This is a genomic window from Methylobacillus draconifructus, assembly GCF_045984385.1.
Lineage (GTDB): Bacteria > Pseudomonadota > Gammaproteobacteria > Burkholderiales > Methylophilaceae > Methylobacillus > Methylobacillus flagellatus_A.
The window spans coordinates 170,815-401,500 of sequence record NZ_JBJQIJ010000002.1; the positions used below are offsets into that span (position 1 = coordinate 170,815).

Consider the following 230,686-nt stretch of genomic DNA (forward strand, 5'->3'; position numbering starts at 1 on the left):
TCCAGCATTTCCTCATGCGTGAAATCGGCATGGTCGATCAGCCTTTGCAAGGCAATCTTGGGGGTAATGCTCATCAATACGCTTTCAGGAAATTGTTCAGCAGCTCGTGTCCGTACTGGGTGAGGATGGATTCGGGGTGGAATTGCACGCCCTCGATCGGCAAGGTCTTGTGACGCACGCCCATGATCTCGCCGTCTTCGGTCCAGGCGGTAATTTCCAGGCAATCCGGCATCGACTCGCGCTCGATCACCAGCGAGTGATAGCGCGTTGCCGTGTAGGGATTGGGCAAGCCCTTGAACACGCCAAGGTCGGCATGGTGGATTTCAGAAGTCTTGCCGTGCATGAGCTGCTTGGCGTGAACGATCTTGCCGCCGAATGCCTGGCCTATGCTCTGGTGGCCGAGGCAAACGCCCAGTATGGGAATCTTGCCCGCGAACTCGTGGATCAGCGGCACGGAAATGCCGGCCTCGTTAGGCGTGCAGGGGCCTGGCGAAATGACGATATGCCTGGGGTTGAGCGCAGCCACGCCAGCCAAGTCAATCTCATCGTTGCGGTACACCTGCACATCCTGTCCAAGCTCGCCAAGATACTGTACGAGGTTGTAGGTAAACGAGTCATAATTATCGAGCATCAACAGCATAATGTGCATCCTTCATCTTGCACCCGGGCGAACCTGTTATTGTGGGCGTAATTCATCATAAAAAAAAGTCCCTCTCCTGCGCCAGTTGCTCAAAATCCTGGATCAGCATGGGCCTGGCAAACAGATATCCCTGGAAGAACTGGCAACCATAGCTTTGCAGCAATTCAAACTGCACCTCGGTCTCTACGCCTTCTGCAATCACCTTCAGTCCAAGCGAATTGCTCATCGCAAGTATCGCCTGCACAATCGCCGCATCGCTGGCATCCTCGGCAATGTCACGCACGAATGACCGGTCAATCTTGACTTGGCTAAGCGGCAAGCGCTTTAAGTAGGCCAAAGAAGAATATCCCGTGCCAAAATCATCCATGGAGAAACGCACCCCGAGCTCCCGCAAGGCGTTCATTTTGGCAACCGCATCCGCTATATTGTCCAGCACCACGCTCTCTGTCAGCTCCAGCTTGAGCAGGCTTGGGTCAGCCCCTGTGCTTTGCAGGATTTTCCTGACTTCATCGACGAAATCAACCTGGCGGAACTGACGCGCGCTCACATTCACCGCCAGCTGCAAGCCATCGACCCCCGGACGGCCCTCCCAGGCCTTGAGCTGCAGGCAAGCGTTGTATAGCACCCAATGGCCTATCGACACGATCAGCCCGCTATCCTCGGCAATGCCGACGAACTCCTTGGGCGAAAGCAGCCCATGCTCCGGATGTTGCCATCGCAACAAGATTTCTGCACTAAAGACCTTGCGCTCGGTATCCACCTGCACCTGGCAAAACAGCCTAAGCTGCTTCTGTACGATCGCCAGGCGCAGCTGCAACTCCATATCTACCCGTCTCTCCAGGGCCGCCTGCATGGCAGGATCGAAGAAACGCAGGGTATTGCGCCCGGCCGCCTTGGCTTCGTACATGGCGGTATCGGACCGTTTGAGCAGTTCTTCTATAGTAACGAAATTGCCATTGAACAGGACAATGCCGATGCTGGATGAATTGTGGTGCTCGATCTCTCCCAACTCGTACCGATGATTGATGATTTCCAAGACCTTTTGCGCGACCTGCCTGGTTTGCGCGATAGCCTGCTCCAGGTTGAGGCTCAGGTCCTCCAGCACGATCACGAATTCGTCGCCGCCGAGACGAGCTACCGTATCCTCATTGCGGACGCACTGACGCAGGCGGCGCGCCACTTCCACCAGCAGCAAGTCGCCGACATCATGTCCGCGCGAATCATTGAGCGCCTTGAAATTGTCCAGGTCGATAAACAACACCGCGCCATGCTTGCCATGCCTGACGCTTGTCGCAATCGCCTGTTGCAACCTGTCCAGCAGCAGGCGGCGGTTCGGCAAAGTGGTCAGCGCGTCGTAGAAAGCCAGGTTGCGGATCTCGGACTCGACCTTGCGGCGCTCAGTCAGGTCGCGGAAGAACCCCGTCAAGAGCGGCACGCCCTGCTCCTTGAGCGAGGTGATGGTCAGCTCGACCGGGAACTCGGTGCCGTCAGCACGCAAGGCGCTCAACTCCAGCCTGCGGTCAAGCATCTTGCTGACGCCAGAAGTCAGGTAGCGCTGGTGGCCCTGCCTGTGCGCCTCGCGCATCGCGGGCGGAATCAAGGTATCCGCCAGCATCTTGCCCAGCACGTCTTCACGGCGGTAGCCGAACATGACCTCTGCCGCATGATTGAATTCCACCAGCCTGCCTTGTTCGTCAATGCTGACAATCCCGTCCTGGGCATTCTCGATCACCGCCCTGAACTTGGTCTCGCTGTTGCGCAATGCCTTTTCGGTCACTTCACGCGAGGATTGCAGGGCGGCAATCAGCATGCCGACGATGGAAAGCGTACTCATCAACACCCATAGCGCCCATACCGGCTGGTATCCAGGATGCTCCAGTCCTACCTGGTAATCAACCCGAGCCGATGCCATCGCCACTATGGACAAAGCCAGCACAACGACGGAAGCGCCGGTGATGCCCATGCGCATAGAGACCAGTACCACCAGCGGCAAGACCAGGAAAGCAAACCACATGTATTGATCTGCATAATCCGGTGCCAACTGGAAGATCGCCCACTCCACCGCCACCGCGACCACAGCCAGCAAGCTGAAACGCGCGCGCCGCTGCCAGAAACTCTGTATCTCCGTCCAGGTGACGTTCAACAACAAAGGCAGCAGCAGCAACACACCAAGCACGTTGACGATCCAGCCAAACAGCAAGGCCGGCAGCACGCTTTCCAGACTTACCAATTGTGCCTGGCGCAGGATGGCCACGTTAACCACGGTACATACCAGCATCCCCACGGCAACGCCCAGGATCATGATGGGAATGTCGCGAATCCGGTCCAGTGCGTGATGGAACCCGCTGAGCCGCAATATCCATGCGGCGAAGGCATAGGTCATGGTGCTGGCTATTGACAGCGCGGCAATCAGGAGCGCATTGGCGGAAACAGGGTCGTAAGTCGTGAGAGCCAGTGCCAGTTGCGCCCCCAGAATGGCAGGCCAATACGCCATTCCCCAGCGGAGCAAGGCAGCTACCGCCACACCTCCGGACAACCAGACAAGGTTGGCTTGCAAGACGGAGAACGGCAGCACTTTGCCCAGCATGCCAACAGCAAAACACCCGAGTGCCAGAATGATAAGCCGGAGCAAAATCCGGCTGTTTGCTGCCGCCATGCCTACTCCTTGTTATCGAGCCCTGCCTGTACGATCTCCGCTGCGCGCAATACCGCACGCGCCTTGTTCTGGGTTTCCACCCACTCGTTTTCCGGTACGGAATCGGCGACGATGCCGGCGCCGGCCTGGGAATACAACATGCCATCCTTGATCACGCCGGTGCGGATGGCAATGGCGAGGTCCATGTCGCCATTGAAGCCGAGGTAGCCGACGGCGCCGCCATAAATGCCTCGCTTGCTCGGCTCCAGTTCGTCGATGATTTCCATGGCGCGCACCTTGGGCGCGCCGCTCAGAGTGCCGGCAGGGAAGGTCGCCTTGAGCACATCGATGGCATGCAAACTGGGCTTGAGCTTGCCCTCGACATTCGAGACGATATGCATGACGTGCGAATAACGCTCGATCACCATCTTGTCCGTCACCGCGACGCTACCGACTTGCGCAACACGGCCAACGTCGTTGCGCCCCAGGTCCATCAGCTGTACGTGCTCGGCAATTTCCTTGGGATCAGCCAGCAACTCTTCCGCCAGCGCGACATCTTCCTCGCGGGTCTTGCCGCGGGGGCGAGTTCCGGCAATCGGCCGCGAGGTCACCGTGTCTTCCTCCAGGCGCACCAGGATTTCCGGGGAAGCGCCGACGACATGGTGGTCTCCCATGTCGTAATAGAACATGTAGGGCGAGGGATTGAGACTGCGCAAGGCACGGTAGAGCGACAAGGGCGGTGCCGTGAAAGGCTTGGCCATGCGCTGAGACAGCACCACCTGCATGATGTCGCCATCAAAAATGTACTGCTTGGACTTGGCCACCGCCTCCTTGAAGCTCGCCTCGCCGAACTCCGAATGCGCCTCGGTGACCGGCATGGCGGCGGCATAGGGAATAGCCACCGGCTGGCGCAAGCGCTGCACCAATGCATTGAGGCGCTGTATGCCCTTGGAGTAGGCTTCTGCAATTGCCGGGTCGGCATACACGATGAAATACAGCTTGCCGGAAAGGTTGTCCACCACCGCAATCTCTTCCGATACCATGAGCAGAATATCCGGCACGCCGAGCGCATCCTGTTTGGCGGTGCCCGCCAGGCGGCGCTCGATATAGCGGATGGTGTCGTAGCCGAAGTATCCCGCCAGGCCGCCGGTAAAGCGCGGCAGTCCCTGATAGGGAGGGATGCGGAACCTGGCCTGGTAGGCCTGGATGAAATCCAGCGGATTCACATCCTGCGCCTCTTCGATCACCGTGTCGCGGTCCAGCACCTTGACCTCCTGGCCGCGCGCCTCTATGCGCACATGGGCAGGCAGGCCGATGATGGAGTAGCGGCCGAAGCGTTCTCCGCCCTGCACCGACTCAAGCAGGTAGGAATAGGGCTGGTTAGCGAGTTTCAGGTAAAGTGAAAGCGGAGTATCGAGATCGGCGAATGTCTCGATGACCAGGGAAATACGGTTATAACCCTGGCTCGCCAGGGCATCAAACTCCTGTTGACTGATGGTTTGCAGCATAAAAACTCCCGAATCCTGATGATTTTCTAATTGAGTGGCACCCATGCATCTTCATGGGTAGCGGTAGCTTACTTCAGCGCCACCATCGCCAGCTGCTGCGATAGCTCAGGATTCGGGTGTTCATCTGCATGCCGCCTATACTTTGGCCAGCTCGGCGCGCAATGCGCTGATGACAGTGTCGTAACGGTTGGGATCGGTGTCCTTGCCTGCGCCGAACACGGCAGAGCCTGCCACGAACGTATCGGCACCAGCGCGGGCGATATCGGCAATATTGGCAGGGTTCACGCCGCCGTCGATTTCCAGCCAGATTTCACGGCCGGTCTTCTCAGTGTAGGCGTCGATACGCGCACGCGCTTCGCGCAGCTTGTCCAGGGTGCCGGGAATGAACTTCTGACCGCCAAAGCCGGGGTTCACGGACATCAGCAACACCATATCGACCTTGTCCATGACGTAGTCCAGGTAGGACAGCGGGGTTGCCGGATTGAATACCAGGCCGGACTTACAGCCCTGGTCGCGGATCAGGGACAGGCTGCGGTCGATATGGTCGGAAGCTTCCGGGTGGAAGGTGATGATGTTGGCGCCCGCCTTGGCGAAATCGGGGATGATGCGGTCAACCGGCTTCACCATCAGGTGCACGTCGATGATGGCGTCGGTCACCGGGCGAATCGCCTCGCAGACCAATGGGCCGATGGTCAGGTTGGGAACATAATGGTTGTCCATCACGTCAAAGTGGACAATATCCGCGCCGGAAGTGATCACGTCGGTGATTTCCTGGCCCAGCTTGGCGAAGTTGGCGGAAAGGATACTAGGGGCAATTCTGAATGGTTTGGCCATGATATTGAGGTTGTATAGCGTAAAAAATGCTTATTTTAACTGAAAATGTGTCAACGCACCCGGCCTCAGCAACGCTTATTGCAAAATCCATACTGGAATCAGGTTTATACTTAGGATACGAGGCGCTTCAGCACCATGGCGACAGGAAAATTCGGGCACCAATATTTCGCCCGCTAATGAACAGCTTCATTCAATGCCGTCAAATGAGAGTATGATAGCGGCCTGCCGGGCATGCAATGCATCAGCTTAATTGCTTGAAATTGTTGCTCGAGTTGCCGCGATACAGGAAAATTGCAGGATGCATTTATTTACAGTCGGCGTTAATCACACGACCGCACCAGTTTCCATACGTGAGAACGTCGCTTTCCAGAACGAGCATCTCGGAGGCGCGTTGCGCGACCTGAACTCTTACGGCATCCGCGAAGCGGCCATCCTGTCTACCTGCAACCGCACCGAACTCTATTGCAACACCGACAACCCGCAAAAAGCCCTGGAATGGCTGGCGGGTTACCATCAGCTGCAACCGCAGGCCATTGCTCCCTACATGTATACCCTGCCCCAGGAAGACGCCGTCAAGCACGCCTTCCGCGTGGCCTCCGGACTCGACTCCATGGTACTGGGCGAAGCCCAGATCCTGGGCCAGATGAAGCAGGCGGTCCGCATTGCGGAAAACGCCGGCACGCTGGGCACCCTGCTGCACAAGCTGTTCCAGCGCACCTTCTCGGTTGCCAAGGAAGTGCGTACTAACACCAATATCGGCGCCAATTCGGTTTCGCTGGCCGCCGCCAGCACCCGTCTTGCGCAGCGCATTTTCGGCGCGCTCAACAACCAGCACGTGCTGTTCATTGGCGCAGGCGAGATGATAGAGCTCTGCGCCGAGCACTTTGCCGCCCATAGGCCTTTATCGCTGACAGTAGCCAACCGCACGCTGGAGCGCGGCCAGGAGCTCGCTGCCAGCATCGGCGGCAACAGCATGCTGCTGGCCGACCTGCCCGACCGCCTGGCGGAATTCGACATCGTCATCACTTCCACCGCCAGCCAATTGCCCATCGTTGGCCTGGGCATGGTGGAACGCGCCATCCGCAACCGCAAGCACAAACCCATGTTCATGGTGGACCTGGCGGTCCCGCGCGACATAGAACCGGAAGCGGGCGAACTCGACGACGTGTTCCTCTACACCGTGGACGACCTCGCGCAAGTGGTGCAGGAAGGCATGGAGAACCGCCAGGAAGCCGCAGCGGAAGCCGAGGCCATCATCGACATGCGCGTGGACAATTTCATGCAATGGCTGAAAACCCGCAGCGCAGTGCCAACCATCCGCGCATTGCGCGAGCAGGCAGAGCGCCACCGCCTCAGCGAACTGGAAAAAGCGCGCAAACTGCTGGCCCGCGGGGACGACCCGGCGCAGGTACTGGACGCATTGAGCAACGCGCTCACCAACAAACTGCTGCACGGGCCCAGCCACGCGCTCAACAATGTCAGCGGCGAAGACCGCGACCAACTTGAAGCCATGCTGCGCCAGCTGTACCAGATTCACCATTAATCCAACCCTGACATTCAACCTTTAGTGTTCCAATTTTCCCAGCAATGAAACCTTCAATGATTAAAAAGCTCGCCACCTTGAGCGAGCGCCTGGACGAACTGAACCGCCTGCTGTCGAGCGAGGATGCGACCAACGACATCGACAACTACCGCAAGATCACGCGCGAGCATGCCGAGATCACGCCTATCGTCGAACAGTTCCGCGCCTACGAGCAAGCCGGCAACGACATCAAGGAAGCCCAGGCCATGCTCTCCGACCCGGAGATGAAGGAGTTCGCCCAGGAAGAGCTCGAAGCCGGCAAGCAGAGGCTCGAGGATATTGCCGAGGAGCTGCAAAAACTCCTGCTGCCCAAGGACCCCAACGACGAACGCAACATTTTCCTGGAAATCCGCGCCGGCACCGGCGGCGATGAATCCGCCCTGTTCGCGGGCGACCTGTTCCGCATGTATTCACGCTACGCGGAACGCCAGCGCTGGAAAGTCGAGATCGTATCCGCCAGCGAGTCCGAAGTGGGCGGCTACAAGGAAATCATCGCCAAGATCGAGGGGCTCGGCGCATACTCCAGGCTCAAGTTCGAGTCGGGCGGCCACCGCGTGCAACGCGTGCCGGAAACCGAGACCCAGGGCCGCATCCACACCTCAGCCTGTACCGTGGCGGTATTGCCGGAAGTGGACGAGGTCAGCGACGTCACCATCAACCCGGCGGACATCCGTATCGACACTTTCCGCGCCTCGGGCGCGGGCGGACAGCACATCAACAAGACCGATTCCGCAGTCCGCATCACCCACTTCCCCACCGGCATCGTAGTGGAATGCCAGGACGGCCGCAGCCAGCACTCCAACAAGGCCCAGGCGATGCAAGTGCTTGCCGCCCGCATCAAGGCCAAGCAAGTGGACGAACAGCAAAGCAAGATCGCGAGCGAGCGCCGCAGCCTGATCGGTTCCGGCGACCGCAGTGAGCGCATACGTACCTACAACTATCCGCAAGGCCGCATCACCGACCACCGCATCAACCTGACGCTGTACAAGATCGACGCCATCACCGAAGGCGACATGGACGAACTGATCAATGCCCTGGCGGCAGAACACCAGGCCGACCTGCTCGCCACCCTGGGCGAGGACGCCTGATTTCATGGCCGCCAGTCTGCGTACTATTGCCCTGTTTGAGGCCAGCAAGGGGGTATTGGTATTGGGTGCATCGCTCGCCTTGTTCCGCTTCATCAACACGGACTGGCAGGCGTATGCGGAAACCCTGGTTCGCCACTTGCACCTCAACCCTGCCAACCATTACCCGCGCATCCTGTTGCACTGGGCCGGCAATATCACCGAGCCCAGGCTGATGGCCTTGGCATTCGGCGCCATATTCTATGCCGCCGTCCGCCTGCTGGAAGCCTACGGCTTATGGCTGGGCCGGCACTGGGCCGTTATCCTCGGCATAGCCAGCGCGGGCCTTTACCTGCCCTTCGAGATACTGGAACTGCTCGCGCATTTCAGCTGGCTTGGGTTCGGAGTGTTTGCCGCCAATATAGTGATCGTGGCCATTCTCTGGCGCCATCATCGCTAGCCAGCCCAGCCATGGCCAAGCTCAAGAGCCTCATCTCCTGCGCCGCCAACCGCCTGCAGCAAGCCAGCGGCCTAGGCCAGACTGAGGCGCGCATTGAAATCCGCGCCCTCATGCAGCACAGCCTGGGCGGTGTAAACCATGCCTGGCTGATTGCGCATGGCGACGACACGGTGACAGACGCGCTTCGCGTCCGGTTTGAATCCCTGCTTGCCCGGCGCATCCAGGGCGAGCCCGTTGCCCACATCCTGGGCAGGCGCGAATTCTACGGCCGCGATTTCGCGGTAACGCCAGATACCCTGATCCCGCGGCCCGATACCGAAATCTTGGTGGAAACCGCCCTTGACCGCATCCCGCCTGACCAGGCATGCGAGATTCTCGACATGGGCACCGGCACGGGGGCGATCGGCATTACGCTGGCGCTCGAACGGCCGCACGCCAAGGTCACAATACTAGATTATTCGGAAGCCGCCCTCGCCATTGCCAGGGAGAATGCCCGACAATTATCCGCGCACAATGTCGCAGCGCTACATAGCGACTGGTTCAGCGCCGTGCAAGGCCAGCGCTTCAACCTCATCGTCAGCAATCCGCCCTATATCGAAACCGCTGACCCACATTTACAACAAGGCGACCTGCGCTTTGAACCCATCACAGCACTGGCATCGGGCATGGATGGCCTGGACGACATCCGCAGGATTGTTGCCCATGCGCCTATGCACTTGAAACCTTCAGGCTGGCTCATCATCGAGCACGGTTACAACCAAGGCGAAGCCGTACGATCGATTTTCAGCGGGCACTATTTTGCCAATGTACACACTGTGCAGGACCTTGCCGGGCATGACCGCGTGACGCTTGGCCAACTAACCTGACAACTTTTTTTCAAGCCTTGCGCTTGCGCAGGCTGATCATCATCACCCCGACCAGCACCAGCGCCGACCCCAGCAACTGGATCAGCGACAATTGCTCGCCGAGGAAGACATATGCCAGGTAAATCGTCGCCACCGGCCCAAGCGCGCCTATCATCGATGTCTGCATCGAGCCTATCCGCTTCATGGCGGCCGCCAAGGCAAATGCCGGCAACACGGTGGAAAAAATCGCCATATTCGCCGTCAAGACGTAAACCCGGCCTGATTGCCGCAACGCATCTAATGGATGCGTCAGCAGGAACTGGACTATGCAGGCCAGGCAAGCCACCGTCATTGCATAGGCCGTGAAACGCATGGCCCCGATGCGGGCAATGGTATGCCCAGCTCCGACCAGGTAGACCGCATAGGCGAACGCGCTGGCAAACACCAAGCTGCCGCCCAGGAACAGGCCATCGCCATTCAGGCTGAAATCATGCACGAACACCAGCACAATGCCGGCATAGCTCAGCAAGAGCGCAACCATCACCGTCCTGCCGATACGCTCGCGAAACACGAGCGCGCTGATGAGCACCACCATGGTCGGATAGAGGAACAGGATCAGGCGCTCCAGACCGGCGCCGATGTATTGCAGGCCGAGAAAGTCCAGGAAGCTCGCGAGATAATAGCCGACGAAGCCCAATACCAGCACCGCAAGCCAATCGCGCCCCTGCATCGCTGCTGCTTTTTCCTGCCCGTAGAACATGGCAACGATGAAGAACGGCACGGAGAATGCCATGCGCAAGGCCAGCAGCGTCACCGCATCGACAGGCTCGACATAGGCCAGCTTGACGAAAATCGCCTTGGCAGAAAAACCGATCGCCGACACCAACGCAAACAACACGCCCAATGCCTGCTGACGCGAGGAAAAGAATTTTGCAAGAAACGGATGCATAAGGAAAACCAGAAGAACCTGTACCAATCATCTAAAAACACAGGCCTTGTCACGGGAAGACGGCAACAACGGGACAAGGCCCGCATCGCAATCTGAAGATCAACAACTCAATGTAATGATCCGACGCGCCGGGCAATGGCAGGCAGCCGCCACAGTCGCAGAATCAGCAGAAGATTGAAGGCATTCATGATGCTTGCTACTTTAGGCGATGGCAGAGCTGCTGTCTACAGCGCATTGCCGGCAGCCATCAGGTAATGCTGCTTCAGGCGCATGTAATGCTGGGCCGAATACATGAAATGGGCGATTTCCTTTTCCGTCAGCGGCCTGATCTTTTTCGCCGGGCTGCCCAGGTAGAGGAATCCGCTTTCCAGCACCTTGCCTTCCGGCACCAGGCTGCCTGCGCCGAGCAATACGTGCTTTTGTACGACAACCTTGTCCATGACGACGCTGCCCATGCCGATCAGGCATTCGTCCTCCAGCGTGCAACCATGCAGGATCACCTTGTGCCCCACCGTCACATTGGCCCCCACGACCAAGGGGCAGCCCTCCGGCTCCCAGCTGGATTTATGGCTGACATGGAGGATGGAGCCGTCCTGGATATTGCTGCCCTCGCCGATGCGGATATGGTTGACGTCGCCGCGAACCACGGTGCCCGGCCATACCGAGGCATGGTCGCCCAACGCCACATCCCCAATGATCACGGCAGAAGGATGGATGTAAACCTCCCTCCCGATTTGCGGCGAGATGCCCTGATAAGCGGCAAGCACAGAACCCGCTTGCGGGGTATGATAGGCTGACATAAGCCATAGTATAATCCCATCCATGCAAGATTCTTCATCCGTCGGCATCGTCGCCCCGCAAACCGCCCATTTCCAGCAACCGCTCACCCTGAAAAGCGGCGAAGCGCTACCCGCATTCGACATCGTCTACGAAACCTACGGCACACTGAACAGCAGCAAATCCAATGCCGTGCTGATCTGCCACGCGCTGTCAGGCAACCATCATGCGGCAGGCAAGCACAAGGAAGACGACAAGCACCCCGGGTGGTGGGATAACCTCATCGGCCCCGGCCGGCCGCTGGATACCAACAAGTTCTTCGTCATTGCGCTCAACAACCTGGGCGGATGCCACGGCAGCACCGGCCCGGCTAGCATCAACCCGGCCACCGGCAAGCCATGGGGCTCGAAATTTCCCATGCTGACGGTAGAGGACTGGGTCAAGTCGCAAGCCCTGCTGCTCGACCAGCTCGGCATTACGCAGCTGGCCGCCGTCGTCGGCGGCAGCCTGGGCGGGATGCAGGCCATGCAATGGACGCTGGATTTCCCCGAGCGCGTACGCCATGCGCTGGTAATCGCCTCCGCCCCCAACCTCACGGCGCAGAACGTGGCTTTCAACGAGGTCGCGCGCCAGGCCATCATGACCGACCCAGAATTCCATAACGGCGATTATTACGAACACAACGTGGTGCCCAATCGCGGCCTGCGTATTGCACGCATGCTCGGCCACATCACCTATCTTTCCGATGATGCCATGGGCGCAAAATTCGGCCGCAAGCTACGCAATGGCAGCCTGAAGTACAACTTCGAGGTAGAGTTCGAGATGGAATCCTACCTGCGCTACCAGGGCGACAAGTTTGCCACCGCGTTCGACGCCAACAGCTACCTGCGCATGACCAAGGCGCTCGATTACTTCGACCCGGCCTTTGCGCATGGCGGCGACCTCAGTCTGGCGCTCGCCAAGGCCAAGGCGGACTTCCTGGTCGTGTCGTTCACCAGTGACTGGCGCTTCTCGCCTGCCCGTTCGCGCGAGATCGTCAAGGCCCTGCTGGACAACGAATTGAGCGTCAGCTATGCGGAAGTCACCGCCGCGCATGGGCATGACGCATTCCTGATGCCCGACCCGCACTACCACCAGATTCTGCGCGCCTATCTCGCCAAAATCGATACAGGAGCCAGCTCATGAGTACAACGGAAATTGTGAGAGAAGCAGAAAATCGTCATGACTTTGCGTTAATCGCAAAATGGATACAGCCCCAGTCCAAGGTACTAGACCTGGGTTGCGGCAACGGTTCCCTATTGTCCTTCCTGCGCGAGAAGCTTGAAGTCAAGGGCTACGGCGTGGACAAGGACGACAATAACGTGCTCGCCTGCATCGGGCATGGCGTGAATGTGATCCAGATGGACCTTGAAGCCGGACTGGCGGGCTTTGACTCCCTGTCGTTCGACTACGTCATCCTATCCCAGACCCTGCAGGCCATGGTCAACACCGAGGGCGTGCTGCGCGAAATGCTGCGCGTGGGCAAGCAGGGCATCATCACCTTCCCCAATTTCGGCTACTGGCGCCACCGCATCCAGCTCATGGCGGGACATATGCCGGTATCGGACAATATCCCGCACCAGTGGTACAACACACCCAACCTCCACCTGTGCACCATCGACGACTTCGAGGCGCTGTGCGCGAAGATGAATATCCGCATCACCGACCGTATTGTCATCAACGAAGGCGATACCGTCAGCTTCATGCCCAACCTGCTGGGCAGCCTGGCCATCTACCGTTTTGAACAGGCTGGCTGGCCGATTAGTTATTGAATCCCAATCCTGAGTTACAGATTCAAAACCAGAGACGCACCAAGCCAAGCACGCCAAACAACAACACGGTCAGCCCACTGATACGCCGGATCCATAGCTGCTGCAACCACGCCTTTAGGCGCACTGCAGCCATGCCCATCGCCAGCAGGGTGGGCAATGTTCCCATCCCAAAAGCCAGCATCAGCAATCCGCCTTGCACCGGACTGCCTGTCGCCAGAGCGGCAATCAGCACGCTATAGACGAGTCCGCAAGGCAGCCAGCCCCAGATCGCGCCCAGCATGCCCGCCTGGGCAATATTGCGTACCGGCAGCCAACGCTTGCTGAACGGCTGCAGCCGCTTCCACAACACCGCGCCAATACGCTCCAAGGCAATCACGCCATGCCAGAGATTGGCAAGGTACAGGCCCAGCAAAATCAATATGATATTCGCCAGTGCATACAGCACCTTGCCGACCGGCAGGAGGTGTTGCAGAAAGAAACTGCTGGCCCCTACGGCCCCGGCAATCGCCCCGGCGACGCCGTAGCTGCCGATGCGCCCGAGGTTATAGGCCAGCAGCAAGCGCCATTGCGGGCGGCTGCCCGGCATGCTCATACTTACCGCACCCACGATGCCGCCGCACATGCCCGCGCAATGCCCGCCGCCCAACAGGCCGACCAGCAGGGCAGCGAAGAGGCTGAGTTCAGGCATGCGGCTCCCAGCCCCTGAAGCGCCGGATCATGAGCAAACCGGGTATGGCAAGCACGGTGCACAAGAGGAAGAACATGGTCCAGCCCATTTCCCCCGCCATCCATCCCGTCGGCGTGGAGAGAATCACGCGCGGCACGCCCATGAGGCTGGACAGCAAGGCATACTGGGTTGCCGTGAATCGCCTGTCGGTCATGGCGCCCATGAAGCCAACGAAAGCAGCGGTGCCCAGGCCGCCGGTAAAGTTTTCCACCGCGATGACGCCGGTCAGCATGGGCAGGTTGTATCCCACCTGCGCCAGCAGCACAAAGCCGAAAGTCGATGCCATTTGCAGGAAGCCGAACAGCCAGAGGGAACGATACAGGCCGATGCGCAATATCCAGATGCCGCCCAGGGTGCCGCCTATCAGCGTAGCCCAGAAGCCGAACAGTTTGGCGATAGCGCCGATCTCGCTCTTGCTGAAACCCAGGTCGAGATAGAACGGCACATTGATGGCAGAAGCCAGGGTATCGCCCAGCTTGTAGAGCAGGATGAAGGCCAGGATGGTGATGGCCTCTGGCCGCTTGAAGAATTCCAGGAACGGCTCCACCACGGCTTCGCGCAAGGTGCGTGGGCTGCCTGCCGCCTCTCTGGGCTCGGGCGAGAACAGCGTCACCAGGATGCACAAGCCCATGAACAGGGCCATCAGCTGGTACATCTTGGGGAACGTCAGCAGGTCGGCGAGGATCAGGCCGCCGCCGCCCGCGAGCAGCATGCCGACGCGGTAGCCGTTGACGAACATGGCGGAACCCAGGCCCAGCTCCTGGTCCGACAGGCTTTCACGGCGATAGGCATCAATGACGATATCCTGCGACGCCGAGAAAAAGGTCACCAGCAATGCAGCGAGCGCCACGCCCCACAAGCTGCTGGCCGGGTCGCTCATACTCAAGGCCAGCAAGGCGAACACCAACGCCAATTGACTCAGAGCCAGCCAGCCGCGCCGCCGCCCGAACAGCGGGATGGTGTAACGGTCGAACAGCGGCGCCCATAGGAACTTGAGCGTATACGGCAGGCCTATCATCGCCGCTGCGCCTATCATGGCGAGATCGACGCCTGACTCCTTGAGCCAGGCCTGCATGGTGGAACCGGTCAGGAGCAGGGGCAATCCCGACGCGAACCCCATCATCAGCGCCACCAGCATGCGCCCGCTTACCACGGCCTTGAGGGTAGCCCCCCAGCCTTGCTTGATCATTTTGTATCCTGACTTGTCGTGACTACCGGTAATCAACAGTAAGCGGCGCATGGTCGCTGAAGCGCGCATCCTTGTATATCGAGGCGCTTACCGCCCGGGCCGCCAATGCCGGCGTCGCTACTTGGTAATCGATACGCCACCCGACATTCTTCGCCCATGCCTGCCCGCGGTTGCTCCACCAGGTGTAGCAGGCATCGGTGGTATCCGGATGCAGCAAGCGGTAAACATCCACCCAGCCGATGCGGCCGAACAAATCCGTGAGCCAGGCGCGCTCTTCCGGCAGGAAGCCAGAGTTCTTGCGGTTGCCGCGCCAATTCTTGAGATCGGCCTCCTGGTGGGCGATATTCCAATCGCCGCAGATGACGACGTCGCGGCCATCGCGGATCAATGACTCGAGGTGCGGCATGAATCGCTCCATGACGCTGAACTTGAATGCCTGCCGCTCTTCCCCGCTGGAACCGGAAGGCAGGTAAAGCGACACTACGCTCAGGTTGCCGTAGCGCGCCTCCAGGTAGCGGCCTTCGCTATCGATATCGGCAATGCCCAGGCCCACGATCACCGCATCGGCCTTCTGCCGCGAGTAAATGCCCACACCGCTGTATCCTTTCTTGTCGGCGTAATGGAAATAGCCGTAATAACCTTCGGGTTGCAGCATTTCCGCCGTCATGTCGGCTTCCTGCGCCTTCAGCTCCTGCAAGCAGACGATATCGGCCTGCTGTTGCTGCATCCACGGATAAAAGCCTTTGCTGGCAGCGGAACGGATGCCATTGAGATTCAGGGATATAATACGCAACACTACAACCTTTCTTCACTCATCATGTCAGATTCAACGCAAGATTTTATCCAATTCGCCATCCAAAAGCAGGTATTACGTTTCGGCGAGTTCACCACCAAGGCCGGACGTCTCAGCCCCTACTTCTTCAATGCGGGCCTGTTCAACGACGGCGAAAGCCTGATGCGCCTGGGCGAATTCTACGCCGCCGCCATCGTGCGCTCCGGCGTGCAGTTCGACATGCTGTTCGGGCCGGCCTACAAGGGCATCACCCTGGCTGCCAGCATCGTGATCGCTCTGGCAAGGCAAGGCCGCAACGTGCCTTATGCCTTCAACCGCAAGGAAGCCAAGGACCATGGCGAAGGCGGCACCATTGTAGGCGCTTCCCTGCAAGGCAGGGTGCTGATTGTGGACGATGTGATCTCGGCCGGCACCTCGGTGCGCGAATCGGTCAATATCATCACCGCCAGTGGCGCCACGCCGTGCGGCGTCGCGATTGCGCTCGACCGCCAGGAGCGCGGCCTGGGCGCGCTATCAGCCGTGCAGGAAGTCGAGCAGCAGCACCAATTGCCCGTGATCAGCATCGCCAACCTGCGTGACCTGATCGAGTACCTGGACCAAAGCAGCGAGTTGGCAGCATACCGCCCTGCCATTGCCGCATACCGCAGCGCATATGGTGTTGAATAGCGCAGCTAACAAAACTCTCCTGGCGTTGTTACGCTGCCTTGCCGTACGACTTGTACTGCCTGCGGCAGCGCGCCTAGCCAGGACCGCTGCGCTGGGTTTGTTAACCACTCTAAGTAAAGCCTCGGCGGCACATGCTGGTTCATAGCTTCCCTCCAGCCGTCACCCCACCTTGCCGGGTATTGATACTGGGCTCCATGCCCGGCAAGCGGTCACTGGAAATGCAGGCTTACTACGCCCATCCGCAGAACCTGTTCTGGCCGTTCATCAACCACATTTTCAACATTCCAGCCGAGACCGCATACCAGGAAAGGCTGCGGCTGCTGAACCAGCAGCATATCGGCATATGGGATGTGCTCAAGGAATGCATACGCGTCAGCAGCCTGGACGGCGACATCGAGGAAGCCTCCATCGTCGCCAATGATTTCAGCGCCCTGTTCGCGCAATTTCCGCATATCCGCCATATTTTCTTCAACGGCAGCAAGGCCGAGCAGGCGTTTCGCCGCCATGTGCTCAAGCGGCAAATAATTCCGGCCCACCTGCATTACCACAGGCTGCCTTCCACCAGCCCTGCCAATGCCTCGATCAAGAAGGAACACAAGCTTGCGCAGTGGCAGCAGATCACTGCCGTGATCGCCGACTGAAGAATTCCCATGTTTTGGCAAAGGGTATAATCCGGCGCAAAATCATGCGATAGTTAGCAAAAAATAATCACGATCATTCCACAAAGGAGGAAAGGCATGATACGCAGATTGCATCTGCCTGCGAATGTCATGGCATACCTGCTATTGACGCTGAACGCCAGCACAGTATGGGCAGCTACGGAATCCAAGCAGCCTAGCGGCAAGATCATGAAGTGGGTGGACGAGCAAGGCACTACCCATTATGGAGATACCCTGCCACCGCAATATTCAGGCAAGGAAAGCAATATCAGCCCGCGCGGCATGCCGCAAACCGACACGGCAAACAGCGCAGCATCAGACACCCCCGGTAAAGATAGCGAACAAGCCAGGCGGGACAGGACCTTGCAGGCAGTCTACAGCTCGGAACACGAGATCGACCTCGCCCGCGACCGCAACCTGCAAATGGACCAGGCCATGCTGGAAGGACTGGAACAGCGCAAGCTCAGCGTCACGGCGCGCCTGCAGGAACTCAAGAATCTAGAAGCTGGCTACATCAAGCGCGGCCAGCCGGTGCCGAAGGACTTCAAGAAGGATTTCAAGGGCGCCTTGCTCGACATCGGCAAGATAGATGAGCAAATCGCAGAGCGCAAACACCATATGGAGACCATGCGCTTGCGCTTCGAAAACGACAAGAAGCGTTTTATTGAATTGAAGACAGGCGTGCCGGCTGGCGAGGGCGCCAGCACGGCACACTAAACCTAGATTGCGTTAGCCTGCGAGCTTGCGCTTGAGGATTTCATTGACCTGGGCAGGGTTCGCCTTGCCCTTGGAAGCCTTCATGGTTTGGCCCACCAAGGCGTTGAACGCCTTTTCCTTGCCGGCGCGGAATTCTTCCACCATGGCGGCATTGGCGGCCAGCACCTCGTCCACGATGACCTCGATCGCGCCGCTATCGGTCACCTGCTTCAGGCCCTTGCGCTCGATGATGGTGTCCGCGTCGCCTTCGCCTGCCCACATCGCCTCGAATACATCCTTGGCGATCTTGCTGGAGATGGTGTTATCGGCAATCCGCTTCAGCAAGCCTGCAAGCAGGACCGGCGATACGGGCGCATCGGCAATCTCGCGGCCTTCTTCGTTCAGCTTGGCGCTCACGCCGCCCATCACCCAGTTGGCTACCAGCTTGGCTTCGCCGCCGAACTCGGTCAATGCCGCAGTGAAGTAATCCGCCACGCCGCGCGAAGCGGTCAGTGCAGAGGCATCGTAGGCCGACAAGCCGTGGTCGCGCTCGAAGCGCGCCTTCATTGCCGATGGCAATTCAGGCAAGGTACCGCGGATGGCGTCGATGTCTTCAGCCGAGATCGCCAACGGCAACAGGTCGGGATCGGGGAAATATCGGTAGTCGTTGGCTTCTTCCTTGCTGCGCATGGCGCGGGTCTCGCCGGTATCGGGGTTGAACAGCACCGTCGCCTGCTCGATCTTGCCGCCGTCTTCCAGCGTTTCGATCTGCCAGCGGGTTTCGTATTCGATCGCCTGCTGCATGAAGCGGAAGGAGTTGAGGTTCTTGATCTCGCGGCGCGTGCCTAACTTTCCCTCTCCCTTGCGGCGCACGGAAACGTTGACATCGCAGCGGAAACTGCCTTCCTGCATATTGCCGTCGCAGATATTGATCCACTGCACCAGTTCATGCAGCTTGCGCGCGTAGGCCACGGCCTCGGCGGCGGAGCGCATGTCCGGCTCGGTGACGATTTCCAGCAAGGGCGTCCCCGCACGGTTGAGGTCAATGCCGGATTGACCCGGGCTCGCGCCATGCACGGACTTGCCTGCGTCTTCCTCAAGATGGGCACGCGTGATGTTGACGGTTTTCTCGCTATCGCCGATCTGGATCGTCAGCGAACCCTTGCCGACCACCGGCAGTTCATACTGGCTGATCTGGTAGCCCTTGGGCAGGTCGGGGTAGAAGTAATTCTTGCGCGCAAACACCGAACGCGGCGCAATCTCGGCATTCACCGCCAGGCCGAAGCGGATGGCGCATTGCACGGCCTCCCTGTTGAGCACGGGCAATACGCCGGGCAAGGCGATGTCGACCACGTTGGCCTGGGTATTGGGCTCCGCGCCGAACGCAGTGCTGCTGCCGGAGAAAATCTTGGATTTGGTATTGAGCTGGACGTGCGTCTCCAGCCCGATGACGACTTCCCAACTACTCATTATGCAATTCCTTCCGGCATGCGGATGTGCCAGTCTGTGACTTGTTGATAGGCATGCCCGACATTGAGCATGCGCGCTTCGTCGAAATAGTTGCCGATGATCTGCAGGCCCACGGGCAGCTCCGTGCCGTCTGCAGCAGGCGCAAAACCGGCAGGGATGCTCATGCCCGGCAACCCGGCGAGGTTGACGGCGATGGTGTAGATATCCTGCAGGTACATCGCGACCGGGTCATCCGCCTTCTCGCCGGACTTGAACGCGGTGGAAGGCGCCGTCGGGCCCAGGATCAGGTCGCATTGCTCGAAGGCGCGCGCAAAATCCTCGGCGATCAGCCGGCGGATCTGCTGCGCCTTGAGGTAGTAGGCATCGTAGTAGCCCGCGCTCAGCACATAAGTGCCGATCAGGATGCGGCGCTTCACCTCCGCGCCAAAGCCTTCCGCGCGGCTCTTGCAGTACATGTCCATGAGGTCGTCGTACTCGGCGGCACGGTGGCCGAAACGCACGCCGTCATAGCGCGACAGGTTGCTGGAGGCCTCGGCCGGTGCGAGCACGTAATAGACAGGGATGGACAGCATGGTATTGGGTAGGCTGACCTCGACGATCTCCGCGCCCAGCTTGCGGTATTCGTCCACCGCCGCCTCGATCACCTTCGCCACGCCGGCGTCCAGGCCTTCCGCGAAATATTCCTTGGGCAAGCCTATCCTGAGGCCTGCCAGCGACTTGCCCAGCTCGCGGGTATAGTCTTCCTTCTCGCGCTGCAGGCTGGTGGAATCCCGCTCGTCGAAACCGGTCATCACATTCATCATCAGCGCCATGTCCTCGGACGAATGCGCCATGGGGCCGGCCTGGTCCAGGCTGGAGGCAAACGCGATCATGCCGTAGCGGGAAGCCAGGCCGTAGGTAGGCTTGAGGCCGGAAAGGCCGCACAATGACGCGGGCTGGCGAATCGAGCCGCCGGTATCCGTACCTGTCGCCGCAGCGCAGAGGCGCGCCGCCACCGCAGCCGCGCTGCCGCCAGAACTGCCGCCCGGGACCCGCGTCCTGTCCCACGGGTTCTGCACCTTGCCGAAATAGGAAGTCTCGTTGGAAGAACCCATCGCGAACTCGTCCATATTGGTCTTGCCCAGGTTGACGGCGCCGGCGGCATTGAAGCGCTCGACGACGCCTGCGTCGTAAGGGGCAATAAAGGTTTCCAGCATCTTGGAGCCACAGGTGGTCTTCCAGCCCTTGGCACAGAAAATGTCTTTCTGCGCGACCGGGATGCCGGTCAACGGACCTGCGTCGCCATGGGCGATACGCTGGTCGGCCGCCTTGGCCTGGGCCAGGCTCAACTCGGGATTGACTGTGATATAGGCATTGATCTCGGGGTTGAGACGCGCGATGCGGTTGAGGTATTCCTGCGTCAGCTCGACGCTGGAAATCTCCCTGCTGGCCAGCATGCCGGCCAGGTGCTTCAAACTATGATTGATCATGACAGGACTTATTCGATGACTTTGGGAACGAGGTAAAGGCCGTGCTCGACGGCAGGTGCGATGGATTGCAGCAATTCTCGCTGGTCGCTTTCGGTGACCATGTCCTCGCGCAGGCGCTGGGTCACGTCCTGGGAATGCGACATGGGGGCGATGCCGCTGGTATCCACCGCCTGCATTTCCTCGATCAGGCCAAGAATTCCGGAAAGCTTGACCAGGGTCGCTTCGGCCTCTTCCTCGCTGACGGCGATCCGCGCCAGGTGCGCGATCCTTTTGACGTCATGTGTGTTGAGTGACATTTATCCAATCCAAATCTTAAATTTCTAGGAGATATCAGGTATTATACCTTGATTTTACGCACATCTTCAGCCGCAACATAAGGCCCACACAGCCTGCGGCAGCTCGTCAGGATACAAATAATGTTCGGTCTTTTAAACAGTTACTTTTCCAACGATCTCGCCATTGACCTTGGCACAGCAAACACCCTGATTTACGTACGTGGCAAGGGTATCGTCCTCGACGAGCCATCCGTGGTGGCGATTCGCCAGGAAGGCGGCCCCACCGGCAAGAAAACCCTGCTGGCGGTCGGCCTGGAAGCCAAGCGCATGCTGGGCCGCGCGCCGGCCAACATCACGGCGATCCGCCCAATGAAGGATGGCGTGATTGCCGATTTCACCATTACCGAGCAGATGCTCAAGTACTTTATCCGCAAGATTCACGAATCCCGCCTGTTCAGCCCCAATCCCCGCATCATTATCTGTGTTCCCGTTGGCTCCACCCAAGTGGAGCGCCGCGCGATCAAGGAATCTGCCGAGATGGCCGGCGCGCGCCAGGTTTACCTGATCGAGGAACCGATGGCCGCGGCGATCGGCGCCAACATGCCAGTCGCGGAAGCGACAGGCTCCATGGTGGTGGACATCGGCGGCGGCACCACCGAGGTCGGCGTGATCTCGCTGGGCGGCATTGTCTATGCGAAATCCGAGCGCGTCGGCGGCGACAAGTTCGACCAGGCCATCATCGACTACATCCGCCGCAATTACGGCATGCAGATTTCCGAACCTACTGCGGAATTGATCAAGAAGCAGATCGGCTCCGCATTCCCAGGCTCCGAGGTGCTTGAGCTGGAAGTGACCGGCCGCAACCTGGCTGAAGGTCTGCCGCGCAAATTCACCATCTCCAGCAATGAAATCCTCGAGGCATTGACCGAACCGCTCAACGCGATTGTCGGCGCAGTGAAGTCGGCATTGGAGCAAACGCCGCCTGAGCTCGGCGCCGACATCGCCGAAAAGGGCATGGTGCTGACCGGCGGCGGCGCATTGCTGCGCGACCTCGACCGCCTGCTGCTGGAAGAAACCGGCCTTCCGGTGATCGTGGCGGAAGACCCATTGAGCTGTGTCGCCCGCGGCTGTGGCCGTGCGCTGGAAGAAATGGACAAGCTGGGCAATGTGTTTGCCTACGAGTAAATTGCGTTATCATGAGAACAGAATCAGGCCATGTCACGATGGCCTGTTTTTTATCATCAGGAGCTTCGCAGGTTCCGGAACACCACTAGCACACTAGACCAGACAACCATCACACACTCCTCATGCCACGCGCCTTAGAACACCAACACCACACTGGCTTCTTTGTTCGCGGCCCGAGCCCTACGGCGCGCTTATTCTTCTTCTCCGTGCTTTCCCTGGTATTGATTGCCACGGACGCACGACTGAACTACCTTGTCGAAGTCCGCCAGGGATTCATCGCGCTGCTGCATCCCTTGCAGATCATTGCCAACGCACCGCTCAATCTCGCCCAGGATGTGAGCGCATACCTGCATACGCAGACCACGCTCACCGAAGAGAACACCCGCTTGCGCCACCAGGCGCTGGAACATGCAGCGGAACTGCAGCGATTCAAGGCACTGGCGTCTGAAAACGAGCGCCTGCGCAGCTTGCTGGGAGCCGCCCAGCTTTCCAGCCAGCCAGCCCGCCTCGCTGAGATATTACATATGGGGCGCGATCCATTCAGCCACAAGATCGTCGTCAACCTGGGATCGCGCCAGAGCATCGTGGCAGGCCAAGCGGCAATTGATGAGAATGGCGTGATCGGGCAAGTCACGCGCGTTTATCCCTTCAGCAGCGAGGTAACGCTCATTACCGACAAGGAGCTTTCCATCCCAGTGCAGGTCGAGCGCAACGGCCTGCGTGCAATCGCATTCGGACAAGGCCGCAATGCCACGGTGGAATTGCCTTCGCTGCCAGCCAATGTCGATATCCGGGCAGGCGACAAGTTGGTCACCTCCGGCATTGACGGCATCTACCCTCCAGGACTCGCCGTCGCGGAAGTCGTCCAGGTGGATACCAATGCCGACTCGCCATTTGCCCATATTATCGGCAAGCCTCTTGCAGGCATCGAACACCACAGGCAGCTCCTGTTGGTCAGCATACCCCAGGCCGAGCGCCCGGCGGACAGCAATACAGTGAAGGCCAAGCCTGCCCCCAAAAAAACAACGCCGCCAAAACGCCATGTCAACAACTAGCTTCAAACCTGTATACCTGTCGTTGCTGCTGGCATTGATACTGCAAATCCTGCCATGGTCCGGCAGCCTGCTGACGGTACGTCCCGAGTTCCTCCTGGTGACCGTACTGTACTGGACCCTGAGGGCGCCGCACCTGTGCAACATCGGCACCGCCTGGTTTGCAGGATTGCTCATGGACCTGATCTCGGGCGGACTGTTTGGTCAGTTTGCACTCGCCTACTCCATCACGTCGTATTTCGCAGTGGCTTATCAGCGACGCCTGGCATTGTTCAATATCTGGCAGCAAGCCGGTTATGTATTCCTATTATTGCTATTTACCCAAGTCATTACGCTCGTGCTCAAGCTGTTCGCAGGCGGCGAACTGCCAGGCTGGCAATATTTCCTGCCCAGCGTCAGCGGCATCCTGCTTTGGCAGTTCGTCATCTTCTCGCGCCTTCGTATCGACAGCCGCTCCAACCAGGCCTGATCCCTGCCCATGAGATCCCGCCGTTCAGAACTCAAGAACTACCAGAAGGAGCAGCACGATTTCCGTGCGCGGCTGGCGGCCGGCGCATTGCTGGTCATCACGTGCTTCGGCATCCTCATCGGCCGCTTCGTCTACCTGCAATACGCGAAGTACGACCATTACCAGACCATGGCCGAGAACAACCGCATTTCGCTGGTTCCCATCGTGCCCAACCGCGGGCTGATCCTGGACCGGAACGGGGTGGTGCTGGCGCAGAACTCCTTTGTGTACACATTGGAAATCACGCCGGCCAAGGTCGCCAACACCGTGGAAGAAACCATCGATGAACTGGCGAAACTGATCGAAGTCAGCACCAATGACCGCAAGCGCTTCAAGAAGCTGCGCGCCCAGACCCATAGTTTCGAGAGCGTGCCCATCCGTACGCACCTCAATGAGGATGAGGCAGCCAAGATCGCCGTCCATCGCTTCCGCCTCCCGGGAGTGGAGATCCGCTCCCGCCTGTTCCGCCAATATCCGCAAGGTAAGTCAGGCTCCCACATCATCGGCTACATAGGCCGCATCAACGACCGCGACCTGGAGAACCTCAAGGAGTCCGGCGACCTCTCGAACTACAAGGGCTCGGACCATATCGGCAAGAGCGGCCTGGAGCAGTATTACGAGTCGCAGCTGCACGGCATCACCGGCTTCCAGCAAGTGGAAATCGACGCGGGCGGCCATGCCGTGCGCGTGCTATCCAGCACCCCGCCCATCCCGGGCAATAACCTGATCCTCTCCGTGGACAGCAAATTGCAGCGCATCGCCGAAGAAGCGTTCGGCGACTACCGCGGCGCCCTGGTGGCGATCGAGCCCAGCACGGGGGAAGTGCTCGCATACGTCAGCCAGCCCGGTTACGACCCCAATCTTTTCGTCGACGGCATCGATAGCGAAAGCTGGAAAGAACTCAACGAATCGCTGGACAAGCCATTGATCAACCGTCCATTGCGCGGCGTCTACCCTCCGGGTTCCACCTTCAAGCCGTTCGTCGCCATGGCCGGGCTCGAAGCGGGAAAACGCGCGCCCCCGTTCAGCATCAGCGACCCGGGCTTTTTCACATTGCCGGGCAATACGCACCGTTACCGCGACTGGAAGCCCAGCGGCCATGGCACCGTGGATATGCGCAAGGCCATTGCGGTCTCCTGCGACACGTTCTTTTACGGGCTGGCCATGGAGCTGGGCATCGAAAGGCTCGCTTCGTTCGTCAGCCACTTCGGCTTCGGCAAGCCGTCCGGCATCGACATCAAGGGTGAGATGAGCGGCCTGCTGCCGACCCCGGAATGGAAAGGCCGGCGCTTCAAGCAGAAATGGTTCCCGGGCGAAACCGTGATTGTCGGCATCGGCCAGGGTTATATGCTCGCGACCCCCATGCAACTGGCGCAGGCGACTGCCATTCTCGCCAACAACGGCAAGGCCATGAAGCCGCACCTGGTTGCTGCGATCCAGGAGAGCAAGGGAGGGCATGTCCATTCCCTGCCGCCTGAAGTCGTCGACCAGGTCACGCTCAACCCCAAAAATATCGAGATCGTGAAACAAGGCATGATGGACGTCACCCTGCCGGGCGGCACCGCGGCACGGCTGGGAGCCGACAGCCAGTACCTCATGGCATCCAAGACCGGCACTGCCCAGGTAGTCGGGATCAAGCAGAATGAGAAATACAATGAAAGCAGGATGCACGAGCGGCACCTGGACCACGCGTTGTTCATCACCTACGCACCGGCGGAAGACCCCAAGATCGCGATTGCCGTGATCGTGGAAAACGGCCGCCATGGCGGCTCCACCGCCGGGCCGATCGCGCGGCGCGTGATGGATTACTACTTGCTGGGCAAGGAGCCCCCATCGGAAAAACCAGCCGTGGAAGATGCCAGCGTGGGCGCGCCCGTCACTCCGGAGGCCCAAAGCCATGATGAGTAAATTGATGAAACGCCTGGTGAAGCATATCGACGGCTTCCTGATGAGCTGCCTGATCGTCACCATCGTGCTTGCCCTGTGCGTCCTCTATAGCGCTTCCGGGCAGAGCATGGGCAAGATCAGCAACCAATTGGTCAACATCACGGTAGCGCTCAGCCTGATGTGGATCGCCGCCAATATCTCCCCCCAGATACTGGAACGCATCGCTTTGCCCGCCTATGTGCTGGGCGTGCTGCTGCTGATCAGCGTTGCGCTGTTCGGCGAGATCAGCCACGGCGCCAGGCGCTGGCTGCATATCGGCGTCGCCAAAATACAGCCTTCGGAACTGATGAAAATCGCCGTGCCCATGCTGCTGGCCTGGTATTTTTCCCGCCGCGAATCCGCCGCGACGTTCAAGGACCATGTCATTGGCGCCGTGTTGCTTGCCATCCCGGTCGGCCTGATCATGAAGCAGCCCGACCTCGGCACCTCGCTGATGATCGCCGCCTCCGGCTTCTATGTCCTGTTCCTGGCCGGCTTGAGCTGGCGCATCCTGATCGGCGCGGCGGTCAGCGTGGCCGTCATGGCCCCCATTCTCTGGTCCATGCTGCATGATTACCAGCGGCGGCGCATTGAAATCCTTTTCGATCCGTACCAGGACCCATTAGGCGCCGGCTACCATACCATCCAGGCCAGCATTGCGCTCGGCTCCGGCGGCCTCGCCGGCAAGGGCTGGCTCAACGGCACCCAGTCGCAGCTCGATTTCCTGCCGGAACGCACCACCGACTTCATTTTCGCGGTGTTCGGCGAAGAGTTCGGCCTGCTGGGCAACGTCTTGCTGATCCTGCTGTTCACCGTCATCATCGGCCGCGGCCTCGTGATCGCGGCACAGGCGCAAGGCACGTTCAGCCGCTTGCTGGCAGGCAGCATTACATTGACCTTCTTCACTTATGTGTTTGTTAACATCGGCATGGTCAGCGGCATCCTGCCGGTAGTGGGCGTGCCCTTGCCGCTCATCAGCTATGGCGGCACTTCGCTGGTCACCTTGCTGGTCGGTTTTGGCATACTCATGAGTATCCATACGCATAAGAAGCTTGTTACCTCATAGGAAAGAAAGGAGCGAGTCGGGCCGTCGAAAGCCTGCAGACCTCATGAAACTGATACGCAACCTGATTCCTGGCATGATTGCCCTCACCCTGGTGGCCTGTGGTGGCGGCACCAGCGTCAAACCGGAAGCGGGCAAGCCTGCCCCGACGACACAGCCCGCGCCCAAGAAAGGCGGCTACTACCTGGATGACGGCCCTGGCGACAACCCGCCCGCCGACATCGACAGCATTCCGGATGCCAAGCCACGCGCCGAAACGCCGCTGCCGCGCGCCATGCGCCCGTACAGCGCGCTGGGACGCCGCTATACCCCGCTGACGGAGCACACCCCTTACAAGCAACGCGGCATCGCTTCCTGGTATGGCAAGCGCTACCACGGGCAAAAGACCTCGAGCGGCGAAGTCTACGATATGTACGCCATGACCGGCGCGCATACCATTCTGCCGCTGCCGAGCTACGTACGCGTCACCAACCCGGAGAACGGCCGCTCCGTCATCGTGCGCATCAATGACCGCGGCCCGTTCCATGACAACCGGCTGATAGACCTTTCCTACGCTGCAGCCTACAAGCTGCGCCTGGTCGAAAAAGGCAGCGGCATTGTCGATGTGGAGGCGCTGGACGAAAATGGCAGGCCGATCTCAAACCCAGCCGGGGCCACTGTCGAGCAACAGGCCAAGCCCGCTGCTGCGGAGGCAGGCAACGGCAGCCTCACCAACGCCATGAATGAAACCGTCACCAACCAGCCGATCACCGGCGCCTATGTGCAGGTTGGCGCCTTCTCGGTCAAGGCCAACGGCGACCGGCTGGTCGAGACCTTGCAGCAAAACCAGCTCGCGGACAATGTCCAGGTAGAGAATTGGTATAATGCCGGAACTTATCGCGTGCGCCTCGGGCCATATAGCAGCCGCCAGCAGGCCGAGGCAGCGGCGGCAAAAATCAAGCAAACACTCAATACCAACGCGATCGTGGTATACCAGTGAGTTTGTTGGCTACCGGCTTGAACCCTAAATCATTGAGTTAAAGAGATTCTATGTCCTATCTTTCCACCCGCAAGCCAGCGATCCTCATCGCTGCAGTGACCGCATTTGTGACCAGCGCCCTGACGGCGCAAGCGGCAGACATCCCCCAACCCCCGGCGCTGGCCGTCAAGTCCTACCAGCTCTATGACTTCAACAGCGAGCGCGTGATTGCGGAACAGGATGGCAGCTCCCGTGTCGAGCCGGCTTCGCTCACCAAGATCATGACGGCCTACCTGGCATTCAAGGCCATCAAGAACGGCCACCTGACCCTGACGCAGACCCTGCCGGTCAGCGTCAAGGCCTGGAAGGTCGAGGGTTCCAAGATGTTCATCGAGCCCAACAAGCCCGTAACTGTCGATGAACTGCTGCACGGCATGATCATCCAGTCCGGCAACGATGCCTCCATCACGCTGGCCGAAGGCATTGCCGGCTCCGAGGAGGGCTTTGCCGAACTCATGAACAAGGAAGCCGCGCGCCTGGGCATGCGCGAGACCCATTACGTCAACGCCACCGGCCTGCCCGACCCGCAGCATTACACCACCGCGCATGACCTGGCCCTGCTCGCGGCCGCGTTGATCCGCGACTTCCCCGACCAGTACAAGCGCCTGTATTCCATGAAGGAATACACCTATAACAAGATCAGCCAGCCTAATCGCAACCGCCTGCTGTGGCTGGACCCTTACGTTGACGGCATGAAGACCGGCCATACCAAGAGCGCGGGCTACTGCCTGGTCACCTCGGCCAAGCGCGGCGACACCCGCATGATCTCGGTCGTGCTTGGCGCCCCGTCCGATTCCGCGCGTGCGACCGAGAGCCAGAAGCTGCTCAACTACGGCTTCCAGTTCTACGAATCCAAGCTGGTGTACAAGCGCGGCGCGGAAGTCAGCAGCCTCAAGGTATGGAAGGGCGCGGAGAACAACGTCGTGGCGACCGTGGCCAGGAACGTCTCCATCACCTTGCCCAAGGGCGAATATGCCCGCGTCAAGGCCAAGGTGGTCAGCCAGCAGCCTTTGGTGGCCCCGGTAAGCGCCGGGCAGCAGGTGGGCACCATCCAGTTCATCCTGGATGACAAGGTCATCGCCGAACACAAACTGGTCGCCGCCAAGGGCGTGGAAGTGGCCGGCATCTTCGGCCGCCTGCTGGACACGATCAAGCTCTGGTTCGAGTAATCCCGCACCGCATGGATGAAACCGTCTACCTCAACGGCTCATTCCTGCCATTGGCTCAGGCCACGGTCCCGGTGCTGGACCGTGGCTTTATCTTTGGCGATGGCGTGTATGAAGTCGTCCCGGTGTATTTGGGACAACCGTTCCGCCTTGACGAACACCTCGCCCGGCTGGCCCAGAGCCTGGAAGCGGTCCGCATCCGCAACCCGCTCGATATGGCCGGATGGCATGACGTCTGCACGCGCCTGGTCGCCGCAAATGCCGGGCTGACCGACCAATCGCTCTATATCCAGGTCACGCGCGGCGTCGCACCTCGCGACCAGGCATTTCCCCAGCCGGAAGTCAGCCCGACCGTGTTGGCGATGAGCATGCCCCTGGTGACGCCATCGCCCGAGCTGGTGGAATCCGGCGTGAGCGCGATCACGGCACTTGATATTCGCTGGCAGCGCTGCAATATAAAAGCCATCTCCCTGCTTGCCAACGTATTGTTGCGGCAGGAAGCCGTGGATCACGGCGTGGCGGAAACCCTGATGCTGCGAGACGGCTATCTCACCGAAGGCAGCAGCAGCAATATCTTTATCGTGAAAGAAGGCGTATTGCTGGCCCCGCCCAAGAACCAGTTCATGCTCCCCGGCATCACCTATGACGTGGTGCTGGAGCTCGCGCAGGCAAACAGCATGCCGCTCAAGGTCGGCCCGGTAAGCGAGGCGCAATTGCGCGCGGCGGATGAAATCTGGCTCACCTCGTCCACGAAGGAAGTGCTTGCCGTGGTCGCGCTGGACGGCGTGACGGTCAATGACGGCAAGCCCGGCCCGGTATTCAAGCGCATGCATGCGCTGTACCAGGCATTCAAGAACCAAGTAATGAGGCCTGCGAGGTAAGCAATATGGCAAATGAGCGCAATGACAACAAGCCTGATGACAACAAACTCGATGATCAGGAAACGCTGATCGAATTTCCCTGCGACTTCCCCATCAAGGTGATGGGCGAGGCGCACGAGGAATTCGCCAACCTGATCCTGGCCGTGATCCAGCAGCACCTGCCGGATTTCGACGCCACGCGCATCGAGATGCGGGCCAGCACCGGCGGCAAATACGTCAGCCTGACCTGCACCGTGCTCGTGCACTCCAAGCCGCAGCTGGACGACATCTACCGCTCGCTCACATCGCACCCCAAGGTGAAATACGTACTTTGATGACGGCGGCAGCGATACCCCATGCAGCATGAGCGCATGAACCGGCCTTTGGTCATCCGTACACTGGGCCGCACCGATTACCTCGCCACCTGGCAGGCCATGCAGGCCTACACACAGTCCAGGACCGAATACAGCAATGATGAATTCTGGCTCACCGAGCACGCCCCCGTCTACACCCTGGGCTTGAACCGCAAGGCCGTGCGTCCGCCGAGCCGGGACGACATTCCATTGATCGAGGTGGATAGGGGCGGCAAGATCACCTACCATGGCCCGGGCCAGGTCGTCATCTATGTCTTGCTCGACCTCAAGCGCCGCGGTCTCACTGTCCGCTCGCTGGTCAGCGCGATGGAAGACAGTATCATCGCCCTGCTCGCAGAGCACGGCGTCACGGCAGTGGCGCAGGCTGATGCACCCGGCGTATACGTCAACGGCGCCAAGATTGCCTCTCTCGGCCTGCGCCTGAAGAACCAGCGCAGCTATCACGGCCTGGCGCTGAATATCGACATGGACCTGGCCCCGTTCCTCGCCATCGACCCTTGCGGCTACCAGGGCCTGCAGGTCACCCAGGCCCGCGACCTGGGAATATGCCTGGCACCCGAGGCGGCGGCACAAAAGCTGCTTGATAAATTGACATCACAGTTAGGCTATACTGAAGGCCCGGGGTCTGTTCCCGTTTTATTCGAGTCCGCGCCGACACCGGTTTTTGTGCGGAGCAAGGCATGAGGAGAGAAGTTTGGTCATTCCAAATGAACGACGAATAACGCAGTACCGTGCAAAAACCGGTGCCGGCCCTTTAGGGTTGTTGTGGCAAATGGCGCCATGCTGTGTTGCGGGACTTGGCAAGGGAGTAACCATTGCCTGCGTCCCGCGTCTTGCCTGACGCCATTTGCCACAGCAACGCAGACACGAATAAAACGGGAACAGACCCCACCGAGAACACCTTATGACAGAAACGACAGAACGCATCGTCCCGCCGCCGCGCAAGGTCGCGGGCGTGAAGGAAACCAGCGCCGAGAAGATGGCGCGCATCCCGATCAAGATCATTCCCATGCCGGCCATGCGCAAGCCGGAATGGATACGCATGAAAGTGCCGGATAGCGCTCGTTTCCGCGAAATCAAGCAGGTGCTGCGCGAGAACAACCTGCATACTGTCTGCGAAGAAGCATCGTGCCCCAATATCGGCGAATGCTTCAGCGGCGGCACCGCCACCTTCATGATCCTCGGCGACATCTGCACGCGCCGCTGCCCGTTCTGCGACGTATCGCACGGCAAACCGCTGCCGCCCGATGCCAACGAACCCGAGAACCTGGGCCGCACCATCGCCCAGATGCGTCTCAAGTATGTGGTGATCACCAGCGTGGATCGCGACGACTTGCGCGACGGCGGCGCCCAGCATTTTGTCGACTGCATCGCATCAGTGCGCACCCACTCACCCAATATCAAGGTGGAAATCCTGGTGCCCGACTTCCGCGGTCGCCTCGACCGCGCCATCAATATCCTCAAGGCCGCGCCGCCAGACGTCATGAACCACAACCTGGAAACCGTGCCGCGACTCTACAAGGAAGCCCGTCCAGGTTCCGACTACCAGAACTCGCTGGATTTGCTCAAGGAATTCGGCGAACTGCACCCGGAAGTGCCGACCAAGTCCGGCCTGATGCTCGGGCTGGGCGAAACCGACGAGGAAATCCTGGAAGTGATGCGCGACCTGCGCGCGCACAACGTCACCATGCTCACCCTGGGCCAGTATCTGCAGCCTAGCCCGCACCACCTGCCGGTCAAGCGCTTCGTCACGCCGCAGCGTTTTGTCGAATTCGAGCAGCAGGCGCTCGCCATGGGCTTCACCCATGCCGCCTGCGGCCCCATGGTGCGTTCCTCCTACCATGCCGACAACCAGGCGCAACAAGCAGGAGTCAGTTTCTAACGTTCCGCCATCATGGAAAGCAACCTTCTACTCATCTTGCTCGCATTCTTCCTGGTTCTGCTCAACGGCTTCTTCGTGGCGGCCGAGTTCGGGCTGGTCAAACTCCGGCAAACCCGTGTCAAGGCGATTGCCAAGACCCACGGCTGGCGCGGCCGCATCCTCGCCAAGGTTCATGGCCAGCTCGACGCCTACCTGTCCGCCTGCCAGTTGGGCATTACGCTGGCCTCGCTAGGCCTGGGCTGGGTAGGCGAACCGGCGTTCGCCCAATTGCTGGAGCCCTTGCTGTTCAGCGTTGGCGTCACCGCCCCCGAACTCGTGCACGGCATTTCATTCGTGGTCGCCTTCTTCACCATCTCCTACCTGCATATCGTACTGGGAGAGCTCGCCCCCAAATCCATGGCGATACGCCAGTCGGAAACGGTCGGCCTATGGACGGCCGCGCCCCTGTATGTTTTCTACTGGGTCATGTATCCCGCCATCTGGCTGCTCAATGCCAGCTCCAACTGGATATTGCGCAAATTCGGCCTCAGCACCGGCCATGCCAGCGACGCCCATTATTCGGCTGACGAGCTGAAGCTGATCCTGCGCAGCAGCCGTGCCTCGGAAGAGCTCACCAAGGATGAATGGAACATCCTCGCCCATACGCTGGATTTCAGCGACCTGGAAGTCGCCGACCTCATGCGGCCCTTCAACGAGGCCATTTCCCTATCGGCAAAAAACAGCTTCGAGGAAAACCTGGAAATCATCTCCCAGCACCGCTACAGCCGTTATCCTTTCGTGGAGCAGGACGGCAAGGTCAAGGGCGTCATCCACCTCAAGAGCCTGTTCCTCGCCAAGTTCGAAGAGGACGAACTGCAGGACCTGAGCCGCTTTGTGCACCCTGCCCCGTTTGTCGCTCCCGACCTGCCTGCGATAGAACTGTTCCGCCGCTTCCGCGAGGGCAAGGCCAGCCACTTCGCCATCGTCGGCCGCAAGGGACAGGAACCCCAGGGCTTCATCACCCTGGACAATATGCTGGGGGCATTGGTCGGCGAGATCCGCGACGAGTTCCGCCAGAGCCAGAACGACTGGACCAAACTCGACGACGGCACGCTGATCGGCAAGGGCAGCCTGCCTATCTTCACGCTGGAACGCGCCCTGGGCATCGAGATCGAGAACGACGACGAAGTCGATTCCGTCGGCGGACTGGTGCTGTCCAAGCTAGGCTACATCCCCAAGGAGGGCGAGAGCATCGCCTTCGAGCAATTCGATATCGTCGTCAAGAAAATGAACGGCCCGCGCATCATCCTGGTCCGCATCCACCCGAAGCAGAAGCATGATGAGTGATACAGTGGCAAAAGTAGACTACCCGCAAAAAGTCGACCTGTTCATCGTCGGCGGCGGCATGATAGGCAGCGCGCTGGCTGCCAGGCTCGCGCCTAGCGGCATGCGGATCGCCCTGCTGGAGAACCATCCGCCCGCCGCTTTTGACGCGTCAAGCACGCCCGATTTGCGCGTATCGGCCCTGAGCCCCGCCTCTATCGGCTTTCTTGAGCAAGCCCAGGCATGGCCGGCGATACAAGCCATGCGCACTGCGCCGTTCAAGTGCATGCAGGTCTGGGAAAACCGCCAAGACCAAGGCACCTTGTTCGATGCCGCGGAAGTCGATGCGCCCTGGCTCGGCCATATCGTCGAGAACAGGCTGGTGCAGCTGGCCTGCCTGGAGGCGCTTCAAGGTTACGACAACGTCACCTTACTGTGCCCGGACGAAATCGATCAGATCGCCTATCGGCCCGAAGGCAGCCACATCCGCCTGAAAAGCGGCCAGGCCTTCGAGGCAAGACTCCTCATCGGTGCCGACGGCGCCAACTCGCAAGTGCGCAAGGCCGCCGGTATTGCATTGGACAGCCGGCAATACCCCATGCATGCGCTGGTCGCCACCGTCCGCATCCAAGGCGGCGAACGCGACATCACTTGGCAGCGCTTCACCCCTGACGGGCCGCAATCGCTGCTGCCCCTGCCCGGTGACTATGCCTCGCTGGTCTGGTACCACCGCCCGAGCGAAGTGCGCAGGCTGTTGACGCTGGACGACGATGCGCTGCTGGACGCGTTCCGCCAGCACTTCCCCGCCGCATTGCCCGAGATCACGGGACTGGTGCAACGCGGCAGCTTCCCGCTCGCGCGCAGCCATGCGCAGGTCTACGCGCGCCAGGGCGTCGCGCTGATCGGCGACGCCGCCCACACCATCCATCCACTGGCAGGCCAGGGCGTGAACCTCGGATTCCAGGATGCCGCCGTGCTCAGCGAGATTCTGCAGCAAGCCTGGCAGGAAGACGGCGACCTTGCTTCATTGCCACGCCTGCAAGGCTACGAACGCCAGCGCAAGCTCGCCAACCTCGTCATGCAGCGCGCCATGGACGCTTTCAGCTACGGGTTCAGCAACGACATCGCTCCATTACGCGCACTGCGCAACCTTGGACTCAGGCTTGCCGATCACGACGGCCCGCTCAAGCGGGAAGTCATCCGCTATGCATTGGGATTGAATCCGCAACCTGCTTCCCGCTTGTTTTCCCCTTTGCAGAAACTCATCCAGCGGCATACATAGCATTATGAAATAGCAAGGTTAAAGATGACATGATGCACTCCCGCTGATAATATGACCTTATAGTCATAATTAACCAGTCAAATTGGAGGCCTCATGAAAAACATCTCGGTAGTGGAAGCCAAGAGCCGCTTTTCCTCACTGCTCGCAGAAGTCGAAGCCGGTGAGGAAATCGCAGTGACACGACACGGAAAGGTGGTCGCCCGCCTGGTGCCGGATCGGCCGCGCATGGCCGCAGAAGCCTTCCGCGACCTCTGGGCCGACAAGGAAAACGACCTGCAAGCCCCCAGTGACAATCCTGCCGAAGATGTCGCCTCGCTGGATGATTAATGCATGGCTGTCATTTACCTGCTCGATACCAACATCCTGATTGCAGCGCTAAAAGCCCATCCCACGGTCCAGCGGCATCTGGAAAACACGCCGCTTAGCAGCCTGCGGCTTTCCAGCATCGTACTGGGAGAGCTGGAGTTCGGTGCGGAAAAAAGTGTTTTCGCCGAACGCAACCACACCAGGCTGGCCGAACTCACCCAACGCCTGCAACCACTCGGCGTCGATCACGACACCGCACAACACTATGGCCGTATTCGCGCTCTGCTCGAACGGCAAGGCACACCCATAGGAGCCAACGACCTCTGGATCGCCGCCCAGGCCCTTGCAATTGACGCTACATTGGTCACCGACAACCAGCGCGAATTTCAGCGAGTGCCCGGCCTGTTTCTGGAAAACTGGTTAGCGGAATAACTTACGCAAAAAAGCCCGAAGGCTTGCCAGACTTCGGACTTTTGTGACAAAGATCAAGACAATATCTTGTTGAAGTTGATGTCGTCAGAAGTTATAGCGCAAGTTCAGCCAGGCATTACACGTCGGTGCATAAATAGCAGTGTGGAAGGTATTGTCTAACCCTTGCAGGTATTCCTTATCAAACACGTTGTTGACATTCAATGTGGCGGAGAGCGGCTCATTGATGTCGTAACGGGCCATCAGGTTGACTACAGTATAAGATGCCTGTTCTCCTTTCAGTGCCAGCCCTGAGGAAGTAGCAGTGTAATAAATGCTATCCTGCCAATTCACGCCACCGCCGAATGTGAGCTTGTTCCAAATTCCGGACATGCGATAACTAGTCCAAACCTTGGCCATTTGACGCGGAAAGGTGGTATTGATACGGTCTCCATGGGAATCCTCGGTAGTACTGTAGTTATAGCTCGCACTTATTTGCCAACCAGGATCAATCTCGCCATTGATCTCGACATCTATCCCTCGGGTCTTGGCGCCGCTGACCGCACGATAGGCTGGCTGTGCCGGCGATGTCCCCGGTACTGTCTGCCCAGCATCGACTTCGGCGAGATTGTCCTGACGAATTTCATAGAGTGCGATAGCACTGTTCAGGCGGCCGCCGAAGAATTCGCTCTTGAGGCCGATTTCATAATTGTCGCCATCACGCGGGTCAAGCACTACTCCATTGCGGTTACGCAGACTTTGCGGCTTGAAGATGCTGGTGTAGCTTGCATAGACCGAGTGCGTGCCGTTTAGGTCATATACAATGCCAGTGTAAGGGGTGAGCACTCCGGTTTCCTGCATGTTGGTGATACGATTGTTTCCCGCCAATGCAGCACTGGTGTATATCTGTGACAACTGGTACTGGTAGTTACTGATCCTCGCGCCGAGGATAACGGACAAGTCGTCACGCGGCTTCAGGCGTAGCGCGCCATAAGTGCCATACTGCTTCTGCCATCCATCGTAGTCCATCAGTTTTTGACCCGTGATGGTCGGGCCGGTCGTCTCGTTGCCCCATTCGTAGATATTGACATAACGGCCTTCGATTCCCGCCCCTCTCATCGGCTCGTGAAAGTTCTCGAATTCGGACCAGTTGAACCCCAACACCGCTTCATGCCTACGCCCAAGCCACTCGAACGGACCCCCAACCTGTGCATCAAACCCAGTCTGACGCTGCGTGGCACTGCCGACTCCTCCATAGAGGCGGGTGCCACTCCCTGTGGCCTGATCGGGGAAACCCCAGCCGGCATACGCCAAGGAGTAATTACGTTCACCATGTAAATGATTGGCTGAGAACTTTAATGTCCAATCATTAGTGAATGTATGTTCCAGCTTGAGGAATGCGTTGTAGACCTCAACCTCGTTTTTGCTCCAACGAGAAGCAGCATTCGCCTCAGGGCTAAAGTCAGTCTGTTGGCCGTTGCTGTAAAACAACGGCAATCCAGTTGCCGCAATACCACGCGGATCGCTCTTTTGATAATCCAAGCCCGCTGTCAGCACTGTCCGCTCGCTTAGGTCGGCCTCCAGGATTCCATAAAGCACACTCTTTTCTGTGTCATAGTAATCAATATGGGTGCCGCCTTTTTCATACGCACCAACGAACCGGCCACGCAAACTTCCGCTTTCGTTCAGCGGGCCAGCAACATCCAGTTCGACACGATGACGGTCCCAGCTGCCGATGCCTACACTGGCGTATCCCTGGAACTCATAGGTAGGTTTTTTGCGTACAAGATTGATTGTGCCGGAAGGATCTCCCGCGCCAGTCAACAATCCGGCAGCACCGCGCAGCACCTCCACTCGGTCATAGATGACAAGGTCGGCTTGAGCCTGTGGAATATTCTGCGATACAAGATCCATAGCGGTGAGGATACCGTCGAGCTGGAGATTATCTATGCCATAGCCGCGTGAAGAGATGCCGTAGCGGCTAGATCCGATGTTCTGCACAGAAATGCCGGGCATTCTGTCCAGCACGCTCTCTATGCTGCGCAAATTCTCGTCTTCAATCCGCTGGCGTGTCATGACGCTCACGCTCTGCGGCGTCTCGCGCAATGTCAGCGGCAGACGGGTAGCCGTAGAAACAGGCCCGTTAATGGCATAGCTGCGACTTCCTTCAGTTATCGTAACCTTTTCCCGTCTCGCATTGACGCTTACTTCAGGCAGAGTATTTTCGGCGCCTACCTTGAGCTCCTGCGCTTTGGTCAAGGAATAACTGCCATCAATCTCCTGCCTCACGGACAGCCCGCTGCCTTGTAACAAAAGCTCGAAGCCTTCCCTCACGGAATAACTACCGTTCAACCCTGCAGTAGTTTTGCCTTTCGTCATGACAGGATCGAACGAAAGCAGTACGCCAGCCTGGGTGGCGAACCTGGAAAGCGCAGCGCCCAGAGGGCCTGCTGCGATAGCGTAGGTTTTTGCTTCCGCCGCAGCTGGTTCGGCGGCATGTGTCATATGCATCGGCATCAATGCGCCTGTTGCAAGGCTGGCCTGCAACAGCAAGGCAATGGCGCTGCGCTTGAATGGATGGGTTTTGTTTTCTTTTGGCATGATGCTCCCTGGATAGTGATTAAACGTCTCTATCTGCTTTGCCAAACGAAAATCGAAAAGTGACAATCGAAAATGAAAATTATTTTGGCGGGTTTGCCCGAACCGGAGGTCAGGCTTTATGTTGCGCGAGGTTCCAGCAATACGATGTAGCGGGTGAACATGGTGATATTGACCGGCAGGGTCCTGGCAATGCTGTGCAATACGGCATCGGTATACTTGACCGGGAAAGAGCCGGAAATCTTCAACTCATGCAATTCAGGGGCCAAGCGCAGCCAGCCTTTGCGGTAGCGTTGTAGTTCTGCGATGAATTGCGGCAAGGGCAGGTTGTCGGCATAGATAAACCCATCGGCCCAGCTCGACGCTTGTGGCGACAACGGGCCCAGGGTGATTTGCCCATGGGCAGAAAACAGGCTGGCCATGCCTTCGCTGACGGTATAAGCCTGCCCAGGCGCGGACTGCGGCTCGACCTTGACGGCATGCGCCAGCACACTGAGCAAGGTACCGCCATCGGTCTGGCGCACGCTGAATTTCGTGCCCAACGCAGTCAGCAGCCCTTCGCTGGTCTGCACGACAAAAGGCCGGTATGGCCCGGCTTCCTGGCCGGTATCGACCATGATTTCGCCGCTGCGCAGGCGAATAAGGCGCTGCCGGGCATCGAACGCCACGTCCAGTGCGGAATCGGTATTGACGACCAATAGGCTGCCGTCGGCCAACGCCAACGTGCGCTGCTCGCCAACCGCGGTACGGATATCGGCATTCCAGCTTTGCCAAGGCAGTTCCCGATAGGCCTGCCAGCCTGCGCCGCCCACGGCAAGCAGTATGGCAAGCTGCTTGAGCGCCTTGCGGCGCTCCAGGCGCTTTTGCGGGGTCAGGGTCGCCATGCCGAGCTTGCCCGGCACATGCTCGAACTTGCCGGTGATAGCCTCCACGCGTTGCCAGGCGGCCTGGTGTGCAGCGCTTTGCTCGCGCCAGGCTTGCCATGCGGCATGGTCGGCTTCGCTGGCCTCGCCTGAACTCAACTGGGCATACCAGGCAATGGCAGCCTGCAAGGCGGCCTGTTCGGTTGAAGGCGGGATAATGGACATGCAGGGACCTAAACTGCGGGCATTTCAACGGAAAGGCAGTGGGCCAGGGCACGCATGATGTATTTGCGCACCGAGCTCACCGAGACGTCAAGACGGCGGGCAATGTCGGCATGCGAGGCGCCTTCCAGCTGCACCATGAGGAAAGCGATGCGCATCTTGGCAGGCAGGCCGTCCAGCATGGCGTCGATTTCCAAAAGGGTTTCCAGCAGCATGGCCTGCATTTCCGGCGAGGGCGCTTCACTGGCGGGCGCCTGCGCCAAGGCTTCGAGGTAGCTCTGCTCCAGCTTGCGCCTGCGCAACTGATTGACCATGAGCCCATGCGCAACGGTAGTGAGAAAAGCGCGCGGCTCACGCAGATTTTCCAGCTCGCGCTGCAAAGCGATCCGCACGAAGGTGTCCTGCGCCAGGTCTGCCGCCTCGAATACGCAGCCCAGCTTCTTGCGCAGCCAACCTTGCAACCAGCCGTGATGCTCGCTATAAAGCGTGCCAAGGATTTGCTGCCTGGAATCGGGGCTGGAGGACATGTGCTGCGCCAATAATTGAGAATATTTCTCATTTTAGATGAGCAGCAATTGCATCAGCAAGTAGCGTTGATGCGAAAACCGCTGTCAGCAAGGAGCGAAACAGCGGCTAACACTAGGGTCTGTTGACGTTTTGTTCGCGGCCGCGTTGCTGTGGCAACTGGTGCCAGGCAAGACGTGGGGCTTGGCAATGGTCACTCCCTTGCCAAGTCCCGCAACGCAGCATGGTGCCAGTTGCCACTGCAACCCGAAGGGCCGGGCCGGTTTTTGCACGGCGCTGCGTTATTCGTCGTTCATTTGGAATGACCAAACTTCTCTCCTCATGCCTTGCTCCGCACAAAAACCGGCTCCGGCGCGGTCGCGAACAAAACGTCAACAGACCCTAGGAATCGACAGCATTGCTAGAATAATTTCAGCAAGCGCAGGGTAGTGCGGAAATCCTCCTTGAAGCCTCCTTGCATATCGATATCTTTTTGCACCAGCCCCTGAACCTGGAAACTGGGCGTCAGAAACTTCGACACTTCCAGCCGCACCTGGTCAGCCTTTGTCGCCTGCCCATTCTCGATGCCGTCTATGCGTTGCCTGCCGCCCCAATATTTCGAGTAGCCGACGGCAAAGTTCCATGTCTTGTCGCTTGGAGGCGCATAGGAAAGCCAGCTCTGGAATTGATAGGTATTGTCTTGCTTGAGCGTGCCGACCCCGGTACCCATCGCATCGTCATTCTTGCCGTACCACATCACATCTCCCGATACGTGCAGGGTGAAATCATGGGCGATCACCTGGGTGCCGCCAAACTGAAAGTCGAATTTCCAGCGGTTTTCCCCGACATTCAAGGTGCGGCCTGCATCATACGACCCGACAGGCACATACAGGTAAGGCACGACGACCAAATTGGTGCTGGGATTGGTCACCAGCCAGACCGGCGCGGCGAAAATAGGGTCCGCCGACCCGCTGGCCGAATCAAGCGACACCCCGCCTAGCGAGCCGTTTGACAGCCTGCCGTACGGCAACAGCACCTGGGGGCCTACCCTGAAGCCACCCACATCCATATACCGGGCATAACGGAAGATACCGACGAATGAATCCAGGCTGGTGTCATGTCGGATGGTGCTGCCCCGGGTAGGTACAAAACTGTCGCGTGTTGTGTAGGTGAAATACCCCAACATCGCATTTGTACCCGCCGGCGCGGGTATAAAGTCCTGTGAATTGACATCTACGGCATAAGCAGGCCCGGCCAGAAGCAAGGCCATACAGGCCGAAAGATAGTCATGACGTAATTTTTGGGTAGGCATGGTTTTCCTTTCAACCTTTTTCGACTGGTTCCAATATGTCCTTGAAAACGGCGAAACTGCTTGGAGTGGCGGGCATGACGGGGAAATTGAACTGGCATTGCGGGCAAGGCTCGGCCAATGTCTTCTGCTCCTGCTGCAGTTCGTATGGCTTGTCCTCGACCAGGCCGCAACAAGGGCATACGCGCAGCAGTCGCGTATTCGTGAGCTGAAAGTTGGTGATGATGTCTTCCATGATCGCGCCGCGGGCTGCCCACTCTTTTGCATATTTGTGATAGGTGTTCATATGCCAGTCCTTCAGCGACTCGCGGCTGATCCAGAAGCTGACTTCGTTGAACCAGGTCGGGTCCTCGGGATGCACCCACCATGTGAGGTGCAGGAAACCCGGCATTTTCATGAGGTGATTGCGGGTATCGGCAAAAATAACCTTGAATTTCTCGTATCCGTCCGGACTGGAGAATCGCACGCGCTGCATGCTGAGATAAATGGACATTGCTGGCTCCTTCATTGGTTGCTTGGCTACAGCCCGACTGGCTGCAACGGCATTATCAGAAAGAGCTTGGCCCGTCCGTAGAGCCACAATCACAAAAGTTGATGAGGCCAGATAATTCGCTTGACATCCTTGGTAACAAAATACCAATGTAGAAAAAAGGGGTAACCTGCCAGAGGGCATTGCAATGGAATTACTGATCAATATCGACCGGCACGACAGCCAGCCGCTCCAGGTGCAGATTTATGAAGCTGTCCGGCGCATGATCCTGACCGGCACGCTGAAGGCCGGACAACGGCTGCCTTCGACAAGAAGCGTTGCCGCCCAGCTGGAAATCTCCCGCAATACGGTGGTCATTGCCTATGAGAGGCTCATGGCGGAGGACTACATCGCCTCACGCATCAAGGCGGGCATCTTCGTCAATGAAAAACTGCCCGAAGCCAGCGTGCTCGCGCGTAACAGCCGACCGGCAGTGGCTTCGCAGGGCAGCCGCATCCGGGTGGGGAAAATTCCGGGCTTTTCCGGGCGTGCCCCGGAATTATGGAAAGAAAAAAAGCTGCGGCCCCAATTCGATTTTTTTGTCGGGCGCCCGCACCCCAAGAGCTTCCCGACCAGCTTCTGGCAACGCGCCGTTTCAAGGCACTTGCCCTATGCCAACGGCATGCAGACAGACTATGGCGACCCGAGAGGGCTGGCCGCTTTGCGCCATGCCATTGCCGAGCATTTGCGCGCGACCCGCGGCATTGATGCGGAGGCGGACCAGATTATGATCACGGCGGGCATCCAGGGGGCATTGAACATGCTCGCGCGCATTTTCACCAGCGGCCGCTCCCAATTGAACGTCGCCGTCGAGAATCCCGGCTACCAGGGCGCGGCATTCCTGTTCAGCAGCTATGGCGCCCGGGTGTCTCCCGTGGAAGTGGACGAACAAGGGCTGCTCGTATCCCAGCTTGAAGGCTTTCCCGGCAGCCTGGTGTATGTAACGCCCTCCCACCAGTTTCCCACCGGCTGCACGCTCAGCCTGGACCGCAGGCTGCACCTGCTGGACTGGGCCTACCGTACAGGCAGCTATATCATCGAGGACGACTACGACAGCGACTTCCGCTACGACGGGCCGCCCTTGACCGCTCTTGCCGGCCTCGACCGCAAGGGACGGGTGATCTACCTGGGCACGTTTTCCAAGTCAATCGGCGCCGGCATCAGGCTTGGCTATGCCGTCCTGCCGAGCCATCTGCTCGACCAGGCGCGCATCGTCAAGGCGTTGCTTGATCACGGCGCGCCATGGCTGGAACAGGCCGTCATCGCGGACTTTTTGCAAGAAGGCGCTTTCCTGCGCCACCTGAAGCGTATCCGCAGGTCGTACATGGCGGCGCGCGACACGCTGATTGAAACGATTGAACACCACTTTCCCGGCGGCGCATTGCTGGGCAGGGAATGTGGCATGCATATGATGTGGACTTTGCCACCCGACCTGCCTGCCGCAGAAGAATTGCAACGGGTGGCGCGGCAGCATGATATCGGCCTGTATCCCCTGCAAGCCGCTGCCGCATACGAGCAGGGTACGCGCGGACGGTTCCGCGACCGTGCCATCGTGCTTGGCTACACCGGCCTGTCCACGGACGAAATCAGGCAGGCAATCCCACTCCTGGCCTCTGCCATTTGAAGATCATCCAATTCCACACCTGAAACCTGCCCACGAAGCCGGTTCTTAATGCACCGCGCAAGGTGCCATGTGCAACTGCGGCGCGCAAATGCGCGCGCCATATCCACCCTGATGCCGCTCTCAAGCCATTTCGCTGGCTCCAAATGAAATATGGCAACTGGCTCTATGGGATGGCCAGCCCGCTGCCCTATGCTCCGCCTGACATCGTCTTGAATGCCTGTGCCGGTTTTCAAGGCCATGCTCTTAAATTCACCCGTTTAACTTGACATAAAAGGCCGAGAACCATGACTAGTACAAGCGCTGTTAAAACTGCCCAAGAGAGTTTGAAATTAGAGACTGGCAGCAGAAATTTTAATCCTGAAACCTGGACGCCGTTCGAATGGGACGATCCCATTTATGGCAAACAGGTCAAAGGCGAAGTTGCCGTCATCCGCACCCAAGGCACCTCCGGCACCCTGATGGCCGGGCTCTGGCGCACGGGTCCGAACATTGCCGGCTGCAATCCGGACGGCACCTGCCATGTCGATTATTCCGCCCCACTGGGCGATGAAACAATGGTGATTCTCGAAGGGTCGGCGACCGTCACCATCAAGGCGACAGGCAAGCAATATCGCCTTGAGGCAGGCACCATCATCAGCCACCCCAAAGACGTGGAGCTTTGCTGGGATATCGATTCACCATTCCTGAAAAAATTCTGGGTCATTTGGGACAGCCCGAAACAAGCGACCAAAAGCGACGATGTCTTCGTCGGCAATATCAACGACAACCCTGATGTCTGGAACGCCTATGAATGGGTCGAACCTCACCATGGCCCGCAAGTCTGCGGCGAATTGTTCATGCTCCGCTCCACAGGCAGCACCGGTACCTTGATGTGCGGCCTCTGGCGCACAGGCGTCGGTATCGCCGGTTGCGAAGCGGATGGCTCATCCACTATTCCCTATACCGCGCCGCTCGGCGACGAAACCATGTTGCTGCTGGAAGGGCAGGCCCATGTCGTCAACGAGGAAACCGGGGAAGAATACGACTTCAAGGCAGGCGACGTGATCGCCCTGCCGTCGGGTCTGAATATCACCTGGACATCGAAGGGGCCGTTCGTGAAGAAGTTCTGGATCATTACCAATGAGAACCTTCCTGGATAAAGGCTTGTGACAACCGGCAGCCAGGATATCTGGCTGCCGGTTGGTCAGCATCGCCAAGGCAGGGCCACCATCCCTTCCCAAGCACTATTCCAGACATTGATAAAACAAGATCATGAATTCCCTAGACCATGCCCAGGAGCCTGCCATGTTCTCAACCCCATCGTCGCCCGAACTTCACCATTCCACTGCCCCGGTGGCAGCAAGCCGGTTAAAGCGCTTCTTGTTTCATGCCCTTGCATTAGTGAGCCTGGCCGTTGCCATGCTGGGACTGGTCGTGCCTGGACTGCCAAGTACCGAATTCATCCTCCTGGCCGCCTGGGCAGCCGCGCGCAGCTCTCCCCGGCTGCATGCCTGGATTATGCGCCATCGCCTGTTCGGGCCGCTGCTCGCCGACTGGCAGAAAGGCCGGTTGCCACGCCGCGCGAAATGGGCCGCCACCATTGCCATGACAGCGACCGCAACCATCATGGTTGCATTCGTCACACACCTTCCCAGCATTGTCATCTCCATCAGCTGCATGGCAATCGTGCTCATCTGGCTATGGCGCCGCCCGGAACAATAACCCATTACACAAGACAAGCCATACTCCGATCATTTATCCCCTGTTTCCAATCAAGAGTTTAGTTGACGCCAATTGCTGCTTATCCATACCATACGACTATACCGGTCAGTAAACACAATTATTCAATGGAGAAGACAACATGGGCGAATTTTATGGAGAACAGCACCGTACATGGCAGGAGCAGTTCGACGGGGTAGCGATGGCGGATCGGGTGCGCGACCTGATCGTGCTGCCCAGCATCCCGGAAGAGCATGCTGCCTTTATCGGCAGCCGCGATTTCTTTTTCCTCTCCACCATAGATCACCGTGGCTTCCCTACCTGCTCCCACAAGGGAGGCCAGCCCGGATTCGTGAAAATCCTGGACGACACGACATTGGCGTTCCCCAGCCTGGACGGCAACAGCATGTATCTCTCCATGGGCAATCTCTCGCTCAATCCCAGGATAGGCATGCTGTTCATCGACTTTGAAACCCCGCACCGCATCCGCGTTCATGGCACTGCCAGCATTACGCCGGACGACCCCTTGCTTGCGGAATACCAGGAAGCCGAACTAGTCGTGAGAGTCAAGATCGAGGAAATCTTCATCAATTGCCCGCGCTATATCCACAAGCACCAGCGCGTGCAGACCTCCCCTTACGTTCCGCAGCCGGGCTGCGTCACGCCGACGCCTCAATGGAAGCGCCTTGACGTCGTGCAGGATGTCCTGCAGCCGAAGGATCTCGCCAAGGTGGCCTCCATGGGCGGCACGATTTCACCCGAGCAATATGGGGAACTCGTGATGAAAGGCAATGCCTGACAGAGAAGCACAACCTCATAGGGAGACTGGTATGGCAAAGCTACTCGGGATTTCCGGCAGTTTACGCAAACAATCATTCAACACGGCGTTGTTGAACGCCGCCAAAACACTGGCGCCAGAAGGTGTGGAGCTTGAAATTGCCACCCTGCACGGCATACCGCTTTACGACGGCGACCTGGAAGGACGATCCGGCACCCCTGAAGCCGTGACGGCATTAAAGCAAAAGATCATCGCCAGCGACGGCGTCATTATTGCCACGCCTGAATACAACGGCAGCATTCCCGGCGTGTTGAAGAACGCGGTCGACTGGCTGTCGCGCCCGCCCGCGGACATTCCCAAGGTATTTCAGGGGCGCGCTTTTGCCGTGGTTGGCGCCACGCCCTCGGGCTTCGGCACCATGTTGGCGCAAAATGCCTGGCTGACTGTGCTACGCCAGCTCGGCGTCCAACACTGGAACGGTCGGAAATTGCTTCTTTCCCGCGCCCATGAGGCGTTTGACGATCAAGGCAGCCTGACTGACCAGCGCCACAAGGATGAGCTGGGGAAATTCCTCCAGGGCTTTGCGCAATTCGCGGCCCGGGCTAAATCCTCAAGCTAAATCGTAGACTTTCTGCCGGCGGAGCCCGGCTTGAAAACATAAAACAGGTTGGGCTCGCTAATCACGTAAATGCGCTTGTCCGGCCCGATGGCCAAGCCTTCAGCCTGCGACACGCTGCGGGAAAGGCCCTGGAAACCGCGCCACAACGCGAGCGTATCCAGCATTTTGCCCTCGGCGTCGTATTCCGCCACCATGCGCGAGTCGTCGCTTAATAATAGGACATGACCTGTGCTGGCGTCGTAAGTCACGGCGGACAAGTCCCTCAAGCCGCAGGAAGCGGTTTCCTGCAGTTTCTCGATATGGATATTCACAGGCTGGCCAGGCAATGCGTCGACGAAGCCATGAATGGCAATCACGCGCTTGGGGGAACGTTCCTTTGCCACCAGCAAGCGCTGGCGCTCCTTGTCCCAGACGATGCCCTCGAATCCCTTGTTGTCGTGGGCATACATCGCAAGCGTGAGGGAAGGCGACCCGCTGACATCCAGTTCGTCCACGCCGGCGTGAATGTCGGCAATCACCAGGCTATGCTTGGCCTCGTTGAGCAGGGCGAAGCGGTTGCCGCCGATATGGGCGATACCCTCCATGTCCTTGATGCCCTTGACATGGATTGTACGCAGCACTTCGCCCGTGAGGGATAATTCGACAATTAAGGGCTGCTGGTTGGAAACGGTGAACAGGGTATGGGTTTCGTGGTTATAGCTCAAATCAGAAAGGTCCGACCCGACTCCCGGTATTTCGATCGCCTCATGTTCGACGGTGTAATTCTTAAGGCCCAATGTATCGTGCTTGACCTGCTGCGTGCCCCACAAGTGCCATGCGATGGCTTCCAGCCTGAAAGCGTAAGCGACGGTCAGCAATGCAGCCATGATGATCAACAGCAAGCCCAAGCGCTTGCCCGGCAGAAATCTGGACATCCTGATTTATAATCCCTGAAAATACCTGCAGCCGCCGACTTGCGGCCAAAACGAATCCAATGCATGACTGTGCACGCGGGCACAAAGTTTCACATTGAATATCATATCCATACAAACACTCAGCATTAAACGTGCCAATATTTTAAGTCTCACAACCCCTCATGACCAGAACAATGCCCTTCCACAAGAATTGTGAACTCTGTACCACCGCCGGAGGCGAAATCCTCTGGCAGGACGAGCTCTGCAGGGTCGTGCGCGTGGAAGACCAGGATTACCCTGGGTTCTGCCGCGTCATCCTCAACCGCCACGTCAAGGAAATGAGCGACCTCAGGCCTGCGGAACGCGACCATCTCATGCTGGTCGTGTTTGCGGTGGAAGAAGCCGTGCGTGAAGTCATGCGCCCGGACAAGATCAACCTCGCCAGCCTCGGCAACATGACGCCGCACGTGCATTGGCATGTAATTCCCCGTTTCAAGCGCGACCGCCACTTTCCCAACCCGATATGGGGGGAAGCCAAGCGCGAGAGCTTGCCGCAGACACTGGACCACGGCAGTAGCGCCGCATTGAAGAAAGCGATTTCCGTCCGGCTGGACCAGGGCGAGCACGTTTTCATGGGCATTTAGAGCGGCTAGTCAGGATCGCTTTCCTGGGTGTTGTGAGCCGCTCTTAGTAGAAAGATAGCTATGCCGGATTTGTTTATTCGCTCTTAGAGCCTGTTCACGATCTTTATCATGAGGCATGCATGGCACCGCAACATACCAGCCCCCTCATCATACCGGCCCCTTGTCATACCGGGCTTGACCCGGTATCTCGCCCCATGCCCTGCCGCCTGGCCCATTCCTCAGCGCCACGGGATCCCGGCTCTGGGGCCGGGATGACGGTTTGCCATTGCCATGACAGGACAAGGTCTCCGGTAACAGAGATCGCTAAGCGCTCACTGGGTCGCCAGGCTGTCTTCCTTGGTGAAGGTCCAGGTGCGGGTGATGCCGATGATGTCGTACTCCTTGCGGATATCCTCGGGGAACGCCGCATAAGGCGCCGCCAGCTCCACGATCCGTTTGGCCGCGTCATCGAGTATCTTGTGGCCTGAGCTGCGCGTAACCTGGATCTTGTCTATGGAGCCGTCCGCACGGATATCGACCGACAGCTGCAACTTGCCGTAAAGCTTTTGTTCCTTGGCCGCCTCGGGATAATTGAGGTTGCCGATTTTCTCCACCTTCTGCCGCCACGCCTCGACATAAGTGGCAAAGCGGTATTCCTGCGTACGCCCGCCCAGTTCCTTGCGCTTGGGCCGCTTCTGGTATTCATCCTGCTGCTTGGCGATCTGCGCTTCCAGCCGAGCAATATCCATGCTGCTGGCAATCAGGTCGCGTGCATTGAGGTTTTTGGGCGCATCCTGCTGCTGTCCGTGGTCGGGCGTCGAAGTCGCAGCGCTTTGCGCAGGCGCGGACTCCAGCTTTTTCTGCTCCTTGAGCTGTGTCATGAGCTCCTGCGCCTGGCGCTCCAGTTCCGCCACCTTGTCCTGCTGGGTCTGTTCCTGCTTTTCCTCGCCCGGCCGCGAGGCGGCCGAGGCTTCTACCGCCTGCTTGGGAGCCACCTCGGTCTTCTTTTTCCTCGGCGGCGGCAGGGCAGTCTTCATCTGCCTGTCCTGGTCGGTATTTCCGCCCTTATCGAGGTTGGCCTGCGCCAGGGCATCGGCCTTCTTCGGCTTGGACTCGGTCTTGGCATTGACCAGGACCACCTCCAGCGGCGGGATTTTGTCCTTGAGGAACTTGAGGTCGGGCGCCTCGAAATTGACTGAAAGAATCAGGATGACGTGGAATACGGCCGAAAGCAGCAAGGCCCAGCCGAGGACGCCCATCTCTTTCAGGCCTTGCAGCTTCACTAGGCCAGCCTCTCCAGCAAGCGTTCATGAATGCCGCCAAAGCCGCCGTTGCTCATGACCAGGATATGGTCGCCCGGCTGCGCCTCGGCGGCGATCGCCTCGATCAGCACCGGCATGCTGTCGAACGCCGCCGCCTTGTGCTGGATCGGCTGCAGGGCCGCTGCCGCATCCCAGCCCAAATGCTCGCCATAGCAAAACACCAGGTCCGCGTCGGCCAGGCTGCCGGGCAATGCATCCTTCATCACGCCCAGCTTCATGGTGTTCGAACGCGGCTCCAGCACGGCAAGAATGCGCGCCTTGCCGACCTTGTCGCGCAAGCCGGCCACCGTGGTGGCGATCGCCGTGGGATGGTGGGCAAAATCGTCGTAAACCGTGATGCCGTTCGCCACGCCCCGCACCTCCATGCGGCGCTTGACGTTCCTGAACTGGGACAAGGCTTCTATCCCGGCATCGATGGCGACCCCGGCATGCCGGGCCGCGGCCAGCGCAGCCAGGGCGTTCATGCGGTTATGCTCGCCCAATAATTGCCATTGCACGCGGCCTTGCGCCTTGTCCTTGAAGCGCACCGTGAAGCTGCCTTCCGCATCGACATCCGCCGCCTGCCAATCGGTACCGAAATATTCCGCCGGCGTCCAGCATCCGCGCTTGATCACGCGCTTGAGGCTGTCTTCCTTGCCGTTCGCCACCACCAGGCCATTGCTGGGAACGGTGCGCACCAGGTGATGGAACTGGGTTTCTATCGCATGCAGGTCGGCAAAAATGTCGGCATGGTCGAACTCGAGGTTGTTGAGGATGACCGTGCGCGGACGGTAGTGCACGAACTTGGAACGCTTGTCGAAAAACGCCGTGTCGTATTCATCCGCCTCGATCACGAAAAACGGCGAGATGCTCTTGTCGTCCTGGCGCGGCACGCCGGGCAGCCGCGCGGATACGCCGAAATTCTCCGGCACCCCGCCAATCAGGAAGCCAGGCGCAAGCCCGGCATATTCCAGTATCCATGCCAGCATGGAAGTGGTCGTGGTCTTGCCGTGCGTACCCGCAACAGCAAGCACCCACTTTGCCTGCTCGCCTTGCCTGGCGTAGAGGATGTTTTCCGCCAGCCATTGCGGGCCGGAGATGTAGGGCAGGCCGCGGTTGAGAATTTCCTCCATCAACGGGTTGCCGCGCGCCACCACATTGCCCACGACGTAGATGTCGGGGTTGAGGGAAACCTGTTCCGGGCCGAAGCCTTCGATCAGTTCTATGCCCTGTGCCTCGAGCTGCGTGCTCATGGGCGGGTAGACATTGGCGTCGCAGCCGGTCACGCGATGCCCGGCCGCCTTCGCCAGCACCGCGATGCCGCCCATGAAGGTGCCACAAATACCGAGAATATGGATATGCATAACGCTAAATAAACTTTCGAATCAGGGTTGATTGTAGCAAGGCGGCAGCATCGTAAGCTTACGACAAATTCGGCGCCAGCCAGCGTTCCAGGTATTCGCGCGGCAATCCGCGCCGCTTGGCCATGTCCAGCAGTTGGTCCTCGCCGATTTTGTCGACGCTGAAATACTTCGATTCCGGGTGAGCGAAATAGAAACCGGAAACCGCGGCGCCCGGCATCATGGCAAACGAATCGGTGAGTTGTATGCCCACTTCCTCGCATTTCATCAGGTTGAACATGTCAGGCTTCACGGTGTGGTCCGGACAGGCGGGATACCCGGGCGCCGGACGGATGCCGCGGTACTGCTCCTTGATCAGCGCCTCGTTGCCCAAGGCTTCCTCAGGCGCATACCCCCACAAGTCCTTGCGCACGCGCTCATGCAGGTATTCGGCAAACGCTTCCGCCAGGCGGTCGGCGAGCGATTTCAGCATGATGCTGCTGTAATCGTCATGCGCAGCCTCGAAACGCTGCTCGTATTTCTCGATGTCCAGCCCGCCCGTCACGGCGAACATGCCGATATAGTCGGCAATGCCGCTGTCCTTGGGCGCGATGAAGTCGGCCAGGCACTGGTTGGGCCGTTGCTCGCCGTTTACCACCGGCTTCTGGGTCTGCTGGCGCATGCCGTAGTAAGTGAACGCTACCTGGCTACGGGTGTCGTCCGTGTAAATCTCGATATCGTCGTCATTGACGGTATTGGCCGGCAACAGGGCGATCACGCCGCTGGCCGTGAGCCAGCGACCGTCGATGATCTTTTTGAGCATGGCCTGGCCTTCGGCGAATAATTTGGTCGCCGCTTCTCCCACCACCTCGTCCTTGAGGATGGCGGGATAAGGTCCCGCCAGGTCCCAAGTCTGGAAGAACGGGCCCCAATCGATATATTGGGCGATGGTGGCCAGGTCGATATTCTTGAATACGCGGCGCCCGATGAACTTGGGTTTGACCGGGGCATATTCGCCGGTGAAATCGAGCCTGGCCTTGTTGGCCCTGGCCTCGGCCAGGCTGAGCATCGGCGTGCCCTTCTTGTTGGCATGCTGGGTACGCACCCGCTCGTAATCCTGCTCCAGCTCCGCGATATAGCTGTCGCGCTGCTCCGGCGTCAGCAAGGATTGCATCACGGAGACCGAACGCGAGGCGTCCGGCACGTAAATCACCGGGCCGTCGTAGTGCGGCGCGATCTTGACCGCTGTATGCGCGCGCGAAGTGGTCGCCCCGCCGATCAGCAACGGCATCTTGAGTCCGTGGAAATACGGGTCGCGCTGCATTTCCCGCGCCACGTAGGCCATTTCTTCTAGCGAAGGCGTAATCAGGCCGGAAAGCCCGATGATGTCGGCCCCGCTGGCCTTGGCCTGCTCCAATATTTCCGCGCAGGGCACCATCACGCCCATGTTGACCACCTCGAAGTTGTTGCACTGCAACACCACCGAGACGATATTCTTGCCGATGTCGTGCACGTCGCCCTTGACGGTGGCGATCACCATCTTGCCCTTGGGCTTGGACACGATGCCCGTGCGCGCTTCCTCGGCGCGCTTTTCTTCTTCGATGAACGGCACCAGGTGGGCCACCGCCTGCTTCATGACGCGGGCCGACTTCACCACCTGCGGCAGGAACATCTTGCCCTGGCCGAACAAGTCGCCGACCACGTTCATGCCGTCCATCAACGGGCCTTCGATTACGTGGATCGGGCGTCCGCCGCCATCCATGACCTTCTGCCGCGCTTCCTCGGTATCCGCGACGATGAATTCGGTAATGCCGTGCACCATGGCATATTCAAGGCGCTTTTCCACCGTCACCGGGCTATCCGGCGTGCCGCGCCAATCCAGCGTGGCTTCCTGCTTCTTGCCGCCCGCCGCCAGCGTGGCGGCAAACTCGATCATGCGCTCGGTGGCATCCTCGCGGCGGTTGAGCACCACGTCTTCCACGCGCTCGCGCAGCTCGGGGTCGAGGTCGTCGTACACGCCTATCATGCCGGCGTTGACGATGCCCATGGTCATGCCGGCCTGGATGGCGTGATAGAGGAACACGGTGTGTATCGCTTCCCGCGCGGCCTCGTTGCCGCGGAAACTGAAGCTCACGTTCGATACGCCGCCGGAAATGCGCGCATAAGGCAGGTTTTCCTTGATCCAGCGCGTGGCGTTGATGAAGTCCACGGCATAGTTGTTGTGCTCTTCGATGCCGGTCGCCACGGCAAAGATGTTGGGGTCGAAAATGATATCCTCGGGCGGGAAATCCAGCTTTTCCACCAGCAGGTCATAGGCGCGTTTGCAAATCTCGACCTTGCGCTCGAAAGTATCGGCCTGCCCGACTTCGTCGAACGCCATGACGATCACCGCGGCGCCGTAGCGGCGGCACAACGCGGCCTGGCGCAGGAACTCGGCCTCGCCCTCCTTCATGGAGATGGAGTTGACGATGGACTTGCCCTGCACGCACTTGAGCCCGGCCTCGATCACCGCCCACTTGGACGAGTCGATCATGATGGGCACGCGGGCGATGTCTGGCTCGGAAGCCACCAGATTAAGGAAGTGCGTCATGGCATGGATGGCGTCCAGCATGCCTTCGTCCATGTTGATGTCGATTACCTGCGCGCCGTTCTCCACCTGCTGGCGCGCCACGACCAGCGCTTCCTCGTATTGCTCGTTGAGGATCATGCGCGCAAAGGCCTTGGAGCCGGTGACGTTGGTCCGCTCGCCGACATTCACATACAAGGAGTTTTCATCGATCGTGAACGGCTCCAGCCCGGCCAGCCTGGTCGCCACAGGGATTTCCGGGATGCGGCGCGGCGGGATATCCCTGACCGTCTCGGCAATCGCGGCAATATGCGGCGGCGTGGTGCCGCAGCAGCCGCCGGCAATATTGACGAAGCCGCTCTCGGCGAACTCCTTGAGCAAGGCGGAAGTATCCGCGGGCTTCTCGTCAAAGCCGGTGTCCGACATCGGGTTGGGCAGGCCCGCGTTCGGGTAGATGCAGACGAAGGTATCCGCGATCTTGCTCAGCTCTTCGGCATACGGCCGCATCAGGGCAGCGCCCAGGGCGCAGTTGAGGCCTATCGTCAGCGGACGCGCATGGCGCACGGAGTTCCAAAACGCGGGCACGGTCTGGCCGGAAAGAATGCGCCCGGAGGCATCCGTCACGGTGCCGGAAATCATGATCGGCAGGCGCTTGCCGGCTTCCTCGAAATATTGGTCGATCGCGAACAAGGCCGCCTTGCAGTTGAGCGTATCAAAGATGGTCTCGACCATCAGGATGTCCGCGCCGCCCTCGACCAGGCCGCGGGTCTGCTCATGGTAAGCCGCCACCAGCTGGTCGAAGGTGACGTTGCGCGCTGCCGGGTCGTTCACGTCAGGGGAGATGGAGGCGGTCTTGGGCGTGGGGCCCAGCGCGCCCGCCACGAAGCGCGGCTTGTCCGGCGTGGAGTACTTGTCGCACGCCGCACGCGCCAGCTTGGCGGCCTCGACGTTCATTTCATAGGCCAGGTGGGCCATGAAATAGTCTTCCTGCGCCACACTGGTCGCGCCGAACGTATTGGTCTCGATAATGTCCGCCCCGGCTGCCAGGTATTGCTCGTGTATCTCCTGGATGATTCGCGGCTGGGTGAAAGTCAGTAACTCGTTGTTGCCCTTGACGAACAGCTCCCGCTCGCCCTCTGGCGCGGCAAAATCGGCAAAACGCCCTTGCGGGCCGCCGCGGTAATCCTCCTCGGTCAGCTTGTATTGCTGGATCATGGTCCCCATCGCGCCATCCAGAATCATGATGCGCTTGGCGAGAATCTCTCGCAGCAAGACCTCGGTGGGGGACATTTCGTAACGTTTCATGCGGAACCTTAATGCCGGCGAATCGGATAATTGCCAGGTGATTGAATATTCAGGGCGTGATTATAAAACAGGAGCGGCATGGCGCATAACATGCCCAGAATTCTGGCATGCCAAGTAAGACTCTCCTGACGCTGTTGCCTTGCCATACCTCTGCAGTGCCTGACCGGGATCGCTCTTGATTGCCGTTAAACAGGTATGCCCGAGCCCAGCAGGCTGCCGACCCAGTAAGTCATGCCGCCTGCCGCAGCGCCGATCAGCAGCATGCGCGCGCCGCCGTAGATCATGTTGCGCCCGCTGAACAGTGCAAGCAAGGCCCCCACCAGGAACAGGGCACCGCCGGTCAGGCCAAACGCCAGCGTCAACGCATGGGATGAAACATTCAGCAACCACGGCAGCAACGGGATCGTGCCCCCGACCAGAAACGATGCGAATGAGGATATGGCCGCCATCCACGGCGAACCCAATTCGTCGGGGTTGAGGCCCAGCTCTTCCCTGGTCAGGATATCCAGCCCCAGCTCCTTGTCAGCCACCAGCCGGCCGGCGAGTTGCCGCGCCTCGTCCTGCGTCAATCCTCGCGCTTCGTAGATCAGCGCCAACTCTGCTGCTTCCTGCTCCGGGTACAGGTCCAGCTCTTCGCGCTCCAACGCAATTTGGTACTCGAACAAGTCGCGCTGGGAACGCATGGAAATATATTCGCCCGCCGCCATGGAAAAGGCCCCGGCCAACAACCCAGCGACGCCTGACAACAGGATGACCGAGGCATTGCTTGCCGCCCCCGCCACCCCCAGCACCAGGCAGGCAATCGATACCAGGCCGTCATTGACGCCGAACACGGCAGCCCTCAATCCGCCGTTGCTGCCAGCCAGCTTGTGCCGGCCGCCCACTTCATTGGCCTGCATCGGCATGGCATGCGAGGACAATGCAATATTCTTGGCGCCATATGCCGAAAGGCCCCGCACCTTGCTTGCCGCCAACACCGGGCGGATACGCTTGGGCCCCAGGCTGCGCAGCAGCAACACGACCACTTTGGTTCGCAAATCCGGCCGGTAGGTTTCCACCACATGTCCTGCCGCAACTAGCTTTGCCTCCCAGATTCCAGCCTGCTCAGCGGCGGCTGCAGCCAAGCCCTGAAACATGTCGGCAAGCGCCTTGTCCGGCTCGCGCCGGGACAACTCCCTGTATAAATACGCGGAGCGCTGCTCTTCGCGCCAACCTTGCAATAAATCCACCGCAGCTACAGCCCCAGCCTGCGGTATTGCACCGCTTCGGCGATATGCGTGCTTTGCACGGCTTCGCTGGCAGCCAGGTCGGCAATCGTGCGGGCCACCTTGAGGATGCGGTGAAAAGCGCGCGCGGAAAGGTCAAGGCGGGTGATCGCCTGCTTCAGCAGCGCGCCGCCTGCTTCGTCCGGCTGGCAATGCTCGTCCACCTGCGGGCTTGTGAGCAAATAGTTGCAGACCCCCTGCCGATCCAGCTGGCGCTGCCTTGCCGCCTCGGCCCTAGACCTGATCGCGGCGCTCGCCTCTCCTGCCGGCGCGTGCATTAATTCATCCTCGCTCAACGCCGGTACTTGGATATGAATATCGATCCGGTCCAGCAACGGCCCGGACAGACGATGACGATACCGGGCTATCTGGTCCGGCGTGCATCGGCACTTGCCATTGGGGTGCCCGAAGTAGCCGCATGGGCACGGATTCATGGCGGCAATCAATTGAAAACGTGCGGGAAACTCCGCCTGGCGCGCAGCGCGCGAGACCGTGATATGCCCGGATTCCAGGGGTTCGCGCAAGACCTCCAGCACTTTGCGGTCGAACTCCGCAAGCTCGTCCAGGAACAAGACTCCGTGATGCGCCAAAGATATCTCGCCGGGCTTGGGAATCGCGCCGCCACCCACCAGCGCCACGCCCGAAGCCGTGTGGTGAGGCGCACGATAAGGCCGCTTGCCCCAATCGCCGGCACGGAAACCCTTGCTCAACGACTGGATGGCGGCAGATTCCAACGCCTCGGCCTCCGTCATGGCGGGCAACAAGCCGACAAAACGCGAGGCCAACATGGATTTCCCCGTGCCGGGCGGCCCGGACATCAGCACACTGTGCCCGCCTGCGGCTGCAATCTCCAATGCTCGCTTGGCCTGCAGTTGCCCCTTGACCTCTGCAAAATCGGCATCGACTGAAAAGCTTTGCGGGATATTGACCGGTTGCGGCACCAACAACTCACGGCCTGCCAGATGGGCGCATACTTGCAGCAGGCTAGCGGCAGGCAGGACTGTAGCGCCTTGCACCAATGCCGCCTCGGCGGCGCTCTCCTGGGGCAGGATGAAGGTACGGCCGCTTTCCCTGGCCTTGTACGCCATGGCCAATGCACCGCGTATCGGGCGCAGTTCGCCGGTCAACGCAAGCTCGCCCGCCACCTCATATTGATCCAGCCCTTTTGCGGGTATTTGCCCGGAGGCAGCCAAAATCCCCAGCGCGATCGGTAAATCGTAACGGCCGCTTTCCTTGGGAAGGTCTGCAGGCGCCAGGTTGACGGTGATCCGGCGGGCCGGGAATTCAAACTGTGCCGTTTGCAGGGCGGCACGCACCCTGTCCTTGCTCTCCTTGACCTCGGCTTCGGGCAAGCCGACGATGGTGAAGCTCGGCAAGCCGTTGGCAAGGTGAACTTCCACCGCGACCTCCGGCGCCTCCATACCGGCCAGGGCACGGCTATGCAAAACCGCCAGCGCCATGCTCAGGAAGACTGCCCCAGCTTCGTTTCAATCTCGGCTAATTGCTTTTCCAGATCAGCCAGTTGAGCCCGGGTCTTGCGTAGCACTTCCGCCTGGATATCAAACTCCTCACGCGTTACAAGCTCCAGTTTAGTGAATGCGCCCTGTAATAGTGCATGCAAATTGCGCTCTGCGCCATCGGCTGGCAAGGAAGAATATATTTCTTTGATTTTATTGGATAATTCATCAATAAACGGAGTAATCATTACGTAAAAACCTCCCAAAACATCCGCAGTTTAGCAGTTTTTCACCTGCAAAAATCCAAATTAAACATAACAAACTCAATCACTTACAAATAAAAAACAAGAAATGCACCATTCCAGACCGGGAAAATTCCCAAAAAATACCACTTAACCTGTTGTTTTATATGGATGTTGTTTTTATGGCACAGGTGTTGCTTATTACCCAACGCAGAGTTTTCGTTGCTGTTTTATTTTTAACCTTGAAAGGGTAAATCATGCGTAATTCGCTTCTAGTTGCCGCCATCGTTGGCACTTTTGCAGCACCTGCCGCCGTTATGGCCGAAGAAGCTGCTGAGGCTACATCCCCTCACACCATTACATACAACATCGGCCTCACAAGCAACTACATCTTCCGTGGTACCAGCCAATCTGGTGATCGTCCAGCTATTCAAGGTGGTATCGATTACTCACATTCCAGTGGCTTCTATGTAGGCTCATGGGCTTCCAGCATCAGCTGGCTAGCAGACACCGGTGCAGATGGTGCAGGTGGTGATCGTGCATACAATAGCTCAAGCATGGAATGGGACATCTACGGTGGTTACACTGCTGAAATCGGTGAAACTGGCATTACTTATGATGTTGGCGTGAATCAATACATCTACCCAGGTCGTAGAAATAGTGCCCCTAACACATACAACGCCGACACTACTGAAATCTACGGTGGTCTTGCATACAAGTGGGTTGCTTTGCGTTATAACTGGTCTCCAAGCAAGTCTGCATTTGGTTTCCAAGGTCGTGGCGCTAGCTATGTCGATTTGACTCTGGATATCCCATTTGGTGACAGTGGCTATAGCGCCATCGCTCACGTTGGTCGCCAAGAGTTCGGCAATGGCCCTAACGAATACGACTATACAGACTGGAAACTTGGCCTGAGCAAGGCTTGGGATAACGGTATCGTAGTGGGTGGTTACTACACCGACACCGATGCTGACCGTAGTGCATTCACTTACGGCCCTGTGTTTTCCGGTAAGGAAAACTGGACATTGTTCGTACAAAAGACTTTCTAAGAAGACAGACATGATAGAAGGCAAGGCAGATCGCCTTGCCTTTCTGCTTTTTATTAGAGGAGATAACCATGAAACTCGTATCCGCCATCATCAAGCCCTTCAAGCTTGACGAAGTGCGTGAAGCCCTGTCTTCCATTGGCGTGCAGGGGATCACCGTCACTGAAGTCAAAGGCTTTGGCCGCCAAAAAGGCCACACTGAGCTTTACCGTGGTGCAGAATACGTTGTCGACTTTTTGCCCAAGGTCAAGCTGGAAGTTGCGATTGCCGACGAATTACTTGACCAGGTAGTGGAAGTTATCGAAAAATCTGCCACAACCGGCAAAATCGGTGATGGCAAGATATTTGTCTTCGACTTGGAACAAGTCTATCGCATCCGTACTGGCGAAACCGGCACAGATGCGCTTTAAGGGGTTTGATATGAAAAAAATTCTTTCCATGATTGCACTGGTTGGCGCGCTGGGTTTTTCCGGCTTTGCGCTGGCTGAAGAAGAAGCTGTCATCGTCGATGAAGCCGTCGCCACTGAAATTGCACCCGCTGCCGCAGAAGCGGTAGAAACGACGGCTGAAGCAGTACTGTCGCTCAGCGCCGGCGATACGGCCTGGACCATCGTCGCTACTGTGCTGGTATTAGCGATGATCATTCCCGGTGTCGCCCTGTTCTACGGCGGCCTAGTTCGCACCAAGAACATGGTATCCGTCCTGACCCAAGTGTTCGTGACGACGGCGCTGATGTCCGTGATCTGGGTCGTCTACGGCTATAGCCTGGCCTTTACCGACGGCGGTAGCCTGAATGCCTATATCGGCGGATTCAGCAAAACCCTGTTGTCCGGCATCACGCCAGATACCTTGCTCGACGGCGGCACCATTCCTGAATACGTGTTCGTCACTTTTCAATTGACCTTTGCGGCGATTACCCCGGCGCTGATTGTCGGCGGTTTTGCCGAGCGCATGAAATTCTCCGCGGTGCTGGCGTTCCTCGCCTTGTGGGTGACGTTCATCTACATCCCGATCGCCCACATGGTATGGGGCGGCGGCTTCCTGGGCGACCTCGGTGCTGCTGACTTCGCAGGCGGCACCGTCGTTCACATGAATGCCGGTATTGCAGCGCTGGTAGGCGCCATCGTCGTCGGCAAACGCCTTGGATACGGCAAGGAAGCCATGCCTCCGCACAGCATCACGCTGACCATGGTAGGCGCTTCCATGCTGTGGGTAGGCTGGTTCGGCTTCAACGTCGGTAGCGAATTGGCTGCCGATGGCACTGCCGGCCTCGCGCTGATCAATACCCAAGCGGCCACTGGCGCCGCAGTGTTGGGCTGGGTATTTGCCGAATGGCTGTTCAAGGGCAAGCCTTCGCTGCTGGGTGCCGTTTCCGGCGCGGTTGCAGGCCTGGTTGCCATCACGCCTGCTTGCGGCTTCCTAGGCCCTGTCGGCTCCATCGTGTTGGGCTTCATTGCCAGCGTCATCGCTTTCTGGGCGGTCACCAGCCTCAAGGTCAAGCTTGGCTATGACGATTCCCTGGATGTCTTCGGTATCCACGGCGTAGCCGGCCTGATCGGCGCCATCGGCACCGGCATCCTCATGAGCGCTGATTTCGGCGGCATAGGCTACGAAGAGGGCGTGACCATGGGCAGCCAGCTTTATGCACAAGCGGTAGCCATTGGCGTAACCATTGTATGGGGCGGCATCGGCAGTTACATCCTGTTCAAGATCGTGGACTTGGTCATCGGCCTGCGTGCCAGCGAAGAGGCTGAACGCGAGGGCCTGGACACTTCCGAGCACGGTGAACGTGCCTATCACTACTAAGACCTTCTAGGTTCGATACAAACGGGCGCATAAGCGCCCGTTTGTATTTTTACATTCCCCTGCCAGCATCGCGCATAAAAAAATATCCAATTGCACCCAATCGGGGCAATCCTGCACCACTTCATCACAATGCCGGCGTTAAACCAGCCTAAACCGGGCTGATTCTAGCCTATAAAACTGGCACGGTGATTGCTTATGTATTAGCAAGCGTAATTTGATCTTTACGTCGCAAGACCAGGAACATCTTACTGCCTAGTTTTATGCATTATCTCCTCCTCCTCAGGGCGCTTTTAGCGCCCTTTTTTTTCGCCTCCACCCTGCTTTAGGCTAAAATCTCCGCCTACTCTTGGCTTATCAGGTGCCCCTTACAACATGATGGTTCCCCACCTTACGACTGCCCTCACCGGCCCATTGCTCACCCTGGAAAAGCGCCTGCTGGAAAACATGCCCCGCATCGAACACTGGTTCCGCAGCCAATGGCAGGAATACGGCGCGCCGTTCTATGCCTCGGTGGATCTACGCAACGCGGGCTTCAAGCTCGCCCCGGTGGACACCAACCTGTTCCCGGGCGGCTTCAACAACCTGAACCCGGACTTCCTGCCATTGTGCATCCAGGCCGCCATGGTGGCGGTGGAAAAGATCTGCCCTGATGCGCGCCGCCTGCTGCTGATCCCGGAGAACCACACGCGCAATACCTTCTACCTGCGCAATGTCCATGCCCTCACCCATATCCTGCGCCAGGCCGGCCTGGAAGTCCGCATCGGCAGCATTGCGCCCGAGATTACCGCACCCACCTTCCTGGAAACGCACGATGGCCACAGCATCCTGCTGGAACCCGTACAACGCAAAGGCAATCGCCTGTTACTGGATAACTTCGACAGCTGCGCCGTCCTGCTCAACAACGACCTTTCCGGCGGCGTTCCCGATATCCTGCAGGGCCTTGAACAATCGCTGATCCCGCCCTTGCATGCAGGCTGGGCCACGCGCCGCAAGTCCAAGCATTTCGCCGCGTATAACCGCGTGGTGGAGGAATTCGCCCCGTTGATCGGCACAGACCCGTGGCTGCTCAATCCCTATTTCGACACCTGTGGCGGGCTGGATTTCCACGCCCGCACCGGCGAAGAGCAACTCGCCGAAAAAGTGGAAGCCTTATTGGCTAGAATCCGCGAAAAATATGCGGAATATGGCGTCAACCAGGAGCCCTTCGTCATCGTCAAGGCCGACGCCGGCACCTATGGCATGGGCATCATGACCGTCAAAAGCGCTGACGACGTCCGAGACCTCAACCGCAAGCAGCGCAACAAAATGTCCGTGGTGAAGGAGGGCCTCAAAGTGAGCGAGGTCATCCTGCAGGAGGGGGTGTATACCTTCGAGCACCTCAATGACGCCGTGGCCGAGCCTGTCGTCTACATGATGGACCACTTCGTGGTGGGCGGCTTCTACCGCGTCCATACCTCACGCGGCGCCGACGAAAACCTCAATGCGCCAGGCATGCATTTCGAACCCCTGGCATTTGAGACGCCATGCTCCACGCCGGACTGTGCCGGCGCGCCGGATGCGGCGCCCAACCGCTTCTATGCCTACGGCGTGGTGGCGCGCCTGGCCTTGCTTGCCGCCACCATCGAGCTGCAGGAAACCGACCCGGACTTGCTGGACTGACTAGGGGCTAATTATGCGCATTGCCTTCATCCTCGACCCGCTCGACAGCCTCAAGCCGTACAAGGACACCAGCCTCGCCATCATGCGCGAAGCCGCGTCGCGCGGGCACTCCTTATTCGTGGCGTTGCAACACGGTCTTTTGCTGCGCCACCATGAAGCCAGGCTGCGTAGCCGGCCTTTCAGATTCATTGACGGCACCCCTTGGTATTCGCTAGGCAACATCCATGAAGAAGCTCCCGAAGCGTTCGATGCCATCCTCATGCGCAAGGATCCGCCGTTCGACAACGAATACCTATACAGCACCTACCTGCTGGAGCAGGCGGCCAGGCAAGGCGCACGCGTTTATAACAACCCAAGCTCCATTCGAGACTGGAACGAAAAGCTCGCGGTGCTCAACTTCCCGCAGTTCGCACCTGCGTTCCTGGTCTCCAGCGAGCAGGCACTGATCCGCGAGTTCCTGGCGGAACACCAGGATATTGTCGTGAAACCGCTGGACGGCATGGGCGGCAGCAGCGTGTTCCGCCTCCAACAAGGCGACCCCAACCTCGGCGTCATCCTTGAAACCATCACGCGCCACGGCAGCCAGACCATCATGGCCCAGCGCTACCTGCCCGACATCACGCAAGGCGACAAGCGCATCATCGTCATTGACGGCGAACCGCTGCCCTACGCCCTGGCCCGCATCCCGCAAAACGGCGAGACGCGCGGCAACCTGGCCGCAGGCGGCAAAGGCGTGGCCCAGCCGCTGACAGGGCGCGACTACGAAATCGCCAATGCCGTCGGCAAGGTACTTAAGGAAAAGGGATTGTTCCTGGTCGGCCTGGACGTGATCGGCGAGCACCTGACCGAAATCAACGTCACCAGCCCGACCGGCATGGTGGAAATTGCCGCACAAACAGAATGCAACCCGGCCGGCATCCTGCTAGACAGGCTGGAAAAATTGGCTCAGGAATAAATAAAAAAGCCAGGAAACAATCCTGGCTTTAAGAGGTTATTTCCCTCACTCGCTATCTGGTCAGCTCACGCCAGCCTGTACGTCTTGACACGCTATCAGATGCAGCCGTATCAATGCCTATAGTGGTTTTCCGGCCTTGCGCGTCGGTAATGATTGCCTTGAGCTGCCCGTTCGGCAAGCGGACAATCACCATCCCCACGGACAGCCCCGTTGCAAGCTTCTGACCGAAATGCGTCGCGCCGGGCACCATCAAGCCCGTCCTGTAATCAAACTGGTAAACCCGGGTTGTCCCGCCCAGTGAGCAACCATCTGAATTCACGTTGTCGATCTGCGGCGTATTGCTGTTGACCGTCAGCGTGCCTAACGCCAGCTGGGGATCAAGATTCACCCGTTCGCGCGATTCGGGCAAATCGACATACCAGCCTCCGCCTGCCCAATCCAGATCGCTGCCTGCAATCGAAGAGGTCGTATCGCCATGGGTAATCGTCCTTGGCGTCAAAGCACGCCCGTTATAACTTACGCCATTGTCACGGATTGCATAGACAGATTGCACCTGGGTATTCGTCACATCGCTTAACCCCAAATAACGGCCTGTTGCCACAAAAATCACTGGCTCCGCCACTTTGGGCAGTTTACCGATTTCCGGCCTTGTAGTAATGGGCTGTCCCAAGCCATTGGGATCAGTCAGCTTGGCCATCCGGACAGCTTGTAAAGAAGTTGCCTCAAGATTCACCTTCCATAAATTCCCTTCCAGATCGCCTCCATATACCGCTACGGAGGTTGCATTGATATCGGCATTGCCGTTGATGCCCGAACTGCTGGCCAGTTTGGCGAAACCGCTCGGGCTTTCCGCCGTCCCTACACCTGTGCCGACTTTATCAAGCAATTCGCCTGTAATGGCATCGACGATATACAAATACCCTTGGCCGTTGCCTGGCGAGACATTGTTGTAGCCCGACGTGAAAATCACCACCCAGCGGCCGGGACGAGCATTCCCCTCGGGCAGCTTGGTAATGATGGGATTGCCGTATGTCAGGCCCAGGTCCTCATCCCAACGGTTGCAATAGCTGTTGGTATGGCAGAATTCCCACAACGCCTTCGGATTGTCTTCATCGGTCACATCCAGAGCATAATATCCGCGCCCGCCAGCATTCAGCCCGCCGACAAGAATCGTGCGCCAGGCCGAAGTAGCGGCATCGTAAACATCCATGACCTGGGGCGACCCATCCACCAGGAACTGGTGATTGGCGCCATAGTTCTTGTCCGCCAGCTTGTACAAGTTCGGCATGACGGACTGCGGCACATAGGCCCAGCTCTCATTGCCGTTGGTGGTGTTGAACGCGTGCAGCATGCCGTCATTGCCGCCGACATACAGCATGCCATGGCGATCGGCATGATCATTCTTGAAGGTCTGATAATTAGGCGCCACGTTGTCAATGAAGTTGAATCGCGGCTGCTTCACGTATGCGGGCGCCGAATTCACGATATCGCCCAGCAAATGCGTGCGCAAACGGTATGCCTTGTCCGTCTGGCTCACTTCGCCGCTATTGACAGACTGCCCGCGCAGGTAATTCAGCAGGTTCTCGCCCGAATTTGCAATCTCTTTGAGATCTGCATTGAAACCATTGCATTGCGAGAGCAGTTCGCACTTGTTATTGAAATAGGCTTTTTCCTCAGTGCTCAGGTTGTCCCAGGCAAACGGCTCGATTGCTTTGGTATCACGGTTAAACTTGAAAATGCTCCGTCCGCCACTCAACTGAGCCTGCGCGCTCCATACATGCGCTTCGCTTACGGTGCCATCGGCCGGGTTGATCGTCTGCGCCTGCACATCGCCGTCCCAGTGCACGCTACGGTAAGTGGAGCTGAAGATATAGTTATCGGTTTGGGTAATATTGGGGCTACTGGTTGCAGATGCGGCCGCTGCACCCGTTCTATCTGATACGCCAGCCAATGCACTACGCAATCCAGATATCAGTTCTTTTGGCTGTTTGGCGCTGAAATACAAGCCACGGCCATTGACTGCGGCGTGCCAGAGATCGTCTAGGGCACTGGGAGCGTCAGCAGCAGGGATAGGCCAGTTGCACACTTCCCCCGGCGCCCAATGGCAATCCACGGCACCTTGCTTGATCATGGCAAAATCACCGTCATTGGCGATTTCATAATCAGAACGATAATTCATCTCGCCGTCCAGCCCCAAACCCAGCGTAAAAGTGTTCATGTGCTGTGCCGAAATCCTATCTTTACTCGTCGTCGGCACCTTGTTTTCCATGTCCTCTCGCAAATCAGTCTGGTAGTAATACATGGCGACATCAGCAAGTGTTTCAGCGGCCAATGAAACTGTTTTTTTATTTACAACCGTCGTTGGGTTTCCGTCATATGCTCCATCGGCTCGCCTAGAGTAGCCTCCATCTGTACTATCCTGTGTCCCGATTTCACCACCATCTTTCGTCATTCCCTTATTGCCATTCCAGTAACCATCCGTGGTCAAGATAGTGAAGTTCTGTTGGCAAGCAAATTGCACAGGATCATCTTTCATTCCCGCATTGATTCCAGTAGTTACTCCTGCAAAATGGCGACCTACACGGGATAGTGCTTCTCTGAGAGGCGTTCCTCCTGAAGCTTCTGAAGAATAAAACTTCTTATACCAGTTTGCTTTATGAGCAGACTCGAATGTATCAATCTTTAAATATTTATTAGCGCTCACTGGCGACCCAGGATTAATTGTGATGAACCCTACGCGATAATTATTATCAATTGTTGCAAATGCCTGCCCTGCTGCGCTTTTCATTGCGAAAGATCGGGTACGGTAATAGGCATACCAGTTGGCGAAATTGGTCATTTCTTCTGCATAACTGCACGAAGTGCCAGCGCAATCTATACGATCTGCATATTTCGTAAATGTTTTATCTGATGTGATATCAGTACGTACAAAATCGCCATAACGTGCATAACGATGATCACTATCATGTTTAGCTTGGCACGCATCTGTTCCACTCACTACAGATGTACTGCCAGCATCAGCAGCAGTTTTACAATACCTAACATATGCAGGCCTTGCATATGTTAGAGATGACGTCGATTGACAATCGGTAAGATTAACGTCCTGACAATACTCTTTAGGCGTTATCAGGAAATAATGAGGATTACTATTTCGAGTGCGCCCTGTCGAAAATGTACTATCGGGCCAATCATAACCACGAGTAGTGCCGGTTGTAGGCCCATCTATTCCATTTCGTTTGCATACCGTTTCATTTCTTCTAGTGCTAGAGTTGTAAACCGAACCGCAATATTCTCTCTCTGGATATTGAGTCAAAATATTCGCGGACGCAGAATTCTGTGTGCACGAGTTAGTATCAATAGCATGACCAACCACCCTCACTGCTTGCCAGCCATTGGTATTAGTACCATTCATGGTTGGCAATGTTTGTGATATATCACAAGGATTTATTGGCGGCGTGTAACTGATAGCAGGGTTGTAATAAATCGCATTAACCAAAGGACTGTAGACTGGAGGATCACCACCTGCAGTTGGTTTACTTTGACCACTTTGTGAAGTACCTGCACATGACGCACTCATGTTGCCATTACTTGCCTTGCATTTACCTGCTCGATAATTGCCGTATCCAAGGAAATCCGGCATAAAATTGAAGTTCATGCTCCCCGAATCATCCAATACAAACATCACGTTAGGACGCACTACCGTCCCTGAAGCTGTAGATAGAGGATTGCTGGAAATATCTGTAACTGCAGCCTGGGCAAACCAGGTATTCGTCATTAGCACCGCCGCAATTAGCAGAGCCTGCCACCATAATCCTTTTTGATTTTTTTGTTGCTGCATTGTCTTGCTCCCTGGAAATGCTGGGGTTCTATCTATACCGGCACCATGACCGTGGCCTGCACGATGCTGACGGTGTTCCTTGGCCCGAGCACGCGGACCGTGATGCGGTAGTACACGGACGGATTGGACTGGTAAACGGCCGCGCCGATCTGCAGGCTGCTGCCCAGCGAAGCATTGGTGACTGGCGCCTTGGATAACGAGGTGGAGCAGGAATTGGCCTGGCCTGTGCCGTCCTCGCCGTTATAGGCCCCTGTGGTACGGCAGAGCCGGTGGATCAGGTACTGCACGCGGTTGCCTGCCGCATCGGTGCCCAGGTCCACGGCATTGCTCCAGACCGCATTGCCATACCAGTCCGGCTCTGTGGTGAGGGTATTGGCAATATAGCCGTGGGAGGTGTTGTTGTCATTCAGCGCATTGCGGTTGTTGTCCAGCCAAACCAATGCCGCCTGCAAACCGCGGTCGGCGGACATGGTGGCTGATTGCTTGAAGGCAAGATTGCCGGCAATGACATTGCCGGAATCCACGGCGCGCCATAAGGCCAGGCCTGCCAGCGTCATGGCGATCAGCACGATCAGCGCCACCATGAGTACGACGCCGCGCTGGCGCATGACGCTCGAACTTGTTAGCAAGGACGTCTTCATGAAGGGGGCTTCCATAAGATGTTGCGGATCACCACGGTGGTTTCAAACACCCGGTAGCGATACTGCTGCCAATCCGCCAGGTTGGAGACGTTGCTGAAAGTGCCGCCTGCCCAGCTCGGCACTTCCGTCGTGACTGCGCTTGTTTCCTTTTTGCTGCTGCGGCTCACCAGCCCGACACGGATGGCGATGACTTTCTCCCATTCATCCCAGCTGACCACGCCACTGCTATCCAAATCCGGTGATGCGCGATACTCGTCCACGGTGTTTTCCGTATCGCCATCCAGGTTGAGGCCGTAATCGGCCTGCAGATCGACGATACCATCCGCCACCAGCTCCGCCTCGCCAGTGAGCTCGGAAAATACCTGCAATCCGCCATCCACGATGGAATACCGGTTGCTGACCGGGCTCCTGCCCATGTTGTATACCTGCGCACCGGAACTGAACACCTGGCTACCGCGATAACGCGCCGTGGTAGCGACCTGGATGTCGTTCTGGTAAGGGTTCGCTGGCGTAGCCGTAATCTGGGCCAAATCGCAATCCAGGCCAGGTGCTGCCACGACGACCACATCGCCGACGGTGAAGCCGAAACGATTGGTGACCGTGTATACCGTATTGGTGCCGGTAGCCGCTGAGTCTTTCATGAGCGCAGACGGACTGGTCACCATGCTGGCATTGCTATAGGTCAACTGGATCTCATCCGGAGCCGTGTCCAGACCCTGGGTAATCACCGTCGGGGTAAACAGGAAACGTACATCCCGCCCGGTGGTGCTATCGACGCCTGCCACTTGGCAGCCCAGGTTCTGCGATACGTTCATGCCGTAGCCGGATTGGCGGATATCGCGCTCTATCGCCAACAGGGCCAGCGCACCATTCTGCTGGGCTGTGCCGCCGCTGTTGGTCGTGCGGTTGCTGTCCTGCGATACGGACAACACCTGCGCGATCACCAGCAGGCCCAGCAGGCCGATGGTCATGCCGACCATGATTTCCACCAGGCTGTACCCGGCATGATGCTTCAAGATTGCGCTCGTCTTCATGGCGTTGGGTTGTTATTGATATAGGCCACGGTGGTATGGCTATGCGGCTCGGTTTCTGAAGGCGGCTGCCAGAATACGGTCACCGTCGCGGTATAGCCTGCGGTCGCGTCTCCCGCGATCACGACCGTGGGCGCTTTGGTCTCGGCACCGGGCAGACGCTTTTTCACGTCGGCCAGCCACTCCGCCAGCGTTTCTGAGCTGCCTCCCGGCAGGCCGTAGTTCGCGATCTGGGATGGCCCGGCGGTCCAGATGCTGGCAACCAGGCGATTGGCGAGATAGCTTGCCTCCAAGCGGTATTGCGCGTCGGATACGGTCCTCATGGAAGCAGCCTGCAAGCCGATGATCGCCAATATGCCCATGGAAAACACCAGGATCGCGATCAGCCCCTCCAGCAGGATGGAGCCGCCCTGGGCAGCGCGTAGCTTTTGATGTACAGGCCTTAGGCGCATACGCGTGGGTCTCCAACTGTCGAAATGCCAGGGTCGCAGAAATGTACGCTGCCGCCCCGGATCAGGATGCGCAGGTTCCGGCCGTTGCCTTCGTTCGCGGCAATATCCACCTGGCGCATGACGTTGCTGCCATCATTGTTGAACGTGACCCGGCCCAGCCCGTTGAAGGTCACGCTGGTGGCGCCTGCCGGCACCACTTCGACATTGACGTTGACCGCGCCTTCAGTGCTTTCCTTGCTCTGGATGACTTCGGGGCAATCCTCCACGCCATCGTTGTCGGCATCGGCCACCACCACCTGGCAGCCGATCGTCCAGGTGGCATTGCCGCTCAAGGTGAACACGACATTGACGTTGCGGCGGATAGCCTCGGCCCGCGCGAGTTGCAAGCCTGTATTCAAGCCTTCCGCGGCGGAGCGTATCTGGAAGTTCAGCAACATTTCCCGGAAGCTGGGGACGGCCACCGCCAATAGAATCGTCAATACCGTCAAGGTCACGATCAACTCCACCAATGTAAAGCCGCGTTGCTTCATGCCTCAGCAGCTCCCGCCGTGCTTGGTGATCCAGCAATTCGCCGGCACCGTGGCATCGGGAAACGCCGTCGTCCGGCGTGCATTATCCTGGTTGATGGTGAATTCGTAACCGGTCATGCCTTGCGCCGCCACACCAGTAGCCGTGATGAGGAAGGTCTGGTCTCCGTTGGGCGTGCCGCATGCGTAAGTAAAATACTGCACCGCAGGGGCGGCTGGCATGACGACATCCTCGCAGCTGTAACGGCGCTTATCCTGGTAGTTGCGCTCCATGCGGTTGCGGATATCGGACAATTGCGAGATGGCCTCGGCCACCTTGGCACGCGCCACGTAGCGCGAATAGGAAGGCACGGCGATGGATGCCAGAATGGCGATAATGGCCACCACAATCATCAGTTCGATCAAGGTAAAGCCCTTTTGCCCAGGTTTCATCAGAACTCCTTTTTTGCCCAGAATGCATCATGCAGTGCAAGCCCGCTCGTTTGCCAATTCTTCCGACAAACGGAAGCGCTGCACCGATAAACGGTATAACGATCGCAGCTCAGCTGAATTTAGCCATTTAGAGCGGCTGCCAAAAACTTTCCTGGCGTCCTTGTCCCGACACTTTTAGTGTGCCGGCACAGCCGCCCAGTCAGATGGCTTCACTGAGTTTTGTCAGACGTCTTTAGCAAACTTTAACAAGGGACTGAACATGCCGGAAGTTTGCCCCGCCCCTGCCGCTTGGGTAAAATACAGCGTTTCGTTCATTATCTCTCCCTTAAGGATACCCAGATGTCAAAAATCGTTTTCAAGGCTGGTGAAGCCACTATTTTCAGCGAAGGCAAGGACGTCACCGCGGCTATGCCAGAAATCGTGATCGGCGCTGTTGACGGCCCAGTCGGCCAGGCGTTTGCCAACCTGATGGCGCAGACCAAGGGCCATTCCGCCATGTTCGCCGTACGCGACATCAACCAGCTGGTACGTCCCGCCACCATGATGGTGCCTAAGGTGACGTTGAAGGATTCCATCAACATCGAACTGTTCGGCGGCGTAGTGCAGGCCGCTACCGCCGATGCGATCCTCGACTGTGTGATCGAAGGCATCATCCCCAAGGACCAGGTCAACGACTTGGCCATCATCAGCCTGGTCTGGATCGATCCAGGCTGCGGCCCGCTGGCGAAGGAAGGCAAGCTGGACAAGGCCGACATGTACAAGAACAACTACGAAGCCACCAAGCTCGCGATCAAGCGCGCCCTGAACGATGAGCCGACCATCGACGAACTGATCGCCAACCGCCACAAGATCAAGCACTGCATGTGGGAGGAAAGCTGGGGCGATATCTAAGCCTGGCTTCATTCTAAAAAGCCCGCTGAGCGGGCTTTTTTATTGCCTCATCATCGAAAGTAAGCGCTTACCAATAATAGGTGGCGCTGGCAATCACTTGCCTGCGCGGCCCCAGCCAGCAATCGCCCCGCGAGATGCAAGTGGATACATACTCCTTATCGAACAGGTTGCTGGCATTGAGCGCATAGCGCCACGACCCGTAATCCAGCCCGAGCATGGCATCGACCAGGGTGACGTCGGGCGCCTTGACCTGCTCGTTGGCATCCTGGCTGCTGCCGATGTAGCGCACGCCGAGCCCGGCGCGGAACCCGTGCAGGTCGCCCAGCGCAAAACGCTGCACCGCCCATGCAGAAGCCAGGTGCTTGGGAATGGTCTCGACCTGGTTGTCTCGCTCGGCCGGGTTGTTGGTCTTGTTGTAGCGCGCATCCAGGTAGCTATAGCTTGCAATCAGGCTCAGGTGGTTGGTCAAAGAGCTGGTCGCTTCCAATTCGAGGCCTCTTGTATGAATTTCGCCTCTCTGGACTGAATAGTTGGGGTTGACGGGATCGGGCGTCTGGCGGTTCTGGTCGCGCATATCGAACACTGCCGCAGTCAGGCGCGTGCGGGACCCTGGCGGCTCGTACTTCACCCCCAGCTCCCATTGTTTGCCGCGCTGTGGTTCGAACAGGCCGCCCAAGCGGTCTGTTCCGGCAACAGGCAAGAAGGATTCGGCATAGCTGACATAAGGCGCCCAGCCGTTCTCGGCCAAATAGGTCAGGCCGTAGCGTTCCGTGGTTGCGTAATCCCGCTTGGTCTCCGCTCCCTGGACTTCATTCTTGGCCTCGTCGCGGCGTATGCCGGCCGTCAGCACCCATTGCTTGTAGCGCACTTGGTCCTGCACGTAGACGCCGACCTGGGTCAGGCGCGAGAACGATGGTGTCAATACAAGACCGGACGTATCTACAGGGGTGTAAATTGGGTCGTAGACATTAATCGAGTTATTGGGATTGAGGGAAAAACCGGCGTTCTTGGCTTGGCGAAAACGTCCGTAATCCAAGCCCAGCAGCAAAGTATGTGAAAAATCGCCGGTATTGAAGCTGGCTTCCAGGTGATTGTCGAGATTGACGGTCTTGGAATTCGTCTCGGAAACATCCACGTACCGGTTCAGCACGCGCTGGTTGGCATCAATATAAGGGTTGGCGCTGAAACTGTCGGGGTAGAGGCTGCGGTAATCGTTCGTGCTGCTGGTGTAGCGGGCGTTTTGCCTGAACTTCAGGTGGTCGCTGAACGCATGCTCGAGTGCCCAGCCCAGATGGGTGGATTCGGAGACGTAGCGGTCGAAGCCGGGATCGCCGAGATAGGTGTCGAACGGAATATTGCCGTTCGGGTTGGGACGCAGCACGCCGGACCAAGGCAGGAATTGCGGCGTAGGCCGCCCGTTATTGCGCTGGTACTGGGCCAGCAAGGTAACGCTGGTGCGATCGTTCGGCTTCCAGGTCAGCGAAGGCGCAATCAGGGTGCGCTCGTCCCCTGCATGCTTGACCTGGCTCTCGCTATCGCGTCCCAACAATACCAAGCGGTAGAACAAACTGTCGCTGTCCGCGACCGGCCCCGTGAAATCGGCCTGCAATTGCTTGCGCTGGTAATTGCCGAGCAGGACGCTCATTTCGCGCTTGGTTTCCGTCTGCGGGCGCTTGGACACCAGGTTGACCACGCCGCCGACGCCGCCCGCCCCGTACAGCATGGAAGAAGGCCCCCGCAACACCTCGACGCGCTCCATGGCATAAGGGTCGGGACGTACGGTCTCGGAGTAGAAGGTGTTGATCTGGCGCAGGCCATTCAGGTACTGCGTGGCATCCATGCCGCGGATGGCATAGGAATCCGACCTTGAATCCAACCCGTACTGGTCGGACACGACCCCGGCAGTGTAGCGCAGGACTTCCTGTATCGATTGCGCGCGCTGGTCTTCAATCTGATCTGCCGTGATCACGGAGACGGATTGCGGCGTCTCTAGGATGCCGGTGTCCGTCTTAGTCGCCGTCGCGCTTCGCTTGGCGGTATAGCCGCGTACGGCGCTTGTGGGGGTTTCCTTTTCCAAGTGGCTGCTCACCTGCACTTCCGGCAATTTCTCCTCGGCAGCTTGTGCCTGCATGATGGCAAGGCTGACCAGCCACCCGCACATACGGTAATGTGTAGATTTGGGTTTCATGATGCTCCCGCATTGAATTCAGCAATGCCGGGCAAGCCTGCGAACGCAAGGCGTGGGACAGGGAATTGCCCAGCGGTGCAAATTCCCCGATCAGATATGGTGATACTGATGCAGCCAGTCGAAATTCCGGCCTACAAGATGCACAAAATTACTGTTGTGCTTGATTATTTTTAATAAAACTCATTATCTATTATATAAAATATCGACTTTTACCTCCACCCATTATTGCTTTTCAATGCGTAAATACCTGGTTGTCATCCATCGCTGGTTCGGCCTCGCCATGGCCGTGTTCCTCTTCATCGCCGGGCTGACCGGCGCCGTGATCTCGTGGGACCACGAGCTGGACGAGTGGCTGAATCCCGCATTGTTCCACGCGTCCGGCGAAGGAACCGCGCGATCCCCGCTGGCGCTTGCCAACCAGTTGGAACAGGAGCGCCCGCAATTGATGGTAACGTATCTGCCGCTTGCCATAGAACCTGGCCATACGCTGGGCATGAGCGTCAGCGCCACACCGGATGCGGCGACTGGAAAAGCCAAACCGCTGGGTTACAACCAGGTGGCCCTCAACCCGGCCAATGGCGAAATCCAGGGCCAGCGCGAATGGGGCGCCGTGTCGCTGACGCGCGAGAACCTGCTGCCGTTTCTCTACAAGCTGCATTACAGCATGCATATCCCCGACGCCTGGGGCTTGGAACTCGGGGTGCTGTTCATGGGCATCATCGCCATCATCTGGGTGTTCGACAACCTGATCGCGCTGTGGATATCGTTTCCCAACTTCAAGTCCTGGCGCAAATCGTTCGCCTTTCGCTGGAAGCAGGGCGGCTACAAGCTCAATTTCGACCTGCACCGCTCCGGCGGCGTCTGGGTATGGCTGCTGTTGCTCATGCTAGCCGTTACCTCCGTCTCCATGAACCTGAATTTCCAGGTCATGCGGCCGCTGGTGGAAACCTTCTCCAGCCTCAGCCCCAGCCCGTTCGCATCCCGCATGCCGCAGCCCGAGGACGAACCGTTGCTGCCGGGCATCCGGCGCGAGCAAGTCCTGGAGATTGCGCGTGCAGAGGCCCGCAAACGCGGTTGGACGGCACCGGCTGGCGCCGTGTTCTACTCGCCCGCGTTCGGGCTCTATGGCGTGGGATTCTTCGAGACCGGCAACGACCATGGCGACGGCGGCCTGGGCAATCCCTGGCTCTATTTCGACGGCAAGGACGGCAGCATGGCCGGAGAAAGCATTCCCGGCACAGGCAGCGCAGGAGACATCTTCATGCAAGTCCAGTTTCCGCTGCACTCCGGACGTATCCTGGGATTGCCGGGGCGCATCCTGATTTCGGTCATGGGCGCGGTTGTCGCCATGCTGAGCGTGACAGGCATCATCATCTGGCTGCGCAAGCGGCAATCGCGACGACTGGACCAGAGGACCAGAAGAGCCGCCTAGACACCGCATTAAGCACAGCGACTCTGGCCAGGCTTCCGTAGACAATACAAACAACACGGTAAGGCAGGGCAACAACGACAGAAGGATAGCGGCTCTACATCAAACTAACGCCAGTTGCCGCTGGCCCGGGCTTGCAACCTGTTGCTGTGCAGCCAAGGCCTGCAGTATCTTGCGCACCGGCACCGGCAGCGCGGCGTCGATCGCCTCATCCAGCGCAATCCATTGCAGGCCCGGCTCCCGCGCCTGCAAAGGCAAGGCATCCACGGGCATATGGTTGGCGGTGATGTGCAACTTGAAATGCGTGAATACATGGGTCAGCTGCACAAGCGAAACCGGCGCAGCTCCCTCCACTCCGAATGCCTGCCTCCCCCATGCCCGTCCGTCCTGGCCGATCTCCAGTTCAGGCAGGCTCCATAGCCCGCCCCAGATACCGCTATCCGGGCGCTTCTGCAGCAAGACGCGGCCTTCATGCGTCATCACCAGCATCTGCACGGCTTTCTCCGGGATGGTCTTGCGCGGCTTGGAAGCAGGCAGTTCGCCAACGCGCTCCGCCAGCAGCGCGCCGCAATCCTCCTGCAATGGGCAATTGGCGCAACGCGGACGGCTGCGGACGCAAACCGTGGCTCCCAGGTCCATCAAGGCCTGCGCATAAGTGCCCATTTCCGCCTGGGGCTGCATTGCTTCGGCGATCTGCCACAGCTTTTTCTCGACGCTGGGCAGGCCCGGCCAGCCCTCGACCAGGAAATAACGCGCAAACACGCGTTTTACGTTGCCGTCCATGATCGGCTGCGGCAGCCCGAATGCGAACGAGGAGATGGCGGCCGCCGTGGAGCGGCCGATCCCCGGCAAGGCCTGGATGACATCGAAATCGCGCGGAAATTCGCCCGCATGCAGGCTCACCACCTGCTGCGCCGCCTTGTGCAGGTTGCGCGCGCGCGAATAATAGCCCAAGCCGCTCCAGTGCTGCATGACGTCATCCTGGCTAGCCGCCGCAAGGCTGGCAATGCTCGGGAAACGCCGCATGAACTTCTGGTAGTAGCCGATCACCGCCGCCACTTGCGTCTGTTGCAGCATGATCTCCGACACCCAGATGGCATACGGGTCGTACGTATTCTGCCAAGGCAGGTCGTGGCGGCCGTGCTGTTTCTGCCAGGCTACCAGCCTGTCGGCGATGGGAGGGTATTGCGTCAGGGTCATCTCAGCGAGATTCATTTCAACGGCCAAACAGGTTCTGGAGTTTCTGCTTCACCTTGTCTTCAGAGGAGGCAGGCGGTGCCTCGCTGCCGGCTTCGTCCTTGCTCTTGTCGCTTTTCTTGTTGAGCAGGGATTTCACCGCCTCCTCACGGTTGCCTTCCAGCAGGTTCTTGACCGCCTCGCCCTTGGCGCCGCCGGCGCCTTCCAACAACTTGTTCTTGGCCACGGCAGCAGCCAGCCCGGCAAAGTCGATGGCGTAGGCTGGCTTAGTGAAGGTCCCGGTGAGTTTGACCGGCACGGTGAGGCCGTTGAGCTCCTGCAGGCCCGCCCCGCCCTGGCCCTTGAGGGAGGCGACCACGGTAGGCTTGGCAAGGTAATCCAGGGTTTCGTTGGCAATGTCGACGCTGCCGTTGCCCGCAATGCGGAACAACGGCGCCTTCATGTCGAGGTCGTCGTTGTGCGCCACGCCATTCTTGATATTGAAGCTGGCGGACATTTCGCTGAAATCCGTCTGCTTGCTCTTGTCGCCCGCGACGCTGGTGCTGCCCTTGAGCGCATTGAGCTTGTCCTTGGCGCCGCGCAGCGTCCCGGCGATATCGATGCCCTTGACCGCGCCGTCCTTGAGGTTGAGCACAGCCTTGCCGTTCAGCCCTTTCTTGAGGGAATTCACGGTATCGCCGCTGGTGGTGATGTCCAGGTTCAGGCTGCCTTTGCCGTTGAGCATGTCGTTGTTGATGGCGTCTGTCAGCAAGGGGCCGATCGCGATGCTCTTCATGTCCTGCTTGATGGCGATATTCGGCGTGCTGCGGGCGTCGACCGTCAGGGCGCCGTTCATGGAGCCCTCGTAGAGGTTAGCGGAAAAAGGGGCGAGTTCGGCCACCCCCGAGTCCGCCTTTAGCTTGATGCGCACATTCGTGCTTTTGACGTTGGCCACCTTGAGCGAGCCGATGCGCAGCTCGCCGTCCGCATTCAATTGCCGCAATGCGCTCAGGTCTATGGGGGCGTCTTCCTGCGGCTTGCTCGCCGTGGCTGGCGCCGGTTTCGCAGGCTTCGCTTCGGAATCGGTGATATAGCGGTCCGCATCCAGCTTGTCGATATCGACGTCGAAATGGTAGATCGGCTGCTCGAACCGACTGATACCGAACTTGCCGTTGATCGTGGTTTCGTCGAGTCTCACGTTGAACGGGCTGACATTGAGCGCCTTGCCGTCGGCCTTGATGCCGAGCTTGAGCCCGGCCAGGCGGAATTTCTCGTAGACGATGCTGCCGATGTTCACATTGCCCTGCAACAGCAGGTCTTTCAATGCGGAAAGATCTGGCGCGGACGGCTCGACTGCCGGCTTGCTTGCGGTTTTCTGCGCCGGCTTTGTACTGGCCGCGTTATTGCCCAGCAGTTTGTTCAAGTCCAGTTTGTCGCCGCTGAGGTTGAAGCGGACATCGGGCCTGGCAAAGCCGGCCACGACCACGTCGCCCTTAAGTTTGGTGTCCTCGATATCCAGGCTGAAATCGCTGTCTACCTTTTCCTGCTTGACGTCAGCCAGCAGCTTGAAGGCGAACTCGCCCTGGGCAACGCCTTTCGGCAAGGCCTTGTCCTTGATGTCTATCTTGCCTGCCAGCTTGGGCAGCTCGAACACCAAATCTTCCAGGTTGCCCTTGAATGGCGATGAGAACTTGCTTTCCACGCTGCGGTCGGTTTGCTTGAGGCTGAACTCGCCATTGACGCCGCTGCTTTGCAGCTCCCTTGGCGAACCCTTGATGTCCGCCAACACCAGTTGGGCCTTGATGCTGTCGCCTGCTTTTTCCTGGCTGAAGGCCAGTTCGGCCTTGTCGCCAGACACTTCATCCTTACGCACTACCAGCTTGGGCGCAGCGAAATCCGCCACCAGCTTGGCATCGGCAAGCTGGCCGGAAAACGCGAGTTTGAGGCCGTTCACGAGGAATTCCATGTTTTCAGGGCGCGCATCCACATCGCCTGTCAGGCGGATGTCCGCATCCTGCACATCCGCGATATTGCCCTTGATCACGGCATCCAGCTTTTGCGCGGCAAAATGCTGGTTCTCGACATCGGCCATGAAGTTGCCTTGCAGTTTGACCTTGGCCTCCACCTTGGGCGCGCTGGCGCTCACTTCGAAATCGCTGGCAAGGTCGAATGGCGTGGCAAGCGCAACGCGCCCGGTCTTGAGGTTGAACTGCTTGACGGCATAGGTGCTGTCCGCGGCCTCGTCATGGAAGCTCACGGCGGAATTGCTGACGTTGATGCTGGAAATATCAAAATTGATTTCCTGCGAAGGCTCGTCCTTGTCCTCGCTCAGCAAATCGTCGAAATTGGTGCTGCCGTCCTGGTGGCGCACGATATTGGCACGCGCGCCGTCCACATAGACCGCATCGACCACCAGCTCTTTCCTCAATAACGGGATCAACGCCACGGAGACCTTGAGCCCCTCCACGGCGGCAAATTCCTTGTCGCTGTTGTGCTCTGACAGGGAAATCCTGCCCAGGTCCGCACCCAGCTTGGGCCAGAACGCCAACTTGATGTCGCCCTCGATATTGAGGATGCGCTGCTTCTTGTCCTGCACCAGTTTCACGATCATGGGTTTGTAATCGTTCGGGTTGAAGGTAGCGGCGAACACCGCCACGATGATGACCAGCACCAGAACGATTCCGCCGAGGCCAAACAAGGAATACTTAAGGATTTTATTCATTAACCTATCCTGTTTTGATTGCGCGCGAAGAGGATGAGTGTATCACTGCCGGCGCCTGACCGGCAGCGATACGGATGCGGGCGATTACCAGTAATAAGCCAGCACGATGATGCCGAGCACGATGCGGTAATAGGCAAACCCCTTGAAATCGTGGTTGGCCACGTAGCGGATCAGGGTCTTGATCGCCACCAGCGCTGCGAGGAAAGCTGTGATGAAACCGACGCCGAACATCGCCAGGTCTTCTGCGACAAACAGCTCGCGATTCTTGTAGACATCATAGACCGTCGCCGCCAGCATCACCGGGATTGCCAGGAAGAAGGAGAACTCGGTTGCCGTCTTGCGGTTGAGGCCGAAGATCATGCCGCCAAGGATGGTGGCGCCGGAACGCGACACGCCGGGCATGATCGCCAGCGATTGCGCGCAACCGACCTTGAGCGCCTGCCATGGCGTAATCTCGTTGAGGTTCGATGCCTTGGCGGCAGGGGCCTTGTCGTGCGAATAGAGATTTTCCACCAGCAGGATGACGAAGCCGCCGATGATCAGGGCGCACGCCACGGTAATCGAGGAGAACAGGTGCTCCTTGATGAAGCCGTGCAGCAGCAGGCCTAGGATGGCCGCAGGCAGGAATGCGACGAACAGATTGAGAATAAAACGCTGCGACGTATTGGTATGCAAGGTGGTCGCCACCGAGGTCAGGCGGCTGCGGTATTCCCAGCATACGGCGAGGATGGCGCCCAACTGGATGACGATCTCGAACACCTTGCCCTTGTCGTCGTTGAAATCGAGCAAATCGCCGATGATGATGAGATGGCCCGTGCTGCTGATGGGGAGAAATTCGGTGGCCCCCTCGATAACGCCGAGGATAAATGCCTTGAATAGTAATAAGATATCCATGTCCTGCTGTCTTTGTTGTTGATATTGGCGGCATTATCATGCCTCATGCTTGTGACCCTGCGATGAACCGCCCCCCCGACGCTTCCGCAGGAACCGCTATTCCTTAAGCAAGGAAAATGCCCGCGCCATCAGTTCCGCCTGGCTGCTCGGCAGCTTGCCGTCCGGACTGAGCTTATCGATCGCCTGCGGCAGGTATTCCGCCAGCTTGCGGCCGAAATCGTCGACAGGCAGGGAAAACTGCGCCGCCATCGACTGGATCAACTCTTGTCCGAAAACCTGCAATACCTGTTGCAGGTTCAATGGCAGGTTGCCGCCGGAGCCCAGCCATGACTCGACCTCGGCACCCAGGCCATTGGCACGCAGCTTGTCGAGCACGCCTTGCGGCCCGCCGGACTTGTTCATGAGCTCCAGCCCGGCCTGCACCATCGGGTTGCCGCTGCCGCCAGCGAGCTTGCCCATCACCGAACCTGCAATACTGTCAAACAATCCCATTTATGTTCCTCAATAAGGCAAGCTGCCTAGAAGCGCTCGCCAGGCCGCAAATAGCGCCAGGTTCCCACCGGCAGCTTGCCCAGGGCCACGCTGCCGATACGCACGCGCTTGAGTCCGACCACGGTGAGCCCGACCAGTTCGCACATGCGGCGGATCTGGCGCTTGCGCCCCTCGCGCAGCACGAAGCGCAGCTGATCCTCATTTTGCCAGGAAACCTTGGCGGGCTTGAGCTTGACCCCATCCAGGCTTAGGCCGTGATTGAGCTTTTTCAGCCCTTCCTCGCTGAGCGTCCCAGTGACGCGCACCAGGTATTCCTTCTCGATCGTCGAATCCTCGCCAATCAATTGGCGCGCCACGCGGCCATCCTGGGTCAGCACCAGCAAGCCGGTGGAATCGATGTCCAGGCGCCCTGCAGGCGCCAAGCCGCGTAAATGACCGCGCTTGAATATCGTCTGGGTCGGGTCTTCCTCCCACTGGTTGTCCGGGTGCACCAATACCACGGCCGGCTCATAGCCGTCCTCCGCCTGCCCGGAGACGTAGCCCACGGGCTTGTGCAGCAGGATGGTGACGATCTCCGACTGGTGCTTGTGCGCCTCCTTGCTGACCTTGATCTCGGCATCGGGCGATACGCGCGTACCCAGCACGTCCACCACCTCGCCATTCACCGTCACCCAACCGTTGGCGATGAACTCATCCGCCTCGCGGCGCGAGCACAGGCCTAGCTCGGCCATACGCTTTGAAAGCCTGGGCAATTCAGGCTGACTGGGAACCGGCTTGGGCGAAAACTTGGGATTGGTCTTCCTGTCCTGGTTGAACTCGCCAGGCTCGAAACCGTCACGTTGCTTGCCGCCGCGGCGCGGTGTGTCTCGGTCAGAAAACTGGCGAGGATTATCGTCTTTTTTGCCGTAAGGCTTCCTGGCGGATGCTGGCCGCTGCGCTGCTGTCTTTGCCGCGGATGTGGATTTACCAGCGGCATTACTCCTGCCAGTACGACCAGGCCCTGCTGCTCTTCGTCCAGTCGCGGGAACAGGTTTTGCTGGCTCTTTTTTTACCGGTTCTTTCGCTTCTGCAACGGCTGCCGGCGAAGCCTTCGCCACATATTCCGGCGCCGACGTACGCGAACGCTTGGCGGGGTCGGCCCTGCGTACCGGCGGCTTGCCAGGATTCTTCGGCGAAGTTGCTGCACCGGGTTTCAATTTAAGCGTGGTCATGGCGTGATTTTAGCATAGCAGGCTATCGCAATCAGGACTGACGCGCCAATGCATTGGAATGCCTGGGAAACTTGTGTATTATAACCAAAGTTATAACATTCATGAGGCAATCGCCATGTCCACACTCAAACTGACGCAAATCGGCAATTCGCTGGGCGTGATCCTGCCAAAGGAACTGCTTGGCAAGTTTAAGCTGGAAAAAGGCGATGAGTTATTCGTCACTGAAACGCCCGATGGCTTCAGCATTACCCCACACAATGAAGAGTTCGAGCAGCAAATGGAACTTGCACGCAAGATCATGAAGGAAAACCGCGCCGTCCTGCGTGAACTGGCAAAATGAACCAGCATGACTGGGTATGGATCCCCTTGCCTATCATCCTTGCCGTGCATGACGAGCAATTGGCTGAACATGGCGGATTAAGGGGTATCCGCGATCAGGGCCTGCTGGAATCTGCCTTGGCTCGTCCCGAACACCTTGCTGCCTATGACAACCCGGATTTCGCCGATCTTGCAGCGGCCTACGGTTATGGCATTGCACGTAATCATCCTTTTGCTGATGGCAATGAGCGTATGGCCTTTGTAGCAACATTATTATTCTTGCGTTTGAACGGTTTTGATCTCACGGCAACCGATGCAGACAAGGTATTCGTCATGCTGGATGTCGCTGCTGGCAACCTCAGTGAAAATGCATTTGCAGACTGGATACGTCTTCACAGCACTTCGCTGACATAAAAGCGGCCAGTTAAACTGGCCGTTGTCTCATGCATGGCAATTTAAGCCTGCCTGTGCCATCAAATCTTCTGGTAAACCTCGCTACCGCGCTTGACGAACTCAATCGCCTTTTCCTGCATGCCCTTGCTCAGCGCCGCCTGTTCGTCCATGCCCAGCTTGTCGGCGTATTCGCGCACGTCCTGTGTGATCTTCATTGAACAGAAGTGGGGGCCGCACATGGAGCAGAAATGCGCCTGCTTCGCGCCTTCCTGCGGCAGGGTCTCGTCGTGGAATTCCTTGGCTTTCTCGGGATCGAGGCCGAGGTTGAACTGGTCCTCCCAACGGAACTCGAAACGCGCCTTGGACAGGGCGTTGTCGCGAATCTGCGCGCCGGGGTGGCCTTTGGCCAGGTCGGCGGCGTGCGCGGCAATCTTGTAGGTGACGATGCCGACGCGCACGTCTTCCTTATCCGGCAGGCCCAGGTGCTCCTTCGGCGTGACGTAGCACAGCATCGCGCAACCGTACCAGCCGATCATCGCGGCGCCGATGCCGGAAGTGATGTGGTCGTAGCCGGGTGCGATATCGGTGGTCAAAGGTCCCAGAGTATAGAACGGGGCCTCGCCGCAATGCTCCAGCTGTAAGTCCATGTTTTCCTTGATCATGTGCATGGGTACGTGGCCAGGGCCTTCGATCATGGTCTGCACGTCATGCTTCCAGGCGATCCGGGTCAATTCACCCAAGGTTCTCAGCTCAGCAAACTGGGCTTCATCATTGGCATCGTAGATCGAGCCGGGACGCAGGCCGTCGCCGAGCGAGAAGCTGACATCGTAGGCCTTCATGATGTCGCAAATTTCCTCGAAATGCTCGTAGAGGAAAGACTCCTTATGGTGCGCCAGGCACCACTTCGCCATGATGGAGCCGCCGCGCGAGACGATGCCGGTCATGCGCCTGGCGGTCATCGGAATGTACTGCAAACGCACGCCGGCATGGATGGTGAAATAATCCACGCCCTGCTCCGCCTGCTCGATCAAGGTATCGCGAAAGATTTCCCAAGTCAGGTCTTCGGCCTTGCCGTTGACCTTTTCCAGCGCCTGGTAGATAGGCACGGTGCCGATCGGCACGGGTGAATTGCGGATGATCCACTCGCGCGTTTCGTGGATGTTCTTGCCGGTGGACAGGTCCATCACGGTATCGCCGCCCCAGCGGGTGCCCCAGACCATCTTCTCGACTTCTTCGCCTATGCTTGAGCTGACGGCGGAATTGCCGATATTGGCATTGATCTTCACGAGGAAATTGCGGCCGATGATCATCGGCTCGATTTCGGGGTGGTTGATATTGGCAGGAATGATTGCCCGGCCGCGCGCCACTTCGTCCCGGACGAACTCAGGCGTGATGATTTCAGGAATGGAAGCGCCGAAATGCTGCCCGGCATGCTGGGTCTGCAACAGTTCGCTCATGCCTTCGCGGCGCTGGTTCTCGCGGATGGCGATGAACTCCATCTCCGGAGTAATGATGCCTTGGCGCGCATAGTGCATCTGCGTCACGTTCCTGCCTGCCTTGGCACGCAACGGTTTGCGATGCAGGTTGAAGCGCATGTCGGCCAGCTTGGGATCGTGCAGCCGTTCCAGGCCATAGCTGGAAGTCGGCCCGTCCAGTTGCTCGGTATCGCCGCGCTCGGCAATCCAGCCAGCGCGCAGGGCCGGCAAACCGTTGCGGATGTCGATCTGCACATCCGGGTCAGTGTAAGGACCGGAAGTGTCGTAGACAATCACCGGCGGGTTCTTCTCGGCGCCGAATGCCGATGGCGTATCGGACAGGCTGATCTCGCGGAAAGGAACGCGGATGTCGGGGCGCGAGCCTTCGATATAGATCTTGCGGGAATTGGTAAAAGGCTGCGTTGCGCCCGGATCGACCTGGGCGGTGGCATTGAGGAAATTCTGCTGCAGGTTTTTGTCGGTGGCGTTCATTCAAGTCTCCAAAATGCGGGAAGCGTTTTTGGAGTACCGACAGGGGAATAAAAAAATAGAAACCACCCCATCAAACCAAACTGCGCTTCCCTACGGTGGGATAATCCACATCAGGTTCAAAGGGTAATTCTCACTGCCATTGCATGCCTCAGCGTGCAACAGCAGACCCCTAGCGATGGAAGGAATGTACGTTAAAACCCTGATTCGATCAAGATTATTGTGGACGATGCACAGTTGATGCAGAGCATCATGTGCCTAAAGCTGGCAGGTCACGCGATCCAGCTTGAAACTCTGCCGTCTGGCGCTATAATCGGCAAACCGATAGCCATGCGATGGATAAGGACAATTGCGATGCACCATGATGTAGAACAAGCCCGCTTCAACATGATAGAGCAGCAGATCCGCCCCTGGGAGGTGCTTGACGGCACCGTACTCGACCTTTTGGGCCGCGTGCCGCGCGAAGCGTTTGTCCCCGAGCAATATCGCGGCCTGGCGTTTGCCGATATCGAAATCCCCATCGGCTTCGGCCAGACCATGCTTTCCCCCAAGATGGAAGGCCGCATCCTGCAATCGCTGGAAATCAAGCCAACCGATAAAGTCCTGGAAATCGGCACCGGCAGCGGCTACTTCACCGCCCTGCTTGCCTCACTTGCGCAAGAGGTGCACAGCGTCGAGATCAACGCCGAGCTTAGCCACCAGGCAAATGCGAGGCTGCTCCAGCAGCAAATCAGCAATGTGACGCTGCATGTAGGCGACGGCGCGCGCGGGTGGCCGGACAACGGCCCTTATGACGTGATCGTTTTCACTGGCTCACTGGCGCTACCGCCGCTGGCAACAAAGCAGCTGCATATCGGCGGCAGGCTGTTTGCCGTCATCGGCGAACCTCCGGTGATGGAGGCCACCATCGTGCGGCGCATCAGCGAAGACGGATTACGGCAGGACGTGATTTTCGAGACCACGCTCCCGCAGCTCGAAAACGCCCCCCAGCCGGAAAAATTCAGTTTCTAGCCATGTTCTAAACGGGAGCTAGGCTCCCGTTTTTCGTTGTACTGCCAGGAATTATCCTTCCGCCTGCGTCGGCATCAATCCAAGCAAAACCAGCTTTTTCTATTTCTGATTTCCTTTCACTCAAACTATAAATTGACACCGTTAAGTTAACATCGTTTAATAATCATCCTCGATGATGTCAATGTTCCAGCGCATGCCTCCCAGAGTCAAAACCATAGAAGAACGCCGGCAACTGCAGAAGCTGATTCTCGACGCCGCCCGCGACCTGTTTGTACAGCATGGCGTGGAAGCCGTCTCCATGCGCGAGATCGCCAAACGGGTCGGCTATTCGCCCACCACGATATACTTGTATTTCAAGGACAAGAACGACCTGCTGCAAACTTTGTGCGACCACGACTCCCTGATATTGGCGAACGACCTGCGCAATATCAACGCAGACGCCGTGCCCGACGCAGTAGAGCAATTGAAGGTACTCTGCAGCGCCTATTCCCGTTTCGCCTTGGCCTATCCCAATCATTACCGCTTCATGTTCATGACGCCCAAGCCAAGCAACAGCAAGGACAAATCTAAGCTGCGCCAAGGCAATATCGAGCAGGACGCTTATGCCTACCTGCGCTCCATGGTGCAGCAGGCGTTTGAACAGCAGGCATTCCGTGCCGACCTGGTCAACATGGACTTGATCGCCCAGACATTATGGGCCGGCATCCATGGAGTATGCGCCCTGGAAATCGGCATGGCGGGAGACGACTGGGTTGACTGGCAACCAATAGACCAGCGCGTTTCCCTCATGCAACACGCCATGATCCAAGGCCTCACCAGGCCCCATTCCAAGCACTAGGTATCGATATGCCTCTACCATTCTCCCGAACACTAGTTAATCCCTGGCTGTTGACGCTCGCCATCCCGGCATTGGTTGCCTGCCAGAAGCCGTCATCTGAAGCGCCGCCACCGAGGCCAGCCCTCGTCATGCAGCTGGATGCCGCACAGCATAGCGACCATGGCCAGTGGCTTATCGGCGAAGTGCGTCCTCGCTATGAGGCAGCTCAAGGCTTCCGCATTGCCGGCAAGATCATCCAGCGTCACGTGGAAATCGGCGACCATGTCAAGAAAGGCCAAGTGCTGGCGCGGCTGGATGCCGAGGACAACAGGCTGTCGCTGGCATCCGCCCAGGCGGCATTGCATTCCGCAGAGGCGCAACTGGCACTGGCCGAGGCCGACAGCAAGCGCCAGCGGCAGCTGTTCGAGCAGCGCTTCATTTCCGCGGCAGCGCTGGATTCGGTGGAAACGCGCCTGAAATCGAGCTTGGCCCAGGTGCAGCAGGCGCAAGCCCAGGTGAAAGTTGCAAGCAACCAGGCTCAATACACCACGCTGGCAGCAGAGAGAGACGGTATCGTTACCGCGATCGACGCGGAGCCTGGACAGGTAGTGAATGCCGGACAGGTGGTTGCCAGGGTGGCGGTGCCTAGTGAACTGGAAATACAGATCGCCGTCCCGGAATCCCGCATGCAAAACATCAAGGTGGGAGAAAGCGCGGTCGTGCGCCTCTGGTCGAACCGCGACCAGACCTACCAGGGGCGCATCAGGGAAATCGCCCCCGCCGCCGATCCTGCGACCCGTACCTTCAAGACCCAGGTATCGTTACTGGATGCCGACGACAAGGTGCAAATCGGCATGACGGCAGGCATACGGCTGGGAGGCGATCAGCACGAATTCGTGCTGCCCAGCACCGCCGTATCGGAACAACATGGCCAGGCGCAGGTTTGGGTCGTAGAGGCGAACAATCAAGTGCATTCGCGGGCGGTCGGCATAGGCAGCTATAGCGAGCAGGGAGTCAGCATCGTTTCCGGGCTCAAGGGCGATGAAACCCTCGTCGTCACGGGCGTGCATACCCTCAACGAAGGGCAAGTGGTCACTCCGGTCAAAACCGAGGTCAACCAATGAACGACCAGCGCCAGTCCTTCAACCTATCAAGCTGGGCGCTGGAGCATCGCAGCCTGGTGCTTTACTTCATGCTGGTGCTGACCCTGGCCGGCATGCTGGCCTATACCAAGCTCGGACAGTCGGAGGACCCGCCCTTCACCTTCAAGGTGATGGTAGTGCGCACGATGTGGCCAGGCGCCAGCACCCACGAAGTGGAGCAGCAGGTCACCGACAAACTCGAAAAGAAGCTGCAGGAGCTGCCCTACCTCGATATCCTGCGCAGTTACTCACGCCCTGGGGAATCCCTGATTTTCATCCTGGCCAAGGACTCCACGCCGCCATCCGCCGTGCCGGATGTCTGGTACCAGGCGAGAAAAAAGATCGGCGATATCCGCAATACATTACCGGACGGCATTCAAGGCCCGTTCTTCAATGACGAGTTCGGCGACGTCTACGGCAACCTCTACGCCCTGCACGGGGAAGGCTACGACTATGCCAGGCTGAAGGAACAGGCCGAATCCATCCGCGGCGAGTTGCTCAAAATCAAGGATGTCGCCAAGGTGGAGTTTTTCGGCGAGCAACCGCAGCGCATCTATGTCGAGCTGGCCAATGCCAAGCTGGCGACGCTGGGCATCAGCACCAGCACCCTGCTGGAAACGCTGCAGCAACAGAACCAGGTCAATAGCGCCGGGGCTTACGACAGCGGGCCGGAGCATATCCGGCTTGCGGTGAGCGGGCGCTTCGACCGGCTGGACAACCTGCGCGAGTTGAAACTGCGCGCCAACGGCAACGAGTTCCGCCTTGGCGACATCGCCAAGGTCTACAGAGGATTCGAAGACCCGCCTACTGCGCGCGTGCGCTACATGGGCAAGGAGACCCTGCTGCTGGGCGTCGCCATGAACCACGGCGGCGACATCATCCAGCTCGGCCATTCGCTGGATCACGCCGTCGCGCGCATCGACGCCCGGCTCCCTGTGGGCCTCAGCCTGGATACCGTCTCGTCCCAGCCCCGGGCCGTCGTCCACTCCGTCGATGACTTCGTCCGCTCGCTAGTCGAGGCGCTGGTGATCGTGCTCGGGGTCAGCCTGCTGTCCCTGGGGCTGCGCACCGGGATCGTGGTCGCCATCGTGATCCCGGTCGTCCTTGCCATCACTTTCCTGCTGATGGAGATATTCGGCGTGGGCCTGCACAAGATTTCACTGGGCGCATTGATCCTCGCCCTGGGGCTGCTGGTGGACGACGCGATTATCGCGGTGGAAATGATGTCGTCGAAAATGGAGCAGGGCTGGGAACGCATGAAGGCCGCCTCTTTCGCCTTCACTTCCACCGCCATCCCCATGCTCACCGGCACGCTGGTCACCGTGACCGGCTTCCTGCCGATCGCTACTGCCGCGTCCTCCACAGGCGAATACACGCGTTCCATCTTCCAGGTGTCGGCGATCGCCTTGCTGGCCTCCTGGGTGGCCGCAGTGATCTTCGTCCCCTATCTCGGCTACTACCTGCTACCCGACTACAGGCAGCAGGCGGCCAAGCCACCGTCCCGCATGGCGCACTGGCTGCAACGCATCGCCCCGAGAATCAGCCGACGCCTCGCTGAGCGCAGGCAGCGCCACTTGCAGCACATGGCCGCGGGCGGGCACGCCGATATCTACGATTCTCGCTTCTACCGGCGCCTGCGCAGCCTCATCACCCAATGCGTGCGCCACCGCTGGATGGTCATCATTGTCACGGCATTGCTCTTCATCGCTTCGGTCGCGGGCTTCGGGCTGGTGCAACAGCAGTTCTTCCCGGATTCCACCAGGCCCGAGCTGATCGTCGACCTGCGCCTGGCGGAAGGCTCCTCCTACGCCGCCACCGATGCCGAGGCGAAAAAGCTGGAACAATGGCTGCAACGACAATCCGGCATAGAGAATTACGTGGCCTACATCGGCAGCGGCAGCCCGCGCTTCTATTTGCCGCTCGACCAGCAATTGTCGCAGCGCAGCTTCGCCCAGTTCGTCATCCTGACGGAAGGCAATGCCGAGCGCGAGGCGCTGCGCGGCAAGCTGCTGCATTTGTTCGACACCGACTTTCCCGCGCTCCGGGCTTCGGTATTGCGCCTGGAGAACGGGCCGCCGGTCGGCTTCCCCGTGCAGTTCCGCGTCTCCGGCCCCGACGTGGATAAAATCCGCGACATCAGCCATCAGGTGGCCGACATCATGCGCCGCAACCCCAACCTCAGCAATGTGCAGCTGGATTGGGAAGAGCCTAGCAAGGTGATGAAGATAGAAGTCGACCAATCCAAGGCCAGGCTGCTCGGCGTCAGCTCCACCGATATTGCCAACCTGCTCAATGCCGCCATGCGCGGGCTTTACGTCACCGAATTCCGCGAAGGCATCGAGCGCATAGACCTGGTGCTGCGCGGCGACACATTGGAGCGCACCCATCTTTCGCACCTGCCGGAACTGATGGTACCCACCAGCGCCGGCGCCAGCGTGCCATTGTCGCAGCTCGCGACCATCACCCCGGGTTTCGAGGATGCCGTGATCTGGCGACGCAACCGCACGCCCACGATCACGGTACGCGCCAACCTGATCGGCGACCTGCAGGCGCCGGTCGTCTCCGGCCAGGTTGAAAAACAGCTGGTCGAGCTACGCCGGCACTTACCCCTGGGCTACAGTCTGGAAACGGGCGGCGCAGTGGAAGAGTCGGCAAAGGGCGGCCAATCCGTAGCGGCGGGCGTACCGCTGTTCATCTTTGCCGTGCTGACCATCCTCATGCTGCAATTGCAAAGCCTTTCTCGCACCTTCCTCGTGGTATTGACCGCGCCGCTCGGGCTGATCGGCGTCACCATCGCCCTGCTCATCTTCAACAAGCCTTTCGGCTTCGTCGCGATGCTGGGCACCATCGCCCTATCGGGCATGATCATGCGCAACTCGGTGATCCTGGTGGACCAGATCGAGCAGGACAAACGTGCGGGCAAGCCCGAATGGGAAGCCATCGTCGAATCCGCCGTGCGCCGCTTCCGCCCCATCATGCTCACCGCCGCGGCGGCGATCCTGGCGATGATACCGCTCACGCGCAACACGTTCTTCGGCCCGATGGCGGTCGCGATCATGGGCGGATTGACCATCGCCACCGTGTTGACGATATTGTCGCTACCGGCACTGTATGCCGCCTGGTATCGGGTTAGAATGCCGGACAACCAACCCTGACAAGGTATTAACAGATACTCCAGAGATGACTGCCATGAGAGTTGCCCACATTCCATTATTCTTCATTGCCGTAGCCGGCCTGGCCTCGTTCCAGGCACAAGCTGCCGCCAATGGGCAGAACCTGCTCGACATCTACGAAATCGCCTTGACCAACGACCCGACGCTGGCTGCCGCACGCAGCGGCAACTTGGCGGCGCAGGAAAAAATCGAGCAGGGCAAGGCCTTGTACCGTCCCACCGTCAACTTCACGACGGATGCCAGCCATTCCGAGACCGACATCCGCTATCTTGGGCAGAACGCCATTTTCCGCAATGCGGGCCGGGAATCCTTCGACACCTTCGGCTTCGGCGTCAACTTCAGCCAGCCCATCCTGCGCAAGGAAAACTGGGTGCAGATGAAGCAGGCGGAAACCCAGGTGTCGCAAGCGGACAAGCAATTGATCCAATCGCAGCAGGAGTTGATGCTGCGCAGCGCCCAGGCCTATTTCGACGTACTCATGGCGCAGGACCAGATCGACCTCATCAACAGCCAGAAAGCGGCGATTGCCGAGCAGCTGGAACAAGCCAAGGCCAATTTCGAGGTGGGCACCGCCACCATCACCGACGTGAATGAGGCCCAGGCCAGGTTTGATCTGCTCAAGGCCCAGGAAATCACCGTGCTCAACGATTACGAGGTACGCAAGCGCACGGTGCAGGCCATCACGGGCCGATTGCCCGAGCGCCTTGCCACAGTGCGCCAGGACCTGAAAACCCGTTCGCCCCAGCCGCTGGACATGGAGCAATGGGTCAACCTTGCCGTACAGAACAACCTGGCGCTAAGCATCCAGCAGGAAGCGCTGCGGCTCGCCACGCAAGAAGTCGAGCGCATGAGCGCAGGGCACTGGCCCACGCTGGACATGGTGGGCAGTTATGCCGACACCCGCGCGAGCGGCAGCCCCAACGGCTTCGGCAGCGATCTGCAGAACGCCACCATCGGCCTCAGGCTGAACATCCCGCTGTACCAAGGCGGTGCTATCAGCTCCCGCGTGCGGGAAGCCGTCGCCAACCAGCAAAGAGCCCAGGACGAAGTCGAGGCGGCACGCAGGAAATCCGAACTGGATACGCGCCAAGCCTACCTGAACCTCATCGGCAGCGTGGCGCAGGTCCAGGCCTATGAACAGGCGCTTAGTTCCAGCCAGAGCCAGCTGGATTCCACCAACCTGGGCTACGAGGTCGGGGTGCGCAATAGCGTGGATGTGCTCAATGCCCAGCAGCAATTGTTCACCGCCAAGCGCGACCTGCTTCAATCGCGCTACAACTACCTGATGAATGTGCTCCGCCTGAGATATGCCGTCGGCCTCCTGAATGAGGCCGACTTGAGCGAAGTCAACGAGCGCCTGGTCCTGACCAGCCAATTGTCGGACTGAGCGACGATAGAGCCGGGAACAAGTCCATGCCTGCCACCGATTTAGCCGTCCGCTCCCTCAGCCAGCTCGTCGTCATCGACGTCCAGGAAAGGCTCGCCGCCGCCATGGACCAGGATGCCATGACGTCGGTGGCGCGTTATTGCGATATCCTGCTGCAGGCCTCCCACCTGCTCGACGTGCCCGCCATCTGCACCGAGCAATATCCCAAGGGCCTGGGCAATACGATCGCCGGCCTGCAAGACAGCTTGGGCCATGCCTGCAGGATAGAGAAAACCGCGTTTTCCTGTTACGCGGTGCCCGCGTTCCGCGAGCGATTGCACGCCGACCGGCCGCAAATCGTGCTTGCAGGCATGGAAGCCCATATCTGCGTGCTGCAGACCGCATTGCAATTGCAGCGGGACGGCTACCAGGCAATCGTGGCGGAAGATGCCGTGCTGTCGCGCGACCCGGCCAACAAGGCCAATGCATTGCCGAGGCTGCGCCAGGCGGGCGTGATCATCAGCAATACGGAATCCATCGTGTTCGAGTGGCTGGGCATTGCCGAAGGCGAAGCCTTCAAGGCGGTTTCCCGGCTGGTGCGGTAATCCGGCCCAGTCGGGCCGGGATTACCTATCGGGCAGGTAGCGCGACACCAAATCCGCAATGCGCTGCGTAGCGCCACCCGCACTGGCGCTGAATTCCAGCGCCTTCCAGCTCATGGACTGGCGCAGTTCCGGATCACCAAACAAGCGTTGCAAGGCCCGCGCCAAGTCTGCCACGTCTTGCACGCGCCAGGCAGCCTTGGCCGCAATCGCCATTTCAGTCGCCGCGGCGAAATTGAACGTATGCGGGCCGACCAGCACCGGCTTGCTCATGGCGCTGGCCTCGATCAGGTTCTGTCCGCCCAGCGGCTGCAAACTGCCGCCGATGAAGGCGGCATCGCAGGCCGCATAGTAGGCGAACATTTCCCCCATGCTGTCGCCCAGCACTACCTGCACGCGTGCAGGCACAGCCGAATCCAGCCGGGAACGCCTCAGGAAATGGACGCCGCGTTTTGTCAGCAGGTTGGCAACTTCGTCGAAGCGTTGCGGATGGCGCGGCACGATGACGGTCAATAACTGCGGTATTGTTGCCGCGGCAACCGCATCCAGGATCATGGCCTCCTCGCCGTCTCGAGTGCTCGCGGCAAGAAACACCGGCCGCGCATTGCCGAAATAGCCGCGCAACGCAGCACCCAATTCCGCGGCGGCTGCCGGCGGCGTGACGTCGAACTTGAGGTTGCCGGTCACTTCAACCGGCAGTTTCCCCAGCCCGCCGCCCGCCAATGCCTGCAAGCGCTCCTCATCCTGCATGGTCTGCGCCGCAATGGCCGTCAATTGCCGCAAACCATTGCGGGCCAGGCGTCCCAGCCGGGCATATCCTTGCGCAGACTTTGCGGAAAGCCGCGCATTCACCAACAGGATGGGGATATCGCGCGTCTTGCAGCCTGCAATCAGGTTGAACCACAATTCGGTTTCCATCAGCATGCCAAGCCTGGGCTGGAAATGCCCGAGGAATCGCGCGACCGCGCCCGGCGTGTCGTACGGCAGGTAACAGCGCAACACGCTGTCGCCGAACAGCTGCTCCCCCGCCTCGCGCCCGGTGGGCGTCGCATGCGTAATGAGGATTTGGTATTGCGGATATCGCTGTTGCAGCAGCTTGATCAAGGGCGCCGCGCCACGGGTTTCCCCGACGGACACGCAATGCATCCAGATGACGGGCTTGGTCACCGGCGTCTTGAAAAAACCGAACCTTTCCCCCCAGTGCCGGCGGTATTCCGGCTGGCGCATACCGCGCCACAGCAAACGCAAAGGGGCAAAAGGCAACAGGAGATAAATCAGGAAGGTGTAAATTAGGCGCGGCATCAGCCAATTTTCGCATGAATACAGGGCATAATCACGCTTCGTGATTTTTGCCTCTACCTGACAGCGGTGACTCCAAGAACCTTCGTTTTCCTCTTGACTGCTTTGCGTGGGCTGGATATCGGCCAGGTCCAGCAACAGGACTTCAGTTCCCACTCATCATGCATTGCTGCCTACCTGAAACTTCCATTGACTCGCCCAGCCAATACTTTCCAGGCAGCAAAATAAAGCGAAGCAAGGACTCACCCCGCGCCAAGACGCTGCAGGTAAAAGGCATTCGTCCAGCCCGCCCCTTTCCGATGCATGTCCATTCGCTCATGCACCAAAAAACACCCTTGACCAACACAATAAAATGACATAACTTTCCATTCACTCACTATATGTTGTGGTCGGCGGATATTCCGCAACATTTAAGCGGGTATTCAAAAAAACAGCGAATTCAGCCAGAAAACTAGAGAGGATCCCCCCATGCTCAAGGCCGTGAAAACTGCTAAACCCGCAACTCAGGAGGCCGACGTGCCAGAAGTCCCGATGCAGTCCGTTTCCCTGGACATCTGGGACAAGAAGTACCGCCTGAAAACCAAGCAGGGCAGTTTCATCGACCAGGACATGGACGACACCTACAAGCGCGTGGCGCGCGCATTGGCGGATGTGGAGGAGACCGAGGAAAAGCGCGGCCTGTGGTTCGAGAAGTTCCTCTGGGCGTTGCGCCGCGGCGCGATTCCCGCCGGGCGCATCACTTCCAATGCGGGCGCGCAGGAGCACAAGCCCGCCACCAGCACCATCAACTGCACCGTCTCCGGCATCGTCGAGGACAGCATGGACGGCATCCTGGAGAAAGTGCACGAGGCCGGCCTGACCTTGAAGGCCGGCTGCGGCATCGGTTATGAATTCTCCACCCTGCGTCCCAAGGGCGCTTTCGTCGCCGGCGCGGGCGCCTACACCAGCGGCCCGCTCTCGTTCATGGATATCTACGACAAGATGTGCTTCACCGTCTCGTCCGCCGGCGGCCGCCGCGGCGCGCAGATGGCGACCTTCGACATCTCGCACCCCGACGTGACCGATTTCATCAAGGCCAAGCGCGAGGCGGGACGGCTACGCCAGTTCAACCTTTCCACCTTGATCACCAAGGAATTCATGGAAGCGGTGAAGGCCGACGCGGAATGGAAGCTCGCCTTCCCCGTCACGGCGAAGGAAGCCGAGCAGGACGGACTCGACGTCGACAATGAAGAAGCCGTGGTCTGGCGCGAATGGCCGGTCAAGGACAAGTACCTCACGCGCGAATCCGACGGCAAGGTAGCCTGCCGCGTCTACAAGACCATCAAGGCGCAGCGCCTGTGGGACGTGATCATGTCTTCCACCTACGATTTCGCCGAACCCGGCTTCATCCTCATCGACCGCGTCAACGAGATGAACAACAACTGGTACTGCGAGAACATCCGCGCCACCAACCCCTGCGGCGAGCAGCCCCTGCCGCCTTACGGCGCCTGCCTGCTCGGCTCGGTCAATCTAACCAAGTTCGTGCGCCAGCCGTTCACCGACAACGCCTATTTCGATTGGGACGAATACCGCGAAGTCGTCGCCATCTTCACCCGCATGCTCGACAACGTCGTCGAAATCAACGGCCTGCCGTTGCAGCAGCAGCGCGACGAGATCGCCCGCAAGCGCCGCCACGGCATGGGCTACCTGGGGCTGGGCTCCACGCTCACCATGCTCAGGATGAAATATGGCGAGGCCGACTCGCTGCAGTTCACCGAGGAAGTCACCAAGGTCATGGCCGAGGTCGGCTGGGAAGTCGGCGTGGAACTCGCCGAGGAAAAAGGCGCCGCACCGATCATGGAGGAAGAATTCGAGATCACCGCCGACCTGTTGTCCAAGCGTCCGGAAATGGCGAAAGACGGCATCAAGCTCGGCGACAAGATCAAGGGCAAGGTGCTCATGGGCCTCTACAGCCGCTACATGCAGCAATTCCCGGAAAAACTGCGCAAGCAGATCGCCAAGACCGGCTCGCGCTTCAGCCACCACAGCTCGATCGCGCCGACCGGCACCATCTCGCTCAGCCTGGCCAACAACGCCAGCAACGGCATCGAGCCGTCGTTCGCCCACCACTACAGCCGCAACGTCATCCGCGAAGGCAAAAAATCCAAGGAAAAGGTCGACGTGTTCTCCTACGAACTGCTCGCCTACCGCGAACTGGTCAATCCGGACGCGATGCCGTTCTCCGACAAGGTTGAAGAGCAATTGCCGGAATACTTCCTGGATTCCTCTACCATCGCCGCGAAGGCCCATGTGGACATCCAGGCCGCCGCGCAGAAATGGATCGACAGCTCCATTTCCAAGACCATCAACGTGCCAACCGATTACGACTTCAACGACTTCAAGGACATCTACCTCTACGCCTATGAGAAGGGCCTCAAGGGCTGCACCACCTTCCGCTTCAATCCCGAAGCCTTCCAGGGCGTGCTGGTGACCGAGAAGGACCTCGAGAACACCACCTACAAGTTCACCCTGGACGACGGTACCGTGATCGAGGCCAAGGGCAACGAGGAAATCGAGTACGACGGCGAAATCCACACCGCCGCCAACCTCTACGACGCCCTCAAGGAAGGCTACTACGGCAAGTTCTAAACAATATCGCAGGCAACCGGATTAAGAGTCCGTTTGTCTGTCCCAGTGACGCACGCGCACAGGAGACGAACATGGCAATCAAGATCGACAAGAAAATCACCGGTTACAACGTCATTACCGAAGAAGACAAGCTCAAGGCGGAACAAGCCGCCGCCGAGCAAAAGGCGCACGAGCAGAAACTCGCCGAAATCGTCCAGCTGGGCGAACCGCTCAGCCGCCCGGAAATGCTCATCGGCAACACCTACAAGATCAAGACCCCGGTGACCGAGCACGCCCTCTACATCACCATCAACGACATCGTCATGAACGAAGGCACACCGCAGGAACACCGCCGCCCGTTCGAGATCTTCATCAACTCCAAGAACATGGAGCACTTCCAGTGGATCGTCGCGCTCACGCGCGTCATGTCAGCTACCTTCCGCAAGGGCGGCGACATCACCTTCCTGGTGGAAGAGCTCAAGAGCGTGTTCGAGCCCAGCGGCGGCTACTTCAAGAAGGGCGGGAAATACATCCCCAGCCTGGTCGCCGAGATCGGCGAGGTGCTGGAACAACACCTCTATCAGATCGGCATGCTGAAGAAATCCGGCCCCGACGAACACCAGCAGAAACTCATCAACGAAAAGCGCGCCGAGTACATGGAAAAACACGCCAAACCAGGCGCTGAAACCAATGCCGAAGGCTTCCCGCCCGGCGCGCAACTTTGCAATAAGTGCCAAACAAAGGCCGCCATCGTCATGGACGGATGCCTGACATGCCTCAATTGCGGAGACAGCAAATGCGGTTAAGGCAAAGCCCGCAAATGCGGGCTTTTTGTTGATTTACATCTAAAACCGCATATTTTTATAACTCTTTAATTTTCTGCAATACAGTTGGATGGATGAACGCTGAAACGTTTCATTCCAGCTTTCTTAAATCCAAAATGAATTATCAAAACTCGTGCGCTTTTCGTGCTGGCGATCATTGCAGTAGCCATATTCCGACTTTAGATCAGCCATGTTAACCATGTTGTACGGAAGCAACATTGAGAAGTTTTATGGCAACAAAAATAGATAACTCAACACTCGATAGCGTCAGACCTAAGCCAGGCAGCTTGGGATAGCAGGGCAGCAGTCTCGCAAGTATCCTTTAGCCAGAAAAGTATTCTGGCAGCTCAAGGTCACTCAGCAGCCCCAAGCCCCTTTTGGTTCCCAATTCGTATCTTCTTCGGCCCACCATAGAAATTCTGTCCGAATATCGGACAGGTTATTCAGCCACTTCCATTGACCCTGTCCTGTAATTCTTTATCCTCACGTTACCGAAGAGAAACTTCATAACTTGCCTATATGCACGGAACGGGACCGGACGGCATGCATCTGGCAAGGGGCAGGCTGATGAAGCCGAGCGGCATGAAGCGAGGATATCAATATGGGTAGCAGCCACCACCTGGACAGTTTGTACGGCGAACAGCATCTGGCGCTGCAAGAAGACTTCGAGACCCTGAAGCTGGCCGCCGCAGTGCACAGCAACATCGTCAGCCAGAAAATCGAGGAAATGCATAAACCATTCATAGAGAGCAGGGACATGTTCTTCCTGAGCACGGTGGACCACCGCGGCTACCCGACCTGCTCCTATAAAGGCGGCGACCGCGGCTTCATCAAGGTGCTGGACGAGAAGACGCTGGCTTTCCCCAGCTATGACGGCAACGGCATGTTCCTCTCCACGGGCAACATCAAGCGCAACCGCCAGGTAGGCATGCTGCTGATCGACTTCGAAGTTCCGCACCGCATCCGCATCCATGGCAAAGCCAGCATAGACCGCGACGACCCGCTCCTGGCCGAGTATGCCGGCAGCGAGCTGGTGGTGCGGGTGGAGATCACCGAGCTCTTCGTCAATTGCTCGCGCTATATCCACCGCTTCAAGCGCGTGGCGGACTCCGACTACATACCGCGCCACGGCGCCGAAACCAGGCTGCCCGAATGGAAGCGCATCGACAACCTGCAGGAATCGTTACCCCAGCGCGACAAGCATATCGCCGAGGCATTGGGCGGCACTATTACGCCGGATGAGTACGAGGTATTGGTCAGGACAGGCAAGGCCTAATTTTCATCGGGCATTGCGATCATGTTCAATTACCTCTGCAAAGGCATGTGTACTGTCCTTCATCGGCGGCTTCGTGGAAGTCGTCAGATTTTCCGTTCTGTCTGGTTGAATGAATAACACGAACATGAAGTCCTTCCTTAGAACCCGCATCATAAGCCAGGAAACCGCCGTATTGCTGACGGCGCTCCTGCTGGCGCTTTTGTTCGCCATGACCCTGGACGCCTTCGCCACCTGGGGCAACATGATGACCCTGCTACGCAGCGTGTCGGTGCTCGGCATACTGGCGCTCGGCATGATCCCGGTCGTCATCGTGCGCGGCATCGACCTCTCGCAGGTAGGCATCAGCATGGTGTCGTCGGCCATCGTGGTGAAGGGCATCGTCCTGGGATTCCCCTTGCCGCTATGCCTGCTGGCCGGGTTGGCATTGGCCCTGGCGATGGGCGCGATCAACAGCCTGCTGGTGGACCGCCTGCAGATTCCCGTGCTGTTCGTCACCTTGACCACCGTCTTCATCTTCGTCGGCCTAGCCAGGATTACCGTGCTGCCCTCGATGATCATCAACCTGCCTCCGGAAAAGCTGGAATTGACCGTGCTCTCGATGAACTGGCACGGCGTGCCGGTACCCATGCTGGTATTTGCCGCCTGCGCCCTCCTCATGCATCTGTTCCTGGCGCACACCACGCCCGGCCGCTTCCTCTATGCTTATGGAGACAATGCCGAGACTGCCAGGCTCTACGGCATGCCCATCCGCTCCATCCTGTTCATGGCCTACATGAGCTCGGCGCTGCTGGCCTTCGTGGCGGGCGTGCTCATGGTGTCGGGCACGGCCATCGTCGACCTCAAGACCGTAAGCTCCACGCTGATCTTCGACGTGATCCTGGTGGTGATCATCGGGGGCGCCAGCTTCTCGGGCGCGCGCGGCAGCGTGGCGAGCGTGCTGGCCGGATTGCTGCTCATGGGGGTGCTGCTCAACGCCATGACCATCATGGACATCAACAGCCAGTTGCAGAACATGATCAAGGGCACGGTGCTGCTTGCCGTGCTCATCGTAGACAAATGCCTGAACCCGCTGGACGAGGAATCCGCCCGGCAAAGTATTTGACCAGTTTGACAAAGAGGAGATGATTCATGAAAACCAAAAAAAACAACCCATTACGCAAGCTACTGCTCGGCGGCATGATGCTTTCGCTGACGGCGGGAACAGCGGCTTACGCCACGCCGCGGGACCAGATGCGGCTCGATTTCGACAAGGCGGTCAAGGGCAAGACCGTGGCATGGGTGCCGATCACCCTCGGCAACCCGATAGGCGACATGTGGACCGCCGCCATGCGGCAGAACTTCGAGAAGTACGGCGTCAAGTTCCTGGTGCGCGACCCCAACTTCAGCACCAGTGCCCAGTTGCAGGCGGTCACCAACCTCATCAACCAGAAGCCGGACGTGCTGATCGTCCAGAACGCCAATGTCACGCTGCTGACCAAGGAATTGAAGCGCGCCATGGACAACGGCATTTACGTGGTGCAGGTCAACCTGCTTTCCAACCAGCCGACCGATGCCTATGTGGGCGTGGATTACGTCGATGTCGGGCGCCAGATCGCCAGGGACATCGTCAAGGAATGCGGCGGCGGCAAGTCCTCCGGCAAGGTCGCCTTCGTGCAGGGCGAGGCCACGGCCACGGACAGCATAGACCAGCTCAAGGGCCTCATGGAAGTGTTCAAGCAGGACAAGAGCATCAAGCTGGTCTCCACCCAGTCTGCCAAGTGGGACAGCAACCTGGCCAACCAGATCACGGCCACCACCTTGCAGCAGCACCCCGACCTGTGCGCCACTTACGGTTCCTGGGGCATCATGCAGCAGGGCGCGGCCCAGGCCGTGAAGACCGCGGGCCTGCAAGGCAAGGTCAAGGTATACGCTTCCAGCGACGGCCCGCGTTCGGATTGCGACCTGGTCGAGCAGAAGCTCTTCCACAAGATCCTGTCTTTCCGCGCCGACGTTCAGGGCGAGCAGGTGTCGAACGCCGTGATCAGCCTGCTGCAAAGCGGCAACAAGCCCGGCAGCAAGCATATGACTATCCTTTCCAATAATTACTGGGTCACCGGCAAGCAGGAGCGCAACTATTGCTACGACCTGCCGAAATAAGCTCCTTGTACGGAAGGGCCGTGATCGGACGTGCAAGGACGGAGCATGCGTAAACCGGGCTGGATGAAACATGCCGACCCTGGCGCCTGGGCGCTGGCGGTTGCAGTGTTGGCCTTGTTCGGCGTGTTTGCCGCCTTGCTGCCGCACTACGCGAGCGCGATGAACGTCGAGCAATTGCTGCGGGATTACGCCGAGCCCGCGCTGATTGTCGCAGGCATGGCCATCGTCATCATCGCAGGGGGGATAGACCTTTCCGTGGGCGCGGTATTCGCGGTCGCCAACTTCACGGCGATTTTCCTGCTCAAGCTGCACGGCGTGCCGCTGGAAGCCGCGATTCCCCTGACTCTGGCCGTCGGCCTCCTGATTGGCCTGACCAACGGCCTGCTCATCGGCTATGTCAGGACGCCGCCCTTCCTGACCACCCTGGCCATGCTGCTGATCTTGCGCGCAGGTTACGAGTGGGTGTCGGATGCCTACGCCATGGACCTGGTGGATGCCTCTCACGAGAGCGAGGCCTGGGACTTCATCGGCAGCGGCGCGCTTGCGGGCATTCCGGTCAACATGCTGGTGCTGGCGGCGTGCGGCCTGCTGGCGCACCTGCTGCTGACACGAAGCCGGTGGGGCACCTACCTTGCCGCTGTAGGAGCCAGCAACAAGGCCGCGCGCCATGCGGGCATCCGCGTCAACCGGGTCGTCCTGCTGTCGTATGCCTGCAGCGGCCTGTTGGCGGCATTGGCGGGCATCCTGTATGCCGCGCGCCAGAACAGTACGGGCACCGATACCGGCATCGGCATGGAGCTCATGGCCATCACCGCCTGCGTACTTGGCGGCATCAGTCTTTCCGGCGGCAAGGGCTCCATCATGCGCGCCCTGCTCGGCACGGCCTTCATCTTCCTGCTCATCAACGGCCTGATCCGCTTCAATATCAGCGGCAGTTTGTCCGCCACGCTGACCGGCATCGTGCTACTGGGCGCGATTGCTGTCATGGGAAGGGCCAGGCAGGAAAAAGTGCTGGCCGCGCTGCCCGGCGCCGGCGTGCCCAGGCCGCTGGACGTGCCCTTGGATGCTGCATCCGGCCATGCAGCTGCCGGGATGCCGAGCAGCCGCGCCTGCGTGGTGAGCCTGCACGATATCGGCAAGCAATACGGCGGGCAGCATGCCTTACGGCATGTCAGCCTGGAGCTTTACCCGGGCGAGATCATGGCGCTGCTGGGGGAGAACGGCGCGGGCAAGTCCACATTGTGCAAGATCCTGGCCGGGGCGGTCATGCCGAGCAGCGGACAATTATCGGTCCGGCACTCGCCCATGACGTTCCGCACCCCTGCCGACAGTATCCAGGCGGGAATCGCGATGATCTACCAGGAGAGCAGCCTGATCGAGCATATGACGGTCGCGCAAAACATCATGCTTGGCCAGGAGCCCTGGCTTTACCCTACGCATGACGCCATGGAGCAGGTACGCAGCCTGTTGCGGGAATTCCGGTTGGAGCTCGACCCGGCTACAGAAGTCGCCGACCTCAGCATTGCCCAGAAAAAGCTTGTGGAAACCATGCGGGCCATCCGCCTCCAGGCCAAGGTGATGATATTCGACGAGCCCACGGCCAGCCTCAGCCAGGCCGAGTCAGATTATTTTTATTCCTTGCTGCGCCATCTGCGGCTGCAGGGGGTCGCCATCATATTGATCACGCATGCCCTGGAAGAGGTGCTGGCGGTCGCCGACCAGGTGACTATCCTGCGCGACGGGCGTTGCGTTCTGCAGCGGCAGCCGGTTGGCGGGCTTGATCGCGCCGCCCTGATCCGGCACATGGTGGGGCGGGAGCTTGAGGATAGCTACGCCGTGCCGGCGGCGCATGCGAAGCCCAGCGCCGCTGCGGGCGCCGGGCTGGCGCTGCGCAACCTCAGCCTGCCTGGCCTGGGCGAGGATATCTCGCTGGACTTCCCTCCCCACGGCATCACCGGCATGGCAGGCCTGGTCGGGGCCGGACGGACGGAAATCGCCAGGGCCGCGACGGGCACCTCGCGCGACCAGGCCAAGGTCAAGGGCCAGGTTTTGCTGCGAGGCAGGGAAGTCAGTCTGCGCAACCCCCGAGAGGCTATCGAGAACGGCCTGGTCTACGTCACCGAGAACCGCCATGAAGACGGCTTGTTCGCGACCATGGATGTGGCCGACAACCTCTACCTGGCCTTGCTCTCAACGCGCAAGGGCTGGCGGTTCTGGTATTCACGCCGCGTGGCGCGCGAGTTGGCCGCGGCATGGACGGCCAAGCTCGGCATCAGCGGCCTGCATGCCGAGCAGGCGGTTGCGACCTATTCCGGCGGCAACCAGCAGAAAATCCTCATCGCGCGGGCGCTCATCCTCTCGCCGCAGGCGGTCTTCTTCGACGAACCCACCCACGGCGTGGACATAGGCGCCATCGCGAAGATACATGAGGCGATACGGGAGCTGGCGGCGCAAGGGAAGATCGTCATCCTGATTTCCTCCTACCTGCCCGAGCTCCTCAAGCTGTCGGACCGCATCCTGGTGCTGCGCAAGGGCAAGGTGGCTGGCGAACTGGAACAGGCGAGCCAAGACGACATCCTGGACCTGGCGGCGCACTAGGGCCTGTTAACAGGCCCTAAATCAGGCTTCGCCTTTCTTCACCTTGTCCGCATATTCCTCCTGGCTAATGAGGCCGCCCAACGACTCCGCTATCCCATGGGCGCGTTCGGGCAGTGCGGACTGCAGGTCGTCGATGCGCTTCCACTGGGGTTCCGGCGTCGGCTCTTCGGCGCTGGGCACGTACTTCGAGCGCTCGATGCGCTGGTAACGGTGGATATAGCGCGGGCAATTGGTGAAGATATCCGTGACGTGGACGCGCACGACCACCTCCGCGCCCGCATAGGCGCTTAGCAAGGGATCGTCGAAATCCACCGAGGCGGTGCCGTGGATACGGATGCGGTTGGGGGTCTCGAAATCAATCAGCAGCATGCCGATCTTGTCGTTGGCGATCATGTTGCCTATCGAGAGGAACATGCCGTTGCCGTCGTAGCTGGGAAAGGCCAGCGTCTTCTCGTCCAGCACCCTGATGAAACCTGGGTCGCCGCCCTTGTAGGAACAAGTAGGGTAGCCCCGGTGGTCCAGCGTGGTCAGGAAAAACATATCCCTGCTTTCGATGAACTCGCGATGGGACGCTGTCATGCTCGACGCGACGATGTTCTTGCGTACTGCGTCGGCAAGCCGAGTGGTTTCGAACCGTTCTTGTACATGCCGATGCTGTTTACTATAGAAATCACTCATCTGCACTCTCTCGTTATGTATATCTCAGCCAAGGCTCTCACTCGTGCCTGGCTCGATCGCGGCTTTCAAGCGGCCTGTTGCTGAAAAGTGTTAACATAAACAGACGCCAAGTCAAGTCGGAGCCAGGGGTTCCAAACCGCATCACAATGCGCCAGTGATAATGAAACAAGAGTCCCAATTCCTTTTCAGCAGCATCGACGAATCGTCAGCCAAAGGCAGCCTCAGCCGCGCCGTCATCCTGCTCAAGGTGATCGCGCAGGGGTCCAGCAAAGGCAGCTCCCTGAGCCAGTTGGTCGCAAGGACTGGCTTGCCCCGTCCCACCATCCACCGCACCATGGATATGCTGATGGAAATTGGCTGGGCGTACCGAGATCCAGCCACGCAGCTATATAACCTGGGCCCAAGCCTGGCTGCGCTCGGCTACACAGCCATCAGCCGCCACGCCATCGAACGCATTGCCTCGATATACCTCAACGACTTGGCGCTTACCCTCAAGCAGGTCGTATACCTGGGCGTCCGTACCGGGCTGGATCATACATGCATCGGCCGCTACGAAAGCGAACTGACCATCAAGGAAGGAAAAGGGCGGGCCGGCCTGCGCTATCCGCTCGGGCTGACGCCAAGCTGCATGGCGATCTTGGCCCGCCTCCCGTTGCATGAGATCGAGTCGGTGATCAATCTCAACCTGCCGCGTTACTACCGTATCGAAGGTTTCGATGAACGCGGTTTCCGCAACGCGGTGAAAAAAGCGATCAAGGACGGTTACAGCACCTACGACGGCATCGTGCTTGACCGCTCCATGAGCGGCCTGGGAGTGGCGATCTGCGACCAAACCGGCTACCCGATTGCGGGCATAGGCACTACATTCCCCACCGGGAAACTGGACAAGAACCAATTGAATGCCTGCCTTGCCAAGATGCAGGAATCCGCCCAGCTTATTTCAGGCGTATTGCAGAAATTTCACATGATAGAGTCTTAGCGCCTATTCAATATCTGTTCATGAACATGCCGACAAGCCGCCATCAATACGCTATCGCCAGCCGATTGAGAGACGCGCTCAGATTTTCTCGAACTCGATCGCCAACCAATTATCTTGATGTCTTGCGCCTGTTTAAAGGATGCTCCCCTCCTGCCGGACTGCCCGGCCCGCATCAAGGCTGGACTTCTTCCTTGTGGTTAACGATCCAGTACAGCAAGGGCAGGACCAGCAACGTCAGGATCGTCGAGAACAATATCCCGCCAATGACGACGGTCGCCAATGGGCGTTGCACCTCTGCACCAATGCCGGTCGCTATCGCCATAGGGATGAAGCCCAACGAGGCGACCAATGCAGTCATCAGCACAGGCCGCAAACGCGTGACGACTCCGTCCTCGATGGCATTGAACAGGGGGACTCCGGCCTCGCGGAGGCCACGGATGAAACTGATTAGAACCAGGCCGTTGAGAACGGCAACCCCGCTGAGGGCGATGAACCCCACGCCTGCCGATACCGATAAGGGAATCCCTCGCAACCAGAGCGCCAGGATGCCGCCCGTCAGGGCAAACGGAATACCGGTGAACACAACCAGGCCGTCGCGCATGTTACCGAACATGGCGTACAGGAGCGCCATCACCAGCAGCAAGGCCACAGGAATCACGACGGCAAGGCGCTGGATGGCGGATTGCAACTGCTCAAAGGTACCGCCCCACACCAGCCAGTAAGCGGGCGGCACTTCCACATCCTGTTCTATCTGCCGCTGCGCCTGCTGCACGAACGAGCCGATATCCCGGTCTCTCACGTTGGCAGTGACCACGACCCTGCGCTTGCCGTTCTCGCGGCTGAATTGGTTGGGGCCGGGCGCGATGTCGATGTCGGCAAGCTCGCTGAGCGGCAGGTAGCTCCTCGCCGCAAGATCGGGCAATCGTATCGGCAGGCGCTTGATAGCCTCAATATCGACGCGGATATGCTCCGGCAGCCTGACCATGAGGCCGAAGCGCCTGTCGCCCTGGAACACATACCCGGCGGCCTGCCCGTTGAGTGCGGTCGCCATGGTTTGCTGCACGTCGTCCACATTGACGCCCAGCCTGGCGATTTTTTCGCAGTCGATCTGGATCGTCAGAATGGGCAAGCCGTTGGTTTGCTCAACCTTGACGTCCTCCGCGCCGGGAATCCTGCGCAGCACGCTCGCGATCTGGCCGGCAGTGTTCTGCATCACGCCCATCTCGTCGCCGAAGACCTTGATGGCGACATCGCTGCGTACGCCGGAGATCAGCTCATTGAACCGCATTTGAATCGGCTGGGTGATTTCGTAGTTGCTGCCGGGCACCAGCTCGACCGCATGCTGGATACGCGCAATCAAGGCTGCCTTGCTGAGCCGCGGGTCGGGCCATGCGCTTTTTGGCTTCAACATCACATAGGTATCCGCCGCGCTCGGCGGCATGGGGTCGCTGGCAATCTCCGCCGTGCCGACCTTGGAAAACACCCGCTCCACCTCCTTGAACTGCATGATGGTATGCTCGATTTCGCGCTGCATCGCCATGGACTGGCTCAAGCTGGTGCCAGGCATGCGGACGGATTGCACCAGGATATCGCCCTCGTTCAGATTGGGCATGAACTCGCTGCCCATCCTGCTGGCCATCAGACCGCCCAGAGCGATAGCTAGGGCGGCCGCCGTCAGGACGATAGCCCGGTTGGCTAGCGTCCAACGCAACATGTCCGGGTATCTCTGCTTCATGCCGCTCAAAACACGGCTTTCTTTTTCTTGCACGGAGCCGGTGATGAAGAGCGCGACCGCAGCCGGAATGAAGGTGACCGACAATACCATCGCGGCCAGCAATGCCGTCACCACGGTGAACGCCATGGGGTGGAACATTTTTCCTTCCGTCCCTGTCAGCGCGAATATCGGCAGGTAGACGATCATGATGATCAACTGACCATAGACCAGGGGGCGGCGGGCCTCTTTTGCTGCCGTAAATACCTCCGTGAAGCGCTCTTCCCGCGTAAGCGGACGGCCCAGCCTGGATTGCGCATGCGCCATATGCCGGATGCAGTTTTCGACGATGACGACCGCGCCGTCGATGATGATGCCGAAATCCAGCGCGCCCAGGCTCATCAGATTGGCGCTGACCTTGCTGCCCAGCATGCCGGTAAAGGTCAGCAGCATGGACAAGGGGATGACCAGCATCGTGACGACGGCTGCGCGGATATTGCCGAGGAACGCGAACAGCACGGCCACGACCAGCAATGCGCCTTCAACCAGGTTCTTCCTGACGGTATCGATCGCCTTGTCGATGAGGGCAGTCCGGTCGTAGACGGTTTTCGTGACGATGCCTTTGGGCAGCGTCTTGTTGATCTCCGCCAGACGCTTATCCACCGCCGCAGATACCTCGCGGCTGTTTTCCCCGATCAGCATGAACACGGTGCCGATGACCACTTCCTCGCCGTTTTCGCTGGCGGCGCCGCTGCGCAATTCCTGCCCGAAGCCCACATCGGCGATGTCGCGGATGCGGACAGGCACCCCCTGGCGGGCTGAGACGACGATATTGCCTATCTCATCCAGGTTGCGGACCTGCCCGGGTACGCGGATCAGGTACTGCTCGCCGGATTTCTCGATATAACCCGCGCCTACGTTGGCATTGTTTCTCTGTAGCGCCGAAACGACGTCGGCCATCGACAGCCCATGCGCAACCAGGCGGTCAGGCAACGGGGAAACCTGGTATTGCTTGGCAAAGCCGCCTATCGTGTTGATCTCGTTCACGCCAGCGACATTGCGCAATTGGGGCTTGACCACCCAGTCCTGTATTTCCCTCAAGTCCATCGGGCTATATGGCGTTCCGTCCGCCTTGAGCGCGCCCGGCTCCGCCTCCACCGTCCACATGTAAATCTCGCCGAGGCCGGTGGAAGTCGGCCCCATGGAAGGGGCGATTCCGGGCGGCAGGGATTCCCTGGCATGCTGGATGCGCTCGTTGACCAATTGGCGCGCGAAATAAATATCGACATGCTCCTTGAACACCACGGTCACCTGCGACAGGCCGTAGCGGGAGATGGAGCGTGTCTCCTCAAGCCCGGGGATGCCTGCCATGGCGGTTTCTATCGGGTACGTGATACGCTGTTCCGTTTCCAGCGGGGAATAGCCTGGGGCGGCCGTATTGACCTGCACCTGGACATTGGTGATGTCGGGGACGGCATCAATCGGGAGCTTCAGGTAGCTGTAGCCGCCCATGACGGCCGCCGCCACGGTCAGCAGCATGACGAACCAGCGCTGAGAAACGGCAAATCGAATCAATCTATCAAACATGCTATCAGCCCCTAATGGTCATGCTCGGCACCGGCTTTGCCGATTTCAGCCTTGACGAGATAGCTGTTGCCGGCAGCATAGCGTTCCCCTTGGCGCAGGCCGTCAAGCACCTCCGCATAACGCCCGTCCCTGCGCCCCAGGCTAACCCTGCGTACGTCGAAGGAATCTTCATGGCGCGCAAACACCACCGTTTCGCCCGCCATCGATTGCAATGCCTCGACCGACACGGCCAACGGCACCTCCACCTCCTTCATACTAAGCTCGACATTGATGGGCAAACCGGGCACCCACAAACCCTCCGGGTTCGGCAGCACCACCCGCGCGATGGTGGCCCGTGTATCCGCGCCGACCAGGGAGCCGATATATGACACCACCCCTGGGGCATGACCATCAAACGTAGCCGACTTGATGGTGACCTGCTGCCCTGCCTTGATCGAATTGATGTCCTTGGCATACACGGTAAGCTCGGCCCACACGCTGGAAAGATCGGAAATCATGTAGATCATTTCCGTGCCGTTGAACACCTGGCCGGTGGTGATGGATTTTTCTGTCACAACGCCCGCTATCGGCGCGCGGATTTCATAGCGGGTCAGGTCCCTGCCTTGCAGGCCGGTATTGATCGCGCGCAGTTTCTGCTCGGCCTGGGCCAGGACGATTTCCGCCTCCTCCAATGCCTGCTTGGCAATTAAATAGTTCCGTTCCGCCGAGACATGGGCCTCCCATAGCCGCTGCTCGCGCTCATAAGTGGCCTTGGCAAGCGCCAAGCGCTTTTGCGCTGCGAGAAGCTCGCCCCGTTGATCGGCAAGCGCCTGGCTTGACAGGACGGCGAGCAATTGGCCTTTCCGCACATGGTCCCCGGCATTGGCTGCGACAGACTCGACAATCCCCGGCAGGCGCGAAGTCACATTCACGCTCCTATCCGCATTCAGCTTGATCTGGCCGATGAGGTTCAGGCTGGTCTTGATGATGGCGGGCTTCGCTTCCAGTATCTCGATGCGGCTCAACGACAATTGCCTGTCGGTCATGGAAACATGGTCATTGTGCTCGGCGTGGTCGTGGCCATGCTCGATTTCTGCAGCCTTCCGTGCTGCGGTTACTTCGTCCTCGTCGCGGGGGGAGGGTTGACCGAAATGCAGGATGACCAGCGCCAATAGCGCGGCGATCAATACAATATTGGTGAATAACGAGACTTTTTTTAACGACATGACCACTCCTGATGTCCATTGGCAATGCTGGATATTGGCTTGCCAGATATCCTCCTAGTAGTGGAGGAAAAGAGCGCAGGTTCCGAAGACGTGAGCAAGGTAAAACGAATGACGACATAGGTTGTTCGCATTGAACTCTCCGATAAACATGAAGAATCCAGCGAAAAGATCGCATGATTTATTGCATGGGGAAGTTTTCGCTGGACTTAAAGCTGCTAACAAAACCCAGCGAAACGATTCTGGCTAGGCAGCTCTGCTGCAGACAGTACAACTAAGCACGGCAAGGCAGGGCAACAACGCCAGAAGGGTTGTGTCAGCAACTCTTAGGTTGCGAAGAACCAATTGGGGCGTTCGGGCAGGTCGGGGGATCGGGTTCGGGATATCAAGAAGGATTCGGGAGCAAGCGGCAGCGTCAAATCCGGGCTGACCAATCCATAGTTCAACATCAAGGATTTAACAGTACCGACATGGCAAAAGCCGCATTCGTTATCTGCAACAGAGTTGGCATTGCTCTGGTCCATGGAAATTGCCGCGGCCTGGATGGAGCCTTGCGCCGAGCCTGAAGCAGAAAGCTTGGCGGAAACCAACGGGTAAAGATCATGCTCGCAATACTGGGCCACTGCCGCACCAGAGGATTCCAGCAGGAAGACGAACACGAGCATTTTGATAAAGATTCTTATCATGGCGGTAGTGTACATGAAATGCCGGGATTTGCATGGAGCGGGAAAGTCTTTCCAGGCATTGCTTTCCCCTTCCAATTGAGAGGCCATTCAATCTGATATGCAATTCATCACGGATTCTGAATCTGTTACTTTTTCACCATTTTTCAGATAATGGCGGCTGATACCCAAATCGAAAGCGCCAGATCATGCCCATCCTGGATATTCAAGCCATCAACAAGCGTGATCAATTGATCACCCTCGACACCGGCACTGTGTTGAGTATCTCCGTCGAACAGATTTACAGGGTGAATTTCTACATGAATGGCCTGATCGTCGGCCACCTGTGGTTTGAATCTCTGTCATCCCAGAACAACCTTGAAATCAACCCGGTTTACAAAGTGCGTGAAGAATCGTTCGGACATCCCGCCCTGACCGGCGATGCCAGCGAGTTACGCGAGGCCGGTATCGCGCTATACCGTGCGTACACCAACGGCAAGATATTGAGGGACAAGGAAAACCAGGTCGTGCATTAACCGTCCCCGCCTGACTGTTTGCCTCGACGCTTCGGCACGGATACTCCTTGCGCAGTCCATACGCCTTGAGCGGGTAATGTTGCGGTTGTAGAAAAAAGGTGTAATCCATGCTTCCTCGCCGCTGCATGGGGCCGCTTATGAATGCAGCAGCGCTTTGTTGTGCCGTTTGGACGATGGCAAAGGGTTGCGCTTGAAATTGCGCATGGTCTACTGTTTATCCCGCGCCTGTGCCAGCTCGACGAAGGCCTTGACGTAATCGATGTGCGTATCGGCCTCGCGGATGCCTAAGAAAATCTGCTTGGCGATGCCGTCCCTGCCCAGGCGCACCGGCGTCACGTCGAACTTGGCCTGGTATTCATTGACCAGCCAGCGCGGCAACGCCGCCACCCCGCGCCCGCTCGCGACCATCTGCAGCATGATGTCGGTGGTCTCGATCGGCTTGTGGCGCTTGGGGCTGATGCCCGCCGGCAGCATGAACTGGGTATAGATATCCAGCCTGTCGATCTCCACGGGATAGGTGATCAAGGTTTCCTCCGCCAACTGCTCCGGCAGCACGAAACCGGCCTTGCGCAGCCCGTGCCGCGGCCCCACCACCAATACCTGCTCGTAATCGAACACGGGCTGGAAGTGCAGGCCGGGCTTGTAGAGCGGATCCGGCGTCACCAACATGTCGATCTCGTAGCCGAACAATGCGCCGATGCCGCCGAACTGGAATTTCTGCTTCACGTCCACGTCGACATCCGGCCAGGCCGCCAGGTAGGGCGACACCACCTTGAGCAGCCATTGATAGCAGGGATGGCACTCCATGCCAATGCGCAAGGTGCCGCGCTCTCCCTGGGCGAACTGGCGCAGGCGCTCCTCCGCCAGGCTCAGTTGCGGCAGCACGCGGTTGGCCACGGCCAGCAGGTATTGCCCGGCCTGCGTCAGGCGCAGGCTGCGCCCCTCGCGCAACCATATCTCGGTGCCGAGCTGCTGCTCCAGCTTTTTCATGCTGTGGCTCAATGCGGATTGCGTCAGGAACAGCACGTTGGCCGCCGCGGTCAGCGAGCCCTGCCGCTCGACTTCCTGAATGATGGTGAGATGGTTCCTGTCCAGCATAATATATGAATAAAATTCATCAATTCGTGAAATAAAACCATTTTACCTCATGGTTTCATCACTCTAACATGCCATGATCTCAAATTCAAAAGCTGGAGACCCGACATGACCACCATCCACAACCTTGGCTTCCCGCGTATCGGCGCCAAACGCGAATTGAAATTCGCGCTGGAATCGTACTGGAAGGGCGAATCCCCGCGTGACAAGCTGAAAGCGCTGGGCGCCACGCTGCGCAAGCGCCACTGGGACATCCAGTCCGGCCTGGATTTCGCTCCTGTCGGAGACTTCGCCTTCTACGACCAGGTGCTGGACATGAGCTTCACGCTGGGCAACCTGCCCGAGCGCGTCAAGGATTTCCACGGCGACCAGTTGGACAATTACTTCCGCGTCGCGCGCGGCCGCTCGGCGAAATCCGCCGAGGAGCATGCATCATGCTGCGACGGGGTGGCCGCGGGCGAAATGACCAAGTGGTTCGACACCAACTACCATTACATCGTGCCGGAATTCAATGCCGATACCGGATTCAAGCTGGACGCCTCCCGCCTGCTGGAACAACTCGCCGAGGCCAGGGCGCAAGGCGTCAAGGCCAAGCCGGTCATCATCGGACCGGTCACCTACCTGGCGATCGGCAAGGCCAAGGATGACTCCAGCAAGCTCAACCTATTGAGCCGCCTATTACCCGTATATGCTGAATTGCTGGAAGCGTTGGCGGCGCAGGGGGTGGAATGGGTGCAGATCGACGAGCCCATCCTGGTCACCGAGCTTGACGACGCCTGGCAGGACGCTTTCGAGACCGCCTACAGCTATTTCAAGAGCGTCCAGGTCAAGCTGCTGCTGGCGACCTATTTCGGCCAACTGCTGGAAAACCGCGAACTGGTGGCAAGCCTGCCGGTCGCCGGCGTGCATGTCGACGCGATCAATGGCCGTGACGATGTCGCTCCGCTCCTGAAACTGCTTTCCGCGGAAAAGGTATTGTCCCTGGGCGTGATCAACGGCCGCAACATCTGGAAGACCGACCTCAATGCCGTGCTGGACTGGATCGAGCCATTGGCGCAGCAACTGGGCGGCCGCCTGTGGATTGCGCCGTCGTGCTCGCTGCTGCACGTGCCGGTAGACCTCGACAGCGAACAGCGCCTGGATGCGGAAGTGAAATCCTGGCTGGCGTTTGCGGTGCAGAAACTGGATGAGCTCAAGCTGCTGGCGGCAGCCCTGCGCAACGGCCGAGCCTCGGTGAAAGCGGCGCTCGACGCCAACCAGGCCGCAATCGACGCGCGGCGCAACTCGAAGCGGGTGAACAACCCAGCCGTCAAGGCCGCCCTCGGCGAGCTGGATGCCAAGCTCGGCCAGCGCAAGAGCCCTTATGCCCAGCGTGCGGCCAGGCAGGCCGCATCCCTCAAGCTGCCCTTGTACCCGACCACCACCATCGGCTCCTTCCCGCAAACCGCCGACATCCGCCATGCCCGTAGCGAATTCAAAGCCGGGCGCCTGGACGAGGCCGGCTACAAAGCGGCAATGCATAAGGAGATCGAGCGCAGCGTACGCGAGCAGGAGAAGCTGGGCCTGGACGTGCTGGTGCACGGCGAAGCCGAGCGCAACGACATGGTGGAATACTTCGGCGAGCAACTGGAAGGCTATGCATTCAGCCAGTTCGGCTGGGTACAGTCCTACGGCTCCCGCTGCGTCAAGCCGCCCATCCTGTTCGGCGACATCAGCCGCCCGCAGCCGATGACCGTGGAATGGATCAAGTACGCGCAATCGCTGACCAGCAAGCCGATGAAGGGCATGCTCACCGGCCCGGTAACCATCCTCAACTGGTCCTTCGTACGCGACGACCAGCCGCGTTCCGTCAGTTGCTACCAGCTGGCCCTAGCCATCCGCGCGGAAGTGCTGGACCTGGAAAAAGCCGGCGTGCACGTGATCCAGATCGACGAGGCCGCATTGCGCGAGGGACTGCCGCTGCGCAAATCCCAGTGGAAGGAATACCTCGGCTGGGCGGTGGAATCGTTCCGCATCACGGCCAACGGCGTGGGAGACGACACCCAGATCCACACCCATATGTGCTATTCCGAGTTCAACGACATCATTGCCTCGATCGCAGACATGGATGCCGACGTCATCACCATCGAGACTTCGCGCTCGGACATGGAGCTGCTGGATGCGTTCGACGACTTCAAGTATCCGAACGAGATCGGGCCCGGCGTCTACGACATCCACTCGCCCAACATCCCGACGCAGGAGCATATCGTGCAACTGATGAAGAAGGCGGCCGAGCGCATTCCCGCCGAGCGCCTGTGGGTGAACCCCGACTGCGGCTTGAAGACGCGCCAGTGGGCCGAGGTCATCCCCGCGCTCACCAACATGGTGGCGGCAGCGAAAACCTTGCGCGCCTGAAGGCCATAGCCTTTTAGCACCTGTGCACGAAACAGCAGGAGAACGCAACTAAAACTGGACCGGGGTTCACTTCACGAACCCCGGTCCAGTTTTTTTACGTCATCAATCAATGTGCCTGCAAACGGCGGTTGAAGCTGATGCTGTACGCCACAGGGCGAGCATGCAGGATAGGGTCGTCGCTGGCTTCAATGCCGTCCACCAGGTTGAGCGGGCTGAACATCACGGTTTTCTCGAATACCGCGCCATCGGTGCGGAAACGGTCGATCGTCAATGTGCCCAGTTCCACGATGCCACGGCTGTCCGGCCAAACCGCCGTGGCATCGTTCACCTCGTCGCCGGGATCGGCCAGCTGCACGGAGATGCGGTAGCTGTACGCCGCTTGTTGCAGGCGGCGGGGCAGTTCGTGCATCAAGTAGTCCGCATCCACCGCCTTGGCAGCGTCGGCACTCAGGAATTTGGCGCCGCCGATCGGCTCGATGCGGTAGCGCCCGTAGCGCGTTTCTCCCTGGGCGTTGGTGAACTTGAACGCGTTCACGCCAAAGAAAGGCTGCGTGGCGAAGCTTTCCGGCACAGGCTTGGGTGTCGTCACGAACCTGAGCGCAGCGGGATGCTGGCCGAGAAAGGCCTCGATCGGCTTGGGCTGCGCCTGGCTATCGCGCGAAGCCGCGACGGCCTGCAGCAAGCCCAGGAACTCTTCCGGGGTAGCCGCAGGGAAGCCGTTCACCGAGATGCATACCAGGTCCGCGCTGGCCTCGTCCGCCAGTTGGAAGCGGATGGCGATTCCCTTGGGAAAGGCGCTGCCGTCGTTATCCGCGCTATTGGGCGCGCCGGTGGCGTTGGAATAACGCACCACGACCGGGTGCGGCGCGGTGAATATCTCGGCCTTGGTCACCTCCGCAGCACTGGCCGCAGGGGTGAAATGGCCTTCCACGACGATGCCCTTGGCATGGTTGGAGCGAAACCCGGGATGCGGCCCCCCGGCAAGCTCGGTCAGGGTATCCACCAATTGTTCCGCCACCGGCTTGGCAGGCGTCTCGGCAAATACGGTCGGCAGCATATTGAAAAGCAGCGTTATGAACAGCATGGATAGTACGGCAGGTTGCATGATGAAAGCTCCTGATTACGTAAAAAAGCTGGGCTGCAGATTGGTTAGGGCAATCCGATTAGCCTAATATCAATCAACCGCTTATGCAAACTGTCCAGCATGAGCCGCTGGCAGCTGCTACGGCCCTGATCCCCGGCGCCGTGTCCGGCAACCGGGAAACCATTTCGTTTCCGCCTATTTGGCTGTCAAGGTATCGTAGGCAGTGATCAGGTTGCGGTAATCGGGAATGTGGTTGGAAAACAGGGCGCCCAGGCCCGCGATATCGCGGCGCCAGTCGCGGTGCAGCTCGCAGGCCGCGCCGAACCAGGTCATCAATTGCGCGCCGGCCGCCACCATGCGCTCCCAGGCGGCATCGCGCGTCATGGCGTTGAAGGTGCCGGATGCGTCGGTGATCACGAAGACTTCATAGCCTTCTTCCAGTGCCGAGAGGGCAGGGAATGCCACGCACACTTCCGTCACCACGCCAGCGATGATCAACTGCTTCCTTCCCGTCGCCTTGACCGCCTTGACGAAATCCTCGTTATCCCAGGCATTGATCTGGCCCGGGCGCGCAATATACGGCGCGTCCGGGAACAGCTGCTTCAACTCCGGCACCAGCGGGCCGTTGGGCCCGGTCTCGAAACTGGTGGTGAGGATGGTGGGCAGGTTGAAATACTTCGCCGCATCCGCCAGCGCCAGCACATTGTTCTTGAACCTGTCCGGCTCGATGTCCCGCACCAGGGACAATAATCCGGCCTGGTGGTCCACCAGCAATACGGCGGCATTATCGCGGTCCAGGCGTACATAGGGCTTGGTCATGGTTTTCTCCTTTTCATGAATGATGTTGATGTTTCAAGGCGTTCAAACTTTCGTAGTCACGAAACGGCCATTGTTGTAGTCATCAATCGCTTGGTTGATTTCCTCCCAGGAATTCATGACGAAGGGCCCATGGCCAACCACCGGCTCATTCAGCGGCTCGCCGCTCAACAGCAGCAGCACGCTATCCTGCTGCGCCTCCAATACCAGCTCATTGCCTTCTCGCTGCATCACGGCCAGCTCTGCCGGGCGGATGGTATGCACATCGCCCACGCCGATGGCGCCATGCAGGACGAAGATCGCCGTGGTGTGGCCCTCAGGCAGGGCGAACCGTGCCTCGCTGCCGGCACTCAGCCGGACATCCCACACCTGCATGGGACTGAAGGTGCGCGCCGGGCCTTGACTGCCTTGGTACTCGCCCGCAATCACGCGCACCTTGCCCGCATTGTCCGGCAAGGCCGCCTCGGGAATCTGCTCGCTTGTGATGCCCTGGTAGCCCGGCTTGGCCATCTTGTCCTTGGCAGGCAGGTTGACCCAGAGCTGGATCATCTCGAACTCGCCGCCGGTCCTCGCATAGTCGTCGCCGTGGTATTCCTCGTGGACGATGCCGGAGCCTGCCGTCATCCACTGCACGTCGCCCGGGCCGATGGTACCGCCGGCATTGGTGGAGTCATGGTGCGAGACCTGGCCGTCGTAGACGATGGTGACCGTCTCGAACCCGCGGTGCGGATGCTGCCCGACGCCGCGCCGCTTGTCGGTGGGCTCGAAACGCGCAGGGCCGGCGTAATCCATGAGCAGGAACGGGGACATTTCCTCGTGGATGTCGCGGTAGGAAAAAATGTTCTGTACGGGAAAGCCGTCGCCTACCCAATGGCGGCCGTTGCTACGCTTGATGAATGCCAGTTTCTTCATGATGGTTCTCCTGAAGTAAATGTCGATAAGTGGATGTTGATGGGCCTACTATAAGAAGAAGACTTTTACGACACTAGATGGTTAAATATGAAATTACTTTTCAATTAATGGAACAATCGTGGATTTCAACGAGGCCGCCGTATTCGTCAAGGTGGTGCAGGCCGGCAGCTTCAGCGCAGCGGCCAGGCAACTGCAATTGCCCACTTCCACCGTCAGCACGAGGGTCGCCAGGCTGGAACAGCGGCTGGGCGTCACGTTGCTGCAGCGCACCACCCGCCGCCTGAACCTGACCGAGGCCGGCCAGGCCTATTTCGAGCACGCCGCGCTGGGGCTGGGGTATATGCTGGAAGCCGAAGCCGCGATCGATGCCACCAGGCAGGCGCCGCAGGGCAAGCTCAAGGTCTCGGCTCCCGCCGACCTGGGCGACAGCCTGCTGGCAGGCCTGGTAAAACAGGTGCAATCGCAATATCCCGCGCTGGAAATGGAGCTGGTATTGACAGAACGCTACGTCGACCTGGTCGCGGAAGGCATCGATGCCGCTATCCGCACTGGGGAACTGCGAGATTCCAGCCTGATCGCCAAGCCCCTGGGCAGCGTGTGCTGGGCGGCCTTCGCCCACCGGCATTATCTTGAGCATGCCCCGGCATTGCAGCACCCGCAAGACCTGAACCGGCATCACTGCCTGCAGTTCAGCCCCATGGGCCGGAATGCCTGGACGTTCAGTCGCGGAGACAGCAGCGTCACCGTGCCGCTCAAGGGCAGCACCATGGCCAACAGCATCGGCATCGTGCGCAACATGGCGCTAAACGGGCAGGGCGTTGCATTGCTGCCCACTTATATATGCAGGCCCGGCTTGATCATCGGCGAACTGGAGCGCGTGCTGCCGGAATGGCAGGCGCAAAGCGACTCGATCCACCTGGTTTATCCGCGCCAACGCTTCATGCCGCCCAAGCTGCGCGCATTCATCGACATCGCCCAGTCCGAGTTGAGGCCGTGGTTCGGCGACAACTCTTAAAACTAAACTGGCGGGGAAACCTGAGTATTACCGCCCCACGATCACAGCGCGCAACATAGCCTGACCGACTATACTGTATGCCTTATGCAAACCCCTGCCACCAGCCAAGCTCCGCTTTCGCCTCTCCTGCTCATCCTGGTCCTCTCGCTGCCGCCCCTGTTATGGGCCGGCAATTTTGTCGTCGGCCGCGCCGTGCATGCGGACATTCCCCCGTTCACGCTTTCGCTCGGGCGCTGGATCATCGCCTTCGCCTGCATACTGCCTTTCGCCTTGCCGGCCATCCGGCGTGACTGGCGCCTCTACTTGCAATACCGCTGGCGCCTGCTGGCCGTGTCGCTGGTAGGCGTCGCGGCGTTCAACACCCTGGTCTACAGCGGCCTGCACTACACCACCGCGACCAACGGCATCCTGCTCAATTCCTGCATCCCGATTCTGATCCTGTTGTTCGGCGCATTGTTCTACCGCCTGAAACTGCATTTTCTGCAGATACTCGGGCTCACGCTGTCATTTGCCGGGGTGCTTACCATCATCCTGCACGGGGAGTGGGGGCGGCTGGCGGCCCTGGACTTTTCCGGCGGCGACCTGGTGATTTTCTCGGCGATGATCTGCTGGGCGCTCTATACCCTCTGGCTACGCGGGCTGCCCTCGCATATCAACCGCATCGGCCTCATGGGCGTGCAGATATTCATCGCCATCGTTCTGCTGTTGCCGTTATATGCCTGGGAGTTGCACACCGGCCCGGCGCCGGCATGGAAGCATGAAACCTGGCTGGCGCTCGCGTATGTCGGCATCTTTCCTTCCGTGATCGCCTACACGCTCTACACCATTGGCGTCGCCAGGGCAGGAGCGGCCCGCGCCGGCCTGTTCATCCACCTGATGCCGGTATTCGGCAGCATGCTGTCCGTGCTGTTCCTGGGCGAGAGCCTGCACCTGTTCCATGCCGTCGGCATTGCCGCCATCCTCGGTGGCCTCGCATTGTCCACGCGAAATACGACCTAACCTTAACTGCCGGATTGTCAACGAATTAGTCATATTTTCCGCAAGGGCCGGCCCCAGCATTTCCGCCAACCCGTTCATTTTCAACAGAATCCGCCGATACAGGCATGGCATGCAATTCGCTTGTAAGCTACGCCAGATTGCGCATGACAGGAACCACCGAGAGCCTCCACCATGAGTACGCCCAACACCGACGACCCTGCCGTTTACAAGACCCTGCTGGAATCCACCAAGGCCATTCCCTGGAAGATCGACTGGAAGACCATGACATTTGCCTACATCGGTCCGCAGATCGAGACTTTGCTCGGCTGGAGCCAGGATAGCTGGGTGAGCGCCCAGGACTGGGCCTTTCGCATGCACCCCGACGACCAGGCCTGGGTGGTGGATTTCTGCGTCTCGCAATCACGTTCCGGCAACGACCACGAAGCGGATTACCGCGCCCTGACCAAGGACGGGCAATACATTTGGATACGGGACGTGGTGCACGTGGTGCGCGATGCCGCTGGCGAAGTGGAGTCGTTGATCGGCTTCATGTTCGATATTAGCGAGCGCAAGAAAAACGAGGAGCAACTGCTCAAGCTGCAAAAGGAGCTTGAGGAGCTATCCTTCAAGGACGGACTCACCGGCGTCGCCAACCGCCGCATGTTCGACTCCGTGCTGGACGTGGAGTGGGCCACGGCGCAGCGCCATGGCAGCCCGCTGTCGCTCATCATGTGCGACATCGATTACTTCAAGCAGTACAACGACCATTACGGCCACCTGCAAGGGGACGAATGCCTCAAGCGGGTGGCAAGGCTGCTTGCGAGCGGCGCGGTGCGCGCTAGGGACTTCCTGGCGCGCTTCGGCGGGGAAGAGTTTATCCTCATCCTGCCCAATACCGACGCCGAATCCGCTCAGGTAGTGGCACACCGCTGCCGCGAGCTCGTCCTCCAGGAACAAATCCCGCATGCGAACTCGCCCGGCGGGCGGATACTCAGCTTGAGCATGGGCGTGGGCACCATGGTGCCCACCCATCAGGACCAGGCCATGGCCTTCGTCGGGCAGGTCGACCAGCGGCTATATCAGGCCAAGCTGCGTGGCCGCGACTGCGTGGTCAACGACGGCTAGCAGGGTGGTAGGCGGCTTGGCTTGGCTTGGCTTGTCTAGGCCCTATCTAGCCCAGGACGTCATGCCAGATATTGGCCGCCCAGGAACGTGCCTCGCGCGCCTCGGAGGCAGAGCGGGCCTGCGAGACGCCGCCCCCCGGCGCCGGCTTCATCTCGCGGCTTTTCCCGTCGAAACGGTAGACGTTGGCCACGTGCATGGCCTCGTCTGCGCTGACATAGCTATAGCAGGTATTGGCGAACACAGGCGCAGGATCGGGCTCCTCGCCGGCCAGCAAGGCGATGATCGCGCTTGCGCACACCTTGGCTTCCGAAGTCGCGATATGCGCCGATTTCGGCAGGCCGGAATCCAGCGCGTCGCCGAGGATGTGCACATGGCGCGCCTGTGGCGATTCGTAAGTGACGTAATCGACATCGCACCAGCGTCCATCCGCATTGCCGAAGCCGTTGTCCAAAGCCAGCCGGCCCGCGGTCTGCGGCGGGATCAGGTTCAGCACGTCGAACTTGACGCGCTCGAAAGTGGTTTCAAGCGTACCTTTGCCCGGGTCTATGCCTTTCAATTCGCTTGAGGCGTGGTACTCGACCAGCCCCGGATAAAGTTCGGACCAGGCTTTCTCGAACAGCGCGCGCTTGGAAGTGATTGCAGGGTTAGCGTCCAGCACCAGCACCTTGGAACGCGGCTTGTGCTGCTGCAGGTAATAGGCCGCCTGGCATGCCCGCTCGTAAGGCCCGGGCGGACAACGGTAGGGCAGCGCCGGCACGGTGATCACGAACACGCCGCCGTCGGGCATGGCCTGCAATTGCTGCCTTAGAGCTGCCGTCTGCTGGCCCGCCTTCCAGGCATGCAGGAAGCGCTGTTGCAAATCCGTGCCTGCCAGAGCGTTGAGGTGGCTGTAGTCGAAGCTGATCCCCGGCGCGAGCACCAGCCTGTCATATGCGATATGGCTGCCGTCGTCCAGCCGGATGCTGCGCTTGTGCGCATCGATGCCGGCAACACTGGCCTGCCGCATCTGGACGCCGTGGCGCCGCACCAATTGGTCGTAAGAATGGGAAATTTCCTGCATCTGCCTGCTGCCGCCCAACACCAGGTTGCTCGCGGGGCAGGAGACGAAGGTCCTACCCGGCTCGATCAGGATGACTTCGATGCCGCCCTGGCTCCATACGCGCAGATACTTCGCCACGGTGGCGCCGGCAAACCCGGCACCCACCACCACCACGTGCGGCGCGCCTGCCGATGAGGCAAAACTGCGCAATGAAGTAGGGAGTAGCAGGCCGGCCAATGCCAGCTTGTTGAAGCTGCGGCGCTTCATTGCGTAACCGCCTGTTGCCGGTATTCACGGCAGGCCGCCGCCTCGGGAGCGGTACAGGCGAAATGGCCAGCCAGGCCGGCAATCTCCTCCCACTCCAGGCCCTTGGCATGCTGGTTCATCACACTGCCGTCATCTTGCATATCGCGGTATTGCCGCATCTTGTCGAGGAAATGTTCGGCAGACATGCCGGCCAGACTGGGAATCTCGCCGCGGCTCTTGCCCTCATACCCATGGCACGCCGCGCAGGAAGCCGCCAGCGTGCGGATATGGCTGTTGGCACCGGCCCATGCCGCCCCTGGTATGAGATAGCCCATACCCAGCAGGCCGATCAGGAAAAGCCGCATCAGGAATCTGCTGTCGTCGGGTCGATCATGCGCCTGATTTGTGAAATGCGGTTGGCAGGGAATCCGCCTTCGCTCGCGTGCTGGCGGATCAGTTCTTCAGATGGCGCGATATAGACGCAATAAATCTTGTCGTCTGTGACGTAGCTCTCCACCCACTGGATTTGCGGTCCCAGGGCCTTCAATACGCTGCATGACTTCGCAGAAACGCCTTGTAATTCCTCGGCGCCCAGGCTGCCAGCGCCTGGAATTTCCCGTTCGATGATGAATTTCGGCATTGCTCCTCCTTAATGATGGGATGATGAGTCGATTGAAACCGGCGCAGAGCCGCTAACGAAACCAGTGAGGCGAGAGTGTTGCCCGCCGCCTACAGCTTGACGGCCAGGCTTTGGGTGAACTCGTTGTCTTCATTGTCCTGGATGGTGACCGTGAGCGTTCCATCGCGCTTGGCGATGAATGGTAGACGGATATTGGGATCTTCGCTGATGCCGATGTAAGTATCCGCTTGCAGCACCGGCTCGCCGTTGTAGCGCACGTCGATCTTGCTGATGTAGAACGCGGGACGGAAGCCCTGCGACACCAGGTCGCGCTGCAGGCCCGTGAACATCGGATGCTTGATCTGCAGCTTGGCGTAGCGCAGGTCGCCCTCCGCAGCCTCGTTATCCAGGGCCAGGCGCATCTTGCCTGCGCTCTGGCGGGCCGCATTCTCGTCGCCGTCGATCGTGCCGCCGCACCCGCCGCTCGCCCTCACTGTCGCTGCATTGACATACCATTTGCCATCGCTGGTCTCTGCCACCACGTGCACCAGCGAATCCGTCTCCAGGCGGATGCGGGTCGCGACCTCGGCCTTGCCGCTATGCGGGTTGAAATGGAACACCGCGGCAAGCGGAACCGGGTTGGCATCCACGATCACCGAAACCGACTTCACGTACTGGCCGTCTCCCGGCTGGTCGACGGAAAACGCAAACGGCACCTGGGCGCCGCTTTCCGCACGCCTGGGCGCGGTGATCTTGACCACATCGCTTTGCTGCAAGGTCTTGCCCGGGAAGAAGTCGCGCTGCATGCTCTGCCACTTCTGGTCCGTGACTTCCGCCGTGGCGGCCATTGATAATGCCAACCCCAATGCGAGCAGTGCTCGTGAAAGCAAACGTGTCATCATTGCTTTATCCATTTCATCGTATAGAATACCAACCAGTTGGTATGTTATGCCAGTATACAGATTTGTCAATAGCATCATAAAGGACTTCGACGGAACATTCATATGCCCAGCCAGACCACTGCATCCACGCGTGACCGCATCCTGCATATTGCGAGGGACTTGATCCTCTCGCGCGGCTTTTCCGCAATGTCGATCGATATGATCTGCGCACAGGCCGACATCACCAAGGGCGGGTTCTTCCATCACTTCTCCAACAAGGAAGTACTGGGCGAAGCGGTATTGCAGCAGTTCTGGCAAGATGCGCTGGAACGGCAGCAGCACGTCATGCAATCGACGCACGCCTCCAGGCTGGAGCAGCTGGTGGCCTACCTGGACGATGCCATTGTTTCCTATCAGGACCCACAGCTCAGCCAGGGCTGCATGCTCGCCATCTTCACCATGGGGCTTGCCGAGACCAACCCGCGGCTGTTCGAGGTCTCGCGGCAATATTTCCAGGACTGGCGCAACCAGCTGACCGGCATGTTCGAGCAGATCAAGGCCGAACAGCATCTTGCCGCCTTTGATGCGGCCGCCTGGGCCGAGCTGTATATCGCCACCCTAGAGGGCGCCTTGCTACTTGCCAAGGCCATGAACGACACGCAAGTGATCGCCCGCACACTTTCGCTCTACAAGCGGCAATTGCTCGAGGTTGCCAGGCGGTAGCCAGGCCTCCATGCATAAAACCCATAAAATTTTTATGGAAATATCCATGCAGACTATTGACACTCATTATGGCACCTAACTATCATAATCCGTACGATGCTACTGATTAAAGAATTGCCGACCTCAGAGTCGCTGAAAAAATTTGCAGGCTATTACCCGGAAGCCGACATCGTCGCGATCTGGGAGTTCGTCAATATCTTGCGCGCCGCGTCCGACCTCTCGGACGCACTGGACAAAATGCTGGCACAACACGGCCTGCTGCAAGGGCGCTGGTGGGTGCTGGTGCTGCTGCTGCGCGAGGACAACCTCAGCTCGTCCCCGTCGGAGCTGGCCGAGAAGGCCGGCGTCACCAAGGCCACGATGACCGGCTTCATCGACGGGCTGGAAAGCGAAGGGCTGGTAAGTCGCCTCAGCGACCGCAAGGACAGGCGCAAGCTCAAGATCAAGCTCACGGCGGCAGGGCGCAAAAAGCTCGACGAGGTCATGCCGGTGTACTACACCAACGTCTCGGCCCTGATGTCCACCTTGTCGCTGCAGCATCGCCAGGATGTGGTGCGCCATATGCAGACCCTGGGCGCCAACGCCGACATCATCAAGTAACAAAAGCGCACCAAACCGTTTCTACATCGTTATCCTGGGCGGGAGTCCAACATGCATCGCAACACCTTAAAGCTTTCGGCACCGCTGTGATCGCGGTGTTTTGCCTGAATGCATGAGAAGGCGGACCCATATCGACGACTCCCCTGAAAACGCCGTGCTGGTCGCCGGCATGACCTGCTCGGTGATCGTGCATCCGGCCGCCCAAGCCACGAAAACAAGCGCAGGACCGCCTGCTTGATTTCTCCGACAACTAAACCCGGCATCGGCTGACTGCAACATGTCCTGATATCGCGCATACTGGTTCGACCTTAGTTCAAAGGAGAGCATCATGCCCGCAAAATCCAAGGCTCAGCAAATGGCCGCAGGCGCAGCGCTTTCGGCAAAGCGCGGTGAGGCCAGCAAGAAAGACCTGAAGGGTGCCTCGCGCAGCATGGTCAACAGCATGAGCGAGAAGGAGTTGGAAAAGCTCGCTTCCACCAAGCGTAAGGACAAGCCGTACAAGGTGGACAAGAACAAGCACCATTAAGCTATTTATTGAATGATCAAAAAGCCCGGCAAGGGATATTTTGGCTTGCCGGCGTTTTTATGTAGGACCCCGTTACCCTCCCTTGTAAGACAATTCCTACTTTGTATGAATTTACCGGTTTTTGCCGGAAATTCTCCCGATATTCGGCGATTTTGACGCCTGCAAACCCATCAGTTGCGCTACACTACCGCATCTTGAAATCTGCAGGATATGCACTCCATGACCGGTCAAGCCAATATCGATCAAGCCAGTTTCAAGCGCATCCTGCGCCGCAACATCATGCTGCCGCTCGGGGTCGGTATTGCAAGCGCAGCGCTCTTTGTCGTCCTCATCCTCAACTTGCTCGACTCCATGAACTGGGTGGAGCATACCGAACGCGTGATCGGCAAGGCACAAGAAGTGTCCAAGCTCGCCGTCAATATGGAAAGCGGGATGCGCGGCTACCTGCTGAGCGGGGATGACAACTTCCTCGCGCCCTACCTGCTCAGCAAGCCCAAGATCCAGGCCGAAATCTCGGCATTGACGGTATTGGTCAAGGACAATCCCACCCAGATCGACCGCCTCAAGCGTACCCAGGCCTACATCGACCAATGGGATGCCTATGCCAACATCATGATCGACAAGCGGCGGGCGAAGGAAGACTTTTTACCCACCTTGCGCATGGGCCACGGCAAGCTGCAGTTCGACGAAATCCGCAACGAGCTTGGCAATTTTGTCATGGACGAGCAACGCTTGCTCAAGGACAGGAACGACAATGCGCGCAAGACCATCGCCTTCTCGCTCACATCCTATCTGCTGTTCGTACTGGGACTGACCGGCTTTTTAGGCTATTTCGGGCGCCGCGAGCTGCTGAGCCTGTCGAACAACTATGAGGAAACCCTGCAGCGCCAGCAGGAACACGCGGACACCCAGCAACAGCAGGCCTGGCTGCGCACAGGCCAGACAGCCCTGGCCGAGCTAGGCATCGGGCAAATGGCGTTACCGCAACTCGGCCGCATCTCCCTCGACTTCCTGGCCAGCTATATCGGCGTGCAGGTGGGTGCTATATATGTACGCGATGACGATGGCGCGTTACGCCGCTTTGCAACATACGGCTTCAGCCCCGAACATGAGCAGCGCGACTCCGTATTGCGCGAACATCAAGGCCTGCTGGGCCAGGCCGTGGCAGAAAACCGCCTCATCGACCTCGACAGCCTGCCGCACGACTATATCAAGGTCAATTCGTCCCTGGGCGACGCAACGCCGCGCCATCTGGTTATCGTGCCGATCAACAACGACGGTCGCATCAATAGCGTGATTGAACTGGGCTTCATGCATAAGCCGGAACCGCTGACCATAGAATTCCTCTCTTTAATCTCAGGCAACCTCGGCATCGCCATCGAGGCGGCATTGTCGCGCCAGCGCCTGCAGGACCTGCTGGCTGAAACCCAGCAGCTCAACGAGGAACTGCAAGTGCAGCAAGAGGAACTGCGCACCAGCAATGAAGAACTGGAAGAGCAGTCCCGCGTGCTCGAGGAATCCCAAGCCACCCTGGAAAACCAGAAGGCCGAGCTGGAGCAGACCAACGACAAGCTGGCCGAGCAGGCGCTCAGGCTGGATGAAAAGAACGCTGCCCTGCAAGAGGCTCAAACCCAGTTGCAGGAAAGGGCAGAGGACCTCGAACGGGCGAGCCAGTATAAATCCGAGTTCCTGGCCAATATGTCGCACGAGCTGCGCACCCCGCTCAATAGCTCCCTCATCCTCGCCAAGCTGCTTGCCGACAACCGGGAAGGCAACCTCAGTGAAGAACAGGTGAAGTTTGCGCAAACCATTTATTCCGCGGGCAACGACCTGCTCAACCTGATCAACGATATCCTCGACATTTCCAAGGTTGAAGCGGGCAAGCTGGAATTGAAGCCGCAGGAACTCGCCCTCCAACACTTGGCGAGCTCGTTGGAGTCCGTGTTCGAGCCGCTGGCGCAGCAGAAAAAGCTCGCCTTCAAGATCGAGGTCGATCCGGAAACGCCGAACACGGTCTACACGGACCGCCAGCGCCTGGAACAGATACTGAAGAACCTGTTGTCGAATGCCATCAAATTCACCGACCGCGGCAATATTTCCCTGCGCATCTCGGCCAATGAGCACGACCAGGTCAGCTTCACGGTAAAAGACTCCGGCATCGGCATAGACCCGAGCATGCACGAGGCCATCTTCGCGCCTTTCCGCCAGGTGGACGGGACTTCCAGCCGCCGCTATGGCGGCACCGGCCTCGGCCTGTCGATTTCGCGCAACCTGGCCGCCTTACTGGGCGGCTCCATCAGCGTGGAAAGCGCCCGCGGCGAAGGCAGCAGCTTCACCTTGCTGGTACCGCGGGAATGGCAATCCAACGCCATCTTGCTGCCGCCGGAACCTGCGCCATCCCATACGGCCGAACCCGCGCAACAGCAGGAGCCCCCTGCCAAGCAGTTCACCGGCCCGGCATTCCCTGATGACCGCGAGCAAGCCCAGGATTCGCAGCGCCTGGTGCTGGTGATCGAGGATGAACCCGCATTTGCGCGCATCCTCTTCGACCTCGCGCACGAAATGGGCTACCAATGCCTAGTGGCCCACGCCGCCGACGAAGGCCTGCACCTCGCGGCAGAGTACCAGCCGCAGGCGATCCTGCTGGATATTCGCCTGCCGGACGAATCGGGGCTCAGCGTGCTGCAAACCCTGAAAAACAACACCCGCACCCGCCATATCCCCGTGCATGTGGTTTCCAGCGAGGACCATACCGAAGCCGCGCTCCACCTGGGCGCGATCGGCTACGCGCTCAAGCCCACGACGCTGGAAGAGCTGAAGCAGGTGTTTGCGCGCCTTGAGGAAAAACTGTCGCAGAAAATCAAGCGTGTATTGCTGGTCGAGGACGACGCACGCCAGCGCGAGAGCGTGCACCAGTTGATCGCCGACGACGACGTGGAAATCGTCGCGGTGGAATTCGGCGCGCAGGCGCTGGAGCAATTGCGCAGCAATATCTTCGACTGCATGATCATCGACCTCAAGCTGCCGGACATGCAGGGCAGCGAGCTGTTGCAGCGCATGTCCAGCGAGGACATCTGCGCCTTCCCGCCCGTCATCGTCTACACCGGCCGCAACCTCAGCCGCGATGAAGAGGCGGAACTGCTGAAGTACTCGCGTTCCATCATCATCAAGGGCGCGCGCTCGCCCGAGCGCCTGCTGGACGAGGTCACCCTGTTCCTGCACAAGGTAGAATCCGAGCTTTCCAGCGAGCGCCAACGCATGCTGCAAGCCTTGCGCAGCCGGGAACGCGTGTTTGACGGGCGCCACATCCTGCTGGTGGATGACGATGTGCGCAACGTCTTCGCCCTGACCAGCGCGCTGGAGCAGAAGGGCATGAAGGTGGAAGTGGCGCGCAACGGCCTCGAGGCCATCAACAAGCTGAACCAGATTCCCGACATCAACCTGGTGCTGATGGACGTCATGATGCCGGAAATGGACGGCCTGGAAGCCACGCGCCGCATCCGCGCAGACGGCCGCTTCGAGCGCCTGCCCATCATCGCCATCACCGCCAAGGCGATGAAGGACGACCAGGAGCAATGCATGAAGGCGGGCATGAACGACTACCTCGCCAAGCCTATCGAGCTTTCGCGCCTGTATTCATTGCTGCGCGTCTGGCTGCCGGCCGGGCTCAACCATATCGAGTAAAACGCGATGCAACAAAAACCTGGACACCCCCCGGAACAGCCGCACGCTCACATGAGCACGCTGGATATCGAACTGCGCTTGCTGGCGGAGGCGATCTACCTGCGCTACAACTACGATTTCCGCGATTACACCGGCTCGTCGCAAAAGCGGCGCGTAGTACAGGCCGTGCGCGCCTTCGACTGCAAATCCGTCTCGGAGCTGCAGGCGCGCATCCTGCATGACGCCGACCTGTTCATGCAATTGCTGCAATTCCTCACCATCCCGGTGAGCGAGATGTTCCGCGACCCCGGCTATTACGCCAGCCTGCGCGAGGAAGTCCTGCCCATACTCAGGACCTACCCTTCCCTCAATATCTGGGTCGCGGGATGCAGCACCGGGGAGGAGGTCTATTCCCTGGCCATCCTGCTGCGCGAGGAAGGCCTGCTGGAACGCACCATCATCTATGCGACGGACATCAACCCGGTTTCGCTGGACAAGGCACGCAAGGGCGTTTTCCCGTTGTCGCGCATGCAGCTTTACACCAAGAACTATCAGGAGGCAGGCGGGAGGCAGGCGTTTTCCGACTACTATACGGCGGCCTACAATGCAGCGCTATTCGATCGCTCCTTGTGCGAAAACGTCACCTTCGCGGACCATAGCCTCGCCACCGACAGCGTGTTCTCTGAAACGCACCTGATCTCCTGCCGCAACGTGCTGATTTACTTCAACCGCAAGCTGCAGGACCGTGCGCTCGGACTGTTCCATGAATCGTTGTGCCATCGAGGCTTCCTTGGGCTGGGCAGCAAGGAAAGTATCGATTTCTCCGATTACAGCCAGCATTTTGAAGCGGTGCAGAAACGTGAACGTATTTTCCGCAAGCTAGGATGATGCAGAAAAAACTCATTCAACCCTTGAAACAGCGCACGATCCAGGCGGTCGTCGTCGGCGCTTCCGCAGGCGGCGTCGACGCCATGCTGAAACTCTTCCATCGACTGCCGATGCGCTACCCCATTCCCATCGTCGCCCTGCTGCATATGCAGAACCTGCGCGAGAGCAAACTGGCGGAACTGTTCCAACACTATCTCAGCCTGCCGGTGAAGGAGGCCGAGGACAAGGAGGAGATTGCTCCCGGCACCCTGTACTTCGCCCCGCCAGGCTACCACCTGTCGATCGAGCACAACCTGCAGTTCTCGCTGAGCTGCGAAGCGCCATTGCACTTTTCGCGGCCTGCCATCGATATCCTGATGGAATCTGCCGCGGACGCCTATGAAGCCGCCCTGCTGGGCATCTTGCTCACGGGCGCGAACCAGGACGGTGCCGCCGGCCTGCAGGCAGTCAAGCAGGCCGGCGGCCTCAGCGTCGTGCAGGATCCGGATGAAGCGGAAATAGATTACATGCCGCGCGCAGCCATCAGTCTGCAAAAGCCCGACTTGATACTGCGCCTGGCGGATATCGAACAACTATTGATTACATTGGGGGAAAGACATGTCCACTAATACAGAGCTGCTGCCCAGCAAGTTGCTGATTGTGGATGACTTGGCAGAAAACCTGCAGGCGCTCGCTGCCATCATCCGTGGTGAGGACCGTGTCATTTATGAGGCACGATCGGGAGAAGAAGCCTTGGCGCTGATGCTGGAGCACGACTTCGCACTGGCGATCCTCGATGTGCAAATGCCGGGCATGGACGGTTTCGAACTTGCCAACTTCATGCGCGGCACGGCCAAGACGCGCGACATCCCCATCGTATTCGTCACTGCCGCCGCCACTGAATCCAACTTCGACTTCCGCGGCTATGCCACCGGCGCCGTCGATTTCCTCCACAAGCCGCTCGACATCGGCGCCGTCAAGAGCAAGGTCAACGTCTTCGTCGCGCTACACCAACAACGCATGGAAATCCAGCGGCAGGTTGCCGAGCTGGAAGCCAGCAGGAAAAAACAGGAATCGCTGCTGGCGGAACTGCGCCACACGCAAGCCGAGCTGGAGAAATCCATCACCGTCCGCGACAACTTCATCTCCATGGTCGCGCACGAACTGCGCACGCCCCTCAACACCCTGTTCCTGGATGTGCAGGTGCGCACCTTGCAGCTGGAGCGCGACAACCTCGCGGCCTTCACCCAGCCGGAACTGCAAAAGATGACGGAACGCGACCGCCGGCAGATCAAGAACATGATCCGCCTGATCGACGACATGCTGGACCTCACGCGCATCTCCAGCGGCAAATTGTCCGTGCGCCCGATCAGCACCAACCTGACCGAACTGCTGCAACGCCTGGTGCACGACCTGACGCCGCAGGCAAAGACGCTGGGCTACACCCTCGAGCTGGAAGCGGAGGAACATATCCATGGCGAATGGGACGCTTTCCGCCTGGAGCAGATCATTGCCAACCTGCTCACCAACGCCATGCGCTATGGCAATGCAAAACCCATCCATATCTCGCTGCAACAGCAAGCAGGCCATGCCTTGATTGCCGTCAAGGACCAGGGATTGGGCATCTCGCCCGAAGACCAGGCCCGCATCTTCCTCGCCTTCGAGCGCTGCCAGGGCAACCAGGTGAGCGCGGGGCTTGGGTTAGGACTCTATATTGCACAGCAACTGGCAGAAGCGCACCAGGGCAGGATCACGGTGCAAAGCACTCTCGGCGAAGGCTCCACGTTCACGTTGCATCTGCCGTTGCAAATCCAGCAAACGGCGCACCACGCTTAAACACATAAAGTCCGCGATGGCTGCGTGCGGAATATTAAGTCCCGGCAGCAGGTGCGTGGACCGGCACCTGCTTACAGGCCAAACATATGTGTTACAGGAACATTCCGCCGGACGCCTCGATGCGCTGGCCGTTGACCCAGCCGCTCTCTTCCGACAGCAACACCGCCACCAACCCTCCAATGTCGTCAGGCAGGCCTACGCGCCCCAATGCGGTCTGCTCGGCGACGAAACGGTTGATATCCTCATTGTCGCGCACCGCGCCGCCGCCAAAGTCGGTCTCTATGGCCCCGGGCGCCAGCACGTTGACCCGGATGCCGCGCGAGCCCAGCTCCCTGGCAAGATACTTGGTCAGCACCTCGATCCCGCCCTTCATTGCGGCGTAGGCGGCATAGCCCGGCAGCGAGAAGCGCGTGAGGCCGCTGGAGATGTTGAGGATGTGCCCGCCGTCCCGCAGCAAGGGCAGCAATGCCTGGGTGAGGAAAAACACGCCCTTGAAATGGATATTCACCAGTTCGTCAAACTGCTGCTCCGTGGTCTCGATGATCGGGCTATGAATGCCTATGCCGGCGTTATTGACGAGGAAATCGAAATCCGGCCTGCCCCATTGCTGCAATAGTGGGCGCACGCTCCCGGCAAAGGCCGCAAAGCTGCTGCTGTCGCCCACGTCCAATTGCAAGGCGGCGGCTTTCGCCCCCAGTTGTTCGATCTCGGCAACCACCGCGTCTGCCTGTTCCCTGCCGTTGCGGTAGGTAATGATGCTGTCCACGCCCTTGCGCGCGAGGTGCAGTGCCATATTGCGCCCCAGTCCGCGGTTGCCGCCGGTGATAATCGCGATCTTGCCCATGATGCTGCCTCCTTGGTAAATGAATGTGGACACAGTCTATTGCGATAACAAATCGTGATAAATACTCACCAAATGATTACACTGTTCAAATAATTTGAACAAAATGGAAATCACTTTATGGACAAGCTGCATGCCATGACGGTGTTTGCGCGCGTTGCGGAACTCTCGAGCTTCACTCAGGCCGCCATCAGTCTCGGCCTGCCCAAAGGCAGCATCTCGATGGCGGTGCAGAACCTCGAAGCCCACCTCGGGACCAGGCTGCTGCAACGCACGACGCGCAAGGTGGTGCTCACCCATGACGGCCAATTGTTCTACCAGCGCTGCAAGGATTTGCTGACCGACGTGGATGAGCTGGAATCCATGTTCCTGCTCGACGAAAAAGGCATTCAAGGGCGCATCCGCGTGGATGTGCCGCTTGCCGTCGCACGCGAAGTGCTGATGCCGCACCTGCCTGCGTTCCTGCAGCAGCATCCCGGCATCAAGATCGAGCTCAGCAGCACCGACCGCCGGGTAGACCTGGTAGCGGAAGGCTTCGATTGCGTGCTGCGCGTCGGCAGCCTCGGGGACTCCGGCCTGGCCGCGCGCCAGATCGGCATTCACCCCATCGTCAACTGCGCCAGCCCGGCATACCTGCAGCGGCACGACATACCGCTGTCATTGGACGACCTGGAACGGCACTTCATGGTGCATTACGCGCAGGTGCTGGGTTCGGAGGAAGCGTACTGGGAATACGTGCAGGGAAACGACACCAAACGCATGAAGATGCAATCCATCATCACCGTCAACAACAGCGATGCCTACACCCAGGCCTGCCTGGCCGGGCTGGGCATCATCCAGGTGCCGCAGGCGGCAGCCAAGGCCCATATCCGGGATGGCAGGCTGGTCGAACTGCTGCCGGAATACCGCGCAGCGCCGATGCCGGTTTCCATGCTATACCCGAACCGACGCCACCAACCGCGCCGGGTCCGCGTATTCATGGACTGGCTGGCGAACCGGTTACAAGACTACCTTGCCTAATTCAATTGCTCGCCAGGCAGGAGGCGAGGTAATTACGCCGCGTATCCCCGTCCAGGTTCATCGCCGTGGCACTGATCTGGCACTGCTTGCGGGCCTGGTGTGCCGCCTCGCTCGCATAGGTTTTCGACAGCACGCAATTGTTGAGGTAGTGCTCACGCACGTGCCCATCAAGGTTCATGGCGGTCGCATTCACATGACAAGCCTTCATGACCTGGAACTCGTCTTCTGCCACTGATTTGGCGATGGCAGGCATGGTGGCAAAGAGGGACAAGGATAGGATAGCCAGGGTTTTCATCATGCTTTCTCCATAGTGTTGAATCATATCGTCGACAAGTCTGGCGCCTGTCTTGGTATCTATTCTCAGGGCGGTACACGCCAGAACGATATTACGCCTTTTGCGCTTGCCCGGCACCAATGAATTTAGTACCGTAGGCTGCATCGTTCCTACATGATTGAGACCGACAATGACGCTGCTAGATCCCGTGACCCATCCGCACCCGGAGTCGCTTCCTGCCGCCTGGGTAGAAGCCGTTCCCGAATTGCAGGCGCTGTACAACAGCATCAGCGCCAGCCTGGAGACGGTGGAGGATGTACGCCCGCGCCGGGGATTGTGGTTCGAGGCATTGCGCCAGGTAGAGCCGGCAAAGGCCAGGGTGGTGTTGCTGGGACAGGACCCTTACCATGGCGAGGATCGCGGCATCCAGCAAGCCCATGGTTTGTCGTTTTCCGTACCGGAAGGAGTCAGGCCGCCGCCATCATTGCGCAATATGATCAAGGAGATGCAAACGGACGTGGGCCAGACCCTGTCGAGCGGCAACCTGATGCCGTGGGCGAAGCAAGGGGTTCTGCTGCTCAATGCCTCGCTCACCACGCGCGGCGGCGTCGCTGGTGCACACAGCAAGATATGGCAAGCATTCACTCACGCACTGATCCGCTATTTAGGCCAACGTGAAACATCTTTGGTGTTTATATTATGGGGCAATCATGCCCAACAATTCCGCCCATTGATTGCAGCACATCACCCAATCATTAGCTCGGTACATCCTTCCCCACTCTCTGCACATCGTGGTTTTTTTGGCAGCCAGCCTTATAGCCGCGTCAATGCAGCGTTGCGTGAATTAAACCTGCCAGAAATTACCTGGGGAGAAGCACAAGTTTAAGAGCCTGGACTTTTGTCTTGCTGGCGAACAAGATGGGGGACACGCCTCAGCTTGCTCAGGTCATAACCATAACTTTCCACCAGACTACGTAATCGTTGGTAATCTTCGTCATCCAAGCTGGGGGTGCGCGCCATGATCCAGACATAATCGAGCTTGTCGCGGGTAACGATGGTGCTGGAATAATCTTCAGCCACATAGCTGATCTTGTATTGCGCTTTGATCGGCCAGACAAACTGCATTCCCCATAGGGCATTATCAGTGCCTTCAACGACAAAACCAGTTGGGTGATATACCTTCATCGGGCCATGCATGCCACCTTCATTGAAGGTAAATGTCGTTGCTATCGTGCCATCGGGATTGAGCGTATAGGTTTCAATAGCATTGTAAGAGTCCTTTTCCACCCAGGTCGGGATATGGGCAATGACATACCAACGCCCCATAAAGCGATCAATGTCCACTTGATCAGCCAGTGGCAATGCAGTTTGTGTAGCACATGCGGATAATCCAAAGACACTCATTAAAGTGGCAAACCAGGTCTTGCATGACATAGTCTTATCCTTTGTGATGACGACTTATGGTCTCGGTGGCAACGGAAAAAATGCACTAGTACGCTTGATGTAGTCTCGATATTGCGGCCTACGCTCATGTATGGTCTGCTCCAGCAGGCTCACACCACTGACACGCAGCAGCAACACCATCATCAGGATAGGACTGAAGATGGTCCACCATCCTCCAGCAGCCAATGCCACCAGATAGAATCCCCACCAAGTGACAGCTTCACCAAAATAGTTGGGATGTCGGGACCAGGCCCATAACCCATGGTCGAGCACCTTGCCTTGATTTGCCGGATTGCGCTTAAAACGATAGAGCTGCCAATCCGCAATACTTTCATAGGCAATGCCCGATACGATCACTGCTAATCCCAACACATCCAGCCATGACCAAGGAGCAGTTCCATGTAAACCGGCGACGAGAGGCAATGCAATGATCCAGGCCAGGATCAATTGCAATCCAAAAACGATATACAGACTTTTGAACCAGAAGTGGGGAGAGTTATTGGCACGTATCTGCTGATAACGGTAATCCTCTGGCTTACCCCAGTTCCTGATTGCCAGATATAGCGACAACCTGATTCCCCATACCATCGCCAAAAGCAGCAGCCATACGCCGCGCTCAGTCAAAGGCTGGCTAGAGGCGACACACCATGCCGTGATGAGGAAATAGAGGCTCCACATGCTATCTATAATGTGAACATTGTGGCGATAAATGCTGTACAACCAGCCCAGTAAACCAAAGATGGTCAAGGGGACGAATGCATGCAGCCAAGGTTGCCAGAAAGCAGCGTCGAATAACATTATCAAGGCTCCTGATCAGTTGCTTTAAGCGAGAAACCATCGTATCGACGAGCAAGATACAGTCCGAAAGGCATAGCAAGGCTCCAGTTGATGGCAATCGCCATTAATGCCCACTCTCCGTGCAAGTGAATCGCCCCGAGTTTTTCTCCCGCTTTATAGGCTAATGCAGCACCCACAGCGCCCAATATGACACCAAGCCAGTAATAAGGTTTAAGCCAGCGCAGGCTGACATTCAATGTTGTGGCAAATAATATCCACAGACATAACATCCATGGAGGTAACCACGCCCCCGGCCACACACTTGCCGGGAAAGAAACCAGCTGCAAAGCAAGCAATAACTGGTCAAGCAACGCGCCAGTCAAGGAAAACAGCACGATTAACTTAAGTTCTACCTGCCATTGTGTTGCTTGATGGAAATGCCATGACAACACAACCATCATGACTAGCAAGGCAATCCATGGCAGATGATTTGCTGCACCATACACACAGATAAACCAGCCCACCTGGAAGAGCACAAAGTTCTGTACCACCAAGCTACGCGGCATATTAGTTTTGCACTGGCTGACGTTCAAACAGGTAATGACTTACCCACCACTCCTGCCCATTGTCATAGCCAAACAACTCGGCACATGACATATAGAAAATACGCCAGCGGTTAAACCATCGCTGTGCGTCCTCGCCATAAGTGTCGCGAAAAACCTGCATGATGGATGCGCTATTGGCATCCATTTTTTCCAACCAGGCATTAGCAGTTTTCTCGTAATGCCCGCCATTCCAACGCCATTGCTGCACGATCTTGAGATGCTGCTGGAAATGCAATGGCAAGGCATCGCTAGGCATCATGCCACCTGAGAAGAAAAGCTCACTCATCCAATCATCATTGCTTTGTGCGACAAAAGCATAAGGCGTGAGCCGGTGCACAAAGATATGCATGAAAAACCTACCCTGTGGCTTGAGCCAACCAGCCAGGCGTTCGAACATGACTGCGTAATTGCGCATATGCTCGAACATCTCTACAGAAACAATACGGTCAAATTGCGCTTCAGCAACGAACTCATTCATATCCGCAGTCAGCACACGGATATTGCTCAACCCAGCCAACAAAGCAGCCTTCTCAATGTATTGTCGCTGGGAATGGGAATTTGAAACCGCAGTAATACGACTGGAGGGAAAACGGCGAGCCATATACAAGGTGAGTGAGCCCCAACCGCAGCCTAACTCCAGGATATCGTGACCATCTTCAATTTGGGTATGGGCAACTGTTTCCGCCAAGGCTGCTTCCTCGGCAGCGTTCAAGCTGGCAATGCCTTCAGGCCAATAACAACAACTATATTTAAGCTGCCTGCCCAGGCTTTTAACAAAAAACTCGCTGGGTAATTCGTAATGTTGATCGTTGGCTAGCTTAGGCAGCAAGGCAATAGGTGCCTGCCGCATCTCCTGCAAAAAGTCATGCTGCAACACTACACTGGCTGCAACATCATGTGCCTTGACCTCATGCAACCTGGATTTGAGTAGATGACGAATGCCAGCACGGATCAAGCTGTCAGGCATATGTCCCTGCTCAGAAAGCTCTATTGCATACTTGATCAACTGCATCGTGTCTCTCCTAATCGCCTATTGGTTGCTTCACATATCACGTTGACTGCAAGCCGTTAAAACACGTGGTGACAATCGCATCAACAATTTCGTCATCAGTAAATGCCCCTCCCATCTTGAGGAAATCCGTCACCGGATCGCATGGACGGGCATAAATCGTGTACAACACTACTTCACTTGGCAGCCTGGGATTGATCTGTCCAGTTTGCTGTGCGGCAAGAATCCAGCCACCCAGTATTTCCGTCAGCTGCTCCAGCTTTTGTACATAAGGCTCGTGACGCATCATGAACTCATGAATACTGGAGCGAGTAGAAGGCAATGTTGGCATGCGCCCTTCCAAGTGCTCGCGCACACTCCAAGCCACCAGCATCTTAAGGTTGTCAAAAGGCGTATCCTCATTGGCACGCTCGACAACCACATCCAAAGTACGCTCCAGCAGCCGCGTCATCGTCGCAGCAGCCAGCAATTCCTTGGAGTCAAAATGCTTATAAAGGCTGGCTTTCGAAATGCCCACCTCCTGCGCAATCTCATCCATGGTCATCATGTCAAAGCCCTTACGCGCCAATGAGCTATCCACAACATCAAGGATAGCGCTCTCGCGTAGCGCAAACTGCCGCTCTTTCAAACTGGGTTTTGTCATCTTACTCACGCTCTAGTACCTACTATTTTGAGCAATTATATACCAAACAGTCATTTTGTAAACTGATTAGTTTCAATTTTAAACTTTTATGTTATATTTGAAACCAATCAGCAACAATCGAGACACCCATGCAGGCAATCCAGGACTTCTTCAGCAGTCAGAATAGCGACAATAGCCTTGAATGGCACATGCAGGGCTCCGGCGTCCTCACATGGAGCGTGTTCTCGATTTATCGCGCCACGCTATGGACGGCAGGCCCCTTGAAACTGCACAACAATCAACCAGCCAATAGCGCTTTTGCCTTGCAATTCGAATACCTGCGCAATGTAAGTGCAGACTATATTGCTGAAGCTAGTCAACGCGAGCTTTTAAGATTGGCTGAACATCCCGAGCAACTAGTGCAATCCTGGATGCAGGGGCTACGAGAAATATTGCCGGATGCAGGACGTGGAGACCTGCTGTGGATACTGTTTCGCCCCGCACTTGATGTAGGTTTTTATAAGGATGGGCACCGTCTAGGCGAAATCGTTGATCCTGCATTCTGCCAAGCTTTTTCAGGCATCTGGTTTCATGAGAATTGCCACAACCCGCGCCTGCGCAAACAGTTGCTGAAGGAAGCATAATGACAAACCGTCACAAAATTGCGGTAGTCGGCTCGGGGATTTCTGGATTGGCCTCAGCCTGGCTGCTCGCACGACAACATGATGTCACCTTGTATGAAGCCAACCATTATTTTGGTGGCCATACCAACACTGTAGATATCACGATTGACAACATTACAGCACCCGTTGATACCGGCTTCCTGGTGCACAATGACCTCACTTATCCCAACCTGATTGCGTTGTTCAACCACTTGGGCATCCAGACACACGAAAGCAACATGACGTTTTCTGTCGCGGTAGAGTCGGCAGGGCTTGAATGGGCTGGCACCGATCTTGATAGCGTATTCTGTCAGAGACGTAACCTGTTGCGCCCACGCTTTTGGTGGATGCTCAAAGATATCCTGCGCTTCAACCGTCATGCGCAAACCTATTTAAATAGTATTCCCGATGAGCATTACACCCTGGGTGCACTGCTGGACCAACACGGATATGGCAATACCATGCGCGAATGGTATCTGCTGCCAATGGCAGCGGCTATCTGGTCATGTTCAACGCAGTCAATTGAGGCGTTTCCTGCCGCGACTTTCCTGCGCTTCTGTCTCAATCATCGTCTCTTGCAGATCAATGACAGGCCACCATGGAAAACCGTGCTTCATGGCGCCAGGGAATATGTAAATAAAATGCTGGCAGGCATACCAGATGCACGCCTGAATTGTGCCGTTACCGCAATCAAACGTACCCCTGAACAAGTCGAGGTTCACACTGCTCAAGGTATTGAGCATTTCGACCATGTGGTCCTGGCCTGTCATGCCCCCACCAGCTTGAATATATTGGATTGTGATAGCGAAGAACGCAAAATATTGCGTGCATTCCACACCCAGCCTAATTTGGCAGTGTTACACATGGATGCATCATTGTTGCCAGTCAATCAAAAGGCCTGGGCTGCCTGGAATTACACCATGCCAGTACGCCACCGCCCGCAATATCCAGTGACAGTGAGCTATCTACTCAATCGCTTGCAGCCATTGCCGTGGCATCAGCCAGTGCTTGTGACCCTTAACCCGCATGTTGATATCCAAGAGGACAAAGTACTGGCGCAATTCGAGTACGCTCATCCCATCATGGATGCCGCCGCAATTGCAGCACAACGTGCCTTGAATGACATCCAGGGCCGCAACCGTGCTTGGTTTTGCGGCGCATGGAGCGGATATGGTTTTCATGAAGATGGCTTGAAATCGGCATTGCGCGTCGCCCTGGCTCTAGGCGTGGAACCACCATGGCAGGCTGTATATGACTGAGGCAGCCTCAATATGGGTAGGTGAAGGCCAGGTCATGCATACAAGGACACGCCCGGCTCACCATCATTTTATCTACCCGGTATTCTGCCTGCGTATTCCCTTGCGCCAACTCGCCACATTGCGCACGCAAAGCCATTGGCTGTTCGGCATCAATCGCAGGCGCTTGTTGTCTTTTCACGAGCGAGATCACGCAGACAAGCAACCACATGGACAAGGCAATTTGATTGGCTGGCTGGAAGAGCAATTATCGGCAGCTAATATGACATTACCAACAGGTGAAATCTGGCTGCAAACCATGCCCAGGGTATTGGGATATGTCTTCAATCCAGTCAGCTTTTGGTATATGCATGACCAAGAAGGTGGCCTGCGTGCCATTCTCGCAGCAGTTAACAACACATTTGGCGAACATCACCAATATTTACTGAGCGCTGAAGATCATGGCCCGATCACGTCAGATACACCATTGCTGTGCCGTAAGGCTTTCCATGTCTCGCCATTTTGCAACGTAAGTGGACACTATCGCTTCCGTTATCATGGCCATGGCAACCGTCATTTGATGGCCATTGATTACTTTGATGACGATGAGCATACGCAACCCTTGATTGCCACTTCAATTTGTTGTCAGTACAAGCCTGCCACCCAACGTAACTTATTCATGGCATTTTGTCGTATGCCCTTGCTCACGTTAGGTGTTGTCTTCCGCATTCATTGGCAAGCATTGCAACTATGGCTCAAGAAAACACCGTTTTATCGTAAACCAGTCCCTCCGTTCAATTCCCTGACCCATAACCAGAGGAAACATGGCAATGAAAAGCAAGTCTAGCCGCGCCCTTGCCCTGCAAAGCACACCACGGCTTCCCCTCACCGGCCAGCTCTTGTTCAGTATGCTGGAAAAACTGCAATACGGCAGATTAAGTGTTACTACTCCGGAAGGATGGACACACAGCTTTGGTAAGCAGTCAGGCGGGTTAGATGCCGAGCTTCACATTCATGACTGGCGCGCTGCCCGCCTGATCATGGGTCAGGGAGATATCGGCTTTGCTGATAGCCTGCGACAAGGTTGGGTAAGTAGCAGTTGCCTACTGTCTTTGTTCCGCCTTGCTATCCAAAACCAGCAAGCACTTGAACAAGCAATTCATGGCAAATGGTGGGCCTTGCTGGTGCGCCGGTTTACTCATTTATGGCTGCGCAACAATAGCCGCGCGGGCAGTCAACGCAATATTCAGGCGCACTACGATCTTGGCAACCATTTTTATCAGCTATGGCTAGACGCCAGCATGACCTACTCCGCTGCCTGGTTTGGCGATCAGCCAGATCAGCCACTGGAGCAGGCACAGCATGCCAAATATCAGCGCATCCTTGATGAACTCAATGCACAGCCAGGGCAACAGATTCTAGAAATTGGCTGCGGTTGGGGTGGATTTGCTGAATATGCCGCAAAGCGTGGATTACGTGTCTATGGCATCACCTTGTCGCCAGCACAGTTGGCGTTTGCCCAACAACGCCTGCAAACGCAAGGCCTTGACCATTTAGTCAGCCTGAAGCTACAGGATTACCGCGATCTTCAAGGCGAGTATGACCATATTGTCTCCATCGAAATGCTGGAAGCCGTAGGGGAAGCGCATTGGCCTACTTATTTCAATATCCTGCAACGCAGCCTGAAAACAAATGGTCGCGCTGTCATCCAGTGCATTGATATTGCTGATGAGCACTTTGACCACTATCGCAGCAGTACAGACTTTATCCAGCAATTCATTTTTCCCGGTGGCATGCTGCCTAGCCCCTCCATATTGCATCGCCAAGCCGACAAAGCTGGCCTCAAGATCGCCAAACAACAATCCTTTGGCCTGGATTATGCCGCCACCTTACGTCGCTGGCACAGCGCATTCATGTCACAACTGGCAACCGTACATGAACAGGGATTCGATGATGCTTTCGTCAGACTGTGGGAGATGTATTTGAAATATTGCGAGGCAGGCTTCATGGAGCACCGCACTGACGTCAAATTATGGACACTGCACCACTGAATGGAGAAACCATATGCGGACTTTGTTATTGGGATTATTGTTACTCAGCAGCCTAGCAAAAGCTGAAGAGGTACCCGCATACATCGTTACCGACATTCCACAAGCAACCTTGGTGGGACAAGGCGTGCTACGTTGGTTTGGCATCAAGGTATATGAAGCGAAATTATGGGCTGCGCAGGGACATTACGATGCGGCCAGTCCGCATGCCTTGCAATTGATTTATGGCCATGATTTTTCTGCCAAGAACCTAGCAGAGGAAGGCGCAAAGCAAATGCGCCAACAAGGTGTTGAAGAGTCACATGTCACGCGTTGGATTCCAGTGATGCAACATGCATTTACTGATGTTAAGGCGGGCGATAGTCTTACCGCATTACTATTGCCCGACCAGAGCTTGCGTTTCTTCAGCAATGGGCAAGTGACAACAACAGTGAAAGACCCAGAGTTCAGCCGCCATTTTCTTGATATCTGGCTAGGTAACAAAACCAGCGAACCTAAATTGCGACTGAAACTTCTCGGTCAATCACCTTAATAAAAATAGCGCTAATGCACTCCAGCATCACCTGGAAAGCAGATCAATCGCACTCAGTATGACATACGTTGCCGGGTCATACACCACGTTATATCCCTGATAGTAACCAATCACATATCCTGGAGGAGGAGGTGGCAAGGTACGCAACACATGCACAGGTACCGGTGTGATATGGGGCCTGTAGGCATGCTGCATGACATGACCTGGCACAAAATATGGTCGATGATGATCATGCGCAATCACCTGCAGATGACGATGATAATTGTCACGCAATCGAAGTCGGTCACCATCCCGGAAATGATAATGCACATTCTGCACAATCATAGGACGCTGACCGCGATCCCAACGCCTGTCTTGCTGCCGGTACTGCCGGTCGCCATGACCACGGTCATGGCCTCTATCCCAGCGCTGCTCCTGACGCTGCCCCCGATCATGCCTGTCGCCCCGGTCCGCATAGGCGGCCGTCTGGCCGAGCATGCTGGCAATCAATACCATGCCAAGGACTGACCAAAGTCTGTTTTTATTCACCTGTTTCATACTGTCCTCCTGATCCTGCGTTCTCGAACGCGCTGTCTATCCCCGATACATGCAAACAACTTGAAAATGTTCTATTCCCGGTAATCCGGCGGTACGCCTGCCGACAACGGCTCGCCGCGATATCCCGGCGGCGGGGGCGGAGGCGGCACGCTGCGGCGCACAGGGGCCGCCTGCTCGCGAACCTGGGCCAGCCTGCCCGACACCGCCACCTTGTGCCCCTTGGCGTACATGCATTGCGTATAGGCATTGTCGTAACGCGCTTGGGAAGCCTGGTAAGAGTCCGCCGCCATGCCGGTACCAGCCATGGTGCCGACCAGCAAACCGGAACCCGCGCCGACGGCAGCCCCTTCATGCCCGCCGACCGCGGCGCCGAGCAAACCGCCCACCACCGTGCCCACTGCGGCACTCGTCACTGCGCTATCCTGGGCCGCGGTCTTGGCAGAGCCGCTTTGCTCCAGGCCGAACTGGCGGCAAATGCCGTCGTCATAGCGGAATTGGTCGAAACTCTTGGTGCTGCCCGGCAGAGCCATGCGACTCGGGCCGTCCGGGGGCAAGGTGGCGCAGGCGCTCAACAACAGCAACGGAATCAATGCGGCAACGCGTTTCATGATGCTTCCTTCCATTACCGTGCCGGCTGCGGCGCAACCTTTTGCCAGCCCGCAGGGCATTCCTTCACGTAGGGGTAGTAGCCTTCCGGCTGCTTACAGTAATACCAATACCCGCTATCCGCCGCCTCGGGCGCGGCGCTTTGCTGCGGAACCTGCTCGATGTAGACCGGCGGCGGCACGGGCGCCGGCGCGGGGGCGACGATCACGGGCGGGTAATAGGGATAGGTAGGCACTGCGTAGTAGGGGCGCGGATAATAGGGCCCCCAGCCGGGTCCATAGCCTGGGCCAAAATAAAACCCGATATTGGGGCCTCCGCCATGACGGTGCCCGCCCCGCCATGGGTCAGCCTGGGCACTGACGCTCATCAGCAAGCTGCCGGTCAGTGCCAGAAGTATCATCGACCGTTTAGAGATTGCCACCATACACCTCGCTTCGTCCCTTGTTTGGAAAGTAAACGTAAGACTGGCAAGGCTGAGCCTAAGTTTGTAGGGCCAGTGTAAAGTTAGGTAATTCTGGGTAAACAATCCCCTGACAGTCATATCCCAGCCAGCAGGCTCTTTTCTCAGTCGGCTGACTGGCAGACACGGCAGGCAAAAAACAACCACAGGCTGAGAAAAACCGCCGGTTCCCCGTGTCATAAAATTGCAACACAGTTGCTCCATGCCACGCATTGGGCTAGAATCCACATTCGTTAACCTCTGCAACTGTGGTGCACATCATCCGCCTCACCGATCCAAAATTCCTTAGCTGGGACAAATTCGGCAATTTCGTCTCGCTGCTTTGCCTGATCCACTGTACCGTGCTGCCCTTGATCGCCATGATCCTGCCGCTTTCCGTGTTCCTCGATGAGGCTGTGCACGTCTGGCTGTTCATTGCCCTGCTGCCCGCAGCCATTTTCGGCGCATGGTCGGGTTTGCGCCATCACGGCGATGGCAAGCCCAGCCTGTTGCTGGCCGCCGGGCTGGCCTTGGTAGGCGCCGCCGCATTCGTGCCCATGAACACCGCTGCCGAAATCGCACTGACGATACCGGGCAGTTTGCTCCTGATCGCAGGCCATACCCTCAACCGCCGTCTCAAGCTCATTTCCCACCTCGCCGGCACAAGCCCGGCAAACCCATAAAAACCATCACAATTTCCAAAATTCCCGGAACTTTGGCTTTGAAGGTTTTTCCATAAAGGTCTATAGTCTGGCTTGGGAGCCGTTTTACAGAGTTGTATATTTACCGAGTTATATATGCTCGCGCGTTGGTTTTGGCTCTCGTTTCTATCCACCCTAATTAACAAGAAGCAATCATCATGAGTACAAATACCGCAGATATTGGCCTCATTGGTTTGGCAGTCATGGGGCAGAACCTAGCACTCAACATCGCAGATCACGGCTACACGATCTCCGTTTATAACCGCGACCCGGAAAAAACACGCAAATTCATCGCCCACTGCAAGGACAACGAGCCTTCCGCCGGCAACCTCAAGGGCTTTGAAGACCTCGCCACCTTCGTATTGAGCATCAAGCGTCCCCGCAAGATCGTATTGCTGGTGAAAGCCGGCAGCGCAACCGACGTCACCATCAATGCATTGATCCCGTTCCTGGAGGAAGGCGACATCATCATCGATGGCGGCAATGCACTCTGGACGGATACCATCCGCCGCGAGAAGGAACTCAAGGCCAAGGGACTCGAATTCATCGGCTCGGGCGTATCGGGCGGCGAGACCGGCGCGCGTTTCGGCCCGTCGCTCATGCCCAGCGGCACGCGCAAGGCATGGTCGTCCTTGGAGCCGATCTGGCGCGACATTGCTGCCAAGGTAGACCCGCGCACCGGCAAGCCTATCGAGGGCGCCGAGCCGGGCAAGCCGTTGCAGGGCGGCTTCTCCTGCGCCGAGTACATCGGCCCCGACGGCGCGGGACATTACGTCAAGATGGTGCACAACGGCATCGAATACATCGACATGCAGCTGATCTGCGAAGCCTATTGGCTCATGAAGAATCTGCTCGGCATGCGCGCAGACGAAATCGGCAAGGTATTCGAGGAATGGAACAAGGGCGAGCTGTCGAGCTTTCTGATCGAGATCACCGGGGACATCCTGCAGCAGAAGGACCCTGCCGGCGACGGCTTTCTCGTGGACAAGATCATGGATGCCGCAGGGCAGAAGGGCACCGGGCAATGGACCGCCGCCAACGCGCTTGAGCTGGGCTCCCCGGCCAATGCGATCGCCGCGGCCGTGTTCGCGCGCGCATTGTCGACAGTCAAGGATGAGCGCGTGGAAGCCAGCGGCATCCTTAAGGGGCCTGCAATCAAGCTGGAATCCGACCGCGAGAAGCTGATCGAGGCGATCCGCAATGCCTTGTATTGCTCCAAGATCTGCGCCTACGCCCAGGGCTTCCAATTGATGGACAAGGCCCAGGTCGCTTACAACTGGAAGCTCAACTTCGGCGAGATTGCGCAAATCTGGCGTGGCGGCTGCATCATCCGCGCCCGTTTCCTGCAGAAGATCACCGATGCCTATGCACTGGATTCACGCCTGAAGAACCTGATGCTGGACCCTTACTTCACCGAGGCGCTAGACGAAGGTCAGGAAAGCTGGCGGGAAGTGGTATCGCTCGCCGTGCGCAACGGCATCCCGGCCCAGGCGTTCTGCGCAGCGCTTTCCTACTACGACGGCTACCGCAGTGCGACATTGCCTGCCAATCTGCTGCAAGCGCAACGCGACTACTTCGGCGCCCATACCTACGAACGCACAGACCAGCCACGCGGCGAATTCTTCCACACCGACTGGCCTGAACCGGGACGTCCTCAGTTCAAGGTGTAAACACGACTTAAGACGGGAAGTTTCAACTCCCGCCTTTCAATACTGTGGCAATCGCCCGCAACTCCGTCTTGGGATCGGCATACTCCTCATATGCGTGCGGAGTCCGCCGGTACCAATAACGGCTGTTCCACTCGTCGCCCTCAATCTTGTGCAGCACAGCATGGATCCAATGCGCAACCACCTCGTTGGAATCCTGCGCAATCTCATGGGCAGCATCCCAATCGTCATTTAATGCCAGCTCCACGGCTTGTAGCAATGACTGCTGCATGGTCTCACCCTCCGTCAATCAACGACTGTATTTATGTGGATTTTGCAGGGCGGATGACATTCCCCGCAAGGGTTTAAAGCCTTGATCTCCCTCCGTATTGATGTTTTTCCAACGCCGATCCATGTACGCGTTTCGTCGGTTGGCACGGCACCGGTTTTCGGATCACATCATTGTCATACTGTCGAGGGATGATGGCGAGGAATTTCATGAATCAGGAAACCGCCATGCAACTCCTCAGCCAGCCCCTGCTGCGCCTGGCCAACGCCCTGGCGCTGGGCGTCATTTACGTGCAGCATACCTTGATGGACATTGTGGAAGAATTGTCTTAGTCAACAATTGTCATTTCACCGCTCCACAGCGACCCCGTGGGTGGAATTGGCAGTAAGATAGGCATTGCAGTTCCCAACAAGCCAGGACTTGGCTCAACTACCCGACGAGGAGACCTTTGCAATGAAACCGCTCATCAGCGCCCTGTTGTTATCTATCCTCTGTATCAGCACCGCCCAGGCCAACCCGCAGCAGGACAAGATGAAGTCCTGCAATGCCGAGGCTGCAGCCAAGAGCCTGAGCGGTGACGCCCGCAAGGACTTCATGAAATCGTGCCTGTCCGCCACCGCCGATACGCCGGCCAACACCCAGCAGGAGCGCATGAAGTCATGCAACGCCTCCGCTGGCGAAAAGAACCTCAAGGGCGACGAACGTAAGGCGTTCATGAAGAACTGTCTGTCCGGAACGCCTGAGCTAGCCGGCAATTCCCAGCAACAGAAAATGAAGAGCTGCAATACCGAGGCAGGCAAGAAAAACCTGAGCGGCGACGCTCGCAAGGATTTCATGAAGAGCTGCCTGTCCACCAACTAACCCGCCATCCAGCCAGCCCCGGCGCCTGTTCAATGCCGTTTCCGGGGCTGGCCTGCCTGATTTGCCCCGCATCCGCTTGATATCCCTGCATGAATTGCGCCTGGCGCGATAGAATATAGGCAGCCATTGATAATTTATTTTGTGGGAGGAGCCACGTAATGCTGATTCAAAGCCATACCGTCGACCTGGAGACCCCAACCGGCACCATGCGCACCTATGTGCATCGCCCTGCCGGCGAAGGCCGTTTCCCTGCGATCCTGTTCTACTCCGAGATATTCCAGCAGACCGGCCCGATCGAGCGTGCCGCCCGCTTCCTGGCAGGCCACGGCTATGCTGTGCTGGTGCCGGAAGTCTTCCACGAACTCAACCCGATCGGCACCGTGCTCGCCTACGACGATGCGGGCCGCGACAAGGGCAATGCCGACAAGTCGGCCAAGGACGTGCAGGGCTACGACAGCGACAACCGTGCCTTGATCGAATGGACCAAAACGCAGCCCTGGTTCAACGGCAACATTGGCGCCGCAGGCTTCTGTATCGGCGGCCACCTGGCATTCCGCGCCGCCCTGCAACCTGAAGTCAAGGCTACCGCCTGTTTCTACGCGACCGACCTGCATACCCAGGTCATCCCCAACAAGCCGGGCCAGCACAGCATGGAGCGCCTGGCCGACATCAAGGGCGAACTGCTCATGATCTGGGGCAAACAGGACAACCACATCCCGACCGCAGGCCGCGTGCAGGTGTACCAACAATTGACGGACGCAGGCCTCAGCTTCACCTGGCACGAGTTCAACGGCCAGCACGCCTTCATGCGCGACGAGGGCGAACGCTACGACCCGCAGCTTGCCGCCACGGGCTACCAGCTGGCCTTGCAGCTGTTCAGCAATACGCTGTAAGCAAAACTCAAAACCGCAGCTTCATACCTGCGGTTTTTTATTATCTGCATTTTCCAATTTGATCATCGTCTCTAACCCCGACAAGCTGCATATTCGAATCCCATACTTGCGGCCATTTGCAAATCGATAACTGATAAAATCAAACAAAAATTAAGGTAGGCTTAACCACGGGAGAAACAGATTGGCAAGAATGTGGATGATACGGGGAGATGGCGGAAGCCTTTACGAGGCCTTCAGAGAAAACAATATCGCCGCAATCGGTTGGAGCCAATTCGCACAGCATGCAAAACCCGGCATTTCCCGCAAGCAATTAATTGCCCTTTACGAACAAATAGAGCCTCACGCAAAACCAGGCACCATTATTTCTGGCGCATCGCAGGTCTGGCGATTTGTGAATGAAATCAGTGTCGATGACTGGGTTATTACCTACTCTCCCATCAATCGCACTTACCTAGTCGGAAAAATTCTCAGCCAGTCTGAATATCGCCAGGACTTGGCAGATCAAGGCATGGCCTTGGTGCGCCAAGTAAAATGGCAAGCTCAAGAATTGGCACGTGATGATTTAAGCACGCCAAGTAAAAACAGCCTCGGCTCGACCATGACTGTTTTTGAAGTTCCTGCAATAGTGACAAACGAAATCCTCGGAATATTGCAAGGCACATCTCAACCCACCGAAGCTGCAACAGATGACATCATTGATGACCCGCTTGCAGATATTGACTCCCAAGCCCTTGAGCGAATCAAAGACCTGGTCAATAAGCTGGATTGGGATGAAATGCAACAACTCGTTGCAGGCATCCTGCGCGCCATGGGCTACAAGACCCAAGTATCGCCACCCGGCTCTGACCGGGGCAAGGATATCGTCGCCTCACCAGATGGTTTTGGTTTTGAGCACCCACGCATCGTCGTAGAAGTTAAACACCACAAAGGACAAATTGGCAGCCAGGATATTCGCAGTTTTCTGGGTGGCCGTCATAAAGATGACCGAGGCCTGTATGTCAGTACAGGTGGCTTCAGCAAAGATGCTCAATATGAAGCTGATCGGGCTGCCATCCCTTTAGCCTTGTGGACATTGGACCATGTAGTGCGAGCGCTGACGGAGCACTACGACGCTACCGATGCTGAAACCAAACGCATCGTTCCTTTAAAACGCCTGTATTGGCCCGCCTGAGTTAAACCATTATTCAATAGACTCTTATGCATCTTATCGAACAACAATTCTTCAACGACCTGGAAAAGAAGCTCTGGACCGCCGCCGACAAGCTGCGCTCCAACCTCGATGCCGCCGTCTACAAGCACGTCGTGCTCGGGCTGATCTTCCTCAAGTACGTGTCCGATGCCTTCGAAGAACGGCAACGCGAATTGCGCGAGCAGTTCACCAACCCGGATCATGACTACTACATGGACCCGGACGAGTACGGCGGCGCAGGCACCCAGGAGTACGAAGACAACATCGCCGCAGAACTGGAAGTGCGCGACTACTACACCGAGAAGAACGTGTTCTGGGTGCCGGTCGAAGCGCGTTGGCAAACCCTGCGCGACTGCGCGCAACTGCCGCCCAAGGCAGCGCTGCCGTGGAACAAGCCGGGCAAGGACGAACCCGAGGAAATGCGCTCGGTCGGCTGGCTGATCGACAACGCCATGGAAGCCGTCGAGCGTGAGAACGCCCGCCTGAAGAACGTGCTCAACAAGGACTTCGCCCGCGTGCAGCTCGACTCCAGCAAGCTGGCCGGGCTGATCAGCCACTTCTCGGATACCGACTTCAGCGCCAAGGAATACAAGGGCCAGCCGCTGAACCTGAAATCCAGGGACATCCTTGGCCACGTCTACGAATACTTCCTCGGCCAGTTCGCCCTGGCCGAAGGCAAGAAGGGCGGCCAGTACTACACGCCCAAGAGCATCGTCACCCTGATCGTGGAAATGCTCCAGCCATTCAAAGGCCGCGTCTACGACCCGGCCATGGGCTCCGGTGGTTTCTTCGTGCAAAGCGAGGAGTTCATCGAACAGCACGGCGGCAAGGCAGCCAACGGCAAGAGCGGGCAGATCAGCGTCTACGGGCAGGAGAGCAACCCCACCACTTGGCGGTTGGCCGCCATGAACATGGCCATTCGCGGCATCGACTTCAACTTCGGCAGCGGCCCGGCCGATACCCTGCTGAACGACCTGCACCCGGATCTGCGCGCCGATTTCGTCATGGCCAACCCGCCCTTCAACATGAAGGAATGGTGGAACGAAAAGCTGGCCAATGACCCGCGCTGGATCGCCGGCACGCCGCCGCAGGGCAACGCCAACTTCGCCTGGCTGCAGCACATGCTCTGGCACCTGGCGCCTACCGGCAGCATGGCGCTGCTGCTGGCCAACGGCTCCATGAGTTCCAACACCAACAACGAGGGCGAAATCCGCAAGCGGCTGGTCGAGGACGACTACGTCGAGTGCATGGTCGCGCTGCCCGGCCAGTTGTTCACCAACACCCAGATTCCGGCCTGCATCTGGTTCCTGACCCGCGACAAGCAGAACGGCCTTGCGCTGGACAAGAAGAAGCGCGACCGGCGCGGCGAGTTCCTGTTCATCGACGCCCGTCAGATGGGCTACATGAAAGACCGCGTGCTGCGTGACTTCATTCAGAACGACACTACGGACGAAATCCAGACAATCGCCGATACCTTCCATGCCTGGCAGCAGGGCGAGGGATATAAGGATGTGCCCGGCTTCTGCTATTCCGCCAAGCTGGACGAAATCCGCAAGCATGAGCATGTGCTGACGCCGGGCCGCTATGTAGGTGCAGCGGAACAGGAAGACGACGGCGAACCCTTTGCAGACAGGATGCAGCGGCTGACCTCGCAATTGGCGGAGCAGTTTGCAGAGAGTGCCAAGCTGGAAGAAGACATCAGGAAGAATTTGGTGGGGTTGGGATACAGCCTGGAAAAACAGGAGAGCGCGCATGAGTGATATTCGACTTGACCTTTCCGCGTTACGGGATGCTGTGGGATCACTTGAAGATGGGTTGGAGGTAGTCAGCGATGGCGAATGGTTTAATCGGCAGTCCGAAAAGGTGCGGAACACGTTGATTGCAGGCGTTATTCAGAACTTCGAGTTTGTTTATGAAATCAGTATCAAGATGGTCAGACGCCAGATCGAACTGGAATCAGCAAGCCCAACCGAAGTGGATGAAACCAACTTTCGTGATGTATTGCGCGTCGCCGCCGAGAAAGGCTTGATCGCCGATGTGGAGGCTTGGTTCAAATATCGCAAGATGCGCAATATCACTGCCCATACCTATGACCATGAAAAAGCGCAGAAAGTCTATCAGGACACCTTGATCTTCATTGATGACGCACGGGCGTTGTTGCAAAAACTGGAAAGCCGCAATGCCTGAACTGCCCAAGATCGACATTCGCCCCGATCACTGGGGCATCGTGTGCGACATCCTGCAAAAACACGTGCCGCAATATGCCGTCTGGGCGTTCGGCTCCCGCGCCAAATGGACGGCCAAGGAATATTCCGACCTTGATCTGGCCGTCATCACCGATAAACCCCTCTCGCTGGATGTGAGTGCCAGCCTGAGCGATGACTTCTCCGAATCCGACCTGCCGTGGAAGGTGGATATTGTCGATTGGGCCAGTACCAGCGAATCTTTCAGAAAAGTAATTGAGCGGGATAAGGTGGTGGTGCAGGAAGTTAGAGTGGATCGTAAATGGATAATAACTACGGTAGGTGATTACTGCCCATTTACCTATGGTAAAGCTGTTAAGAAAAATGATCAGGTAACTGATGGAACGCCAGTTTATGGTTCTAACGGAATTTTCACATTCACTAATAAACCATTAGTAAAACAGCACGCTGTAATTATTGGCAGGAAGGGTAGTGTTGGTAAAGTTCACTTTAGTACAGTGCCGTGCTGGGTAAGTGATACGGCTTTTTATGTTACAAAGGACAGTATTCAGGAAACATATTTTTCGTATTACCTTCTTTCTTCTTTAGGTTTAGAGGATATGAATACTGATGCAGCCGTACCAGGTCTTAATAGAGATAATGCGCATCGGTTGGATATTAAAATACCAGGCACGGTTGAAGAGCGAGTTTCTTTAATTGAGCCGTTAGTAATAATCGACAAAAAAATCGACCTCAACCGCCGTATCAACCAAACCCTCGAAGCCATGGCGCAAGCCATCTTCAAATCCTGGTTTGTCGATTTCGACCCGGTCAAGGCCAAGATTGCCGCCATCGAACAAGGCGAAGACCCGCTGCGCGCCGCCATGCGCGCCATCAGCGGCAAGACCGACGCCGAACTCGACCAGATGCCCCGCGAGCACCACGACCAACTCGCCGCCACCGCCGCGCTGTTTCCCGATGCAATGCAAGAGTCGGAGTTGGGAGAGATTCCGAAGGGATGGGAAGTAAAGCGCGTTGGTGATCTGATTGAATTGGCATACGGCAAAGCTCTCAAATCAACCGACCGTAAACAAGGCTCTGTTCCTGTTTACGGGTCTGGCGGCGTCACTGGCTACCACAATGAAGCACTGGTACCACACGGCGCAATCATTGTTGGGCGCAAAGGAACTGTGGGTAGTTTGTACTGGGAAGATGATCCGTTTTTCCCAATCGACACGACCTTTTACGTCAAACCCAAAGCAGTGCCGATAACTTACTGCTTCTATGCCATGCAAACGCTCGGGCTGAACAAAATGAATACCGATGCGGCAGTTCCCGGGTTGAATCGTGAGAACGTGTACCGGCTTGAACTGGTCGCACCGCCTGCCCTGGTTTTGGATGCCTTCGATGGGCTGGTTGAGCAGATGAGGAAAACAATGCGTGCAAACGAAATTACAAGTCAGTCGTTAGCCGAACTCCGCGACACCCTTCTCCCCAAACTCCTCTCTGGTGAGCTGCGCGTTCCGGATGTAGAGGCTGCCAAATGACTTTTCCCGTCAACGCAGCCATTCGAAAATCCATTCTCGAACTTTCGCACGATGAAGCACGGAACTTTCTGTTGAAGCCAGAAAGCTATTGCAACCTAGACTTTCCACCTTACCTGAAGTTCGATGGTTTGCTGAGAGATACCGCCAGTGTGCTTGATAGCAAAAAGCTGTCAAGCATGGTGCATAAAAACAAAGTGCGTGACTACGACGATGTGAATTACACCATCCTGCATAACAAGGATGGGCGATACGCATGGCGGCCATTTCAGTTGATTCATCCTGCGCTCTATGTCTCCCTTGTTCAGGAAATAACAGAGGAAGCAAAGTGGCGGCGCATATGCAAGCGATTTAAAATTTTTTCTGGAAACGCGAAGATTTGCTGCTTGAGTTTGCCCGTGGTTTCGACATCAAAGCAAAAAGACCGCGCAGAGCAGGTCACGGAGTGGTGGCAGCAGGTTGAGCAACGCTCCATCGCACTCTCGCTTGAATACGACTATGTGCTGGAAACCGACATAACGGATTGCTACGGCGCGATTTACACACACTCTATCGCGTGGGCCTTGCACACGAAGGCGGTAGCAAAGCGCAAAAGGCGGGATGGTTGCTTGATAGGCAATGTCATAGACAACCACATTCAGGACATGCGGCACGGGCAGACCAACGGGATACCGCAGGGTTCGGTGTTGATGGACTTCATCGCGGAGATGGTGTTGGGGTTTGCCGACCGGGAACTATCAAAACGGTTGAAGCGGGAAAATATTTCGAACTTCCAGATTCTGCGCTACCGCGATGATTACCGCATCTTCGTCAATAACCCACAAGACGGCGATGCCATCATCAAGGCTATTACCGAAATCACCACAGATTTGGGACTGAAGCTCAATCCATCGAAGACGCGTGCGAGCGCGGATGTGGTGCGCTCATCCATCAAGAGCGACAAACTGGTATGGACAGGGCGGAAGCAGCACGAAAAGGACTTTCAAAAGCACCTGCTCATCATCCACGACCATGCGAATGATTACCCAAACTCCGGTAGTTTGGCGCGCGCATTGGGCGACTACAACAGGCGCCTTTTGAGGGCAAAGACGAAGCCCAAGCAAGAAAGTTTGATGCCATTGATTGCTATCGTGGTGGACATTGCTTATCGGAATCCGCGCACTTATGCGATTTGCGCCGCAGTGCTCAGCATACTTCTGGGGCAAATGGAAGATGACAACGAAAAATTCGCTACAGTGCGACGAATACAGCAGAAATTCGGGAAGCTCCCCAACACCGGTCACATGCAGATATGGTTACAGCGTGTGACGCTGCCAATCAACAAGAATATTGAATACACCGAAGCCATCTGCAAGCTGGTTACTGGATCGAATATTTCACTATGGAATAACGAATGGATTACTTCCAGCGATCTCAAGGCTACGGTGGATTCGGCCAAAATCGTCGACAAGGCAGTTCGAGATCAACTAGCACCGACCATTCAGTTGGATGAATTCGAGTTGTTCTTATCAAACATGGAAGGCTATTACGGATGAACAGTGCACTGCTTCCCGCTTGGCCTGTCTCCGGAGAATCTGACTCTCTGGATTTCAAGAAAGGCCGCGGCAACATCGTGTCGCAGATCATTACCGCGACGATCGAGCAGGGCTTGGTCAAGAACGATCCCAATGCGCCGGACTCGCGGCGTTATGCCAGGTACATTCCGGCATGGGCCTGAGTTATTTCATGGCAAGTTTGACAAGAAGGCCAAGAATTTCACAGTTGATTGATTTTTATATATTTTTTTATTTCATCGCAAACCGAAGCTCCTGCCACGCCAGGAAAACAGAAGCACCGACACATCACATTGCAAGGGCTTAAATATAGTCAATGAGCAGTGCTGATTGTATCGGGTAGGTACGGGGGAACCATATTTGTGAGCATCACCGAACAACAACTCGAAAATGCCGCGATCGGCTGGTTCAACGAACTGGGCTGGCGTTACGTCGACGGTCCGGCCATCGCACCCGATGGCGATCAGCCCGCCCGCAACGACTACCGCCAGACCGTACTACACGACCACCTGCTGGCAGCACTGGCACGCATCAACCCGCACATCCCCGCCGCCGCGCTGGAACAGGCAGCACACGAACTGCTGACGGTGAGCGAGCCACTGCTGATCGCCCGCAATCGCCGCGTGCATCGACTGCTGCTGGCCGGCATCCCGGTCGAATTTGCCGTGGGCGATGAAAAGCGCACTGAGCTGGTCAACCTGATCGACTTCGCCAATCCACGCAACAACGATTTCCTGCTGGTCAGCCAGTTCACCGTGACCGGCACCAAGCAGCCGCGCCGCCCCGATCTGGTGGCCTTCGTCAACGGCCTGCCGCTGGCGGTGATCGAGCTGAAGAACCCGGCCAACGAGCAGACCGACATCTGGGATGCCTTCAACCAGATCCAGACCTACAAGGAAGAGATTGGCGACCTGTTCAACACCAACGTGGCGGTGGTGGTCAGTGACGGCTTCACGGCGCGGCTGGGTTCGCTCACGGCCGATCAGGAACGCATGCAGCCCTGGCGGGCGATTGCCAACGAGGATGACCGGCCGCTGCTGGAATTCGAGTTGGAAACGCTGGTGCGCGGGTTCTTTGAGCCGGCGCTGTTTCTCGACTATGTGCGTCACTTCGTGCTGTTCGAGCAGGATGCCGACCAGATCATCAAGAAGATCGCCGGCTACCACCAGTTCCATGCGGTGCGCGAGGCGGTGGCCGCCACGGTCATCGCCGCCAGCAATCCGAACAAGGGAATGCTGGAAGTGCAGGAGCCGCGCGCCACCTATGGCAAGGAAGTGCAGCCCGGTAGCCGCAAGGCCGGTGTGGTGTGGCATACGCAAGGCTCGGGCAAGAGCATCACCATGGCCTGCTACGCGGGCAAGCTGTTGCAGCAGCCGCAGATGAAGAACCCCACGCTGGTGGTGGTGACCGACCGCAACGATCTGGACGGGCAGCTGTACGGCACCTTCTGCGCCGCCGAAGACCTGCTGCGGCAGACGCCGGTGCAGGCTGGCAGTCGCGAGGAACTGCGCGAGATGCTGGCTTCGCGCGAGGCTGGCGGCATCATCTTCACCACGGTGCAGAAGTTTGCCCTGTTGGACGATGAGGAACAGCACCCGCTGCTGTCGGGTCGCAGCAATATCGTGGTGATCTCCGACGAGGCGCACCGCAGCCAGTACGGCATGAAGGGGCGGCTGGACACCAAGACCGGCAAGTACGTGTTCGGTTACGCCAAGCACATGCGCGACGCGCTGGCCAATGCCACCTTCATCGGCTTTACCGGCACCCCCATCGCCCTGGAAGACAAGGACACACGGGCGGTGTTTGGCGATTACGTCAGCATCTACGACATTCAGGACGCGGTTCATGACGGCGCCACCGTGCCGATCTTCTATGAAAGCCGCCTGGCCAGGCTGGACGTGAACCAGGCCGAGATCGACGCGCTCAATGCCCAGGTGGATGAGGTCATCGAGGATGAGGAAGACCTCACCGCCCGCGAGAAGACCAAGAGCGATTGGGCTGCGCTGACCAAGCTGGTGGGCGCCCAGCCACGGCTGGAACAGGTGGCTGCCGACCTGGTGCAGCACTTCGAGACGCGCACCGCCACGCTGGAAGGCAAGGCGATGATCGTCTGCATGAGCCGTGACATCTGCGCCGAGCTGTACAAGGCCATCGTGGCCCTGCGTCCGGATTGGCACGACGCTGACCCGGAAAAGGGCGCGATCAAGGTGGTGATGACTGGCTCGGCAGCGGACAAGCCCTTGTTGCAACCGCACCTGTACAGCCAGCAGGTGAAGAAACGCCTGGAAAAGCGCTTCAAGAACCCGGCGGATCCGTTGAAGCTGGTGATCGTGCGCGACATGTGGCTGACCGGCTTCGACGCGCCCTGCTGCCACACCATGTACGTGGACAAGCCCATGAAGGGCCACAACCTGATGCAGGCCATCGCCCGCGTCAACCGGGTGTTCCGCAACAAGCCCGGTGGACTGGTGGTGGATTACATCGGCATTGCCAACGAGCTGAAAGCGGCGCTCAAGACCTACACCGAAGCCAAGGGCAAGGGCGACCCGACGCACAACGCGAGCGAGGCCCTGGCCGTGCTGCTGGAAAAGCTGGACATCGTGCGCGGGCTGATGCATGGCTTCGACTACAGTGGCTTTGAGACTGAGGCGATGAAGCTGCTGGTGCCGGCGGCCAACCACATTCTTGGGCTGAAGGACGGCAAGCAGCGCTTCCTCGATGCCATGCTGGCCGTGAGCAAGGCGTTTTCCCTGTGCAGCACGTTGGACGAGGCCACCGCCTTGCGCACGGAGATTGCCTTCTTCGCCGCCGTCAAGGCCGCCATCGTCAAGTTCACCACGGTGGACCGCAAGCGTTCCGACGCGGACAAGAACAGCGCGCTCAAGCAGATCCTGGACAACGCCATCGTGGCGGATGGAGTGGCGGATATCTTCGCCCTGGCGGGCCTGGACAAGCCCAACATCGGCCTGTTGTCGGAAGAATTTCTGGAAGACGTGCGACAGATGAAGAGCCGCAACCTGGCGGTGGAACTGCTGGAAAAGCTGCTGCGTGACGAGATCAAGGCGCGGGCGCGTAACAACGTAGTGCAGGAGAAGAAGTACGGCGACCGCCTGCTGGAAACCCTGCGCAAGTATCACAACCGGGCAGTGGAGACGGCGCAGGTCATCGAGGAATTGATCCAGATGGCCAAGGACTTTCAGGCCGCGCTGGAGCGTGAAGCAGCGCTGGGGCTGAATCCTGACGAGATCGCGTTCTATGACGCCCTGGCCAACAACGAAAGCGCGGTGCGAGACCTGGGTGACGACACCTTGAAGAAGATCGCTGTCGAAATCACCGAGAAACTACGCAGCAGCACCACGGTGGATTGGCAGGTGCGTGAGAGCGTCCGCGCCAAGCTGCGGATTCTGGTGCGGCGCACGCTGAGGAAGTGGAAATATCCCCCGGTAGGTGAAGAAGCTGCGATCGAACTGGTACTTACGCAAGCAGAATCACTAGCGAATACTTGGTCACACTAAGTTTCGTACAATCTCAATTACAAAATAATTGTGAATTAAAAAGGAAACCGCACTGAACATTGATTAACTGACATAAGGGGAGCAACCATGAAAAGGATCGCGATCTTTGCCGACGGCACCTGGAATTCGCCCGAGCAATCCCAACCCACCAACGTGCTGCATATGGCGCAGGCGGTCAGCCCGAACACGGGCGGCACAGAGCAGGTGGCGTTCTACGACTGGGGCATAGGGTCGGACGGCAACAAGATCACCGCGGGCATCACCGGCGCCGGGATAGACAAGAACATCATGGATTGCTACCGCTTCATCGTGCACAACTACGATCCAGGCGACGAGCTGTATTTCTTCGGCTTCAGCCGCGGCGCCTACACCGTGCGTTCGCTGGCGGGCTTCATCCGCAACAGCGGCTTGCTCAGGCGGGAGCATGCGGGCCGCATCGGCGAAGCCTACAAGCTCTACCGAAGGCGCTCGCGCAACAGCGGCCCAAGCGCGCCGGAAGCGACCGCATTCCGCCAGGCCTACGCCGTGGCGGATATCACCTACATCGAATTCGTCGGCGTCTGGGATACGGTGGGAGCGCTTGGCATCCCCATCCCGTTCTGGGGCACGCTGGGCGAGCGCGAATTCCTATTCCACGATACCGAGCCCAGCAAGATCATCCTGCATGCCCGCCATGCCGTGTCGATTGATGAAAACCGCAAGGATTTCGAGCCGACATTGTGGAGCGAGAAACCTGGGCTGGACTTGAAGCAGGTCTGGTTCGCAGGGGTGCATTCCGATATCGGCGGCGGCTACCCTCAGCCTGGTTTGAGCTATTGCGCGGCCCAATGGATGATCGCGGAAGCGGAACAAAGCGGACTAATTTTTGAACCTCACCTCAAGAATGCCATCCAACCTGATGCACATGACCAGCAACATAATGAGCGCAAAGGTATCTATCTGGCCCGCGAAGAGCATGTCCGTACCATCTCTGGGCCAGTTCACAAGTCGGTCAAGCAACGCTGGGAAGCCAATACAGACAACTACCGTAGCAAGAGCAAGGCCCTTGCGCGGCTGCTCGATGGAGCAGGCGGCGACTGGAGCAAGATAGCCGTAGTCTGACTCAAAACGCTAACCGCTTGCCGCGCGTGAAAACGCCTTGCGCTCAGAACAAGCGACTCACAAAACTCAGCCTGGCAGCCTAGCCAGCCGATCGTCAACGGCGGGAAGGCAATGCGACCGATAGTTTTGTCAGCCGCTCTACATAATAAATAAAGGAGCAGCAGTGGCATTACCTCAACGCGACTTCAAGAAAAACAACGGCCATGCGGTTGCCATTTTCGGCGAGGTGCTCGCCGATGTCTTTCCCGACGGCAGCGTGCTGGGCGGTGCACCGTTCAACGTAGCCCGCCACCTGCAGGCCTTTGGCCTGCATCCCGTCATGATCACCCGCATTGGCCAGGATGACCTCGGGCACGAGCTGCTGGACGAAATGCAGCGCCTGGGCATGGATACCAGCGGCGTGCAGGTAGACCCTTTCAACCCCACCGGGCAGGTCAAGGTCCACATTTCCCCCAAGGGGCATCAGTTCGAGATCCTGCCTTCCCAGGCCTATGATTACATCCATGCCGGGGTGACGCACATGGTCACCATGGCAACCAAACCCGACCTGGTGTATTTCGGTACATTGGCCCAGCGCAATATGGAATCGCGCCTGGCCGTGGACAACTTCCTCAACTACGGCACCAGCCCGCGCTTTCTCGACATCAACCTGCGCGACCCCTGGTACGACAAGCATACGGTGCGCCGTTCCCTGTTGCGCGCCGACCTCGTCAAGCTCAACAACGAGGAACTGGCCACGCTGGTGAAAATGCTGCGGTTGCCTGGGCGCACGCCGCATGAACATGCCGCCGCGCTGATCAAGCGCTTCAACCTCGATCTGCTGCTGGTGACGGAAGGCGAGCAAGGAGGATGGCTGATGAACGGGGCCGGGCAGGTCATCACCGTTGACGGCACCGAGCCGCCCAAGACTTTTGTCGATACGGTGGGTGCCGGCGATGCGTTCGCCTCGGCCTTTATCCTCGGCATACTCAAAGGATGGCCTGCCGACGTGACCCTCGCGCGCGCCAACCAGTTTGCAGCCGCGCTGTGCGGGGTACGCGGGGCCGCGCCGTCCTCGATGGAGTTCTATGCGCCGTACAAGCAGGAGTGGCAGCTATGAGCGCTCCGGACGAACGCCCTATCTACATCCTCATGATCAGCATGCATGGGCTGATCCGCTCGGAAAACCTGGAGCTGGGCCGCGATGCCGACACCGGGGGCCAGATCACCTATGTGGTCGAACTGGCGCGCGCGCTGGGCAAGCACCCGCTGGTGGAAAAAGTCGACCTGCTCACGCGCCGCATCGATGACGACAGCCTGCCGGAGGACTACAGCATTCCCGAGGAGCAGCTCGAGCAGAATGCCCGTATCGTCCGCCTGCCTTGCGGCCCCAAGCGTTACCTGCGCAAGGAATCCCTGTGGCCGCACCTGGACCAAATGGTGGACCAGTGCCTGCACTTCCTGCGCAACCAGGGCGGGCGGCTGCCAGACCTGCTGCATACCCACTACGCCGATGCGGGTTATGTCGGGCAACAATTATCCCTGCTGCTCGGCATCCCGCAGGTGCATACCGGGCACTCCCTCGGCCACACCAAGCGCGAACGCCTGCTCGCCTCGGGCCGCAAGGCGTCCAGCATAGAGCGCCAGTTCAATTTCGAACGCCGCATTGCCGCGGAGGAATCCGTGCTCGAACACGCCTCCATGATCATCACCAGCACGCAGCAGGAGATTGACGAGCAATACAGCCTGTATCGCCACTTCGACCACCAGCGCTTCCGTGTCATTCCGCCCGGTACCGACACCACGCGCTTCTCGCCGCCCGGACGCAGGAAAATCTCTTCCGGATTGCAAGAGAGCATAGACCGCTTTTTTTCCGACCCCGATAAGCCGCTGATCCTGACCATTTGCCGCCCCGAGGTACGCAAGAACCTCAAGGGCCTGATCGCCGCCTTTGGCGAAAGCGCGGAACTGCAGCAGCAAGCCAACCTGCTGATCGTGGCGGGCACCCGCGACGACATCCGCGACCTGGAAGAGTCGCAACAGCAAGTCATGCAGGAATTGTTGCTGGATATCGACCGCTACGACCTGTGGGGCAAGGTCGCCATTCCCAAGCACGTATCCCAGGACGACATCCCCGAGCTTTACCGCCTCGCAGCGCGCCGCCGCGGGGTCTTCGTCAACGCGGCCCTCACCGAACCGTTCGGCCTTACGCTGATCGAGGCCGCCGCCAGCGGCCTGCCATTTGTCGCGCCGGACGATGGCGGCCCGCGCGACATCGTGCAGAACTGCCGCAGCGGCCTGCTCGCCAACACATTGGAGAGCGGCGCGATCGCCGAGGCCCTGCAGGAAGTACTGTCGGACAAGAAGCGCTGGCGCACCTGGGCCAAGAACGGCCTGGCGGGCATCAGGCGCCACTACAACTGGCCGGCCCATGTGAACACCTACATGAAGCAGGTGCGCCACGTGCTGCGGCGCGACCGCAAGCGCTGGCGCCGCCAGCTGGTCATTACGCTGGATTCGGGCAAGGCCTATATGCCGCTGGTCAATTCCGCGCTGATCAGCGACATCGACAATACCTTGCTGGGCGACAGGCGCTCGTTGCGCCAGTTGGTGAACTGGCTCAAGGAGCGCAAGGGCAAGTTCGCTTTCGGCATCGCCACGGGCCGCACCATCGATAGCGCGGTCGATATCCTCAAGCAATGGCAGGTGCCCGTCCCGGAAGTGCTGATTACTTCCGTCGGCAGCGAGATCCACTACGGCGCGCGCCTGATCCCCGATACCGGCTGGGCCAACCATATCCGCCACAAATGGCGGCGCGACGCGCTGGAGGAAGCCATGAAGGAATTTCCGGGGTTGACGCTGCAAGCGCAGGAGAACCAGCGGGAGTTCAAGCTCAGCTACATCGCGGACCCGGACAAGATGCTGCCGGTCGAGGAAATCAACCGCCGCCTGCACGACCAGCAATTGTTCGCGCAATTGATCTATTCGCACAACGAGTTCCTCGACCTGTTGCCCATCCGCGCCTCGAAGGGGCATGCCATCCGCTACCTGGCCTACAAGTGGGGCGTGCCGGTCCGGCACTTCCTGGTGGCAGGGGATTCGGGCAACGACCACGAAATGCTGGTGGGCGACACGCTGGGCGTAGTGGTCGGCAACCACAGCGAAGAGCTGGACGAGCTGCGCGGCATGGAGCAAGTCTATTTCGCCCAGGGACGCTATGCGGCCGGCATCCTCGAGGGCATCGCCCATTACCGCTTCGATGAAATCGAGCCCATTCCCGTTAACGAGCACTAGCATCATCGTCACCGCAAGAAAGTGAACCGGCATGTATGAACAAGTATCCCACTCGTTGCTGAACGATATCCTGATCGGCCTCGACCCCAAGGTAGGATGTGAAGACCTCAAACACTTCTACATCCGCCTGGGCGCCAATTTCTACGCCATCCATTCCTTGTTCCACCAGCTTTATGGCGACCGGCGCGATTTCCGCCTGCAAATGCACAAGCTGGTGGCCGTCATGGCGAAGCAATACGTCAACCGTCCCCAGGAATTCCGCCAGCGCGACCTGGCGCGCGAGAAGGACCATGAATGGTTCCTGAGCCAGAAACTCGCGGGATACGCCCTCTATTGCCAGGAATACGCGCAAAGCCTGAAAGGCATGCACGAGAAACTGGATTACCTGCAGGAACTGGGCATCAACCTGGTCCATATCATGCCCATCCTCGACGGTCCCAAGGGACGCAACGACGGCGGCTATGCCGTGCGCGATTTCCGCAAGATCGACGAGAAATACGGCACGCTGGACGACCTCGACGCCCTGAGCGCCGACATGCGCAGCCGCGACATGCTGCTGGTGCTCGACGTCGTGGTGAACCATACCTCGGATGAACACGAATGGGCGCTGAAGGCGCAGAAAGGCAACAAGAAATACCAGGAGTACTACTACACCTACGAAGACCGGAAAATCCCCGACCTGTTCGAGCAGACCATGCCCGAGGTGTTTCCCGAAACCGCACCCGGCAATTTCACCTGGAACGACAAGATGGGCCGCTGGGTGATGACGGTGTTCAACAATTTCCAGTGGGACCTCAACTACAAGAACCCCGCCGTCTTCATCGAGATGATCGACATCATCCTGTTCTGGGCCAACCATGGCGCGGACGTGGTGCGCCTCGACGCCGTGGCCTTCCTCTGGAAGAAGATCGGCAGCGCCAGCCAGAACGAGCGCGAAGCGCACCTCATCCTGCAGCTCATGAAGGACTGCTGCCAGGTCACCGCGCCGGGCACCTTGTTCATCGCCGAGGCCATTGTCGCCCCGCTGGAGATCATCAAGTATTTCGGCGAGGATGCGGTCAACGCCAAGGAATGCGAGATCGCCTACAACGCGACCTATATGGCGTTGTTGTGGGAAGCCGTCGCCACCAAGAAGACCTTACTGCTCAACCGCGGGCTGCGCAGCCTGCCCACCAAGCTCGACAGCGCCACCTGGCTCAACTACGTGCGCTGTCATGACGACATCGGCCTGGGGTTCGACGACAACGACATCCGCGCCTCGGGCTACGATCCGCAAGCGCACCGCCGCTTCCTGGTCGATTACTATACCGGCGCCTACCCGGGCTCCACGGCCACCGGCGTCGCCTTCGGCGTCAACCCCAAGACCGGCGACGCGCGCATCTCGGGCTCGCTGGCCTCGCTGGCAGGGCTGGAAACCGCGCTGCTGCAGAATGACGAGCATGCCATCGACGTCAGCATCCGCACCATCATCCTGCTGCACAGCATGATCGCCTCGTTCGGCGGCATTCCCTTGCTCTACTATGGGGACTCGATCGGCACCCTCAACGACAACACCTACCTGGACGACGAGAACAAGCACCACGACAGCCGCTGGGTGCATCGCCCCGCCCTGGACTGGAACAAGGCTGCCCGCCGCCATGAGCCGGGCACGGTGGAAAACCGCATCTTTACCGCCATCCAGAGAATACTGGCCGTACGCAAGCAAATTCCCGCTTTTGCCGACCTCAACAACCGCGAGATATTCGAGACCAGCAACCCGCACCTGTTCACCTTCCTGCGCTTCACATCGCGCGGCTTGCACTCGCGCGTGCTCGTGACCGCCAATTTCGACGTCTCGCCGCAAACCATGAACCTCAGGGAGCTCGAGGCGGTCAACCTGTTCGAGCGCCGCGAGGCCAAGGATCTCTATAGCGGGAAATCCCTCTCCACCAGGAGCGGCACCCTGGAAATCCCGCCGCTCGGCTTTTATTGGCTACAGCTCTAACCCAGAAAAGGAAACCCATGCCATCATTCCTCGCTTCCCTAGGCGTGCCCGAGAACATCATCCCGCTGATCCTGTCCGGCCTGCGCATCCTGTTCATCGTCCTTGCAGCCATCATCCTCGTGCAGCTATGCAACAAGGCGATCCGCCTGCTCAAGGGCAGATTGCGCGCGCATGCTCAGCAGAACCTGGAGGAGCTCAAGCGCATCGAGACCCTGGGACGCGTCATCAGCTACATCGCTTCCACCGTGATCGGCAGCATTGCCGTGATCGAGGTCCTGCACGAGTTCGGCATCTCGCTCGCGCCGGTGCTCGCCGCTGCCGGTGTCGTCGGCGTGGCCGTCGGCTTCGGCTCGCAGAGCCTGGTCAAGGATTACTTCAACGGCCTGGTCATGCTGCTGGAAAACCAGATCCGCCAGGGCGATTCAATTGAAGCCGCAGGCAAGAAAGGCACAGTAGAAGAGGTCACCCTGCGCCACATCCGCCTGCGCGACTATGAAGGCACCGTGCACTTCATCCCCAACAGCGTCATCACCACCGTGAGCAACATGAGCCGCGGCTTTGCCTATGCCGTGATCGACATCAAGGTGCCGATCGCCAGCGATTTCAGCCGCATCCTGCAGACCATGCGTGAAATCGGCAAGCAATTGCGTGCGGAAGAAGCCTACCAGAACAAGATTGAAGGCGACCTCGAAGTGGCCGGCGTCGACCAGATGGACCACGAAACCGCCGTGCTGCGCGCCCGCTTCCAGGTTAAGCCATCGGAAAAGAGCAGCGTGCGCAGGGAATTTATCTACCGCTTGAAACAGGCACTGGATACACAGGTACAAGAAGCCTGACATGCGCTTTCCGCCGGGATATGCAGCATTGCTGATAGAGCAAGCAAGATTGCAACGCTGGGGAATGCAATAACCTTCTGGCTACTCAGCTTTCAGTAGTAGAATCCCGTTTTTGTTTCCAAAACACCATCATGGGCTTCGAACAACTCGCAGAACTGAAAAAACAACTGGCAGCCAAGGCCAAGACGGAACGTCCGGCCAAGCCCCAGGCAAAGCCAAGGACCGCCGCGCCGCGCAAGCCGGAGAAGGAGAACCCGGTCGACCCCGTGGTGCTCAGCATAGGCAGGCTGCAAAGGCACTTTCCCAAGACATTCCCCAAGAACCCGGCGCCCAAGCTGCCGCTCAAGATCGGCATCCACCAGGAACTGTTGGCGAAAGCCAAGGAAATCGGCCTGGAAGAAGCCGCAATCACGGATGCGGTGAAGACCTGGTGCCGCGGCACGCGCTATTGGGCCAGCATCGTCGAGGGGGCGCCTCGCGTCGACCTCGAAGGCAACCAGGCAGGAGAGGTCACGGCACGCGATGCCGCACAGGCACGCTCCCTGGAAGCGCGACGCAAACAGCCGCGCAAGCCCAAGCCGGAAGCAGCGCCAGCCGCCACTCCTCCCGAAGAGAATCCCGCAGAACCGGCCGCCTGACGCATCCTAGTGAGACCCGCCGACCTGCATGACGTCCCTGCCAATCCATCCCCGTCGCGTTGATGCCTTACCCGGTTCCCGCCGCCATCGCCGTCGTCGCCCATGACCGTGAGGTATTGCTGGTAAGGCGCGCCAACCCGCCTGATGCGGGCTATTGGGGATTTCCGGGCGGCAAGATCAACATCGGCGAGGGCATCGAGCAGGCCGCCACCCGCGAGCTCCTCGAGGAAACCGGCATCGAGGGCAAGGCGATCAGTGTCCTGACGGCGCTGGATGCATTCTCCGGCGATGCTCAGCCTTCTAGCCTGCAGCATTTCATCTTGATCGCGGTGCTATGCCGGTGGATTTCAGGCACGCCGGTTCCCGCCGACGATGCCCTGGAGACAGGGTGGTTCTCGCTCGACGCGCTCCAGGACGCTAAGCTGCTGTTGAGCAAGGATGTGGCCGAGGTCGCCCGCCTGGGCATATCGCATATGGCTACCGACGGATGTTAGGGCTGATACTGGGCAGGACATGAACGTTACCGGCATCCTGCTCGCGGCCGGCCACTCCCGTCGCTTCACCCATGGCAACAAGCTGCTTTACCCGTTACAGCCGGGACAGCCGACCGCAATCGTTTCCGCGCAACACTTCCTCGCGGCCTTGCCCGAGAGCCTGGCCGTGGTCAGGCCTGAGACTCCCGAGCTTGCCGCCTTGCTTGCAGGCATCGGCTTGGAAATCCTCGTCTGCCAGCCCGAGCAACAGGAAATGGCCGACAGCCTGGCTGCCGCCGTGCGGCATGTCCTTTTACGGCCTGCGCCTCCGGATGCCGTCGTGGTAGCGCTGGCGGATATGCCGTTCATCCGCCCGGAGACTATTGCCGCCGTTGCCGGACAGCTCGCGGCAGGCGCCCATATTGCGGCGCCTGCGTACCAAGGGGTACGCGGACACCCAGTAGGCTTCGGCAGGCGTTTTTTTGCAGAGCTGGCGGGCTTGACCGGCGACGAGGGCGCACGCTCGGTGCTGCGCCGCCATGCAGACGAGATACGGCTACTGGAATGCGAGGACCCGGGCATCCTACAGGACTTCGACACCTGGGAGGAACTGCAGCGCTTATTGCCGCAACCCTGACCGGACAAGCCTGCAGGAAGAAAGTAAAAGCAATGTAGCGGCTTGGTTTAGGATGTCCCAGAGCGGCTGACAACTCAGCGAAGCGGTCCTGGCAAGGCGTTCCGCTTCAGGTAGTACAAGAAGCAGTATGGCAGGGCAACGACGCCAGGAAAGTTTTGTTCGCCTCTCCGCTCTTAACTGGCGCAAGCGCTGCCTGCCGACAGCGCATTTGCAATCGACTGGCTGGTGATCGCCGCTGCACGCTGCTGCGAGCGGATCTGGATGATCTCGGCCAGGATCGCGACCGCGATTTCCGCAGGGGTGCGGCTGCCGATCGGCAAGCCTACCGGGCCGTGCAAGCGGCCGATTTCCTCCTCGTTGAGGTCGAACATGCGCATGCGCTCGCGGCGCTTATCCTGGTTGAGCCTGGAGCCGAGCGCGCCGACGTAGAAGGCTTCCGAGCGCAATGCCTCCAGCAAGGCCATGTCGTCAAGCTTGGGGTCGTGCGTCACCGCCACGATCGCGGTATAGGCGTCAGGCGCAATCTCCAGCACCACGTCATCGGGCATGCCTTCGCACCATTGCACGCCATCGACCTGCCATTGCGCGCGGATTTCCTCGCGCGGGTCGCACAACAGCACATTGAATTCCAGCGCCTGCGCCATGCTCGCGAGCATGGCGCCCAGCTGGTTGGCGCCGATGACGAGCAAGCGCCATTGCGGCCCGAAATAATGGTGGAACCAGCCATCCTCCAGGCAAGCCACTGCACCCGGCATGGCCTCGCCAAGCATAACTTCATTGGTGCCGAGCCGGACGGAGCGACGCAGCAATCTGCGTTGCCGCAGGCTGTCCAAGACCGGCAGCAAAACACCGGTGTCCGTCACCTGCTCGACGAAAATCTGCAGGCGGCCGCCGCAAGGGATGCCATACCGCTGCGCCTCGTCGCGGCTGACGCCGTATTCGAGCAAGCCGTTCACCTCCGGCAGGCGGCCGTGGCGCGCCCGGTCGATCAGCTCGTCCTCGATGCAGCCGCCGGAAACGGAGCCCAGCAACTGTCCGTCGTCACGCAATGCCAGCATGGCGCCCGGCAGGCGCGGCGACGAGCCCCAGGTGCGCACCACGGTGCACAGATGCACGCGATGGCCCGCCTGCAACCAGGCGATGGCGTGCTCCAGCAGTTCCTGCTCAGGGGCATGCATGAGCTTATGCCTTCAACTGGTCGCGGATCGGCAACGTGCGGATGCGCTTGCCCGTCGCGGCAAAAATGGCGTTGCAGATCGCAGGGGCGATCGTCGGCGTCACAGGCTCGCCGATGCCGCCCAGCGGCACATCCAGCTTGTGCTCGACCAGATGCACGCGAATCTCGCGCGGCGCCTCTTCTATGCGCATCACCTGGTACTCATGGAAATTGCTCTGCTGGGCAACGCCGTTCTTGAAGCTGATCTCTCCCGTGAGCGTCAGGCTGGCGCCCATGATGCACGCTCCCTCCGCCTGCGAGCGGATACGGTCCGGGTTGACCTGCGGACCGCAATCCACGGCGATGTCCACGCGCGGAATGCTGATCTCGCCGTCATCGCCCACCACGACCTCGACCACGGCGGCAACATAGGTGACGAAGCTGTAGCAGAACGCCAAGCCCAGGCCGTGACCCTTGGGCAGCTTGCGTTCCCAGCCGGCTTTCTGCGTGGCCAGTTCCACCACGTGGCGCATGCGCCCGGTATCCAGCGGGTAGCGCTCGGGCGACTCGCCGTAGTTCCAGCTATCAGAGATGCTGTCCGGGGCGACCTTGCGCGCGGGGCCGAGCAGGTCCAATAGGTAATCGCGGTGGTCGCGCTTGGCCTTGTGCGCCAGCTCGGCCACGAAGGACTGGGTGGCAAAGGCGTGCGGAATATTGGACACCGAGCGGAACCAGCCGATACGGGTGTGCGCGGGCACTTCAGGACTCTCGACCCGCATGTTGGGAATGTTGAACGGCAGGTTCACCGCCCCCATGCCGAGCTCGAACGGCGCGCCGCCCTTGGCGTTCTCGACGAAGGTCGAGGCGATGGTGGGCGCCGTCGTGCGGTGCAGCCATGCTGTCGGCACGCCCTTGGCATCCAGTGCGGCCTCGATGCGCTCGAGCGAGACCGTATGGAAATAGTCGTGGTGCAGGTCGTCCTCGCGCGTCCAGGTGACCTTAACCGGCTTGCCGTCCATCGCCTGGGAAAGCAGGGCGGCTTCCACCACAAAATCCGGCTTGGATTTGCGGCCGAAACCGCCACCGAGCAGGGTGACATTGACACGAACATTCTCAGGCTTGAAACCCAGGTGACCTGCCACGGCATTCACAGTCGCCTGCGGGTCCTGCACACAGGCCCAGGCCTCGCACTTGCCATTGGTGATGCGAACCGTCGCGGCTGGCGGCTCCATAGTGCTGTGGGCAATATGCGGTTGGTAATACTCCGCTGCAAATGTCTGCTTGGCCTTGGCCAGCACATCCACGGCATCGCCGTTGTTACGCACCGCCTTGGCTGGCTTGCGCGCAGCCTCTTCTAGCGTCTTGCGGAAAGCCACTGAGTCATAACTGGCATTAGCACCGTGATCCCATTCTATCTTCAGTGCTTCGCGTCCCTTGATAGCTGCCCAGGTATTGCTCGCTAACACGGCAACACCACCCAGCGGATGAAACAGTGGCGGCAAATTGCTGCTTTTCAGCTCGACAACCTTGACCACGCCCGGTACCTTGAGCGCAGCACTGGCATCAAACGCCTTAACCTTGCCGCCGAATACCGGCGGCCGCGCCACCACGGCATACAGCATGCCTTCCAGCTTGGTATCGATGCCGTAATGCGTGGTGCCGGTGACGATTTTCTGGCCATCGATATTGCGCGTGTTCTGTTTGCCGATGTAGCGGAACTCCGAAGCCGGCTTGAGCTTTAATTGCGCTTTCGCAGGCACGGGAATCTTGGCCGCTGCCGTCGCCAGCTCGCCGTAACCCAGCGTCTTGCCGCTAGGCTTGTGGATGACCTGATGCTGCCTTGCCTGCACTTCGCTGACAGGCACGCCCCAAGTGGCGGCAGCGGCGGCTTCCAGCATCATGCGGGCCGTTGCGCCGATGCGGCGCATAGGCTCGAAGTGGTGGCGCATGCTGCGCGAGCCGTCGGTGTTCTGATTGCCATACCGCGCCTCGTTGCCCTCGGCCTGCACCACGTTGACCCGCGCCCAGTCCGCCTCCAACTCGTCAGCCACCACCAAGGGCAGGCTGGTACGCACGCCCTGGCCCATTTCCGAGCGGTGCGCGACGATGTTGACGATGCCGTCCGTACCGATGGAGACGAATACCAGCACGTCTTCCTTGAGGCCGCCCGGCATGGCGTCGCCGCCGTATTTCTTGGGCTCTTCCACTGCGGCTCGCACCAGGCCGTTGAGGCCGATCGTGAGGGCGAGGCCGGTCGCCAGGCCCATGCCCTTGAGCAGTCGCCGGCGGCTGAGGTCCGGTAGGTCCAATACCAGTTCCTGGCTCATTTCGCACCCTCCTTGGCGGCAAGCTTGATCGCCGCGCGGATGCGGGGATAAGTGCCGCAGCGGCAGATATTGCCGCTCATGGCTTCGTCGATATCCTCGTCCGTGGGATTGGGCGTGGAGCGCAGCAACGCGGTCGCCGACATGATCTGCCCAGCCTGGCAATAGCCGCACTGGGCGACGCCCAGTTCCAGCCAGGCCGCCTGCACCGCCTTGCCGACCTTGTCCTCGCCCACGGCCTCGACCGTCGTGATTTTCTTGCCCACCGCGGCCGAGACCGGGGTGACGCAAGCCCTGACGGGCTCGCTGTCCAGATGCACGGTGCATGCCCCGCACAACGCCATGCCGCAGCCGAACTTGGTCCCGGTCAACTGTGCGATATCGCGGATCGCCCACAGCAAAGGCATATCGTTCGGCACATCGAGCTGCTGGCTTTTGCCGTTGATGTCCAGCGTTACCATGTGAATTCCTTTCTTTTTTTGCAACCGGCAAACGCTATATACGATTAAATATACCGTTTGCTATCAATGGGATATGCCGAGTATGCGCAAATTCCCCTATTCTATAAATGGAAATATGCTTATTTTAGAATTCCATTTTATGGAATAATTAGGGCTGGACTTTCAACCGGAACCGTTATGCTCAACCGCCTGGAAATGATGCGTATCTTCTGTGCCACCGCCGAGGCCTCCAGCTTCAAGGAGGCCGCCGCCCGGCTCAGCATCTCGCCGCAGGCGGTAACCCGCGCGGTCAAGGAGCTGGAATCGCTGCTGGGAGAACCTCTGTTCTACCGCAATACGCGGCAGATACGCATCACCGAGTTTGGCGAGCAGTTGGCCCTGCGCGGGCGCGACGCCATCAGCGGCGTGGATGATTTGTTCATGACCAGCGGCAAGCGGCAGGAGCGGGATATAGGCGGCGTGGTGCGCATCACCGCCCCGGTCGTGATCGGCAGGCGTTTCCTGCAACCCATACTAGGACGTATTGCAAGGGAGCATCCGCATATCACCATCGACTTGCGCCTCTCCGACATGCACAGCGACGTGGTCGAACAGCAGATTGATATCGGGGTGCGGGTGGGATTGCTGCGCGACAGCAGTTTTGTCGCCCGCTCGCTCGCCAAGGTATCGTTCCTCGTCGTCGCCACGCCGGAGCTGGCGGCACGCGCAGGCACGCCGCAGCAACTGGAGGATTTGCATCACGTCCCCACCATCGCCCTCGTCGACAAGAGCAGCGGGAAGAACTGGCCCTGGTTCTTCGCCGACGGGCAGCAGATCAACCCCCGGCAGGCCAGCTTCATCACCGACGATTCCGATAGCGAGGTGTCGCTTGCCCTGGACGGCGTCGGCTTCGCCCAGATCGGCGCCCCGCTGGTGATACCGCAGCTCGAAAGCGGAGAACTGGTGAGCGTGCTTGACGAGTTCGTGGCGCCGGCCTGGGACTTGAATGTCTACCGTCCGCGCCGCGGCCCGGTGCCGGAGCGTATCCGCCTGGTGTATGACGAAATTGTCCAGGCATTGAGCGACCCGGCGCATTTCCCTACTCAGCGTTAGGCGGCTGCGGTCTTAAATAGGTCAATGCAAGTCGCGCATATTGAGGCGGCGCAGCTTGGGCGCAAAACGCGCTACTGCGCCCACTACCGCAATTGTCATCGCCCCGCCGAAAATGACGGAAGGGATCAAGCCCATCAGCCTGGCCGCCATTCCCGATTCGAATGCGCCCAGCTCATTGGAGGAGCCGATGAATATGCCGTTGATCGCGGAGACACGGCCGCGCATTTCATCCGGGGTGACCAGTTGCATGATGGTCGTCCGCACCACGACCGACACGCCATCGCAAATACCGGAAATCAGCAGCAGAAACCATGCAAGCCAGAAATTCCTGCTCAAGGCGAAGGCAATGATGCTGAGCCCGAACCCTGCCACTGCTACCAGCAATATCCGCCCGGCACGGCGATTGACCGGGTGGTGAGTCAGCCAGATGCCCGTGGCTATCGCGCCGACTGCGGGGGCGGCACGCAAGATGCCCAGGCCTTCAGGCCCGTGCTGGAACACGTCATGGATAAACATCGGCAGCATGGCGACTGCGCCGCCAAACAACACGGCAAACATGTCCAGCGCCTGCGCACCCAGCATAACCTGGTTGCTGAATACAAAGCGCAAGCCCTGGGCGATGCTGGCAAAGATTGGCGCATCCGCCTCGACAACCGGCGTCTTCACCTGCAGGCTCAGCATGGCGGCGACGGCGACCCCTGCGAACACTGCGGAACAGGCGTAAGCCGTGCTGATTCCCGCGAGGGCGATCACCCCGCCCCCGATCGCCGGCCCCAGCACCAGCCCGGTCTGCAGTACCGAGCTGCCGATGCTGGCCGCCCGGGCGAATTGCTGGCGCGGCAATACCAGTGCAAACAGGGCGCTATAGGACGGGCCGATGAAAGCGCGCGCAAAACCGACGCAGGCAATCGAAAGATAAATGAATTGCGACGATTCGCTGGGATGCCACAACCACCCGGCCGCGATCCCCGCCAGCACGAGGGCGTTGATCACCAGCACGATGCACGCCATCACGCCGAACATGCGGCGCGAATAATGGTCGACGGCATAACCGGCGAACAGGGCAGTACAGAAATAGGGGACCACCTCGGCCAAACCGATCAGGCCCAGCGACAGGGGGTCGCGCGTGATCTGGTAGACATGCCAGCCCACCACCACCGCCATGATCTGGTAGGAAAACGTGATGCTGACGCGGAAGGCCAGCAATTTCAGGAACGCAATATTGCGTAGCGGATAAGGTGAAACGTCAGGGGTCATGTCGGTATTGTAAAGAATGCGCCGCCCTCATGACACTATGGCACAGATTAAGACTATTTCCCCAAGGTCACGAATATTGGCCCAGCCAGCGCCGCACCAAGGCAAGCACCGGTAATGCGGCCAAGCCTCCCAGTGCATCTGCCAGCAAGTCGTCCAGGCCGGCTTGCCGCCCCTCAATATACAACTGGTGCAGCTCATCGGCAGCGCCCAGGGCCACGACGATGATCCAGACGGCAGCCAGCGGCAGCCGTAAAAACGCCAGGCCCGCGAGCACCCCGATAGTGCCGAAGACGAAGAAATGCACGACTTTATCCCAAGGCGACGGGAACAACGATCCTGCCCCGGGCGCTTCCCCTCCGATAAAAATGCCGGCAACCAACAGGATGAGCATGCCCAGTGCCAGGTACTTCAGGCGTTCAGGTGTAATCAATTGCTTTGTATTCAGGCCAGTAAAAATGATATGCGGCGAACCGCGGTGACAGCGCCACGCCTCATGGCAGCGGATGCGTCATGCTAGCACGGCAGGGCTCCAGCAGCCATCATTAACCCATGCACGGGTCATGCCAGCAGCTTATACATGCAGCGATGAGGGATGCCCACCTGCTGGAATACAGGGCCATCGACACGGTATCCTAACGACTGGTAAAAGCCGATCGCGGTTTCGCGCGCATCCAATACGACTTGGTCGAATCCGGCCTGCCGCAGCCACAGCTCTGCGGCATCCACCAGCAGCCTGCCCAATCCTCGCCCCTGCATGGCGGGGGCTACGACCATTTGCCGCAGCTTCGCCAATGGCTGCTGCCCGGCCTTGATCACCAGGCAAGCCAGCAATGCGTGTTGTTCGACGATACCAAAATGTTTTTGCTGATCCTCTCCGGCCATGTCCGAGGCGCTCAGCGTCAGGCCGAGCGGGATGCGCAACACTTGCTCCCGCAAATGCAGGCTCTGCCGGTAGAGGTCGGAACCATAGGCAATCTCGGTGAACATCACTTGGCGATATCGGCCGCGCCGGCCACCAGGTTGCGGCCCGCCTGCTTGGCGCGATAGAGGGCCCTGTCCGCCCGCGGCAGCAACGACTGAGCCGGTTCGTCCTGCTCGCGCTCCGCGACGCCGGCGCTGAAGGTGATCAAGACGCGCTCATTGTCGTGCATGAAGAAATTGCGCGTGAGGTCGCGCTGCGCGCGCTTCATGATCTCCACGGCCTCGGCCTCTCCCGTGCCCGGCAGGATGATGATGAACTCCTCGCCGCCATAACGCGCCAGCACATCGGTGCTGCGCAAGGATTCCTTGATCACCTTGGACAGATGCACCAAGGCCTTGTCGCCCGTCGCATGGCCGAGCTTGTCGTTGAGGCGCTTGAAATGGTCGATATCCATCATCGCCAGGCTCAAGCGCGTGGCATGGCGGTTCGCCCGGTCGAACTCGCGCTCCAGCGCCTGCTCCATGCCGCGCCGGTTCAACGTACCCGTGAGGAAATCCTCATGCGCGACTTCATTCACATGCTCCAGCTTGGCAGTCAGCTCCTGCACCAGGCGTTCGGACTCCACCACGCGCTGCTGGGTTTCTGTCAGTATCTCCCGCGATTGGCGGATATTGAAGCTGATGCTGCGCGTATCTTCCAGCATGCGGTCGATCAGCGCATTCAGCTCGACAATATCTTCAGCCTCGGTGATTTTCTGCTTGTAGCCGTCGATTTTCTCCTGGTATTCATTGGTGCTGTCCACCAGGTCCGCCAGGCGGCCGACAAAGACCTCCGCCATTTTCTTCATGGAATCCCTGGCGTCCAGCAAGCGGGGCTTGAGCTGCCCCTGCTTGAAAATCAGCTCCTTGAGGCTGCTTTCCGCGTCGTACAGCATATCCAGCGACAACGGCTTTTGCAGCAGTTCTTGCACGATCATGGCCTGCCCGTGCAGCCATTGATCTTCCATCACCAGCTCGTTCATGCTGGTGACCACCAGGCGCAGCAATTGCAGCAGGCCTTCATGGGTGCGCTGCTGGGTATCCCCGTGCATTTCCAATGTGAACAGGACAGCTTTCAGGCTTTCCGCCTGCTTCAGCACATCGTTTTCCGCATAGGCGAGGCGGATATCCTCGAGCAAGGCTTCCGCCTTCTTCGCCATTTCAGGCCAGGCCGCCAATTGGGGGATCACGATCAGGTTGATCGTGCGCATCAGCATATTGCGCCAATGGTCGGCGATCCTCGCATAATAGGTGCGTGCCGGTTCCTGCTCATTGCCGGCCTGCATTGGGGATGATTCCTGTACTGCCGCCCCCTCCTGCTGGGCGCCGTCCACCAAGTCCTCGCTGATGCCTGCCCCCCATGAGCTCGCCAGTGCGTGGATTTTCTGCGGCAATGCAGGATCTTGCTCGAAATTGTTCAGCAAGCGCTGCAAGCCCTCGCGCTTGCGGCTGAGAGTGATGCCCCTGTGGCTGCTTTCCAGCTGCTTGAGCAAATGGCGCAATGCCGCGGGCCAGGTGACATCGTCCTTTGCCGCCGCCTGCGGCAGCAGGTTGCCCAACTGCTCCTTGAAGCGCGGCCAGTTGCGGGCATCCACCGACTGCTTGATCGCCTGCGCCGCAGCCAGGTATTTCGGGCTCTGCACGCCTGCGACGAGCAGCACCTCATCCAAGGCATTGGCAAGCTCGGCAGCGCTATCCATGGATTTCACCCCGGCAATTTCATCATAGACGATACGGAAATTGTCCGGCGTGGGCGGTATCTTGCGCGAGGAAAGTTGTATCAGTGTTTGACGCGCAATCTCAATGGCAGAAGCGGATTCTTGCATGATTGCTCAATCTTCAGACAAATAGTGAAGTTGGCCGAGACGGCCGTCAGGCTGCCCCATGCAACCCTGGCGATTAGCATAGCGCTAATCCGGAGGATTCAATATATGGATCAAGCAGATTTTTACCCCGGCATTCTGCGGATGCAGCGTCATGGCAGGCAATGTCCCTGGCAGAGTAAAACAGGCCAGGTCCGGGCAGTCATCAAGCGCATTGCTGGGACTCGATGCAAGAAGGCAAATCCCGCGGCTTGATGACTGGCGCCTCAAGCAACCTCATGGCAAGGTTGCGTTACTTGGCACACTTTTCCTTCTTCTTGGTTTCGATTTCCTCCACCAGCCCGTCCTCGATTTCAACCTCTACACAGGCGCCGACGACCAGCGGGCCATGCTTTTCCTCAAGCTCGGTCTTCTTGGTCACTTCCAGCTTGCGCCCGGATACCACCCAGGTGCCTTCCGCTGTTTGCGGACGGCTTTCAAGCACGCCGTAGAACTCTTCTTCCGCCGCCTGCACGCTCAATGCCGATCCGGCAAGCACAAGCATAGCAACACCCGAACATAGTATTTTTTTCATGGCACTTCTCCTCGTGTGAATACAGAAGATATGTGAAAAATTGCACACATCCAGAGGAATAGTTCCCAAAAACCGGCCTGATGTCAATTTCTAGCCAGGCCAAACTCGCGCTCAAGCTGTTCGACCGGTTGCGGCTTGCCGAAAAGATAGCCTTGATACGCCAGGCAGCCATGCTCCGCCAGGAACAGCTGCTGCTCGCGGCTTTCCACGCCTTCCGCCACCACTTCAATCCCCAAGCCCTGACCCAGGGCGATGATGGTTTGCACGATGGAGGCGTCATTGCTGTCGACCAGCACGTCCCGTACGAACGAGCGGTCGATCTTGAGCTGGGACAACGGCAAGCGCTTCAAGTAGGCCAATGATGAATATCCCGTACCAAAATCGTCCATGGAAAAGCTCACTCCCATGGCCTTGAGGGTATTCATCTTGACGATCATGTCCTCGATATTTTCCACCAGGGTGCTTTCCGTGAGCTCCAGCTTGAGGAGTTGCGGATTGGCTCCCGTCTCCTTGAGGATCTCAAATATGTGGTCAATAAAATCATGCTGGTGCAGTTGGCGTGCGCTCACATTGACAGACAAGCCCAAGTTTGCAGTTTCCGGACGCTCTGCCCAAGCCACCAGCTGCAGGCATGCGGTCTTGAGAACCCACTCGCCAATCGGCAGGATCAGGCCTGTTTCCTCGGCGAGCTCGATGAATGCTGCCGGGGAGAGCAAGCCTTGTTGCGGGTGCTCCCAGCGTATCAACGCCTCTGCGCCCTGCAATTGGCCGTGGCTGTCCACCTGTGGCTGGTAGTACAGGCGCATTTCTTCCCGCCGCAAGGCCTGGCGCAAGTCTTCTTCCATGGCGGCACGCTTGGTGATCAATGCCTGCATCGCCGGGTCGAAGAAACGGAAGGTATTGCGCCCGGCGGCTTTTGCCTCGTACATGGCCAAGTCGGCCCGTTTCAACAATTCATCCACAGTGACCTGTTGCTCAATGCAGAACAAGGCGACCCCGATACTGCAGGACGAATAATGCTCATATCCCGACAACCCGAACGGCTGGCTCAACGCCAGGAGAATCTTGTCGGCGACCAGGCTGGCCTCCTGCGCCGCGTCGCCGCTTTGCTCGCTCAAGTTCTCCAACACCACCACGAACTCGTCCCCGCCCAGGCGCGCCACGGTATCGGTAATGCGCACGCTGCCGAGCAGGCGTTGCGCCACCTGCTCCAACAGCATGTCGCCGAAATCGTGGCCATGGGTGTCGTTGAGCGTCTTGAAATTGTCCAGGTCCAGGAACAGCAGGGCACCGGAGCGCTTGAGCCGCATGCTGTTGAGCAGTGCCTGCTCGAGCCGGTCCAGCAACAGCAGCCGGTTCGGCAGGTTGGTCAGCATATCGTAGAACGCCAGATGCTGGATCCTGCTCTCTGCCGCCTTGCGCTCGGTAATGTCGCGCTCGACCGCGACCCAGTGCGTGAACACCCCGGCGTTGTTCGCTATCGGCAGGATATCCATTTCCAGCCAGATCTCATCGCCGTTCTTCCTGTAATTGATCAGCTCGGTGCGCACGGATTCGCCCTGCTTGAGCAGGGCCTTCACCCTGCGCATTTCATCCATCTGCGTGCCTGGCCCGTCGAGCAGGCCGGGGTCCTTGCCCAGCACCTCCTCGGCCGTATAGCCGGTCAGCCGCTCGAACGCCTTGTTGACGAAAATGAGGCGCGGGCTTTGTATGCCCTCTGGATCGGCCTCGGCGATCAGCACGATGTCGTTGAGCCGGGCAATGCTGGTTTCCAGCAGTTTGAGCTGCTCCTCGGAGTGATGGCGCTCGATCGCGATGCCGACGATATGCGAGCATGCGCTCACCAATTCCATTTCACGCTGTTCGGGCACGCGCACCTCGCGGCCATACACGGCGAATGTGCCCAGCACCTGCTGGCTGCTCGACAAGATCGGCATCGACCAGCACGCCCTCAGCCCGTAGCGCTTGGCCAGGTCGCGGTAATCCGTCCACAACGGGTCCTGCTGAACGTCCGCCACCACCACCGTGCGGCGCTCGTACGCCGCCGTACCGCAAGAGCCGACCGAAGGACCGATCTGCAAGCCCTTGAGCTTGTCCAGATAACGTTTCGGCAAGCGCAGCGCAATGCTTCTGCCGAACGTATCCGGCTTGTCCAGCAACATGATCGAGCACAGCACGTCCGGATATTGCTCCTCCAGCAACGCCACTGTCGCCACCAACACGTCGTCGAGGACGGCGCCGGCGGCAATGCGCTCCAAGAGGTGCCGCTGCTCGACCTGCAGGCTTTCCTGGCGCTTTTGCTGCTCGATGTTTTCCACCACCTTGATCAGGTTGCGCGGACTGCCGTCCGGGTTCTTGACCAGGGTCGCACTGATGCGCACCCAGACAGAACGGCCGGACTTCGTCCTGTAGCGCTTTTCCACTACCGAATGGTCGATCTCGCCCTCCAACAGGCGCTGCCGGTTTTTCCATGCCTCCAGGTCATTCTGCCCATAATCCAGGTCATGGCAGTGCAGGCTCTTCAAGTCATTCTCGGAATAGCCGACGATGTCGCAGAAAGCCGGGTTCACCAGCAGAAACCGTCCCTCGATGGAAATCATGGCGATCCCAGCGGAGGCGCTGTGGAAAGTCAACCTGACTTGCTCCTGGCTGGATTCCAGTTCCATCTCGACCAGCTTCCGCTGATGGATTTCCGCATGCAATGCCTCCGTGCGCTCCCGCACCTTTCTGCGGATTTGCAGGTTCCAGAGCAATACCAGGCCCGCAGCCAGACTCACCAGCAACGCGCCGCCCGCGAACCACTTGACCAGATGCGTGGTGTCTTCCTCCTCTTTCAAGAGGAATCCATTAAGTGAATAACCGGGCTCGATCAGACCGAGATCGACAAACATGCGGGCAATGAATTCCCAGCGCGCACGCGTCATACGCCCCAGCTCAACCACATCCGGCAGAATGAAGCGCTCCATCTCCCTGGCTTCGTACATCAGCTGTTTCAAGCTGGGGGCCGGTTTCCTGGCGGAGGGCATGTGCACGATCAGCTGAGCGATTTCATGCGGATTGGCCAGCGCATATTTCCAGCCCTTCAGGCTCGCGCGCAGAAAGGCCTCCACCCGGTCCGGATGCGCGTTGCGCTCGGACTCGGTGGTGAACAGGGTGTCGCCGTAGAAATCGACGCCGAAATCCATCGCCATCAGCATCGAGGTTTCGACGCCTAGCTCCGCCATGCGCAAGGGCTCGACGGTGGCATAGGCGGAGATGGCGTCCACCTTGTCCTCCAGCAAATCCTCCAGCCTGCCGCTGTGTGGCAGGATGGTGACTTCCTGCATGTCAATGCCATGCTTGCGCAGCAATGCCCGGTGCTGGGCGTCGCGCCATTCGGTATTCGCCAGCATGATGCGTTTGCCCACCAGGTCCGCAGGGCTGCGGATATGGCTGGACTTCTTGCTCAGCAGTACGTGGGGAGGATGCTGGAAGATCGAGGCGAGTGCCACGATCGGCTTACCGTGCAGGCGGGCGATGGCGATTTCGGCATCCCCGATGCCGTATTGCGCCGTGCCGGAGACAACGCGCTCGATGGAAGAGTGCGCCATGTCCGCTTCCACGATCTCGACATCGAGGCCTTCCTCACGGTAAAAGCCTTTTGCCTGGGCCGCGTAATAGCCGGCGAACTGAAACTGGTGATACCACTTGAGTTGCAGCCTGACCTTTTCCAAAGGCTCGGCAAAGCCTTGCCCGCTCACCAGCAGGAGGCTCAATAACAAGAAACGCATCACAATATGATGAATTGAACAGTCCATATTCCTTCACTTTCGCCGACAGAGCAAACTGCTGCCGCTCAGCGAAATACTCTCAATACTGCACCCACCAGGTTCAACAGGAACACGAACACATCCCTTTCAGGACTTAGGGCCGCCAACGAAACTCAGCGAAGCGTTCCTGGCCAGGCACTCTGCAACGGGGAATACAAAACAGCGCAGTACAAAATAGCATGGCAAGGCAGGACGACAACGACAGATAAGAGCGCTGTTAGCTGCTCTTATCAGTAAACGTCACCACCAGGACGTCGCGGTATGCCGCCATGGCGGGGTCGATCTGCTCGACAGGCGTCACGCCATGCATACATCGCCGGTCGTCCACCAGCGCCCAGTCCAGCGGGTTGGTGAGGGTGAAGCTGTCCAGCACGACTTTATCCAGGTTGTGCAGGGTCGTGGTGCCGCTGGAAATATTGACGCGCTTGACCATCATGACCAGCACATAGTCCACGCCGTCGCGATGAACGCCTTCGGGCGCAGGCTGGCCATGCTCCTGCTGATTGGCCTCTATGCGGAATTGGTGCGCTTCGATATGCCAGCGCGCCTGCGGGCGCAGGCGGCTGAATAAGTCGCGGCTGAGCTGCAAGATGCCCTGCATTGTCTGCCCATGGATCAGGCTGGAGGGTATGGGTTCGTAGATGCGCGCAATCCCGCCATTGAGCGAGTTGTACTCCCGGCTCTGGTAATGCGGCTGGTGCGGCTCCAGCACGATAGGGCCTGCGGCTTCGGCGCTCAGCGTGGCAAAGCGGCGGCGGCGGTAGCGCCCGCCATCCGCCATGTATTCATCCAGGGGCATCCCGTCCCAGCTGGCGTCGAATGCTTGCCAGTCTGATAACGCGTCAGGATTGGAAGCCAGCAGCCATGCTTTTATTTGTTGCCCCGGGACAAAGCTGAATCCATCGCCCGTGATCTTTTCACAAAGGCTTACCGTATCATTTACCTGCATCAAAAGCTTTTCACTCACTTAACACCGCCAGGGGTTGGTTCTCATTATTCTCAAGCATCCACAGGCATCAACATGTCCTGCGAACTACACCAGCATATTAGCGAATCGCGAACGATCTTTGAAAAAAACTTATTGACAATCATCACTACATAACTAATTATTTAGTTATGAAAACGCCCGTCAATATCCCAACCGAATGGCAGGACATTTCCGATCTATTCGTCGCGCTTGGCGATGCGCACCGCCAGCGCATCCTGCTTTCGTTCGAACCCGGCGAGCGCTTGAGCATCAGCCAGATCGTCAGCGCCTCGGACCTGAGCCGGACCGCCATCACCCATCATCTTAAGGTGCTGCAGCAAGGAGGAGCATTGAAGAGTGAAAAAGTAGGTAAAGAGGTGCTTTTTTCCATAGACAAAGACTACATGCAGACCGCCCTGCAAAGCGTGCTGCATTACATCCAACAAGAAATCTAACGAAAGAGATTCCCCAATGTTGCTGTCATTGACCAAGACCATCACCCGCCTGCTGTTCCGCATTGAAGTATTCGGGCAGGAACACATCCCATCGCATGAAAAGCTCCTCATCATCAGCAACCACGATTCCTTTCTCGATGGCTTCCTGCTCGGCCTGTTCCTGCCGATCCGCACCACCTTCGTCGTGCATACCACGGTGCTGGACAACTGGTTCTTCCGCTGGATACTGGGCCATGTCCCCCATTTGGCCGTCGATACCGCCAGCCCGCTGGCGATGAAGAAAGTCATCCGCCTTCTCGAAGCTGGCGAATCGGTGATGATCTTTCCCGAAGGCCGCATCACCCTCACCGGCAGCCTCATGAAGGTCTATGACGGGCCTGCCTTCGTTGCCGCCAAGACTGGCGCCACCGTCCTGCCGGTACGCATCCGCGGCGCGGCAAGAAGCTGGTTCAGCCGCCTGGAGCGCGACTTCCCGCGCCAGCTGCTGCCCAAGATCACGCTCACCATCCTGCCGCCTACCGCCCTGCCTCTGCCTGACGCACCCAGCGCCAAGCAGAGGCGCCGCCTGGCAGGCGAACAGATGCAAGGCATCATGCAGCACATGATGTTCGCCTCCGAGCCCACCGATACCCTGTACGGCGCGCTCCTCAACGCGATTGATACTTATGGCCGCAAGCGCAAGCTGGTGGAGGATATGCAGCAAGTGGAGGAGGACTATGGCACCGTGCTCAAGAAAAGCCTGGCCTTAGGCCGCATTGCCAGCAAGGTCAGCGCCGAAGGGGAGACCGTCGGCGTGCTGATGCCCAATGTCACCAACACGGTTTGCCTGATCTTCGGCATGAGCGCTCTTGGCCGCATCCCCGCCATGCTCAACTATACGGCCGGCACCAGGGGCATGCAGAACGCCTGCATTGCCGCCGGGATCAAGACCGTCATCACCTCGCGCAAATTCCTCGAGACCGCCAAGCTGGTCGATGCCGTCACCAAGCTGAGCCATATCGACGTGGTGTACCTGGAAGACATGCGCAGCGAGTTTGGACTTGCGGACAAACTATGGCTGATGGCGTATGCGTTACGCTTTCCCAAGCGCATTGCGCGGGTACGCAACCCGGACGCGCCCGCCGTGGTATTGTTCACGTCAGGTTCCGAAGGCAAGCCAAAGGGCGTGGTGCACAGTCACCGCAGCATCCTCGCCAACATTGCGCAGATCCGCGCCGTGATCGATTTCTCGCACCGCGACAAGTTCATGATGGCATTGCCCTTGTTCCATGCCTTCGGCTTCACCTGCGGCGGCATCATGCCGTTGGTATGCGGCAGCAAGGTGTTCATCTACCCGTCGCCTCTGCACTACCGCGTCATCCCGGAAGTCATCTACGACCGCGGCTGTACCGCGCTGTTCGGCACCAGCACCTTTCTTGGCAACTATGCCAAGTTCGCGCATCCATATGACTTCTACAAGATGCGTTATGTGGTGGCGGGAGCGGAAAAGCTCAGCAATGAAGTCCGCAAACTGTGGATGGACAAGTTCGGCATCCGCATCCTGGAAGGCTATGGCGCGACCGAGTGCGCGCCTGTGCTGGCAGTGAATACCCCCATGGCGAACCAGGCCGGCAGCGTCGGAATGCTGCTGCCCGGCCTGGACCATCAACTGGAGCCGGTGCCCGGCATCGACGGCGGCGGCCTGCTCAAGGTCAAAGGGCCCAACGTGATGTTGGGCTACTATTTCTACGACAATCCCGGCAAGTTGCAGCCGCCGCAGGACGGCTGGTACGACACGGGCGACATCGTCGGCATGGATGCCCGCGGCTTCGTCACCATCCAGGGGCGGGTGAAGCGCTTTGCCAAGGTCGCGGGTGAAATGGTCTCGCTGGAAACCGTGGAGCAAATCGCCCACGCCGCGTCGCCCGACCACCAGCATGCCGCGACTACACAAAGCGACACACAACGCGGAGAGAATATCGTGCTGTACACCACGGATCCCGCGCTGGCCCGCGATGCCCTGGCGCATGCCGCACGCCACACCGGCAACATCGAACTCGCGGTTGCCCGCAGGATCGTGGCCGTCAAGGCGCTGCCGCTGCTCGGCACCGGCAAGACCGACTACGTCACGCTCAAGCAAATGGCTGAAAACGAAAAATAACCATGACAGCTCACAACCCGACCGTCCCGCAAACTTCGCTGCTCAGCCGCGGCATGCTGGCCGTCATGCTTGCCCAGTTCCTCTCCGCTTTGGCCGACAACGCGCTGCTGTTTGCCGCGATCGCCCTGATCAAGGCCGGTAGCGCCCCGGCATGGCAGGTTCCACTATTGCAAGAATTCTTCGTGATTGCCTATATCATCCTGGCGCCCTTTGCCGGGCCGTTCGCCGATACATTGCCAAAGGGGCGCGTGATGCTGATAGCCAACAGCATGAAATTCCTCGGCGCCGCCGCCATGCTTGCGGGGCTCAGCCCTTTGCTCGCCTACGGCATGGTCGGCCTCGGCGCGGCCGCCTATTCGCCCGCCAAGTACGGCATCCTGAGCGAACTGGTGGCAGTGGATAAGCTGGTCAAGGCCAACAGCCTCATGGAAGGTTCCACCATTGTCGCCATCCTGCTAGGCGCGGTGGTAGGCGGCTGGCTCGCGGACTACTGGCTGGCCGGCGCATTGTATGCCATCGCAACGGCCTACCTGCTTGCCGCTGCCATCAACCTGCTGATCCCCCGGCTGCCGCCCTCCCATGTCCTCACCAACTTCGCACCGCTCGCCATGTGCCGGGACTTCTTCCATGCAACCCGCACCTTGATGCAGGACCGGGATGCGAAGTTTTCCATCGTCGGCACCAGCATTTTCTGGGGGGCGGGCAGCACCTTGCGCTTCCTGCTGGTGGCCTGGGTACCGGTCGCGTTGAACATCCACGACCTGAGCACGCCGGCCAACCTCAGCGGCGCCGTCGCCATCGGCATTGCGCTAGGCGCGATCGCCGCCGCGCGCTGGGTGAACCTGCGCACGGTCAACCGCGCCTTGCCCGCGGGCGTCCTGATCGGGCTAGCGATCATGGCGTTTGCCTATAGCGGCAACATCGCCACCGCGATCGCATGGCTGCTGCTGATCGGCTTTCTCGGCGGTTTCTACGCCGTGCCGCTCAATGCGTTGCTGCAGGAAAGGGGCCACGAATCCGTGGGCTCCGGCCACGCCATCGCGATCCAGAACCTGTTCGAGAATATCAGCATGCTCTTGATGATGGGACTCTACATCCTGCTCAGCAAGCAACAGTTGCCCGTCATCCCGATTACCGTGACCATAGGCGGGTTGGTGTTCCTGGCGATCGGCTGGCTCGCCTGGTCCCGCATCCGCCAGGAAGCCAGGTAGGAGCCATCCTACATATCATTCAGCCGATGCCTGAATTTGTTGCTGAGCTAAAGCCACTATATTGCTAAGACCTGATCATTTACGAGGAGAGCACCATGAAGAAATTGACTGCGTTCCTGATGTTGTGCGGGTTTATTGCCCTGACTGGCTGTAATACCATGAAGGGCGCCGGGCAGGATATCCAGCGCGGCGGCGAGAAGCTGGAAGATTCGGCAGAACGCCATAAGTAAGCTCAAGCACATTCATGCTCATGAAAATCATGAGCTGGTTTTAATGGCTTGCACGCATGCCAAACCTGTTCGAGAGGCGTAGAGTTTGATCCACGTTCTGCAGTTTGCAAAACGGTTACAACCCCGAAATCATCTACTAAGGAGGTTTATCATGTGGACCAAGCCAGAAGTGACCGAAATGCGTTTCGGCTTTGAAGTGACAATGTACGTTTGCAATCGCTAATCGATTGCCTAGGTACATCAAGTGAATGGGAGCTTACGCTCCCATTTGTTTTTCCGGCCATTGCAACGCCAGCTATGACTACGCCGCCTCGAACCACTTCTGCAAGAAATCGGCAAAAGTGCGCACCATGAGCGAGGCTTGCCTGTGTTGCGGATACAGCGCATAGACAGCGCCGATGTCTGCGGTGTACTCCTGCAGGACTTGTACTAGCTCGCCTTTCTCGAGCGCCTCCCGCACATAAAATTCAGGCAGGCCTACAATGCCCAGCCCGGCAATCGCCGCCTCGCACATCACCTCCCCATGGTTGGAACGCAATACCGGATGCACCTGCAGTTTGAGCGGCTCGCCCTCATCGGTGAACAGCCACTCCCCGGCTCTTGCCGTGATGCAGCGGTGCCGGCCCAGCTGCGTCGGCGATTGCGGCGCTCCATATTGCGCCAGGTAGCCCGGACTGCAGCAATAGACCAAGGCCGAATCCGTCAGCTTGCGCGCGACCAGGCCTTCGTCCGGCTGCTTGGTGATGCGGATCGCCATGTCGTAACCCTCGCCGACCAGGTCCACCAGGCGGTTATCCACATCCAGCGCCACTTCCAGGTTGGGATGCAGTTGCATGAATTGGTTGAGCGCGGGCGAGAGCACCATGCTGGCGAAGGACACCGGGGCGGAAAGGCGCAGCAGGCCGCGCAGTTCCCCCGTGCTGCTGGATATTGCCTGCTCGGCTTCATCCACTGCTTGCAGGATCGCCAGGCAGCGCGTGAAAAACACCCGGCCCAGCTCGGTCGGCGATAACTTGCGCGTCGTGCGTTGCAGCAAGCGCGCACCCAAGCGCTCTTCCAGCTCCATCACGCGCCGGCTGACGAGTTGCTTGCTGATGCCCAGATGTCTGGCGGCCGCAGTGAAATTCCCGCTTTTCACCACTTCGGCGTAAATGCGCATTTGTTCCAGTTGATTCATATTGTCAACTATATAGGGACAGTCTTACCAATAAAAACCTGATTATCAATATTTTGTTCACAAAATACAATGCATTCATTCTTTCACTTCACCCAAAAAGGAAACATCATGAATGCCGCAAATATCACCGCATTGCTCGGCCGCGCGCTGCTGGCCGCCATTTTCATCATTAGCGGATTCGGCAAGCTGGCCGACCCCACCGGCACCATCGCCTTCATCGGCAGCACGGGCGCGCCCTTGCCCGAACTGGGTTATGCCATCGCGTTGCTGGTCGAATTGGGGCTGGCTGCCGCGTTGCTGGTCGGTTATCGCGCACGCATCTCGGCATTGTTGACCGCCTTGTTCACGCTGGCTGCCGCGTTCATGTTCCACTTCGACTTGAACAACCAGGTCCAGACCATCATGTTCCTCAAGAACCTGGCGATCGCGGGCGGCCTGCTGCAGATCGCCGTCCATGGCGCAGGCGGCCTGAGCCTGGATGCCTATCGCCGTTAACAGCGGCCAACAAACTATCCTGGCGTTCTTGCCCTGCCTGACCGTACTGCTTGTACTGTCGGCGGCAGAACGCCAACCGATCGTTGCGCTGGGTTTTGTGACTGCTTTCAATATATCTGCAGAACTCGAGAACATTCATCATGCTTCGGCATGACGGATGCAATAGACACAAGCAAAAACAGGAGCACTCCATGAGCACATTGTTCATTTCGCATGGCGCCCCCAGCCTGGTGCTTGAGCCTGGGAAAACTGGTGAAATGCTCGCAGAGCTGGGTAAATCGTTGCCCCGCCCGGATGCCATCGTGGCGGTTTCGGCGCACTGGGATACCCAGCAACCCCGCATCAGTGCGGCAGCGCGTCCCGAGACCATTCATGATTTCGGCGGGTTTCCGCGCGCCATGTACGAGATGCAATATCCGGCGCCCGGCGCCCCGGAATTGGCCCGCACGGTCGCGGAAGGACTTGCGGCCCAAGGCATTGCAGTGCAAATAGACACGGTACGAGGGCTGGATCATGGCGCATGGGTGCCGCTGATGCTGATGTATCCGGAGGCGGACATCCCCGTCGCCCAGCTCTCGATACAAAGCCATGCCGGGCCACGCACGCATTACCGGCTGGGACAGGCGCTGGCAGGATTGCGCACTCAGAACGTCATGCTGCTGTGCTCGGGCGCCATTACCCACAACCTGCATGATTTCTTCAGCGCGGACCGCGATGCGCACGTCCTCGACTATGTTCCAGCGTTCAGCGGCTGGATGGCGGAAAAAATTGCCGCGGGCGACACCGAGGCGCTGCTGGACTATCGCCGGCAAGCGCCCGGCGGCGTACGCGCCCACCCGCATGAAGACCACCTCATGCCGCTGTTTGTCGCCCTGGGCGCCGCCAGCGGAAAAGCCATCCGCTATCAACCCGAAAATACGTTCGGCATCCTGGCGATGGATGCCTATGTCTGGGATTAAGAACGGCTGACAAAACTCTCCTGGCGTTGTTGCCCTGTCTTGTCGTGCTCCTTAGTATTGCCTACGGCAAGGCGTCTAGCCAGGACCGCTCCGCTGAGTTTTGTTATGCGCTCAAACCGTGAACAGGCTTTTATACTCCATCCGTCTGCAACAGCACGCGGCTATTGGAGATGACCGCTACTTGGCGACCGGCAGCGGGAAATTTTTCGGCAGAAGCACCCACATGCGGCCTTCCTGTTTCATGGCGCCAGCCTGCTGGCCGGCTGCGTCTCCCGCCCCCCAGAAGAAATCGGCGCGCACCCCGCCCTTGATCGCCCCGCCGGTGTCCTGCGCCAGCACCAGGCGGTTGAGCGGCGCGCTGCTGTTGGGATAGGTGGTGGCGAGAAACACCGGCGCGCCCAGCGGGATGAACTTGGGGTCCACCGCGATCACCCGCTCTGCAAGGATGGGCACGCCCAGCGCGCCTAACGGCCCCGGCAGGTTGGGAGGCAGCTCGCGGAAGAAGACGTAGCTGGGATTGGTATTCAACAGCTCCTGCAGCTTGGCGGGATTCTGGCGCCCCCATTGCTTGATGCCCTGCATGGAGGCCTTGTCCAGCGTCAGCTCCCCGCGCTCGACCAAGGTACGGCCGATAGACTGGTAGCTCATGCCGTTCTGGTCCGCATAGCCGACGTGCACCGCCTCGCCATTATCAAGCTGGACCAGGCCGGAGCCTTGCACTTGCAGGAAGAACAATTCCACCGGGTCGTTGACCCAGAGCAATTCCCGACCGGCCACCGGCGCCATGCCATTCTCTATTTCGGCGCGCGTGAAGTAGGGCACCAGCTTGTTGCCGACGACACGGCCGCGCACGCGCTTGTTGGCAAGCTCGGGAAACAGGCTCGCCAATTCGACGGTAATCAGGTCATCAGGACGGCCGTACAATGGGTAGCGGTACTTCGCCGACTTGACCCGGCTGCCCTTGAGCAGGGGCTCGTAATAGCCCGTCACCAGGCCGGTATCGCCGCCGTCCTGGTTGGCGGCCTGATAGACGTTGAAATATTGCTGGAAGTAAGCAAGCACCTGCGAATCGGCGGGGCGCGGCGGCAAATGCGCCGCAGCCTCGCATGCCGCCTGCCACGGCTGGCGGTTCTTCAGGGTACTGCAACCCAGCAGCCAGGCGGGCCAGGCCGCGCCCAACTGCGCCTGCTCGAACCCGGCAAGGTCCTGCCAATGGGCCGGCTTGAGCAAGCCGTAATCAGGAATCTTGCTCGCGGGCGCTTGAGTGGCGGGAGGCTGCCTGGGCTGTTCCGGAACAGGCACGGATGGCGCGAGCAATTCCGGGCACTGGCAGGGCTGCTCTACCTTGACGTGGCGATGGCCGCCACACGCCGCCAACAGCAAAGCCAATAACAACCACGACTGCTTGCGCAGGCTGTAAAAAGGCATGTTCATGGATCAGTGCAGCACGCGCGGCATGTTGAGCTTGAAAGGCGCGATCTCGCTATCGAACTGCGTGCCGTCTTCTGCCGTGATGTGGTAGAAGCCGCGCATCTCGCCCACGGGCGTGTTCAGCATGGTGCCGCTGGTATATTGAAAGCGCTCGCCAGGCTGGAGCAGGGGTTGCTGGCCGATCACGCCCAGGCCGCGCACTTCCTGCGTCTTGCCGGCGGCATCGGTGATGATCCAGTGGCGGCTGATCAATTGCGCGGCCACGTTGCCGGTATTCTCGATATGGACCGTATAGGTGAACACGTAGCGGTTTTGCTCCACGTCGGACTGGTCAGGCACAAACGCTGTCTCCACCTTCACTGAAAATGCATAGCGCTTGTCCTTGGTCATCTGTCTTCCTTGTCCTGGCCCGGCTTATCCAATCAGGCCGGTGGTTGGCGAGCTGGGCGATGCGGAATAAAGCTTGCGCGGCATGCGGCCTGCCAGGAAAGCCTCGCGGCCCGCCTCTATCGCCTTCTTCATCGCGCCCGCCATCAGCACCGGGTCTTTCGCCGCGGCAATCGCGGTGTTCATGAGCACGCCCTGGCAGCCCAGCTCCATCGCGATCGCGGCATCGGAGGCCGTACCCACCCCGGCATCGACCAGCACCGGGATCTTGGCGTTCTCGATGATGATCTGCAGGTTCCACGGGTTCAATATGCCCATGCCGGAACCGATCAGCGACGCCAGCGGCATCACCGCGGCACAGCCCATGTCTTCGAGCTGCTTGGCGATAATGGGATCGTCCGAACAGTAGACCATGACGTCGAAGCCGTCCTTGATCAGCGTTTCCGCCGCCTTGATGGTTTCCAGCATGTTCGGGTACAGGGTATTGGGGTCGCCCAGCACCTCGAGCTTGACCAGCTTGTGGCCGTCGAGCAGCTCGCGCGCGAGGCGCAAGGTGCGCACGGCGTCATCCGCGCTGTAACAGCCCGCAGTGTTCGGCAGGTAGGTGAATTCTTCCGGCGGCAAGTATTCCAGCAATGAAGGCTCGCCCGCATTCTGGCCGATATTGGTGCGGCGGATCGCCACCGTGATGATTTCGGCGCCGCTGGCATCGATGGCCGCCCTGGTCTGCTCGAAATCCTTGTATTTGCCCGTACCCACCAACAGGCGCGAGTTGTAGCTCTTGCCTGCAATATTCAATGTATCCATTCAACCGCCTCCTACTGCGCCCACGATTTCAAGTTTGTCGTCACTGTCGAGCACCGCCTCGGCAAAACTGCCGCGCGGCACGATTTCACCGTTGCGCTCGATGGCAAGGCGCTTTCCGGCGAGTCCCAGCTTTTCTACCAGCTCTCCCACCGTCAGGCGCTCAACATCGAACTGTCGTGGATTTCCGTTGATGGTCAGATGAATCAATTGATACTACCCTAATGAATTTACCCAAAGTGAAATGAACGATTTAGAGACAGGCAGGAACCGCTGCCGATAGAGCGACATTTTACGTAGGTTCATGGGCAATTAGCAAACCAGGGATATGGGATGATATTTGAAATGCTTGAATAACAAGCCATTTACCCTGCTGCTCTCAACATTGCAGCCGAATAACCGATAGTAAGATAGAAGCATGGGCAAATGCCCGCAACAGCCCTGCTTGACTGGACATGCCGTGCCATATAGGCTTCGGCAGATTATACAGGGTGAACACTACGAGAATAAGACTAGGCAGAGAAATTGTCATATCAGCCATCCGCACATTCACAGGCATTGTTCAAGGCCGGCCTAGCTGCCGAGGCTGAGCACAACTACCTGGATGCCCTGTCGAAATACACCGCCTCGCTCGAGGCCGGGAGCGGACAACTCCAGACCTGGCTCAAGATCGGCAACCTGTTCCTGCGCACCATGAAATACCAGCAGGCCGCGGAAACCATGGAGTTCGTGCTGGGCATGGAGCCACAGAATATCGAAGCGATCTACGGGCTGGCTATTGCCTATTTCTACCTGGGCCGCCACGAGGAAGCCTGCGCCTTCATCGACCATGCGGTGGAAACGCAGCCGGACAACAATACCTATGCGCTGGATCGCGCCAATATCCATTCGCTCGCCAAGCCCGATCCGGCCCGCAAACGCCAGCTCTATGAAGAATGGGGTCGGCGTTTTGCCGACCCGCTGGGCAAGAACCCCATCGCGTTCGGCCATGACCGCGCGCCCGACCGCGTGCTGCGTATCGGTTATGTCTCCGGCGACTTGCGCGACCACGCGGTGGCTTATTTCATGGAGCCGGTATTCGCCCATCACGATCCAGAGCAGGTAGAGGTTTTCGTCTACGCCACCAGCAACCAGCCGGATGCCGTCACGGACAGGCTGAAAAAGCTGGTGCCGCACTGGCATGATGTCTCCAGACTCAACGACCAGGCGCTCCATGCCCTGATCCGCAAGCACCAGATCGATATCCTGGTCGACCTTTCCGGTCATACCCAGGGCCACCGCCTGTTCGTCTTTGCCCGCCGCGCGGCCCCGGTGCAGGTCACATGGCTGGGTTACGTCGGCGGCACGCTGGGCATGCAGGGCATGGACTACCGCCTCACCGACTGGGGCATGGACCCGGTAGGCAACGAACAGTTCTACGTGGAAAAGCTGTTCCGCCTGAACTGCATGGCCTGCTACATCCCGCCCGCCGACGCGCCGCTAGAGCCGTCACCTCCCATGCTGCAAGGCAACCCGCCCACGCTGGCCTCGCTCAACAGCTCGCGCAAACTCACCGATGCCGCCCTGCTGGTGTGGAAACGCATTCTCGAGGCCCGTCCCGATGCGCAGCTGCTCATCCACGTGCAGGAGCAAAGCGTAGAAGACGCCGTCAACACCATAGAACCCAGGCTGATCAGGCTAGGGCTGCCGCTGGAGCGCATCATCGTCTCGCCCATGGTGCCCATGGCCGAATTCATGACGCGCGGCCAGATTGTGGATGTCGCGCTCGACAGCTTCCCGGTGTCCGGCGGCACCACCACCTTGCATACCTTGTGGATGGGCTTGCCCGTCGTCGCCATGGATGCCACCGATGCGGTGTCCGCCTCCACTGCAGCCACGCTGAAAGGATTGGGACTGCACGACTGGGTTGCGCGCGATGAGGACGAATATATTGCCAAGGTGCTGCACTTGCTCGACCATCCTGAGTTGTTGACTGAACAACGCGCCAGGGCGCGCCGGCTGATGCAGTCATCCGCGCTCATGGACTATGCCGGCCGTTGCCGCGAGCTGGAAACCGCGTACCGCCAGCTCTGGATCAATTACTTGCTCGGGCGCCCCAAGTTCCTCAGGGTGGGCGCCACGTATTCGGAAGACCTTCATCAACTACGCAACGCCTATGACCAGAAGCAAGGGCAACCCATATGAGCCAGCATGCCGCCATCCCGCTATTGACCCCGCTATTGCCTGACCGGGAGGCGCTCGCTCCATACCTGGCCAAGCTGGACCAAAACCGGCACTACTCCAATTTCGGCCCGCTCAACAACGCACTGGAAGCGCGGCTGGCCGGCATGTTCGAAGAACACGGCGCCTATCCGCTGCATGTCACCACCACCAGCAGCGCCACGCTCGGGCTGGAGCTGGCGCTTAGCAGCCTCGACCTGCCGGCCGGCAGCAAGGTCATTGTGCCGGCGCTGACTTTCGTCGCCTCGCTGACCGCCATCATCCGCGCAGGGTATATCCCGGTCATCGCCGACATCGATGCGCAAAGCTGGCTGCTGACGCCGGAAATCGCCACAGAAGCCGCCATACAGACCGGGGCGCGTGCCGTGCTGGCCGTCGCGGCATTCGGCCAACCCCAGGATACCAGGCATTGGAGCGACTTCCAGCGCAAATCCGGCATCCATGTCGTGATCGATGCCGCAGGCGCGTTCGGCAGCCAGTGGGTGGAGGCGCCCGACATTCCGGTCGTCTACAGCATGCACGCCACCAAGTCGCTCGCGGCGGGCGAGGGCGGGCTGGTCGTCAGCGGTAATAGCGTCATCAACGTCCATATCCGCCAGCTCAGCAATTTCGGCATCAACCTGGACTCGAACGCCGGCTTCCCGGTCGGGCACCTATCGTTTGTAGGCAGCAACGCCAAGCTGTCCGAATACCATGCCGCCGTCGCCCATGCCAGCCTGGACCAATGGGACGCGCAAGCCAGGCTCAGGCAGGACATTTACCGCGCTTACCGCCAGGCGTTGGAAAACGCCTGCGGCGACCTGCTGCAATGGCAGGCCGGCATCACGCTGGCCGCGCCGACGATTTTCTGCCTGCGCATGGCCGCAGAAGCGCGCGACCGGCTGGAAACAATCTGCCGGCAACGGCAAATCGCCACCCGGCGCTGGTACCAGCCGCTGCTGCACCAGCATGCCGCGAAGGTGGCCCCCATCATCAAGCAGCCGACGCCTGTGGCGGAAGCCGTGGCGTCAGGCCTGATCGGCTTGCCGTTTTCACCGTTCCTGACCGGTGAAGACATTGCCCGCGTCACCAAGGCGGCCAGCCTGGCCACGGCCAGCTTAACTTTAACTCATCAAGCCTAGAACTCATCAACCCTAGCGAGAACGACCATGGACAACATCGAAACCTTCATTGAGAAATTCATTACCGCCGTCGACTTCCAGGAAGCCGTCGAGATTAATCCCGACACCAGGCTTGCAGACTTGCCGGAATGGGATTCGCTCGCGGCGCTGGGCGTGATCGTCATGTTCGATATGGAATACGGCAAGACCATCACCGGCGAACATCTGAAACAAGCCTCTACCGTGCAAGACCTCTATCAACTGCTTGCCTGAGATCGATATGGCTACCTCCACGCTCAACAATGTACGCTTCGCAGGCATGGCGACCTGCGTGCCCAAGCATGTGGTCCACAATGTGCATGACGTGCCGCCGCACCTGCGTTCAGAGCGTGAGCGCCTGGTACGCAATATCGGCATAGAAACCCGCCGCGTCTGCCCGGACTGGCAATGCTTCTCCGACCTGGCATACGATGCCGCGGACAAGCTGCTCAATGAACTGCAATGGTCACGCGACGAGATCGGTGCCTTGATTGTGGTGACGCAATCCCCGGATTACCTGGTGCCGGCTACCGCCATCATCCTGCAAGATCGGCTAGGCCTAGCCCATTCCACGATTGCCTTTGACGTCAATCTAGGCTGCTCCGCATACCCGTTTGCACTGCAACTTCTGGGCAGCATGATTGCCTCTGGCGCGATCAAGAAAGGCTTGATCCTGCTCGGCGATCGTTCGAGTTACAAGCATAAAGACCCGCTGAAAGACCCCTTGTTTTCCGATGCTGGCACTGCCACCGCACTGGAATATCAGGAAGGCGCGGCGCCCATGCACTTCGACCTCAACAGTGACGGCAGCGGTTACAAAGCCATCATCGTGCCGGTCGGCGGGCACCGCAACCCATTCCAGCTTGAACACGGCATTGCGCGCAAAGGCGATGACGGTTTCTGGCGTTCAGACCTGGACCTGCTGCTGGATGGCCCTGCGGTGATCAGCTTCTCGACGCAGCGCGTGCCGCCGATGGTGGAAAACCTGTTTGGATACTCTGGCGTTGCCGAGGATGACATCGACTACTTCATCTTTCACCAGGCCAACCGCATGATCAATGAAACCATCCGCAAGAAACTGGGCCTGCCGGAAGAAAAAGTCCCATCCACCCTACGCGAGTTCGGCAACACCAGCGGCGCTTCGCTGCCTGTCACCGTCACCGCCCGCCTGCGCGATGCATTGGCCGCCGGCAAGAAACGCCTGCTGTTCTGCGGCTTTGGCGTAGGCTTGTCCTGGGGAGGCGCGATCGTGGACGTGGAAAATGCCGTATTCCCCGAACTGATCATTTCATGAGCTCAGCACAAGACCCATTCTCACTAGCCGGCAAACGCGTGCTGGTAACCGGCGCATCTTCCGGCATCGGCAGGCAGGTTGCCATCACCTGCTCGCAAATGGGGGCCGAAGTGGTCATCACCGGACGCAACCCGGAACGCCTGCAGGCGACCGCGATATCATTGCAGGGCACAGGGCATAGCGCCATCCCTGCGGATATATCGCAGCAGGAAGGCATAGACCTGCTCGCGGAGCAGGCCGGGGTATTGGATGGCGTCGTGCATGCCGCGGGGATCTCCAAACTGGTGCCTTTCCGGCTCATCAATAAAAGCCACCTGGCCGAAATCTTCGACAGCAATACCTTTGCCCCGTTGCTGCTGACCAAGGGGCTGCTTGCCAAGAGGCGCATCGCCCGGCACGGTTCCATTCTCTTCATTTCGGCCCTGGCCTCCCACAGCGGTGCCATTGCCACGGGCGCCTATGCCGCCAGCAAATCCGCGTTGCTGGGCGCGATGCGCACATTGGCCATCGAAACTGCGAAACAAGGCATCCGCGCCAATTGCATTGCGCCAGGCTATGTACGCACCCCCATGCTGGACGGCCTGGCAGAGGGAGGCGCCAACATGGATGAGCTGATCGCCCGCACCCCGCTCGGCATAGGCGAACCGGAGGACGTGGCTTATGCCGCCGTATTCTATCTCTCGGACGCCAGCCGGCACATTTCCCGCCACTACGCTTTCGTGGACGGCGGATTGAGCATACCGCTGGATATTCACGCATGACGTCGCAGGCAAAGGCATTCTCGCTGCAGGGCAAAACCATCCTGGTGAACGGCATGGCGTCGGGTGTGGGACTGGCGATTACGCAGGCGTGCGAGCAGCGCGGAGCCGACATCCTGGCAACATCCCAGCCAGGCCAGCAATTTCACGGCTTGGTGCATTGCGTGGACCAACAGCTCGCATGCCCGGTGTCAGACTTGAGCGAATCCGACCTCATGCAAGTTTTGCAGTCCAACCTCATCAGGCCCGTCATGCTGACGCAACGATTGCTGCAGGCAGGGAGCCTGGTGCCCAACTCATCCATCGTGTTCCTGCTCTCCGCTGCCGCCCATCAAGGCGCCAAGGGGCAGGGTGCCTATGCGGCAAGCAAGGCGGCATTGTCCGGCCTGATCAGGTGCCTGGCCCTGGAGCAGGCAGCCAACGGCATCCGCGTCAACGGGGTTTCACCTGCCGCGCATGAAGCGCTCTGGCCTGATGTAGCCAACGGCGTCATTTTCCTGCTCTCCGACGCCAGCCGCTGGATTACCGGAACCAGCTTGCCGGTTAACGGAGCAGGGACGGAACTGGCTTCATGAAAAAGCTCTACATCATTGGCGCAGGCGGCTGGGGAAGGGAAGTGTTGATCCTGCTGCGGGACCACACGGATTGGGGCTCGGTCTGGGACATTGCCGGTTTCCTCGATACTCGCCCGCATATGCTGGACGGCACCGGTTGCGATGTCGGCATCGTAGGCGACCCGCTGACGCACCTGCCGAAAGAGGACGAACTATTCGTATGCGCGGTCGGCTTGCCCAATGGACGGCAATCCTTCGCGCAGCCCATCCTGGAAAAGGGCGGCAGGTTCTTCACGTTGCATGACGCCCCCCTGGGCTGGATCAGCGTACGGGTGCAGATCGGCCTGGGCGCCATCCTCTCGCACCGCGTGCAGGTCAGCCCCGATGTGCAGATCGGCGATTTCGCCAACATCCACAGCGGCAGCATCGTCAGCCATGACGTGCGCATCGGCGATTATGCGCAGATCAGCGCCATGGTGTTCCTCGGCGGCGGGGCACAGATCGGCAGCAAGGCGATCATCTATCCCCATGCCACCATCACGCCCGGCATCAAGGTGGGCGAGGGCGCCACGGTGGGCGCAGGGGCAGTGGTAGTCAAAGATGTTCCACCAGGCGTCACCGTGTTCGGCAATCCAGCCAAAGTTATTTTCTGATCTTCAAACCGGACGGCAAACTCCATGCAATCACCTACGTACCACTGGAATCACGGCCTGCAAGGCTTTACCGCTGTCACGACTAGATACTTGCACTCGCATCTGGATCATTGAACTCTGCATATGCATTTCCCCAGGAAGACAGAACATCATGAATTTCGCGCACCTTGTTTGCCTACCCGATTTATTGCAGCCATCGCGTTCTGCATATGAAGGCATTTTTGACTTAATACGGGAACCCATCCGGCAAGGATGCGGCGCTAGCATTGGCTACCCGCCAGGCGGAAAAAAAACGCATGGGCTATTGCCCAGATTCGATTTACAACGTTTTGAGGATCTCGCGTCACAGGGAAAATTAAGCGCTCCGGATATGCTTTGGGCAAAAACATTTCACCACATGCCCATTCCAGCTATGGAGTATCTGTTCGCCAACCTGCCTGAAAACTCACTGCTGCTGTCGTATGACATTCCGCCTTGGTTGCGGCGCGCCTGCATTTCCAGAAACATTCATTTCCTCGACATCCGACAATCCCCGCTCGGTTTCGGACGTGATATCCATATTGCACTCGACACCAACCATACTGTTTTACGTGAACGTCTGGCTTCCTTGGCTATTACCAATGAAGAACTGCGTCTAGAAGCCTCACTACTCTCGGCCAACCTGCGCTCGCATCGCGCACGGCTTAATGAAAGCATGCGCCACACATTCCAGCTGGATGGCACATTGATTTACGTCAGTCAGCCCCCCAAGGACATTACCTTGCTCAACGAGGAAGGTAATTTCCAAAATCCGGACGATTTTTCAGAGCAGTTGCAAACACTGAGTACAGATCGCGAATTGCTGTTCATGATCGACTACTTTGGCCCCTACTTGTCCACCTTTGCAAACCAGCAGCGCAATGCCCTCGCCCGTCTGCTGGGGAAACCTGTCCGCGCCTGCCCTCAAAGCACTTATCAGATTCTGAGTGCCTATGATGATATCGAACTGGTTGGTATTTCCGCGGCCATGCTGCAAGAAGCAGCATGGTTCGACAAAAAGGCGCATTGGCTTGGCCAGCCTTTCACACCATTGACCGTATCCGCCCCCACACAGGACACTGGTTATTTTCAGGTTCATTTTCAAGATATTCTGGCGCCTGCGTTCTGGCATCAGGTACTTGCCCCCGAAGCGCCCACACCTCGTTTGCCGCGCCTGCCGCAACTGGACCGACACTTCGGACGTGAAACGCTGGACGAATGGAGAGAATACGAAAAGGTACTCAATTGGGAACGCCCCTTGCCGTGGCGCGCATTCGAACGATCCGGCGGCATCGTTTTGCGCAACCGCATCAATGCGCTGGAGAAAATGCAAGTATCCGTCCCCCAGACCATCGCCGAGGAACATGGCGCAGAAGATGGAATGCAAAAACGCATTCGACAACTGAAGGATACAAAGCGCGGACAAACCGCCTACATTCTGGGCAATGCCGCAACGCTCATGACCCTTGACATCGATGCTTTGATGAACCTGGAGTCCTTCTGGTTCAACAAGGCATTCGCATTGGAGGAGCAAGGGTTTTCATTCCGTCCCAAATATTACTTCTTGCGTGACCCGATCGGCCTGCACAAATGGACCAGAGAGGTCATGAACATTGAAGCGGGCATCAAGTTCTTCAGCAGGGAAACCTACAGCCTTGTCGAAAAAACCTGGCCAGAAGAATATCTGCAGCAGGACATCATCGCGCTCGATGTCAGCCAGACGCCCGGCAACTGTATGTTCGAAAGCGACGATCATTTTTCCTACGACCCATCCAAGATCATCTACTCGGGTTACACCAGTGTATTGGATGCTGTTCAGATCGCTTACTACATGGGTTATGAACGTGTGCTGCTAGGTGGCGTGGAACTTGATTATTCGCAACCATATTTTTACGGTGAAACGGTACCGAGTAGAAATGGAGTTCAGGACTGGCTTTCCGAATGCACACGAAAATCCTTCCTCGTCGCAAGAAAGCATTTCGAGAAGAACGGAAGAATATTGGCCAAGATCACGCCTTCGCCGCATCTGCCACTGGAATATATCAATGCCCCGGAAATACAGCGTTAAACAATCACGTCAATAGAGATGCCCATGCACAAGCTGAAGGAAACACTAAAGGAAAAGTTGCTGGCCATTGCCAACGAGACGACGGCACCTCATATCGAGCAATTGGACTCCCGTCCCGTTTTTTTGCTGGCGACTTCCTCCAGTTACGGCACCCTTTATACAAGCAGGATCGCCCCGCACTTAAAGAATCTCATTGCGGTCATTGACGATTTTTCTTCCGAGGCCACGCTTCATGGCGCACCTCGCTGGGATAGTGCGCAATTTCTGTCGCACGCACGAAAATATCCTCATGCCATCGCGCTCGATTTTTCCTGCGGTCCGAACGCACGCGGATGGGTAAAGAAGCTGTGCGCCGAAGCGAATATCGAAAGACGGGATTACATGCAGGCGCGTGCGCAACTCGGCCTGAATGCGGTTTATGAAACGGTAACGGAACATCGTCAAAAAACAGTGGCGCATCTGGATGCATTCATCCGCCTCGCAGATCGGATGGACGATGACTTCAGCAAAGCGACGCTCTATGCGAATCTGCTGTTCCGACTCACCTATGATCGCGAATATCTGATGCAAGTCTGGTCCAACCCTTCCGATGAATATTTCTCGGCACTTCCGGACACGACCACCTTCAGCCTGGGGAAAAACGAGCATTACTGCGATTGCGGCGCCTATCAGGGGCCGATCATCAAGAAGTTTCTCGGGGCCGCAGGCTATCAATATAAAAGCATCGCCGCATTCGAACCGGACCTGGACAATTACAAGTCTCTTTGTGCCATCAGTCACCCGTTGCTGCCCAATATGCGGTTCATCAACAAAGCGACATCAAACAAACAAGAAACCTTGCGCTTCAACTCATTTGGCACCATGTCGAGTCATGTCGAAACGAACGGCAATGTGGCAATTGAAAGCACACGGCTGGATGATGAACTGGCAGACCTGACATTTCTGAAAATGGACGTGGAAGGCTTCGAAGGTAAAACGCTGGAGGGAGGCGCAAACCTGATCCGTGCCACGCGGCCGCGGGCTGCCGTGGCGGCGTATCACTATGCGACCGACCTGCTGGAAATCGTGGCTCGCTTCGACGAAATCGTCCCCGATTATCACTTCCGACTGCGTCAGCACAATCCCAACAACTTCACCGACCTGATCCTGTACGCTTCCCCCGTACACGGCATTCATCCTCCCGAATGGGCAAGATAGTCATGCACCACCGGAGAACCATCGCCCTGGTCCCGCTGCGCGGCGGCTCCAAGAGCATTCCGCTGAAGAATATCAAGCCGATTGGTGGCAAGCCGTTGTGCGGCTGGGTGCTGGAGGCGGCGGCTGCCTGCCCGGACATCGATGCCGTTTACGTCTCGACCGATTCCGCAATCATCCGGCAGGCCGTCATGGAAATGGGGCTTGACGTACACGTCATCCAGCGGCCGGAAGAACTGGCGACAGACGAAGCATCCACCGAATCCGTCATGCTGCATTTTGCCGAGCAATTCCCCTGCGAGCGGCTGGTCACGATACAGGCCACCTCCCCATTGTTGACGGCGCGACACCTGAGCGAAGCCTTGAAGCAGTTCGACATGGAAGGCCTGGACTCCATGCTCAGCGCAGTACGCGTCAGACGTTTCTTCTGGAGCGACGATGCACAGCCGATGAACTATGATCCATTGCACCGTCCACGCAGGCAGGACTTCAACGGGACCTTGATGGAGAACGGCGCGTTCTACATCACGCGTCACACACTGCTGCTGCAAACCCGCTGCCGTCTGGGCGGCAGGATCGGTGTGCATGAAATGCCCGAACACACGGCCCTCGAGATCGACGAGCCGGCAGACTGGGAAGCCGTCTCCCGTCTGCTTGCCGCAAAACGCGGAGACGACATCTGACCATGCGTATCGTAAAGAACCTCGCCAAACTGGTTGTTTTTGCGGAGGACAGCCTGATTGCCGCCATGAACAAGATGAGCAGCAATCGCGCCCGACTGATCTTCGCCGTTTCCGAAAGCGGCATCCTGGAAGGCGTGCTGACCGATGGCGATCTCAGGCGCTGGCTGCTGCAGGCCACAGAGATCGACCTCAACGTTCCCGTTTCCGCCGTCATCAACCGCGACTGCATTCGTGCCGCCGAAGGAGACGCGCCCGAGCGGATTCGCAGCCTGCTGAGCAGCAAGGTGCTGGCCGTTCCCCTGCTGGACGACAACCTGCGGCTCAAGGCAGTGGCTCTCAGCGACAAGCCGCATATCGACATCGAGGGACATGTCATCGATGAACAATCGTCGAGCTTCATCATTGCCGAGATCGGCAACAACCATCAGGGTGACCTTGCCTTGGCGAAAAGGCTGATCGACGCGGCAGCCGCCAGCGGCGCCGATTGTGCCAAGTTCCAGATGCGCGACATGCAGTCACTCTATCGACCTGCAAGCGTCCAGCAAGACGCCAGCATGGATCTGGGTACGCAATACACGCTGGATATCCTGTCACGCTTCCAGTTGAGCGATAGCGACCTGTTCGAAGCGTTCGACCATTGCCGCAGCAAGGGGCTGGTTCCGTTATGCACACCCTGGGATCAAGCCAGCCTGCAGAAACTCGAACGCTACGGCATGTCTGCCTATAAGGTCGCTTCTGCGGATTTCACGCATCACGACCTGCTGGATGCCATTGCCGCCACAGGCAAACCCATGATCTGCTCGACCGGCATGTCCACCGAAGCGGAAATCCGCGATGGCATACGCCATCTGCAGCAGATTGGTGCCGACTTCATCCTGCTTCATTGCAATTCCACCTACCCCGCCCCTTTCCGCGATGTCAACCTGCATTACATCCGGCATCTGCAGGACATCAGCGGGGGACTGGTCGGCTACTCGGGGCATGAACGCGACATCCACATTTCCATCGCAGCCGTCGCGCTGGGTGCGAAACTTATCGAGAAGCACTTCACGCTGGACAAGACACTCGAAGGCAATGACCACAAGGTCAGTCTGCTGCCCGATGAATTCACCAGCATGGTGAAAGGCATTCGCCAGGTCGAGGAGGCACTTGGCACCGATGAAGAGCGATCCATCTCGCAAGGCGAGATGATGAATCGGGAGAATCTTGCCAAGAGCCTGGTGGCATTGCGGGAGATTCCCGCCGGCATCGCCATCACGATGGACATGATCGGCGTTTGCAGTCCGGGACAGGGATTGCAGCCCAACCGCAAGCACGAATTGATAGGCAAGGTCCTCACTGTCGCCAAAAGAAGCGGCGAATTCTTCTTCCCTGCAGATCTCGACCAGGGCAGGACGGAAGCACGCGATTACCATTTTCCGCTTGCATGGGGAGTGCCGGTGCGCTATCACGACCTGCAGGAAATGCGCGTGCAATCCAACATGGACCTGCTGGAGATCCATCTCAGCTACAAGGACATGGAACTGGACTTCCGCCCGTTTCTTCCCGAACCGCTGGATCTCGGCCTGGTCGTTCATGCGCCCGAATTGTTCGCAGGCGATCATACGCTGGATCTGTGCTCGGACGATGACACCTATCGCCAGCGCTCCATCGCCGAACTGCAACGGGTGATCGACCTGACACGTTCGTTGACGCCGCTCTTTCGCCGCACTGCCCGCCCATGCATCGTCGTCAATATCGGCGGCTTTTCCCGCACCACGCATCTGCCGGCCGAGGTATTGCCAGCCCTTTATGCGCGGCTGGAACAAAGCCTGGCGCAGCTTGACATGGACGGCGTGGAAATCATCCCGCAAACGATGCCACCCTTTCCCTGGCACTTCGGCGGACAGCAATTCCACAATCTGTTCGTGGATGCCGATAGCATCGCCGACTTCTGCCGCCGCAACGCCATGCGTATCTGCCTCGACGTTTCCCACTCCAAACTCGCCTGCAACCACTACAGGCAATCGTTCGAGGAGTTCGTACGAAAGGTCGCCCCTCATACCGCACACCTGCATCTTGCCGACGCGCGTGGCGTGGATGGAGAGGGTCTGCAGATTGGTGATGGCGATATCGACTGGCCGTCATTACTCGCCCAGTTAGCACACCTGGAGAGTCGCCCGAGTTTCATCCCCGAAATCTGGCAGGGACACAAAAACGGCGGCGAAGGCGCGTGGAAGGCACTGGACCGGCTGGAGCCGCTGATGCCTGCCGCCATTTACCCGTTATCACGCAACAAAGGTCGTCAGAGATGACAAATGAATTTCCCCTGGTCAGCATCGTCATGCCCGCATACAAGTTCCAGTATCTGGAACTTGCACTGGACAGCGCGCTGTCCCAGAGTTACCCCGCGCTGGAACTGGTCATTTGCGACGACAGCAAGGACGACCGCGTCACCGAACTGATCGAACGGAAGAAGGCCGCCGCAGGTTCCCCCATCCGGTATTTCCGCAACGACACGCGCCTTGGCGAGCTCAGCAACACAGCCCGAGGCATCCGGCTCGCCGAAGGAAAATACGTCAAGCTCCTGCACGACGACGATGAACTAGCGCCCGACTGCGTCGCCTCCCTGGTAGCCGCACTGGAAAACGAAGCCGACATCGCGCTGGCCTCTTCGCGTCGCCAGCGTATCGGCGATGATGGCGAGCCATTGCCGGATATCCTGCACACCTGCTTCCCGTTTTCCGGTGATGTGATCATCAACGGCAAGGAGCTAGTTTCCTTTCTCGGCGATCACACCATCAATTTCATCGGCGAGCCCAGTTGTATATTGGCGCGGCGTGCAGACTTGCTGGAAATCGCTGATGACCTGATGTCGCTCAATGGGCAGGTCATCCATTGGGTTGGCGATCTGGCGCTATATGCCAAGCTGTTGCAGCGGGGCAACCTGGCGTTTCTTGCCAAGCCTTTGACCAAGTTCCGGGTCTCCAGCGCGCAGTTCAGCCAGATAGGCCGCGACCAGGTCGGCATTGGCGACAAGGGCCATGCGGACTTCCGCAAGGCGATCCGCGAGCTGGGCTGGTATCGCACGTCAGGCGACAACAAGCTGGTCGGCGTCGCGCCCATTACGCAATTGAAGGCGCGGGTGTTCAAGCCGGTCAACCTGCTGGCCGCACTGCACCGCGCAGCAGGGCTAGGCAGTGTGTCGTTGGCAAACTGGATGGGCATACGCCGCCCGACGGCGGTACAGCAGGCGCTCATCGACCAGCACCTGGCGGCGCAACAGGGCGGCCCGCGCATTGCCGTCATGCTGCTCGATCACTCCGGCTCGGCCGAGGCTATTGAGAATACGCTGTCCAGCCTGCAAGAAGGCAATCTCTACCGCAACCTGGAAATATGGGTACTCTCTCCCCTGACTCTGCCCGATCTTGCGGACAAGGCCAAGGTCGTGGCGCTCGATCCAGGCGGGAACAGCGCCATCGCCATCAACGGCGCCATTGCCGAAACGCAGGCGGAGTGGGTCCTGCTGGCCGAGGCCGGGTCCGACTTCATGCCCAGCGGACTGTTGATCGCCGCGCTGGACTTGCCGACGCTGCCGGCATCCTGCCATGCCGCCTATGCCGACGACATCATCCGCCTGGAAGACAACGAGCTGGGCCTCAACCTGCGCCCGGACCTCAACCTGGACTTGCTGCTCAGCTTCCCCGCCAGCATGTCGCCGCATTGGCTGTTCCGCAGGACGACCCTGATTGAGCAAGGCGGCTTCTCCGCCACATCGGGCCGTGCCTTTGAGCTGGAATATCAATTGCGCCTGATCGAGCAATTGGGCTTGGGCAGCATCGCCCACGTCAGCGAGCCGCTGCTGATCGGCAAGCAGCTGGACCTGCAGGCATATCCGGAAGAGCAGGCCGTCATCGCGCAGCACCTGGCCGCACGCGGCTATAAGCAGCCTGTCGTCCACAGCCACTTGCCGAGGTGCTATGCGATCGATTACGGCCATGCGCAGCAGCCCTCAGTCAGCATCCTGGTCCTCGTCAAGGACCGGCTGCCGCAAGTGCAGCGCTGCCTGGAAACCTTGCTCGAGCACACCAGCTACTCCAATTACGAGGTGCTGTTGCTGGACCACGGCAACCAGGCTGCGGACATTCGCAATTGGCTGGCGGGCATTGAATCCATGGCCTTGCCGCAATTGCGCGTCCTGCGCTTCGATGCTGGGATCGCGCGCGAGGCCCTGTGCAACCAGGCAGCCCAGCATGCCCATGGCGACTTCCTGCTCTGGCTGGGAGACGGCGCCGGCATCCTCAACCAGGACTGGCTGCAGCAGCTCCTCAACCACGGCTTGCGCCCCGAGGTAGGGGCTGTCGGCGGCAAGCTGCTTTCCGCCGACGGCAAGATACGCCATGCCGGCTTGTTGCTCGGCCTCAACGGCCCGGCAGGACGTGCGTTTGAAGGCCTGTCCCACGACGAGGGCGGCTATATGCAACGCTTGCAGGTCGACCAGCAGTACTCTGCATTGAGCAGGGAATGCCTATTGCTGCGCCGCGAATTATTCCTGCAGGCAGGAGGTTTCGATGAGGACCCCTTGCTCTCGCGCTGGTGCGATGCCGACTTGTGCCTGAAACTGCAGCAGGCGGGCTTCCTCAATGTTTGGACGCCGCGGGTGACGCTATTGATGGACATGCCGGCCGCCGCTACCGCCAGCGCACGGGAAGAGGATGCCATGTACGCCCGCTGGCTGCCCGTGCTTGCGCGCGACCCTGCCTACAATCCCGGCTTCTCGGTCAAAGCCGAGCCAGGCTTCAAGCTTGCCGAGCCGTCATTGTCGTGGCGACCGTTGCAAGCCTGGAAACCGCTCCCGGCCATCCTCGCCCATCATGCCGATCCCTACGGGTGCGGCCATTACCGCGTCATCCAGCCCCTCATCGCCATGCGCGCAGCGGCGCTCATCGATGGCACGATATCCGGAGACCTGCTGTCGCCGGTCGAGCTTGAGCGCTACCAGCCTGATGCCGTCGTACTGCAGCGCCAGACCACGGAAGACCGGGTCGAGGCGATACGCAGGATCAAGGTGTTTTCCCAGGCGTTCAAGGTCTACGAGCTGGACGACTACCTGCCCAACCTGCCGATGAAAAGCATCCACCGCAAGCACATCACCAAGGATGCCGTCAAAGCCCTGCGGCAGGGGCTGGGCTTCGTCGACCGCTTTGTCGTCTCCACCCCGGCGCTGGCCGAGGCATTCTCCAATCTGCACGCCGATATCCGCGTCGTCAAGAACCGCTTGCCGGTCGGTTGGTGGCAGGGTCTGCAAAGCCAACGCCGCATTGCAGCGAAGCCTCGCGTGGGCTGGGCCGGGGGCAACAGCCATACCGGGGATCTGGAATTGATCGCCGATGTGGTCAAGGAACTGGCGGACGAGGTGGAGTGGGTGTTCTTCGGCATGTGTCCCGAAGCGTTGCGCCCCTACGTGCACGAATTCCATGGCGGAGTGGCCATCGACAAATACCCCTCAGCCCTGGCCGGCCTGAACCTCGACCTTGCCCTGGCACCGGTGGAGCAGAACCTGTTCAATGAATGCAAAAGCAACCTGCGCCTGCTGGAATATGGCGCATGCGGCTTTCCTGTCATTTGCAGCGACATCCGCTGCTACCAGGAGGACAACCTGCCCGTCACCCGGGTGAAGAACCGCTTCCGCGACTGGGTGGATGCCATCCGCACGCATATTGCAGACCTGGATGCGGCAGCCGAGGCGGGGGATGCGTTGCGCCAGGAAGTGCTCAGCAACTGGATGCTGGAAGGAGAGCACCTATACCACTGGCGCCGCGCCTGGTTGCCGGACGGCGATTAACGTCGGCGCATCGTTGCATGTCAGTGCATGCTGACATGCAATTCATCCTCATCCCGACTCTCTCCGAGCCGCACGTGCTCTACCATGGTTACCAGATGAATCGCCATGCGATTTTCTACCTGAACAACTCAACAAGGAGTAGATCATGAACTGGGATCAAGTAGAAGGTAACTGGAAGCAACTTAAGGGCAAGGTGCGCCAGCAATGGGGCAAGCTTACCGACGACCAATTCGAGCAAATCAAGGGCAACCGCGAAATGTTATCCGGCAAGTTGCAGGAGCTTTATGGCATCTCCAAGGAAGAGGCCGAGAAGCAGATCGACTCCTTCAACAAGAGCTGTACCAAACACTAGTCAAATAGTGTGATTTGATTCTCCTCTAGTAATACTCCCTCCACCGGCCTGTTGGCCGGTTTTTTCTTGTTGGTGGTCTGGGTTTTGCTTAAGTATCATCATAAGAATTTACCGAGTCTTGCCCATGGCCTTGCCCAGCTTCAGCTATCTACAATGCAGTTTTGCCGGAATGGATTTCATCCTGCGTATCGAGTCCAGATTGTTGTCGCCCGCGATCCTTTCCGGCAACCGCATTCTCAAGACCATGCCAGCTCCCGCATTCTGCCAGGCCGTTCCGGCAGAATATTTCGAAGCGATCGAAGGTAATAAACTCTACAAACTGGCTTATTGCCTGGAAAACCTTGCGTCGCTGCCGCCTGCCAAACGCATCTGGAGTTATGGCTCAGCCCAGTCCAATGCCATGCTGGCCTTGAGTGCACTCGCACAACTCATGGGCACGGAATTTCATTACGTGTTGCCATATATCGCCGACGAGCTGAAAATACATCCCAAGGGCAACCTGGCCTTGGCATTGGATCGCGGCATGCAGTTGCATATCGACAGCAAGCTGTACCGCCGCATGACGCAGCAGGCGTTCGTGCCCAGCGAGAATGAATGGATATTCGCCGAGGGAGCCAACCATGCGCATGTGGCGCACGGTTTCGGATATCTGGGCGCTGAAATCAGCGAGGTAGCCGGCACGTTGGGATTCCAGCAGGTATTCCTGCCATCAGGCACCGGGAGCAGCGCCTGCCACCTGGCCGCCTCGATGCCAGGCATGGAGGTCGTGACGACGCCGGCATATGGCGATACGCCTTATCTGCAGCAGGTGTTCTCAACCGTGCAACAGCAATGCCATCCCGTCATCCTGGCGCAGGAGCCGCATTACCGCTTTGGCTCTCTATACCGCGAGCTGTGGGAATTGCAGGCCGAACTGGCGGCAGAAACCGGCATCAGTTTCGACCTGCTGTACGACCTGCCTGCCTGGGCCTGCATCCTGCAACACCGCGAGCATTTCAAGCAGCCCTGGCTGTACCTGCACCAGGGCGGCATGAAAGGCAGCGTCACCATGCGTGAACGCTATATCAGGATGTTCGGGGCGGAACGGCCCGTCAAGGTAGGCGCCTGATCAGAAATCCAGCGTCAAACCGACATTGACTGAACGGCCCATGCCAGCCAGCGCGCTCATCGGGCCTGCCGCATTCTCCGCTTTCCAATTTGCATAGTTCACGCCACCAGTGGGCAACAGATAGTAGCGGTCAAACAGGTTGGTCACGCTGAAATCGAGACGGGCCTTCTGCCATTGGTAGCTGCTGCGCAGGTCCACCAGGGTATAGCCGCCTGTTTCAGGCTCGAAACGCGCATCGTCGACGCGTGTCTTGCTGTCGATGAACTGCACATCGATGCTATTCGACCAGGGCCCTTTCTTCTGCTCCAGGCCGATGCGCGCGTTGAGCGGCATGATCTGGTAGAGCGAATCCCGGTTGGTGCGCTCCCCGCGCGTCCAGGCCAAGCTGCCGCGCAGCCGGCCCTCGCCCCAGGCACTGTCCTGCCAGAGTTGCTTGGCGGCATCGGCATTGATGCCATAGAAGCGTGTATCCTGATTGTCAAAACGCAGCAAAGCATTGGTGGTGCCGACGCGACTCAGAGGATTGAACGTCCCGATACGCTCGACACCGATGTAATCCTGCACGTAGGTGAAATAAGGCGTCACCCGCACCTGCCAGGACTTCTCCCCGGCATCATGCCAATCCAAGGTGGCGCTTACCGTGTTCGCTTTCTCCGGGCGCAAATCAGGGTTGCCAACATAGCCATTGGCATCGCCAAACCAACCAATCATGGTGCGCGCCATGATGCCAGCTCCCCAGGAGTAGCGCTCATATAGATTTGGCGAACGTGTCTTGCGTGCATATCCAAACTCCACGCTGGAACTCTCGGAAATCTCGTATTTCCCTGTCGCAGTCAGGTCGAAGTGATTGTCGCTGGCAGAACGGCTGCCCGCGTTGAACGCGCTCGCAGCGGCAATATCCGCCATACCCATCATGCCGCCATAGGCCTGTACCTCGCCGGTGCTGGTGCGCACATGGTCAATACGGGCACCCAGCAGGGAACTCCAACGGCTGTCCCATTGGGATTCCACCTCCGCAAATATGCCGACGCGGGTACGCCGGCCGTCATTGATATTCACATAAGTGTTAGGCCCCATCATCATGGTATCGCCGGGTATCGCAGGCCAGAAATCATCCAGCGTATTGCGATGCAGTTCATTCCCAAGTCGCAGGATATGGACATCGTCGAGCGGAATTGTCGCCTTCAGGCTATAGCCCATATCCTTGCCATGCGTCTTCATCGGCATGGCGCCGGTCTTCTCGGATGTGAAGAAACCCATTTCATGGCGCACCTCCTGCCAATAGACGCGGGTATCCAGATCGCCCCAGGCAAAACGGCGGCTGTAGCTCGCATTGATGGAGTCCGCCTTGTTGTCGACCAGGTCCATGTATTGATTGGGGAAGCCTTGGTGGGGCACTTCCTGGTGGCTGAGGCGCAGCACGAAATCCTCATTCTCGCCTTTGGCGCCGATCGTCAAGGTCTGAATATGGCGCTCGAACTGGGTCGCGCGCACCTTGTCGCCGTTACCGTCACGGTAGCTCTGCCCATGGTCCATGGTGCTGGTGAAGTTCAGGCTGAGGTTGTCGCTGGCTGCAGTCGCATTGAGCGCAGTGCTCAAGCCGTTGTTGTTGCTGCGGTAGACCGTGGAGAAGCTGCCCTTGTATAGCCATGCATCAGCATTGGCGGCATAGATGGGCTTGGCGGAATCCACGGCGATCGTGCCGGCAATGCTGTCGCCTCCCATGCTCACGGGCGTAATGCCGGTCAGCACGCTGACATTGGCCACCGCGGCTGGCGAAATATAGGTCAGCGGCGCATTCATGTTGTTGGCGCAGGCGGCCGTCAATTCCGCACCGTCGACCAGGATACGGATGCGGTTGTCGTTCATCCCGCGAATATTGGGCAGGGCGGAGATTCCCCCTGCCTGGTAGGAGTACACGCCCGTGTAATCCTGCAGCAGGCTGGCTGTGTCCGCGCTGTTAACCATGCGTTTGTGCAGGTCGCTATTGCCCTCGTGCGCATGCGCCGTCACCTCGATTTCCGGCAAATGCTCCAGATGCTCATGCTCCGCATGCGCAACACTGCTGAATACGGATGCCAGCACCAGCGCCGTCCATTTCAGCGGCATTGCCTGATGCGCTCCCGCGCGTGCTCTTACCTTGACCTTCATTTCCACTCCCGAATCCAAAACTAAACAACCATATATCGATGCAACGGCGAAACGGTGGATTGTAGTTGGAATGGTGTCTCTCAACGATGCGGCATAATGTCGCACCTCGAGTATGCTCCGGATGGGATAAACAGGTATAATCGCTCGCCTGTGCGGGCGTAGTTCAATGGTAGAACGCCAGCTTCCCAAGCTTGATACGCGGGTTCGATTCCCGTCGCCCGCTCCAATACCTCGCAATTTCCCGGTAGACCGGAGTCTTTCGGCAAGAGGTGAAGTATGAATCCCTTGGTCGTCATTCACTTAGCCAGGCCATTGCAGCATCGAGAAATTTCACGGCAATAACATTTTCTGTGGCAAAGGCAATGTTACGATGCCCAACTGATTTCAAGGCCCTGGTTTTTTTAACCTTGGTCGCTGTCAACCGAGCGGGTATTGTCCTGTACGCCTATATTTATCCATGAAAACCGCAATACACCGCCGCCAGGCATTATTCGCATTTTTCCTGCTGACCGGGCTGGCCGTTGCTTCCTGGGTCACACGAACCCCGGCGATTCGAGATCAGCTTCAAGTATCAATCGCAGAAATGGGCTTGATCCTATTCAGCATATCCGTAGGTGCCATGACTGGTATCCTAAGCTCGGGCAAACTGGTACGACACTGGGGCACAAAGCCCGTGATCCACGTGGGCATGCTGACCCTGCTGGTCGGCCTGGGCGTCATGGCGGCGGGGTTGGCATTGACGCTGGCGCTATTGGTCGCACTGGGCCTCATGGTGTTCGGGTTGGGCATCGGGCTAGGCGAGATCGCCCTCAATGTCGAAGGCGCCGAAGTCGAGCGCATCACCCATAAGCCTGCGCTTGCCATGCTGCATGCCGGTTTCAGCCTGGGCACCTTCCTGGGAGGCATCGTGGGTATTGGCCTGGCCAGCATTGCGTTCCCGGTGACATGGCATGTTGCCCTCACTGCGCTGGCGGGAGTCCCGGTTGTCTTGTGGGGATTGCGGGCTATTCCAGCCGGGGTAGGAATCGAGTCGCCTAAATCCGGCCAATCCATACTGAGGCAAGAGACGGCCCAGCCGTTCAAACCATGGCGCGACCTACAACTGATGTGCATCAGCCTGATCGTGCTGGGCATGGCGCTGGCAGAAGGCTCGGCGACGGATTGGATTCCCATCCTCATGGTGGATGAGCATCATTTCAGCGCCGCCATCGGTTCCATGATCTATACCGGCTTTGCCGGCATGATGGCGCTGGGCCGCTTCAGCGGCCACTACTTCCTCGAACGCTACAGCAGGGTGTCGGTGGTCCGCGCAAGCGCGCTGCTGGGAGTCATTGGGATCGGCATGGTCATTTTTGCCAATCATCCTTATGTCGCCGCGGCGGCAGTCCTGTTCTGGGGCTTGGGTACTTCGCTTGGCTTTCCGCTGACCATTTCCGCGGCCGGCGACACCGGGGACGGCGGCCATTCCACCGCGCGCGTCAGCATCGTCGCGACGGCTGGTTATGTCGCTTTCCTGGCAGGCCCGCCGTTGCTGGGATTTATTGGGGAACATTATTCCTTGCGCCATGCCTTATTGGTGGTACTGTTCTTCGTAGGGCTGGCGTTCTTCCTCGCGCGTGCAGTATCCCCGCGCAGTTGAGGACTTCATATTGATAGGACCGTTAATTGAGCGGAGGTTTTACCAAGTTTTACAGAAATGGAGGTAATTGCCGATATTCTGCTATTTACAGCCTAACAAAATTCAGTGAGGCGCTTCTGGCTAGGCGCCATACCGCAGGCGTTACAAGGGCCAGGACAAGCAGAGCAACCACGTCATGGGAGTTTTGCTGGACGCTTTTTAGTACGGCATTAAGCCTAATTTCCTGCAATAGCTTGCTGGGATTTGATCTTGGTGAATATGAATCAATGTCATCAATGCTTCAATCTTTTGCATCTGGCTGTATGATAATAATGCAACTGATCCTCTGCATTAACGATTGTCCGTCATTCGAAGCGATTGTGGAGGCTGTGCCTAGTACCCCCCCCTGGACTAAGAACATAGGTAATTATGAAGACCCTCAACCTCGTTGATACCGCCAAGGTGCTGATACTCGATGACCAGGCCGTCAGCCGCTCTATCCTGTCCAAAATTGTCAGGAACCTCGGGCGCGGTATCAAAACATTCGAGTTTTCCTCGCCTACCGAGGCATTGCTCTGGGCGCAAGACAACACCGCAGACCTGCTGCTGGTCGATTATGAAATGCCGGGCATGAACGGCCTGTGCTTCATCAATGAAATCACGCGCCTGCCCCAGTACCAAACCGTGCCCACCATCATGATCACGATCAAGCAGGACGTGGAGATCCGTTATGCCGCGCTGGATGCGGGCGTCACCGATTTCCTCACCAAGCCGGTCGACATGCACGAGTGCATGGCGCGCTGCAAGAACCTGATCACCTTGCGCCAGCAGCGGCTGACCCTGGAAGACAAAAGCCGGCTGCTGGAGAGCATGGTGCGCGAGGCCACCGAGAACATCCTCATGCGGGAAAAGGAAACCCTGATGCACCTTGCCCGCGCCGGGGAATACCGCGATTACGACACCGCACAGCACCTACTGCGCATGTCGCTTTACAGCCGCGTGCTGGCAGAGGCATTGGGCTTCCCTGAAGACGAGGCAGAGCTGATCGAGCTGGCCGCCCCGCTGCATGACATCGGCAAGATCGGCATCCCCGATAGCGTGCTGCTCAAGCAAGGCCCCTTCACGCCGGAAGAGAAAAAGGTCATGCAGCGGCACCCGCTGATCGGCTATGAAATCCTGCAGGGCAGCCCGTCCAAGTACCTGCAGAAAGGCAGCGAGATCGCGCTCGCGCACCACGAGAAGTTTGACGGCTCGGGCTACCCCTATGGCATGTCCGGCCAGGAAATCCCGCTATCGGCCCGTATTGTGGCGGTAGCGGACGTATTCGACGCCCTCACCAGCCGCCGCCCCTACAAGGAGGCCTGGAGTGTGGATAAGGCGATCGAATACCTGATTGCAGAAAACGGCAAGCATTTCGACCCGGAATTGATCAAGCTCATACCCGATGTGCATATGCTGTTCGAGGAAATTCACAAGCGTCATGCTTCCTAAGAGCCTGTTTAAAAGTTGCAAATTCCCCTTCAGGGGACTTGAATATAACTTTATCTAAGCGCAACCTAATACACGCACCGGAATAATAGAAGCTGCAATCTCGATTGCAGCGCTTTCCAACTTTTAATACTCGACCAGCCTATGTCATTGATGCAACCCTTCAAGCGGGCCAGGCAGTACTGGCTGACTCTGAGCAGGCATTGCGACCCGCTGGAGCTTGAGCAGGCCATCATCCGCATCTGGCTGTGCATGGCGTTCCTGTCCTTCCTGATCTACCGCGAAGTCACCGGCCTCAACACCATCAGCCATGCCTTCCCGCTCGCCATCCCGATGACGGTGGTGTTCCAGGTGCTGTCCTTCGTATTGATCGGGCTAATCCTGTTCACGACAAGCCATGCCGCCTTGCGCAGGCTGTCCGGCGCATGGCTGGATATCGGCCTGCCCACCATGTTCATGGCGATGACCGGCGAACTAGGGGTCATCCTGGTCGGGGTATACCTTTGGGTGACCTTCGGCAACGGCTTCCGCTTCGGCAAGAAATACCTGCTGCACTCCCAGGCGCTGAGCGTGATCGGCTTTCTCTATACCATCAACGTCAACCCGTTCTGGCTGGAACACAGGGCCATCAGCTACAGCCTGTTGCTCATGTTGGTAGCGTTGCCGCTCTACGTCGCCACCCTGATCACGCGCATCGAGGAGGCCAGGCAGAAAGCCGAGGTCGCAAACCATGCAAAAACCCGCTTCGTCGCCAACATGAGCCACGAAATCCGCACTCCGCTCAACGGCATCATCGGTATCAGCACCCTGTTGCGCAACACGCAGCTCAACCATGAGCAAGACGAACTGCTGCGCACGCTCGAGAGCTCGTCCAAGCTGTTGCTCTCCCAGCTCAACAACGTGCTGGACTTTTCCAAGATCGAGCAAGAAAAGCTGCAAGTGGAAAAAACCGAGCTTTCCCTGCGCGAGCTGGCCGAGCAAACCATCGAGGTGTTCAAGGGCCAGGCGCTCAACAAGCGCATCACCCTGGAAAAAAGCATCGACCTCGAGGAGGTACGCGTCAAAAGCGATCCCTACATCCTGCAGCAGATCCTGGCCAACCTGGTCGGCAACGCCGTCAAGTTCACCGAGCGCGGCTCGGTCACGCTTGCCGTGCACACACTGGAGTCGACCGCCGACCAAGGCATATACCGCATCGAGGTTATCGATACCGGCATCGGCATTTCCGACGAGCAGCGCGAACGCATTTTTGAAAGCTTCACCCAGGCAGACATCTCCACCACGCGCAAGTTTGGCGGCAGCGGCCTAGGCCTCACCATCGCCAAGCGCCTGGTCGAAGCATTGGGCAGCGAGCTGCACCTGAACAGCGGCCTCAATGTCGGCAGCCGGTTCTGGTTCGACCTCACGCTGGAAATCGTCGCACCTGCGCCTGTCGTTTCGCTTGCCGCGGTCGACAATAATCCCCAGCCCTCCACCAAGCCGCTCAAGATCCTGGTTTGCGAGGACAATGTCACCAACCAGACCATCATCGTCAAGCTGCTGCAATTGCCCGGCCACAATGTCGCCGTGGTCGACAATGCCGATGAGCTGCTGGACAGGCTGGAAATCGAGCAATTCGACCTTGTGGTATCCGACCTCAATATGGCCGGAATGAATGGGATAGACGCGCTGAAGCTGTATCGCTTCCTGCGGCCGGACGACAGGGAAACCAAGTTTATCCTGTTCACTGCCGACGCAACGGTGGAAACCAAGTCTGCAGCCGAAGTGGCGGGCTTCGACGCCTACCTGACCAAGCCGATCGAAACCAAGCTGTTGTTCGACACGATAGCCAGCCTCAAGGGCGGCCTGCCGGTTTCGGGCCAGGTGGCCCAGTTTTATGCGAAAAAGAATGCGGCTCCGCCGCAGGAAGCGGCAAAGGCAAACGACGTATTGTCGCCTGCGACGCTGTCGGAACTGGAACTGCTGGGCGGGCAGGACAGCATGTTCGTACCCCGCCTCCTAAGCAAGTATGTCACCGACTGTGGAGCGTTGGTCAAAGTCATCAAGCAGAATCTCGGCGCCAAGCGCTATGGCGAACTGCACGAGTTTTGCCATGCGCTCAAGGGGAATAGCCTGAGCGTCGGTGCGGTCACCGTGAGCAAACAAGCGGATATGATGGACAAAGCCAGTCCTGAGGAGCTGCGTTTCCGCGGCACCATCATGCTGGATCAACTCGAGAAAGAGTTCGAGGCAGCCACGCAAGCCATTAACGACTACTTGAGTAGTCGGCAGGCTGCCTCGAGCTAGCTGTCATCCTGCTGCCCTGACGGCTTCTTCCTGATCTCCCACCTTGGTGTTCTGGGCGCGCACCAGGCGCTCCATCACCTTGAGGTTGCGCTCGGTCAGCCGCAATGCCGCATCCACCCAGATTTCCGTGATGTCGAGCAGCTCCTGCTTGGTAAGCGGGTTGACGCGCTGCTTGGCCTTCTGGATCGCCTGGAACGAGTTCAGCGACTTATGCGTCTTGCGCACCCAGTCATGCAACGCTTTCTCGCCCTGGCCGGTTTCTGCCAGCACGTCCACCACCCCCATGTCGTAAAGCTCTTCGGCGGTGTAGACCTTGCCCGAGCGGATCATCTTATCGGCGGCGCTCAATCCGATCCGGCGCGACAGGAAGCTCATCGCCCCCATGCCGGGGAACAGGTTGAACAACACCTCGGGCAAGCCCATGAGCGCGCCTTTCTCGGCGATCAGCACATGCGCGGACAAGGCAGCCTCGAATCCGCCTCCCATGGCCTGGCCCTTGACCAGGGAAATCGTGGTGATCGGAGCCTGCATATTGTAGAAGGTCCAGAGGTTGTCTATGCACAAATGGGCATATTCCAGCAGCTTGCTCCTTTCCTTCTTCTCGATGGCTTCCTTGAATGTTGCTAGGTCGCCGCCCAGGTTGAACACGCCTTCCACATCGGACGCCAGCACCAGGTAGTTTGTAGCCTGCTGCGGACGGTGAAGCGGATTGGCATGCGATGCCTCGATCTGCGTCTGGTTCATCAGCAGTTCGCTCATGCAAATCCGGTTGAAGCACGGCCGCGGGTTGGGCTGCATAAACAGCCATGTAATACCGAACTCGGGCTCATAGTGGGCACGTACTTGCTCAAATTGAACAGTGTTTAAAGGATTGAAATCAACAACGGCATTCATAAAGAACTCCCCATAAAGGTTAAAAAAATCACACTACACGCGCAGACGTAGCACAATTGTATTGCAAGGTAAATGCCTGATTGATTATTAGAAATTCAACATTCTTTAAACTTTGCCGTTAATATCCACTCTTGACGCCAAATACCACCGATGGAAATAAAAAAAATGATCAAGCGCTTATGCTTTTTGTCGATTTTGGGAATCAGCAGTGGAGTGAACATGACGGCGCATGCGGCGGGGTTTGCCCTGATTGAGCAAAGCGCTTCCGGGTTCGGCAATGCCTATGCGGGCATGGCTGCCCGCGCCGATGACGCCAGCATCCAGTTTTTCAACCCGGCCAGCCTTTCATGGCTGCCTGCAGGCAGGCAGATCGTGTTGGGCGGCAGCGCCATTCTCCCCAGCGCCAAGCTGAGTAATGCAAATGCCAGCAATCTAAACACTGGCACGGCGATTTCCGGCAACAATGGCGGTGATGCCGCATCCTTGGAACTGGTACCTAATTTCTATTTCGCCAGCGACCTGAGCACTGACCTGAAGTTTGGTTTGGGGATTACGGTGCCTTATGGGCTGACCTCGGAATACGATAACGGCTGGAAAGGCCGCTACCAAGCCTTGAAATCCGAATTGATAACCGTCAATGTTAACCCGGCGCTTTCATTCAAGCCGTCAGAGAAATGGTCGATTGGCGGCGGCATCAGCCTGCAATACATTAAGGCTGAACTCACGAATGCAATAGATTCAAGCTCACTTTGCTTAGGTAGTCCGTTAAATGGGTTGGGGGTATGTTCGGCTAGTGGCTTGGGCCAAGCCGGTAATGCAGCCGTCGACAGTTATAGCAAAATGAAGGGCGATGACATCAGCTGGGGTTTTAACTTGGGCGTTATTTACAAACCATGGGAAAACACCACCTTGGGAGCCAGTTACCGTTCCCATATCAAACACAGGTTGGAGGGCGAGGCGAGCTTCCGACGGTCCGCTGCGATCAACCAAGTCGCACCACTTGCCTCGCGCTTGAGTAACTCCGACATTACTGCCAAGCTCTCCATGCCAGAAACCGTCTCGTTCAGCCTGGCACAACAATTGAACGACAAAGTGGAATTGCTGGCGGATGTTACCTGGACCAACTGGAGCCGCTTTAAAGAATTGCGCATCCAATTTGACAGCGGTCTGGATGACAATGTCACAACCACCAAGTGGAACGACAGCTACAGGATTTCGCTAGGCGGTAACTACCGCTACAACGACCAGCTCACCCTGCGTGCAGGCGTCGCCTATGATCAGACGCCTGTGCCCGATTCCAGCCACCGCACCCCCCGCATCCCGGATGCCGACCGCACCTGGTTCGCGGTTGGCGCAAGCTGGAAGCTGGACTCCTTCAATACCATCGATGTCGGTTACGCCTATCTGCGCATGAAGGACTCCAGCATGGATAACAGCAGCGAAGGGGCTGTGCGCCACAACATCCAAGGAGAATTCTCCTCCAAAGTCAACATCCTGAGCGCACAGTGGAGCCACTCATTCTGATCACAGGCCGTGAGCTAATCGCTAAAAATTATCGCTAGCTAAACTTCTCCGGCAATGGGGTAGTGGACCAATCCTGCATCGCCTGCTTGCCGGGGCGGTCGACCGTGACTTCCGCATTGTCGGTAGCAGTCACCCAGCTAACGGGAATGTAGTGGTGCTGGCCGTTTTCATCCTTCTGCAGCTTGATCTGGTTGCTGCCTTCCATATGGTCCACCGTGGCGAACTTGCCGCCCTGGGAACAGATGACCGGCATACCGGGCAAGATTCCATGGGAAAGACTCATGATATTGCTCCTTGCAAAATGAGCTTACAGCTTACGGGTGCGCCACGTCTGGCTGGATAGGCAATGCTCTGAAAACCCTGTCAGAATTACCTAAACAGCGGCTAATAAAACCTAACAATACATTGGGTAAAGCAAGCAACCCCAATCCGTCTGGTCAAGCCCCCGATCATGACCGGCTCAGCTCCGCACAATCAGCACATCGCAAGCGACGCTATCCAGTATGCGTATGGCGACGCTGCCCAACAATACGCCTAGCAGCCCGCTGCGGCCGCGGGTTGCAGCGACGACCAGGTCCACCTTTTTGTCCTGCACATATTTCTCCAGCAGCAGGTCTGGTTCGCCATATTCCACCACCACTTCGATGCTGACGGCAGCCGCGCCGCCCGCCACGTCGCGGATAAAGTCACGGCAGTTCTGGATGGCGTCGCTGCGTAGCTCGCTCTCATACGCCACCCGGTCATCCATGCGGCTGGCGAAATGGGCGAAGGAGGCATGGAACACCACCAGGTTTTCCGGCCCGAACAAGTCCACTGCACGAGCCAGCGCCGCACGCGACAATTCGGAAAGGTCGGTTGCCACGACGATCTTGCCGTAAGGCTTGCGCAAGCGCTTCTTCACCACCAGCACCGGCACCTTGGACTGTCGCGCCAGCTCCGTCACGGTATCGCCAAGCAGGGCCTTCTCGAAGGCTCCGTCGCGCTTGACCCCGGTGAGGATCAGCTCGGCCTGCACTTCCTCGGCCACATTCAATACCACCTCACTCGGTTTGCCTTTGAGCACGCGGACGGTGATGCCGGGCAAGCCGGTCGCATCCAGCTCATCCTCCAGTTCGGCCTGGATCGCCAGGGCGGCATCTTGCGGCTGGCGCCAGCCGGGCTCGTCTGCGATCGGTTCTATCTGCTCGAAGGCGTGCACCACCGTCAGCGGGGCATGCCATTCCCGCGAAAGCTGGACCGCGCGGTCCAGCGCACGGTCGCAACGCGCGCCGAGATCGGTAGCCAATAACAACTGGCGTGGCCGTTTGGTCTTGAATTCTGTCGTCACCAGGGTTTCCTTCCTTAAGATTCTGCCAGCACGTTGGTTTTGCCGCGTTTTCGCATCAACATTTTCTCGAATTCCAGCACCAGCATGAAGGCAATACCGATCAATATGATCACGAGACCATCTTTCCAGTCAATCGGCGCGCTAGCGAACAAGGCGTGCAAGGGGGCGGCATAGGTGAAGGCCAACTGCGCCACGATCACCACGGCAAGCGCGATCAGCAGTATCGGCGTGCCGACCAGCCCGCGCCAGCTGAACGACCGGGCATTGAGATAGCGCACATTAAACAAGTAGAAGATTTCCAGCACCACCAGGGTATTCACCACCATGGTGCGTGCCACTTCCTCGCCAAGTTCGCGCCGCATGGCATATTCGAAAATAATGAAAACGCCCATGGTGAACAAGACCGAGACAAAACCCACGCGCCAGAGCAGGAAAGGGGAAAGCAGGGCGGCATTGCGCGGGCGCGGCGGACGCTCCATGACGTCGGGCTCGGAAGGCTCGAACGCCAGCACCAGCCCCAGCGTCACCGTCAGCACCATGTTGATCCAGAGAATCTGTGCCGGCGTCATGGGCAAGGACATGCCCAGCAGCAGGGCCACCACCACCGCCAGCGCCTCGCCGCCGTTGGTCGGCAGTGTCCAGGCGATCACCTTGCGCACGTTGTCGTAGACCGTGCGTCCGGCATGCACCGCAGAGACGATGGTGGCGAAGTTGTCGTCCGCCAGCACCATTTCCGAGGCCTGCTTGGCCGCTTCCGTGCCTTTCTTGCCCATGGCAATGCCCACGTCGGCCTGCTTGAGGGAGGGCGCATCGTTGACGCCGTCTCCTGTCATGGCGACCACCTCGCCCTGTTGCTGCAAGGCCTTGACGATGCGCAGCTTGTGCTCGGGCGTGGTGCGCGCAAACACGCTGGTTTTCGCCAGCACGGCGCTCAATTCCTCATCCGGCACCTTGTCGAGGTCGGCCCCGGTCATGACGCCCGGCTCGTCCGCCAGATGCAGCTGCTTGGCGATCGCTTGCGCCGTGGCGGCATGGTCGCCGGTGATCATCTTGACCTTGACCCCGGCGGAACGGCAGCTGGCTATCGCATCGAGCACTTCTTCTCGCGGCGGATCGATGAAGCCCATGACGCCCAGCAGTTCAAGATCGCCCTCCACGTCCTTGAATTCAAGGTGCTGCTTACCGTCCTCGCAGCGCTTGGCGGCAAAACCCAGTACGCGCTCGCCATGCTGTGCCGCCTCGCTGATGCGCTCTGCCCAGTACTCGTGGTCAGGCTGCCCGCACCTTTCCAGCACGCTTTCCGGCGCGCCCTTGATGAACATCCAGGTGCCGTGTTCCTCGTGATGGTGCAGCGTCGCCATGAACTTGTGCTTGCTGTCGAAAGGCACCTCGTCCAGCCGTTTCCAGGCGTTGCGCTCCTGCTGGACATCCTTGCTGGCCTTCATCGCCAGCGCCACCAGCGCGCCTTCCATCGGGTCGCCCAGGACATGCCATTGCCCGGACTCTTCCTCCAGCTTGGCATCGTTGCAAAGCAGGCCTGCCCGCACCAGGCCCTCCCACGCGTGGTCCGGCGCACCGTCCTGCGGCTTGATCTCGCCCTCGGGCACGTACCCCGTGCCTTCGACCAGATAATGCGCCTTGCCTGCCACCAGGCGCCTGACCGTCATTTCGTTGCGCGTGAGGGTGCCCGTCTTGTCGGAGCAGATCACCGAGGTGGCGCCCAGCGTCTCCACCGCGGGCAGGCGGCGGATAATGGCGTTGTGCCTCGCCATGCGCTGCACGCCGATCGCCAGCGTGATGGTAATTACGGCAGGCAGGCCTTCGGGCACCAGCCCGACCGAGATCGCCACCACCACCATGAATCCGTCGATCCAGCTGTAGTTTTGCACCAGCTTGGCAAACGCGAGCAACGCCACGGCCAGGCTGAGGGCGAACCATGTGAACAGGCGCCCGAAATGGTTGATTTGCTGCAAGAGGGGCGTTTCCAGGGTTTCCACCTTGGAAATCATGCTGCTGATGCGCCCGATTTCCGTCGCGCTGCCCGTTTCCACGATCACGGCACGACCCTGGCCCGCCGCCACGATGGTGCCGGAATACAACATGCAATGGCGGTCCCCCAGGTCGGCGTCCTCTGCCACGGCTTGCTCCTGCTTCTGGCTAGGGACCGATTCGCCGGTCAGGATGGCCTCCTCGCTGGAAAGCTGCCGCGCCTTGAGCAAGCGCGCGTCCGCAGGCACGCTGTCTCCCGCCTCGAGCACGATCACGTCCCCGGGGACCAGGTCGGCCACGTCCAGTTTCTGACGGTGTCCGTCCCGCAATGCGGTGACATGCGGTACCATCATGTTGCGTATGGCATCCAGCGCCTGTTCGGCCTTGCCCTCCTGGATATACCCGACAATCGCGTTGATCAGCACCACGGCGAGTATCACTGCCGAATCGACGGCGTGCTCAAGGAAGAATGCAATCACCGCCGCGGACAGCATGAAATAGATCAAGGCATTGTTGAACTGCGACAGGAAGCGCATGACGGGATGCTGTCGGCGCGGGGTGGGCAGTTCGTTGCGTCCGTGTTCCCGCAACCGCTTCTCGGCCTCGCTGCTGCTCAGGCCCTCTGGGCTGGACTGCACGCGCTCAAGCACCTCGCTCGACTTGAGCGCATGCCATGGCGGTGCGGCAACTGCATCATTCTGGCTGGATTGCGGCATGGGCAATGGCCTTTCAATGGTCGATGTCTTTTTATTCTAAAAGGCTTTGCCGCGATCAGGCAAAACCATTTTTCTAATATGGCTTAATCAAGTGCGTCTATTGCTTTCCATATATTTCCTCCGGAATCCACAATGATGCGCGTCACCCGGCATCCCGATCTGCCCGTTGCAACCCAATCCTCTCCTTTCAGGAGTGATTAGGCTAAAATAGGCCTCTTGAATTAAGAGCTTCTAACAAAACCCGGCGCAGTGATTCTGGCTAGGCGCTCTGCCGCTGACAGTACAATTAGTACGGCAAGGCAGAGCAACGACGACAGAAGGGTTTTGTCAGCGGCTCTAACATCGGCCCGGCCAGTCATTTGCCTGTTCGAGCCCGTTTATCCATCTGACAGGATTCCGCCATGGAAACAATCAACCTCATGCCTCCCAGCGTACTCACCTTTGCCGCTACCGACCCCAGCAGCGGCGCAGGCCTGCAGGCAGATCTCTTGGCATTGGCCAGCATCGGCTGCCACCCCTTGTCTGTCGTCACGGCGGTCACCGTACAGGATACGGTAGGGGTGGAAAATGTCGTCCCCCTGGACGCGGAACTCATCAACGAACAAGCGCGCACCATCCTGGAAGATATGCAGATATCGGCCTTCAAGCTCGGCATGCTGGGCAGCGTGGAAAATATCGCCGTGATTGCCGAGATCGTTGCGGACTACCCCGATGTACCGTTGCTGATAGACCCGATCCTGTCTTCGGGCCGTGGCGACGAGTTGGCCAACGAAGCCATGCAGGAGGCGATGATAGATTTGCTGTTCCCGCAAGCGACGCTGCTCACGCCGAACAGCCTGGAAGCACGGCGGCTGGCATTCACCGGGGACTTTACCGACGAAAGCGAACATGCCTCTATCGAAGAGGTGGCGGAGCGCCTGCTGGCGCTCGGGCCTGAATATGTCCTGATCACCGGCACGCACGAACGCTCGCCGCAAGTAGTCAACAATCTTTACGGCTCGCAGAAGCTGTTGCGCTCCTATCCTTGCGAGCGCCTGCCGGGAAGCTACCACGGCTCCGGCTGCACGCTGGCCTCGGCGATCGCCGCCTGCCTGGCGCACGGGCTGGGCATGGAGGAAGCCATCGCGGAGGCGCAAGAATATACCTGGCACTCGCTGCGCCACGCCTTCCGTCCCGGCATGGGGCAATACATCCCCGACCGCTTGTTCTGGGCACGCGAAGAATCCGATGACGCGGAATAACCTCCCGGCAATCCACGGACTGTATGCCATCACCCCGGATGAAACCGACACGCCCAGGCTGCTGACCATCTGCGAGGCTGCCCTCGCCGGAGGAGCCGGGGTGCTGCAATACCGCAATAAGCGAGTTTCCGGCGAACAGGCCCACGCCCAGGCCAGCGCGCTCCTGGCCTTGTGCCGCCGTTTCCAGGTGCCCCTCATCATCAATGATGACGTCCAGCTTGCCGCCGGGCTGGATGCGGACGGCGTGCACCTGGGCATAGACGACGGCGATATTGCCGCCGCACGGGCGGCATTGGGCCAACGCAAAATCATCGGCGCCTCCTGCTACAACAACCTCGGCCTAGCCCGGCAGGCCGCCGGCCTGGGCGCGGATTACGTCGCCTTCGGCGCATGTTTTCCTTCCTCCACCAAGCCAAACGCGCCACGCGCCGACCTCGCCTTGTTCGCCAAGGCGCGTGAACTCGGTTTGCCAGTCGTTGCCATAGGGGGGATCAACCTGGAGAATGCCGCCAGCATCATCAGCGCGGGCGCCGATGCCGTGGCCGTGATCGGGGCATTGTGGAACGCTCCCAACATCCAGGCGCAAGCCAGTCAATTCAACCAACTTTTCAGTTAGAGCCAGGCCATGAGCAGAAACCAGCAATTATTCGAACAATCCCAAACCCTGATCCCGGGCGGCGTGAATTCGCCGGTGCGCGCCTTCGGCTCGGTCGGCGGCACGCCGGTGTTCTTCAAGCGCGGCCTTGGCTCGCGGCTGTGGGACGAAGACGGCAAGGAATACATCGACTACGTTGGCTCCTGGGGCCCGATGATCCTCGGCCATGCGCAGCCCGACGTGGTTGCCGCCGTGCAAGCCGCCGCCGCCAACAGCCTGTCCTTCGGCGCGCCGACCGCGCTGGAACTGGAAATGGCGCAACTGATCACGCAGCTCGTCCCCAGCATGGAGCAAGTGCGGCTGGTCAGCTCGGGCACGGAAGCCACCATGAGCGCCATCCGACTGGCGCGCGGCTTCACCAGCCGTAGCAAGATACTCAAGTTCGAGGGCTGCTACCACGGCCATGCCGACTCCCTGTTGGTCAAGGCAGGTTCGGGAGCGCTCACTTTCGGTCAGCCCAGCTCTGCCGGCGTGCCGCCCGAGCTGGCTGCCCATACATTGACCTTGCCCTACAACGATGTGCAGGCGCTGGAACAACTATTCGAGGAGCTAGGCAAGGAGATCGCCTGCGTCATCCTCGAGCCGGTGGCAGGCAACATGAACCTGGTGCGACCCACGCCGGAATTTCTGGCCGCATTGCGCTCACTATGCACCCAATCCGGCACCCTGTTGATTTTCGACGAGGTCATGACCGGCTTCCGTGTCGCCTTGGGTGGCGCACAGCAATTGTTCGGCATCAAGCCCGACCTCACCACGCTCGGCAAGGTGATCGGCGGCGGCCTGCCGGTGGGCGCTTTCGGCGGCCGCGCCGACGTCATGGCCTTCCTCGCGCCCTTGGGGCCGGTGTACCAGGCCGGCACCTTGTCCGGCAACCCGGTCGCCGTTGCCGCCGGCTTGGCGACATTGAAGCAATTGCAGCGTCCCGGCTTTCATGAAGCGCTTTCCGCGAAAACACGCCAACTCACCGACGGCCTGGCCCAGGCGGCACGCGATGCCGGCGTCACGTTCAGTGCACAAAGCGTCGGCGGCATGTTCGGCGTCTATTTCAGCGCCGAATGCCCCTCCAGCTTCGCCGAGGTCATGCAGGCGGACAAACACGCATTCAACCGCTTCTTCCACGGCATGCTGGAAGAGGGCGTTTACCTGGCGCCATCCGCTTTCGAAGCCGGTTTTGTCTCGATTGCACACAGCGAAGCGGATATCAACCAGACCATTGCCGCGGCAGAAAGCGTATTCAGCCGAATCAACGCCCAATGACCAACCGGCCGCGCATCTATATCACGGGTGCGTCATGTGCCGGCGTCACGACGCTGGGCGCTACGCTTGCACGGCAGTTAGGGCTGCCGCATATCGATGTGGACCAGTTCTACTGGCTGCCCACCGACCCGCCTTTTTCGCTCAAACGCCCTCCGCAAGAGCGCGTCAGCCTGATCCGCGACGCATTGGGCGAGGATGGCTGGATCCTGGCCGGCTCGTTCGATGGCTGGGGCGACGCCCTGATCGAGCATGCCAGCCTGATCGTGTTTGTGGTCACGCCCCATGCGGTGCGCATGGACAGGCTAAGAAAGCGTGAAAAACAACGTCATGGAGAACGCATAGCGCCGGGCGGCGACATGTACGAGGCGCACCTTGCGTTTGCCGAATGGGCATCTCAGTACGAATCGCCCGGTCCCGGCCATACCGGGCGTAATTTGGCGCGACATGAAGACTGGCTTGCACAGCAGTCATTGCCGGTCCTGCGCCTGGACGGCACCGACCATCCCGACCGCCTGGCAGCACAAGTCGTTTCCGCCTTGCCTGGGCATGAGCTCCATTAATAGCCCTTTGCCTCGCTTATGCCATTAGAATAAAGCCTTGATTGACAGGACCAGCCGTAATGACTTCACTGAAAAATGATGTTTTCCTCCGCGCACTGCAACGCCAGCGTACGCCTTACACCCCGGTCTGGATGATGCGCCAGGCAGGGCGTTACCTGCCGGAGTACCGCGAAACGCGGAAAAAAGCCGGCAGCTTCATGGATCTGTGCAAGAACACGGACCTGGCGACCGAAGTCACCCTGCAGCCGCTGGACCGCTTCCCGCTCGATGCCGCCATCCTGTTCTCCGACATCCTCACCATTCCCGATGCGATGGGCTTGGGGCTGTATTTCGAGGAAGGCGAAGGCCCCAAGTTCGAGCGCACATTGCGCGAGGAAAGCGACATCCGCAAGCTCGCCGTGCCGGACATCGGCAGCGAGCTCGGCTATGTCACCGACGCCGTGAGCCAGATCCGCCGCGCGCTTGACGGCCGCGTGCCCCTGATCGGCTTTTCCGGCAGCCCCTGGACATTGGCGACTTATATGGTGGAAGGCCGCGGCGGCACCGATTTCCTCACCATCAAGCAGATGGCCTACGCCCGGCCCGACCTGCTGCACCATATCCTGTCGGTAACGGCCCAGGCCGTCACCGGCTACCTCAATGCGCAGATTGCCTCCGGCGCGCAGGCCGTGATGATATTCGACTCGTGGGGCGGGGCGCTTTCCCACCATGCCTACCAGGAGTTCTCGCTGCAGTACATGAAGCAGATCGTCAGCGGATTGACCAAGGAAAACGAAGGCCGCGCCGTGCCTAGCATCGTGTTCACCAAGGGCGGCGGCCTCTGGCTCGAATCCCAGGCGGAAACCGGCGCGGACGCACTGGGGCTAGATTGGACGGTCTCCCTGGGCGAAGCGCGCAAGCGCGTAGGCGGCAAGGTCGCCCTGCAAGGCAACATGGATCCCGCCATCCTGCTTTCCACCCCTGCAGCCGTGGAAAAGGAAGCCGCACGCATTCTCGCCGATTACGGCATAGGCAGCGGCCATGTCTTCAACCTCGGCCACGGCATCACGCAATTCACCCCGCCCGAGAATGCGGAGGCCATGATCAAGGCAGTGCATGCCATCAGCAGCAAATACCACCTGTAAGAGCCCATTAATACCCCATGGCCGCGATTGACAAAAAATGACATTCGCGGCCGCCATTTCCCGCAATATGGGAGTAAGATGAACTATTAACACGTTTCGTTTGTCACGACTTCATAACAACAAGGAGATAAGCAAATGGGTTTGATTTCATTCATCAAGGACGCCGGCGAAAAGCTGTTTGGCACCCACCCCGCCGTCGAGTCAAAAACCGAAAATCCGGTAGCTTCCGCCAATGCCGAGGCCAGCAAGGCCATACTCAACTACATCCACAAAATGGAGCTTGACGCAGACGGCCTGCAGGTGGATTTCGACGGCGCCACGGGCAAGGTTACGGTCAGCGGCACGGCTGCCACTCAGGAGGTCAAGGAAAAGATCCTGCTCTGTTGCGGCAACATCAACGGCGTCAGCGATGTCGTGGACAACCTCAAGGTCACTGCGGCAGAAACCGCCCCCGTGTTCTACACCGTGGTACGCGGCGATACCTTGTCCAAGATTGCCAAGGAGCACTACGGCAACGCCAATGCCTACATGAAGATTTTCGAGGCGAACAAGCCCATGCTGAACCATCCCGATAAAATCTATCCGGGCCAGACTCTACGCATCCCCCAATAACATCAACAGGAGATTCAGATGAAATTACTATCAACGTCCGTCCTTGCCATTTTCCTTGCCAGCCTGGCGCTGGGAGGTTGCAGCAACAAGGAAGAAGAGAATGTTGAAGCTGCCGCTGCGGAAGCCGTAGAGCAAGCCCAGGAGCATGCGGAACATGCTGCCGACAGGGCGGAGGAAGCGGTCGACGACGCAAAGGACGCTGCTGAAGACGCGATCGACAAGGCGCGCGAAGCCGCTGCCGAGCATCAGGAAGAACATTCCGCCGAGCACTAACTCCCATCAATACCCGGGCCTGCGCCCGGGTATCTTCCTACAGATTTCTCACCTGGCACCTGCCTAATCAAAAAGCGGAGCGGATTAATCCGCCCTCTGCACGTATAGTGGCGCCGTTAATCACGGCGGCACGCTCGCTGCAGACAAATGCCACGATGTCGCCGATTTCCGCCGGGTCGATCAACCTGCCGATCAACGAAGTGGGGCGGTTCTCGCTGATGAATTTCTTTTCCGCTTCCTCCAGGCTGATGCCTGGATAAATATCCTGGATGAATTTCTCCACGCCCTCAGTGCGGGTGGGGCCAGGCAGTACGGCATTCACCGTCACCGCCGTCTGTTTGGTCAACTCCGCCAGGGAGCGCGAAATCCCGAGTTGCATAGTTTTGGTAGCGCTGTAATGCGCCATTTCAGGGGCAGGCGTAACGCCGGACTCGCTCGAGATGAACACAATGCGCCCGGCCTTGTTTTCCAGCATCTTGCCTAGGTAGTGCCTGGCCAGCCTGACACCGCTCATGATGTTCACTTCGAACAAATGCTGCCAGGCGGCATCCGCCTCGTCGAAAAAGCCCACCGCTTCGTAGATACCCAGATTGTTCACCAGGATATCGACTTGCGGGAATTGCGCCAGCGTTGCCTGCGTGCCTTCCACCGTGCCGTTATCCGCCGCCAGCCCCAGCAAATCAGCTTGCGGCACATCCCGCCTGACCTTGTCGATCGCCTTGTCCACGCTGGCCTGGCTGCGCCCGTTGATGATGACCCGCGCCCCTTCCCTTGCCAGCGATTTCGCTATTTCCAGGCCGATCCCGGCGGAGGATGCGGTCACAAGCGCCAATTTATTTTCCAGGTTGAGTTGCATGGTGGCTCCTATGGATCAATGAATAGGGTCCAGTATGCGCTCCATATACCGGCTTGATAAGCAGTTCGCATGGAAGCTGATGAGTGCACTATTCCACAGTGCAAATATTACCCGGGAGCCATACGCCAAAACACCTGCCAGTTTGCTAACTCCTGCAATTTGCAGCTAGACAGTGTCTAACTTCTCAGAAGCAGTCCTACATCAAGATCAGCCTGATACCGATACGGCGTCCATATTCCAGTGGTTAACCTTGCTTTCATCCAAGCTCAACATCAAGAGGATAACAATATGAAGCTCGCCAATCTATTCAGCGCTATTTCCCTACTCACTGTCAGTACTTTGCTGGTCAGCACCCCCGCGATGGCGGATAAAGAATTCGTCGGCCGTATCGACGCGCGTCCAGCCGGCAACCTGGGTATCTGGACCATCAGCGGGCAACAGGTGGAAGTCACTGAGAAGACCGATATCGATCCCGATCAAGGCCCGTTGGTGGTAGGTGCATGTGTCGAGGTAGAGCATGACAAGGGCGTGGTATCCGAAATCGAAACCGTCAAGCCTGAAAAATGCGGCAAGAACTAAACACTGCGCTGCCGCAGCAGCTCGCGTTCAAGGTTGGCGAAGTATTCAGCCTGGTCCGCCTGTCCCAGGCTAAGGTAGAAGGCGTGCAGGTTCTTGGCAGCCAGGAAGCTGCCCCTGCCGACTACTGTGCTGTTGAGGGCGGGGTTGTCGCCGATTTCCAGGCATCTTTCCCAGCTTGAGGCAATCATTGGCAGCAGGGCCTCGGCTTGCGAAGGATCGGCAATCGCCCAGTCCAGCAGGAGGTCGCCGAGCGCAAAGAAGAAGTCGGGAGAATGCTGCCAATGCGGCATCTCGGCCTCAGCCAAGTCCACAGCCTGACTGAAACGGCCTGCCTTCTTCAGGCTGAACAGGCTGCGCGCCACCAAGTCGTGCCGCCAGGCGGCATTGGCGCCGGTACGCAGCAACGCCTTCTCATAAAACGGCACCGCCTCGGCAAAACGCGCATAGATTTCCAGTTCCTTGCCTAGTTGGTAATTGAGGTAGGCATCTTCCGGATTCGATGCCAGTTCCAACCGCAGCAAAGCCTCGTTGCGCCCTTGCTTGGGCCGCCTTGTGCTGCTCCAAATAGCCGTCATGTCCGACGACCAGAGCCAGTTGCCGTCTCGGCATACCGGGACAGACTGGCTGTTCGTGAATGCGCCCGGCATAGCGCACGTGGCGCGGCAGGATGCGGGATATCCATATGCTGGAAACCTGTAGCTCCCCGTCCACCTCGGCCTCATCGTCACGGCGCAATATGCCGATCATCTCCTCGTTGCAATGCCGCAATGCAGTCAATGCAACGCCGCCGGAGACAATCCACTCGTCCGCGTCCCAATCAGCGCTGGATAATTCCAACGCCGCGTTCCTGGCGGCGGCAAAATCGGCGTACCAAGGGCTATGCGCTTGCTGGACACGGGCTAGAACTCCTGCGGGTCCACGTCCACCGCCCAGCGTATCTTGTTGCCGAGCGGATGCGCGCGCAATTGCGGCGTGAGCTGTCTCAGGACCAATTGCAGGGCCTGCCTGGTTGCCGCCTGGAACAGCAACTGCCCGCGCTCCATGCCTTTCAGGCGCTCCATCTGCGGCCTAACCGGGTCGTACACCAGCGCGTCGGTGCCCAGCTCGCGTGCGGCATCGGCAGCAAATTGCAGGAAACGTTGCACAGGGCCGTATTCGCTGGCCTCAGCCTTGATCAAGGCCAGGAATTCGTAGGGCGGGAACTGGGCGATTTCGCGCTCCTGCAACAGGCCGGCGGCATAAGCTGCGTAATCCTGGCCGCGCAGGGCGTTGAACAATTGATGCTCCGGGAAGGTGGTCTGGATCAAAACCTCGCCCGGCTTATCCGCCCGGCCCGCACGCCCTGCGACCTGCATGAGCTGGGCGAACAGGCGCTCGGCGGCGCGGAAATCCGGGCTGAACAGGGCGCTGTCGGTATCGAGCACGCCCACCAGCGTCAGGTTGGGGAAATCATGGCCTTTCGCCAGCATTTGCGTCCCCACCAGGATATCCACTTCTCCCGCATGCACTGCGGACAGCATCTCACTCAAGGCATTTTTGCGCCTTGTACTGTCGCGGTCCACCCGCAATACGCGCGCATCGGGCAGCAGCTTGGCCAGGGTTTCCTCCAGCCGCTGCGTGCCGTTCCCGGTGGGGTGCAAGTCGGCATTGCCGCAACTCGGGCATTGCCGCACGATTTTCTGCTCATGCCCGCAATGATGGCAGCGCAAGAAACCCTGGCGCAGGTGAACCACCAGCCTGCTGCTGCAGCGCATGCAGGGCGCGATCCAATGGCAGGCGTTGCACAGCAGCACGGGCGCATAACCGCGGCGGTTGATGAAGAGCAGGCTCTGCTCGCCGCGCTCCAGGCGGGCTTTCAATGCTTTTATCAGCTGCGGCGACAAGCCTTCCTGCATCTGCACGCGGGAAACGTCCACGCAATTCACCCGCGGCAGCTGCGACTGGCTCACCGCCCGCTGCTGCATGCCGAGCAGGCCGTAGCGCCCGCTTTGGGCGTTATGCCAGGTTTCCAGCGCCGGAGTGGCCGAACCCAGCACGATGGGGATATTGCGGCGTTGCGCGCGCACCAGCGCCACATCGCGGGCATGGTAGCGCATGCTGTCCTGCTGCTTGTAGGAAGTGTCGTGCTCCTCGTCTACGATCATGAACTTGAGCCCGGGTAGAGGAGTAAAGACCGACAGGCGGGT

General features: G+C 58.7%; 212 protein-coding genes, 1 tRNA gene and 1 riboswitch (2 of these 214 running past the window's edge). Of the genes, 129 read left to right on the forward strand and 84 right to left on the reverse strand.

Features of this window, described 5'->3' with window-relative positions:
* The 5 genes from trpD to rpe all read right to left on the reverse strand — a co-directional run.
* Positions 1-74: the start of an anthranilate phosphoribosyltransferase gene (trpD, locus tag ACKF11_RS04665; RefSeq protein WP_407996142.1), read on the reverse strand. 952 nt of this gene lie to the left of the window's left edge; only the first 74 of its 1,026 coding nucleotides appear in the window; it begins with the start codon at positions 72-74; its stop codon lies beyond the left edge, outside the window.
* Positions 74-640, reverse strand: coding sequence for an aminodeoxychorismate/anthranilate synthase component II (locus ACKF11_RS04670; RefSeq protein ID WP_309565714.1), 567 nt, complete (start codon positions 638-640; stop codon positions 74-76). Before ACKF11_RS04670 ends, trpD begins: the two co-directional genes overlap by 1 nt.
* A gap of 55 nt (positions 641-695) precedes the next feature.
* Positions 696-3,296, reverse strand: coding sequence for a bifunctional diguanylate cyclase/phosphodiesterase (locus ACKF11_RS04675; protein ID WP_407996143.1), 2,601 nt, complete (start codon positions 3,294-3,296; stop codon positions 696-698).
* 2 nt (positions 3,297-3,298) lie between these two features.
* Complete coding sequence (trpE, locus tag ACKF11_RS04680; protein ID WP_407996144.1) at positions 3,299-4,783, reverse strand: anthranilate synthase component I; 1,485 nt, start codon at positions 4,781-4,783, stop codon at positions 3,299-3,301.
* A gap of 135 nt (positions 4,784-4,918) precedes the next feature.
* On the reverse strand, positions 4,919-5,617 hold the full coding sequence (gene rpe / locus ACKF11_RS04685; protein WP_309565717.1) for a ribulose-phosphate 3-epimerase: 699 nt from the start codon (positions 5,615-5,617) through the stop codon (positions 4,919-4,921).
* A gap of 298 nt (positions 5,618-5,915) precedes the next feature.
* Here rpe and hemA point away from each other — a divergent pair, with 298 nt between their 5' ends.
* The 4 genes from hemA to prmC are packed head-to-tail and all read left to right on the forward strand — an operon-like array spanning position 5,916 to position 9,589.
* Positions 5,916-7,160, forward strand: coding sequence for a glutamyl-tRNA reductase (gene hemA, locus ACKF11_RS04690; protein WP_407996145.1), 1,245 nt, complete (start codon positions 5,916-5,918; stop codon positions 7,158-7,160).
* Between the two features lie 44 nt (positions 7,161-7,204).
* The gene (prfA, locus tag ACKF11_RS04695) at positions 7,205-8,287 is read left to right on the forward strand and encodes a peptide chain release factor 1 (RefSeq protein ID WP_407993270.1); all 1,083 of its coding nucleotides are present in this window, start codon (positions 7,205-7,207) and stop codon (positions 8,285-8,287) included.
* Positions 8,288-8,291: 4 nt separating this feature from the next.
* Positions 8,292-8,723: a DUF2127 domain-containing protein gene (locus ACKF11_RS04700; RefSeq protein ID WP_407996146.1), complete on the forward strand. Its 432-nt coding sequence runs from the start codon at positions 8,292-8,294 to the stop codon at positions 8,721-8,723.
* A gap of 11 nt (positions 8,724-8,734) precedes the next feature.
* Complete coding sequence (gene prmC, locus ACKF11_RS04705; protein WP_407996147.1) at positions 8,735-9,589, forward strand: peptide chain release factor N(5)-glutamine methyltransferase; 855 nt, start codon at positions 8,735-8,737, stop codon at positions 9,587-9,589.
* A gap of 10 nt (positions 9,590-9,599) precedes the next feature.
* On the opposite strand, the gene ACKF11_RS04710 is transcribed toward prmC, so the two are convergent.
* Together ACKF11_RS04710 and ACKF11_RS04715 are read right to left on the reverse strand one after the other, a co-directional pair.
* The gene (locus tag ACKF11_RS04710) at positions 9,600-10,517 is read right to left on the reverse strand and encodes a DMT family transporter (protein ID WP_407996148.1); all 918 of its coding nucleotides are present in this window, start codon (positions 10,515-10,517) and stop codon (positions 9,600-9,602) included.
* 224 nt (positions 10,518-10,741) lie between these two features.
* A complete protein-coding gene (locus ACKF11_RS04715) occupies positions 10,742-11,317 on the reverse strand; it encodes a gamma carbonic anhydrase family protein (protein ID WP_407996149.1) in 576 nt (191 codons plus the stop codon).
* 22 nt (positions 11,318-11,339) lie between these two features.
* Here ACKF11_RS04715 and metX point away from each other — a divergent pair, with 22 nt between their 5' ends.
* Positions 11,340-12,479, forward strand: coding sequence for a homoserine O-succinyltransferase MetX (gene metX / locus ACKF11_RS04720; protein WP_407996150.1), 1,140 nt, complete (start codon positions 11,340-11,342; stop codon positions 12,477-12,479).
* Complete coding sequence (metW, locus tag ACKF11_RS04725) at positions 12,476-13,105, forward strand: methionine biosynthesis protein MetW (RefSeq protein WP_309565725.1); 630 nt, start codon at positions 12,476-12,478, stop codon at positions 13,103-13,105. The genes metX and metW overlap by 4 nt, the downstream gene beginning before the upstream one ends.
* A gap of 22 nt (positions 13,106-13,127) precedes the next feature.
* On the opposite strand, the gene ACKF11_RS04730 is transcribed toward metW, so the two are convergent.
* From ACKF11_RS04730 to ACKF11_RS04740, 3 genes are read right to left on the reverse strand one after another with little or no spacing between them, the layout of a single operon-like run.
* The gene (locus ACKF11_RS04730) at positions 13,128-13,793 is read right to left on the reverse strand and encodes a sulfite exporter TauE/SafE family protein (RefSeq protein ID WP_407996151.1); all 666 of its coding nucleotides are present in this window, start codon (positions 13,791-13,793) and stop codon (positions 13,128-13,130) included.
* Positions 13,786-15,021: an AmpG family muropeptide MFS transporter gene (locus ACKF11_RS04735; protein ID WP_407996152.1), complete on the reverse strand. Its 1,236-nt coding sequence runs from the start codon at positions 15,019-15,021 to the stop codon at positions 13,786-13,788. The genes ACKF11_RS04730 and ACKF11_RS04735 overlap by 8 nt, the downstream gene beginning before the upstream one ends.
* Positions 15,022-15,043: 22 nt before the next feature.
* Complete coding sequence (locus tag ACKF11_RS04740) at positions 15,044-15,814, reverse strand: exodeoxyribonuclease III (protein WP_407996153.1); 771 nt, start codon at positions 15,812-15,814, stop codon at positions 15,044-15,046.
* Between the two features lie 24 nt (positions 15,815-15,838).
* On the opposite strand from ACKF11_RS04740, the gene pyrE reads away from it, so the two are divergent.
* The 3 genes from pyrE (at position 15,839) to ACKF11_RS04755 (ending at position 17,856) form a co-directional block, all read left to right on the forward strand.
* On the forward strand, positions 15,839-16,480 hold the full coding sequence (gene pyrE, locus ACKF11_RS04745) for an orotate phosphoribosyltransferase (protein ID WP_407996154.1): 642 nt from the start codon (positions 15,839-15,841) through the stop codon (positions 16,478-16,480).
* Positions 16,481-16,611: 131 nt separating this feature from the next.
* Positions 16,612-17,121, forward strand: a complete 510-nt coding sequence (locus ACKF11_RS04750) for a DNA-deoxyinosine glycosylase (protein ID WP_407996155.1) — start codon at positions 16,612-16,614, stop codon at positions 17,119-17,121.
* Between the two features lie 96 nt (positions 17,122-17,217).
* The gene (locus ACKF11_RS04755; RefSeq protein WP_309565731.1) at positions 17,218-17,856 is read left to right on the forward strand and encodes a DUF4124 domain-containing protein; all 639 of its coding nucleotides are present in this window, start codon (positions 17,218-17,220) and stop codon (positions 17,854-17,856) included.
* 12 nt (positions 17,857-17,868) lie between these two features.
* Here ACKF11_RS04755 and gatB read toward each other — a convergent pair whose 3' ends face one another.
* The 3 genes from gatB to gatC are packed head-to-tail and all read right to left on the reverse strand — an operon-like array spanning position 17,869 to position 21,070.
* A complete protein-coding gene (gene gatB / locus ACKF11_RS04760; protein WP_407996156.1) occupies positions 17,869-19,305 on the reverse strand; it encodes an Asp-tRNA(Asn)/Glu-tRNA(Gln) amidotransferase subunit GatB in 1,437 nt (478 codons plus the stop codon).
* Positions 19,305-20,774, reverse strand: coding sequence for an Asp-tRNA(Asn)/Glu-tRNA(Gln) amidotransferase subunit GatA (gatA, locus tag ACKF11_RS04765; RefSeq protein ID WP_407996157.1), 1,470 nt, complete (start codon positions 20,772-20,774; stop codon positions 19,305-19,307). Before gatA ends, gatB begins: the two co-directional genes overlap by 1 nt.
* An 8-nt stretch (positions 20,775-20,782) precedes the next feature.
* Entirely contained in the window at positions 20,783-21,070 is a 288-nt protein-coding gene (gene gatC / locus ACKF11_RS04770) for an Asp-tRNA(Asn)/Glu-tRNA(Gln) amidotransferase subunit GatC (protein ID WP_407996158.1), read from the reverse strand.
* 120 nt (positions 21,071-21,190) lie between these two features.
* Here gatC and ACKF11_RS04775 point away from each other — a divergent pair, with 120 nt between their 5' ends.
* The 15 genes from ACKF11_RS04775 to ACKF11_RS04845 all read left to right on the forward strand — a co-directional run bounded on the left by ACKF11_RS04775 (position 21,191) and on the right by ACKF11_RS04845 (position 35,405).
* Positions 21,191-22,234 carry a rod shape-determining protein gene (locus tag ACKF11_RS04775; protein ID WP_230342680.1) on the forward strand — a complete coding sequence of 348 codons (1,044 nt, stop codon included), beginning with the start codon at positions 21,191-21,193 and terminating at the stop codon, positions 22,232-22,234.
* A 122-nt stretch (positions 22,235-22,356) separates the two neighbouring features.
* Complete coding sequence (gene mreC / locus ACKF11_RS04780) at positions 22,357-23,289, forward strand: rod shape-determining protein MreC (RefSeq protein ID WP_407993284.1); 933 nt, start codon at positions 22,357-22,359, stop codon at positions 23,287-23,289.
* Positions 23,276-23,755, forward strand: a complete 480-nt coding sequence (mreD, locus tag ACKF11_RS04785) for a rod shape-determining protein MreD (protein WP_309565736.1) — start codon at positions 23,276-23,278, stop codon at positions 23,753-23,755. Before mreC ends, mreD begins: the two co-directional genes overlap by 14 nt.
* 9 nt (positions 23,756-23,764) lie before the next feature.
* Complete coding sequence (mrdA, locus tag ACKF11_RS04790; protein WP_309565737.1) at positions 23,765-25,702, forward strand: penicillin-binding protein 2; 1,938 nt, start codon at positions 23,765-23,767, stop codon at positions 25,700-25,702.
* Entirely contained in the window at positions 25,692-26,786 is a 1,095-nt protein-coding gene (rodA, locus tag ACKF11_RS04795; protein ID WP_309565738.1) for a rod shape-determining protein RodA, read from the forward strand. Before mrdA ends, rodA begins: the two co-directional genes overlap by 11 nt.
* 43 nt (positions 26,787-26,829) lie before the next feature.
* Entirely contained in the window at positions 26,830-27,762 is a 933-nt protein-coding gene (locus ACKF11_RS04800; RefSeq protein WP_407993287.1) for a septal ring lytic transglycosylase RlpA family protein, read from the forward strand.
* Positions 27,763-27,812: 50 nt separating this feature from the next.
* Complete coding sequence (locus tag ACKF11_RS04805) at positions 27,813-28,970, forward strand: D-alanyl-D-alanine carboxypeptidase family protein (RefSeq protein ID WP_407993288.1); 1,158 nt, start codon at positions 27,813-27,815, stop codon at positions 28,968-28,970.
* Between the two features lie 11 nt (positions 28,971-28,981).
* Positions 28,982-29,848, forward strand: coding sequence for a D-amino acid aminotransferase (locus tag ACKF11_RS04810; RefSeq protein ID WP_407996159.1), 867 nt, complete (start codon positions 28,982-28,984; stop codon positions 29,846-29,848).
* A gap of 5 nt (positions 29,849-29,853) precedes the next feature.
* Positions 29,854-30,162, forward strand: a complete 309-nt coding sequence (locus ACKF11_RS04815) for an HP0495 family protein (RefSeq protein WP_407996160.1) — start codon at positions 29,854-29,856, stop codon at positions 30,160-30,162.
* A gap of 21 nt (positions 30,163-30,183) precedes the next feature.
* Positions 30,184-30,885, forward strand: a complete 702-nt coding sequence (lipB, locus tag ACKF11_RS04820; protein ID WP_407996161.1) for a lipoyl(octanoyl) transferase LipB — start codon at positions 30,184-30,186, stop codon at positions 30,883-30,885.
* 220 nt (positions 30,886-31,105) lie between these two features.
* Complete coding sequence (lipA, locus tag ACKF11_RS04825; RefSeq protein WP_407993292.1) at positions 31,106-32,083, forward strand: lipoyl synthase; 978 nt, start codon at positions 31,106-31,108, stop codon at positions 32,081-32,083.
* Positions 32,084-32,095: 12 nt separating this feature from the next.
* The gene (locus ACKF11_RS04830) at positions 32,096-33,409 is read left to right on the forward strand and encodes a hemolysin family protein (protein ID WP_407996162.1); all 1,314 of its coding nucleotides are present in this window, start codon (positions 32,096-32,098) and stop codon (positions 33,407-33,409) included.
* Positions 33,399-34,667 (forward strand): FAD-dependent monooxygenase, encoded by a 1,269-nt coding sequence (locus ACKF11_RS04835; protein WP_407996163.1) that lies wholly within the window; start codon positions 33,399-33,401, stop codon positions 34,665-34,667. Before ACKF11_RS04830 ends, ACKF11_RS04835 begins: the two co-directional genes overlap by 11 nt.
* Before the next feature lie 93 nt (positions 34,668-34,760).
* Entirely contained in the window at positions 34,761-34,994 is a 234-nt protein-coding gene (locus ACKF11_RS04840) for a type II toxin-antitoxin system Phd/YefM family antitoxin (RefSeq protein ID WP_309565747.1), read from the forward strand.
* Positions 34,995-34,997: 3 nt separating this feature from the next.
* Complete coding sequence (locus ACKF11_RS04845) at positions 34,998-35,405, forward strand: PIN domain-containing protein (RefSeq protein ID WP_407996164.1); 408 nt, start codon at positions 34,998-35,000, stop codon at positions 35,403-35,405.
* Positions 35,406-35,489: 84 nt separating this feature from the next.
* Here ACKF11_RS04845 and ACKF11_RS04850 read toward each other — a convergent pair whose 3' ends face one another.
* The 5 genes from ACKF11_RS04850 to ACKF11_RS04870 all read right to left on the reverse strand — a co-directional run bounded on the left by ACKF11_RS04850 (position 35,490) and on the right by ACKF11_RS04870 (position 41,370).
* Positions 35,490-37,982, reverse strand: coding sequence for a TonB-dependent siderophore receptor (locus tag ACKF11_RS04850; protein WP_407996165.1), 2,493 nt, complete (start codon positions 37,980-37,982; stop codon positions 35,490-35,492).
* A gap of 116 nt (positions 37,983-38,098) precedes the next feature.
* On the reverse strand, positions 38,099-39,067 hold the full coding sequence (locus ACKF11_RS04855) for a FecR domain-containing protein (protein ID WP_407996166.1): 969 nt from the start codon (positions 39,065-39,067) through the stop codon (positions 38,099-38,101).
* 8 nt (positions 39,068-39,075) lie between these two features.
* Positions 39,076-39,591, reverse strand: coding sequence for a sigma-70 family RNA polymerase sigma factor (locus ACKF11_RS04860; RefSeq protein WP_407996167.1), 516 nt, complete (start codon positions 39,589-39,591; stop codon positions 39,076-39,078).
* Positions 39,592-39,989: 398 nt separating this feature from the next.
* The gene (locus ACKF11_RS04865; protein ID WP_407996168.1) at positions 39,990-40,880 is read right to left on the reverse strand and encodes a transporter; all 891 of its coding nucleotides are present in this window, start codon (positions 40,878-40,880) and stop codon (positions 39,990-39,992) included.
* A gap of 10 nt (positions 40,881-40,890) precedes the next feature.
* Entirely contained in the window at positions 40,891-41,370 is a 480-nt protein-coding gene (locus ACKF11_RS04870) for an antibiotic biosynthesis monooxygenase family protein (RefSeq protein ID WP_407996169.1), read from the reverse strand.
* 184 nt (positions 41,371-41,554) lie between these two features.
* Here ACKF11_RS04870 and pdxR point away from each other — a divergent pair, with 184 nt between their 5' ends.
* The 5 genes from pdxR to ACKF11_RS04895 all read left to right on the forward strand — a co-directional run bounded on the left by pdxR (position 41,555) and on the right by ACKF11_RS04895 (position 46,125).
* A complete protein-coding gene (gene pdxR / locus ACKF11_RS04875) occupies positions 41,555-43,030 on the forward strand; it encodes a MocR-like pyridoxine biosynthesis transcription factor PdxR (RefSeq protein WP_407996170.1) in 1,476 nt (491 codons plus the stop codon).
* 323 nt (positions 43,031-43,353) lie between these two features.
* A complete protein-coding gene (locus ACKF11_RS04880; RefSeq protein WP_407996171.1) occupies positions 43,354-44,169 on the forward strand; it encodes a cupin domain-containing protein in 816 nt (271 codons plus the stop codon).
* Between the two features lie 112 nt (positions 44,170-44,281).
* Entirely contained in the window at positions 44,282-44,731 is a 450-nt protein-coding gene (locus ACKF11_RS04885) for a YbaN family protein (protein ID WP_407996172.1), read from the forward strand.
* 139 nt (positions 44,732-44,870) lie between these two features.
* Positions 44,871-45,527, forward strand: a complete 657-nt coding sequence (locus ACKF11_RS04890; protein WP_407996173.1) for a pyridoxamine 5'-phosphate oxidase family protein — start codon at positions 44,871-44,873, stop codon at positions 45,525-45,527.
* A 31-nt stretch (positions 45,528-45,558) separates the two neighbouring features.
* Positions 45,559-46,125, forward strand: coding sequence for an NADPH-dependent FMN reductase (locus tag ACKF11_RS04895; protein ID WP_407996174.1), 567 nt, complete (start codon positions 45,559-45,561; stop codon positions 46,123-46,125).
* Here the strand turns inward: ACKF11_RS04895 and ACKF11_RS04900 are convergent.
* Positions 46,122-47,039, reverse strand: a complete 918-nt coding sequence (locus ACKF11_RS04900; RefSeq protein ID WP_407996175.1) for an SdiA-regulated domain-containing protein — start codon at positions 47,037-47,039, stop codon at positions 46,122-46,124. The genes ACKF11_RS04895 and ACKF11_RS04900 overlap by 4 nt on opposite strands.
* Positions 47,040-47,200: 161 nt before the next feature.
* Between ACKF11_RS04900 and ACKF11_RS04905 the strand changes: the two genes are divergently transcribed.
* Complete coding sequence (locus ACKF11_RS04905) at positions 47,201-47,662, forward strand: HIT family protein (protein WP_407993302.1); 462 nt, start codon at positions 47,201-47,203, stop codon at positions 47,660-47,662.
* Between the two features lie 311 nt (positions 47,663-47,973).
* On the opposite strand, the gene ACKF11_RS04910 is transcribed toward ACKF11_RS04905, so the two are convergent.
* From ACKF11_RS04910 to ACKF11_RS04935, 6 genes are all read right to left on the reverse strand, one after another.
* Positions 47,974-48,924, reverse strand: a complete 951-nt coding sequence (locus tag ACKF11_RS04910) for an energy transducer TonB (protein ID WP_407993303.1) — start codon at positions 48,922-48,924, stop codon at positions 47,974-47,976.
* Positions 48,924-50,306: a UDP-N-acetylmuramate:L-alanyl-gamma-D-glutamyl-meso-diaminopimelate ligase gene (gene mpl, locus ACKF11_RS04915; RefSeq protein ID WP_407996176.1), complete on the reverse strand. Its 1,383-nt coding sequence runs from the start codon at positions 50,304-50,306 to the stop codon at positions 48,924-48,926. Before mpl ends, ACKF11_RS04910 begins: the two co-directional genes overlap by 1 nt.
* A 58-nt stretch (positions 50,307-50,364) precedes the next feature.
* Positions 50,365-54,153 (reverse strand): methionine synthase, encoded by a 3,789-nt coding sequence (gene metH, locus ACKF11_RS04920; RefSeq protein ID WP_407996177.1) that lies wholly within the window; start codon positions 54,151-54,153, stop codon positions 50,365-50,367.
* A gap of 185 nt (positions 54,154-54,338) precedes the next feature.
* Positions 54,339-55,382, reverse strand: coding sequence for a VIT1/CCC1 transporter family protein (locus ACKF11_RS04925; RefSeq protein WP_407993306.1), 1,044 nt, complete (start codon positions 55,380-55,382; stop codon positions 54,339-54,341).
* A gap of 5 nt (positions 55,383-55,387) precedes the next feature.
* Positions 55,388-56,878 (reverse strand): YifB family Mg chelatase-like AAA ATPase, encoded by a 1,491-nt coding sequence (locus ACKF11_RS04930; RefSeq protein WP_407996178.1) that lies wholly within the window; start codon positions 56,876-56,878, stop codon positions 55,388-55,390.
* Positions 56,879-56,880: 2 nt separating this feature from the next.
* Positions 56,881-57,123 carry an accessory factor UbiK family protein gene (locus ACKF11_RS04935; RefSeq protein WP_407996179.1) on the reverse strand — a complete coding sequence of 81 codons (243 nt, stop codon included), beginning with the start codon at positions 57,121-57,123 and terminating at the stop codon, positions 56,881-56,883.
* A gap of 251 nt (positions 57,124-57,374) precedes the next feature.
* Here ACKF11_RS04935 and ACKF11_RS04940 point away from each other — a divergent pair, with 251 nt between their 5' ends.
* The 5 genes from ACKF11_RS04940 to gshB all read left to right on the forward strand — a co-directional run bounded on the left by ACKF11_RS04940 (position 57,375) and on the right by gshB (position 62,583).
* Positions 57,375-58,166, forward strand: coding sequence for a TorF family putative porin (locus ACKF11_RS04940; protein WP_407996180.1), 792 nt, complete (start codon positions 57,375-57,377; stop codon positions 58,164-58,166).
* Positions 58,167-58,234: 68 nt separating this feature from the next.
* Positions 58,235-58,573: a P-II family nitrogen regulator gene (gene glnK, locus ACKF11_RS04945; RefSeq protein WP_309565763.1), complete on the forward strand. Its 339-nt coding sequence runs from the start codon at positions 58,235-58,237 to the stop codon at positions 58,571-58,573.
* A gap of 10 nt (positions 58,574-58,583) precedes the next feature.
* Positions 58,584-59,969: an ammonium transporter gene (locus tag ACKF11_RS04950; protein ID WP_407996181.1), complete on the forward strand. Its 1,386-nt coding sequence runs from the start codon at positions 58,584-58,586 to the stop codon at positions 59,967-59,969.
* A 375-nt stretch (positions 59,970-60,344) separates the two neighbouring features.
* Entirely contained in the window at positions 60,345-61,628 is a 1,284-nt protein-coding gene (gshA, locus tag ACKF11_RS04955; protein ID WP_407996390.1) for a glutamate--cysteine ligase, read from the forward strand.
* A gap of 13 nt (positions 61,629-61,641) precedes the next feature.
* Positions 61,642-62,583 (forward strand): glutathione synthase, encoded by a 942-nt coding sequence (gene gshB, locus ACKF11_RS04960; RefSeq protein ID WP_407996182.1) that lies wholly within the window; start codon positions 61,642-61,644, stop codon positions 62,581-62,583.
* Positions 62,584-62,635: 52 nt separating this feature from the next.
* Here the strand turns inward: gshB and ACKF11_RS04965 are convergent, their stop codons facing one another.
* The 6 genes from ACKF11_RS04965 to ACKF11_RS04990 are packed head-to-tail and all read right to left on the reverse strand — an operon-like array spanning position 62,636 to position 69,504.
* Positions 62,636-66,421 carry a pilus assembly protein gene (locus ACKF11_RS04965; RefSeq protein ID WP_407996183.1) on the reverse strand — a complete coding sequence of 1,262 codons (3,786 nt, stop codon included), beginning with the start codon at positions 66,419-66,421 and terminating at the stop codon, positions 62,636-62,638.
* Positions 66,422-66,453: 32 nt separating this feature from the next.
* The gene (locus ACKF11_RS04970; protein WP_407996184.1) at positions 66,454-67,062 is read right to left on the reverse strand and encodes a pilus assembly PilX family protein; all 609 of its coding nucleotides are present in this window, start codon (positions 67,060-67,062) and stop codon (positions 66,454-66,456) included.
* Positions 67,059-68,096, reverse strand: coding sequence for a PilW family protein (locus ACKF11_RS04975; RefSeq protein ID WP_407996185.1), 1,038 nt, complete (start codon positions 68,094-68,096; stop codon positions 67,059-67,061). Before ACKF11_RS04975 ends, ACKF11_RS04970 begins: the two co-directional genes overlap by 4 nt.
* Positions 68,093-68,545, reverse strand: coding sequence for a type IV pilus modification PilV family protein (locus tag ACKF11_RS04980; protein WP_407996186.1), 453 nt, complete (start codon positions 68,543-68,545; stop codon positions 68,093-68,095). The genes ACKF11_RS04975 and ACKF11_RS04980 overlap by 4 nt, the downstream gene beginning before the upstream one ends.
* Entirely contained in the window at positions 68,536-69,075 is a 540-nt protein-coding gene (locus tag ACKF11_RS04985; protein WP_309565770.1) for a GspH/FimT family pseudopilin, read from the reverse strand. Before ACKF11_RS04985 ends, ACKF11_RS04980 begins: the two co-directional genes overlap by 10 nt.
* A gap of 3 nt (positions 69,076-69,078) precedes the next feature.
* Positions 69,079-69,504: a type IV pilin protein gene (locus tag ACKF11_RS04990; RefSeq protein ID WP_309565771.1), complete on the reverse strand. Its 426-nt coding sequence runs from the start codon at positions 69,502-69,504 to the stop codon at positions 69,079-69,081.
* A 339-nt stretch (positions 69,505-69,843) separates the two neighbouring features.
* Between ACKF11_RS04990 and fae the strand changes: the two genes are divergently transcribed.
* Positions 69,844-70,395 (forward strand): formaldehyde-activating enzyme, encoded by a 552-nt coding sequence (gene fae, locus ACKF11_RS04995; RefSeq protein ID WP_309565772.1) that lies wholly within the window; start codon positions 69,844-69,846, stop codon positions 70,393-70,395.
* Positions 70,396-70,462: 67 nt separating this feature from the next.
* Here the strand turns inward: fae and ACKF11_RS05000 are convergent, their stop codons facing one another.
* The gene (locus ACKF11_RS05000; RefSeq protein WP_407996187.1) at positions 70,463-72,583 is read right to left on the reverse strand and encodes a TonB-dependent siderophore receptor; all 2,121 of its coding nucleotides are present in this window, start codon (positions 72,581-72,583) and stop codon (positions 70,463-70,465) included.
* A 235-nt stretch (positions 72,584-72,818) separates the two neighbouring features.
* Between ACKF11_RS05000 and ACKF11_RS05005 the strand changes: the two genes are divergently transcribed.
* Positions 72,819-74,015 carry a PepSY-associated TM helix domain-containing protein gene (locus ACKF11_RS05005; RefSeq protein WP_407996188.1) on the forward strand — a complete coding sequence of 399 codons (1,197 nt, stop codon included), beginning with the start codon at positions 72,819-72,821 and terminating at the stop codon, positions 74,013-74,015.
* Positions 74,016-74,114: 99 nt separating this feature from the next.
* Here the strand turns inward: ACKF11_RS05005 and mutY are convergent, their stop codons facing one another.
* The 5 genes from mutY to ACKF11_RS05030 all read right to left on the reverse strand — a co-directional run bounded on the left by mutY (position 74,115) and on the right by ACKF11_RS05030 (position 80,507).
* Entirely contained in the window at positions 74,115-75,227 is a 1,113-nt protein-coding gene (gene mutY / locus ACKF11_RS05010; protein WP_407996189.1) for an A/G-specific adenine glycosylase, read from the reverse strand.
* 1 nt (position 75,228) lies between these two features.
* The gene (locus ACKF11_RS05015) at positions 75,229-77,910 is read right to left on the reverse strand and encodes an AsmA family protein (protein ID WP_407996190.1); all 2,682 of its coding nucleotides are present in this window, start codon (positions 77,908-77,910) and stop codon (positions 75,229-75,231) included.
* A gap of 84 nt (positions 77,911-77,994) precedes the next feature.
* Positions 77,995-78,804, reverse strand: a complete 810-nt coding sequence (locus tag ACKF11_RS05020; RefSeq protein ID WP_407996191.1) for an undecaprenyl-diphosphate phosphatase — start codon at positions 78,802-78,804, stop codon at positions 77,995-77,997.
* Positions 78,805-78,900: 96 nt separating this feature from the next.
* Positions 78,901-79,296: a YidB family protein gene (locus ACKF11_RS05025; protein WP_309565778.1), complete on the reverse strand. Its 396-nt coding sequence runs from the start codon at positions 79,294-79,296 to the stop codon at positions 78,901-78,903.
* Positions 79,297-79,322: 26 nt separating this feature from the next.
* Complete coding sequence (locus ACKF11_RS05030; protein ID WP_407996192.1) at positions 79,323-80,507, reverse strand: pseudouridine synthase; 1,185 nt, start codon at positions 80,505-80,507, stop codon at positions 79,323-79,325.
* A gap of 115 nt (positions 80,508-80,622) precedes the next feature.
* Between ACKF11_RS05030 and ACKF11_RS05035 the strand changes: the two genes are divergently transcribed.
* Together ACKF11_RS05035 and ACKF11_RS05040 are read left to right on the forward strand one after the other, a co-directional pair.
* Positions 80,623-80,847 carry an AbrB/MazE/SpoVT family DNA-binding domain-containing protein gene (locus ACKF11_RS05035; RefSeq protein WP_309565780.1) on the forward strand — a complete coding sequence of 75 codons (225 nt, stop codon included), beginning with the start codon at positions 80,623-80,625 and terminating at the stop codon, positions 80,845-80,847.
* A complete protein-coding gene (locus ACKF11_RS05040) occupies positions 80,844-81,239 on the forward strand; it encodes a type II toxin-antitoxin system death-on-curing family toxin (RefSeq protein WP_407996193.1) in 396 nt (131 codons plus the stop codon). The genes ACKF11_RS05035 and ACKF11_RS05040 overlap by 4 nt, the downstream gene beginning before the upstream one ends.
* 59 nt (positions 81,240-81,298) lie before the next feature.
* On the opposite strand, the gene thiC is transcribed toward ACKF11_RS05040, so the two are convergent.
* On the reverse strand, positions 81,299-83,185 hold the full coding sequence (thiC, locus tag ACKF11_RS05045; RefSeq protein WP_407996194.1) for a phosphomethylpyrimidine synthase ThiC: 1,887 nt from the start codon (positions 83,183-83,185) through the stop codon (positions 81,299-81,301).
* A gap of 70 nt (positions 83,186-83,255) precedes the next feature.
* Positions 83,256-83,366: riboswitch (TPP riboswitch) on the reverse strand.
* A 170-nt stretch (positions 83,367-83,536) separates the two neighbouring features.
* Between thiC and ACKF11_RS05050 the strand changes: the two genes are divergently transcribed.
* The 6 genes from ACKF11_RS05050 (at position 83,537) to ACKF11_RS05075 (ending at position 91,296) form a co-directional block, all read left to right on the forward strand.
* Complete coding sequence (locus ACKF11_RS05050) at positions 83,537-84,193, forward strand: protein-L-isoaspartate O-methyltransferase family protein (RefSeq protein WP_407996195.1); 657 nt, start codon at positions 83,537-83,539, stop codon at positions 84,191-84,193.
* 193 nt (positions 84,194-84,386) lie between these two features.
* Entirely contained in the window at positions 84,387-85,031 is a 645-nt protein-coding gene (locus ACKF11_RS05055) for a TetR/AcrR family transcriptional regulator (protein ID WP_407996196.1), read from the forward strand.
* An 8-nt stretch (positions 85,032-85,039) separates the two neighbouring features.
* Positions 85,040-86,134 (forward strand): efflux RND transporter periplasmic adaptor subunit, encoded by a 1,095-nt coding sequence (locus tag ACKF11_RS05060; RefSeq protein ID WP_407996197.1) that lies wholly within the window; start codon positions 85,040-85,042, stop codon positions 86,132-86,134.
* Positions 86,131-89,307, forward strand: coding sequence for an efflux RND transporter permease subunit (locus ACKF11_RS05065; RefSeq protein WP_407996198.1), 3,177 nt, complete (start codon positions 86,131-86,133; stop codon positions 89,305-89,307). The genes ACKF11_RS05060 and ACKF11_RS05065 overlap by 4 nt, the downstream gene beginning before the upstream one ends.
* 25 nt (positions 89,308-89,332) lie before the next feature.
* On the forward strand, positions 89,333-90,712 hold the full coding sequence (locus ACKF11_RS05070; protein ID WP_407996199.1) for a TolC family outer membrane protein: 1,380 nt from the start codon (positions 89,333-89,335) through the stop codon (positions 90,710-90,712).
* 26 nt (positions 90,713-90,738) lie between these two features.
* Positions 90,739-91,296: an isochorismatase family protein gene (locus ACKF11_RS05075; RefSeq protein WP_407993329.1), complete on the forward strand. Its 558-nt coding sequence runs from the start codon at positions 90,739-90,741 to the stop codon at positions 91,294-91,296.
* A gap of 21 nt (positions 91,297-91,317) precedes the next feature.
* Here the strand turns inward: ACKF11_RS05075 and waaA are convergent, their stop codons facing one another.
* Positions 91,318-92,595, reverse strand: a complete 1,278-nt coding sequence (gene waaA / locus ACKF11_RS05080) for a lipid IV(A) 3-deoxy-D-manno-octulosonic acid transferase (RefSeq protein WP_407996391.1) — start codon at positions 92,593-92,595, stop codon at positions 91,318-91,320.
* A gap of 465 nt (positions 92,596-93,060) precedes the next feature.
* On the opposite strand from waaA, the gene ACKF11_RS05085 reads away from it, so the two are divergent.
* From ACKF11_RS05085 to ACKF11_RS05110, 6 genes are all read left to right on the forward strand, one after another.
* On the forward strand, positions 93,061-95,220 hold the full coding sequence (locus ACKF11_RS05085; RefSeq protein ID WP_407996200.1) for an adenosylcobalamin-dependent ribonucleoside-diphosphate reductase: 2,160 nt from the start codon (positions 93,061-93,063) through the stop codon (positions 95,218-95,220).
* 71 nt (positions 95,221-95,291) lie between these two features.
* A complete protein-coding gene (locus ACKF11_RS05090) occupies positions 95,292-96,005 on the forward strand; it encodes a TSCPD domain-containing protein (RefSeq protein WP_407996201.1) in 714 nt (237 codons plus the stop codon).
* A gap of 637 nt (positions 96,006-96,642) precedes the next feature.
* Positions 96,643-97,299 carry a pyridoxamine 5'-phosphate oxidase family protein gene (locus tag ACKF11_RS05095; protein ID WP_407993555.1) on the forward strand — a complete coding sequence of 219 codons (657 nt, stop codon included), beginning with the start codon at positions 96,643-96,645 and terminating at the stop codon, positions 97,297-97,299.
* A 124-nt stretch (positions 97,300-97,423) separates the two neighbouring features.
* Entirely contained in the window at positions 97,424-98,401 is a 978-nt protein-coding gene (locus ACKF11_RS05100) for an ABC transporter permease (protein ID WP_407996202.1), read from the forward strand.
* A gap of 26 nt (positions 98,402-98,427) precedes the next feature.
* The gene (locus tag ACKF11_RS05105; RefSeq protein ID WP_407996203.1) at positions 98,428-99,435 is read left to right on the forward strand and encodes a sugar ABC transporter substrate-binding protein; all 1,008 of its coding nucleotides are present in this window, start codon (positions 98,428-98,430) and stop codon (positions 99,433-99,435) included.
* A gap of 45 nt (positions 99,436-99,480) precedes the next feature.
* The gene (locus ACKF11_RS05110) at positions 99,481-102,033 is read left to right on the forward strand and encodes an ATP-binding cassette domain-containing protein (protein ID WP_407996204.1); all 2,553 of its coding nucleotides are present in this window, start codon (positions 99,481-99,483) and stop codon (positions 102,031-102,033) included.
* Between the two features lie 21 nt (positions 102,034-102,054).
* Here the strand turns inward: ACKF11_RS05110 and ACKF11_RS05115 are convergent, their stop codons facing one another.
* Positions 102,055-102,711, reverse strand: a complete 657-nt coding sequence (locus tag ACKF11_RS05115) for a pyridoxamine 5'-phosphate oxidase family protein (protein WP_407996205.1) — start codon at positions 102,709-102,711, stop codon at positions 102,055-102,057.
* Between the two features lie 160 nt (positions 102,712-102,871).
* On the opposite strand from ACKF11_RS05115, the gene ACKF11_RS05120 reads away from it, so the two are divergent.
* Entirely contained in the window at positions 102,872-103,690 is an 819-nt protein-coding gene (locus tag ACKF11_RS05120; protein ID WP_309565821.1) for an IclR family transcriptional regulator, read from the forward strand.
* Positions 103,691-103,862: 172 nt separating this feature from the next.
* Here the strand turns inward: ACKF11_RS05120 and ACKF11_RS05125 are convergent, their stop codons facing one another.
* From ACKF11_RS05125 to ACKF11_RS05135, 3 genes are all read right to left on the reverse strand, one after another.
* Positions 103,863-106,988: an efflux RND transporter permease subunit gene (locus tag ACKF11_RS05125; RefSeq protein WP_407996206.1), complete on the reverse strand. Its 3,126-nt coding sequence runs from the start codon at positions 106,986-106,988 to the stop codon at positions 103,863-103,865.
* A gap of 11 nt (positions 106,989-106,999) precedes the next feature.
* Positions 107,000-108,193 (reverse strand): efflux RND transporter periplasmic adaptor subunit, encoded by a 1,194-nt coding sequence (locus ACKF11_RS05130; RefSeq protein WP_407996207.1) that lies wholly within the window; start codon positions 108,191-108,193, stop codon positions 107,000-107,002.
* A 323-nt stretch (positions 108,194-108,516) separates the two neighbouring features.
* Entirely contained in the window at positions 108,517-108,855 is a 339-nt protein-coding gene (locus ACKF11_RS05135) for a hypothetical protein (RefSeq protein WP_407996208.1), read from the reverse strand.
* Positions 108,856-109,061: 206 nt separating this feature from the next.
* Between ACKF11_RS05135 and ACKF11_RS05140 the strand changes: the two genes are divergently transcribed.
* Positions 109,062-109,388, forward strand: a complete 327-nt coding sequence (locus ACKF11_RS05140; RefSeq protein WP_309565825.1) for a hypothetical protein — start codon at positions 109,062-109,064, stop codon at positions 109,386-109,388.
* A 207-nt stretch (positions 109,389-109,595) separates the two neighbouring features.
* Here ACKF11_RS05140 and ACKF11_RS05145 read toward each other — a convergent pair whose 3' ends face one another.
* The gene (locus ACKF11_RS05145) at positions 109,596-110,486 is read right to left on the reverse strand and encodes a LysR family transcriptional regulator (RefSeq protein WP_407996209.1); all 891 of its coding nucleotides are present in this window, start codon (positions 110,484-110,486) and stop codon (positions 109,596-109,598) included.
* 105 nt (positions 110,487-110,591) lie between these two features.
* Between ACKF11_RS05145 and metE the strand changes: the two genes are divergently transcribed.
* A complete protein-coding gene (gene metE / locus ACKF11_RS05150) occupies positions 110,592-112,877 on the forward strand; it encodes a 5-methyltetrahydropteroyltriglutamate--homocysteine S-methyltransferase (protein ID WP_407996210.1) in 2,286 nt (761 codons plus the stop codon).
* A 106-nt stretch (positions 112,878-112,983) separates the two neighbouring features.
* Here the strand turns inward: metE and ACKF11_RS05155 are convergent, their stop codons facing one another.
* The 3 genes from ACKF11_RS05155 to ACKF11_RS05165 all read right to left on the reverse strand — a co-directional run bounded on the left by ACKF11_RS05155 (position 112,984) and on the right by ACKF11_RS05165 (position 115,689).
* A complete protein-coding gene (locus ACKF11_RS05155) occupies positions 112,984-113,982 on the reverse strand; it encodes a catalase family peroxidase (protein WP_407996211.1) in 999 nt (332 codons plus the stop codon).
* Between the two features lie 174 nt (positions 113,983-114,156).
* The gene (ycaC, locus tag ACKF11_RS05160) at positions 114,157-114,780 is read right to left on the reverse strand and encodes an isochorismate family cysteine hydrolase YcaC (protein WP_407996212.1); all 624 of its coding nucleotides are present in this window, start codon (positions 114,778-114,780) and stop codon (positions 114,157-114,159) included.
* 42 nt (positions 114,781-114,822) lie between these two features.
* Positions 114,823-115,689, reverse strand: a complete 867-nt coding sequence (locus ACKF11_RS05165; RefSeq protein WP_407996213.1) for a pirin family protein — start codon at positions 115,687-115,689, stop codon at positions 114,823-114,825.
* 118 nt (positions 115,690-115,807) lie between these two features.
* On the opposite strand from ACKF11_RS05165, the gene ACKF11_RS05170 reads away from it, so the two are divergent.
* The 3 genes from ACKF11_RS05170 to ACKF11_RS05180 all read left to right on the forward strand — a co-directional run bounded on the left by ACKF11_RS05170 (position 115,808) and on the right by ACKF11_RS05180 (position 118,807).
* Positions 115,808-116,704 (forward strand): LysR family transcriptional regulator, encoded by an 897-nt coding sequence (locus ACKF11_RS05170; protein WP_407996214.1) that lies wholly within the window; start codon positions 115,808-115,810, stop codon positions 116,702-116,704.
* An 84-nt stretch (positions 116,705-116,788) separates the two neighbouring features.
* Positions 116,789-117,703: a DMT family transporter gene (locus ACKF11_RS05175; protein ID WP_407996215.1), complete on the forward strand. Its 915-nt coding sequence runs from the start codon at positions 116,789-116,791 to the stop codon at positions 117,701-117,703.
* Positions 117,704-117,874: 171 nt separating this feature from the next.
* Entirely contained in the window at positions 117,875-118,807 is a 933-nt protein-coding gene (locus ACKF11_RS05180; RefSeq protein ID WP_407996216.1) for a GGDEF domain-containing protein, read from the forward strand.
* A gap of 46 nt (positions 118,808-118,853) precedes the next feature.
* Here ACKF11_RS05180 and ACKF11_RS05185 read toward each other — a convergent pair whose 3' ends face one another.
* The 4 genes from ACKF11_RS05185 to ACKF11_RS05200 all read right to left on the reverse strand — a co-directional run bounded on the left by ACKF11_RS05185 (position 118,854) and on the right by ACKF11_RS05200 (position 121,613).
* On the reverse strand, positions 118,854-120,113 hold the full coding sequence (locus tag ACKF11_RS05185; RefSeq protein WP_407996217.1) for an FCSD flavin-binding domain-containing protein: 1,260 nt from the start codon (positions 120,111-120,113) through the stop codon (positions 118,854-118,856).
* Positions 120,110-120,457: a c-type cytochrome gene (locus ACKF11_RS05190; protein ID WP_407996218.1), complete on the reverse strand. Its 348-nt coding sequence runs from the start codon at positions 120,455-120,457 to the stop codon at positions 120,110-120,112. Before ACKF11_RS05190 ends, ACKF11_RS05185 begins: the two co-directional genes overlap by 4 nt.
* A complete protein-coding gene (locus ACKF11_RS05195; protein ID WP_407993354.1) occupies positions 120,457-120,732 on the reverse strand; it encodes a DUF4242 domain-containing protein in 276 nt (91 codons plus the stop codon). The genes ACKF11_RS05190 and ACKF11_RS05195 overlap by 1 nt, the downstream gene beginning before the upstream one ends.
* 89 nt (positions 120,733-120,821) lie before the next feature.
* Entirely contained in the window at positions 120,822-121,613 is a 792-nt protein-coding gene (locus ACKF11_RS05200; protein WP_407996219.1) for a quinoprotein dehydrogenase-associated SoxYZ-like carrier, read from the reverse strand.
* A gap of 102 nt (positions 121,614-121,715) precedes the next feature.
* On the opposite strand from ACKF11_RS05200, the gene ACKF11_RS05205 reads away from it, so the two are divergent.
* The 8 genes from ACKF11_RS05205 (at position 121,716) to ACKF11_RS05240 (ending at position 129,807) form a co-directional block, all read left to right on the forward strand.
* On the forward strand, positions 121,716-122,315 hold the full coding sequence (locus tag ACKF11_RS05205; RefSeq protein ID WP_407996220.1) for a TetR/AcrR family transcriptional regulator: 600 nt from the start codon (positions 121,716-121,718) through the stop codon (positions 122,313-122,315).
* Positions 122,316-122,411: 96 nt separating this feature from the next.
* Complete coding sequence (locus ACKF11_RS05210; protein ID WP_407996221.1) at positions 122,412-122,915, forward strand: MarR family winged helix-turn-helix transcriptional regulator; 504 nt, start codon at positions 122,412-122,414, stop codon at positions 122,913-122,915.
* 112 nt (positions 122,916-123,027) lie between these two features.
* Positions 123,028-123,153 carry a hypothetical protein gene (locus ACKF11_RS05215; RefSeq protein WP_407996222.1) on the forward strand — a complete coding sequence of 42 codons (126 nt, stop codon included), beginning with the start codon at positions 123,028-123,030 and terminating at the stop codon, positions 123,151-123,153.
* Between the two features lie 90 nt (positions 123,154-123,243).
* A complete protein-coding gene (locus ACKF11_RS05220; protein ID WP_407993361.1) occupies positions 123,244-123,441 on the forward strand; it encodes a DUF3008 family protein in 198 nt (65 codons plus the stop codon).
* A gap of 219 nt (positions 123,442-123,660) precedes the next feature.
* On the forward strand, positions 123,661-127,125 hold the full coding sequence (locus tag ACKF11_RS05225; RefSeq protein ID WP_407996223.1) for a response regulator: 3,465 nt from the start codon (positions 123,661-123,663) through the stop codon (positions 127,123-127,125).
* A gap of 51 nt (positions 127,126-127,176) precedes the next feature.
* Entirely contained in the window at positions 127,177-127,992 is an 816-nt protein-coding gene (locus tag ACKF11_RS05230; protein ID WP_407996224.1) for a CheR family methyltransferase, read from the forward strand.
* Positions 127,989-128,600, forward strand: coding sequence for a chemotaxis protein CheB (locus tag ACKF11_RS05235; RefSeq protein ID WP_407996225.1), 612 nt, complete (start codon positions 127,989-127,991; stop codon positions 128,598-128,600). Before ACKF11_RS05230 ends, ACKF11_RS05235 begins: the two co-directional genes overlap by 4 nt.
* A complete protein-coding gene (locus ACKF11_RS05240) occupies positions 128,590-129,807 on the forward strand; it encodes a hybrid sensor histidine kinase/response regulator (protein ID WP_407996226.1) in 1,218 nt (405 codons plus the stop codon). The genes ACKF11_RS05235 and ACKF11_RS05240 overlap by 11 nt, the downstream gene beginning before the upstream one ends.
* 91 nt (positions 129,808-129,898) lie before the next feature.
* Here ACKF11_RS05240 and ACKF11_RS05245 read toward each other — a convergent pair whose 3' ends face one another.
* Entirely contained in the window at positions 129,899-130,651 is a 753-nt protein-coding gene (locus ACKF11_RS05245) for an SDR family NAD(P)-dependent oxidoreductase (RefSeq protein ID WP_407996392.1), read from the reverse strand.
* Positions 130,652-130,768: 117 nt separating this feature from the next.
* Between ACKF11_RS05245 and ACKF11_RS05250 the strand changes: the two genes are divergently transcribed.
* Positions 130,769-131,668: a LysR family transcriptional regulator gene (locus ACKF11_RS05250; RefSeq protein ID WP_407996227.1), complete on the forward strand. Its 900-nt coding sequence runs from the start codon at positions 130,769-130,771 to the stop codon at positions 131,666-131,668.
* A gap of 1 nt (position 131,669) precedes the next feature.
* On the opposite strand, the gene ACKF11_RS05255 is transcribed toward ACKF11_RS05250, so the two are convergent.
* Positions 131,670-131,966 carry a hypothetical protein gene (locus tag ACKF11_RS05255; protein ID WP_309565849.1) on the reverse strand — a complete coding sequence of 99 codons (297 nt, stop codon included), beginning with the start codon at positions 131,964-131,966 and terminating at the stop codon, positions 131,670-131,672.
* A 166-nt stretch (positions 131,967-132,132) separates the two neighbouring features.
* Here ACKF11_RS05255 and ACKF11_RS05260 point away from each other — a divergent pair, with 166 nt between their 5' ends.
* A complete protein-coding gene (locus tag ACKF11_RS05260) occupies positions 132,133-132,828 on the forward strand; it encodes a uracil-DNA glycosylase (protein ID WP_407996228.1) in 696 nt (231 codons plus the stop codon).
* On the opposite strand, the gene ACKF11_RS05265 is transcribed toward ACKF11_RS05260, so the two are convergent.
* Genes ACKF11_RS05265 through ACKF11_RS05285 form a run of 5 tightly spaced genes read right to left on the reverse strand, consistent with a single transcriptional unit; the run spans position 132,825 to position 136,419 of the window.
* Positions 132,825-133,376 (reverse strand): lipocalin family protein, encoded by a 552-nt coding sequence (locus ACKF11_RS05265; protein ID WP_407996229.1) that lies wholly within the window; start codon positions 133,374-133,376, stop codon positions 132,825-132,827. The genes ACKF11_RS05260 and ACKF11_RS05265 overlap by 4 nt on opposite strands.
* A gap of 24 nt (positions 133,377-133,400) precedes the next feature.
* Positions 133,401-134,183 (reverse strand): DUF1295 domain-containing protein, encoded by a 783-nt coding sequence (locus tag ACKF11_RS05270; RefSeq protein WP_407996230.1) that lies wholly within the window; start codon positions 134,181-134,183, stop codon positions 133,401-133,403.
* A 2-nt stretch (positions 134,184-134,185) separates the two neighbouring features.
* The gene (locus ACKF11_RS05275) at positions 134,186-134,728 is read right to left on the reverse strand and encodes a DUF2878 domain-containing protein (protein WP_407996231.1); all 543 of its coding nucleotides are present in this window, start codon (positions 134,726-134,728) and stop codon (positions 134,186-134,188) included.
* A 1-nt stretch (position 134,729) separates the two neighbouring features.
* Positions 134,730-135,779, reverse strand: coding sequence for a cyclopropane-fatty-acyl-phospholipid synthase family protein (locus tag ACKF11_RS05280; protein ID WP_407996232.1), 1,050 nt, complete (start codon positions 135,777-135,779; stop codon positions 134,730-134,732).
* Positions 135,780-135,816: 37 nt separating this feature from the next.
* Positions 135,817-136,419 (reverse strand): TetR/AcrR family transcriptional regulator, encoded by a 603-nt coding sequence (locus tag ACKF11_RS05285; RefSeq protein WP_407996233.1) that lies wholly within the window; start codon positions 136,417-136,419, stop codon positions 135,817-135,819.
* A gap of 128 nt (positions 136,420-136,547) precedes the next feature.
* Between ACKF11_RS05285 and ACKF11_RS05290 the strand changes: the two genes are divergently transcribed.
* The 6 genes from ACKF11_RS05290 to ACKF11_RS05315 all read left to right on the forward strand — a co-directional run bounded on the left by ACKF11_RS05290 (position 136,548) and on the right by ACKF11_RS05315 (position 141,382).
* Positions 136,548-137,042, forward strand: a complete 495-nt coding sequence (locus tag ACKF11_RS05290; protein WP_407996234.1) for a chalcone isomerase family protein — start codon at positions 136,548-136,550, stop codon at positions 137,040-137,042.
* Positions 137,042-138,319: an NAD(P)/FAD-dependent oxidoreductase gene (locus ACKF11_RS05295; protein WP_407996235.1), complete on the forward strand. Its 1,278-nt coding sequence runs from the start codon at positions 137,042-137,044 to the stop codon at positions 138,317-138,319. Before ACKF11_RS05290 ends, ACKF11_RS05295 begins: the two co-directional genes overlap by 1 nt.
* Positions 138,312-139,142 carry a DUF1365 domain-containing protein gene (locus ACKF11_RS05300; RefSeq protein WP_407996236.1) on the forward strand — a complete coding sequence of 277 codons (831 nt, stop codon included), beginning with the start codon at positions 138,312-138,314 and terminating at the stop codon, positions 139,140-139,142. The genes ACKF11_RS05295 and ACKF11_RS05300 overlap by 8 nt, the downstream gene beginning before the upstream one ends.
* Positions 139,126-140,346, forward strand: a complete 1,221-nt coding sequence (locus tag ACKF11_RS05305) for a class I SAM-dependent methyltransferase (RefSeq protein WP_407996237.1) — start codon at positions 139,126-139,128, stop codon at positions 140,344-140,346. Before ACKF11_RS05300 ends, ACKF11_RS05305 begins: the two co-directional genes overlap by 17 nt.
* Before the next feature lie 13 nt (positions 140,347-140,359).
* Positions 140,360-140,875, forward strand: a complete 516-nt coding sequence (locus tag ACKF11_RS05310) for a chalcone isomerase family protein (protein WP_407996238.1) — start codon at positions 140,360-140,362, stop codon at positions 140,873-140,875.
* 198 nt (positions 140,876-141,073) lie between these two features.
* Entirely contained in the window at positions 141,074-141,382 is a 309-nt protein-coding gene (locus ACKF11_RS05315; RefSeq protein ID WP_407996239.1) for a hypothetical protein, read from the forward strand.
* 101 nt (positions 141,383-141,483) lie between these two features.
* Here the strand turns inward: ACKF11_RS05315 and ACKF11_RS05320 are convergent, their stop codons facing one another.
* Both ACKF11_RS05320 and ACKF11_RS05325 read right to left on the reverse strand, forming a co-directional pair.
* Positions 141,484-142,020 (reverse strand): glycine zipper family protein, encoded by a 537-nt coding sequence (locus tag ACKF11_RS05320; protein ID WP_309565852.1) that lies wholly within the window; start codon positions 142,018-142,020, stop codon positions 141,484-141,486.
* 14 nt (positions 142,021-142,034) lie between these two features.
* Complete coding sequence (locus tag ACKF11_RS05325) at positions 142,035-142,385, reverse strand: hypothetical protein (RefSeq protein WP_407996240.1); 351 nt, start codon at positions 142,383-142,385, stop codon at positions 142,035-142,037.
* A gap of 344 nt (positions 142,386-142,729) precedes the next feature.
* Between ACKF11_RS05325 and ACKF11_RS05330 the strand changes: the two genes are divergently transcribed.
* Both ACKF11_RS05330 and gnd read left to right on the forward strand, forming a co-directional pair.
* Positions 142,730-143,140 carry a MerC domain-containing protein gene (locus ACKF11_RS05330; protein WP_407993371.1) on the forward strand — a complete coding sequence of 137 codons (411 nt, stop codon included), beginning with the start codon at positions 142,730-142,732 and terminating at the stop codon, positions 143,138-143,140.
* 176 nt (positions 143,141-143,316) lie between these two features.
* Complete coding sequence (gene gnd, locus ACKF11_RS05335; protein WP_407996241.1) at positions 143,317-144,828, forward strand: NADP-dependent phosphogluconate dehydrogenase; 1,512 nt, start codon at positions 143,317-143,319, stop codon at positions 144,826-144,828.
* 22 nt (positions 144,829-144,850) lie between these two features.
* Here gnd and ACKF11_RS05340 read toward each other — a convergent pair whose 3' ends face one another.
* Entirely contained in the window at positions 144,851-145,096 is a 246-nt protein-coding gene (locus ACKF11_RS05340; RefSeq protein ID WP_407996242.1) for a hypothetical protein, read from the reverse strand.
* A gap of 206 nt (positions 145,097-145,302) precedes the next feature.
* On the opposite strand from ACKF11_RS05340, the gene ACKF11_RS05345 reads away from it, so the two are divergent.
* The 18 genes from ACKF11_RS05345 (at position 145,303) to ACKF11_RS05430 (ending at position 165,773) form a co-directional block, all read left to right on the forward strand.
* Complete coding sequence (locus ACKF11_RS05345) at positions 145,303-145,425, forward strand: hypothetical protein (protein ID WP_309565856.1); 123 nt, start codon at positions 145,303-145,305, stop codon at positions 145,423-145,425.
* Between the two features lie 121 nt (positions 145,426-145,546).
* Positions 145,547-145,954, forward strand: a complete 408-nt coding sequence (locus ACKF11_RS05350) for a PsiF family protein (protein ID WP_407993374.1) — start codon at positions 145,547-145,549, stop codon at positions 145,952-145,954.
* 158 nt (positions 145,955-146,112) lie between these two features.
* A complete protein-coding gene (locus ACKF11_RS05355; protein ID WP_407996243.1) occupies positions 146,113-146,847 on the forward strand; it encodes a dienelactone hydrolase family protein in 735 nt (244 codons plus the stop codon).
* Positions 146,848-147,037: 190 nt separating this feature from the next.
* Positions 147,038-148,018 carry a restriction endonuclease gene (locus ACKF11_RS05360; RefSeq protein ID WP_407996393.1) on the forward strand — a complete coding sequence of 327 codons (981 nt, stop codon included), beginning with the start codon at positions 147,038-147,040 and terminating at the stop codon, positions 148,016-148,018.
* 26 nt (positions 148,019-148,044) lie between these two features.
* Positions 148,045-149,796: a class I SAM-dependent DNA methyltransferase gene (locus tag ACKF11_RS05365; RefSeq protein ID WP_407996244.1), complete on the forward strand. Its 1,752-nt coding sequence runs from the start codon at positions 148,045-148,047 to the stop codon at positions 149,794-149,796.
* Positions 149,789-150,223: a nucleotidyltransferase substrate binding protein gene (locus tag ACKF11_RS05370; protein ID WP_407996245.1), complete on the forward strand. Its 435-nt coding sequence runs from the start codon at positions 149,789-149,791 to the stop codon at positions 150,221-150,223. Before ACKF11_RS05365 ends, ACKF11_RS05370 begins: the two co-directional genes overlap by 8 nt.
* Positions 150,216-151,766 carry a restriction endonuclease subunit S gene (locus tag ACKF11_RS05375; RefSeq protein WP_407996246.1) on the forward strand — a complete coding sequence of 517 codons (1,551 nt, stop codon included), beginning with the start codon at positions 150,216-150,218 and terminating at the stop codon, positions 151,764-151,766. The genes ACKF11_RS05370 and ACKF11_RS05375 overlap by 8 nt, the downstream gene beginning before the upstream one ends.
* A complete protein-coding gene (locus ACKF11_RS05380; protein ID WP_407996247.1) occupies positions 151,763-153,298 on the forward strand; it encodes an RNA-directed DNA polymerase in 1,536 nt (511 codons plus the stop codon). Before ACKF11_RS05375 ends, ACKF11_RS05380 begins: the two co-directional genes overlap by 4 nt.
* The gene (locus tag ACKF11_RS05385) at positions 153,295-153,480 is read left to right on the forward strand and encodes a hypothetical protein (protein WP_407996248.1); all 186 of its coding nucleotides are present in this window, start codon (positions 153,295-153,297) and stop codon (positions 153,478-153,480) included. The genes ACKF11_RS05380 and ACKF11_RS05385 overlap by 4 nt, the downstream gene beginning before the upstream one ends.
* A gap of 198 nt (positions 153,481-153,678) precedes the next feature.
* Entirely contained in the window at positions 153,679-156,831 is a 3,153-nt protein-coding gene (locus ACKF11_RS05390; protein WP_510338911.1) for a type I restriction endonuclease subunit R, read from the forward strand.
* Positions 156,832-156,918: 87 nt separating this feature from the next.
* The gene (locus ACKF11_RS05395; RefSeq protein WP_407996249.1) at positions 156,919-157,932 is read left to right on the forward strand and encodes a T6SS phospholipase effector Tle1-like catalytic domain-containing protein; all 1,014 of its coding nucleotides are present in this window, start codon (positions 156,919-156,921) and stop codon (positions 157,930-157,932) included.
* 163 nt (positions 157,933-158,095) lie between these two features.
* A complete protein-coding gene (locus ACKF11_RS05400; RefSeq protein ID WP_407996250.1) occupies positions 158,096-159,031 on the forward strand; it encodes a carbohydrate kinase family protein in 936 nt (311 codons plus the stop codon).
* Positions 159,028-161,205, forward strand: a complete 2,178-nt coding sequence (locus tag ACKF11_RS05405; RefSeq protein ID WP_407996251.1) for an HAD-IIB family hydrolase — start codon at positions 159,028-159,030, stop codon at positions 161,203-161,205. The genes ACKF11_RS05400 and ACKF11_RS05405 overlap by 4 nt, the downstream gene beginning before the upstream one ends.
* 31 nt (positions 161,206-161,236) lie before the next feature.
* Positions 161,237-163,189: an amylosucrase gene (locus ACKF11_RS05410; protein WP_407996252.1), complete on the forward strand. Its 1,953-nt coding sequence runs from the start codon at positions 161,237-161,239 to the stop codon at positions 163,187-163,189.
* A gap of 17 nt (positions 163,190-163,206) precedes the next feature.
* Entirely contained in the window at positions 163,207-164,025 is an 819-nt protein-coding gene (locus ACKF11_RS05415) for a mechanosensitive ion channel family protein (protein WP_407996253.1), read from the forward strand.
* Positions 164,026-164,156: 131 nt separating this feature from the next.
* On the forward strand, positions 164,157-164,663 hold the full coding sequence (locus tag ACKF11_RS05420; RefSeq protein ID WP_407996254.1) for a ProQ/FinO family protein: 507 nt from the start codon (positions 164,157-164,159) through the stop codon (positions 164,661-164,663).
* Between the two features lie 62 nt (positions 164,664-164,725).
* Positions 164,726-165,157 carry an NUDIX hydrolase gene (locus tag ACKF11_RS05425; RefSeq protein ID WP_407996255.1) on the forward strand — a complete coding sequence of 144 codons (432 nt, stop codon included), beginning with the start codon at positions 164,726-164,728 and terminating at the stop codon, positions 165,155-165,157.
* A 19-nt stretch (positions 165,158-165,176) separates the two neighbouring features.
* Positions 165,177-165,773: a nucleotidyltransferase family protein gene (locus ACKF11_RS05430; RefSeq protein ID WP_407996256.1), complete on the forward strand. Its 597-nt coding sequence runs from the start codon at positions 165,177-165,179 to the stop codon at positions 165,771-165,773.
* 173 nt (positions 165,774-165,946) lie between these two features.
* On the opposite strand, the gene ACKF11_RS05435 is transcribed toward ACKF11_RS05430, so the two are convergent.
* Genes ACKF11_RS05435 through ACKF11_RS05445 form a run of 3 tightly spaced genes read right to left on the reverse strand, consistent with a single transcriptional unit; the run spans position 165,947 to position 169,714 of the window.
* Positions 165,947-166,951: an XdhC family protein gene (locus tag ACKF11_RS05435; protein WP_407996257.1), complete on the reverse strand. Its 1,005-nt coding sequence runs from the start codon at positions 166,949-166,951 to the stop codon at positions 165,947-165,949.
* A gap of 4 nt (positions 166,952-166,955) precedes the next feature.
* Positions 166,956-169,256, reverse strand: coding sequence for a xanthine dehydrogenase family protein molybdopterin-binding subunit (locus ACKF11_RS05440; protein WP_407996258.1), 2,301 nt, complete (start codon positions 169,254-169,256; stop codon positions 166,956-166,958).
* The gene (locus tag ACKF11_RS05445; RefSeq protein ID WP_407996259.1) at positions 169,253-169,714 is read right to left on the reverse strand and encodes a (2Fe-2S)-binding protein; all 462 of its coding nucleotides are present in this window, start codon (positions 169,712-169,714) and stop codon (positions 169,253-169,255) included. Before ACKF11_RS05445 ends, ACKF11_RS05440 begins: the two co-directional genes overlap by 4 nt.
* Before the next feature lie 177 nt (positions 169,715-169,891).
* Between ACKF11_RS05445 and ACKF11_RS05450 the strand changes: the two genes are divergently transcribed.
* Positions 169,892-170,806: a LysR family transcriptional regulator gene (locus tag ACKF11_RS05450; RefSeq protein ID WP_407996260.1), complete on the forward strand. Its 915-nt coding sequence runs from the start codon at positions 169,892-169,894 to the stop codon at positions 170,804-170,806.
* Positions 170,807-170,827: 21 nt separating this feature from the next.
* Here the strand turns inward: ACKF11_RS05450 and ACKF11_RS05455 are convergent, their stop codons facing one another.
* The 7 genes from ACKF11_RS05455 to ACKF11_RS05485 all read right to left on the reverse strand — a co-directional run bounded on the left by ACKF11_RS05455 (position 170,828) and on the right by ACKF11_RS05485 (position 180,196).
* The gene (locus ACKF11_RS05455) at positions 170,828-172,063 is read right to left on the reverse strand and encodes an MFS transporter (protein WP_407996261.1); all 1,236 of its coding nucleotides are present in this window, start codon (positions 172,061-172,063) and stop codon (positions 170,828-170,830) included.
* A 67-nt stretch (positions 172,064-172,130) separates the two neighbouring features.
* Positions 172,131-172,493, reverse strand: a complete 363-nt coding sequence (locus tag ACKF11_RS05460) for a VanZ family protein (RefSeq protein WP_407993393.1) — start codon at positions 172,491-172,493, stop codon at positions 172,131-172,133.
* Between the two features lie 128 nt (positions 172,494-172,621).
* Positions 172,622-173,050 (reverse strand): GNAT family N-acetyltransferase, encoded by a 429-nt coding sequence (locus ACKF11_RS05465; RefSeq protein ID WP_407993394.1) that lies wholly within the window; start codon positions 173,048-173,050, stop codon positions 172,622-172,624.
* Positions 173,050-174,849, reverse strand: a complete 1,800-nt coding sequence (locus ACKF11_RS05470; RefSeq protein WP_407996262.1) for a GGDEF domain-containing protein — start codon at positions 174,847-174,849, stop codon at positions 173,050-173,052. The genes ACKF11_RS05465 and ACKF11_RS05470 overlap by 1 nt, the downstream gene beginning before the upstream one ends.
* Positions 174,850-175,138: 289 nt before the next feature.
* On the reverse strand, positions 175,139-175,420 hold the full coding sequence (locus ACKF11_RS05475) for a DUF5666 domain-containing protein (protein WP_407993396.1): 282 nt from the start codon (positions 175,418-175,420) through the stop codon (positions 175,139-175,141).
* A gap of 83 nt (positions 175,421-175,503) precedes the next feature.
* On the reverse strand, positions 175,504-179,190 hold the full coding sequence (locus ACKF11_RS05480) for an EAL domain-containing protein (RefSeq protein WP_407996263.1): 3,687 nt from the start codon (positions 179,188-179,190) through the stop codon (positions 175,504-175,506).
* Positions 179,191-179,446: 256 nt separating this feature from the next.
* Positions 179,447-180,196, reverse strand: a complete 750-nt coding sequence (locus ACKF11_RS05485; protein ID WP_407996264.1) for a 2OG-Fe dioxygenase family protein — start codon at positions 180,194-180,196, stop codon at positions 179,447-179,449.
* A gap of 149 nt (positions 180,197-180,345) precedes the next feature.
* Here ACKF11_RS05485 and ACKF11_RS05490 point away from each other — a divergent pair, with 149 nt between their 5' ends.
* From ACKF11_RS05490 to pqqA, 5 genes are all read left to right on the forward strand, one after another.
* Positions 180,346-180,651: an ArsR/SmtB family transcription factor gene (locus tag ACKF11_RS05490; protein WP_309565877.1), complete on the forward strand. Its 306-nt coding sequence runs from the start codon at positions 180,346-180,348 to the stop codon at positions 180,649-180,651.
* A gap of 16 nt (positions 180,652-180,667) precedes the next feature.
* Positions 180,668-182,791, forward strand: a complete 2,124-nt coding sequence (aas, locus tag ACKF11_RS05495) for a bifunctional acyl-ACP--phospholipid O-acyltransferase/long-chain-fatty-acid--ACP ligase (RefSeq protein WP_407996265.1) — start codon at positions 180,668-180,670, stop codon at positions 182,789-182,791.
* Positions 182,792-182,793: 2 nt separating this feature from the next.
* Positions 182,794-184,002, forward strand: a complete 1,209-nt coding sequence (gene lplT / locus ACKF11_RS05500; protein ID WP_407996266.1) for a lysophospholipid transporter LplT — start codon at positions 182,794-182,796, stop codon at positions 184,000-184,002.
* A gap of 95 nt (positions 184,003-184,097) precedes the next feature.
* Positions 184,098-184,232: an entericidin A/B family lipoprotein gene (locus ACKF11_RS05505; RefSeq protein ID WP_309565881.1), complete on the forward strand. Its 135-nt coding sequence runs from the start codon at positions 184,098-184,100 to the stop codon at positions 184,230-184,232.
* Between the two features lie 151 nt (positions 184,233-184,383).
* Positions 184,384-184,455, forward strand: a complete 72-nt coding sequence (pqqA, locus tag ACKF11_RS05510) for a pyrroloquinoline quinone precursor peptide PqqA (RefSeq protein WP_081774944.1) — start codon at positions 184,384-184,386, stop codon at positions 184,453-184,455.
* A 78-nt stretch (positions 184,456-184,533) separates the two neighbouring features.
* Here the strand turns inward: pqqA and ACKF11_RS05515 are convergent, their stop codons facing one another.
* Positions 184,534-185,391, reverse strand: a complete 858-nt coding sequence (locus ACKF11_RS05515; protein WP_407996267.1) for a LysR family transcriptional regulator — start codon at positions 185,389-185,391, stop codon at positions 184,534-184,536.
* Between the two features lie 126 nt (positions 185,392-185,517).
* Here ACKF11_RS05515 and ACKF11_RS05520 point away from each other — a divergent pair, with 126 nt between their 5' ends.
* On the forward strand, positions 185,518-185,904 hold the full coding sequence (locus tag ACKF11_RS05520; RefSeq protein ID WP_407996268.1) for a DoxX family protein: 387 nt from the start codon (positions 185,518-185,520) through the stop codon (positions 185,902-185,904).
* A 191-nt stretch (positions 185,905-186,095) separates the two neighbouring features.
* A complete protein-coding gene (locus ACKF11_RS05525; protein WP_407993403.1) occupies positions 186,096-186,863 on the forward strand; it encodes a DODA-type extradiol aromatic ring-opening family dioxygenase in 768 nt (255 codons plus the stop codon).
* A gap of 177 nt (positions 186,864-187,040) precedes the next feature.
* On the opposite strand, the gene mltA is transcribed toward ACKF11_RS05525, so the two are convergent.
* The 4 genes from mltA to thiS are packed head-to-tail and all read right to left on the reverse strand — an operon-like array spanning position 187,041 to position 189,695.
* Positions 187,041-188,297 (reverse strand): murein transglycosylase A, encoded by a 1,257-nt coding sequence (gene mltA / locus ACKF11_RS05530; protein ID WP_407993404.1) that lies wholly within the window; start codon positions 188,295-188,297, stop codon positions 187,041-187,043.
* Between the two features lie 3 nt (positions 188,298-188,300).
* On the reverse strand, positions 188,301-188,684 hold the full coding sequence (gene apaG / locus ACKF11_RS05535) for a Co2+/Mg2+ efflux facilitator ApaG/CorD (protein WP_309565886.1): 384 nt from the start codon (positions 188,682-188,684) through the stop codon (positions 188,301-188,303).
* Between the two features lie 24 nt (positions 188,685-188,708).
* Positions 188,709-189,488, reverse strand: a complete 780-nt coding sequence (locus ACKF11_RS05540) for a thiazole synthase (RefSeq protein WP_309565887.1) — start codon at positions 189,486-189,488, stop codon at positions 188,709-188,711.
* Positions 189,489-189,695 (reverse strand): sulfur carrier protein ThiS, encoded by a 207-nt coding sequence (gene thiS, locus ACKF11_RS05545; protein ID WP_309565888.1) that lies wholly within the window; start codon positions 189,693-189,695, stop codon positions 189,489-189,491.
* 315 nt (positions 189,696-190,010) lie between these two features.
* Here thiS and ACKF11_RS05550 point away from each other — a divergent pair, with 315 nt between their 5' ends.
* The 14 genes from ACKF11_RS05550 (at position 190,011) to ACKF11_RS05615 (ending at position 207,350) form a co-directional block, all read left to right on the forward strand.
* Complete coding sequence (locus ACKF11_RS05550) at positions 190,011-191,669, forward strand: O-linked N-acetylglucosamine transferase, SPINDLY family protein (RefSeq protein WP_407996269.1); 1,659 nt, start codon at positions 190,011-190,013, stop codon at positions 191,667-191,669.
* Complete coding sequence (locus tag ACKF11_RS05555) at positions 191,666-192,826, forward strand: DegT/DnrJ/EryC1/StrS family aminotransferase (protein ID WP_407993406.1); 1,161 nt, start codon at positions 191,666-191,668, stop codon at positions 192,824-192,826. Before ACKF11_RS05550 ends, ACKF11_RS05555 begins: the two co-directional genes overlap by 4 nt.
* A gap of 27 nt (positions 192,827-192,853) precedes the next feature.
* Positions 192,854-193,078: an acyl carrier protein gene (locus tag ACKF11_RS05560; protein ID WP_407993407.1), complete on the forward strand. Its 225-nt coding sequence runs from the start codon at positions 192,854-192,856 to the stop codon at positions 193,076-193,078.
* 7 nt (positions 193,079-193,085) lie between these two features.
* Entirely contained in the window at positions 193,086-194,138 is a 1,053-nt protein-coding gene (locus ACKF11_RS05565) for a ketoacyl-ACP synthase III (protein WP_407996270.1), read from the forward strand.
* Positions 194,135-194,899, forward strand: a complete 765-nt coding sequence (locus ACKF11_RS05570; protein WP_407996271.1) for an SDR family NAD(P)-dependent oxidoreductase — start codon at positions 194,135-194,137, stop codon at positions 194,897-194,899. The genes ACKF11_RS05565 and ACKF11_RS05570 overlap by 4 nt, the downstream gene beginning before the upstream one ends.
* Positions 194,896-195,471, forward strand: a complete 576-nt coding sequence (locus ACKF11_RS05575; protein ID WP_407996272.1) for an SDR family NAD(P)-dependent oxidoreductase — start codon at positions 194,896-194,898, stop codon at positions 195,469-195,471. Before ACKF11_RS05570 ends, ACKF11_RS05575 begins: the two co-directional genes overlap by 4 nt.
* A complete protein-coding gene (locus ACKF11_RS05580; protein ID WP_407996273.1) occupies positions 195,468-196,103 on the forward strand; it encodes an acetyltransferase in 636 nt (211 codons plus the stop codon). The genes ACKF11_RS05575 and ACKF11_RS05580 overlap by 4 nt, the downstream gene beginning before the upstream one ends.
* 151 nt (positions 196,104-196,254) lie before the next feature.
* Positions 196,255-198,189, forward strand: coding sequence for a hypothetical protein (locus ACKF11_RS05585; RefSeq protein ID WP_407996274.1), 1,935 nt, complete (start codon positions 196,255-196,257; stop codon positions 198,187-198,189).
* Positions 198,190-198,213: 24 nt separating this feature from the next.
* Positions 198,214-199,386, forward strand: a complete 1,173-nt coding sequence (locus ACKF11_RS05590; protein WP_407993413.1) for an FkbM family methyltransferase — start codon at positions 198,214-198,216, stop codon at positions 199,384-199,386.
* Between the two features lie 2 nt (positions 199,387-199,388).
* A complete protein-coding gene (locus ACKF11_RS05595; protein ID WP_407996275.1) occupies positions 199,389-200,066 on the forward strand; it encodes an acylneuraminate cytidylyltransferase family protein in 678 nt (225 codons plus the stop codon).
* Between the two features lie 2 nt (positions 200,067-200,068).
* Complete coding sequence (locus ACKF11_RS05600; protein WP_407996276.1) at positions 200,069-202,360, forward strand: N-acetylneuraminate synthase family protein; 2,292 nt, start codon at positions 200,069-200,071, stop codon at positions 202,358-202,360.
* Positions 202,357-205,890 carry a glycosyltransferase gene (locus ACKF11_RS05605; RefSeq protein WP_407996277.1) on the forward strand — a complete coding sequence of 1,178 codons (3,534 nt, stop codon included), beginning with the start codon at positions 202,357-202,359 and terminating at the stop codon, positions 205,888-205,890. The genes ACKF11_RS05600 and ACKF11_RS05605 overlap by 4 nt, the downstream gene beginning before the upstream one ends.
* Before the next feature lie 145 nt (positions 205,891-206,035).
* Positions 206,036-206,242, forward strand: coding sequence for a CsbD family protein (locus ACKF11_RS05610; protein WP_011480867.1), 207 nt, complete (start codon positions 206,036-206,038; stop codon positions 206,240-206,242).
* A gap of 169 nt (positions 206,243-206,411) precedes the next feature.
* Complete coding sequence (locus ACKF11_RS05615) at positions 206,412-207,350, forward strand: hypothetical protein (protein ID WP_407996278.1); 939 nt, start codon at positions 206,412-206,414, stop codon at positions 207,348-207,350.
* On the opposite strand, the gene ACKF11_RS05620 is transcribed toward ACKF11_RS05615, so the two are convergent.
* Complete coding sequence (locus ACKF11_RS05620) at positions 207,351-209,501, reverse strand: TonB-dependent receptor (protein ID WP_407996279.1); 2,151 nt, start codon at positions 209,499-209,501, stop codon at positions 207,351-207,353.
* Between the two features lie 152 nt (positions 209,502-209,653).
* On the opposite strand from ACKF11_RS05620, the gene ACKF11_RS05625 reads away from it, so the two are divergent.
* The 4 genes from ACKF11_RS05625 (at position 209,654) to ACKF11_RS05640 (ending at position 214,893) form a co-directional block, all read left to right on the forward strand.
* A tRNA-Gly gene (locus tag ACKF11_RS05625) sits at positions 209,654-209,727 on the forward strand.
* 231 nt (positions 209,728-209,958) lie between these two features.
* The gene (locus ACKF11_RS05630; protein ID WP_407996280.1) at positions 209,959-211,140 is read left to right on the forward strand and encodes an MFS transporter; all 1,182 of its coding nucleotides are present in this window, start codon (positions 209,959-209,961) and stop codon (positions 211,138-211,140) included.
* A gap of 408 nt (positions 211,141-211,548) precedes the next feature.
* A complete protein-coding gene (locus ACKF11_RS05635) occupies positions 211,549-212,610 on the forward strand; it encodes an HD domain-containing phosphohydrolase (protein WP_309565910.1) in 1,062 nt (353 codons plus the stop codon).
* Between the two features lie 150 nt (positions 212,611-212,760).
* Positions 212,761-214,893: an ATP-binding protein gene (locus tag ACKF11_RS05640; protein ID WP_407996281.1), complete on the forward strand. Its 2,133-nt coding sequence runs from the start codon at positions 212,761-212,763 to the stop codon at positions 214,891-214,893.
* 3 nt (positions 214,894-214,896) lie between these two features.
* Here ACKF11_RS05640 and ACKF11_RS05645 read toward each other — a convergent pair whose 3' ends face one another.
* The gene (locus ACKF11_RS05645; RefSeq protein ID WP_407996282.1) at positions 214,897-215,787 is read right to left on the reverse strand and encodes a crotonase/enoyl-CoA hydratase family protein; all 891 of its coding nucleotides are present in this window, start codon (positions 215,785-215,787) and stop codon (positions 214,897-214,899) included.
* Positions 215,788-216,006: 219 nt separating this feature from the next.
* Between ACKF11_RS05645 and ACKF11_RS05650 the strand changes: the two genes are divergently transcribed.
* Entirely contained in the window at positions 216,007-217,311 is a 1,305-nt protein-coding gene (locus tag ACKF11_RS05650) for an OmpP1/FadL family transporter (RefSeq protein WP_407996283.1), read from the forward strand.
* A 34-nt stretch (positions 217,312-217,345) separates the two neighbouring features.
* Here ACKF11_RS05650 and ACKF11_RS05655 read toward each other — a convergent pair whose 3' ends face one another.
* The 3 genes from ACKF11_RS05655 to ACKF11_RS05665 form a co-directional block, all read right to left on the reverse strand.
* Positions 217,346-217,594 carry a DUF2171 domain-containing protein gene (locus tag ACKF11_RS05655; protein ID WP_407996284.1) on the reverse strand — a complete coding sequence of 83 codons (249 nt, stop codon included), beginning with the start codon at positions 217,592-217,594 and terminating at the stop codon, positions 217,346-217,348.
* A gap of 177 nt (positions 217,595-217,771) precedes the next feature.
* Positions 217,772-218,638 (reverse strand): universal stress protein, encoded by an 867-nt coding sequence (locus tag ACKF11_RS05660; protein ID WP_407996285.1) that lies wholly within the window; start codon positions 218,636-218,638, stop codon positions 217,772-217,774.
* Positions 218,639-218,652: 14 nt separating this feature from the next.
* Positions 218,653-221,343: a cation-translocating P-type ATPase gene (locus tag ACKF11_RS05665; protein ID WP_407996286.1), complete on the reverse strand. Its 2,691-nt coding sequence runs from the start codon at positions 221,341-221,343 to the stop codon at positions 218,653-218,655.
* Positions 221,344-221,744: 401 nt separating this feature from the next.
* On the opposite strand from ACKF11_RS05665, the gene thiD reads away from it, so the two are divergent.
* From thiD to ACKF11_RS05700, 7 genes are all read left to right on the forward strand, one after another.
* A complete protein-coding gene (gene thiD, locus ACKF11_RS05670) occupies positions 221,745-222,584 on the forward strand; it encodes a bifunctional hydroxymethylpyrimidine kinase/phosphomethylpyrimidine kinase (protein WP_405029510.1) in 840 nt (279 codons plus the stop codon).
* Complete coding sequence (thiE, locus tag ACKF11_RS05675) at positions 222,571-223,200, forward strand: thiamine phosphate synthase (RefSeq protein ID WP_407996287.1); 630 nt, start codon at positions 222,571-222,573, stop codon at positions 223,198-223,200. Before thiD ends, thiE begins: the two co-directional genes overlap by 14 nt.
* Before the next feature lie 9 nt (positions 223,201-223,209).
* Positions 223,210-224,496: a glutamate-1-semialdehyde 2,1-aminomutase gene (gene hemL / locus ACKF11_RS05680; RefSeq protein WP_407996288.1), complete on the forward strand. Its 1,287-nt coding sequence runs from the start codon at positions 223,210-223,212 to the stop codon at positions 224,494-224,496.
* On the forward strand, positions 224,493-225,056 hold the full coding sequence (locus tag ACKF11_RS05685; RefSeq protein WP_407996289.1) for an ATP-binding protein: 564 nt from the start codon (positions 224,493-224,495) through the stop codon (positions 225,054-225,056). Before hemL ends, ACKF11_RS05685 begins: the two co-directional genes overlap by 4 nt.
* 59 nt (positions 225,057-225,115) lie before the next feature.
* Positions 225,116-226,180, forward strand: coding sequence for a uroporphyrinogen decarboxylase (hemE, locus tag ACKF11_RS05690; RefSeq protein WP_407996290.1), 1,065 nt, complete (start codon positions 225,116-225,118; stop codon positions 226,178-226,180).
* Between the two features lie 135 nt (positions 226,181-226,315).
* Positions 226,316-226,792, forward strand: a complete 477-nt coding sequence (gene lysM / locus ACKF11_RS05695; RefSeq protein WP_407996291.1) for a peptidoglycan-binding protein LysM — start codon at positions 226,316-226,318, stop codon at positions 226,790-226,792.
* Between the two features lie 18 nt (positions 226,793-226,810).
* Entirely contained in the window at positions 226,811-227,065 is a 255-nt protein-coding gene (locus ACKF11_RS05700; RefSeq protein WP_407996292.1) for a hypothetical protein, read from the forward strand.
* 67 nt (positions 227,066-227,132) lie between these two features.
* On the opposite strand, the gene ACKF11_RS05705 is transcribed toward ACKF11_RS05700, so the two are convergent.
* Positions 227,133-227,921 (reverse strand): SDR family NAD(P)-dependent oxidoreductase, encoded by a 789-nt coding sequence (locus ACKF11_RS05705; protein ID WP_407996293.1) that lies wholly within the window; start codon positions 227,919-227,921, stop codon positions 227,133-227,135.
* A 288-nt stretch (positions 227,922-228,209) separates the two neighbouring features.
* On the opposite strand from ACKF11_RS05705, the gene ACKF11_RS05710 reads away from it, so the two are divergent.
* Positions 228,210-228,500, forward strand: coding sequence for a DUF5666 domain-containing protein (locus tag ACKF11_RS05710; RefSeq protein WP_407993433.1), 291 nt, complete (start codon positions 228,210-228,212; stop codon positions 228,498-228,500).
* Here ACKF11_RS05710 and ACKF11_RS05715 read toward each other — a convergent pair.
* On the reverse strand, positions 228,497-229,075 hold the full coding sequence (locus ACKF11_RS05715) for a tetratricopeptide repeat protein (protein WP_407996294.1): 579 nt from the start codon (positions 229,073-229,075) through the stop codon (positions 228,497-228,499). The genes ACKF11_RS05710 and ACKF11_RS05715 overlap by 4 nt on opposite strands.
* Between ACKF11_RS05715 and ACKF11_RS05720 the strand changes: the two genes are divergently transcribed.
* Positions 229,074-229,199, forward strand: a complete 126-nt coding sequence (locus ACKF11_RS05720; protein WP_407996295.1) for a hypothetical protein — start codon at positions 229,074-229,076, stop codon at positions 229,197-229,199. The genes ACKF11_RS05715 and ACKF11_RS05720 overlap by 2 nt on opposite strands.
* A gap of 200 nt (positions 229,200-229,399) precedes the next feature.
* Here the strand turns inward: ACKF11_RS05720 and ACKF11_RS05725 are convergent, their stop codons facing one another.
* On the reverse strand, positions 229,400-230,686 hold the 3' portion of the coding sequence (locus ACKF11_RS05725) for a primosomal protein N' (RefSeq protein WP_407996296.1). Its footprint extends 924 nt past the window's final position; only the last 1,287 of its 2,211 coding nucleotides appear in the window; its start codon lies beyond the right edge, outside the window; it ends in the stop codon at positions 229,400-229,402.

Coding starts and splice junctions, on each gene's coding strand:
- ACKF11_RS04835 (WP_407996163.1), top strand. CDS start 33,399: ATGATGAGTGATACAGTGGCAAAAGTAGACTACCCGCAAAAAGTCGAC.
- ACKF11_RS04715 (WP_407996149.1), bottom strand. CDS start 11,317: ATGTCAGCCTATCATACCCCGCAAGCGGGTTCTGTGCTTGCCGCTTAT.
- ACKF11_RS04865 (WP_407996168.1), bottom strand. CDS start 40,880: ATGCCTACCCAAAAATTACGTCATGACTATCTTTCGGCCTGTATGGCC.
- rpe (WP_309565717.1), bottom strand. CDS start 5,617: ATGGCCAAACCATTCAGAATTGCCCCTAGTATCCTTTCCGCCAACTTC.
- ACKF11_RS04965 (WP_407996183.1), bottom strand. CDS start 66,421: ATGCAGCAACAAAAAAATCAAAAAGGATTATGGTGGCAGGCTCTGCTA.
- pdxR (WP_407996170.1), top strand. CDS start 41,555: ATGGAATTACTGATCAATATCGACCGGCACGACAGCCAGCCGCTCCAG.
- ACKF11_RS04985 (WP_309565770.1), bottom strand. CDS start 69,075: ATGAAGCAACGCGGCTTTACATTGGTGGAGTTGATCGTGACCTTGACG.
- ACKF11_RS05315 (WP_407996239.1), top strand. CDS start 141,074: ATGACCTGGCACAAAATATGGTCGATGATGATCATGCGCAATCACCTG.
- ACKF11_RS04990 (WP_309565771.1), bottom strand. CDS start 69,504: ATGAAACCTGGGCAAAAGGGCTTTACCTTGATCGAACTGATGATTGTG.
- ACKF11_RS05560 (WP_407993407.1), top strand. CDS start 192,854: ATGGACAACATCGAAACCTTCATTGAGAAATTCATTACCGCCGTCGAC.
- glnK (WP_309565763.1), top strand. CDS start 58,235: ATGAAACTCGTATCCGCCATCATCAAGCCCTTCAAGCTTGACGAAGTG.
- ACKF11_RS05620 (WP_407996279.1), bottom strand. CDS start 209,501: ATGAAGGTCAAGGTAAGAGCACGCGCGGGAGCGCATCAGGCAATGCCG.
- ACKF11_RS05060 (WP_407996197.1), top strand. CDS start 85,040: ATGCCTCTACCATTCTCCCGAACACTAGTTAATCCCTGGCTGTTGACG.
- ACKF11_RS05710 (WP_407993433.1), top strand. CDS start 228,210: ATGAAGCTCGCCAATCTATTCAGCGCTATTTCCCTACTCACTGTCAGT.
- ACKF11_RS04890 (WP_407996173.1), top strand. CDS start 44,871: ATGGGCGAATTTTATGGAGAACAGCACCGTACATGGCAGGAGCAGTTC.
- ACKF11_RS05115 (WP_407996205.1), bottom strand. CDS start 102,711: ATGAGTGATTTCTATAGTAAACAGCATCGGCATGTACAAGAACGGTTC.
- hemE (WP_407996290.1), top strand. CDS start 225,116: ATGACTTCACTGAAAAATGATGTTTTCCTCCGCGCACTGCAACGCCAG.
- mutY (WP_407996189.1), bottom strand. CDS start 75,227: ATGAATCTCGCTGAGATGACCCTGACGCAATACCCTCCCATCGCCGAC.
- ACKF11_RS05290 (WP_407996234.1), top strand. CDS start 136,548: ATGCAGGCAATCCAGGACTTCTTCAGCAGTCAGAATAGCGACAATAGC.
- ACKF11_RS04975 (WP_407996185.1), bottom strand. CDS start 68,096: ATGAAGACGAGCGCAATCTTGAAGCATCATGCCGGGTACAGCCTGGTG.
- ACKF11_RS05715 (WP_407996294.1), bottom strand. CDS start 229,075: ATGACGGCTATTTGGAGCAGCACAAGGCGGCCCAAGCAAGGGCGCAAC.
- ACKF11_RS05610 (WP_011480867.1), top strand. CDS start 206,036: ATGAACTGGGATCAAGTAGAAGGTAACTGGAAGCAACTTAAGGGCAAG.
- ACKF11_RS05480 (WP_407996263.1), bottom strand. CDS start 179,190: ATGCGTTTCTTGTTATTGAGCCTCCTGCTGGTGAGCGGGCAAGGCTTT.
- mltA (WP_407993404.1), bottom strand. CDS start 188,297: ATGAACATGCCTTTTTACAGCCTGCGCAAGCAGTCGTGGTTGTTATTG.
- ACKF11_RS05435 (WP_407996257.1), bottom strand. CDS start 166,951: ATGCATGCCCCTGAGCAGGAACTGCTGGAGCACGCCATCGCCTGGTTG.
- ACKF11_RS04900 (WP_407996175.1), bottom strand. CDS start 47,039: ATGTCCAGATTTCTGCCGGGCAAGCGCTTGGGCTTGCTGTTGATCATC.
- ACKF11_RS05395 (WP_407996249.1), top strand. CDS start 156,919: ATGAAAAGGATCGCGATCTTTGCCGACGGCACCTGGAATTCGCCCGAG.
- aas (WP_407996265.1), top strand. CDS start 180,668: ATGTTGCTGTCATTGACCAAGACCATCACCCGCCTGCTGTTCCGCATT.
- mrdA (WP_309565737.1), top strand. CDS start 23,765: ATGAGATCCCGCCGTTCAGAACTCAAGAACTACCAGAAGGAGCAGCAC.
- ACKF11_RS05300 (WP_407996236.1), top strand. CDS start 138,312: ATGACTGAGGCAGCCTCAATATGGGTAGGTGAAGGCCAGGTCATGCAT.
- ACKF11_RS04850 (WP_407996165.1), bottom strand. CDS start 37,982: ATGCCAAAAGAAAACAAAACCCATCCATTCAAGCGCAGCGCCATTGCC.
- thiC (WP_407996194.1), bottom strand. CDS start 83,185: ATGAACGCCACCGACAAAAACCTGCAGCAGAATTTCCTCAATGCCACC.
- ACKF11_RS05055 (WP_407996196.1), top strand. CDS start 84,387: ATGCCTCCCAGAGTCAAAACCATAGAAGAACGCCGGCAACTGCAGAAG.
- ACKF11_RS04895 (WP_407996174.1), top strand. CDS start 45,559: ATGGCAAAGCTACTCGGGATTTCCGGCAGTTTACGCAAACAATCATTC.
- mreD (WP_309565736.1), top strand. CDS start 23,276: ATGTCAACAACTAGCTTCAAACCTGTATACCTGTCGTTGCTGCTGGCA.
- ACKF11_RS05195 (WP_407993354.1), bottom strand. CDS start 120,732: ATGCCGAAATTCATCATCGAACGGGAAATTCCAGGCGCTGGCAGCCTG.
- ACKF11_RS05380 (WP_407996247.1), top strand. CDS start 151,763: ATGACTTTTCCCGTCAACGCAGCCATTCGAAAATCCATTCTCGAACTT.
- ACKF11_RS04675 (WP_407996143.1), bottom strand. CDS start 3,296: ATGGCGGCAGCAAACAGCCGGATTTTGCTCCGGCTTATCATTCTGGCA.
- pyrE (WP_407996154.1), top strand. CDS start 15,839: ATGTCAGATTCAACGCAAGATTTTATCCAATTCGCCATCCAAAAGCAG.
- ACKF11_RS05125 (WP_407996206.1), bottom strand. CDS start 106,988: ATGTTTGATAGATTGATTCGATTTGCCGTTTCTCAGCGCTGGTTCGTC.
- metE (WP_407996210.1), top strand. CDS start 110,592: ATGACCACCATCCACAACCTTGGCTTCCCGCGTATCGGCGCCAAACGC.
- ACKF11_RS04940 (WP_407996180.1), top strand. CDS start 57,375: ATGCGTAATTCGCTTCTAGTTGCCGCCATCGTTGGCACTTTTGCAGCA.
- metH (WP_407996177.1), bottom strand. CDS start 54,153: ATGAAACGTTACGAAATGTCCCCCACCGAGGTCTTGCTGCGAGAGATT.
- lplT (WP_407996266.1), top strand. CDS start 182,794: ATGACAGCTCACAACCCGACCGTCCCGCAAACTTCGCTGCTCAGCCGC.
- ACKF11_RS05590 (WP_407993413.1), top strand. CDS start 198,214: ATGCACAAGCTGAAGGAAACACTAAAGGAAAAGTTGCTGGCCATTGCC.
- gshA (WP_407996390.1), top strand. CDS start 60,345: ATGGTTCCCCACCTTACGACTGCCCTCACCGGCCCATTGCTCACCCTG.
- ACKF11_RS05050 (WP_407996195.1), top strand. CDS start 83,537: ATGCACCATGATGTAGAACAAGCCCGCTTCAACATGATAGAGCAGCAG.
- ACKF11_RS04935 (WP_407996179.1), bottom strand. CDS start 57,123: ATGATTACTCCGTTTATTGATGAATTATCCAATAAAATCAAAGAAATA.
- ACKF11_RS05015 (WP_407996190.1), bottom strand. CDS start 77,910: ATGAATAAAATCCTTAAGTATTCCTTGTTTGGCCTCGGCGGAATCGTT.
- ACKF11_RS04670 (WP_309565714.1), bottom strand. CDS start 640: ATGCTGTTGATGCTCGATAATTATGACTCGTTTACCTACAACCTCGTA.
- ACKF11_RS05415 (WP_407996253.1), top strand. CDS start 163,207: ATGCCATCATTCCTCGCTTCCCTAGGCGTGCCCGAGAACATCATCCCG.
- ACKF11_RS05020 (WP_407996191.1), bottom strand. CDS start 78,804: ATGGATATCTTATTACTATTCAAGGCATTTATCCTCGGCGTTATCGAG.
- prfA (WP_407993270.1), top strand. CDS start 7,205: ATGAAACCTTCAATGATTAAAAAGCTCGCCACCTTGAGCGAGCGCCTG.
- ACKF11_RS05580 (WP_407996273.1), top strand. CDS start 195,468: ATGAAAAAGCTCTACATCATTGGCGCAGGCGGCTGGGGAAGGGAAGTG.
- ACKF11_RS05145 (WP_407996209.1), bottom strand. CDS start 110,486: ATGCTGGACAGGAACCATCTCACCATCATTCAGGAAGTCGAGCGGCAG.
- ACKF11_RS05440 (WP_407996258.1), bottom strand. CDS start 169,256: ATGAGCCAGGAACTGGTATTGGACCTACCGGACCTCAGCCGCCGGCGA.
- ACKF11_RS05570 (WP_407996271.1), top strand. CDS start 194,135: ATGAGCTCAGCACAAGACCCATTCTCACTAGCCGGCAAACGCGTGCTG.
- ACKF11_RS05405 (WP_407996251.1), top strand. CDS start 159,028: ATGAGCGCTCCGGACGAACGCCCTATCTACATCCTCATGATCAGCATG.
- thiD (WP_405029510.1), top strand. CDS start 221,745: ATGGAAACAATCAACCTCATGCCTCCCAGCGTACTCACCTTTGCCGCT.
- ACKF11_RS05475 (WP_407993396.1), bottom strand. CDS start 175,420: ATGAAAAAAATACTATGTTCGGGTGTTGCTATGCTTGTGCTTGCCGGA.
- ACKF11_RS05255 (WP_309565849.1), bottom strand. CDS start 131,966: ATGATGAAAACCCTGGCTATCCTATCCTTGTCCCTCTTTGCCACCATG.
- ACKF11_RS05190 (WP_407996218.1), bottom strand. CDS start 120,457: ATGCGGCTTTTCCTGATCGGCCTGCTGGGTATGGGCTATCTCATACCA.
- ACKF11_RS05105 (WP_407996203.1), top strand. CDS start 98,428: ATGAAAACCAAAAAAAACAACCCATTACGCAAGCTACTGCTCGGCGGC.
- ACKF11_RS05705 (WP_407996293.1), bottom strand. CDS start 227,921: ATGCAACTCAACCTGGAAAATAAATTGGCGCTTGTGACCGCATCCTCC.
- ACKF11_RS05505 (WP_309565881.1), top strand. CDS start 184,098: ATGAAGAAATTGACTGCGTTCCTGATGTTGTGCGGGTTTATTGCCCTG.
- ACKF11_RS05260 (WP_407996228.1), top strand. CDS start 132,133: ATGACGCTGCTAGATCCCGTGACCCATCCGCACCCGGAGTCGCTTCCT.
- ACKF11_RS05305 (WP_407996237.1), top strand. CDS start 139,126: ATGAAAAGCAAGTCTAGCCGCGCCCTTGCCCTGCAAAGCACACCACGG.
- ACKF11_RS05575 (WP_407996272.1), top strand. CDS start 194,896: ATGACGTCGCAGGCAAAGGCATTCTCGCTGCAGGGCAAAACCATCCTG.
- ACKF11_RS05030 (WP_407996192.1), bottom strand. CDS start 80,507: ATGACCACGCTTAAATTGAAACCCGGTGCAGCAACTTCGCCGAAGAAT.
- ACKF11_RS05000 (WP_407996187.1), bottom strand. CDS start 72,583: ATGAAACCCAAATCTACACATTACCGTATGTGCGGGTGGCTGGTCAGC.
- ACKF11_RS05130 (WP_407996207.1), bottom strand. CDS start 108,193: ATGTCGTTAAAAAAAGTCTCGTTATTCACCAATATTGTATTGATCGCC.
- ACKF11_RS05430 (WP_407996256.1), top strand. CDS start 165,177: ATGAACGTTACCGGCATCCTGCTCGCGGCCGGCCACTCCCGTCGCTTC.
- ACKF11_RS05615 (WP_407996278.1), top strand. CDS start 206,412: ATGGATTTCATCCTGCGTATCGAGTCCAGATTGTTGTCGCCCGCGATC.
- ACKF11_RS05035 (WP_309565780.1), top strand. CDS start 80,623: ATGTCCACACTCAAACTGACGCAAATCGGCAATTCGCTGGGCGTGATC.
- ACKF11_RS04800 (WP_407993287.1), top strand. CDS start 26,830: ATGAAACTGATACGCAACCTGATTCCTGGCATGATTGCCCTCACCCTG.
- rodA (WP_309565738.1), top strand. CDS start 25,692: ATGATGAGTAAATTGATGAAACGCCTGGTGAAGCATATCGACGGCTTC.
- ACKF11_RS05520 (WP_407996268.1), top strand. CDS start 185,518: ATGAATGCCGCAAATATCACCGCATTGCTCGGCCGCGCGCTGCTGGCC.
- mreC (WP_407993284.1), top strand. CDS start 22,357: ATGCCACGCGCCTTAGAACACCAACACCACACTGGCTTCTTTGTTCGC.
- ACKF11_RS05280 (WP_407996232.1), bottom strand. CDS start 135,779: ATGCAGTTGATCAAGTATGCAATAGAGCTTTCTGAGCAGGGACATATG.
- ACKF11_RS05140 (WP_309565825.1), top strand. CDS start 109,062: ATGCCCATCCTGGATATTCAAGCCATCAACAAGCGTGATCAATTGATC.
- ACKF11_RS05245 (WP_407996392.1), bottom strand. CDS start 130,651: ATGGGCAAGATCGCGATTATCACCGGCGGCAACCGCGGACTGGGGCGC.
- lysM (WP_407996291.1), top strand. CDS start 226,316: ATGGGTTTGATTTCATTCATCAAGGACGCCGGCGAAAAGCTGTTTGGC.
- ACKF11_RS05450 (WP_407996260.1), top strand. CDS start 169,892: ATGCTCAACCGCCTGGAAATGATGCGTATCTTCTGTGCCACCGCCGAG.
- ACKF11_RS05630 (WP_407996280.1), top strand. CDS start 209,959: ATGAAAACCGCAATACACCGCCGCCAGGCATTATTCGCATTTTTCCTG.
- ACKF11_RS05650 (WP_407996283.1), top strand. CDS start 216,007: ATGACGGCGCATGCGGCGGGGTTTGCCCTGATTGAGCAAAGCGCTTCC.
- ACKF11_RS05225 (WP_407996223.1), top strand. CDS start 123,661: ATGACCGGTCAAGCCAATATCGATCAAGCCAGTTTCAAGCGCATCCTG.
- ACKF11_RS05655 (WP_407996284.1), bottom strand. CDS start 217,594: ATGAGTCTTTCCCATGGAATCTTGCCCGGTATGCCGGTCATCTGTTCC.
- ACKF11_RS05600 (WP_407996276.1), top strand. CDS start 200,069: ATGCGTATCGTAAAGAACCTCGCCAAACTGGTTGTTTTTGCGGAGGAC.
- ACKF11_RS05355 (WP_407996243.1), top strand. CDS start 146,113: ATGCTGATTCAAAGCCATACCGTCGACCTGGAGACCCCAACCGGCACC.
- ACKF11_RS05640 (WP_407996281.1), top strand. CDS start 212,761: ATGCAACCCTTCAAGCGGGCCAGGCAGTACTGGCTGACTCTGAGCAGG.
- ACKF11_RS04735 (WP_407996152.1), bottom strand. CDS start 15,021: ATGATCAAGCAAGGCTGGGGGGCTACCCTCAAGGCCGTGGTAAGCGGG.
- ACKF11_RS05375 (WP_407996246.1), top strand. CDS start 150,216: ATGCCTGAACTGCCCAAGATCGACATTCGCCCCGATCACTGGGGCATC.
- ACKF11_RS05120 (WP_309565821.1), top strand. CDS start 102,872: ATGAAACAAGAGTCCCAATTCCTTTTCAGCAGCATCGACGAATCGTCA.
- ACKF11_RS05205 (WP_407996220.1), top strand. CDS start 121,716: ATGCCCAGCCAGACCACTGCATCCACGCGTGACCGCATCCTGCATATT.
- ACKF11_RS05525 (WP_407993403.1), top strand. CDS start 186,096: ATGAGCACATTGTTCATTTCGCATGGCGCCCCCAGCCTGGTGCTTGAG.
- ACKF11_RS05230 (WP_407996224.1), top strand. CDS start 127,177: ATGAGCACGCTGGATATCGAACTGCGCTTGCTGGCGGAGGCGATCTAC.
- ACKF11_RS04980 (WP_407996186.1), bottom strand. CDS start 68,545: ATGCGCCTAAGGCCTGTACATCAAAAGCTACGCGCTGCCCAGGGCGGC.
- ACKF11_RS04750 (WP_407996155.1), top strand. CDS start 16,612: ATGCTGGTTCATAGCTTCCCTCCAGCCGTCACCCCACCTTGCCGGGTA.
- ACKF11_RS04815 (WP_407996160.1), top strand. CDS start 29,854: ATGGCAAATGAGCGCAATGACAACAAGCCTGATGACAACAAACTCGAT.
- hemA (WP_407996145.1), top strand. CDS start 5,916: ATGCATTTATTTACAGTCGGCGTTAATCACACGACCGCACCAGTTTCC.
- metW (WP_309565725.1), top strand. CDS start 12,476: ATGAGTACAACGGAAATTGTGAGAGAAGCAGAAAATCGTCATGACTTT.
- ACKF11_RS05040 (WP_407996193.1), top strand. CDS start 80,844: ATGAACCAGCATGACTGGGTATGGATCCCCTTGCCTATCATCCTTGCC.
- ACKF11_RS05065 (WP_407996198.1), top strand. CDS start 86,131: ATGAACGACCAGCGCCAGTCCTTCAACCTATCAAGCTGGGCGCTGGAG.
- ACKF11_RS05265 (WP_407996229.1), bottom strand. CDS start 133,376: ATGTCATGCAAGACCTGGTTTGCCACTTTAATGAGTGTCTTTGGATTA.
- ACKF11_RS04905 (WP_407993302.1), top strand. CDS start 47,201: ATGACCAGAACAATGCCCTTCCACAAGAATTGTGAACTCTGTACCACC.
- gatC (WP_407996158.1), bottom strand. CDS start 21,070: ATGTCACTCAACACACATGACGTCAAAAGGATCGCGCACCTGGCGCGG.
- apaG (WP_309565886.1), bottom strand. CDS start 188,684: ATGACCAAGGACAAGCGCTATGCATTTTCAGTGAAGGTGGAGACAGCG.
- ACKF11_RS05075 (WP_407993329.1), top strand. CDS start 90,739: ATGCCTGCCACCGATTTAGCCGTCCGCTCCCTCAGCCAGCTCGTCGTC.
- ACKF11_RS05005 (WP_407996188.1), top strand. CDS start 72,819: ATGCGTAAATACCTGGTTGTCATCCATCGCTGGTTCGGCCTCGCCATG.
- ACKF11_RS05310 (WP_407996238.1), top strand. CDS start 140,360: ATGCGGACTTTGTTATTGGGATTATTGTTACTCAGCAGCCTAGCAAAA.
- ACKF11_RS05215 (WP_407996222.1), top strand. CDS start 123,028: ATGAGAAGGCGGACCCATATCGACGACTCCCCTGAAAACGCCGTGCTG.
- ACKF11_RS05220 (WP_407993361.1), top strand. CDS start 123,244: ATGCCCGCAAAATCCAAGGCTCAGCAAATGGCCGCAGGCGCAGCGCTT.
- ACKF11_RS05135 (WP_407996208.1), bottom strand. CDS start 108,855: ATGCTCGTGTTCGTCTTCCTGCTGGAATCCTCTGGTGCGGCAGTGGCC.
- ACKF11_RS05165 (WP_407996213.1), bottom strand. CDS start 115,689: ATGAAGAAACTGGCATTCATCAAGCGTAGCAACGGCCGCCATTGGGTA.
- ACKF11_RS05410 (WP_407996252.1), top strand. CDS start 161,237: ATGTATGAACAAGTATCCCACTCGTTGCTGAACGATATCCTGATCGGC.
- ACKF11_RS04700 (WP_407996146.1), top strand. CDS start 8,292: ATGGCCGCCAGTCTGCGTACTATTGCCCTGTTTGAGGCCAGCAAGGGG.
- ACKF11_RS04840 (WP_309565747.1), top strand. CDS start 34,761: ATGAAAAACATCTCGGTAGTGGAAGCCAAGAGCCGCTTTTCCTCACTG.
- metX (WP_407996150.1), top strand. CDS start 11,340: ATGCAAGATTCTTCATCCGTCGGCATCGTCGCCCCGCAAACCGCCCAT.
- ACKF11_RS05175 (WP_407996215.1), top strand. CDS start 116,789: ATGCAAACCCCTGCCACCAGCCAAGCTCCGCTTTCGCCTCTCCTGCTC.
- ACKF11_RS05420 (WP_407996254.1), top strand. CDS start 164,157: ATGGGCTTCGAACAACTCGCAGAACTGAAAAAACAACTGGCAGCCAAG.
- ACKF11_RS05455 (WP_407996261.1), bottom strand. CDS start 172,063: ATGACCCCTGACGTTTCACCTTATCCGCTACGCAATATTGCGTTCCTG.
- ACKF11_RS05720 (WP_407996295.1), top strand. CDS start 229,074: ATGTCCGACGACCAGAGCCAGTTGCCGTCTCGGCATACCGGGACAGAC.
- ACKF11_RS05025 (WP_309565778.1), bottom strand. CDS start 79,296: ATGGGATTGTTTGACAGTATTGCAGGTTCGGTGATGGGCAAGCTCGCT.
- ACKF11_RS05360 (WP_407996393.1), top strand. CDS start 147,038: ATGTGGATGATACGGGGAGATGGCGGAAGCCTTTACGAGGCCTTCAGA.
- ACKF11_RS04805 (WP_407993288.1), top strand. CDS start 27,813: ATGTCCTATCTTTCCACCCGCAAGCCAGCGATCCTCATCGCTGCAGTG.
- fae (WP_309565772.1), top strand. CDS start 69,844: ATGTCAAAAATCGTTTTCAAGGCTGGTGAAGCCACTATTTTCAGCGAA.
- ACKF11_RS05465 (WP_407993394.1), bottom strand. CDS start 173,050: ATGTTCACCGAGATTGCCTATGGTTCCGACCTCTACCGGCAGAGCCTG.
- ACKF11_RS05685 (WP_407996289.1), top strand. CDS start 224,493: ATGACCAACCGGCCGCGCATCTATATCACGGGTGCGTCATGTGCCGGC.
- ACKF11_RS05275 (WP_407996231.1), bottom strand. CDS start 134,728: ATGCCGCGTAGCTTGGTGGTACAGAACTTTGTGCTCTTCCAGGTGGGC.
- trpE (WP_407996144.1), bottom strand. CDS start 4,783: ATGCTGCAAACCATCAGTCAACAGGAGTTTGATGCCCTGGCGAGCCAG.
- ACKF11_RS05185 (WP_407996217.1), bottom strand. CDS start 120,113: ATGAAGCGCCGCAGCTTCAACAAGCTGGCATTGGCCGGCCTGCTACTC.
- ACKF11_RS05270 (WP_407996230.1), bottom strand. CDS start 134,183: ATGTTATTCGACGCTGCTTTCTGGCAACCTTGGCTGCATGCATTCGTC.
- ACKF11_RS04710 (WP_407996148.1), bottom strand. CDS start 10,517: ATGCATCCGTTTCTTGCAAAATTCTTTTCCTCGCGTCAGCAGGCATTG.
- prmC (WP_407996147.1), top strand. CDS start 8,735: ATGGCCAAGCTCAAGAGCCTCATCTCCTGCGCCGCCAACCGCCTGCAG.
- ACKF11_RS05490 (WP_309565877.1), top strand. CDS start 180,346: ATGAAAACGCCCGTCAATATCCCAACCGAATGGCAGGACATTTCCGAT.
- ACKF11_RS05210 (WP_407996221.1), top strand. CDS start 122,412: ATGCTACTGATTAAAGAATTGCCGACCTCAGAGTCGCTGAAAAAATTT.
- ACKF11_RS05180 (WP_407996216.1), top strand. CDS start 117,875: ATGAGTACGCCCAACACCGACGACCCTGCCGTTTACAAGACCCTGCTG.
- ACKF11_RS04885 (WP_407996172.1), top strand. CDS start 44,282: ATGAATTCCCTAGACCATGCCCAGGAGCCTGCCATGTTCTCAACCCCA.
- ACKF11_RS05385 (WP_407996248.1), top strand. CDS start 153,295: ATGAACAGTGCACTGCTTCCCGCTTGGCCTGTCTCCGGAGAATCTGAC.
- ACKF11_RS05240 (WP_407996226.1), top strand. CDS start 128,590: ATGTCCACTAATACAGAGCTGCTGCCCAGCAAGTTGCTGATTGTGGAT.
- ycaC (WP_407996212.1), bottom strand. CDS start 114,780: ATGACCAAGCCCTATGTACGCCTGGACCGCGATAATGCCGCCGTATTG.
- ACKF11_RS04930 (WP_407996178.1), bottom strand. CDS start 56,878: ATGGCGCTGGCGGTTTTGCATAGCCGTGCCCTGGCCGGTATGGAGGCG.
- ACKF11_RS05155 (WP_407996211.1), bottom strand. CDS start 113,982: ATGCAACCTGCCGTACTATCCATGCTGTTCATAACGCTGCTTTTCAAT.
- ACKF11_RS05565 (WP_407996270.1), top strand. CDS start 193,086: ATGGCTACCTCCACGCTCAACAATGTACGCTTCGCAGGCATGGCGACC.
- hemL (WP_407996288.1), top strand. CDS start 223,210: ATGAGCAGAAACCAGCAATTATTCGAACAATCCCAAACCCTGATCCCG.
- ACKF11_RS04830 (WP_407996162.1), top strand. CDS start 32,096: ATGGAAAGCAACCTTCTACTCATCTTGCTCGCATTCTTCCTGGTTCTG.
- ACKF11_RS04860 (WP_407996167.1), bottom strand. CDS start 39,591: ATGTCCTCCAGCCCCGATTCCAGGCAGCAAATCCTTGGCACGCTTTAT.
- ACKF11_RS05605 (WP_407996277.1), top strand. CDS start 202,357: ATGACAAATGAATTTCCCCTGGTCAGCATCGTCATGCCCGCATACAAG.
- ACKF11_RS04755 (WP_309565731.1), top strand. CDS start 17,218: ATGATACGCAGATTGCATCTGCCTGCGAATGTCATGGCATACCTGCTA.
- ACKF11_RS04845 (WP_407996164.1), top strand. CDS start 34,998: ATGGCTGTCATTTACCTGCTCGATACCAACATCCTGATTGCAGCGCTA.
- waaA (WP_407996391.1), bottom strand. CDS start 92,595: ATGCCGCGCCTAATTTACACCTTCCTGATTTATCTCCTGTTGCCTTTT.
- ACKF11_RS04950 (WP_407996181.1), top strand. CDS start 58,584: ATGAAAAAAATTCTTTCCATGATTGCACTGGTTGGCGCGCTGGGTTTT.
- ACKF11_RS05295 (WP_407996235.1), top strand. CDS start 137,042: ATGACAAACCGTCACAAAATTGCGGTAGTCGGCTCGGGGATTTCTGGA.
- ACKF11_RS05090 (WP_407996201.1), top strand. CDS start 95,292: ATGGCAATCAAGATCGACAAGAAAATCACCGGTTACAACGTCATTACC.
- ACKF11_RS05235 (WP_407996225.1), top strand. CDS start 127,989: ATGATGCAGAAAAAACTCATTCAACCCTTGAAACAGCGCACGATCCAG.
- ACKF11_RS05700 (WP_407996292.1), top strand. CDS start 226,811: ATGAAATTACTATCAACGTCCGTCCTTGCCATTTTCCTTGCCAGCCTG.
- ACKF11_RS04775 (WP_230342680.1), top strand. CDS start 21,191: ATGTTCGGTCTTTTAAACAGTTACTTTTCCAACGATCTCGCCATTGAC.
- ACKF11_RS04855 (WP_407996166.1), bottom strand. CDS start 39,067: ATGTCCATTATCCCGCCTTCAACCGAACAGGCCGCCTTGCAGGCTGCC.
- ACKF11_RS04810 (WP_407996159.1), top strand. CDS start 28,982: ATGGATGAAACCGTCTACCTCAACGGCTCATTCCTGCCATTGGCTCAG.
- ACKF11_RS05320 (WP_309565852.1), bottom strand. CDS start 142,020: ATGAAACGCGTTGCCGCATTGATTCCGTTGCTGTTGTTGAGCGCCTGC.
- ACKF11_RS05110 (WP_407996204.1), top strand. CDS start 99,481: ATGCGTAAACCGGGCTGGATGAAACATGCCGACCCTGGCGCCTGGGCG.
- mpl (WP_407996176.1), bottom strand. CDS start 50,306: ATGCATATCCATATTCTCGGTATTTGTGGCACCTTCATGGGCGGCATC.
- ACKF11_RS05200 (WP_407996219.1), bottom strand. CDS start 121,613: ATGATGACACGTTTGCTTTCACGAGCACTGCTCGCATTGGGGTTGGCA.
- ACKF11_RS05365 (WP_407996244.1), top strand. CDS start 148,045: ATGCATCTTATCGAACAACAATTCTTCAACGACCTGGAAAAGAAGCTC.
- ACKF11_RS05645 (WP_407996282.1), bottom strand. CDS start 215,787: ATGAATGCCGTTGTTGATTTCAATCCTTTAAACACTGTTCAATTTGAG.
- ACKF11_RS05515 (WP_407996267.1), bottom strand. CDS start 185,391: ATGCGCATTTACGCCGAAGTGGTGAAAAGCGGGAATTTCACTGCGGCC.
- ACKF11_RS05555 (WP_407993406.1), top strand. CDS start 191,666: ATGAGCCAGCATGCCGCCATCCCGCTATTGACCCCGCTATTGCCTGAC.
- ACKF11_RS05250 (WP_407996227.1), top strand. CDS start 130,769: ATGGACAAGCTGCATGCCATGACGGTGTTTGCGCGCGTTGCGGAACTC.
- ACKF11_RS05325 (WP_407996240.1), bottom strand. CDS start 142,385: ATGAGCGTCAGTGCCCAGGCTGACCCATGGCGGGGCGGGCACCGTCAT.
- ACKF11_RS05085 (WP_407996200.1), top strand. CDS start 93,061: ATGCTCAAGGCCGTGAAAACTGCTAAACCCGCAACTCAGGAGGCCGAC.
- ACKF11_RS05070 (WP_407996199.1), top strand. CDS start 89,333: ATGACTGCCATGAGAGTTGCCCACATTCCATTATTCTTCATTGCCGTA.
- ACKF11_RS05340 (WP_407996242.1), bottom strand. CDS start 145,096: ATGCAGCAGTCATTGCTACAAGCCGTGGAGCTGGCATTAAATGACGAT.
- gatB (WP_407996156.1), bottom strand. CDS start 19,305: ATGAGTAGTTGGGAAGTCGTCATCGGGCTGGAGACGCACGTCCAGCTC.
- ACKF11_RS05350 (WP_407993374.1), top strand. CDS start 145,547: ATGAAACCGCTCATCAGCGCCCTGTTGTTATCTATCCTCTGTATCAGC.
- ACKF11_RS05635 (WP_309565910.1), top strand. CDS start 211,549: ATGAAGACCCTCAACCTCGTTGATACCGCCAAGGTGCTGATACTCGAT.
- ACKF11_RS04730 (WP_407996151.1), bottom strand. CDS start 13,793: ATGCCTGAACTCAGCCTCTTCGCTGCCCTGCTGGTCGGCCTGTTGGGC.
- ACKF11_RS05585 (WP_407996274.1), top strand. CDS start 196,255: ATGAATTTCGCGCACCTTGTTTGCCTACCCGATTTATTGCAGCCATCG.
- ACKF11_RS05540 (WP_309565887.1), bottom strand. CDS start 189,488: ATGGATACATTGAATATTGCAGGCAAGAGCTACAACTCGCGCCTGTTG.
- ACKF11_RS04870 (WP_407996169.1), bottom strand. CDS start 41,370: ATGTCCATTTATCTCAGCATGCAGCGCGTGCGATTCTCCAGTCCGGAC.
- lipB (WP_407996161.1), top strand. CDS start 30,184: ATGCAGCATGAGCGCATGAACCGGCCTTTGGTCATCCGTACACTGGGC.
- ACKF11_RS05425 (WP_407996255.1), top strand. CDS start 164,726: ATGCCTTACCCGGTTCCCGCCGCCATCGCCGTCGTCGCCCATGACCGT.
- ACKF11_RS05665 (WP_407996286.1), bottom strand. CDS start 221,343: ATGCCGCAATCCAGCCAGAATGATGCAGTTGCCGCACCGCCATGGCAT.
- ACKF11_RS05470 (WP_407996262.1), bottom strand. CDS start 174,849: ATGCAAGAATCCGCTTCTGCCATTGAGATTGCGCGTCAAACACTGATA.
- ACKF11_RS04970 (WP_407996184.1), bottom strand. CDS start 67,062: ATGAAGACGTCCTTGCTAACAAGTTCGAGCGTCATGCGCCAGCGCGGC.
- gnd (WP_407996241.1), top strand. CDS start 143,317: ATGAGTACAAATACCGCAGATATTGGCCTCATTGGTTTGGCAGTCATG.
- ACKF11_RS05345 (WP_309565856.1), top strand. CDS start 145,303: ATGAATCAGGAAACCGCCATGCAACTCCTCAGCCAGCCCCTGCTGCGC.
- ACKF11_RS05370 (WP_407996245.1), top strand. CDS start 149,789: ATGAGTGATATTCGACTTGACCTTTCCGCGTTACGGGATGCTGTGGGA.
- ACKF11_RS05100 (WP_407996202.1), top strand. CDS start 97,424: ATGAAGTCCTTCCTTAGAACCCGCATCATAAGCCAGGAAACCGCCGTA.
- gatA (WP_407996157.1), bottom strand. CDS start 20,774: ATGATCAATCATAGTTTGAAGCACCTGGCCGGCATGCTGGCCAGCAGG.
- ACKF11_RS05595 (WP_407996275.1), top strand. CDS start 199,389: ATGCACCACCGGAGAACCATCGCCCTGGTCCCGCTGCGCGGCGGCTCC.
- lipA (WP_407993292.1), top strand. CDS start 31,106: ATGACAGAAACGACAGAACGCATCGTCCCGCCGCCGCGCAAGGTCGCG.
- ACKF11_RS05285 (WP_407996233.1), bottom strand. CDS start 136,419: ATGACAAAACCCAGTTTGAAAGAGCGGCAGTTTGCGCTACGCGAGAGC.
- gshB (WP_407996182.1), top strand. CDS start 61,642: ATGCGCATTGCCTTCATCCTCGACCCGCTCGACAGCCTCAAGCCGTAC.
- ACKF11_RS05445 (WP_407996259.1), bottom strand. CDS start 169,714: ATGGTAACGCTGGACATCAACGGCAAAAGCCAGCAGCTCGATGTGCCG.
- thiE (WP_407996287.1), top strand. CDS start 222,571: ATGACGCGGAATAACCTCCCGGCAATCCACGGACTGTATGCCATCACC.